At 59.5% G+C, this 230,686-nt stretch carries 186 protein-coding genes and 27 pseudogenes (2 of these 213 only partly in view); 98 read left to right on the top strand and 115 right to left on the bottom strand.

The window, feature by feature from the left end; genetic code table 11:
* The 18 genes from trbE to MESAU_RS31590 form a co-directional block, all read right to left on the bottom strand.
* A protein-coding gene (trbE, locus tag MESAU_RS27165; RefSeq protein WP_013533267.1) for a conjugal transfer protein TrbE crosses the window boundary here: on the bottom strand, positions 1 to 1,722 show its 5' portion. It extends 720 nt beyond the left edge of the window; only the first 1,722 of its 2,442 coding nucleotides appear in the window; it begins with the start codon at positions 1,720 to 1,722; its stop codon lies off the left edge, out of view.
* A complete protein-coding gene (locus tag MESAU_RS27170; RefSeq protein ID WP_013533268.1) occupies positions 1,716 to 1,988 on the bottom strand; it encodes a VirB3 family type IV secretion system protein in 273 nt (90 codons plus the stop codon). The genes trbE and MESAU_RS27170 overlap by 7 nt, the downstream gene beginning before the upstream one ends.
* A complete protein-coding gene (locus MESAU_RS27175) occupies positions 1,988 to 2,296 on the bottom strand; it encodes a TrbC/VirB2 family type IV secretion system protein (RefSeq protein WP_013533269.1) in 309 nt (102 codons plus the stop codon). Before MESAU_RS27175 ends, MESAU_RS27170 begins: the two co-directional genes overlap by 1 nt.
* 11 nt (positions 2,297 to 2,307) lie before the next feature.
* Positions 2,308 to 3,276, bottom strand: coding sequence for a P-type conjugative transfer ATPase TrbB (trbB, locus tag MESAU_RS27180; protein WP_013533270.1), 969 nt, complete (start codon positions 3,274 to 3,276; stop codon positions 2,308 to 2,310).
* Positions 3,273 to 3,686 (bottom strand): CopG family transcriptional regulator, encoded by a 414-nt coding sequence (locus MESAU_RS27185; protein WP_013533271.1) that lies wholly within the window; start codon positions 3,684 to 3,686, stop codon positions 3,273 to 3,275. The genes trbB and MESAU_RS27185 overlap by 4 nt, the downstream gene beginning before the upstream one ends.
* A 115-nt stretch (positions 3,687 to 3,801) precedes the next feature.
* On the bottom strand, positions 3,802 to 5,832 hold the full coding sequence (locus MESAU_RS27190) for a conjugal transfer protein TraG (RefSeq protein ID WP_013533272.1): 2,031 nt from the start codon (positions 5,830 to 5,832) through the stop codon (positions 3,802 to 3,804).
* Between the two features lie 200 nt (positions 5,833 to 6,032).
* Positions 6,033 to 7,856, bottom strand: coding sequence for a glutamine--fructose-6-phosphate transaminase (isomerizing) (gene glmS / locus MESAU_RS27195; protein ID WP_013533273.1), 1,824 nt, complete (start codon positions 7,854 to 7,856; stop codon positions 6,033 to 6,035).
* A gap of 751 nt (positions 7,857 to 8,607) precedes the next feature.
* Entirely contained in the window at positions 8,608 to 10,578 is a 1,971-nt protein-coding gene (gene rlxS, locus MESAU_RS27200; RefSeq protein WP_013533275.1) for a relaxase/mobilization nuclease RlxS, read from the bottom strand.
* A gap of 181 nt (positions 10,579 to 10,759) precedes the next feature.
* Positions 10,760 to 11,443, bottom strand: coding sequence for a lytic transglycosylase domain-containing protein (locus tag MESAU_RS27205; RefSeq protein WP_013533276.1), 684 nt, complete (start codon positions 11,441 to 11,443; stop codon positions 10,760 to 10,762).
* Entirely contained in the window at positions 11,431 to 11,979 is a 549-nt protein-coding gene (locus MESAU_RS27210) for a S26 family signal peptidase (protein ID WP_013533277.1), read from the bottom strand. Before MESAU_RS27210 ends, MESAU_RS27205 begins: the two co-directional genes overlap by 13 nt.
* Positions 11,976 to 12,215 (bottom strand): helix-turn-helix transcriptional regulator, encoded by a 240-nt coding sequence (locus MESAU_RS27215; RefSeq protein WP_013533278.1) that lies wholly within the window; start codon positions 12,213 to 12,215, stop codon positions 11,976 to 11,978. The genes MESAU_RS27210 and MESAU_RS27215 overlap by 4 nt, the downstream gene beginning before the upstream one ends.
* Positions 12,216 to 12,359: 144 nt before the next feature.
* Positions 12,360 to 12,683: a DUF736 domain-containing protein gene (locus MESAU_RS27220; protein ID WP_013533279.1), complete on the bottom strand. Its 324-nt coding sequence runs from the start codon at positions 12,681 to 12,683 to the stop codon at positions 12,360 to 12,362.
* A gap of 531 nt (positions 12,684 to 13,214) precedes the next feature.
* Entirely contained in the window at positions 13,215 to 14,942 is a 1,728-nt protein-coding gene (locus MESAU_RS27225; RefSeq protein ID WP_013533280.1) for a ParB/RepB/Spo0J family partition protein, read from the bottom strand.
* Positions 14,943 to 15,025: 83 nt separating this feature from the next.
* Positions 15,026 to 15,436 carry a DUF2958 domain-containing protein gene (locus MESAU_RS27230; RefSeq protein ID WP_013533281.1) on the bottom strand — a complete coding sequence of 137 codons (411 nt, stop codon included), beginning with the start codon at positions 15,434 to 15,436 and terminating at the stop codon, positions 15,026 to 15,028.
* 135 nt (positions 15,437 to 15,571) lie between these two features.
* The gene (locus MESAU_RS27235; RefSeq protein WP_013533282.1) at positions 15,572 to 16,534 is read right to left on the bottom strand and encodes an ArdC family protein; all 963 of its coding nucleotides are present in this window, start codon (positions 16,532 to 16,534) and stop codon (positions 15,572 to 15,574) included.
* Positions 16,535 to 17,238: 704 nt separating this feature from the next.
* Positions 17,239 to 17,913: a DsbA family protein gene (locus MESAU_RS27240; RefSeq protein WP_013533283.1), complete on the bottom strand. Its 675-nt coding sequence runs from the start codon at positions 17,911 to 17,913 to the stop codon at positions 17,239 to 17,241.
* Between the two features lie 1,942 nt (positions 17,914 to 19,855).
* A complete protein-coding gene (locus MESAU_RS27250; protein WP_013533285.1) occupies positions 19,856 to 20,098 on the bottom strand; it encodes a DUF982 domain-containing protein in 243 nt (80 codons plus the stop codon).
* 105 nt (positions 20,099 to 20,203) lie between these two features.
* A complete protein-coding gene (locus MESAU_RS31590) occupies positions 20,204 to 20,482 on the bottom strand; it encodes a hypothetical protein (RefSeq protein ID WP_164919974.1) in 279 nt (92 codons plus the stop codon).
* Between the two features lie 315 nt (positions 20,483 to 20,797).
* Between MESAU_RS31590 and MESAU_RS31680 the strand changes: the two genes are divergently transcribed.
* The 7 genes from MESAU_RS31680 to MESAU_RS27290 all read left to right on the top strand — a co-directional run bounded on the left by MESAU_RS31680 (position 20,798) and on the right by MESAU_RS27290 (position 24,185).
* Positions 20,798 to 21,316 (top strand): hypothetical protein, encoded by a 519-nt coding sequence (locus MESAU_RS31680; protein ID WP_041163530.1) that lies wholly within the window; start codon positions 20,798 to 20,800, stop codon positions 21,314 to 21,316.
* 541 nt (positions 21,317 to 21,857) lie between these two features.
* The gene (locus tag MESAU_RS27270) at positions 21,858 to 22,067 is read left to right on the top strand and encodes a hypothetical protein (protein WP_013533291.1); all 210 of its coding nucleotides are present in this window, start codon (positions 21,858 to 21,860) and stop codon (positions 22,065 to 22,067) included.
* A 15-nt stretch (positions 22,068 to 22,082) separates the two neighbouring features.
* Entirely contained in the window at positions 22,083 to 22,322 is a 240-nt protein-coding gene (locus MESAU_RS27275) for a hypothetical protein (protein ID WP_041163531.1), read from the top strand.
* Entirely contained in the window at positions 22,312 to 22,575 is a 264-nt protein-coding gene (locus tag MESAU_RS27280) for a hypothetical protein (protein ID WP_041163917.1), read from the top strand. Before MESAU_RS27275 ends, MESAU_RS27280 begins: the two co-directional genes overlap by 11 nt.
* Before the next feature lie 100 nt (positions 22,576 to 22,675).
* Complete coding sequence (locus tag MESAU_RS32415) at positions 22,676 to 22,939, top strand: DUF4339 domain-containing protein (RefSeq protein ID WP_085984565.1); 264 nt, start codon at positions 22,676 to 22,678, stop codon at positions 22,937 to 22,939.
* Between the two features lie 499 nt (positions 22,940 to 23,438).
* Positions 23,439 to 23,783, top strand: coding sequence for a hypothetical protein (locus MESAU_RS27285; RefSeq protein WP_224688052.1), 345 nt, complete (start codon positions 23,439 to 23,441; stop codon positions 23,781 to 23,783).
* A gap of 21 nt (positions 23,784 to 23,804) precedes the next feature.
* On the top strand, positions 23,805 to 24,185 hold the full coding sequence (locus MESAU_RS27290) for a hypothetical protein (RefSeq protein ID WP_013533294.1): 381 nt from the start codon (positions 23,805 to 23,807) through the stop codon (positions 24,183 to 24,185).
* A gap of 374 nt (positions 24,186 to 24,559) precedes the next feature.
* Here MESAU_RS27290 and MESAU_RS27295 read toward each other — a convergent pair whose 3' ends face one another.
* Entirely contained in the window at positions 24,560 to 25,183 is a 624-nt protein-coding gene (locus MESAU_RS27295; RefSeq protein ID WP_013533295.1) for a hypothetical protein, read from the bottom strand.
* 199 nt (positions 25,184 to 25,382) lie between these two features.
* Here MESAU_RS27295 and MESAU_RS27300 point away from each other — a divergent pair, with 199 nt between their 5' ends.
* Positions 25,383 to 25,733, top strand: coding sequence for a sunset domain-containing protein (locus MESAU_RS27300; protein WP_013533296.1), 351 nt, complete (start codon positions 25,383 to 25,385; stop codon positions 25,731 to 25,733).
* A gap of 841 nt (positions 25,734 to 26,574) precedes the next feature.
* Here MESAU_RS27300 and MESAU_RS30555 read toward each other — a convergent pair.
* The 3 genes from MESAU_RS30555 to MESAU_RS27315 form a co-directional block, all read right to left on the bottom strand.
* Positions 26,575 to 26,733 (bottom strand): hypothetical protein, encoded by a 159-nt coding sequence (locus MESAU_RS30555; protein ID WP_245262910.1) that lies wholly within the window; start codon positions 26,731 to 26,733, stop codon positions 26,575 to 26,577.
* Positions 26,734 to 26,803: 70 nt separating this feature from the next.
* Positions 26,804 to 26,992: a hypothetical protein gene (locus MESAU_RS27310; protein ID WP_013533298.1), complete on the bottom strand. Its 189-nt coding sequence runs from the start codon at positions 26,990 to 26,992 to the stop codon at positions 26,804 to 26,806.
* Positions 26,993 to 27,100: 108 nt separating this feature from the next.
* Complete coding sequence (locus tag MESAU_RS27315) at positions 27,101 to 27,286, bottom strand: hypothetical protein (protein WP_013533299.1); 186 nt, start codon at positions 27,284 to 27,286, stop codon at positions 27,101 to 27,103.
* Between the two features lie 339 nt (positions 27,287 to 27,625).
* On the opposite strand from MESAU_RS27315, the gene MESAU_RS32320 reads away from it, so the two are divergent.
* The 3 genes from MESAU_RS32320 to MESAU_RS27325 are packed head-to-tail and all read left to right on the top strand — an operon-like array spanning position 27,626 to position 28,453.
* Positions 27,626 to 27,862: a DNA ligase-like domain-containing protein gene (locus MESAU_RS32320; RefSeq protein ID WP_338048490.1), complete on the top strand. Its 237-nt coding sequence runs from the start codon at positions 27,626 to 27,628 to the stop codon at positions 27,860 to 27,862.
* Between the two features lie 4 nt (positions 27,863 to 27,866).
* A complete protein-coding gene (locus tag MESAU_RS32325) occupies positions 27,867 to 28,241 on the top strand; it encodes an ATP dependent DNA ligase (RefSeq protein ID WP_342447685.1) in 375 nt (124 codons plus the stop codon).
* Positions 28,238 to 28,453, top strand: a complete 216-nt coding sequence (locus MESAU_RS27325) for a hypothetical protein (protein WP_013533300.1) — start codon at positions 28,238 to 28,240, stop codon at positions 28,451 to 28,453. Before MESAU_RS32325 ends, MESAU_RS27325 begins: the two co-directional genes overlap by 4 nt.
* Positions 28,454 to 28,780: 327 nt before the next feature.
* Here the strand turns inward: MESAU_RS27325 and MESAU_RS27330 are convergent, their stop codons facing one another.
* Both MESAU_RS27330 and MESAU_RS27335 read right to left on the bottom strand, forming a co-directional pair.
* Positions 28,781 to 29,026 (bottom strand): hypothetical protein, encoded by a 246-nt coding sequence (locus tag MESAU_RS27330; RefSeq protein WP_013533301.1) that lies wholly within the window; start codon positions 29,024 to 29,026, stop codon positions 28,781 to 28,783.
* A gap of 9 nt (positions 29,027 to 29,035) precedes the next feature.
* The gene (locus tag MESAU_RS27335) at positions 29,036 to 29,269 is read right to left on the bottom strand and encodes a hypothetical protein (protein WP_013533302.1); all 234 of its coding nucleotides are present in this window, start codon (positions 29,267 to 29,269) and stop codon (positions 29,036 to 29,038) included.
* A gap of 76 nt (positions 29,270 to 29,345) precedes the next feature.
* Here MESAU_RS27335 and MESAU_RS27340 point away from each other — a divergent pair, with 76 nt between their 5' ends.
* The 3 genes from MESAU_RS27340 (at position 29,346) to MESAU_RS27350 (ending at position 31,184) form a co-directional block, all read left to right on the top strand.
* Complete coding sequence (locus tag MESAU_RS27340) at positions 29,346 to 30,065, top strand: SOS response-associated peptidase (RefSeq protein WP_013533303.1); 720 nt, start codon at positions 29,346 to 29,348, stop codon at positions 30,063 to 30,065.
* 67 nt (positions 30,066 to 30,132) lie between these two features.
* On the top strand, positions 30,133 to 30,375 hold the full coding sequence (locus MESAU_RS27345; RefSeq protein WP_013533304.1) for a hypothetical protein: 243 nt from the start codon (positions 30,133 to 30,135) through the stop codon (positions 30,373 to 30,375).
* Between the two features lie 524 nt (positions 30,376 to 30,899).
* A complete protein-coding gene (locus tag MESAU_RS27350) occupies positions 30,900 to 31,184 on the top strand; it encodes a hypothetical protein (RefSeq protein ID WP_013525246.1) in 285 nt (94 codons plus the stop codon).
* A 1,086-nt stretch (positions 31,185 to 32,270) separates the two neighbouring features.
* Here MESAU_RS27350 and queE read toward each other — a convergent pair.
* From queE to queC, 3 genes are read right to left on the bottom strand one after another with little or no spacing between them, the layout of a single operon-like run.
* Entirely contained in the window at positions 32,271 to 33,005 is a 735-nt protein-coding gene (queE, locus tag MESAU_RS27355; RefSeq protein WP_013533305.1) for a 7-carboxy-7-deazaguanine synthase QueE, read from the bottom strand.
* On the bottom strand, positions 33,002 to 33,358 hold the full coding sequence (gene queD / locus MESAU_RS27360; protein WP_013533306.1) for a 6-carboxytetrahydropterin synthase QueD: 357 nt from the start codon (positions 33,356 to 33,358) through the stop codon (positions 33,002 to 33,004). Before queD ends, queE begins: the two co-directional genes overlap by 4 nt.
* Positions 33,358 to 34,056, bottom strand: a complete 699-nt coding sequence (gene queC, locus MESAU_RS27365; RefSeq protein ID WP_013533307.1) for a 7-cyano-7-deazaguanine synthase QueC — start codon at positions 34,054 to 34,056, stop codon at positions 33,358 to 33,360. The genes queD and queC overlap by 1 nt, the downstream gene beginning before the upstream one ends.
* Before the next feature lie 295 nt (positions 34,057 to 34,351).
* Between queC and MESAU_RS27370 the strand changes: the two genes are divergently transcribed.
* The gene (locus MESAU_RS27370) at positions 34,352 to 34,741 is read left to right on the top strand and encodes a hypothetical protein (RefSeq protein ID WP_013533308.1); all 390 of its coding nucleotides are present in this window, start codon (positions 34,352 to 34,354) and stop codon (positions 34,739 to 34,741) included.
* 226 nt (positions 34,742 to 34,967) lie between these two features.
* Here the strand turns inward: MESAU_RS27370 and MESAU_RS27375 are convergent, their stop codons facing one another.
* Entirely contained in the window at positions 34,968 to 35,255 is a 288-nt protein-coding gene (locus MESAU_RS27375; protein ID WP_013897108.1) for a helix-turn-helix domain-containing protein, read from the bottom strand.
* Positions 35,256 to 35,757: 502 nt separating this feature from the next.
* Between MESAU_RS27375 and MESAU_RS27380 the strand changes: the two are divergent.
* From MESAU_RS27380 to MESAU_RS27410, 7 genes and pseudogenes are all read left to right on the top strand, one after another.
* Positions 35,758 to 36,721: pseudogene (locus MESAU_RS27380) on the top strand (glycosyltransferase family A protein).
* Positions 36,718 to 37,659: a polysaccharide pyruvyl transferase family protein gene (locus tag MESAU_RS27385; protein ID WP_013533310.1), complete on the top strand. Its 942-nt coding sequence runs from the start codon at positions 36,718 to 36,720 to the stop codon at positions 37,657 to 37,659. Before MESAU_RS27380 ends, MESAU_RS27385 begins: the two are co-directional and overlap by 4 nt.
* 307 nt (positions 37,660 to 37,966) lie before the next feature.
* Positions 37,967 to 39,448, top strand: a complete 1,482-nt coding sequence (locus MESAU_RS27390) for a lipopolysaccharide biosynthesis protein (protein ID WP_013533311.1) — start codon at positions 37,967 to 37,969, stop codon at positions 39,446 to 39,448.
* A 32-nt stretch (positions 39,449 to 39,480) separates the two neighbouring features.
* Positions 39,481 to 40,497 (top strand): polysaccharide pyruvyl transferase family protein, encoded by a 1,017-nt coding sequence (locus MESAU_RS27395; RefSeq protein ID WP_013533312.1) that lies wholly within the window; start codon positions 39,481 to 39,483, stop codon positions 40,495 to 40,497.
* Positions 40,494 to 41,303, top strand: a complete 810-nt coding sequence (locus tag MESAU_RS27400) for a galactosyl transferase (protein WP_013533313.1) — start codon at positions 40,494 to 40,496, stop codon at positions 41,301 to 41,303. The genes MESAU_RS27395 and MESAU_RS27400 overlap by 4 nt, the downstream gene beginning before the upstream one ends.
* Positions 41,304 to 41,953: 650 nt before the next feature.
* Positions 41,954 to 42,535 (top strand): SDR family NAD(P)-dependent oxidoreductase, encoded by a 582-nt coding sequence (locus MESAU_RS27405; protein WP_013897109.1) that lies wholly within the window; start codon positions 41,954 to 41,956, stop codon positions 42,533 to 42,535.
* An 80-nt stretch (positions 42,536 to 42,615) separates the two neighbouring features.
* The gene (locus MESAU_RS27410) at positions 42,616 to 43,179 is read left to right on the top strand and encodes a hypothetical protein (RefSeq protein WP_224688065.1); all 564 of its coding nucleotides are present in this window, start codon (positions 42,616 to 42,618) and stop codon (positions 43,177 to 43,179) included.
* A 558-nt stretch (positions 43,180 to 43,737) separates the two neighbouring features.
* On the opposite strand, the gene MESAU_RS27415 is transcribed toward MESAU_RS27410, so the two are convergent.
* From MESAU_RS27415 to panB, 4 genes are all read right to left on the bottom strand, one after another.
* The gene (locus tag MESAU_RS27415) at positions 43,738 to 44,373 is read right to left on the bottom strand and encodes an acyl-homoserine-lactone synthase (RefSeq protein WP_013533316.1); all 636 of its coding nucleotides are present in this window, start codon (positions 44,371 to 44,373) and stop codon (positions 43,738 to 43,740) included.
* Between the two features lie 94 nt (positions 44,374 to 44,467).
* The gene (locus MESAU_RS27420) at positions 44,468 to 45,193 is read right to left on the bottom strand and encodes a LuxR family transcriptional regulator (RefSeq protein ID WP_013533317.1); all 726 of its coding nucleotides are present in this window, start codon (positions 45,191 to 45,193) and stop codon (positions 44,468 to 44,470) included.
* A 159-nt stretch (positions 45,194 to 45,352) separates the two neighbouring features.
* Positions 45,353 to 46,216: a pantoate--beta-alanine ligase gene (gene panC / locus MESAU_RS27425; RefSeq protein WP_013533318.1), complete on the bottom strand. Its 864-nt coding sequence runs from the start codon at positions 46,214 to 46,216 to the stop codon at positions 45,353 to 45,355.
* Positions 46,213 to 47,049, bottom strand: coding sequence for a 3-methyl-2-oxobutanoate hydroxymethyltransferase (gene panB, locus MESAU_RS27430; protein WP_013533319.1), 837 nt, complete (start codon positions 47,047 to 47,049; stop codon positions 46,213 to 46,215). The genes panC and panB overlap by 4 nt, the downstream gene beginning before the upstream one ends.
* A gap of 174 nt (positions 47,050 to 47,223) precedes the next feature.
* On the opposite strand from panB, the gene MESAU_RS27435 reads away from it, so the two are divergent.
* The 9 genes from MESAU_RS27435 to MESAU_RS27475 all read left to right on the top strand — a co-directional run bounded on the left by MESAU_RS27435 (position 47,224) and on the right by MESAU_RS27475 (position 56,853).
* Entirely contained in the window at positions 47,224 to 48,186 is a 963-nt protein-coding gene (locus MESAU_RS27435; RefSeq protein WP_013533320.1) for an NUDIX hydrolase, read from the top strand.
* Between the two features lie 64 nt (positions 48,187 to 48,250).
* On the top strand, positions 48,251 to 49,225 hold the full coding sequence (gene nadA, locus MESAU_RS27440) for a quinolinate synthase NadA (protein WP_013533321.1): 975 nt from the start codon (positions 48,251 to 48,253) through the stop codon (positions 49,223 to 49,225).
* Positions 49,222 to 50,763 carry an L-aspartate oxidase gene (locus tag MESAU_RS27445; protein WP_013533322.1) on the top strand — a complete coding sequence of 514 codons (1,542 nt, stop codon included), beginning with the start codon at positions 49,222 to 49,224 and terminating at the stop codon, positions 50,761 to 50,763. Before nadA ends, MESAU_RS27445 begins: the two co-directional genes overlap by 4 nt.
* Position 50,764: 1 nt before the next feature.
* On the top strand, positions 50,765 to 51,643 hold the full coding sequence (nadC, locus tag MESAU_RS27450) for a carboxylating nicotinate-nucleotide diphosphorylase (RefSeq protein WP_013533323.1): 879 nt from the start codon (positions 50,765 to 50,767) through the stop codon (positions 51,641 to 51,643).
* A gap of 186 nt (positions 51,644 to 51,829) precedes the next feature.
* Positions 51,830 to 52,840, top strand: coding sequence for a biotin synthase BioB (gene bioB, locus MESAU_RS27455; protein ID WP_013533324.1), 1,011 nt, complete (start codon positions 51,830 to 51,832; stop codon positions 52,838 to 52,840).
* Entirely contained in the window at positions 52,837 to 53,976 is a 1,140-nt protein-coding gene (locus MESAU_RS27460) for an 8-amino-7-oxononanoate synthase (RefSeq protein WP_013533325.1), read from the top strand. The genes bioB and MESAU_RS27460 overlap by 4 nt, the downstream gene beginning before the upstream one ends.
* Positions 53,973 to 54,608, top strand: a complete 636-nt coding sequence (bioD, locus tag MESAU_RS27465) for a dethiobiotin synthase (protein ID WP_013533326.1) — start codon at positions 53,973 to 53,975, stop codon at positions 54,606 to 54,608. The genes MESAU_RS27460 and bioD overlap by 4 nt, the downstream gene beginning before the upstream one ends.
* Positions 54,608 to 55,873 carry an adenosylmethionine--8-amino-7-oxononanoate transaminase gene (locus MESAU_RS27470; protein ID WP_013533327.1) on the top strand — a complete coding sequence of 422 codons (1,266 nt, stop codon included), beginning with the start codon at positions 54,608 to 54,610 and terminating at the stop codon, positions 55,871 to 55,873. Before bioD ends, MESAU_RS27470 begins: the two co-directional genes overlap by 1 nt.
* Positions 55,870 to 56,853 (top strand): beta-ketoacyl-ACP synthase III, encoded by a 984-nt coding sequence (locus tag MESAU_RS27475; protein WP_172832176.1) that lies wholly within the window; start codon positions 55,870 to 55,872, stop codon positions 56,851 to 56,853. The genes MESAU_RS27470 and MESAU_RS27475 overlap by 4 nt, the downstream gene beginning before the upstream one ends.
* Positions 56,854 to 56,863: 10 nt before the next feature.
* Here MESAU_RS27475 and MESAU_RS31355 read toward each other — a convergent pair whose 3' ends face one another.
* A complete protein-coding gene (locus tag MESAU_RS31355; protein ID WP_155767326.1) occupies positions 56,864 to 57,004 on the bottom strand; it encodes a hypothetical protein in 141 nt (46 codons plus the stop codon).
* Positions 57,005 to 57,188: 184 nt separating this feature from the next.
* Here MESAU_RS31355 and MESAU_RS27480 point away from each other — a divergent pair, with 184 nt between their 5' ends.
* On the top strand, positions 57,189 to 58,835 hold the full coding sequence (locus MESAU_RS27480; protein WP_013533329.1) for an MFS transporter: 1,647 nt from the start codon (positions 57,189 to 57,191) through the stop codon (positions 58,833 to 58,835).
* 75 nt (positions 58,836 to 58,910) lie between these two features.
* Here the strand turns inward: MESAU_RS27480 and MESAU_RS27485 are convergent, their stop codons facing one another.
* Entirely contained in the window at positions 58,911 to 60,197 is a 1,287-nt protein-coding gene (locus tag MESAU_RS27485; RefSeq protein WP_013533330.1) for a type II toxin-antitoxin system HipA family toxin, read from the bottom strand.
* Entirely contained in the window at positions 60,194 to 60,526 is a 333-nt protein-coding gene (locus MESAU_RS27490; protein WP_013533331.1) for a helix-turn-helix domain-containing protein, read from the bottom strand. Before MESAU_RS27490 ends, MESAU_RS27485 begins: the two co-directional genes overlap by 4 nt.
* Before the next feature lie 983 nt (positions 60,527 to 61,509).
* Between MESAU_RS27490 and MESAU_RS27495 the strand changes: the two genes are divergently transcribed.
* Positions 61,510 to 62,262, top strand: coding sequence for a carbonic anhydrase (locus MESAU_RS27495; RefSeq protein ID WP_013533332.1), 753 nt, complete (start codon positions 61,510 to 61,512; stop codon positions 62,260 to 62,262).
* A 171-nt stretch (positions 62,263 to 62,433) separates the two neighbouring features.
* Positions 62,434 to 64,878, top strand: a complete 2,445-nt coding sequence (locus MESAU_RS27500; protein ID WP_013533333.1) for an ATP-binding protein — start codon at positions 62,434 to 62,436, stop codon at positions 64,876 to 64,878.
* A gap of 118 nt (positions 64,879 to 64,996) precedes the next feature.
* On the opposite strand, the gene virB11 is transcribed toward MESAU_RS27500, so the two are convergent.
* The 11 genes from virB11 to MESAU_RS27555 all read right to left on the bottom strand — a co-directional run bounded on the left by virB11 (position 64,997) and on the right by MESAU_RS27555 (position 74,419).
* Positions 64,997 to 66,037, bottom strand: coding sequence for a P-type DNA transfer ATPase VirB11 (virB11, locus tag MESAU_RS27505; RefSeq protein WP_013533334.1), 1,041 nt, complete (start codon positions 66,035 to 66,037; stop codon positions 64,997 to 64,999).
* The gene (gene virB10 / locus MESAU_RS27510; protein ID WP_013533335.1) at positions 66,021 to 67,163 is read right to left on the bottom strand and encodes a type IV secretion system protein VirB10; all 1,143 of its coding nucleotides are present in this window, start codon (positions 67,161 to 67,163) and stop codon (positions 66,021 to 66,023) included. The genes virB11 and virB10 overlap by 17 nt, the downstream gene beginning before the upstream one ends.
* Entirely contained in the window at positions 67,160 to 68,041 is an 882-nt protein-coding gene (locus tag MESAU_RS27515; protein WP_013533336.1) for a TrbG/VirB9 family P-type conjugative transfer protein, read from the bottom strand. Before MESAU_RS27515 ends, virB10 begins: the two co-directional genes overlap by 4 nt.
* Positions 68,038 to 68,751 (bottom strand): type IV secretion system protein VirB8, encoded by a 714-nt coding sequence (locus MESAU_RS27520; RefSeq protein WP_013533337.1) that lies wholly within the window; start codon positions 68,749 to 68,751, stop codon positions 68,038 to 68,040. Before MESAU_RS27520 ends, MESAU_RS27515 begins: the two co-directional genes overlap by 4 nt.
* Positions 68,748 to 68,906, bottom strand: a complete 159-nt coding sequence (locus tag MESAU_RS27525; protein ID WP_013533338.1) for a type IV secretion system lipoprotein VirB7 — start codon at positions 68,904 to 68,906, stop codon at positions 68,748 to 68,750. Before MESAU_RS27525 ends, MESAU_RS27520 begins: the two co-directional genes overlap by 4 nt.
* A 22-nt stretch (positions 68,907 to 68,928) precedes the next feature.
* A complete protein-coding gene (locus tag MESAU_RS27530; protein ID WP_013533339.1) occupies positions 68,929 to 69,816 on the bottom strand; it encodes a type IV secretion system protein in 888 nt (295 codons plus the stop codon).
* A 58-nt stretch (positions 69,817 to 69,874) separates the two neighbouring features.
* Positions 69,875 to 70,558 (bottom strand): type IV secretion system protein VirB5, encoded by a 684-nt coding sequence (locus MESAU_RS27535; protein ID WP_013533340.1) that lies wholly within the window; start codon positions 70,556 to 70,558, stop codon positions 69,875 to 69,877.
* 12 nt (positions 70,559 to 70,570) lie between these two features.
* A complete protein-coding gene (virB4, locus tag MESAU_RS27540) occupies positions 70,571 to 72,940 on the bottom strand; it encodes a type IV secretion/conjugal transfer ATPase VirB4 (RefSeq protein WP_013533341.1) in 2,370 nt (789 codons plus the stop codon).
* A complete protein-coding gene (locus MESAU_RS27545) occupies positions 72,940 to 73,266 on the bottom strand; it encodes a type IV secretion system protein VirB3 (RefSeq protein WP_013533342.1) in 327 nt (108 codons plus the stop codon). Before MESAU_RS27545 ends, virB4 begins: the two co-directional genes overlap by 1 nt.
* Positions 73,266 to 73,571, bottom strand: coding sequence for a pilin major subunit VirB2 (virB2, locus tag MESAU_RS27550; protein ID WP_411908931.1), 306 nt, complete (start codon positions 73,569 to 73,571; stop codon positions 73,266 to 73,268). The genes MESAU_RS27545 and virB2 overlap by 1 nt, the downstream gene beginning before the upstream one ends.
* Before the next feature lie 74 nt (positions 73,572 to 73,645).
* Positions 73,646 to 74,419 carry a type IV secretion system lytic transglycosylase VirB1 gene (locus tag MESAU_RS27555; protein ID WP_013533344.1) on the bottom strand — a complete coding sequence of 258 codons (774 nt, stop codon included), beginning with the start codon at positions 74,417 to 74,419 and terminating at the stop codon, positions 73,646 to 73,648.
* A gap of 1,233 nt (positions 74,420 to 75,652) precedes the next feature.
* Between MESAU_RS27555 and virG the strand changes: the two genes are divergently transcribed.
* Positions 75,653 to 76,378, top strand: a complete 726-nt coding sequence (gene virG / locus MESAU_RS27560) for a two-component system response regulator VirG (RefSeq protein WP_013533346.1) — start codon at positions 75,653 to 75,655, stop codon at positions 76,376 to 76,378.
* A 150-nt stretch (positions 76,379 to 76,528) separates the two neighbouring features.
* Here the strand turns inward: virG and MESAU_RS32270 are convergent.
* The 13 genes and pseudogenes from MESAU_RS32270 to MESAU_RS27605 all read right to left on the bottom strand — a co-directional run.
* Positions 76,529 to 76,663, bottom strand: a pseudogene (locus MESAU_RS32270) (hypothetical protein); the annotation flags it as partial.
* A gap of 118 nt (positions 76,664 to 76,781) precedes the next feature.
* Entirely contained in the window at positions 76,782 to 76,925 is a 144-nt protein-coding gene (locus MESAU_RS32275; RefSeq protein WP_245306699.1) for a transposase domain-containing protein, read from the bottom strand.
* A gap of 37 nt (positions 76,926 to 76,962) precedes the next feature.
* The gene (locus MESAU_RS32020; protein WP_245262912.1) at positions 76,963 to 77,385 is read right to left on the bottom strand and encodes an IS66 family transposase; all 423 of its coding nucleotides are present in this window, start codon (positions 77,383 to 77,385) and stop codon (positions 76,963 to 76,965) included.
* A gap of 13 nt (positions 77,386 to 77,398) precedes the next feature.
* A pseudogene (locus tag MESAU_RS32420) lies at positions 77,399 to 77,771 on the bottom strand (IS66 family transposase); the annotation flags it as partial.
* Between the two features lie 66 nt (positions 77,772 to 77,837).
* Positions 77,838 to 78,173: pseudogene (locus MESAU_RS32425) on the bottom strand (transposase domain-containing protein); the annotation flags it as partial.
* A gap of 55 nt (positions 78,174 to 78,228) precedes the next feature.
* Positions 78,229 to 78,576, bottom strand: a pseudogene (gene tnpB / locus MESAU_RS32430) (IS66 family insertion sequence element accessory protein TnpB).
* A 65-nt stretch (positions 78,577 to 78,641) separates the two neighbouring features.
* On the bottom strand, positions 78,642 to 79,016 hold the full coding sequence (locus MESAU_RS29665) for a hypothetical protein (RefSeq protein WP_174299069.1): 375 nt from the start codon (positions 79,014 to 79,016) through the stop codon (positions 78,642 to 78,644).
* A gap of 5 nt (positions 79,017 to 79,021) precedes the next feature.
* A complete protein-coding gene (locus MESAU_RS27580) occupies positions 79,022 to 82,204 on the bottom strand; it encodes a C48 family peptidase (RefSeq protein ID WP_013533348.1) in 3,183 nt (1,060 codons plus the stop codon).
* A 99-nt stretch (positions 82,205 to 82,303) separates the two neighbouring features.
* A complete protein-coding gene (gene virD4, locus MESAU_RS27585) occupies positions 82,304 to 84,049 on the bottom strand; it encodes a type IV secretion system ATPase VirD4 (protein ID WP_013533349.1) in 1,746 nt (581 codons plus the stop codon).
* 235 nt (positions 84,050 to 84,284) lie between these two features.
* Positions 84,285 to 85,151 carry a hypothetical protein gene (locus tag MESAU_RS30585; RefSeq protein ID WP_013533350.1) on the bottom strand — a complete coding sequence of 289 codons (867 nt, stop codon included), beginning with the start codon at positions 85,149 to 85,151 and terminating at the stop codon, positions 84,285 to 84,287.
* Between the two features lie 2,434 nt (positions 85,152 to 87,585).
* Positions 87,586 to 88,152, bottom strand: a complete 567-nt coding sequence (locus MESAU_RS27595; RefSeq protein ID WP_013533351.1) for a type II toxin-antitoxin system VapC family toxin — start codon at positions 88,150 to 88,152, stop codon at positions 87,586 to 87,588.
* A gap of 1 nt (position 88,153) precedes the next feature.
* Positions 88,154 to 88,498 (bottom strand): hypothetical protein, encoded by a 345-nt coding sequence (locus MESAU_RS27600; protein WP_013533352.1) that lies wholly within the window; start codon positions 88,496 to 88,498, stop codon positions 88,154 to 88,156.
* Between the two features lie 189 nt (positions 88,499 to 88,687).
* Positions 88,688 to 89,653, bottom strand: a complete 966-nt coding sequence (locus MESAU_RS27605; RefSeq protein ID WP_013533353.1) for a LysR family transcriptional regulator — start codon at positions 89,651 to 89,653, stop codon at positions 88,688 to 88,690.
* A gap of 490 nt (positions 89,654 to 90,143) precedes the next feature.
* Between MESAU_RS27605 and MESAU_RS27610 the strand changes: the two genes are divergently transcribed.
* The 12 genes from MESAU_RS27610 (at position 90,144) to MESAU_RS30595 (ending at position 103,650) form a co-directional block, all read left to right on the top strand.
* Positions 90,144 to 91,415 (top strand): CapA family protein, encoded by a 1,272-nt coding sequence (locus MESAU_RS27610; RefSeq protein WP_013533354.1) that lies wholly within the window; start codon positions 90,144 to 90,146, stop codon positions 91,413 to 91,415.
* A gap of 132 nt (positions 91,416 to 91,547) precedes the next feature.
* The gene (locus tag MESAU_RS27615; protein WP_013533356.1) at positions 91,548 to 92,993 is read left to right on the top strand and encodes a M20 family metallopeptidase; all 1,446 of its coding nucleotides are present in this window, start codon (positions 91,548 to 91,550) and stop codon (positions 92,991 to 92,993) included.
* A gap of 779 nt (positions 92,994 to 93,772) precedes the next feature.
* Entirely contained in the window at positions 93,773 to 94,963 is a 1,191-nt protein-coding gene (gene alr / locus MESAU_RS27620) for an alanine racemase (RefSeq protein WP_245262914.1), read from the top strand.
* Positions 94,964 to 95,063: 100 nt separating this feature from the next.
* The gene (locus MESAU_RS27625) at positions 95,064 to 95,876 is read left to right on the top strand and encodes an ABC transporter ATP-binding protein (protein ID WP_013533358.1); all 813 of its coding nucleotides are present in this window, start codon (positions 95,064 to 95,066) and stop codon (positions 95,874 to 95,876) included.
* Positions 95,877 to 95,920: 44 nt separating this feature from the next.
* Positions 95,921 to 96,703, top strand: coding sequence for a transporter substrate-binding domain-containing protein (locus tag MESAU_RS27630; protein WP_013533359.1), 783 nt, complete (start codon positions 95,921 to 95,923; stop codon positions 96,701 to 96,703).
* 171 nt (positions 96,704 to 96,874) lie between these two features.
* Complete coding sequence (locus tag MESAU_RS27635; RefSeq protein ID WP_172832174.1) at positions 96,875 to 97,588, top strand: ABC transporter permease; 714 nt, start codon at positions 96,875 to 96,877, stop codon at positions 97,586 to 97,588.
* Positions 97,588 to 98,394, top strand: coding sequence for an ABC transporter permease (locus MESAU_RS27640; protein WP_013533361.1), 807 nt, complete (start codon positions 97,588 to 97,590; stop codon positions 98,392 to 98,394). Before MESAU_RS27635 ends, MESAU_RS27640 begins: the two co-directional genes overlap by 1 nt.
* 44 nt (positions 98,395 to 98,438) lie before the next feature.
* The gene (gene rocF, locus MESAU_RS27645) at positions 98,439 to 99,359 is read left to right on the top strand and encodes an arginase (RefSeq protein WP_013533362.1); all 921 of its coding nucleotides are present in this window, start codon (positions 98,439 to 98,441) and stop codon (positions 99,357 to 99,359) included.
* A 3-nt stretch (positions 99,360 to 99,362) separates the two neighbouring features.
* Positions 99,363 to 100,436 carry an ornithine cyclodeaminase gene (locus MESAU_RS27650; protein WP_013533363.1) on the top strand — a complete coding sequence of 358 codons (1,074 nt, stop codon included), beginning with the start codon at positions 99,363 to 99,365 and terminating at the stop codon, positions 100,434 to 100,436.
* Entirely contained in the window at positions 100,433 to 101,419 is a 987-nt protein-coding gene (ctlX, locus tag MESAU_RS27655; RefSeq protein ID WP_013533364.1) for a citrulline utilization hydrolase CtlX, read from the top strand. Before MESAU_RS27650 ends, ctlX begins: the two co-directional genes overlap by 4 nt.
* 15 nt (positions 101,420 to 101,434) lie before the next feature.
* Positions 101,435 to 102,238, top strand: coding sequence for a dimethylarginine dimethylaminohydrolase family protein (locus MESAU_RS27660; RefSeq protein ID WP_013533365.1), 804 nt, complete (start codon positions 101,435 to 101,437; stop codon positions 102,236 to 102,238).
* A 590-nt stretch (positions 102,239 to 102,828) separates the two neighbouring features.
* Positions 102,829 to 103,650 carry a 50S ribosomal protein L11 methyltransferase gene (locus MESAU_RS30595; RefSeq protein WP_276325707.1) on the top strand — a complete coding sequence of 274 codons (822 nt, stop codon included), beginning with the start codon at positions 102,829 to 102,831 and terminating at the stop codon, positions 103,648 to 103,650.
* Between the two features lie 157 nt (positions 103,651 to 103,807).
* Here MESAU_RS30595 and MESAU_RS27665 read toward each other — a convergent pair whose 3' ends face one another.
* Positions 103,808 to 104,008: a hypothetical protein gene (locus tag MESAU_RS27665; protein WP_041163534.1), complete on the bottom strand. Its 201-nt coding sequence runs from the start codon at positions 104,006 to 104,008 to the stop codon at positions 103,808 to 103,810.
* A 366-nt stretch (positions 104,009 to 104,374) separates the two neighbouring features.
* On the opposite strand from MESAU_RS27665, the gene MESAU_RS27670 reads away from it, so the two are divergent.
* On the top strand, positions 104,375 to 105,406 hold the full coding sequence (locus tag MESAU_RS27670; RefSeq protein ID WP_013533367.1) for a class I SAM-dependent methyltransferase: 1,032 nt from the start codon (positions 104,375 to 104,377) through the stop codon (positions 105,404 to 105,406).
* A gap of 428 nt (positions 105,407 to 105,834) precedes the next feature.
* Complete coding sequence (locus MESAU_RS27675) at positions 105,835 to 107,262, top strand: hypothetical protein (RefSeq protein WP_013533368.1); 1,428 nt, start codon at positions 105,835 to 105,837, stop codon at positions 107,260 to 107,262.
* Positions 107,263 to 107,672: 410 nt separating this feature from the next.
* On the opposite strand, the gene MESAU_RS27680 is transcribed toward MESAU_RS27675, so the two are convergent.
* Positions 107,673 to 108,464 carry a class I SAM-dependent DNA methyltransferase gene (locus MESAU_RS27680; protein ID WP_013533369.1) on the bottom strand — a complete coding sequence of 264 codons (792 nt, stop codon included), beginning with the start codon at positions 108,462 to 108,464 and terminating at the stop codon, positions 107,673 to 107,675.
* A 1,423-nt stretch (positions 108,465 to 109,887) separates the two neighbouring features.
* Here MESAU_RS27680 and MESAU_RS31600 point away from each other — a divergent pair.
* From MESAU_RS31600 to tdh, 10 genes and pseudogenes are all read left to right on the top strand, one after another.
* Positions 109,888 to 110,379: a hypothetical protein gene (locus tag MESAU_RS31600; RefSeq protein ID WP_041163535.1), complete on the top strand. Its 492-nt coding sequence runs from the start codon at positions 109,888 to 109,890 to the stop codon at positions 110,377 to 110,379.
* Positions 110,328 to 110,780: a BRCT domain-containing protein gene (locus MESAU_RS31605; RefSeq protein WP_164919976.1), complete on the top strand. Its 453-nt coding sequence runs from the start codon at positions 110,328 to 110,330 to the stop codon at positions 110,778 to 110,780. Before MESAU_RS31600 ends, MESAU_RS31605 begins: the two co-directional genes overlap by 52 nt.
* A gap of 561 nt (positions 110,781 to 111,341) precedes the next feature.
* On the top strand, positions 111,342 to 111,677 hold the full coding sequence (locus MESAU_RS27695; RefSeq protein ID WP_013533370.1) for a helix-turn-helix domain-containing protein: 336 nt from the start codon (positions 111,342 to 111,344) through the stop codon (positions 111,675 to 111,677).
* Entirely contained in the window at positions 111,670 to 112,917 is a 1,248-nt protein-coding gene (locus tag MESAU_RS27700; protein WP_013533371.1) for a type II toxin-antitoxin system HipA family toxin, read from the top strand. The genes MESAU_RS27695 and MESAU_RS27700 overlap by 8 nt, the downstream gene beginning before the upstream one ends.
* A 258-nt stretch (positions 112,918 to 113,175) precedes the next feature.
* Complete coding sequence (locus tag MESAU_RS27705; RefSeq protein WP_013533372.1) at positions 113,176 to 114,036, top strand: hypothetical protein; 861 nt, start codon at positions 113,176 to 113,178, stop codon at positions 114,034 to 114,036.
* A 1,158-nt stretch (positions 114,037 to 115,194) separates the two neighbouring features.
* Positions 115,195 to 116,532, top strand: coding sequence for a serine hydroxymethyltransferase (locus tag MESAU_RS27715; protein ID WP_013533373.1), 1,338 nt, complete (start codon positions 115,195 to 115,197; stop codon positions 116,530 to 116,532).
* 54 nt (positions 116,533 to 116,586) lie between these two features.
* Positions 116,587 to 117,762, top strand: coding sequence for a methionine adenosyltransferase (gene metK / locus MESAU_RS27720; RefSeq protein WP_013533374.1), 1,176 nt, complete (start codon positions 116,587 to 116,589; stop codon positions 117,760 to 117,762).
* Positions 117,763 to 117,869: 107 nt separating this feature from the next.
* A complete protein-coding gene (locus tag MESAU_RS27725) occupies positions 117,870 to 118,862 on the top strand; it encodes an adenosine kinase (RefSeq protein WP_013533375.1) in 993 nt (330 codons plus the stop codon).
* A gap of 521 nt (positions 118,863 to 119,383) precedes the next feature.
* Positions 119,384 to 120,108: pseudogene (locus MESAU_RS30600) on the top strand (uroporphyrinogen decarboxylase/cobalamine-independent methonine synthase family protein); the annotation flags it as partial.
* A 432-nt stretch (positions 120,109 to 120,540) separates the two neighbouring features.
* Positions 120,541 to 121,575, top strand: a complete 1,035-nt coding sequence (gene tdh / locus MESAU_RS27740; protein ID WP_013533376.1) for an L-threonine 3-dehydrogenase — start codon at positions 120,541 to 120,543, stop codon at positions 121,573 to 121,575.
* A 537-nt stretch (positions 121,576 to 122,112) separates the two neighbouring features.
* On the opposite strand, the gene MESAU_RS32330 is transcribed toward tdh, so the two are convergent.
* On the bottom strand, positions 122,113 to 122,400 hold the full coding sequence (locus tag MESAU_RS32330; protein WP_049802410.1) for a hypothetical protein: 288 nt from the start codon (positions 122,398 to 122,400) through the stop codon (positions 122,113 to 122,115).
* A 513-nt stretch (positions 122,401 to 122,913) separates the two neighbouring features.
* Here MESAU_RS32330 and MESAU_RS27750 point away from each other — a divergent pair.
* Together MESAU_RS27750 and hemN are read left to right on the top strand one after the other, a co-directional pair.
* Positions 122,914 to 123,381: a Ros/MucR family transcriptional regulator gene (locus tag MESAU_RS27750; protein ID WP_013533377.1), complete on the top strand. Its 468-nt coding sequence runs from the start codon at positions 122,914 to 122,916 to the stop codon at positions 123,379 to 123,381.
* A gap of 198 nt (positions 123,382 to 123,579) precedes the next feature.
* Positions 123,580 to 124,935, top strand: a complete 1,356-nt coding sequence (gene hemN / locus MESAU_RS27755; RefSeq protein ID WP_013533378.1) for an oxygen-independent coproporphyrinogen III oxidase — start codon at positions 123,580 to 123,582, stop codon at positions 124,933 to 124,935.
* 655 nt (positions 124,936 to 125,590) lie between these two features.
* Here hemN and MESAU_RS32435 read toward each other — a convergent pair.
* From MESAU_RS32435 to MESAU_RS31690, 3 genes are all read right to left on the bottom strand, one after another.
* Entirely contained in the window at positions 125,591 to 126,076 is a 486-nt protein-coding gene (locus tag MESAU_RS32435) for a prephenate dehydratase domain-containing protein (RefSeq protein WP_081285659.1), read from the bottom strand.
* A 331-nt stretch (positions 126,077 to 126,407) separates the two neighbouring features.
* Positions 126,408 to 126,620: a cold-shock protein gene (locus tag MESAU_RS27765; protein WP_008874821.1), complete on the bottom strand. Its 213-nt coding sequence runs from the start codon at positions 126,618 to 126,620 to the stop codon at positions 126,408 to 126,410.
* Positions 126,621 to 127,316: 696 nt separating this feature from the next.
* Positions 127,317 to 127,517, bottom strand: coding sequence for a hypothetical protein (locus MESAU_RS31690; RefSeq protein ID WP_174361973.1), 201 nt, complete (start codon positions 127,515 to 127,517; stop codon positions 127,317 to 127,319).
* 80 nt (positions 127,518 to 127,597) lie between these two features.
* Between MESAU_RS31690 and MESAU_RS27775 the strand changes: the two genes are divergently transcribed.
* The 9 genes and pseudogenes from MESAU_RS27775 (at position 127,598) to MESAU_RS32335 (ending at position 139,032) form a co-directional block, all read left to right on the top strand.
* A complete protein-coding gene (locus MESAU_RS27775; protein WP_013533380.1) occupies positions 127,598 to 128,890 on the top strand; it encodes a cytochrome P450 in 1,293 nt (430 codons plus the stop codon).
* A gap of 1 nt (position 128,891) precedes the next feature.
* Complete coding sequence (locus tag MESAU_RS27780) at positions 128,892 to 129,197, top strand: ferredoxin (protein ID WP_013897112.1); 306 nt, start codon at positions 128,892 to 128,894, stop codon at positions 129,195 to 129,197.
* A pseudogene (locus MESAU_RS27785) lies at positions 129,184 to 130,019 on the top strand (SDR family oxidoreductase). Before MESAU_RS27780 ends, MESAU_RS27785 begins: the two are co-directional and overlap by 14 nt.
* A gap of 8 nt (positions 130,020 to 130,027) precedes the next feature.
* A complete protein-coding gene (locus tag MESAU_RS27790) occupies positions 130,028 to 131,371 on the top strand; it encodes a cytochrome P450 (protein ID WP_041163922.1) in 1,344 nt (447 codons plus the stop codon).
* Between the two features lie 151 nt (positions 131,372 to 131,522).
* On the top strand, positions 131,523 to 132,521 hold the full coding sequence (locus MESAU_RS27795; RefSeq protein WP_013533382.1) for a polyprenyl synthetase family protein: 999 nt from the start codon (positions 131,523 to 131,525) through the stop codon (positions 132,519 to 132,521).
* A 296-nt stretch (positions 132,522 to 132,817) separates the two neighbouring features.
* A complete protein-coding gene (locus MESAU_RS27805; RefSeq protein ID WP_013533383.1) occupies positions 132,818 to 134,368 on the top strand; it encodes a hypothetical protein in 1,551 nt (516 codons plus the stop codon).
* A complete protein-coding gene (locus MESAU_RS27810) occupies positions 134,365 to 135,267 on the top strand; it encodes a terpene synthase family protein (protein WP_013533384.1) in 903 nt (300 codons plus the stop codon). Before MESAU_RS27805 ends, MESAU_RS27810 begins: the two co-directional genes overlap by 4 nt.
* Positions 135,268 to 135,351: 84 nt before the next feature.
* Entirely contained in the window at positions 135,352 to 136,401 is a 1,050-nt protein-coding gene (gene fni, locus MESAU_RS27815; RefSeq protein WP_013533385.1) for a type 2 isopentenyl-diphosphate Delta-isomerase, read from the top strand.
* A gap of 1,515 nt (positions 136,402 to 137,916) precedes the next feature.
* Positions 137,917 to 139,032, top strand: a complete 1,116-nt coding sequence (locus MESAU_RS32335) for an ATP-binding response regulator (RefSeq protein WP_013533386.1) — start codon at positions 137,917 to 137,919, stop codon at positions 139,030 to 139,032.
* 1,405 nt (positions 139,033 to 140,437) lie between these two features.
* Here MESAU_RS32335 and MESAU_RS32440 read toward each other — a convergent pair.
* The 3 genes and pseudogenes from MESAU_RS32440 to MESAU_RS27835 all read right to left on the bottom strand — a co-directional run.
* Positions 140,438 to 140,586, bottom strand: a pseudogene (locus MESAU_RS32440) (IS110 family transposase); the annotation flags it as partial.
* Positions 140,587 to 140,781: 195 nt separating this feature from the next.
* A complete protein-coding gene (locus MESAU_RS27830) occupies positions 140,782 to 142,098 on the bottom strand; it encodes a type II toxin-antitoxin system HipA family toxin (protein WP_013533388.1) in 1,317 nt (438 codons plus the stop codon).
* Positions 142,088 to 142,444, bottom strand: a complete 357-nt coding sequence (locus MESAU_RS27835; RefSeq protein ID WP_245262916.1) for a helix-turn-helix transcriptional regulator — start codon at positions 142,442 to 142,444, stop codon at positions 142,088 to 142,090. Before MESAU_RS27835 ends, MESAU_RS27830 begins: the two co-directional genes overlap by 11 nt.
* Before the next feature lie 470 nt (positions 142,445 to 142,914).
* Between MESAU_RS27835 and MESAU_RS31610 the strand changes: the two genes are divergently transcribed.
* Positions 142,915 to 143,265, top strand: coding sequence for a hypothetical protein (locus MESAU_RS31610; RefSeq protein ID WP_164919826.1), 351 nt, complete (start codon positions 142,915 to 142,917; stop codon positions 143,263 to 143,265).
* A gap of 1,521 nt (positions 143,266 to 144,786) precedes the next feature.
* Here MESAU_RS31610 and MESAU_RS27850 read toward each other — a convergent pair.
* Together MESAU_RS27850 and MESAU_RS31695 are read right to left on the bottom strand one after the other, a co-directional pair.
* Positions 144,787 to 145,491: a DsbA family protein gene (locus MESAU_RS27850; protein WP_013533392.1), complete on the bottom strand. Its 705-nt coding sequence runs from the start codon at positions 145,489 to 145,491 to the stop codon at positions 144,787 to 144,789.
* An 849-nt stretch (positions 145,492 to 146,340) separates the two neighbouring features.
* Positions 146,341 to 146,700 carry a hypothetical protein gene (locus MESAU_RS31695; RefSeq protein WP_172832173.1) on the bottom strand — a complete coding sequence of 120 codons (360 nt, stop codon included), beginning with the start codon at positions 146,698 to 146,700 and terminating at the stop codon, positions 146,341 to 146,343.
* Between the two features lie 1,274 nt (positions 146,701 to 147,974).
* Here MESAU_RS31695 and MESAU_RS31375 point away from each other — a divergent pair.
* From MESAU_RS31375 to MESAU_RS27875, 3 genes are all read left to right on the top strand, one after another.
* Positions 147,975 to 148,235, top strand: a complete 261-nt coding sequence (locus MESAU_RS31375) for a hypothetical protein (RefSeq protein ID WP_150111241.1) — start codon at positions 147,975 to 147,977, stop codon at positions 148,233 to 148,235.
* Between the two features lie 1,166 nt (positions 148,236 to 149,401).
* Positions 149,402 to 150,877: an NAD-dependent succinate-semialdehyde dehydrogenase gene (locus MESAU_RS27870; RefSeq protein WP_013533394.1), complete on the top strand. Its 1,476-nt coding sequence runs from the start codon at positions 149,402 to 149,404 to the stop codon at positions 150,875 to 150,877.
* Between the two features lie 503 nt (positions 150,878 to 151,380).
* Complete coding sequence (locus MESAU_RS27875; protein ID WP_013533395.1) at positions 151,381 to 152,145, top strand: HAD-IIA family hydrolase; 765 nt, start codon at positions 151,381 to 151,383, stop codon at positions 152,143 to 152,145.
* A 1,004-nt stretch (positions 152,146 to 153,149) separates the two neighbouring features.
* Here the strand turns inward: MESAU_RS27875 and MESAU_RS32445 are convergent.
* Both MESAU_RS32445 and MESAU_RS32450 read right to left on the bottom strand, forming a co-directional pair.
* On the bottom strand, positions 153,150 to 153,401 hold the full coding sequence (locus MESAU_RS32445; RefSeq protein WP_366216862.1) for a DUF2285 domain-containing protein: 252 nt from the start codon (positions 153,399 to 153,401) through the stop codon (positions 153,150 to 153,152).
* A 28-nt stretch (positions 153,402 to 153,429) separates the two neighbouring features.
* A complete protein-coding gene (locus MESAU_RS32450) occupies positions 153,430 to 153,957 on the bottom strand; it encodes a transcriptional regulator domain-containing protein (protein WP_366216864.1) in 528 nt (175 codons plus the stop codon).
* A 1,114-nt stretch (positions 153,958 to 155,071) separates the two neighbouring features.
* Between MESAU_RS32450 and MESAU_RS27880 the strand changes: the two are divergent.
* From MESAU_RS27880 to MESAU_RS27895, 5 genes and pseudogenes are all read left to right on the top strand, one after another.
* Positions 155,072 to 155,251 (top strand): annotated as a pseudogene (locus MESAU_RS27880) (hypothetical protein); the annotation flags it as partial.
* A gap of 180 nt (positions 155,252 to 155,431) precedes the next feature.
* The gene (locus tag MESAU_RS30630) at positions 155,432 to 156,058 is read left to right on the top strand and encodes a hypothetical protein (RefSeq protein WP_174299070.1); all 627 of its coding nucleotides are present in this window, start codon (positions 155,432 to 155,434) and stop codon (positions 156,056 to 156,058) included.
* Between the two features lie 140 nt (positions 156,059 to 156,198).
* A complete protein-coding gene (locus MESAU_RS27885; RefSeq protein ID WP_013533398.1) occupies positions 156,199 to 158,520 on the top strand; it encodes a S9 family peptidase in 2,322 nt (773 codons plus the stop codon).
* 1,850 nt (positions 158,521 to 160,370) lie between these two features.
* Positions 160,371 to 162,500 carry a prolyl oligopeptidase family serine peptidase gene (locus MESAU_RS27890; protein ID WP_013533399.1) on the top strand — a complete coding sequence of 710 codons (2,130 nt, stop codon included), beginning with the start codon at positions 160,371 to 160,373 and terminating at the stop codon, positions 162,498 to 162,500.
* 707 nt (positions 162,501 to 163,207) lie between these two features.
* Positions 163,208 to 163,833 (top strand): annotated as a pseudogene (locus tag MESAU_RS27895) (OmpW/AlkL family protein).
* Between the two features lie 330 nt (positions 163,834 to 164,163).
* On the opposite strand, the gene MESAU_RS27900 reads toward MESAU_RS27895, so the two are convergent.
* Entirely contained in the window at positions 164,164 to 164,382 is a 219-nt protein-coding gene (locus tag MESAU_RS27900) for a helix-turn-helix transcriptional regulator (RefSeq protein ID WP_013533400.1), read from the bottom strand.
* A 110-nt stretch (positions 164,383 to 164,492) separates the two neighbouring features.
* On the opposite strand from MESAU_RS27900, the gene MESAU_RS27905 reads away from it, so the two are divergent.
* On the top strand, positions 164,493 to 164,759 hold the full coding sequence (locus MESAU_RS27905; protein ID WP_013533401.1) for a DNA -binding domain-containing protein: 267 nt from the start codon (positions 164,493 to 164,495) through the stop codon (positions 164,757 to 164,759).
* Between the two features lie 498 nt (positions 164,760 to 165,257).
* Here the strand turns inward: MESAU_RS27905 and MESAU_RS27910 are convergent, their stop codons facing one another.
* The 13 genes from MESAU_RS27910 to MESAU_RS27975 form a co-directional block, all read right to left on the bottom strand.
* The gene (locus MESAU_RS27910; RefSeq protein WP_420845285.1) at positions 165,258 to 165,983 is read right to left on the bottom strand and encodes a LuxR family transcriptional regulator; all 726 of its coding nucleotides are present in this window, start codon (positions 165,981 to 165,983) and stop codon (positions 165,258 to 165,260) included.
* Positions 165,984 to 166,654: 671 nt separating this feature from the next.
* Entirely contained in the window at positions 166,655 to 168,061 is a 1,407-nt protein-coding gene (locus MESAU_RS27915) for an aminotransferase (RefSeq protein ID WP_013533403.1), read from the bottom strand.
* A gap of 574 nt (positions 168,062 to 168,635) precedes the next feature.
* Positions 168,636 to 169,091 (bottom strand): ubiquitination-like system serine protease family protein, encoded by a 456-nt coding sequence (locus MESAU_RS32050; RefSeq protein WP_013897114.1) that lies wholly within the window; start codon positions 169,089 to 169,091, stop codon positions 168,636 to 168,638.
* A 5-nt stretch (positions 169,092 to 169,096) separates the two neighbouring features.
* Positions 169,097 to 170,551: a HesA/MoeB/ThiF family protein gene (locus MESAU_RS27925; protein WP_013533405.1), complete on the bottom strand. Its 1,455-nt coding sequence runs from the start codon at positions 170,549 to 170,551 to the stop codon at positions 169,097 to 169,099.
* Positions 170,548 to 170,973, bottom strand: coding sequence for an E2/UBC family protein (locus MESAU_RS27930; RefSeq protein ID WP_338048492.1), 426 nt, complete (start codon positions 170,971 to 170,973; stop codon positions 170,548 to 170,550). The genes MESAU_RS27925 and MESAU_RS27930 overlap by 4 nt, the downstream gene beginning before the upstream one ends.
* Entirely contained in the window at positions 170,970 to 171,215 is a 246-nt protein-coding gene (locus tag MESAU_RS27935) for a multiubiquitin domain-containing protein (protein ID WP_041163544.1), read from the bottom strand. Before MESAU_RS27935 ends, MESAU_RS27930 begins: the two co-directional genes overlap by 4 nt.
* A 197-nt stretch (positions 171,216 to 171,412) precedes the next feature.
* Positions 171,413 to 171,910 carry an Lrp/AsnC family transcriptional regulator gene (locus MESAU_RS27940; RefSeq protein WP_013533407.1) on the bottom strand — a complete coding sequence of 166 codons (498 nt, stop codon included), beginning with the start codon at positions 171,908 to 171,910 and terminating at the stop codon, positions 171,413 to 171,415.
* Between the two features lie 71 nt (positions 171,911 to 171,981).
* A complete protein-coding gene (locus MESAU_RS27945) occupies positions 171,982 to 173,535 on the bottom strand; it encodes a fumarate hydratase (protein ID WP_013533408.1) in 1,554 nt (517 codons plus the stop codon).
* On the bottom strand, positions 173,532 to 174,965 hold the full coding sequence (locus MESAU_RS27950) for an NAD-dependent succinate-semialdehyde dehydrogenase (protein WP_013533409.1): 1,434 nt from the start codon (positions 174,963 to 174,965) through the stop codon (positions 173,532 to 173,534). Before MESAU_RS27950 ends, MESAU_RS27945 begins: the two co-directional genes overlap by 4 nt.
* A gap of 192 nt (positions 174,966 to 175,157) precedes the next feature.
* Positions 175,158 to 176,084, bottom strand: coding sequence for a LysR family transcriptional regulator (locus tag MESAU_RS27955; protein WP_013533410.1), 927 nt, complete (start codon positions 176,082 to 176,084; stop codon positions 175,158 to 175,160).
* A gap of 734 nt (positions 176,085 to 176,818) precedes the next feature.
* Positions 176,819 to 177,718, bottom strand: coding sequence for an HpcH/HpaI aldolase/citrate lyase family protein (locus tag MESAU_RS27965; RefSeq protein WP_013533411.1), 900 nt, complete (start codon positions 177,716 to 177,718; stop codon positions 176,819 to 176,821).
* 134 nt (positions 177,719 to 177,852) lie between these two features.
* Positions 177,853 to 179,004, bottom strand: coding sequence for a CaiB/BaiF CoA transferase family protein (locus MESAU_RS27970; protein ID WP_172832172.1), 1,152 nt, complete (start codon positions 179,002 to 179,004; stop codon positions 177,853 to 177,855).
* A 14-nt stretch (positions 179,005 to 179,018) separates the two neighbouring features.
* Positions 179,019 to 180,272, bottom strand: a complete 1,254-nt coding sequence (locus MESAU_RS27975) for a methylaspartate ammonia-lyase (RefSeq protein WP_013533413.1) — start codon at positions 180,270 to 180,272, stop codon at positions 179,019 to 179,021.
* A 430-nt stretch (positions 180,273 to 180,702) separates the two neighbouring features.
* On the opposite strand from MESAU_RS27975, the gene MESAU_RS32455 reads away from it, so the two are divergent.
* Entirely contained in the window at positions 180,703 to 180,945 is a 243-nt protein-coding gene (locus MESAU_RS32455; protein ID WP_174361974.1) for a hypothetical protein, read from the top strand.
* Between the two features lie 409 nt (positions 180,946 to 181,354).
* Positions 181,355 to 181,552 (top strand): annotated as a pseudogene (locus tag MESAU_RS30640) (leucine zipper domain-containing protein); the annotation flags it as partial.
* A 108-nt stretch (positions 181,553 to 181,660) separates the two neighbouring features.
* Here the strand turns inward: MESAU_RS30640 and MESAU_RS30645 are convergent.
* A pseudogene (locus MESAU_RS30645) lies at positions 181,661 to 182,299 on the bottom strand (transposase).
* A 225-nt stretch (positions 182,300 to 182,524) separates the two neighbouring features.
* Here MESAU_RS30645 and MESAU_RS27990 point away from each other — a divergent pair.
* Positions 182,525 to 183,434 (top strand): annotated as a pseudogene (locus MESAU_RS27990) (IS110 family RNA-guided transposase); the annotation flags it as partial.
* Here MESAU_RS27990 and MESAU_RS27995 read toward each other — a convergent pair.
* Positions 183,430 to 184,168: pseudogene (locus tag MESAU_RS27995) on the bottom strand (DDE-type integrase/transposase/recombinase); the annotation flags it as partial. The pseudogenes MESAU_RS27990 and MESAU_RS27995 overlap by 5 nt on opposite strands.
* 101 nt (positions 184,169 to 184,269) lie before the next feature.
* Here MESAU_RS27995 and MESAU_RS28000 point away from each other — a divergent pair.
* Positions 184,270 to 185,310, top strand: a complete 1,041-nt coding sequence (locus MESAU_RS28000; RefSeq protein WP_013533416.1) for an IS110 family RNA-guided transposase — start codon at positions 184,270 to 184,272, stop codon at positions 185,308 to 185,310.
* 416 nt (positions 185,311 to 185,726) lie between these two features.
* Here MESAU_RS28000 and MESAU_RS28005 read toward each other — a convergent pair whose 3' ends face one another.
* Positions 185,727 to 186,236, bottom strand: a complete 510-nt coding sequence (locus MESAU_RS28005; RefSeq protein WP_013533417.1) for a GNAT family N-acetyltransferase — start codon at positions 186,234 to 186,236, stop codon at positions 185,727 to 185,729.
* 718 nt (positions 186,237 to 186,954) lie between these two features.
* Between MESAU_RS28005 and MESAU_RS31380 the strand changes: the two genes are divergently transcribed.
* Together MESAU_RS31380 and MESAU_RS32060 are read left to right on the top strand one after the other, a co-directional pair.
* The gene (locus tag MESAU_RS31380) at positions 186,955 to 187,107 is read left to right on the top strand and encodes a hypothetical protein (protein ID WP_155767324.1); all 153 of its coding nucleotides are present in this window, start codon (positions 186,955 to 186,957) and stop codon (positions 187,105 to 187,107) included.
* A gap of 10 nt (positions 187,108 to 187,117) precedes the next feature.
* Positions 187,118 to 187,279: pseudogene (locus MESAU_RS32060) on the top strand (tyrosine-type recombinase/integrase); the annotation flags it as partial.
* Positions 187,280 to 187,356: 77 nt separating this feature from the next.
* Here MESAU_RS32060 and MESAU_RS30655 read toward each other — a convergent pair.
* Entirely contained in the window at positions 187,357 to 188,589 is a 1,233-nt protein-coding gene (locus MESAU_RS30655) for an ATP-grasp domain-containing protein (protein WP_015319220.1), read from the bottom strand.
* A 275-nt stretch (positions 188,590 to 188,864) separates the two neighbouring features.
* Positions 188,865 to 189,031, bottom strand: a pseudogene (locus MESAU_RS32460) (IS481 family transposase); the annotation flags it as partial.
* 229 nt (positions 189,032 to 189,260) lie between these two features.
* Here MESAU_RS32460 and MESAU_RS32340 point away from each other — a divergent pair.
* Positions 189,261 to 189,535: pseudogene (locus tag MESAU_RS32340) on the top strand (IS110 family transposase); the annotation flags it as partial.
* Between the two features lie 117 nt (positions 189,536 to 189,652).
* Positions 189,653 to 190,032 (top strand): annotated as a pseudogene (locus MESAU_RS32070) (IS110 family RNA-guided transposase); the annotation flags it as partial.
* 352 nt (positions 190,033 to 190,384) lie between these two features.
* On the opposite strand, the gene MESAU_RS28030 reads toward MESAU_RS32070, so the two are convergent.
* The 13 genes and pseudogenes from MESAU_RS28030 to MESAU_RS28090 form a co-directional block, all read right to left on the bottom strand.
* Positions 190,385 to 191,785: a CapA family protein gene (locus tag MESAU_RS28030; RefSeq protein WP_013533420.1), complete on the bottom strand. Its 1,401-nt coding sequence runs from the start codon at positions 191,783 to 191,785 to the stop codon at positions 190,385 to 190,387.
* A gap of 247 nt (positions 191,786 to 192,032) precedes the next feature.
* A complete protein-coding gene (locus tag MESAU_RS28035) occupies positions 192,033 to 193,070 on the bottom strand; it encodes an ABC transporter ATP-binding protein (RefSeq protein ID WP_013533421.1) in 1,038 nt (345 codons plus the stop codon).
* On the bottom strand, positions 193,067 to 194,074 hold the full coding sequence (locus MESAU_RS28040) for an ABC transporter ATP-binding protein (RefSeq protein ID WP_013533422.1): 1,008 nt from the start codon (positions 194,072 to 194,074) through the stop codon (positions 193,067 to 193,069). The genes MESAU_RS28035 and MESAU_RS28040 overlap by 4 nt, the downstream gene beginning before the upstream one ends.
* Position 194,075: 1 nt before the next feature.
* Positions 194,076 to 194,957: an ABC transporter permease gene (locus tag MESAU_RS28045; protein WP_013533423.1), complete on the bottom strand. Its 882-nt coding sequence runs from the start codon at positions 194,955 to 194,957 to the stop codon at positions 194,076 to 194,078.
* 1 nt (position 194,958) lies between these two features.
* Positions 194,959 to 195,900, bottom strand: coding sequence for an ABC transporter permease (locus MESAU_RS28050; protein WP_013533424.1), 942 nt, complete (start codon positions 195,898 to 195,900; stop codon positions 194,959 to 194,961).
* Complete coding sequence (locus MESAU_RS28055) at positions 195,900 to 197,504, bottom strand: ABC transporter substrate-binding protein (protein ID WP_013533425.1); 1,605 nt, start codon at positions 197,502 to 197,504, stop codon at positions 195,900 to 195,902. The genes MESAU_RS28050 and MESAU_RS28055 overlap by 1 nt, the downstream gene beginning before the upstream one ends.
* A 208-nt stretch (positions 197,505 to 197,712) precedes the next feature.
* Positions 197,713 to 197,885: pseudogene (locus MESAU_RS32075) on the bottom strand (ArdC-like ssDNA-binding domain-containing protein); the annotation flags it as partial.
* A 569-nt stretch (positions 197,886 to 198,454) separates the two neighbouring features.
* A complete protein-coding gene (locus MESAU_RS32080; RefSeq protein ID WP_245262917.1) occupies positions 198,455 to 198,769 on the bottom strand; it encodes a hypothetical protein in 315 nt (104 codons plus the stop codon).
* Between the two features lie 364 nt (positions 198,770 to 199,133).
* Complete coding sequence (locus tag MESAU_RS28065) at positions 199,134 to 200,267, bottom strand: serine hydrolase domain-containing protein (protein WP_013533426.1); 1,134 nt, start codon at positions 200,265 to 200,267, stop codon at positions 199,134 to 199,136.
* Between the two features lie 456 nt (positions 200,268 to 200,723).
* Positions 200,724 to 201,080: a 3-keto-5-aminohexanoate cleavage protein gene (locus MESAU_RS32465; RefSeq protein ID WP_081285657.1), complete on the bottom strand. Its 357-nt coding sequence runs from the start codon at positions 201,078 to 201,080 to the stop codon at positions 200,724 to 200,726.
* Between the two features lie 137 nt (positions 201,081 to 201,217).
* Entirely contained in the window at positions 201,218 to 201,490 is a 273-nt protein-coding gene (locus MESAU_RS32470) for a 3-keto-5-aminohexanoate cleavage protein (RefSeq protein ID WP_081285656.1), read from the bottom strand.
* A gap of 1,120 nt (positions 201,491 to 202,610) precedes the next feature.
* The gene (locus MESAU_RS28085) at positions 202,611 to 203,771 is read right to left on the bottom strand and encodes an IS110 family RNA-guided transposase (RefSeq protein ID WP_013533428.1); all 1,161 of its coding nucleotides are present in this window, start codon (positions 203,769 to 203,771) and stop codon (positions 202,611 to 202,613) included.
* Positions 203,772 to 204,062: 291 nt separating this feature from the next.
* Complete coding sequence (locus MESAU_RS28090; RefSeq protein ID WP_013533429.1) at positions 204,063 to 205,061, bottom strand: succinylglutamate desuccinylase/aspartoacylase family protein; 999 nt, start codon at positions 205,059 to 205,061, stop codon at positions 204,063 to 204,065.
* A gap of 642 nt (positions 205,062 to 205,703) precedes the next feature.
* Here MESAU_RS28090 and MESAU_RS30685 point away from each other — a divergent pair.
* Positions 205,704 to 206,736 (top strand): annotated as a pseudogene (locus MESAU_RS30685) (IS630 family transposase); the annotation flags it as partial.
* A gap of 169 nt (positions 206,737 to 206,905) precedes the next feature.
* On the opposite strand, the gene MESAU_RS28100 reads toward MESAU_RS30685, so the two are convergent.
* The gene (locus tag MESAU_RS28100) at positions 206,906 to 208,066 is read right to left on the bottom strand and encodes a M24 family metallopeptidase (protein WP_013533430.1); all 1,161 of its coding nucleotides are present in this window, start codon (positions 208,064 to 208,066) and stop codon (positions 206,906 to 206,908) included.
* 1,313 nt (positions 208,067 to 209,379) lie between these two features.
* On the opposite strand from MESAU_RS28100, the gene MESAU_RS28105 reads away from it, so the two are divergent.
* The 5 genes and pseudogenes from MESAU_RS28105 (at position 209,380) to MESAU_RS28125 (ending at position 215,326) form a co-directional block, all read left to right on the top strand.
* Positions 209,380 to 210,111, top strand: coding sequence for an aspartate/glutamate racemase family protein (locus MESAU_RS28105; RefSeq protein ID WP_013533431.1), 732 nt, complete (start codon positions 209,380 to 209,382; stop codon positions 210,109 to 210,111).
* Positions 210,112 to 210,556: 445 nt separating this feature from the next.
* Positions 210,557 to 211,393 (top strand): transporter substrate-binding domain-containing protein, encoded by an 837-nt coding sequence (locus MESAU_RS28110; protein ID WP_013533432.1) that lies wholly within the window; start codon positions 210,557 to 210,559, stop codon positions 211,391 to 211,393.
* A gap of 52 nt (positions 211,394 to 211,445) precedes the next feature.
* A complete protein-coding gene (locus MESAU_RS28115; RefSeq protein WP_013533433.1) occupies positions 211,446 to 212,420 on the top strand; it encodes an amino acid ABC transporter permease in 975 nt (324 codons plus the stop codon).
* A 130-nt stretch (positions 212,421 to 212,550) separates the two neighbouring features.
* Positions 212,551 to 213,291 carry an amino acid ABC transporter ATP-binding protein gene (locus MESAU_RS28120; protein ID WP_013533434.1) on the top strand — a complete coding sequence of 247 codons (741 nt, stop codon included), beginning with the start codon at positions 212,551 to 212,553 and terminating at the stop codon, positions 213,289 to 213,291.
* A 410-nt stretch (positions 213,292 to 213,701) separates the two neighbouring features.
* Positions 213,702 to 215,326: pseudogene (locus MESAU_RS28125) on the top strand (MFS transporter).
* Positions 215,327 to 215,368: 42 nt separating this feature from the next.
* On the opposite strand, the pseudogene MESAU_RS28130 reads toward MESAU_RS28125, so the two are convergent.
* Positions 215,369 to 215,682, bottom strand: a pseudogene (locus MESAU_RS28130) (integrase core domain-containing protein); the annotation flags it as partial.
* 255 nt (positions 215,683 to 215,937) lie between these two features.
* Here MESAU_RS28130 and MESAU_RS30700 point away from each other — a divergent pair.
* Together MESAU_RS30700 and MESAU_RS31625 are read left to right on the top strand one after the other, a co-directional pair.
* Positions 215,938 to 216,399, top strand: a pseudogene (locus MESAU_RS30700) (IS110 family transposase); the annotation flags it as partial.
* Positions 216,400 to 216,809: 410 nt separating this feature from the next.
* The gene (locus tag MESAU_RS31625; RefSeq protein ID WP_041163552.1) at positions 216,810 to 217,070 is read left to right on the top strand and encodes a hypothetical protein; all 261 of its coding nucleotides are present in this window, start codon (positions 216,810 to 216,812) and stop codon (positions 217,068 to 217,070) included.
* Positions 217,071 to 217,477: 407 nt separating this feature from the next.
* Here MESAU_RS31625 and MESAU_RS28150 read toward each other — a convergent pair whose 3' ends face one another.
* Positions 217,478 to 218,575 (bottom strand): DUF2817 domain-containing protein, encoded by a 1,098-nt coding sequence (locus MESAU_RS28150; RefSeq protein ID WP_013533436.1) that lies wholly within the window; start codon positions 218,573 to 218,575, stop codon positions 217,478 to 217,480.
* A 387-nt stretch (positions 218,576 to 218,962) separates the two neighbouring features.
* A pseudogene (locus MESAU_RS32475) lies at positions 218,963 to 219,712 on the bottom strand (ISAzo13 family transposase); the annotation flags it as partial.
* Positions 219,713 to 220,753: 1,041 nt separating this feature from the next.
* On the opposite strand from MESAU_RS32475, the gene MESAU_RS28165 reads away from it, so the two are divergent.
* Entirely contained in the window at positions 220,754 to 222,430 is a 1,677-nt protein-coding gene (locus MESAU_RS28165; RefSeq protein WP_245262918.1) for a CocE/NonD family hydrolase, read from the top strand.
* A 54-nt stretch (positions 222,431 to 222,484) separates the two neighbouring features.
* Here the strand turns inward: MESAU_RS28165 and MESAU_RS28170 are convergent.
* The 3 genes and pseudogenes from MESAU_RS28170 to MESAU_RS31390 form a co-directional block, all read right to left on the bottom strand.
* Positions 222,485 to 223,158, bottom strand: a pseudogene (locus MESAU_RS28170) (IS6 family transposase).
* Positions 223,159 to 223,342: 184 nt separating this feature from the next.
* A complete protein-coding gene (locus MESAU_RS28175; protein ID WP_013533439.1) occupies positions 223,343 to 224,773 on the bottom strand; it encodes an amidase in 1,431 nt (476 codons plus the stop codon).
* Between the two features lie 1,120 nt (positions 224,774 to 225,893).
* Positions 225,894 to 226,036 (bottom strand): annotated as a pseudogene (locus tag MESAU_RS31390) (IS256 family transposase); the annotation flags it as partial.
* A gap of 78 nt (positions 226,037 to 226,114) precedes the next feature.
* Here MESAU_RS31390 and MESAU_RS31395 point away from each other — a divergent pair.
* A pseudogene (locus MESAU_RS31395) lies at positions 226,115 to 226,249 on the top strand (IS110 family transposase); the annotation flags it as partial.
* Positions 226,250 to 226,417: 168 nt separating this feature from the next.
* Here MESAU_RS31395 and MESAU_RS28185 read toward each other — a convergent pair.
* From MESAU_RS28185 to MESAU_RS28200, 4 genes are all read right to left on the bottom strand, one after another.
* A complete protein-coding gene (locus tag MESAU_RS28185; protein WP_013533440.1) occupies positions 226,418 to 228,439 on the bottom strand; it encodes an ABC transporter ATP-binding protein in 2,022 nt (673 codons plus the stop codon).
* A complete protein-coding gene (locus tag MESAU_RS28190) occupies positions 228,432 to 229,283 on the bottom strand; it encodes an ABC transporter permease (protein WP_013533441.1) in 852 nt (283 codons plus the stop codon). The genes MESAU_RS28185 and MESAU_RS28190 overlap by 8 nt, the downstream gene beginning before the upstream one ends.
* Positions 229,283 to 230,233, bottom strand: coding sequence for an ABC transporter permease (locus tag MESAU_RS28195; protein WP_013533442.1), 951 nt, complete (start codon positions 230,231 to 230,233; stop codon positions 229,283 to 229,285). Before MESAU_RS28195 ends, MESAU_RS28190 begins: the two co-directional genes overlap by 1 nt.
* A gap of 68 nt (positions 230,234 to 230,301) precedes the next feature.
* A protein-coding gene (locus MESAU_RS28200; RefSeq protein WP_013533443.1) for an ABC transporter substrate-binding protein crosses the window boundary here: on the bottom strand, positions 230,302 to 230,686 show its 3' end. The gene runs 1,280 nt beyond the window's last position; the window shows 385 of its 1,665 coding nt (coding positions 1,281-1,665); its start codon lies off the right edge, out of view; its stop codon occupies positions 230,302 to 230,304.

Below are 230,686 nucleotides of genomic sequence, written 5' to 3' on the forward strand. Positions count from 1 at the left end.
CTGAAGCAAGACCGACAGGCCGGTGAGTGTGCGTTCCTGCGCCGGCGCCGTTGCAAGACTGGTGAGTGCCGACCAGATTGCCTCTTTCGCCTCCGGGGTGACGGTGACGTTCTCATGGGCGATCAGCCCGGCGATCCATTCGGCTGCCCAGCTGCGGATCGCCGGATCGTCAATCTTGCGCAGCGGCTGGAAGGCAAGCGCACCGTGCGCGCGCAGCGCGTGATGCTCGCCACCCATGGCAAGAATTGCGGCCCGGGCTGAATTGCCTTTGTCGAAGACATAGACCTGCGCGCCGGCATAGCGTCGGAACTGCAGAGCGAAGAGGGCAACGAGAACCGATTTGCCGGCGCCGGTCGGTCCGACGATCAGCATGTGGCCGACATCGTCGACGTGGGTGGAAAGCCGGAACGGTGTCGACCCGCTGGTTGAGGCGAACAGAAGCGGCGGGGCCTCTGCCTGTGTAACTTTGGCGAGATGCTCGTTCGCCGCCGGGCCGGCCCACACCGAGGAAAGCGGCATCAAGTGGGCGAGGTTCAATGTGTGAACGAGCGGCTGACGGACATTGGCATAGACATGGCCGGGCAACGAGCCGAGCCAGGCCTCGACCGCATTCACGCCTTCACGGATCGTGGCGAAGCCGAGGCCATTGACGACGCGCTCGACCGCGCGGAGTTTCCCCGCAGCGGCTTGATGGTCCTCGTCCCAAACCGTCACCGTCGTCGTCAGATAGCCGAACCCGACATGATCGCCGCCTAACGCCTGGAGTGCGGCGTCGGCATCGAGCGCCTTGTTTTCGGCATCGGTGTCGACGAGCGGGACGGGTTCGCTGGTCACCACCTCGCGCAGGATGGCCACGATCGATTTGCGCTTGGCAAACCACTGCCGCCGCAACCGCGTCAGCGTCCTGGTGGCCTCGGTCTTGTCCAGCGGAATGAAGCGCGTCATCCAGCGGTAGGGGAAATCCTGATGGTTGAGCGCGTCGAGAATTCCGGGCCGTGTGACATTCGGAAAACCGAGGATTGTGAGCGTGCGCAGATGGTGGTTGCCAAGCATCGGCTCCAAGCCGCCGGTAAGCGGCGCATCGACCAGGATGCCGTCGAGATAGATCGGCGTTTCCGGCGCGGCGACTGGATGGCGGCGGGTGGAGATCGTGCCGTGGAGGTAAGTCAGCGTCTCGGCATCATCGAGTGCGCGTATTTCGGGCATGAAGCCTGACAGGAGATCCAGCACGCGACCGGTCTCGTCCCGGAACCGCGTGAGTTCCTGGCGCCACTCTCTCTCGCCTCCGGAATGATGCGAGTCGACCAGAGCGCTTTGCGCCCGCGCCTGGCTGTCCGGCGGCGGCATGAATGTCAGCGTCAGGTGATAGCGGCTCTCGTAGTGCGCGACCTTGCCTTGAAAGGCCGCGCGCCGTTCTTCATCGACCAACCATGACGCAGCGTCGGGGAAACGCGAGCTTGGGTAGCCCAGCGCCTCGATGCGCTCGGCTTCGAAGAACAATGCCCAGCCGGAGCCGAGCCGTCTGAGCGCATTGTTGGCCCGCGCGCAGATGCCGATGAGTTCGGCTTCTGTTGCACTCTCGAGATCAGGCCCGCGAAATCCAAATGAGCGCTGGAAACTTCCGTCCTTGTTGAGCACGATGCCCGGTGCCACCAGTGCGGCCCAAGGCAGATGATCGGCAAGTCGGTCGGCCTTGCCCCGATATTCGGAGAGATTCAGCATGCGAGCCACCCCTTCAGGCGAAGATGGCGGACGAGCACGCTGGCGAAATCGGGGTCGCGGCGGGCCGCGAAGACAGCCACGGTGTGCGCGCAGGTCCACAGCACCAATCCGGCAATCCACTGCTGCAACCCCAGCCCGACGGCCGCGGCGACGGTGCCACTGAGGATGGCCACCGCTCGCGGCGCGCCGCCGAGCAAGATTGGTTCGGTCAGTGCCCGGTGAACCGGAACCTCAAAGCCCTCGATATGGTGCTCTCTGGCGAACATCAGACGAGTGCCCCGCCGCCAAAGGAGAAGAAGGAGAGGAAGAAGCTCGATGCGGCAAAGGCGATCGACAGGCCGAAGACAATCTGGATGAGCCGACGGAACCCACCTGCCGTGTCCCCGAAGGCGAGTGTCAGGCCGGTGCTGATGATGATGATGACCGCGATGATCTTGGCGACCGGCCCCTGCACTGATTCCAAGATCTGCTGCAGCGGCTGCTCCCAGGGCATTCCGGAGCCGGCGGCGTATGCCGGAAACGTGAGAAGAAACGCGAGCGTGGTGGCCCAGAGAAAGCGAGGCTTCTTGCGCATGAAGTGACCTTTCAGAGTTGCTGGAGTTGCGGAAGCGTGAGCTGGGTGACGGCGTAGTCGCCACTGCCGTCGAGGCCAGTGACCTCGGCGATCGTCTCGATGCGGCGCGAGGATCCGCGGCCGGCGATGAAGACGATCAGGTCTATCGCCTCGGCGATGAGCCGGCGGGGAACGGTGACCACGGCTTCCTGTGCGAGCTGCTCGATGCGGTAGAGGGCGGACCGCGCCGAGTTCGCGTGAACGGTGGCGATGCCGCCTGGGTGACCAGTGTTCCATGCCTTCAGCATGTCGAGCGCTTCCGCGCCTCTGATCTCGCCGACGATGATGCGATCGGGTCTGAGGCGCAGTGTCGAACGCACGAGATCGGCGAGCGTGACAGAACCACGCCTGGTCCTCAGCGCAACGCAGTCTTTTGCTGCACATTGAAGTTCGCGCGTATCCTCGATCAGGATCACCCGCTCGTGGCAGTCGGCGACCACGGCTAGCAGCGCATTGGCAAGGGTTGTCTTGCCCGATGAGGTGCCGCCCGCGACCAGGATGTTGCGCTGCTCGCGGACGGCTTTCTTCAACGCGTCAGCCTGCAGCGGCAGCATGACCCCGTCGGCGACATAATCGGCCAGGCTGTAGAGCTTTGCGGCGGGCTTGCGAATAGCAAAGCATGGCGCCAACACCACAGGTGGCAGCAGGCCTTCGAACCGCTCGCCCGAGGGCAGTTCGGCGCTGACGATCGGATTATCCGCATGCGCTTCGGCGCGCACGTGGGAAGCGACGAGGCGGACAATGCGCTCCGCCTCGGTAGGATGGATGTGTACGCCTGTGTCGACCAGGCCCTCTCCGAGCCGATCGATCCGCAGTGCTCCGTCGGGATTGACCATCACCTCGATGATCGATGGGTCTGAAAGCGCTTTGGTGATCGCCGGACCCATGGCGGTGCGCAGCATCGCACGGCGGCGATGGTCGGCTTCCGGATGAGAGTTCACCCTTCCCCTCCCCCGCCATTGCCTTTGTCAAGCGACCGCTTCCCGGAAGCGATCTGCCGGCCGACCTGCTCGACAAATTTGTCGAAGCGCTCCTGGCCGATGGCCTGCGTTACCCTGTCCGGGGCCGGCGTGTGGGCGTGAAGCGTGATCGAGAAGCGGATGAAGAGCGCCAGGCTCTCCATCGTCATCTCGGCGTCGCGCCTGACATGAGCGAGGTCGCGAGAAAGACGGTCGAGCCTTACCCCGTATCGTTGGTCGAGCTCGTTCTCGCCACGCCGCTCGATGAAGGCTTCTACTGCCTTGGCGACGATCGCCGATTTGGTGGTCGAAGGATCACGACTGAGTTTGTCCAGCTTCTCGCTTAACTCGAACTCAAGCAGAAATTGGTGACGAATGCGGCGGGGCTTCATGTGGCTTGTTCCAACTGCCAGCGCTGCCCGCCGGCACGGGAACAAGCATCCGCCAGATGCCCAAAAACGCTTATCGCCCTTATCTACGCTGAGGTACGCCGTCAGGAAGCAGCGTTCAGAAGCCGGGCACGATGTCCTTGTCGTCGCCCCTTCCCTCATTGATGCCGTAGGCGCGGGCCGCCGTCGAAATCCGATCCATGACACGTTTGTCGGCGACCGGCTCGCTATCATCGTCAACAGACTTGAAGAGATCGTCCTGCTCAGCTTCTGGAGAAAGCACGACTTGATCTTCCGCTAGAGCTGGATGGCGCTGCTGCTGGACGCCGCCCTCGTCCCCGATCGCCGCGTCGGCAATTTCGTCGCCCGCAGCCAGACGACCGTCAACGCCGCGCACCCGTCCAGTCCAGTCATCCGTGCGCGAAGCCGGACGGTCCGCGTAAGGGCTGTCCCGCAGCACCGGGGAAGGTAGCACGCGTTCGGTAAAATTCCAGTCCTCATAATAGCGCAGCTTCTGGGCGCGCAACGGCGGCAGCCCTGAAATCAGCACCAGCTCGTCGGTTTGGGGCAGCTGCATCACCTCGCCAGGAGTGAGCAGCGGTCGGGCCGTTTCCTGCCGGCTGACCATGACGTGCGACAGCCAGGGCGCCAGCCGGTGGCCGGCATAGTTGCGCATCGATCTAAGCTCCGTTGCGGTGCCGAGCGCATCCGAAATGCGCTTGGCGGTGCGTTCGTCATTGGAGGAAAAGGCAATACGCACGTGGCAGTTGTCGAGAATGGCACTGTTCTCGCCATAGGCCTTGGATATCTGGTTCAATGATTGCGCGATCAGGTATGCGCGAATGCCATAGCCGGCCATGAAGGCGAGCGCGGTCTCGAAGAAATCTAACCGCCCGAGCGCCGGGAATTCGTCGAGCATCATGAGGAGTCGATGTTTGCGACTCCTGCTTGGATCGCCCTCAAGGCGCTCGGTCAGGCGTCTGCCGATCTGGTTCAGGATCAGGCGCACCAAGGGCTTGGTGCGCGAGATGTCCGACGGCGGCACGACCAGGTAGAGCGATATCGGTCGCTCGGCATCCATGAGATCGACAATGCGCCAGTCGCAGGTCGATGTTGCCGCCGCGACCGTCGGGTCGCGATAGAGCCCGAGAAATGACATGGCGGTCGACAAAACACCCGAACGCTCGTTTTCCGATTTGTTCAGCAGCTCACGTGCCGCCGAGGCCACGACCGGATGGACCTCAGGCTTGTCGGGCGTGCCCAGGTGGTTGGTGGTCATCATCCGCTGCAGCGTCGCGGAAAAGGAACGTTGCGGGTCCGACAGGAAAGTGGCCACGCGGGCAAGCGTCTTTTCCTCTTCGGCATAGAGCACGTGCAAAACGGCGCCGACGAGGAGGGAATGACTTGTCTTTTCCCAGTGATTCCGGCGGTCCAGCGCGCCTTCCGGATCTACCAGGATGTCGGCGATGTTCTGAACATCGCGGACCTCTTGTGGACCCTTTCGTACCTCAAGCAGCGGGTTATAGCGCGCCGACCTAGGATCCGTCGGATTGAATAGAAGGCAATAGGAGAATTTCGACCGCCAGCCGGAGGTCAACTGCCAATTCTCGCCTTTGATATCATGAATGACCGCCGAACCGGTCCAGGACAGAAGAGTTGGAACAACCAGTCCGACGCCCTTGCCTGAACGTGTTGGGGCAAAGGCCATGACGTGCTCGGGCCCGTCATGTCGCAGATAGCGATCCTTCAGCTTGCCTAGGAAAACCCCGGCCGGCCGAAACAGCCCTGCCGTCACGATCTCCTGAGTCGTTGCCCACCTTGACGAGCCATAGGTCGTCACCGATCCGAGCTGTCGCGCGCGCCACAGCGAACCGCCGATGGCGGCGGCACAGCCCACGAACCCACTCGCGCCGGCGAGCGCACCGGCCTTATCGAAGACCTCGGGCGCATAGGCGTCAAAATGGTACCACCATTCAAACAGTTTCCACGGCTTGTAGATCGGCCAGCCAGCCGCAACAAACCACGGCGCGCCGAGTGGCGGCTGATGGCCCAGCATGTGCGCGCACCACTGCGTGGCCGTCCACACGCCGAGCATGACGATTGCGAATACGACGACGATCTGCCCAATCAGCAACTTCGTGGGCGTCATTGGCTTGCTCCGCTGTTTCGAACACCGGGGCAAGCATCGCGCGCCGCGATGTGAACTGAAATGCACACTACGCACGACCAGGTGCGACGAGGAGCAGCGCCGGGCTCGTCACAAGGATTAGCCGGAGCTATTAAGGCCTCGACGATAACGTCCGACTGCTCGTTCAGCCGAAGTGCATTTCTATCGAAGGGCCGTGACCATCATTCGACGGTAACCGATTTTGCGAGATTGCGCGGCTGGTCGACATCTTTGCCCATCAAGACCGCCGTGTGATACGCAAGAAGCTGTATCGGCAGCGCAAAGATCATTGGCGCGATAATTTCGTCGACTACCGGCAGCACGATCGTGTGCATCGTGTCGAGTTTCGAAGCAGCGGCCCCTTTCTCATCCGTGATGAGGATAATCCGACCGCCTCTGGCGGCCGCTTCCTGCATGTTCGAGACGGTCTTGTCGAAAAAGCGATCATGTGGCGCGATGACGATCACTGGCATGTTTTCGTCGACCAGTGCGAGCGGACCATGCTTCAATTCACCAGCCGCATATCCCTCGGCATGGATGTAGGATATCTCCTTGAGCTTCAGCGCACCTTCCATTGCCAGTGGGAAACTGGTGCCGCGGCCGATATACAGGACGTCATGACATTTTGACAGTTCGCGCGATAGGAGCTCGACATCTGGCTTGATGCTGTTCAGGACCCGGCCCATGACGCCCGGCATTTCGGCAAGACTCGTGACGAGCGCCTTTGCCTCATCTTGCGTTGCCGTTCCACGGGCCCTGGCAGCGCCAATGGCGAGTGTGGCTAGAGCCACAAGCTGGCAGGTGAACGCCTTGGTGGAGGCAACGCCGATCTCCGGGCCGGCGAAGATCGGGAAGACGGCGTCGGCCTCCCGCGCAATGCTCGATTCCCGGCTGTTGACGACAGCGCCGGTCTTCAGCCCACGCGCCTTGCAGTATCTCAGGGATGCGAGCGTGTCCGCGGTTTCACCGGACTGCGAAATGAAAAGAGCCGCCGACTGCGGCGGCAACGGGATCTCCCGGTAGCGGAATTCGGACGCGACGTCGATTTCGACCGGCAGGCGCGCATAGCGCTCGAACCAGTATTTTGCGATAAGTCCAGCCAGATAGGCGGTGCCGCAAGCCGAGATCGCCAGGCTCGGGATGCCGGCGAAATCCATGCAAGACGTCGTGTCGGCGCGATTCCCTTCGAAGCTGGTGTGATAACCGAGCGCACGGGCGACAACCTCGGGCTGCTCATGAATTTCCTTCTCCATGAAATGGCGATACTTGCCCTTATCGGCCAGATATGCCCCGGCAAGGGAAGTCTGGCGCGGACGCTCGACGGGATGGCCATCGAAATTGAAGATATCGACTCCTGTCTTGCCGATAACGGCCCAGTCGCCGTCGACGAGATACGTGACCGCATTTGTGAAGGGAGCAAGCGCGATCGCGTCGGAGCCCAGGAACATCTCGCCGTCGCCATGACCGATCGCCAATGGGGGTCCATTGCGCGCCGCCATGATGGTGGACGGATCATCCTCAAAGAGAACAGCAAGCGCGTACGCACCCCTGACGCGCTTCAGCATGGCATGCATTGCCTCACCCCTCCCCATGCCCTCACGGCGGTATCGTGCCAAGAGATGTACGACAACCTCGGTGTCGGTATCGGTCTGGAACTCGGCGCCCGCCGCCGCCAGTTCATCCTTCAATTCGGCGAAATTCTCGATGATGCCGTTGTGAACCACGGCCACACCCTCGGCAATGTGCGGGTGGGCGTTGCGCTCGGTGGGTGCGCCATGGGTCGCCCAACGTGTATGTGCGATGCCGACGATGCCACTCAGCGGCTCTTCCTTCAATCTTTTCTCGAGATTGACAAGCTTGCCCTTCGCGCGCCGGGAGTGCAACGAGCCCTCGCAAAGGGTGGCAAGGCCGGCTGAGTCATAGCCGCGATATTCGAGCCGCTTCAACGCGTCGACCAACCGCTCCGACACCGGCTGATGCCCAACGATGCCAACAATCCCGCACATGATCGTCTCCGAATTCTTCCCGATAGCCTCAGTCGGCCCAAGGGCACGGCCAAGCGCTCAGCCTCCCTAGTAGAATTCGGCAAAACAGGTAAATCGATTTTTGGGATAGCTGCCATCCAGCCAGCGGATAGGCGAGTTCGTGTTTGACATCGGCGAGACGGACCGTTGATTTCGGCTATCCAGGTCTCCTGACCTTCACCCGTCTCAGAGAATGAGAAAGCCGTCAAATTCGCTACCAATTGCCGCGATTTGCGGCTTTGTTCAGTGCTTTTTCAACTTGCGCGGCCGCGCAGATTGTCCCTGCAAGCTGTCCCTCTTGGGCACCGCCGCGTGTCGCGGAGAGGATCGTCCGGTGGCCGACTTAGTGGCGGAGTGTTCGGCGGTGCGGAGTTTCGGCCGCTGAAATTCAGCCGTGGCAACGTCGCCGAGTTGCCGACGCTGCCGCCGCAACCGGGCTGTGTCGATCTTAGACAAGGCCGAATGCCAGGCTCTGTCGATGGCCCTAAGGATCATTTGCATTGCTACCTTCCTCTGCTGCCCAGCGCATTCGCTTCGTCTGCGTCAGTCGATTTGGGATCGTGCATCAAAGTTCGATGCCGATGCGAATCGGGTGGCTATCAGCCCCATTTTTGGCTGCCTATGCAAGCAGGCGGACGCGTTATGTCATCTTATGCCTCATGGCTCGGATCACCTTGTCGAACTCTTGCGGGGGTCGAAGGCACCCCGCACCTGCGCATGGCTACCATGAAAGTCACGAAACGCTGGGCCCACTCCTTTGCCGACCGATGCTCCAAGAGATGCCCTCGCGCTGCACCAGGCCGGAAACCTCTTTGCCGACATGCCGCTCGAGCACCGGCCGCCATGGTACGAGCGTGAACTCTCGCGATTTCTCGATAACGGCGTATTTGCCGCTGGCGAGTTCAACTGACCGGCGGAGCGTGCCCACTACGCGATGACCGGCCCGCGTTTCGGCATAGGACAGGCCAAGCTCTTCCGACAGTTGACCGGCAACACGGTTCAACTCCCGCTGGCGGAGGATCGAAATCATGTTGGCGCGATAGACGATCCGATCCTGCTCCTGATCGGCAAGGCCCTGCGCGATCAGCCACTGCTGTCGGCGGCTCCGCGCCTCCTGCATCTCACGGCCGAAGCCCGAGTTACGTAACCTCTCTGATGCCTCGGAGACAAGCTGGCTGTCGATCCAGGTCGCGCCGTCAAAGCCAACCTGCCGCTCCAGCGGCATCGAAGAGAGCTTGTCGACCGTGACAGGCTGGGTCCTCGCCTGCTGGCGCTCGTAGGCGGCTACACGATCGAGATGATCCGGCGCGATGATCCAGGTGCCATCGGGCTCGCGCTCGACGCCCCCGGTAGCGCGCCGGATTGCCTCCAGCCGGCGCACATGCGTTTCGGCGAAGCGGTCGGTGGAGGTCGGATCGTGCTTCAGATGAATGTCGATGTTGTAGCGGCCGTGATGGGCAGCCGCGATTTCGGCCACCGTGCGGTCAACCAGCCTGGGCTCTGTGTTCCTCGGCGCGACACGCACGATGCAGCCGTCGGGCGTCGGCTCTGTCGCCTCGCCTTTGCCGATGTTGATGTATCGGGTTTTGCCATCCACACCGTCGACGATGAGGTAATGCCGGTCGCTGAGCTCGTCGGCCAGCCCGCGCGCGACAACGCGGCCGACGACAGGGGCGGCCTGCTCGCCCGATCCATCTTGGATCACGCAGTCGGCGGCACTGCGGGAGATCCCCCTGCCCGTCAGTTCGCGATGCAAGGTCTTGATGATGTCGCCGCGTTCGCCGATGCGGCGCAGCGTCGCTTCAAGCCCGTCATCGAGCCGCCAGCGGCCCGGGGCGATCTCTTCGGCCAGATGCATCCGCTCGAGCTTGCGCAGGCGCCCCTGATGCAAGGTCTGTCGAAACGCATCGCGGCTATCCGGTGACACGAGCCCACTCTCGTCACGCAGCTGCAGCAGGCGGCGGTCGATGCTGGTGAAGCGTTCCTGCTGCATTTCCTGACGCAGGCGGTGCTCGATCTCGTGGTCGGTGCGCGGACCGAGATCGAGGCTGACCAGCTCGGCAGCGCGCTCGCGGATGCCGCTCGAGATGTATTCGCGCGCTATGACGAGATTCTCACCGCGATCGTCCTTGCCACGCACGATGATGTGGGTGTGCGGATGGCCGGTATTGAAATGGTCCACGGCAACCCAGTCGAGCTTCGTGCCGAGATCCTCCTCCATCTGTGCCATGAGCCGCCGCGTCAGTGGCTTGAGGTCGTCGAATTCGATGCCGTCCTCGGGTGCGACGATGAAGCGGAATTGATGGCGATCGCCATCGGCACGATCGAGGAAGTCCTTGCCGGCGACGCGATCGCTGTCGGCGCCATAGAGCCGGCCAGGCGCGCCCTCCCGGGTGACGCCGTCGCGCTGGATGTAGCGCAGATGCGCACGCGCCCCGTCCGCGCTCTTGCCGGCCAGCTTGACGACACGCGCCTTGACGACGACCCGGCGCTGGCGGAAGGCTGCATGGCGATCGCGTGATTTCAGCAGCGCGGCCGTCGCCCCACCCCGGCCTATCCGGCTGCCCGCGAAGCGGCCACCACGCTGGGGCCGGCCACCAGCTCGGTTGATCGCTGCCCGGACCTGGCCGACAAAGCGTTTGCCGGCCTTCGAACCCCGGGAGCCAATCTTCCCGAGCTTCGGTCTGAACTCGTCATCCTGCATGCTTGGCCTGCGCCTGGAACAGAGTCGAATCAGCCATTTGCGCTCCGAAGTTCTCCTGACGCTGGAGGGTGCCTCCGGCAAAAATGATGTGCAGACAAACACTTCGCCGCCTCTTGGAGGGGGTGTCTTTATCTTGCCTTCCGCGCCCCACCCCTTCGGACGCGTCCGGCCCCCCCCTTTGCTAGCGTTCCGGCTCCTTGACCTGTGCGACGTCGCTTCCCAGCGGCACGAAGAGATCGCCGTTTCGCGCGCCGGCGCGATCACCATTTTGCGGGAAAAACAGCGAGCGCCCCGAGGGTGCATCTTGCCTGCTTGGAGCGACAGATTTGCCCTTGAACTGCTCGATGTCGGTTCCCGAAACTCCGGCCGCCCGGAGCTGCTTGAGGTAATCGACGGTCTCTTTCGGCAGCGGCGTGCCGCGCTTCAGATGCGCCTGGTAGCGCTCGGGTCCGGCGTTGTAAGCGGCAAACAGACCGGGGAACCCGAAGCGGTCATACATGGCCCGAAGATAGGCAGTGCCGGCCAGAATGTTGTCGCGCGGATCGTGGGGATCGGCGCCCAGTCCGTATTGCGCACGCATGTCCTGATAGGTTTCCGGCATCACCTGCATGAGGCCCATGGCACCGGCGCGCGAGGTGATCGGCCGGCCGTGGAGCATCGTCTTGCCGCTGCTTTCGGCATCGATCACCGCGTAAATCCAGGCCTCGGGAACACGGAAACGCTTGCTTGCTTCGCCTGTGAACTCATGCCACCTTCGAAGTTGCGGACTTTGGGAGATGGCGACCGGCTCAGCGCCGGTCGAGGCGGAACAGGCGCATGGCGCGACAGCGATCATGCCAAGCATCAGGAGGGCTACTCGGTCCATAGCGGCGCGAGCCTCCCGATGATGTTGGCGGCTCGGACCGGCCCGAAATAGCGGCTGTCGAAAGAGCGCGGTGCCTCGCCGTTCAGCACGAAGAATTCGTCGTCAGCGAGCGCGCGGCAGCCGCTCCACCATGGCAGCGGACGGCCTTGGGTGTCGGTTGCGAGCCGACGTGCGACGATCTTGCCGCCGATGATGATCGCCTCGTTGAAGGCGCAGACACGTTCGTGCGGCAGCGCGGCAATGTGCTTTACAAGGGGAACGCCGTTCGGGAGATAGCCGCGTTCGGCAGCAAGGCCGGCAATGGCATCCGGTGCGCCGGCGAGCACCAGGTCGCCGCGTGCTGGCGCTCCCGCCATGACGCGATAGAGGCCGACCGGCGCGCTCGCCGAGGCGTTCCAGATCAGCCAGGGCGACGGGTTTGCAAGCGGGCCGAAGGCAATCAGGCCAAGGGCAATCGCGGTCGCGGCGATCGCCCTTGTCGCCCGGACACGGCGCAGGCGGCTGCCGGTCAGACGGATGACAGGAGGCCGGCTCATGAGCGGCCTCCATCGTTGGAATGGGTGTGGTTCTGGCGGCCTTTCGACCAGTCGTCGAGCTCATCGATGTGGTAGCGGACGTAGCGGCCATGCTTGCGGAATTTCGGGCCGCCGCCGTTGAGCCGCATTTTTTCCAGCGTGCGCTGGGAGAGCCCTATGTAGAAGGCGGCTTGGGCTGTGTTGAGAAATGGACTGCCCTTTTTGGCGCGGGCGGCGCGTTCGTTTTCGTTGTCCATGATGATCCTCGTTTGGCTTGCGAGCCAGGCGAGGATGGGCGGGCGAGGTCGTCTTGGGGACGGGCGAAGAGTTGGGGGCGAGTTTTCGCCGCTCCTCGGCAAGAGCCCCGCGCCGGCTGCGGCGCGGGGCTCGGGTCGGCCGGATCAGTCGGCCGGGTTCCAGATGATGGCGTAGGTGTCGTCATCGTCCTGGCCGGCGGCGCGGCCCAGATTGGCGTAGAGCTTGCGCGGTCCGAACTCCGGCGCTGCAATCGACAGGCTCACATAATCCTTGCCTGACGTCTCACCGGTGCGGATCCAGCCGGCGCCAACTTCGACCCCTTGCGTCAGCACCCGGTAGTCGGGATGGTTGTCGGCGCTCTTGGCCTGGTTGGGGATGATGTCGATGTCGGCGCGGACGCTGAGGGTCTTGAGCTGGCCCTTGTAGGCGCCGTTTTCCTGCTTGTTGACGTAACCGATCGCGGTCATTTCGAAGTCTCCTTTTGCTGTCGCCGGGGACCATCCCCTGCGATGGCTGACCGTGATGGACGCGTCCGGAGCGCCTGAACCCGACAGGGCCGCAGCGCCAGCGGAGGACCCGAGCCGGCGGCTTTTTTGAAGCGGAGCGGCGCGAGGAAGCCGCCGCAGGCGGCGGGGAAAAAAGCTGCTGGCGAGGGTTTCGGGCGGCCGGACCCGTCCATAGGTCGATAAGCCAGCCGCAGGGGATGGTCCTGGAGGGAGCATGGAGTTCGTGGCAAGCGCGGTCGCTGCAGCCAAGCCAGGAGAGGCGGGAATTGGAGGACTGCGGCTGATGCCGTGCCGTGCCGATTGAGATCGTGCCCAGGGGTCGGGCGCCGGAGCAGGCTCCGACGGGCTGATCGAGCCGCGGGATTAAGGTGATTTGCCCGGCTGGATTCTGCCGCGGGAAGGCGGCGGCAAAGGTCACGAAAATGCGGCCATTGCGACCGGGGTACGATGCCGAGCGGCGGCCACTTTGGAGGCCGCCGCCCAGCCTGACGTCTATTGGCAGCCGAACAGGGACCGGACCCGGGCCCATTGATCGGCGGTGCGCAAGCCGCCTCGATCCGTGTAGCTTTCGACCGGGAATTTCATCCAGCGCGGCAGCCAGGCCTCGACCTTTTGCCTGCCGTTGTCGCCGCACAGAAAGTCGCGGATGATTGTCTTTTGCGTCTTCACCTTTTCGGCGACATTGCCGTCCGCGACATGCTTGCCGCCGATTTCGGCAAGCATGGAATTGGCAATTTCCTTGTCGCGCAACAGATCGAAGAAGGCGTCGTCCGGTTGCCAGCAAGCGGCGGTGTCGACAGTGAGATGATTGCCGAGCGCCTCGATGACGGCGCTGCCGGCTTCGAGCGTCTCGGCCATGACGATGCCGAGAACGCGCATCACATCGTCGTCGGACAGCGTCAGGAGATGCGAAAACAGGCGTGCCGTGCCGAAGTCGCTGCCATTGCGGCCAGCGACCGCGCCACCCTCGTCCGGTTCCCCAAGCAGCGCCAGGACCTCACGCCGCTTATCCGTGAAGGTGGCCTCGGCCTTGCAGGCTGACAGGCTTGCCGCCACGATCTCGTTGGCGGCGCGCTGCGGCTCGGTGCGCACCTGCCACAGGCTGGAGCCGGCGATCGCATGCGCCACCATCAGGCGAAGGGCTGCGGCCGGACGGTCAAGGAGCGCCAAGCGCACGATGGCATGGCGGTGCAGATCGACATAGTTCTGCATCGGTCCGGTGAGTTCGCGCCGCGAGGGTTTATCCGGAGTCTCGGCCTCTGCGGTCTCGCTTTGATCGCGGGCGCGGCGGGCTTCCTTGCGCGACAGCCAGCCCTCGTGACACCCGACCTCGCCGCGATGCGAGACTGATATAAAGACCTTGCCGCCCTTCTTCTTCGGCGTCTTTTCGTGGTCCCATGCGTGGAAATGTTGACCCGGTTCGAGCACGATCACTTCGCTCCACCCGGCCCCAAGATAGGCATCGCGCCTGGCGGCTATCGCCTCATTCTGCTTGAGCCAGAACAGGTCGGCGTCGGCAAAATAGCTTTCCTCGCCGAACAGATCGGAGACGATCAGGCCGGGATAGTCCTCGATGGCAAACAGCGCCACCTTGGTCGAGATCGACTGGCCGCCGAACAACCACTGCTTCAATTGCCAGCCGCGCGGCGCGCGGTTGTCGGGATCGGCAAAGAGCGCCAGCCAGTCCTTCTGCTGCGCCTTGGAGGCCATGGTGAGGTGGCGGACCGTCTCGGCGTCGATTTCCTCGCGGCGATAGGCTTCGCGAATCCTGGGCAGAAGCTCGCCAAGCGCCAGAATGCGCTTCACCTGATGCTCGGTAAGGCCGAAAGTGGCCGCGATATCGGCAATGGTGCGACCTTCCTTGATGAGGCGGGAGAAGGTTTCCCATTGCGAGACCTCGTCGGGATCGAGGCGGGCGATGTTTTCGATGAGGGAGGCTTCGAGCGCGTCGGCGTCGTCGCCATCCTCCATGATGGCGCATGGCAGCGGCTCGGCCTCGCCGCGCTCGTCGGCAAGGGTCTTGGCTGCGAAATAGCGTCGCCGTCCGGCGACGATCTCGAAGGTGTCGGGCGAGCCGTTGGGCCGCACCAGAAGCGGAACAAGGACGCCGCGCGCGCGCACCGAGGGCAGGATGTCGGAAATGTCGGGCGCGCGTTTGGAATGCCGCATGTTGGCGGCAGCGACGCTCAATCGGTCGATGGAAACGTGGGCAAGCTGCATGGTCTTTCTCCTTTGCAATGGCCGAAATTGCCTGACCGCGAGGCCGCAGGCCGAGCGGCGCGGCGGTTTTGCGCCGGATGGCGCTATTGTTCCGCCGGGTCGGGCGGAAGCTCGGGAAGGGAAAACGAGAGGGCGGCGGCGGCCTGCCGCAAGAGCCGTTCGGCCTGGGTGATGTGACCGCATAGGCGAGCGGCTTCGGCATAGACCGAGAGCGGAAACCGCGCCTTGAAATAAAGGTCGCGCTCGATGCCGAGGCCAAGTGGCCCCTTGACGGCCTGGAGCTCGGCAAGGCTGACGCTGCCGAGTTCGGGCAAGCCCAATGCGAGATCACAGAGGCCGAAGAGTGCATCGCCATTGGCGTCGAGCTCGCTCAGGAGCCAGGTGGCGGCGCCCAGCGGATTGAACAGTTTCACGACCGGAGAATGGTCGGCTTCGGTGTCGGCAGCGCCATTGGCGAGCAGAAGAAGGCGCAGTTCGTCAGGGATCAGGATCATTGCGGAGTTCCTTCAAAACGGTTCGTGATTGACGGCGGGTTGACCAACAGGCCGGTATCGAGGGTTTCCGCGCCGCGCGGTCGCACCGCGCGCCGTCAGAAGCGCAAGGCTCTCGCGTAGGGAGACGAAGCGCGCTCATGCGGCGATCTCGGCATGCGCCTCGCCTTCGACCTCGGCATTGAAGCCGAGCAGGAGATCGGCGGCTTTCGAGGCATGGCTGGCGGCGCGGAAGATGGCGCGATTGTCCTCGCGCAGCACGCTCAGCCACGAGCCGATATAATCGGCATGGCGCACGGTCGGCTCGATGCCCATAGTGCTGCAGACGAAGGCTGCGCAGATTTCAGCGACCAGTTCCTCGCGCGCGTATGCCTTGGTGCCGAACGAGCCGGAGAGGTCGCGCGCAAGGCGCGTCGGGTGGCCGGTCCAGTGGCCAAGCTCGTGAAAGCAGGTCCGGTAATAGTTGATCTGCTGAAAGAAGGCCGGTTGCGGTGGCACCTGAATGAAGTCGCTGCCCGGCATGTAGAAAGCGCGATCGCCGCCGATGCGGACATCCGCGCCGGTTGCACGAATGAGCGCCTCGGCCTGCGGGATGATCTGGCGCTGCGGCAGCGGATCGGCGGCGGCATGGAGATGTTCGGGCAGGTTCTCGCACTGCGCGACGTTAAAGACGGTGAACCGCTTCAGGTAAGGCACCGCCTGTGGTTCGTCGCCATCGGCCTTGGCGCGTTCCTTTTCGTTTTGCGGAACAAAGCGGTCGGCGTGAACGATGGTCGTTCCGCGCTCGCCTTTCCTGACATTGCCGCCAAGGGCCAGCGCCTGCCGGAAGGTCAGCCAGTTCTGGCTGGCATAGCTGCGCTCGATGACCGCGCCCCACAGGATCAGGATATTGATGCCGGAATAGCGGCGCTCGGTTGCCGCATTCCTGGGCAGGCCGAGGCCTGCCTTTGCGCTTCCCCAGGGCTTGACCCATGGCACGGTGCCGCGCTCGAGCTCGGCAATGATGCGGTCCGTGATCTCTTGATAAAGGCTGGCGCCTGCGCGCCCGCCCCTGCTTGCGCCAGCCTTTCGGCAGCCGGAACGTTTGTTGGTTGAACGCATGCCCTGGTCCTCCGCTCGCCAAATCGCGCCCTCCCCCGGAAGCGGGGTGGGCGGCGAAAACGACCGCAAAGGCCCGCCGTGAGAGGCGGACCGCATCCGAAGGACCGGAACGCAGAGGAGGACCCGAAGCGCAGCGAAGGGTTGCGGGATGCCGCGGCGGGCCTAGAAGGGAGAGCCGCCCACCGCGCGCACCCGGGGACGGCCTAAAGACAGACCACGCCGGCCGATCGGCCGGCGGCCGTGCGCAGCCGAAAGGCTGCCCAAGCCAGGGGGCGAAGCCGGATGGCCGAGACCGCCTGAGCCTTGCGAAAAAAAAGCGGGCTCGGTGCACGAGCACCCGGCGCGCGCCTTCAGGCGCGCGGGATTCAGGACTGGTGGTCGGCACCGCAGCTGATGTGATACCATCGATCCTTGCGCCTGGACGCGTGGATATGGTCGACGCCGCAGAGCCGTGAATTTCCACCTCTCGGCGCCCCTTGCCGCGTAACGGAGAGAGCGTCCAGGAGCGAGATCGCGGCCCTAGCCGCACGCCGGGAGACGGCGCCATGTTCGGCGTCGCGCTCGCGCCCCGCGTTACGGTCTGGTCAAGAAGCCAACCGCGAATAAGGCGCTCAGGAGCACATCAAAACCCCAGCTCCCAAAGACGATCCCGAGACCCTCAGTCAGAATGGCACTTTTGCAGCTGTCGAAGATCGTACCTTCGCCTAGGCGCGGGCATCAGCAATGGAGCGTTGCAGTCGGGCCATCCCCACTTCCCCTGGGATTACTTCGTCGCCGACCACCAACGCCGGTGTGCCCTCGATATACAGATCTTTGGCGAGTGCGAAATTGCGTGTGATGGCATTTGCGATGGCTGGGTCTTGCATGTCCCGCTTCAGCTGCTCGAGATCGAGGCCCACCCGCTCTGCAACGGCTAAGGTGGTGCGCTGGTTGAGGAAGCCGGGGAAAGCCATGAGGGCGAGATGGAACGCCTGATACTTCCCCTGTTTGTGCGACGCGAGCGCTGCGCGCGCTGCAAATTTGGATTCTGGCCCCAGGACTGGGAGTTCCTTGAACACAAGCTTCACATTGGGATCATTGCTGAGGGCCTCCTGTAGATCGAGAGCTGCCGCCCGGCAAACGCCGCAGTTGTAGTCGAAGAATGAGACCACAGCGATATCGCCATCCGGATTGCCCGCAATTGGCGAGGCTGGGTCGTTGAGGAGGGCGTCGCGCCGCTGTGGAATGCGTATGCGCAAGTCAGCCGCTATCAGGCGTTGGTCCTCCACACATTGCAGGTCCTCGGCCGTATCCAGATGTTGTTTCAGCGCTCCCAGCGCGAACAAAGCGAGGGCCAACAAAACGATTACTGTGACAAGGGCGGCATTCAGCCTGGACATGGGTGGGCTCCAATCAAACATGAACGGCAGGACGCCCGCGGCGCCGGCACCCCCGGCACGTTGCGGCGCTTCTCCCGTCGCGGCTCTCCGGTCAAGCGCCGCACCCCCCGTGTCGCAATTCCCGTGCCATCGCCGCCCGCAGCAGGAGCTCACGCAGCGCTGCGCTGCGGAAAGCGTGGGCCGTCGTGCATTGAACATCACTGTGGCTCACAACTGTGGCTCACAGCTGACTTCGTAGGCTGGGTGGCCTCGCTCGACGGGCGCACCATAAGATGGCGCAACCGGCGGCGGTTTCGCGACATAAGGTCGGGAACCGTTCAAACAATTGGCGGGGGATTTGTCGGCGCTTCCTGTGCACTTTGCAGAAAATAGGTCTGGGAAATTTCACAGAGCGCGGCCACAAAACTCGAACGGCAGCCGAGTCCTCCACTGTGGCTCGCTTTGCAAGCGCTAGTTCATCTCCGGCCCGGGGAGCCACTTATTCCAGAAATGCCTTGAAACCCAAGGACTCCAAGGGTTTCCATTCCCCAGAGATACACCGCGAGATACACTGCGGGGTAGAGGCTGCGCCCAAGGACAAGGCTGAGCCGGACAAAGACAAGCGCCGATCTTTCACATTGGATGAGGCTGCCGCCATCTTGGCCCGCCTTGTGTCACACGCCAAGACCGACCTCCAGCACATTTGGCGCATCTTAAAGGGACTGGATGTCGCCTCGCCGAGGTCTCAGGTTTGCGGGTTGCAGACGTGCATCTCGAACATGCCATCCCGCACAGCCCGTGGAGCTGGCAAAGCGCTCAAAGCAACCGAGGCCGTCTCAGGGTTCAGGACGCCTTATCCACACCAAGGGCGAGGCGTCGGTGGACAGCTCGTCGAGCCGCAGACGAACGACACAGCCAAACCCTCTGACACCAACACGTCGCCAACATCGCGACCATCGGCAAAGAGCAAGCCACAGCGTCGGCCGTAGTTGCACTTGTCGGTGCCCTCAGTGCCTGCTGGGCAGGAACATGGGACCATCTTCAGCTCCAGCTTCGCCTCAGCAACCAACTCTTTGAGGCGCGCCTTCGCTCGACGCCCAAGGTCTCTCTCAGAGTCGCACCTTGGCTCGATGCTTTCGGGCGCGTTAAAGCCGACAAGCCGGGTTCCCTTCGCGGCACCATTGAGCCGAATAGTATCGCCATCCGTTATCGTGAACTGGGTTCTGGCAAGCGGCACCCACTCCGATCCGCCGGACCTCGCGAAGGATGGCATGCTGGGCCAGGTAACGTGACCACCCCTAATGATGAAGGAGTAGATTAAGGAGCCAACGATCAGAGCCAAAGCGATCCCAAAGGTTCTAGCAAACCTGGCTGCCAAATAACGAGCTTCGCGGGCGAGTGGGCTTCGCCAGCGGCGCGTTTGCCATCGCGGGGACGATGGGGGCCTATCCGAGCGAGATTGTGGCGATGCGTTGGCGTTTGGCGGCGCGGGGCCTATGATCTCGTAAAGCTTTGCCCATTGCTTCGCGCTCAGCCGCGTGCGCGGGCCGTACTTCACCAATCGGTCACGCATGTCGAGCAGGAATTGGCGCTGCCATTGGGTGAAGTGGCCGCGAACCAATGCAGCCTCGATACGGGACTTCAGATCGTCCTCAGGCTGCATTTCCGCTGCCCCATTCCCCCAATCACATTACTAGGCAGCCGGCTTGGTGTGAATAGGCACTCAACCACTCGGCGGGAAGCAACGCAACGTGTCCCAGTGCGCCCTCAACCTCCAGCAGGGAGAACTCGCGGGGCTGCCTGAGGGATAAACGTGACGGACATGGGACCCCCCAGAGCAGCGAGGAACTTACTCGGAACGATCGTGTGTGATGCGAGTTAACCATCCGAAGCGGTCGATCCTCGGATGTAGCCGCTCAAAGAGCCCGCTGCCTGTTCCCTCCGGTGGCGGGTCTTTCCTTTCCTACAAAGACCGAAGCATCCCCTGCTCCTTAGCAGCCTCCTCGAAGGCCTTCTGGACATCTTGGGGTGACGCTCGGTCCTCGAAGCAGTCGATGCAGAGCTGCACCGCCTTGTTCCACTTCGGTCCCCTCTCGGGCCACTTCATGAGTTCCTCAGCAGCAGTCTCGACGTTGCTGACGCCCAGCGTGATGCCGACCTTCTCGGTTCTGACGGGGACCACAGGGCTGAACCAATGGAGTTCCATCAGATGAACCTACGGTGGGAGAGCCTGCACTTGAGGTCTTCGGCATTCAGTAGGTCGACCAGATCGTCGGCATATTCCCTATTGAGGCCTATCGCTGGCCAACCATCAGGCGAAACCGGCTGCCCGGTGAACACGTCGAACACCGTCCAGGTCCCGTCTTGGTCTCTCCTCAGGTCGTACCTCAACTGCCTCATCAGGGTAATTTAGGGTTTCCTGATGAGCCACTTCAATGGCGTCGAGCAATGAGGCTAGAGTTGGCGGCAGCTCAGGTTCAACTTCCAACCTGAAGGCTTTCCGAACCTGACGGCGGTTGTCCTCGTTTCGTATGAGTTCCTGAAGAGAGTCGGCAACAGTCTTGTGGCCGGCTTTGTCGCGCTTCGCCATAGGGAGTCCCCATGAGTTTGGCGCCTATAACTTATGGTCCGATTGGCTCCCCTTTGGGGGCACGTTTCAGTTCGTACCTTGGCTCCATGGGGCGATACGTTGTGCTTCCGATCCAACTCGTCAAGCATGGACCGATGCTCCTCGGTCATATCCCAATCTGCTGGGAGGTTCAGCAGTTGGCGGATTTGATGGCGCAGTGTCTCTGAAGTAATCCACGTCCGAATGAGACGCGATGTAGCCTGCTGTTGCTCGGGAGAAAGCTCTTCCATGGTCGGCCCGCACGGTTAGCACCGAGCCAAACCTTTGGTGACCTTAATGGTTCCCGAAGAACAGGACTGCCTGAAGAGATTGGAGCAGCAGCTACTCCGCCGCCACCGATTGGAAAAGATCATCGCCGCGAAGGCCTGTTTTGTAACGTGCAATCAGGCGTTCCGCAGCCGTCGTAGCTTCAGGGCTTTCGCGGTCCATCCCGCGCACCTCACAGAGCATATCGAACAGCCCCTGGAGGAGGGACAGTTCCTAATCGTGCAGGTCGAAGAGAACGCCCTTTCCAGTTCTTGCAGCTATTTGGACCACCTTTTCACACAGTGGGTTGTCGTTGCCCAATTCGTCCAGCTCGTCCTTAAGGTCAGGGCGCTTCGTTCGGATAAACGCGACGGCCTTCTTAAGGGAGACGATTTCGCCCTGAATGGCCTGGTCTATGGCTTGCTGTATGACGTCGTCGGACTTCAACAAGCGTTCCATCCGCGTGACCTCCCAATCCCCTCTCAGCGACAATATTGGGAGGACCTGCTGAAAAACCAAATCACATTATGGGATCGGAATATTTGGTAAAAAAATCTGAGCGGCTGATCGGATAACTGGCCCGCGCCTAGACCCCCCGTCCCCTCTCGATCCACCACACACGGGGCGGCGAGGTCGCAACCAAGCCCCACACTTCTCCTTACGTCGAGGCATTCCAGGGCGGGATGTTCAAGGCATTCCAGGGCGGGATGTTCAAGGCATTCCAGTCGCGACGATTATGACGAGGCCGATGGATACCAAGAGGAGGACGACGATCATGACGATCTCAACGACGCTTCCGCCATTGCCAAGTTTGTTGTCTTCCATCTCGCGTTCCTGTTTGCGCAAAGATATCCTGTCCCAGATCCCTGTTGGTACGAGACATTAGGAGACGTTCAGATGGACCTCATTGTGACCCTGGACAGCCGGCAAGAGGCTGCCCTTCAAGCCGTCGCCGAGAAAAATTCGTTGCCGTACACAAGGGCGACTTGATGAAGGCCCTCAAGGAAATGATCATCCTCAACGGGCACCTTCAGGACCGCCTTGACGCGATCACTGCACCACGCCGCGCGACACGCTAGGAGGGACCGCAATGGCCACGATGCACCTAGACGCTGAATCGAAAGCGGAATTGCACTTCGAAGCGGAGAAGCTTATCGCCCGCTACGAAAGCCCTCTTGAGACCGTGAAGGCGCTTATGGCCCACAACTGCGAGCTTGAGACCCAAATCATTGCCCTCGCTCACAGGTATCCGGGGCTCGTGGCGATCAGCTTTGACCCTACACCGCCTGTGTTGGGATGAAAGTGGCGTCGCTCAATGCATGACCTTATCGCTTTCATTGGAAGCAACTCTGCGCTGGTAGTGGCCAACCCGGCAGCCTTTGCCACGTTTGCCGTGCTGTTCGCAGGCGGTGGGTTTGCTGTCGAGCGGTATTTGCTGACTGAGCGCATCGCCAATCTGGAAAGCAGAATTGCCAGACGGCGCTCTTTCCCAATGAGCCTGAGCCCTCACCTCTCATCGGGGCTTGGCCGAACGGAAAGATTGCATATCAGATAATTTGTTCCCACAGCAGAAAGCACCGAAGTTGATCGTCGTCACCGCCTTCGACCGCGATGAGACTGGGGACCTTCAGCCCGTTTTTGGGCCTGCCGAACGGCAGACGGAGGATCGGGCGATTAGGACCGCGAAGGGTCTAGCGGGGAAGCATACCGGCGTCATTGCGTGGTCGCGTGATGCCAACCCTTCGCTTGGTGAATACGGGGAGCCGACGACCCTCTTTATCGGCGGCGACGTGCCGGACATGGAGTAAACTTTCTCTCTTTACACTGGCATAGTAGCAACGCCCTGAAATGCGCATTGCTTTTTGAGGCCTCCCTGATAAAAATGTTAAAGGGGCTTAGGGGGGAATTATGACAGAACAATTAGGGCCAAAGTCTACGCTGCCTAGCGCGGCAGGAGAAATTTCGAACTCAGTTTCCAACGTTCCGCCGCATCCTTTGGATGGTTCTTGGCATCTGAACATTGAGGCTCAGAATTATGGTCCCTACACCGGCCATGAACTTCGCAGTTTCGCGAAGGAGGGACGAATAACTGAGAATACACAGGTAGTCCCCGTCGGCGGGACGGCTTGGAAGGCTGCCAAAGACCATGTTCTCGGTATTCGAACACGTTAGAGTTACACCCCTACCACCTGCTCGGACAAATTCGGACAGCCGGGTCAGTGCTGCCGAGGGTGCCACCATTGTCCAAGTGACAAACAACATCGGACCTCAGCCGGGCTATGCGTTGCGAGTGTCCTCCTGGACGGCACCGCAGCCAACAAATCGGCTGGCGTTGCGCTCATCCTATCGCTTCTCATCTGCGGTCTCGGGCAATTCTACAACGGCCAGATAGGTAAGGGCATTCTCATGTTTGTCCTCACAATAGCGCTCTGGTTTGTCTTTCTGGGATGGATCATTATGATTTGGTCTGCAGTCGACGCTTACAAGACTGCAAAAGCGATGAACCTCCGCTATCACATGCTTCTCGCCGGGGCCTCGCCGATCTCCACGAGAGGTTGATGTGGCTTCGGATCATAGGAATTTGAGGTCCGCAACAGGCTCGTGCCCGTCTTGCTTTGGCGAAACCCTTGGCGGGGTCAGCACCTGTCCGACTTGTGGCGCAGTCCTATCGTTGGAATTGGCGGTTCAGGATGCCAAGCAGGCGGGATTGAAGAGGCTGTCTCCAATCTTGGCTAGCATTAGAAGCGATCCGGTTTCGATGTTGGCATGGGTCCTGAGCATCATTCCATTTCTTGTGGTACCGCCGACGCTTGCAATTTTGGTAGCGCTCTACACCAACAAATCCGACAACGAGCAGAGGAGATGGCTTTATGCGGTGGCCGCGCTCAACATTTGCCTGAGCCTGTACTTCTGGTCATGGGCCGGCGATTACGTCATGGATACGAGGTTATCGATACTCGACTGGCTATGGTCGGTTTGGGCACCTCACCCGCGAGCGCCGAGCGTCGGCGTTTGAGGCCTAATTTGGGGGCATGGAATGGATTTCGCTGGCGATTTCATTCGAATTTACTTTTTCGTCAACATCATCGTCTCCATCCTCGTGGTACTCTGGATGATCATGATCCTTTCCCGCTTGGGCGAGATCCGGGATTTCCTCTCATCTGTGGACCGGCAGCTCGCTGGCGGCATGAGTGGACAAGCAACAGCAAGTCCAGGCTCGGCGGATGCCCAATTGGGAAAGCCCCAGACGCAGGGATTGCCACCCCATGTCAAAGCGACCTTCAACTATCAAGGCATGAAGATAGAAGAGACGACAGGCGGGGGCTACATCCTCCATAGCTCAGATGGGTTTGAGCACTTCAATAGTCGCGACGAGCTTCAGAACTTTCTGACGAAGCGATACCCCTCCACCAAATAGTGGGCTGTTTTGAAGGGTCCCTAGCCGGCCTTTCATGCTTGACGTTAGGGCAATGCGAGCATCCGCTCTTCCTTGGCCGCCGCCTCGAACGCCCTACGGGCATCCTGAGGGGGCACATACCTTCAATTGCGGCCATACAGGTTCCCACCGCCTGTCGCCACCTAGGGCCACGCTTGGTCCACTTCAGGAGCTGCTCGGCAACCTCGACGTGGAAGGTCTTGGCGCAACAAATCTGATGGCCTTGATGAAGCCATCCTCAATGGACGGCGAGGAGGTAGGTCAACACCCGATGCAGGACTTGCGTAGGGGTTGCCGTTGCGCTTTCCATCCAGCCTAAGCATAGTCGGGCGAGTAGGCCAGATCGATGGTCGGCCCTATTCAGCTTCGCCGACAGAAGCGGAGCTCAGCAGTCCATCGAAAAGTTGATTGCTCCAAGCTCGGCGCTCACTGAGCAGGCCCTCATACCGCTGGCACTTCCAAGAGATGAGATCGCGGGACATCTCGTCTAGCGACAGAGCGTCTCTCAATCCAAATTCCTGAATTGCGCTCATTCGGCCAGAGGGCGACACCGCGCCCCAAATCAGAATTGCGCCAGCGAAAGGCGTCTTCTGTTTGCAAACCCATGCCTGCAAGTCTTCCGAGGGCCGAGCTGACCGCAGGAAAACGTTGAAAGCCGGCTTTCTGTGATGCTTGAGCTGCTCGGCGTTCGTCAGAATGAAGTATCGGAAGCTTTGGTACTCGATCTCGCACTTCATTTCGGCAACGTACACCGCGTCGGTCTTCCGTTCTCGCAGGGTGAAGTCCAGCGTGTAGCCCCGATCGGTGGTGCTTGTTTTTATCGTAGGGCGCCCGATGTCTTGATAAGGCGATCGCTCGTCATCACACCAAAGCGAGACAATCTTCTCGGAGAATATGCCGAACATTCGCGACAAAAACTTCGCCCGTTCAGCTTCCTCCCGGCCGTCGGGCTTGAAGATCGCGCTCAGCAACTGGCTCATGAATGCAAGGCCGATCCAACGGGTTGTGACCAAGCGCAAGCAAGAGCACCATTCCGTGCCCTGCTCAAGTTCATAGTGACCTGGCCGTTCACAAGAACCGTCCAGATCGTTCACACGTGCATAACCCCAATAGGCTGTGGCAGTCACGGCTGGACTTCAACCGCCGTTAGTCGCATTCTTCCCTTGGGGAGAGAGGGGTATGGGCCTCCAAGGGCAAAAGGCTTCTCAGCCTAGGAGAAGGCGCAGACGTTCGCTGCTGGAGCAGCGGGCGCTAATTCCGGTTCTGCTGTACGGTGTTTCCGCTGCAAGCTACTTCATCCCGCAAAGTGAGCAGCATCCCCTTCCGACTGTGCATCGGCTAGGCGGCTCCAGCGCGGCGGATGGCTGCAACATCAAAGGCAATATCAGCGTCGAGACAGGCGAGCGCATCTATCACCTGCCTGGTCAGCGATATTACAACGAGACCATCGTCAATCCTGCCAAAGGCGAGCGCTGGTTTTGCTCTCAATGGGAAGCCTGGTGGGCAGGGTGGCGAAAATCCAAGGTGTAAGCATTCCCCTACGACTGGGTGGCCTCGCAACCAACCCCGCCGCCGCCCGTTGACCTATGCTGGTTGATCCCAGCTACTATAGACCCTGCCCGCTTCCGAAAGGTGGCGGGCTTTTTCGTGCATTAGTGGAACCTGATATGCCGAGGTAGGTGAGCAAGCGGCAGCGTGCCCGCTGCCGGTCGAGGCCCCAAGCCCCGGCCGGGTCCGCCCCTGCCCGCCAGTGGGGGCGGACCCACTGAAGCTCAATTTTTGGAGATCGAGGGAACCTGTCTGCGAAACCGAAGTTCGATTCAAAGCTTGGTTTACAGCCGAGCGGTCTCGAGGCAGGGGCCCGTCATTGCTGATCGGTGACGGGCCTTCGCCGTGCCGATCGATCCCCGAGCGGGGCCGCCTCAAGCACCCGACTAAAGTCCGATGCCGAAGCGCAAAGGTCCGGCCTCTGAAACAACACGGCCTCTTCGACATCGGGAATGTGACCGTCGATCATCGTCTCCTCATCGTCGGTTGGTTGATTGCCCGCCACGACCCCCTTGGTGTGGCGGGCACCCATTCACGGAGAGTGTATGCAGCCTGGTGATATCATTGCGAACGCGTTTACAGCCGGGTTGGTCATCGTGTTGGTGGCAGTCGTGTTCCTGATTTTCGGGGCGCCGCTCTGGCCTGAACGAACGTCCGGATGATAATCATCCCGCCCGTCCATCGGATGACCACCGCCGCCATCAACAAAGCGGAGCCCGACCTTTCAACCAAGTTTGATTTGAGCATTGTGCGGCCAAGACCGCTTACCGATGAAGGGGCATGAGGGTTGCCGAGGACAAGTTATTGAAGCTACGGTCGCTCCTCATCGTTCCTCGCCACCGATCCCCATCGTCGGAAGCTTGGCGTATTTGTCGAACAATGCCAATTTCTTCGGATAGGTGAGGTGTGTGAGGTGATGGCAACCGGAGCAATGATGTTGAGCGGCAGACTTAAACCAGCGCCCCGGCTTGACAAAACCCAATCCGCATTCCGAGCATCGGAATTCCATCTCAACTGAATGCAGGCTCTCAGAGAGAGGCATCTTGTCCTTCCTACAGCCGCTTGAACTCGGCAAGTCCAAGACGTATCCGCTGGCCTTCCGCGTAGGACAGGGCGAACGATTCCAAATCGAATGAGCGGGTAAGCTCTTCGTCGTCGGCCACTATGCGGACGAACCATTCTCCGCCGGCCTCGGCCACCTCGACCCGAGGGGGCGCCATGTTCGTATTCGCGCTTTCCATCGCAGCCTCCCAAGAAAGCAATGGTAATCGAAATCATTAAATCCGCATAGTCGGGGCCGCAGGGCGGGTACGAAACGTTCAGTCGTCGTTTGCTCAAGAAGGTGCGCGTTATTCGACGACGACAAGGAGCGGCTTGTGCTTTGGCTGCTCGTGCCAAATCACCTGCCGCAAGTCGCGCATGTCGACCTGCTGTCCACACGTCGGGCAGGTATAGAAGTTGTCGTCCTCATCGGCTGGCTGGCCGCCGTGCTGCTTGCCGGGAATGGGTGGTCCAATGTCGGATAGCTTCGCCATAGCTGCCAAACATCCAATTCGCCTAAAATGTTCCGGAACCATTTTAGCGCATGCTAAATTGAATCCCAGTTTTGCGGGTCAGCTCATGCGTCTGAAGTTCATCCGGCCAATGTTTCCCACGCTTGTCGAGGTGCCGCCGACAGGGGACAACTGGATTCACGGAATCAAGTACGATGGCTATCGGACGCAAATCACAATCGAGAACGGCACGGCCCGAGCGATCACGCGAAGGGGCTACGACTGGTCATCGACGTACAAGACGATTGTCGAGGCGGCGGCAACCCTTTCCCCAATTCGGCAATCATCGACGGCGAGGCAATCGTCCTCAATGGGAAAGGCGTGTCGGATTTCCATTCGCTTCGGTCCGCGATGCGATGGGCGCCGGATCGGATCATCTTCGTCGCCTTCGATCTGCTGTATCTGGACGGGGTCAACCTGCGCCCCGCACCTTTGCTGGAACGTCGGGAAAAGCTGCTCGGCCTCGTCGGGCCTGCCAGGGGCGCGATCCAGTACAGCCATCATGTGCATGGCGGCGGGGCCGACTTCTACGCCGCGGTTGATCCGCATGGGCCTTGAGGGCATGGTGTCGAAGCGGCCGGACAGTGTCTATCGGTCAGGCGATACCGAAGTGTGGCTGAAAACGAAATGCTACGAGGAAGTCGACTTTGAGGTTGCCGGCGTGCAGCGCAAGCCGGGATCGGCCCCACTCGCCTTGATGGCGACCCGCGATGCAGAACGCCGCTATGTCGGATCGGCAAACATCGCCCTGACCAAAGCCATGCGCGAACGCCTGTGGGCCAAGGTGCAGGAGGGGAAAGGCACGCCACCGAAGGGAGCCGACAAACCAGACGCCGAATGGATCAAACCTGGCCTTGTCGGACGTGTGAAAACCCTTAAGCGCGAAGACAAATTGCGCCATGCGACGTTGAGAACGATCCGCGAGGCGAAACCATGATACCGCAGCCCGAATCGCCCCCTGTGGCAATCGAGCCCACTGGCGAACTCGCAGGCTTGAAGCTCGTCCGAATGGCCATTGAGCAGGTATGCCCGCCCGGTGTGCTGCCGTCTGAGAAATGGGTGACGGGCTACTATGGCCCAGAGCCGATCTATGAAGGCGAGGCATTGGCCAAGGCGATCATTGAGACCGTGGAGCGCCTGACGAAGTAAGCCCGCCGCTGAGGACACAATTACAGCGGCGGGCCTTGCACTTGCACCAGAGCTTGGATTTGAGGAGGGGAATCTCAACCAAGCACATTTCCAACTTCGATTTCAGAAACAGGTTCCAGCCCTACGAAAAAGATTAATCGCGGGTGGCCCGCCACCGGGTCTCGGAGCCAGTGGCGGGCCTTGCTTGGCTGTTTCAAGGAGATTTCCTTACCAAGCGCATTCCGAACTTCGACTGCGGACGCATGTTCCTCCCAGGTCGGTGCAAGAGTTTATGCGCCCGGTGGCAATCGACGCATTGCCAAGGGACCCCCAACAGGTCAACAGACCTTAAATCGGCTTTCCAGCGCGCAACATGGCCCGCGCAATTGCGAGTTGCGTTTCCAGCCTGGCGTTCTCTTTCTGAGCCTTATTGTCGGCAGCTATGAGCCGTTTCAGCGCCCGCAATGTCTCGCCTCGCGTCCATCCCGCCTCCAGCATGCAATCGACAATCACCTGAAAGCCTGGCTCCATGGCCTCCTGGCAGTCGATGGCTCGGTCCTGATAATCGTCCTGTCGCTTGGGCGGATTGACCATATCTGATTCTCAGTTGGCGGGGCCTTTGGGCTTTTTCTCGGACGTAGATCCGTCGAGGAGATCGAGAAATGAGTGCAACGCCTTCACCATCATCCGAGCGCCGTTTTCGCTCAGGGTGAAGGATCGCTTCCCCTCGGCAGTCAACAGCCCGACCAGGCAGACCTCGGGATTATCGCGGTCATCGATTTCGATTGTGACGCCCGAGACCGCTGGCAGCATTACGTCCTTTGGCTTCTTCGGCATCACCACAACCTTGACTCGTTCTCACTCCGTTCCCATTTTGGGCGGGCCTCGATCCTTGTCAATGAGACGACCCTAAATGTGTGGACGCGTTTTTGTAAAATCGACCATCCCGGACATGGTACGGCGCTTCGAGTTCGCGCACCCTGGCGACGTTGAGCGTTTGGGCAACGGGTTCCCGGTCTGGAATGGCGCGCCCAGCCTGACCTATCCAATCATTGTACGTGAAGAGCTTTCCACGAGCATGGCCGGTTTCGTTTCTGCGAAGTGGGGGCTGGTTCCCGGCTGGGCGCGCGATGGCGGCGGGCGGCCACCGCCTGTCAATGCGCGGTGCGAGACGATTGCCAGCAACGGCATGTTCCGAAAAGCATACGCCGCGCGCCGTTGCCTGGTGCCCGTCGACGGCTATTTCGAATGGCAAAAGCTCGATGTTTCGGGCAAGAAAAAGCAGCCTTACGCTATCGCAATGAAGGATGACGAGCCTTTTGCCATGGCTGGAGTATGGGAAGAATATGCCGACAAGGCCACCGGCGAGTTGATCCGGACCTTCGCTGTCGTCACCTGCGAGCCTAATACGTTGATGGCGACGATCCATGATCGCATGCCGGTTATTCTGGCGCCTGCCGATTACATGCGCTGGCTCGGACCGGAACTGGATCCACGCGACCTTATGAAGCCATATCCTTCGGAACTGATGAAGATGTGGCCGATTGACAGGAAGGTCGGAAGCCCGCGAAACAACACGCCGGACATCATTGACGAAATTGGTGTGGGACCAAACGACCTTTTCGACGTTTGAGCCTTTACACTGAACGGTCGCGGTAGGAATATTGTCCTCAGGTGGGCGACTCTCAAAAGGTGTCGCAATGGCTAGGTCAAAACCCTCAAAGCAGTTATCACAGGCTGAAATCGAGCGCTTCCTGGTGGCAGCGGAAGCGCTGCACCTAAGCATCATCAAGCCGTTCATATCGCCACATTGCGACCACTACAGGCAGACGCGCGTCCTGCATGAGGTGCTGTTGAAGGCCGTGCGGGACGTCACCGGGAAAGAGGTCGAGTTCATCCGGTGGAACACCACTGGACCGATGCTGCCCCCTAAGGCTGGGTAAGCGCCTGGCGGCCGGGGATCGATCAGGCCGAACCCGCAGAACTGACAATGCCCGCGATGCGGATAGCGACGGCATCAAGTCCGCCGTCGTAAATTCTCGTGAGGACGTGTTCCGCAGTTTCAGCCCTTTGGCCAGTGCAACCGCGAAGGTCGCCACCGCCCAACCTTGCCGGCCTGTTGGCGACGCAATCCCAAACTCCCCACAATCCGTCGCGCTCAACATGACAATAGAATCTGTGCTTGTGATTTTCCACGCAAAGTAAACCCCCCCGCATCCCCATTGGGGTCCAATCTATCCAGGAAGGTGGTTAATGGGCCCGCATTTGCCGATCGCACTGTAGGCTGGCCGCAGTGGTCCGTCGCCGCACGGTGGACTCCTCACTGCACCGGCCATTCTCCACGACACCAGCGCGCGTCAGACGGCTGCCGATGCGGAATCGGCGAGATGCGGGAACAGAGTTCAGACGCCGACGTTTTTTCCCCAGGTCACGCGATTTTGCGCGTGTAGAACTAACGGAGGTAAAAATGAGCATCAAAATGCTTACGATGGGCGCGATGGCGCTCGCAGTGATGACGGGCTCAGCGCTGGCTGGCAGCAGCACCACTTCCGCGCTCGATGATCCTGCAAAGATGTCACCTTTCTTCACGGATGCCGGCATGAAAACCTTGAGGTCGGAAGCGGATTTCAAGACCGCATGGATGTCCATGAAACCGGATGAACAAAAGGCGGTGCTGAAAGACTGCGGCGACACCACGCTCAACAAGTCGCACGCTGATTTCTGTGCCATGGCCAAGAAGATGGGCGGCTGAGAATAACCGCTCTAGGCATTGTTCCCGAAACGTATTTGGCCCGTCCCTTAGGCACGGGCCTTTTCTGCGGGCCATTCCCTTGCGAGCCATGTTGCTAAGCGCTCCCGTCGGTCTCGCTTTCCTCGTCAATCATCCGGACTGGCAGATAGGCATTCGTTTCTAGCCACTCCCTCAGCACGATCTGAATGATACCGGCCGATGTTCATCTCGGCGGCGAGGGAGTTCAATGCGTCCTGTGTTGCTGGCTCTGGCGGGAGGCCGGCGACGTTCCGGAGGAACATGGCAACAAGTGCCGCCTGATCCCGGAAAAAATAAAGCATATCTGGACAATGCCCCAGGACGTCAAATTGAGGGCCTGGCCTTGGAAGGAAAGGATCGTCTCAGAAGATCAACGTTGCCATTGAGGTGACACGCCGATGCTGCGTGTCGCCGCCAGTTTAGCGCGGTCCTCCGAAGTTGCCATCGATATCCCCCATCGTCTCATCCGAGAAAAGAGTGGCAGACCTGCATGCCGAGGATCGTCGACGGCTACGAATTGCAAGAGAGCAACCGCGCCAAGCCATCCCAATTAAGACGCTCGTGAAATGACCGGTGCAGTGACTCAACGATTGCGCGACCTCGACCCGGAAACGAACGTCTGGCCTCGACAGCAAGGAGCGTGAGGCCCTCATCTGGGCTGGTTCAACCCGGCACAGGCTTTTGACGCAAGAACGGACGGCAACTCGGAAACGCGGCTCCATTCATAGGGCCGGCGATCCCGCACTTATGCAACGCCCTACCTCATCGGACGTTCACTAAGCTAGAGGCGGGATTTGCGATTGAGTTCGATCGGCCCGCCCCTAGGAGGCCTGCGCGGCATATCTTCGTAACGCGATCACCCAGATACACCGCTGGGCGGTAGACGCTTTGCGGAAGCGGAAACACAAATAACCCTAAAGAAAGACTTCCTGGCATTCATGTACCCGGTTCAATTTACCGAACTAGTCCGACCTCGATCACCAATCGCCTGTCCGAGCAGCGCTGTCACATGCGAGCGAGTTATTCTGGCCGAAGAGTTGGTGCAGTTCCCACACCTGCCAGCTAGACCTAGACGGCCCTCTTGTTACCCCAGAGCAGAACATGCAGCTGCGGCAATACGCGGGCTTCGAACCATCTGTCTTGCGTCACCTTTTCGATCAGCCACTCCATGCGCCTCATGATTCCGGCAAGGTCGACAGCTGCGTCTTCCTCGCCACGGCGCGGTGGCGTGTGATTGCCGGGTTGCAGATAGACCGGGAGACTTGGAAATCGGGCGGCGGCGTCTTTGGCGAAGGCGTAGTCACTCTCGTCGAAAATGACGAGCTTGAGCACGACTTGCGGCTTCTCCCGCGCCGCTTCGATGCAAGCCTCGAATGCAACCCAATCGGTCCTCATTTCGCTCGACGGCGGCTTTGGGCTGAGGACCAGTACGTCAAGCTCGGCAAACCAGTCCTTGGCCACCGAAGCTTGGGTTTCCAGCGCGAAGCGGTAACCTTCAGCATGGCCCCGCTCGATTAGGCCGCCGAAGGGCTGAATGGCGGGGTTGCCGCCCGACAGGGACACCATAACTGGCCGGGCGCCGGAAAGCGCAACCACGCTTTGCCACACCGCATCCACTGGCATCATCTTCCATTCATGGCGGAATTGGTTGTCAACCGCATGGAGGCTGTCGCACCAGGAACAGCGGTAGTCACACCCGCCGGTTCTGATGAAGACCGTCGGCAAACCGATGAGCACGCCCTCGCCCTGGATCGTCGGCCCGAATATCTCGCTGACCCGAATTGCGGGCCGCGTGTCGGTCACGGCCGGTACTCCGCCCAGGTTTTAGGGGTTTCGCTCACCCTCACGGCGGCGGTTTCCGGCAGCCGTGCCTTGCACCATTCATAGAAATGCCTGGCCAGGTATTCCGCTGTGACCTGCTCATGCGCGAGCGCGTCGTTGAGGTGCCGGTGGTCCAAGCTCTCGTCGATATAGTGTTTGAGCGGCGCCAGATCGTGATAGTCGCGCACGAAGCCGTGCGAGTTCAGCTCCTTGGCCGAAAGCTCCACTACGACGATGTAGTTATGCCCGTGCAGTCGCGCGCACTGGTGCTCGGGTGGCAAGGAGGTGAGCTGATGCGAGGCCGAGAAGTGGAATTCCTTGGTAATGCGGAACATCAGGCGCTCCGCCTCCGTAGCGCCTCAAGCCAGAAATCGGTGTCCTCATAGTCGGTCGGGTCGGCGTGCTGCGCCAGCTGAAACGCTTCGCGCCGCTCGACGCAGGTCCCGCACCGTCCGCAGTGACGTTCGCCGCCCTTGTAGCAGGACCAGGTCTGCGCAAATGGGGTCCCGTGCCTTGCTCCATCGCCGACGATGTCCGCCTTGGTGAGGTTCACATAAGGCGTATAAAGACGGATCTGCGCGTCTCCGTCGAGCGCTCGGTCCTGCATCGTCTGGAAAGCCTCGATGAAGGCCGGACGGCAGTCTGGATAGATGAAATGGTCTCCGCCGTGAGCGGCCATCCCCACCGCTTCGAGCTGCTGCGCGGCGGCGAGTCCGAAGGCGATGGCCAGCATGATGGCGTTTCGGTTCGGCACCACCGTGATCTTCATGGTGTCTTCGGCGTAGTGGCCGTCCGGCACGTCGACACCATCGGTCAGCGCGGAGCCGCAAAGGCCGCGGCCGATTTGGCGGATGTCGATGATCTGATGCGCAATGTCCAATCGCTGTGCGCACAGCGTGGCGAATTTCAGTTCTTTACTGTGCCGCTGGCCGTAGTCGAAGGACAGCAGCCCGGCGAGTTCGTGCTCCGCTGCCACTTTGTGGGCAAGGGAAACTGAGTCCAATCCGCCGGAGCAGATGACGAGAGTCTTCATCGTGGTATCCTTGTTTTGACCGGGTAAGGCTGCGACCGGAGATTTCTCTGCGCTCCCCCTAGCCCAGCCAGTCAACTTTGTGAACCCTGTGGCGCTGACTTGCCGGGTGCGGCAGGGTTCGCGACAGCGCGGAGCCTCCTCAGGGGCGGTGGGCGTGCCCCTCGCTTCCGGATCAGTCCGAATCGGACAGCACGATGGGCGGCAGAACCCCGGTTAGGATCGGTCGTCAGCCGACATCTGTGAACAAGCCGCATGCGTTGTTGCAATCACCCCTCTACTACCCGCAATTGCCGACATGGCCTCGCAGGAACTGGATTGGGCGATTTTCCAGATGGCGGTCGAAAGCGTCCGCTCACTCACATCAAGTTTCAGCGAAAGAGCCGCGGAGATAGCGGCGAGGAGCCAGGGCACATTGGTTTTCGACGTGCGGGTCGACGATGACCCGCAGGTGCAGCGCATCGCCGCCATCCGCTATCGAGGCGAACAAACTGGCGTGGTCGCGTTGGACAGGCAGGGCCTTCTTACCCACTATTGCATGGTGAATGACACGTTCTCAGATCTGATGGCGCCTTTGGAGAACTGGACAAGCATACCTCTCTCGGCACAGGCAAAGATCGATGTCACCGTTGATGCCGGTTTCTTCCTCGCCGCCCTACGAAATGCCGGTCATCTGCTTGGCAGTTAGTGTGACTGGAATGCATACTGCATCCCGCGAACGCGGCCGCGAGCGGCGCCCCAGCAAGGCCCTCCGGGCGCGTATGCCGACGGCCCAGGGAGAGCGCGACCCATCTGCTGCTCGCTTGGTCATATCCTGGGCACACCTGGCCCGTGGCGCAAACGCCAGGTTCCAACAATACGAAATCGAGAGACCTGTTTCCGGCAACAGACGGGGAAAACCGGCCTTCCACCATTCAGGCAGCGTCCAGTATGTCCGGCTCCGCCTCAAGAATTCCGGCGGGTAGGGACAGCGATTTTGCGATGCGATCCCGATAACCCTTGTTGTATCTCAGACCGGACTCAATGTTGAGAATTTCCTCAGCGGCAAGCCCGCACGCCACTGCCAGGTCCTCGACGGAATATCCAAGGTGCTCACGATAAGCACGGATGATGTGGGTCCCCGCCGACATGGCCGTCAACACCGGCTCGGGAATGCGTGAATCTTTCATAAACACCTCGAAGAAGAGCAAGATGCCCGGCACCTCGGGAGAGTTCCTCCGGACACGGACAGGCAACAAACTGACGCAAATTTTCAGCCTGGAAGGTCTCGTGCATGGGCACCTTAGACCGGCGGCCGGAGGCGGTATATGGTGGTTCAACTGGGTCCGATCAAGTCGGAAAAAACTGACTGGCGCGATATGGTGTGATCGACTGTACCGACCATGTCCGCGCCACCCAGGCTGATTACCACCGACCTTCTCGAGCAGGAATTCGGCTTGCTCAACCCTGGATCCGGTGGTCCTGCCGTCTTGCTAGCCATCTCAAAGGGGCCGCCCTGGCCAGGGGAATGGGCAACCGAGAGTCCGCCCGAGTAACCCGAGCTTATCGCTGCCATAGACGAGGAGGATGCCGCCGAGGCCGAGCCAGCCACTGACGGCCTATCCACGCCATGGATGATCATCATCCATACAATCACTTTGGCCACCCATTGCCGAATGCGTTACTCGGGCCTCGCTACAGACCTCCCGAAGGCAAGGATGAGAATTGGCCACTTTCACAATCGTCATCCCTTTTTATCAGACAAAAGCGGGCATTCTTCGCCGGTCGCTACAGAGCGTATTCGAGCAGACATATCGGGACTTTGAGGTTCTGGTTATTGACGATGAGTCCCCTCTTCCGGCTGAGGTCGAGATGGAAGCGCTTGACGCCGATCAGAGATCGCGCATCACGGTCATAAGGCAGGCCAACGCCGGCCCTGGTGGCGCTCGCAACACCGGGCTTGAGAACACTTCGCCTTTGACGCGTTTCGTCGCTTTCCTCGATTCAGACGATACGTGGCTGCCACATCATCTGAACAACGCTTTTGAGAGCATGTTGTGCTTCGGAGGGGACTGTTACTGGGCCTCAATTGAGGCGAGCGAAGAGTTCCATTACCACCTCGCAATATCCGAACTCGCAGAGGCGGACGGGGTGCTTCGATTGGGGGAGCAGCCGCTGGTCATCGAAATTCCAGACCTTGCGAGCGCAATGCTGAAGGACTGGAGCTTTCTCCATCTCTCTGGAATGGTGATCGGCCCTACCATCTTCAAAAAAATCCGTTTCGACGCCACTCTTCGGCGCGCCGCGGAGGACGTGCTTTTCTTCTGCGATACAATCCTCGCCTCTCGGCGCAGCCTGCTCTGCGGTGATCCGGGCGTCGTGCGCGGCTTGGGCGTCAATATCTTTCACAGCATCGACCGCACATCGCGCCACTTCCTGCAGCAGCAATTCAACACCTGGGCAGCGCTCGACGCGCTCGAAGCTTGTTTTGCCCGACGGCCAGAGGAAGTTGAGTCAATCGCCACCTCCAAGGGCAGAGCGCGTCGCCAGGCTTTGGAGCCAGGCCGGACTTCTTCGTCGCGGCAAAGTGCCAAACGTCGGCCTGCTCGCGCGTTGGGCGTGGCGTGACCCTGAGTTGCTACTGACACTGAGGGAACTCGGGACAGCTAAGTTTGCGGAGGCGAAATGACTCCATATCATTGGGAATCGAGCCACGGCAATTTTGGTGACGACCTCAATCTCTGGCTATGGGACTTTCTGTTGCCTGGATTCCGGGAGGTGCGCCAACAAACAATGCTCGTGGGCGTCGGCACTGTCCTGAATTCGGGCCTGCTTCCACGCGGTGTGCACAAGCTGGTTGTGGGAAGCGGCTGGGGCTACGGCACACCGCCCGACATCAGCAACAGCCGGGAATGGGATCTCCGCTGTGTGCGAGGTCCGAAAACAGCCGAACGGCTCGGGCTTGCTGTCGAACGGGGCATCGTTGATCCGGCCGTCATGGTTGCTGAGATGCCGGAATTCCAGCAACTGCCGAAACGATACAAGAAGACCTTCATTCCACACTGGGAATCCGCCGAACACGGCATGTGGCAAGCCGTCTGCGAGATGGCCGGACTCACGTATCTGGACCCACGCGGTGACGCAAAGGCGGTCATCCGCGATATTGCGCAATCGGAGCTAATCATCGCGGAATCCATGCACGGCGCGATTATCGCCGATGCCTTTCGGGTCCCTTGGATCGCGGTAGCCACATCGGCCTCCATCAATGACTTCAAATGGAACGACTGGGCAATGAGTGTCGGCGCGACCTACAAGCCCCACGTGATACCCGTGTCCTCGCGGGGGGAAGCGTCGGCGAAAGGCAAGCCCTTTTGGGGTGTCACACCAAACGGCAGCCTCCCGAAGCCAGTGTTGGTTGGCCCAACCCCAGGGCGACGCCCCACGCGCCCGGAGAGGCCCCAGTCCTTGCTGCGGTCGATGGTCAAAAAATTCTTGGCCGCACCCTCGGCAGCAGGTCTGTTCAAAGCGAGCCGCCGGGAACCGCAGCTTAGTCCCGATGGCTCGCTAGACGGCTTGAAGAGTCGCTTGGGTGAGGTTCTGAACGGAATCCGCAAAGACTATCTTTAAGCAACGGGACGCTCGAGCAAATGTTGAAAATCAGCGTGGGGTGGTGCTCGCGGCCAGACGAGGTCGCGCGATTGAACGGACACGCGATGACAAGTCCGCGAGCAGTGACTCGGGCCGAAAATTCCGAAATGCGTGGTGAAACAGCGAGAAGTGCGTTGGCGTCCCCGCACGTCACTGCATTGTGGCGCGAGGAAGCTTTGATCGTATCCACGTCGAGACAGGCGCGGTGCCGGGCAGTTGCGCATAGAGGACACCGATAGAATGGGGCTGCAGCCGAGAGTTCTGGATTTGCCAGTTGGGCTCAGTCATGAGTATCGCTGACCGCCTGGTAGCGGGAAGTCTCTGGGTCACTCTCTCAAGAATAATCGTCAACGGGCTCTCAATGCTGGGCACCATTGTCCTGGCCAGGTATCTTTTGCCTTCGGACTTTGGCGTGGTGGCGCTTGCGACGACATTGTTGGCCGTGGTGACCTCAATCACCGATCTTTCACTGAGTGAAGCGCTTATCCGTCATGAAGACCCCAGGGAATCCCATTTCAGCGCCGCATGGACCTTGGGTGCGACGCGAGGCCTCATACTGTGCATCTTCTTCGCCGCGTTCGCCTATCCCGCGTCCCTCATCTATAACGAGCCGCGCCTGTTCGGCGTCTTGCTCGCTTTGAGCCTCAGTCTTGCCATGAGCGGACTGGTGAACCCGCGAAAAATCATTCTTCAGCGCGAACTGATCTTCAGGCAAGAGTTCGTGTTGAGCGTTGCCCAGAGAGTGGCCGGTTTCGTAGCCGCGATCGGCGTTGTGATCATCTACCAGAGTTACTGGGCGCTTGTGGTCGGCACTTTGGTGATGCAGGCGACAAATGTTGTGACGTCCTACCTCGTCATGCCGTTCCGTCCGCGCGTAACTTTCTCCCACATGCGAGAGTTTTTTTCGTTTTCGGCCTGGATTACTGCCGGACAGATCGTGAATACGCTCAACTGGCGTTTCGACTACCTGCTCATAGGAAAGCTGTTAGACAGGTCCGCCATTGGCTATTATTCGCTGGGTGGGCAGCTTGCGATGATGGCCACCCGTGAAGCCACTGCGCCACTGACAGCAACCATCTATCCGGCGTTCGCCAATGTGCGCCATGATGCTCAGCGTCTGGCGGCGGCCTATTCGCGAACGCAGGCCCTGCTGACAGCGGCTGCCCTGCCCGCCGGCATAGGGATGGCTGTGATAGCAGATCCCCTGGTGAGACTGGTGCTCGGCGAAAAATGGCTTCCCGCTATTTTCATCATCCAGGCGCTCGCCTCAGTTTACGCCCTGCAAACATTGGGTTCTCTCAACCAGCCCCTTGGCATGGCGCTGGGGCAGACCCGGACCCTGTTCGTGCGTGATACACAGATGCTTCTTGTCCGCATACCGGTGATTTCGATCGGTTTGGTGTGCTGGGGGCTACCGGGGCTGATATTCAGCCGGGTGCTCACCGGTCTGTTCAGCGCTGTCGTCAACATGGTGGTGGTGGAGCGGCTCATCAATGTCTCGGTCAGGGCGCAGTTGTTGGCGAATTTCAGGGCGCTCGCCAGCTCGGCCGTTCTGGCCGCAGGTGTAACGCTCGCCGATCATTACATCAGCGTTCAGACCACGCAGACCGGCTTGGTTCTCCAACTCGCCGTCCTCATCTGCCTCGGCGGAACTCTCTATTGCGGTTTCAGTCTCTTTCTCTGGATCGTTATGGGCCGTCCGGATGGGCCAGAAACCGAAGTGAGAAAGCTCGCTTTCAAGGCGCTGTCCAAAGTCAGCCACGCGTGATCTCCAGCTCGTCAATTCAAAAGAGAGGTACGATGCCAGGTGCTCAGGAACTAGAACTCATTGCTGCGCTGCAGGACATAACGCATGATTGCCTAAAGATGTTCGTCAGGCCCGATGAGCCGATAGCGATACTGGATTTTCCCGACATCAAGAACTGTGGCGACTCGGCAATATGGCTGGGGGAGATTGCCTATTTGAAGGATCGTTACGCAAAGCGGCCTTCCTATGTCTGCACGACGGACGATTTTTCCCATGATGAACTCAAGGGGATGGCTCCGAGTGGGCCGATATTTATCCATGGGGGCGGCAATTTCGGCGACTTATGGGTATCTCACCAGGACTTCCGGGAACATATAATGGAGTTGTTTCCCGACCGGCAGATCGTCCAGTTTCCGCAATCGATCCATTACAGCTCTCCGGAACGGCTTGAGCAAAGCAGACGCGCCATTGGCCGACATAAGAACTTCGTGCTGCTGGTGCGCGACGAGGAATCCCTTCTGTTCGCCCAGGAAAAGTTCGATTGCCAAGTGCATCTCTGCCCCGACATGGCTTTTTGCATCGGCAGCGTGCAGCCTGATGCGCCCCGCTTCCCGGTGCTCGCGATGCTTCGCCAGGACAAGGAGCAGGTCGGAGCGGTCGATTTCTCTGCCTACCCCCATATCCCAAGGGAGGACTGGATCACCGAGCGCCACTCGAGGGTGCGCGTTGCAAAAGCGCTCGGTGCGGCATCTGCTTTGCTGCACCTCAGCCCCTCAGAAGTGCGGTTGCGCAAACTGAATGCCGCGGCCAACAACCGCTTTCGACGCGGCATCCGGCAGATTTCCCGTGGCAAGGCCATCCTTACGGATCGCCTGCATGTGCACATCTGTTCGATTCTCATAGCGCGCCCCCACGCGGTGCTGGACAACAACTACGGAAAAATTCGCCGGTTCATGAACGCTTTTTCGGGGGGTACCGATCTATCCTACAAGGCAATGTCGATCGACGACGGCATTAGATGGGCAAGAGAACAGGCGGTTGGCACAGTCAACGACTGGAGACTGTCATGACTGCCGTAACGTTCATTGTGCCTGTCAGGCATCAGGATAACGCGCGTGATTGGGGCCTCCTGAAGAGGAACCTCGCCCAAACCGTCACATCCATTGCCAATCAAACCAACCCCGATTGGCGAGGCATAGTGGTTGCGAATGAAGGGGCCGATCTTCCTGTCATGCCCGATAAGTTCTCGGTGGTCTGGGTGAGCTTTCCACCGAACGATATTCATGAGCGAGGCGATGCGACTGAGAACGACTTTCTGGATTCATTCCGCGCCGACAAAGGCCGCCGTGTTCTTGCCGGCATGCTCAATGCCGCTGGCAGCCGCTTCTTCATGATCGTTGACGACGACGATTTGGTAAGCTCTCGTATCGTGCAGTATGCTTCTAAGCATCCGAACGAAAACGGCTGGAGGATTGACAAGGGGTATCTCTGGGACGATGGCGGCAATGTTCTGCTCTGTCGTGACCAGTTCAGTCACTATTGCGGAACATCGCTGATCATTCGTTCGGATCTGTACGGGCTGCCGGCAAAAATCGAAGATGCCCCCATCGAATGGATCAAAGATACGCTTGGCAGCCACGTCCGTATAGCACCAGTTCTGGCCAAGCGCGGAACTCCCTTGAATTGCTTACCGTTCCGGGGTGCTGTGTACCGTGTTGCAAACAAGGGGTCGCACAGTAAGACTCCGAGCCTCATGCAGATGTATTTCGTAAGCAGAAGCGCTCTGCAGCGTCCCTTCCGTGTCGCGAGGAATCTCGCCGGGTTGCGTCTGTTGTCAGCTCGCCACAGGAAAGAGTTCTTCGGACGACCAGAATAGACGGGCGGCTGCAAAGTTGTAGCAGGGCTTGAGCAATATTGGCGTTTGCGGCTGCGCTCTACGGCCTTGACGCGCGAGTTCGACACGCCTGATTGATTGCCTGGCCTGAATTGCATAGCCCTTTGTCAGCCCAGGTAAGGGAATCGACTCACTGTCGGTCAGGGGCAATTCAGGAGGATCTTGGCCATGAGCGGCCATTAGGCGGGGACCATATTCTCCAGCTTCTGACATCCGCAAATGAGGGTATCGCATTGGCGGTCGAGGGCCGAAGGTCTCTCGGTGGCACCGGCTGCGCCTAAGGAAAACCATACCCAGCAGCCAGGCCGAAGCGCTCTGTCAGTTGGCCTGGTTTTTGCGCTTGAACCGTCCAAGCCGACGGGCGCTTTGCATCTACGGTGTGGATGAAAACCATGCATAGAATCAGTTTTGTCGATCGTACCCGAACCGACATAAGCGACAGCACCTGCGGTGCATCGGCCCGTATCGCTGCTTCAATCGCTGAGGCACGAAACGTCCGAGTCGGGCAACCGCACGCCCGGGAGTCTGAGGCGGCATCGAAGAGTTCAACCAATCGGCGTCGGCGCTCAAGGACGCCGCGACCTGATCAGACATTCGAGAGCGCCGTCCTTTGCGAAAAGATGGAGAAGCCGTTGAAGCTTGCCGGTAAAACCGTTGTCGTAACCGGTGTCTGCTCCGGGGTCGGCGCCGAAGTCGCCCGTCTCGCCCGGTGCGAAGGCGCGCGTCTTATTGGAGTCGATCTGGAGGATCCCGTCGTGATGCTGGACGCGTTCTTTCGCATCGATCAGGGTTCTCCCGAAGAAATTGACGCAGCGCTTACCCAGTTCCCCGAACGCGTCGACGGCCTCGTCAATGCCGCAGGCGTCTCGGGCACGCTGGATCGGGACATTGTCGCACGCGTGAATTATCTCGGGATACGTCATCTGTCACATGCACTTGCCTGCCCAATGCCCGAGGCCTCTTCGATCGTGAATTTCGCCTGCCTGCATGACCCTGAATGGCCCAAGCGGGTTGATCTGCATAAGGAACTTGCCGCTACTCAGAGCTTTACGGATGGACTGGCTTGGCCGGCCGCCAACCCGGTGCCGCAGGAACCTGCTATCGCTATTTCAGGCGCCAGCATTGACTGGATACAACTTGCTGGCGGCCTGATCTTCGCCGCGCTCATGGCATACGCCGCCAGCGAATACCGCCGCCGGGTCATCGCGACCTGACGGCAACTCCATTCGACTTGACGATCGCGAAACGGATGCGATGGCGGACAATTCACAAACGAGCACAAGGAAATCCTTACATGAGATCCTCACCGAAAGAGACCGCCACCGCGGCCATCCCGATTCATCGAGTGCATCCCCCGTCTTTCTGGAAGGGGATGATCCTTGCTGCGACCGTGATCGTCCTCGTACCGAGTAGTCAGGTTTCGGCTAAGGGCAAGGGACAAACCGTTCACCACATAGATCAGGCAGCCTCAGTTGGTTGGGAGAGAAAGAAGATGGAAGAACTTCCGGCGGGAACAAAGTTCAACCACGCTAACAGGGATGGGGTGTGGGGCGGTCGGGGGCAAAGCGGGCACACGGGCGACGCAATTTGGATGACCTCAGAAAACGATGTAAACACGGCGCGCGGCTATGCAGGTAGTTCTGGAAAGTACTTTGTTGTCGAGGCGAAAGAGCCCCTCAAATTAGCGGTCATGGACGAGCAGGGTAATCAAGTGTTCCCCGATGAACTAGGCGCATGGGCTCCCTTGGCGCAGAGATACGGCTTGGATGGAGTGAAGACGGAATATGGAAGCTCGTACGAGGTGATTTTATTTCACAGAAGCAAGATTGCACCTGTGGAAGAACGTGGTTTCGATTAGCACAGACGCCAGCGCACGACGCCATCGAGATAGGTGCCGTCCTCGTTGAGGGGGATGAAGTTTGCGAGTTCGGTCATGGTCTGTGTCCTGAGTGTGTGTTTCCCGACGGGAAAGCCCTTTCGGGCGAAGCCTCCCCGGTCTTTCCGGAGGGATGGCGAGAGCCCGCCCCACGGCGGCGGGCGGGACTGTCAAGTGGCGTGGTGCGGAAGGTGGGGGACCTTCTCGGTCCGCTCGCGGACTGGGGCGGAAAATTTCCACCTTCACGGGCCGCTTGACCGGCCCGGCCGGCGATGCCCCCTCGTCGTCATCACGCAGTGGCGCGCTGCATCGCTTCACGTAGGTATCAAAGCCGTAAGGCTGATTCCTTGAGTAGCTCCGTTGGAAAGCGCGCGGGCGGTGATTGAGGTCAGCTTCCTGTTGCGCACCGCTCCCTTGCTGGAGCCGCCAGCCTTCGCCGCAATATGGACCATACCCGACCGTCGATAGAGGCCTCATGCGAGCTTCTGAAACGCCTTTGGCCAACGGCAGCGCGATGACGCCTTCAAGTGTGGGAAGATCTTAAGCGTATGCCGGCAGGCCGAGAACCGGCTGCCATAATACAGGTCCGTTCAAACGTCCCCTCCAGCGGATGCGCATGAGGCTAGCGTGCGAAACCTCGAGAAAGCCGGCGACCGCCTCCGTGTTGCCCACCGCCTTGGGATGCCCGATGCGCGCCAACGGCCAGGTTGCAAGACGCAGGATCCGTTCCATGCGCGTATCGGTCACTGTCACGATCCGAGTGAGTTCGTTCGACAAGCCGAATTCGATCATGCCCGCGAATAGCTCGTAGGTTGCTTGGGCCAGCCCTCCAGCCTTGGGCGTTGATGCAGGGAGATCGAGTGCGAAACGACTGCTCTCCCAAATGCGGGCACTCGCTGGCGCCGCGGTCTCGCCAAGCAGCATCGGAAACGTGTCGCGCAACATTGTCGGTCCCGTCGTCGGCAACAAACGGACGCAACCGCGAATGCGCCAGTCGGATCCTTTGAGAAGGAGATAGACGGGCCTCAGCCCGTCATATGCGTCTGTTTCCAGTTCCTCTTCGGTCTGAACATCCCAATCCAGCCTTTCCTTGAAAACGCGATGCCTCAGTCCGTACATTTCTTTGAGCTCGCTCGAAAACTCATCGTAGAGCTCAGGTGTGATTAGCTGCATCATTTGTCGCCTCCGTGCAGGATGTGTTCCCGCCATCGAAGAGCAAAGCCGACAATCATGCAGCCTGTAGACCTTTACAGGTATCCGAAGAAAGGAATCAGGATCTCGAATGTCGGGAAGAAGCCAGCCGTGCTACGGCTTGGTTGATGGTTCGCACGCCAAGTTTTGCCTTGGCGTTTTCCAGATGGAAGGTCACGGTGCGTTTCGACACGCTGAGAATCTGGCTGATATCCCAAGCCGACTTTCCATCCGCCGCCCATTTCAAGCATTCGAATTCTCGCGGGGTCAGGATTACGCCATCGACCACGCAATCTTCGGCGAGCCTGCGCCGGGCAAATATATGAAAGCTGATCGCGACCAGCTGCAATGCTTGTTCGTACCGTGACAGTGACCGCAAGAGAGGCGGACGGGACTGGTCGGAAGCCAAGGTCAGCGCAGCAAAGCGGCCGCGATGGTCGTGCATCGACATGGTCAACCCGCAACGAATGCCAAATCGAGCTGCTTCTTCCAGAATTCGTTGCTGTGCAGCCGGGAGATGTTGCCGAGCTAAATCCACACCCCAATCAAAGGTGTCCCAGCCTTGAAGCCCGCGCAGGATCACCGGATCATGCCTGTGGTAGCGCAATTGCATATAGCGCGATGTCCAGGATGGGGGATAATTCGAAATCAAGCGCGGCTTCCGGCCGGAAGCTGACGGGCAACTGAAATAGGCGAAGAGCGGAAAGTCTAACGCGGCTGCGGCAGACGCCATTGTCTCACACAGATCGACAGCATCGACGCTTTCGGAGAGTTGCTCGAGGAAATTTTCAAACACGCGATGCATCTGCGCTTTGCATAAACCTCCGTGCCGTTGCTCGGCGCAGACCTTCGCCTAAATGATTGGCGATCCATTCGACGTTTGCGAGCTGGTCGGCTTAATCGCGGGCATTGCTCTGCTACTGGTCAATGAGCCTGTTGTGCGGCGATGCAGCGCCGCGAGCCTCTAATTTGTTGCACCAATTGGTGACATTCCTATGTTGTCGATAAGCCGTATGTCGCCTAGCCATGCCGCGACAAGCAAGCGTGCCGGTTGGTCAAGGCTCGTCAGCGGTTGCAGATCTGCCTCGCGGCGAAGTTCCAGGTACTCGACTTCGCGATAGCCGGCAGCCAGGATTGCCGCGCGCGCTTCCGCAAGAGTGGGAAGGACAGGAGCGCCGCGCGCAAGCCGATCGGCCACCCCCAGCAAGAGCGCTGCCAATTTTGGGGCAATGGCCCGCTGTGCTGGCGAGAGCCGAAGATTGCGCGAGGACAGTGCAAGACCGTCGGCTTCGCGGATTGTCGGACAGGCCAGGATGGTGATTGGAATGTCCAGGTCGCGGACCATGCGCCTGACCAGCTGAAGCTGCTGAAAGTCCTTTTCGCCAAAACAGGCCAAGTCAGCGCCGGTCTGCAGGAAGAGCTTGGCAACGACCGTCGCCACGCCGTCGAAATGGCCAGGCCGAAAGCTGCCGCACAGGCCCTCGCTGATGCCGGACACCGAAATGCTCGTGGCGAAACCTGGCGGATACACCTCTTCTGCATCCGGCAGATAGAGCAAATGCACGCCCAGCGGCGCCAGCTTTGCAGCATCTTGGTTTTCCGTGCGAGGATAGGCATCAAGGTCGGTGGCACTGTTGAATTGCTTGGGGTTGACGAATAGCGTCACGACTACCCGATCGGCCTTCTGAAGCGCGGCACGCACGAGACTGAGATGACCTTCATGCAAGGCCCCCATGGTCGGTACAAGGGCGACCTTGGCGCCTGAGCGACGCCATCGCGCGGTAACAGCGCGGAGCTCGGCAGTGCTTCGAACGATCGGCACGCTCATGTGACGTCTCCGGCCCTCGCCTCGTGGGTGTAGAGATGTTCCGCCGCCGGAAAGCACCGTCTCCTGACGTCAGCGGCATAAGCCGCAATCGCTGCATCGGCCTGTTCGCCAAGTTCGGCGTAGCGCTTGACGAATTTCGGCCGGAAGGAGCTGAAAAGCCCGAGCATATCGTCGCTCACCAGAATCTGGCCGTCGCAGGCGAGTGAGGCGCCGATGCCGATGGTGGGGACGGCGATCTCCGCAGTGATGCGTTTTGCGAGGGGTTCGGGGACCTTCTCCAGCACCACGGAGAAGGCGCCGGCCTCGGTAACCGCATTGGCATCGCGCCTGATGCGCTCGGCATCTTCTCCCCGCCCCTGGACGCGGTAGCCACCGAACGTATTGACCGCCTGAGGCGTTAAACCGACATGCGCCATGACAGGGATGCCGCGGGCGCAGAGGAAGCGGATGGTCTCGGCCATTTTCTCACCGCCTTCGAGCTTGACAGCCGCACAACCGGTCTGCGCCATCAGGCGCGCAGCGTTGCCGAAGGCCTGCACGGGGCTCTCTTCATAGGAGCCGAATGGCAGGTCAACGACCATCAATGATCGCACCAGACCGCGGCGCACCGCCTGGCCGTGCATGATCATCATGTCGAGAGTGACGCCCAGCGTCGATGAGAGGCCGTGCAATACCATGCCAACGCTGTCGCCAACGAGAACGACGTCGCAGTGTGGATCAACCAATCTGGCTATCGGCGTGGTGTATGCCGTCAGGCAGACGAGTGGAGCCCGGCCCTTCCGCGCTCGGATATCCGGCGGTGTGATCGCCTTTGTCTCACCCGTTGCGCTCAACCGATACGTCCTTCCCTGGCGTTACCCGCCGCGGGTGTCGCGTTTGGCATATTTTTATGCGAGTGCGAAGTGCAAAAAAGAGCGTCCAACTGTCCGGTGTTGACCTTCGTGCAGCAACGCTTAAATTCAATCGATTGATAACCCCGAATTCGGGAACAACTCACCTTCGCAAACATGAACCATCAGGCAAAAGGAACCAGAAAACGCAGAGCCGCGGTCAAGGCCGACGAAGCAAAAGTGGACCTGATCGCCGTTGTCGTCGCCGTAACCGACAGTGATCCCTGTCTTCTCACCATCGGGAACGCGGATACCCTTCCGTCCGGCCCATATGCGCTGGAGCATCGATCGCTGCAATCCGGTCTGAGGGGTTGGGTCGAGCAACAGACCGGCCACCCGCTCGGCTACATCGAGCAGCTCTACACCTTCGCCGATCGGGACCGCATAGGTGCCGAGCGCCAGGAACGCGCCATCTCAATCAGTTATCTCGCACTCACTCGCAAGGAACAGGCAGCGGGCTCCGGTAATTGTGGGTGGCGCAGTTGGTACGAGTATTTGCCTTGGGAGGACCATCGCTCCGGCACGCCGGTCGTGCTCGATATCTTACGACCACGCCTGAGTGAGTGGGCTGAGGGCGCCAGCGACCCCACCACGCGACGCGAACGCCTGCAGCGCGCCGCGATTGCCTTCGGTTTCGACCACCGCAACTGGAATGAGGAACTCACGCTACAACGTTACGAGTTGCTCTACGAATCTGCCCTGATCGAAGAGGCTGGCCGCGGGCGGGACGTCGCGCCCGCGGTGACATCTGGCAAGGCGATGATCGCTGACCATCGACGAATCCTGGCGACGGGCATTGCGCGGCTGCGTTCCAAGATCAAGTACCGGCCGGTAGTGTTCGAGCTCATGAGGCCGTCCTTCACGCTGCTTCAGCTGCAGCGGACCGTGGAGGCCCTCGCCGGGAGGCTTATCAACAAGCCGAATTTCCGCAGGCTTGTTGAGCAGCAAGAGTTGGTCGAGGAAACTGGCGAGACCTCTCTCGAGACGGGCGGGCGACCGGCAAAGCTCTATCGGTTCCGGCATGCCGTCCTCGACGACAGGGCTGTGGCTGGGACAAAATTGCCGCTCGCGCGGGCTTGACATACTTATAGTCAAGGTAGACATATTCCCCTTATTGTCAGATCGAATATAAGCGGAGGCGCTGATGACTGGGGCGTTACCTACGGCTGCGTCCCTGTACGAGCGCGTCCGGCGGGTGATTCCGCCAGTCGAATGGCCGGCGTTTACCAACGACATTGAAGCCATCCTAGCGCTGAAGCGCGATCGAAACGCGGTGATCCTTGCGCACAACTACCAAACGCCGGAGATCTTCCATTGCGTGGCCGACATCGTCGGCGACAGCCTCGCACTGGCCCGCAAGGCGGCCACGGTCGAGGCGCAGGTCATCGTGGTTGCCGGCGTGCATTTCATGGCTGAGACGGCCAAGCTGCTCAATCCGAACAAGATGGTCCTCATTCCGGACCTCGGCGCCGGTTGCTCGCTCGCTGATTCGATCACGGCAGAGGACGTGCGGCTGCTACGGCAGCGCTATCCGGGGGTTCCGGTTGTCACCTACGTCAACACTTCCGCGGCCGTAAAAGCGGAGTCGGACATCTGCTGCACGTCGGGCAACGCCCGGGCGGTGGTGGAATCGCTCGGCGTGCCGCGTGTGATCATGGTGCCCGATGAATATCTGGCGATAAACGTTGCGGCGGACACGGATGTCGAGATCATCGCCTGGAGGGGCCACTGCGAAGTGCATGAGCGCTTCACGTCGGCCGACATCCGGGAATTGCGCGATGCACATCCTGGGGTCATCATTCTCGCCCATCCCGAATGCCCGCCCGAGATTGTCGCACAGGCGGAATTCTCCGGCTCGACTGCGGCCATGTTGGATTATGTCGAGCGGGAGAAACCGGTGCGCGTCGTCCTGCTAACCGAATGTTCGATGAGCGACAATGTCGCGGTCGCGCATCCCGAAATCGAGTTCATTCGGCCTTGCAATCTTTGCCCGCACATGAAGCGCATCACCTTGGCCAACATCCGCGCCGCGCTCGAGGAGAACCGGCATGAGGTTCGGATCGCTGCCGGGATTGCAGGGCGCGCGCGCCGCTCAGTCGAGCGAATGCTTTCCCTATGAGCCTCGACGTTCGTGACATTGGCGGGGCACCGGTGATCATCGGCTCTGGTTTGGCAGGTCTGATGACAGCGCTCCATCTGGCGCCGGAACCGGTTGTGCTTCTATCCAATGCGGAGCTGGGAACCGGAGCCTGCAGCGAGCTCGCCCAAGGCGGTCTTGCGGCAAGTGTCGGCGGCGAGGACAGTCCCGAACTTCATCTTTGTGACACCCTGGCGGCCGGTGACGGCCTCTGCGACGAGGCGACGGTGCGGCGGGTGGTCCGAGCTGCACCTGAAGCGATCAGGACTCTAGAGCGGTTTGGAGTCGCATTCGACCGACGCGCTGACGGTGCGTTGCGGCTCGGGCTTGAGGCGGCGCACTCGCAGCGGCGGATCGTGCATGCGGCGGGCGATGCCACCGGTCGCGAACTGGTGCGCGCGCTGGTCGCGGCAGCACGGCGCACAGCCTCCATCACTGTCCTGGAGAACGTCGAGGCCCGCCGGCTTGTCGTTGAAGACGGGGCGATCATCGCCGTGGTGGCGGCCGGGTGCACGGGCGCAATCGCCTTGCCAACGCGCCGCGCGGTGCTGGCGACCGGCGGCATCGGCGCCTTGTTCAGCGATACGACAAACCCGCCCGGCTCATGCGGACAGGGGCTCGCGCTCGCCGCTTGTGCCGGGGCGGAGTTCGCCGACCTGGAATTCGTGCAGTTCCACCCGACCGCTCTTGAGGGCCCGCGGCGGCCGATGCCGCTGGTGAGCGAAGCGGTGCGTGGCGAGGGTGCTGTGCTCGTCGACGAGCGGGGAGAGCGTTTCCTGGCTGATACCCCAGGGGGCGAGCTTGCGCCTCGCGACGTGGTTGCCCGCGCGGTTTGGCGCCAGCTCGCTCTCGGACGCCGTGTGTTCCTTGACGCCAGGCAATGTCTTGGCCTCAGATTTGACAAGCGCTTTCCGGCGATCGCCGATTTGTGCCGCGAGGCCGGCATCGATCCCGCGACCGAACCGATCCCGGTGCGCCCGGCCGCACATTACCACATGGGCGGTGTTGCAGTAGACGCTGCGGGCCGGAGCTCCATCGACGGACTGTGGGCATGCGGCGAGGTCGCTTGCACGGGTCTGCACGGCGCGAACCGGCTCGCCAGCAACTCGCTTATCGAAGCGATGGTGACGGCGAGCTGGGTTGCTGAAAGCGTCGCCGACGTGTCACACACCCGCCGACCGCGCGTGTGTTCGGCATTCGTGCCTCAACGGCCGGACGCCTCCGGCATCCGTCCAATCGTCTCCGCCGCGCTCGGCATCGTCCGCGATGGCGAGACGCTACGCGACGGGGTGGCGACCCTGTTGCCGATTGCAGCTCACGACAGCGCCGCCTCCGACCCCGCCATGGTCGCGCTGATGATCGCCCTTGCGGCTCTGCGGCGCGAAGAGAGCCGCGGCTCGCACTATCGTTCCGATTTCGCCGGACGCGATGCGGACGTGCGCCTGTCGCGGCTGACACTGCGCAGCGCAATACAGACCGCCGTCGCACTCAGCTGGCGAGCACCGATGCGGAGCACCTGACATGAAGTTCTCACCGCTTCCCTCAACCCTGATCGAACCGATCGTGCGCGGCGCTCTTCTCGAAGACCTGGGCAGATGCGGCGATCTGACCAGCGACGCCGTGATCCCGCGCGATCGCACCGCCACATTAGTGCTGAAGTCGCGACAAACGGGGATCGTTGCCGGCCTCGATCTGGCCGCCTTCGCCTTCATGCTCGTCGAACCTGCGATCGACATGCAAATCTGGCGAGTTGACGGCAGCGATGTCGCGGGGGGCGAAATCATCGCCATGCTGTGCGGACCGGCGCGGGGCCTGCTCACCGCCGAGCGTACGGCGCTCAATTTTCTGTGTCATCTGAGCGGCATTGCCACTGCCACGGCAGCGATGGTCGAAGCCGTGCGCGGCCACAAGGCGAGGATCGTGTGCACGCGAAAGACGACGCCCGGCCTGCGCGCGCTGGAGAAATATGCGGTACGCGTCGGCGGCGGCGCCAATCACCGCTTCGGGCTCGACGACGCCTTCCTGATCAAGGACAACCACATCGCGATCGCCGGCGACATTCGCACGACAATAGAGCGGGCGCGCGCCGCCGCGGGGCACATGGTGAAGATCGAGGTCGAGGTCGAGACCCTTGAGCAGCTCGATACAGCGCTCACGCTGGGAGTCGACGCGGTGCTGCTCGACAATATGTCGGTTGAGGACCTTGCCCGCGCCGTGGCAATGGTCGGCGGCCGCGCCATCACCGAGGCTTCCGGTCGGGTGACACCGAAAATGGCTCCGGCGATTGCTGCCACGGGTGTTGACCTCATCTCGGTCGGTTGGCTGACACACAGCGCGCCCATTCTCGACATCGGCCTGGATATGCCGGCTCGCGGTAATATCAGCACCCATTTGAACTAACGGAGACACAATGAGGAGCAACGCGCTCGGGCTACACGCGTATCAAAGAGGCGCGAAAGAGCACGCTACATGGGTCACCCTTCAATATTTCCGGTGTCCGAATGTTGCGCCGACAGCCTTTCGGAAGGGGCTCGCCACTGGCGGACTGGTGAGTGCGATCGCTGATCAGCAATAGAGGCTTTGACGATGATGACGGGAATGAACGAGGAATGCGACTCGGACTATGCCACGCAGTCGATGCAGGAAGCACTAGCCCGATGGAGCCGCAAAGAGGCCGAGGCTATATACGGCATGCCGTTCAACGATCTGCTCTTCCTGGCCCAGACCATCCATCGCCAGAACTTCGATCGCAACCGGGTGCAGCTGTCGCGGCTGCTCAGCATCAAGACCGGCGGATGCCCGGAGGATTGCGGCTATTGCAGCCAGTCTGCGCATCACCAAACCGGCCTGAAGGCATCGAAGCTGATGGAGGTCAATCATGTGATCGAGGAGGCGACCAAGGCACGAGATGCTGGAGCAACCCGCTATTGCATGGGCGCTGCCTGGCGCAGTCCTAAAGACCGCGACATGGACGCCGTGCTCGCCATGATCGAAGGCGTGAAGGCGCTCGGCATGGAGACCTGCATGACGCTCGGCATGCTCGACTTCAGCCAGGCGCAGCGCCTGAAAGCGGCCGGTCTCGACTACTACAACCACAACATCGACACGTCCGCGCGCTATTACGGCAAGGTCGTTTCGACCAGGACCTTTGCCGACCGTCTGGAAACGCTTGGGCGCGTGCGCGAGGCTGGGATCAAGGTCTGCTGCGGCGGCATTGTCGGGATGGGAGAGGAAAGGGCCGATCGCATCGACATGCTGGTAACGCTGGCGAACCTACCCGAGCCGCCGGAAAGCGTACCAATCAACATGCTGATCCCCATCAGGGGGACACCGCTTGCCGATGCCGACCCCATCGATCCGATCGATTTCATCCGCACGATTGCGCTCGCCCGCGTCATGATGCCGAAGTCCTATGTAAGGCTCTCCGCCGGCAGGACAAGTATGAGCGACGAGACCCAGGCGCTGTGTTTCTTTGCCGGCGCCAATTCCATTTTTGTCGGTGACACGCTGCTGACTGCAGACAATCCCGGAGAGGACAAGGATACGCGTCTATTTAAGCGTCTGGGCATCGAACCGATGCAATGCGAGGCGAAATGAACGAGCCACCGCTCGCCCGCTATGAAGCCACCTTGCAGAGGCTGGCACGCAAGGACCGGCTGCGCGCAATGGCGCCGCGGGTCGGGTTCGACTTCTCGTCCAACGATTATCTCGGGCTTGCCGCCTCAAAGAGGCTTGGCGATGCAGTCGCGGCGGCAATCCAGCGGGGCACCCCGGTCGGCGCTACCGGATCGCGGCTTCTACGCGGCAACGCGCCGGAGCATGAGGCGTTGGAGTCAGACGCTGCCGCCTTCTTCGGTGCCGAGCGGGCGCTGTTCTTCGGCAGCGGCTACATCGCCAACTTCGCCCTGCTAAGCACCCTGGTGAAAAAGGGCGACCTCTTGATCCTCGATGAACTCGCGCACGCCAGCATGCATGAAGGGGCGCGGGCCGGACGCGCCGAGTTCAGGCTGGTGGCGCACAATGACATTGATGCTTTTGAGGATGCGATCCGGCGCTGGCGCGCCGAGGGCGGCATTGGCCGTATCTGGATCGCGGTCGAAAGCCTCTACAGCATGGACGGCGACTGTGCGCCGATGGAGAGCCTGATTGAGCTTGCCGATCGGCACGAGGCCTTCATACTGGTCGACGAGGCACATGCCACCGGGGTCTGGGGACCGGGGGGCCGCGGGCTGGCCGCGTCGTTCGAGGGCCGCGACAACATCATGGCTCTCCATACATGCGGCAAGGCACTCGGTGCATCGGGCGCGCTCGTCACCGGGCCGCGAGTGCTGTGTGAGTATATTGTCAATCGCTGCCGGCCGTTCATCTATGCCACCGCACCATCGCCGCTGATGGCAGTGGCTGCGCGCGAAGCGCTCGCAATGCTGGTCGACGAGCCGATGCGCCGCGTTGAGTTGCACGAGCACGTTGCTTTTGCAAGCCGGCAACTGGCCGAGCATTGCGGAGCCAAGCCCAGCGGTTCGCAGATACAGCCATTTGTCATTGGAGACGTGGCGCGCACCATGGCGATCGCGGCGGCTCTGCAGGCTCGCGGCTTCGACTTACGCGGCATTCGTCCGCCGACGGTGCCGGAGGGTACCTCGCGGCTGCGCATTTCGCTGACGCTCAATGTCGGCGAGGCTGACATTGCGGCGATGGTCGAGACGCTTGCCGAAGTGTTGGCCACGGCATGAGCAAACGCATCGTCGTCACCGGAACCGATACCGGAATTGGCAAAACGGTTTTCGCCGCGGGGCTCGCAGGTCTGCTCGACGGCTTCTACTGGAAGCCGGTGCAATCGGGTCTCGATGAGGAGACCGACAGTGAGGTGGTCGAACGGCTCGCGGGCCTGCCATCTGGGCGCGTGCTGCCGGAAGCCCACCGCTTGAAGAGCCCGCTGTCGCCGCACCGTTCAGCCGAGATCGACGGTGTCTCGATCGAGGCTGCCGATCTTGCATTTCCGGTCCTGCCCACACCGCTGGTGATCGAAGGCGCCGGCGGACTGATGGTGCCGATCAACCGACAGACAAGATTCATTGACATCTTCGCTGAATGGCGGCTGCCGGTGATCCTGTGCGCCCGCACCGAGCTCGGCACCATCAACCACACTCTGCTGTCCATCGAAGCCCTGCGGGCTCGCTCCATCCCGCTGATCGGCGTTGTCTTCATCGGTGAAGAGGCGGCCGATACGCAAAGGACAATCACCGAGTTCGGCGCGGTGCGTCGGCTCGGCAGACTGCCGCACCTGGCTCCACTCACGCGCGAAACTCTGCGAGAGGCGATGGTTGCCGGCTTCGACCTCGCCCAGATTGCCGGAGGCGAATGATGTCGCGGTCGCGCGTCTGGCATCCATTCACCCAGCATGCGATCGAGCCGCCCATCCCGTCGATCGTCAGCACCGACGGAGCTTGGCTACAGACGAATGACGGACGGCGTATCCTTGATGCAATCTCCTCCTGGTGGGTGGTCACACACGGCCACCGCCAGCCACGGATCATGGAAGCGATCCGGATCGCGACCGGGATGCTTGACCAGGTGATCTTCGCCGGCCTCACCCATCAGCCGGCAGAGCAATTGGCCTCGGCGCTGATCGAAATGGTACCGCCAGGCCTCGACTGGGTCTTTTATTCCGACAGCGGCTCCACGAGCGTTGAAGTCGCGCTGAAGATGGCACTCGGCTATTTCCGCAACATAGGCGCGCCGCGCTCGCGCATCATCGCCATGGAACACAGCTATCATGGCGACACGATCGGCACGATGAGCGTCGGCGCCCGGGGCGTGTTCAATGCCGCCTACGAACCGCTATTGTTCGAGGTCGACACCATTCCTTTTCCGGCCGCGGGGCGCGAGCAGGAAACGCTGGATCGTTTCGAGACCCTGTCTCTTGACCGCCGCGCCGCCGCGCTCATCATCGAGCCGCTCGTGCTTGGCGCCGGCGGCATGCTGATGTATCCGGCCTGGGTGCTGGCGGAATTGAAGCGGATCGCTGAAGCGTCCGGCACGCTCTTGATCGCCGACGAAGTGATGACCGGCTGGGGGCGCACCGGAACCATATTCGCCTGCGAGCAGGCATCGATCTCACCGGACATATTGTGCACCTCGAAGGGCTTGACTGGCGGCGCCGTCCCGCTGGCAGCCACGCTCGCCAGCGATGCCATCTTCCAGGCCCACTATTGCGTGGACCGAAAGAAGACCTTTTTCCACTCAAGTTCCTACACCGCCAATCCGATCGCCTGCGCGGCCGCACTTGCCAATGTCGAGGTCTGGCGATGCGAGCCGGTCGCCGAGCGGATTGCGGCCTTAAGTGCGAGACAGGCCGCTGGCCTGCAACGCTTCCAAAACAATCCCTTCTTCACCGAGAGCCGAGCGAACGGCACGATCCTAGCTCTCGATCTGCGCACCGGCTCGGCCGGATATCTGGCGGAGATCGGGCCGAAACTGCGCGCTTTTTTCCTCGAGCGTGGCATGCTGGTGCGCCCGCTCGGAAATGTCCTCTATCTTTTGCCGCCCTATTGCATCACCGGCGACGAACTGGACGGGCTCTATGACGCCATAGAGGAGGCCGGCGAATGCTTCGGTTCGCGATCATGAACCGGTCGTCGCGCATCGTCGGCTTCGGTCATCACGCGCCGGCGCGCAAGGTCGAGAACGCGGAAATCGAAGGTCGTCTCGGGCTCGAACCCGGCTGGATCGAGCGGCGCACCGGGATACGGTCGCGCTTCTGGGCAACGGGCGAAGACACATTATCGAGCCTTGCCGCGCGCGCCGGCGACATGGCGCTGGCGAATGCCGGTGTCGAGCGTGACGATATCGGCCTGCTGTTGCTGGCGACGTCCACGCCCGACCATCTACTGCCGCCGAGCGCGCCGCTGGTGGCCCACCGGCTGGGACTCGACCGCGCCGGTGCGGTTGACCTGACGGGCGCCTGCGCCGGCTTCATCTATGCCTTGATGTTGGCGGATGGGTTCACCCGCCTCCATGGCAAAGCGAGCTTGGTGATTGCCGCCAATATCCTCAGCCGCCGGATCAATCCGGCCGAGCGCGCAAGCGCGGTGCTGTTTGCGGATGCCGCCGGCGCGGTGGTGGTTGCCCCGTGCAAAGAGCCGGACCGAGGCATTCTCGGCGCGGCGCTGGCCTCGGACGGCTCGCGCTACGGGCTGATCCAGATTCCCGCCGGCGGAAGCAACACGCCGTTTCATGGCGAGCTGGACCTCGAGCAAACCCGGATGACCATCAGTGACGGGCGTGAAGTGTTCGCCAGGGCTGTAGAGATGATGACTGACTGCTCGAGAGGTGCGCTCGGGGCCGCCCAAATGCCGCCGCACCAGATCGATCGTTTCGTGCCGCACCAGGCCAATGCCCGCATCTTCGATGCGGTCGGCAGGAATCTGGGCATAGCGGATGATGCAATTATCAAGACGATTGCCGACTACGGCAACTCTTCGGCCGCGACGATCCCGCTCTCGCTCTCGCTTTCGCATCGGGTGCAGCCGTTTCGGCCAGGCGAAAAGATTCTTCTTGCGGCGGCCGGTGCCGGTCTCAGCGGAGGCGCACTCGTCATAGGAATTTAGCCGTACGCGGTCATGCACAGGATCCGTCACCGATGACACGAACGAACGGGCGCACGAAAAAATGGTCGCCGGCAAGCTTCATGGGCGCTGGCGTGGTCAGGCCAGAGCGATCAAAGTTGCAGACGATTCTGTCGATCAGCACGATCGGCAATGCTGTCTTTCCGGGTTGTCGGCGCCAGCATGGGAGAGCGGAGCCAGCAGAGTTCATCACCCCTCCTCACCTCGACGAAGTCCTCCTGGTCGATAAGTCCGGCCCTTCTGGTCCATAGATCAATATTGTAGCGGCAGCACCGGCAGCCGAGAATTGAACAAGCGGCCCCTCGAAGGCAATGATCATGCAGTCCGAAAACAATACCCATCTGCCTGCCTCAGCAACGCTCGCTCCCTTTCGAAACCCGGTGTTTCGCTCGATCTGGACCGCCACACAAATTTCCAGCCTGGGCTGGCTCGTGCAAACGGTGGCCATCAGTTGGCTGATGGCCACTATTTCCGCTTCGGACCTGATGGTTGCGCTCGTGCAGGCTGCATCCACCTTGCCGGTGTTCCTCCTCTCAATCGTTGCCGGAGCCATTGCCGACAATTTCAGCCGCCGATGGGTGATGTTTGCGGGGCACTGCCTGATAGCATTGGCTTCAACGACGCTGATGATATCCGTGGGTCTGGGATTTGCCAGTCCATGGCTAATTCTCGCATTGGGTTTCCTGGCCGGCTGCGGCTTTGCCTTGAATGATCCGGCCTGGCACGCATCTGTTGGCGATATCCTTCACAAAAGGGACATCCCGGCCGCGGTCACCCTGATGTCCGTAGGATACAACATTGTGCGCAGCGTTGGTCCGGCTTTGGGGGGCGTGGTCTTGGCATTTCTTGGACCGCTTGCCGCTTTCGCCTTGGCAGCGCTGAGTGATCTGGCGCCGCTAACCGCGATATGGCGCACACGATGGAACGTTCGCACTTCCCCTCTCCCTCGTGAACGCATGACGATGGCAATTCACGACGGAGTGCGCTTCACTGTGATGTCCCTGGAGATCAGGGCAGCGATTGCCCGTGCAACCCTTTTCGGCCTGGCAAGCATCTCCATCCTTGCATTGCTGCCTCTATTTGTCCGGGACCAGCTGAAGAGCGGCCCGATTATCTACGGCATCTTGCTGGCCGGCTTCGGGATGGGTGCTTTCATTGCGGGCATGAGCAATAGCTTTCTAAGGCGGATCACGTCTCAAAACAGGCTGGTGTCCTTCGCCTCCGTCGCTTGTGCGGCATGTTGCCTTTCGCTTGCACTCACATCATCGGTCCCCGTGGCGGCCGTTTCGCTGGCACTTGGCGGCGCGGGTTGGCTCATCACCTGGACTGGGATCGACGTGTCGGTGCAACTGGCAAGCCCCAGATGGGTGGTCGGCCGCACATTGTCGATCTACTACGCCTTGAGCGCAGGCGGGATGGCGGCTGGCAGCTGGATCTGGGGTACTGTCGCACAGAACTACTCCTTAGGCTGGGCTTTGGAGGGCGCCGCAGGCGCTCTGTTGCTGGTTGCGGCTGCGGGAATGCTGTTTCCCGTCGGTCCATGGGAGGAAACGGATCAGGAAAGTTCGGATTTTCGCCCGCCGGAGCTGGCACTCGACTTGAAGCCCAGAAGTGGACCCATAGTGGTCAAGGTGGAGTATCGGATACCCGAAGAGAATATCGAGACCTTTCTGGGCTACATGCGCGCCAGGCGGCATGTTCAGAGCCGTGCCGGTGCGCGAAACTGGACACTGCAGCGCAATCTTCAAACGCCTTCGATTTGGACAGAGACATTCCGCACGCCAACCTGGATGGACTTTCTACGCCTGAATCATCGGCTCACGGCAGCGGATAAGGAAATCGGTGATCATCTCCTGTCACTGCATGATGGGGAGGATTCTCCTCACACAGTGCTTTCCATCGAACGCACGACTGAGGCCGCGCGTACCCGTTCCCCAACACTCTTTTCTCGCCCTCCGAGGTGACGTGAGCACAAAACGAGCGGATCGGAGCAGACGACTTGAGGCACAGTTCCCGAGGAACAAGGGCGCATTCACCCGTTATTGCAGCGCCCTTTGGGCGGCTTGCCTTTCGCGATGTTCGAACGCGTCAGCGAAGCTATCGAGTTCTTGGTGGGTCATCCCAAGCGCCCGCCCCTCCTCACGCCATGTGGAGACCGCCCTCTCGACTTCTGCGAGGATGGTCTTTGCTCGATCGGTCTTGATCCGGAAATAAGCAATGACGGACATCAACGCGTCGATCTTCGCTTCAGGCCCGGTTTCCTCCGATATCCAGGTTTTCAGGTCTCGCACACGCTCGGGGAATGGGTTGATGTCGAAGGCAGGCGCCAAGCGCCATTGCCCGCGATCCACATGGATAAAGCCGTGATTGTGGAGGTGGTCATCGACATTGGTGATAAGGATTGAGAAGGCGATACGCCGCCAAAGCTCTTCTATGTCGGCGGCTGGCTGGCTGCCGTGCCGACGAAGCATATCGACGAGTTCAGTATAGCTATGCTCGCCAGCGTCCCCTGACTCCGCGCCGATCATGGTGGCGGCGGAGACATACATGAGTCGATTTCCGTTCGGGGTCCGGTCGAAGCGCCGGATGAGCGCGACAGGAGCGCCGTCGCTGTCGATCAAACGTGTTTCAGCAGCCTCTACGCCGGCTTTTCTGGCCAGAATCATGGCGAGCACCTCGCCTTTTGTGACAGATCGATCATCGGCAACGCTCGGAAACTTACCGATAGCGAGGCGTCCGTCATCGTCGACGACACAGCATTTCGGGCGAAGGCCCCCTAGGGACGTGCCACGTCCACGCAAATAGGCGAGATCCGTCGCCGTCTCGGTGTTGGTCTCGACGGCGTGCGTAGCTGCGAGGAGTTGACCGATCTCGATGAGGGGCGGCGTGGTGCGTCGACCCTCTTCCGCCGCTCTTTGGTAGCGCCCTTCTTCGTCCTTCAACCGCAACGCACCAATGCGGCTCATGTCGTCCACCGCCAAGAGGTAATCCATCGCATTCAGAGGCCGAGTTTCCGCGACATTTCCCGCCCGGCGCGCCTCTTGGCGACGCTTGGCGTGGTCGCGCTGGATGACACGCCGACCCCATCCGTCCGGCTCAGTGTCGGCGATCGCGTTGTGGAACACGGATCCGTCGCCGCTCTTTCGATGGAATTGAGGGCCAGTGACGAGTGGCAGACCGGGTTCGATCGAGAATCCGTCCGCTGCTTTCAGCCAGCTCGCATCGTATTCAAAAGCAGCGCTCTCGCGCGAACCCTGCTGATCATAGCGCAACGTGCCCAGTGGCGTCGCTTCCTCGTCGAGGTGAACAGCAATAGAACGTCTCATGTTGCACCGGTCGACTTCCGCACCCTTACCCTTTTGGGCAAACGTTCGGCGTCGAGGAGCAGGCCTTGTTCGTCGCGCTGGGTGTCGACGATTTTAGTCAGAGCGTCGTCAAAACCCAGAACAAAAAAGGACATGGCATAAGCCCCCATAGCAACTGTCGGGTCTCCTTTTTCGATCTTCAGATAGGTGCTCTTTGCGATGCCGAGTCGTTCCGCCATCATCATTACGGTCAAACTGCGCTTTTTACGGGCGAGCGCGATGTCGGCGCCCAGCTTGCCGAGCGCCCGCTTGACTTTGGGAGGCAATGTGTCGGTCACCGTCGAGCGCATTTTTGTCTCATAAAAACGACCTTAACTAGTTTTAGGTCTTTTATATAAGTCCGAATTCGGGATTTGTCGAGAGTTGGCCAGACTGTACCCGCCCCCCAAAAGATATCGTCCTGCACCAGATGCGCCAATCTCGTGAGCATACATCACCCGATCCCCATTCGGCGTTAGGTGAGCTGCGGACGATGCGCATGTGCCGGTGCGAACCGAGCGGGCCATGCTTGGCTCAATTCCAGATTGCTCGCCCTGAGCGGGCACGCTGTCGTGACCTTTCATCGCGAACAAAAGCTGTCGGCATCGAAGATGTCGACCCCTTATGCGACTAGACGAACCGCGGAAGTTCGGCCGACCTGGCAGAGCAACACGCGTGTCACGTTTAAGACTTGGACGGGCCAGGAGACCGAAATCGGACCACTTAAGACCTCATAAGGTCTACTCAAATTTCTTTCCACCTCGCCCAGTTCTCAGCCGCGTTGTTGTCGTCGGGAAATGGCGGACCCTCCTTTCCGTAGCCGGCGCGTCCCAAGCAGCACCGCAAATTGGGCAATGGCAATGTATGCATCCACGTCATGGATGCTTCTTTATCTAAGCAATCGATTTCTCTGGCTGTTCGATGATGAATATGAAGCGTCAGTTGGCCTGGTGGGGCCATCGGAGTTGTTGAGTGGAATCGCTTGCCCAGTGCGGCCCGGGTGCTGCCATCTTCGGTGGAGTTGCCAATGTGATCTGCAGCCGAACGGCAAAAGGCGGTCGTGGAGACAATGAGCATGGATACAGCCGGGTAGCTGGGACTATCCTCTACCGGGGGAAAATAGCTGCGACAACCGCATGTAGCCGGCGAGCACGGCCGTGCGCGGGACCGTCGGTCGCCCCTGAGGCCGCGATGGTGGCGTGCCGAACTGTTCGGCCCTGTCGCCCACATTACAGCTGCGCCCGCAGTTCCCATGCCACGCCAAATTGAAGTGTTCAGTAGGAGCCACAGCAATATGCACCGTCGTAATCTGATCAAAGGATTCGTTGCACTCGGCGCTTGTCCCATTTGCGCTGAAGCCGCGCGGGCGGCCAGCACCGAATGGGGATATGCCGGCCCGGTCGGCCCCGAACAATGGGGGCATCTGGACCAGACGAATTTGGTCTGCTCGGCGGGCATGCAGCAATCGCCGGTCGATATCAGGGGCGCGGTCAAAGCGGATATTCCGCACATCGCCATAGGTTGGCACCGGGGCGGCGGCAGAATGGTGAACAACGGCCACACCATTCAGATCAACCTGCCGCAAGGCAGCACGCTCACTCGGGGGGATCGTGTCTATGAGCTGCTAGAGTTCCATTTCCATGCACCAAGCGAGCACCACGTCGCAGGTAAGAGTTTCCCGATGGAAGCGCATTTTGTCCATAAGGACCGCAACAGCGATACTGTGGGTGTTTTGGGCGTGTTTCTGAAGCCAGGCGCCACAAATGCCAGCTTTGCCAGGCTTGCTGCCGCATTTCCTGCAACGTCAGGCGAAGAGGCAGCCGTCGATGACGTCGACCCCAACGAGCTTCTGCCGGCTTCTCTTGGCTACTGGACATATGAAGGATCTTTGACGACGCCGCCATGCACGGAAAACGTCGACTGGATGGTGGCGACGGAACCGGTTGATGTCGACCCAGCAGATATAGAGCGATTTACCTCGCTATATCCCGGAAACACGCGCCCTATCCGCGCGCCCAATCGGCGCTTCATCCTGGGCCTAAGCTGACGCCGTAACAGGTCGAAGCACCGCCTGCGCGTCATGTTGATCTGCTTTCAAGATCATAAGGATGTGCTCCGCGTCGCGTAGGCGCTTTGGGCGCTTATTTCGCGCTGGAAGCGGACCAGGACCAAGTTCGGTAACGGTGTTAAGCCATTCTCATAAGGGGGAGAGGTAGGCGTGGCTTTCCTGTTCCAGCAGCATCCGGCCGCATACCGAGCCCATGAACTGGAATTCATGTCAGACCTTCGCAAGGGGTCCATCGCGGATCAAACGCCGTTTCCCTGGGAAACATGGCTCAGTTCCGACAAAGCAATTATGATCGCCCTAGCCACCTCGATTGCGCTCTTGGTCGGGACGCAGGGCCAGCCCCCGCAGATCGATCACGCGGTTCTAAGCCAGCTGCGAACGATTCAGATCAATGACGCATTGCTCCGGCGCGACGTCGTCCGCGCTGGGACGGATATGACATTGGACTACCGTTCGGTTGCTTCTACCGGACAGGCATTGCAAAAGACTCGTGAAAACTTGCAACGTTCTTTCGAGATTTCCTCCGATGAGAGATCAGAGCAATCCAGATTGCTCGCGCAGCTCATAAACTCGATCGAAAGCAAAAAGGCTGCCGTCTCAGTCTTGGTCGAACAAAATCAGCTCATGCAAAGCTGTCTTGCGCAGCTAGCTCGCTCGATTGGTCGCCTTGGGGGGGCACCGTCGAGCATGGTTGAACTTTCGATGCTGATCGTGCTTTCGGCTGAACCGAGGCTCGTTCTGAGCAAGGCTGGAGCTGCCTTATCTTCTTCATGGAGGTTGGACGAAGCTGCCGATCAGATCGCATCTCCGGACACGTTCTCCAAGGCCGCCGAACTGGAGCGAGAGCACCTGGAAGGCTACAGCTTGGCCAGCGCGCAAGCGCAGCGCACGCGACTTTTCTTCGGTTTGGTGTCCATGTGCCTCTGCATATTTGCGATCATTCGGTTCTCCAGGCAGCCTCTGCGGACGAACCGGCTGAAAAGGCGGTTGGAGCTTGAAGAGGCAATGAGTGAGATCGAAACTCGGCTCAACGAAAGTAAAGCAAAGGACGCCTCGGCGCGCTTTTCCACCGAAGAAGCGCTCAGAGTCGTTCAACGCGTTTTCGATGCGGATCAATGCGCGCTCGCACTGGTGGATCCGAGTCTCAGCAGGCATACCGAGTGCTTTGTGGCGAACACGTACACACCCGTCTGGAACGTGGCGCTTATTGATGAAGTCGTTTCACTTGTCCGAGCCGGACGGCCAGTGTTTCGCGTCGTTCGGACCGCCCTAGGGCTTTCCGGTGTTTTTCAAATTGTTGCCTGCAGGGCTTCCGATCAGCAGGTTGTGGTTTGCATCCTTGTTTTTGAAGGAGATCGCTCACTCCCCTCAGCAGACGACCTGCGGGTTCTTGCCAGCGCCATTGTGCGTTTGAGCAACCATCTTGAACTGCAACGTATAAATACGGAACGCGACCTTCTGGTGAGTCGATGGGAGCATGTGGAAAGGCTGAGGACCGTGGGCACGATCGCAAGCGGCGTTACACATGAGTTCAACAACATTTTAGGGGCAATAATCGGCTATTCAGAGATTGCCCAAAGCCTTGTGCGTCGCCCCTCCAGAATCCGTAATCACATCGACCAGATCATTTTAGCTGGACACCGAGCCAAGCTGATCGTCGACCAGATTCTGTCACTAAGCCGAAACCGACAGCGCGTGGCAGTGCCATTCAACGTCTCCGAAATTGTCATGGATCTTGCGCCATTGCTGCGGGTCACAGTTCGGTCGGATGTTCAGTTGAACTTCAAGGTCAACGAGTGGCAAACCGTGGTCGAGGGCAGCCCAACCGAGATACAGCAGATCCTCATGAATCTATGCAAGAACGCGTCGGAGGCTGTCTTGAACGAGGGCCGTGTCGAGGTCAGCGTTTCTCGCGCCCAGGTGCGCCAAACCAAGTCGCTGGCTCAGGGCACCCTGAGACCTGGAGATTACGTTCTCCTCTCCATCAGCGACGATGGCCCAGGAATCGCAAGTTCGATACTTCCGCATGTCTTTGAGCCCTTTTTTACCACGCGCTCTGTCGTCGGCGGGACCGGGCTGGGTCTTGCTGCGGTTGACAGGCACGTGAGCGCGCTCGCAGGATGCCTTGATGTCACGTCGGCTGTTGGCCGAGGGACGCGGTTTGATATCTACCTACCGGCCTCCGACGAGGAGCCAGTCAGCGCTGACATCGCTTTCGGTCGGTACGACGGATCACTTGGCAACGGAGAAATCGTTGCAGTCGTGGAGCCCGATCCAGCAGAGTTGGAGATCTACAGGGACCAGATCGCCGCGCTGGGTTATGAGCCGGTCGGCTTCGCGACCCTCGAAGGTCTTTGCGAGTGGACCGAAAGCGGGAAGGCAGCAGACCTGGTGATTTTAGGTAGAACGCCTTTCCTGGAGCGAGGACAGGCCGAATCCGTATGCCCCACCCTCATGACGGTGCCTGTCATAGTCGTCGGCCAAATCGACTCCATGCCGGTCATATCCGCTAATCAGGCCCTCGTCCTTTGGCTAGCGAAGCCGGTCTCGTCCCGGACAATGGCGCATGCGGTTCGTACAATGATGATGGCATGATACCGCCGAATCGCTCAGCCTATCCAACCACTGCGAGAAGGCCCGTCAAAAAGATATCGAAGCAGAACAGAATGACGCGTCGACACCGGCTTACCGATCCCGAGACGTTGTTCCAGCCTTAGTGCTTGTTGAGAAGGTCGGCTACTGTCTCTCCCCGTCGCCGGGCATCGGCGGCGAGCCATACCTCTCCTACCTCATACACGTCGCCTTGGGTACGGAACGGTATGATGACGTCAATGGCGGCCGACAGCATGTCAAGAAGCGTGCGGTCTTCGACAGCGGCTCCTTGCGCGCTGCTCTTGACGAGTGAAAAGAGCTTCTTGAAACCTTGTACCGGATCAGCCCCATGAATCGTTGATATCGATCCCGCATGGCCGGAGACGACTTCACTAAGGTAGGCCCAAGCGGCGTCATCGCGCATCTCGCCAAGCAATATTCGATCAGGGCGCATGCGCAAGCTGGCTTGCAACAGTTGCTCGGCCGTCACCGCCCCTGCGCCTGCTCGGTCCTTTGGATAGAGTAAGCGGACATGGTTCTCGTGCGGGATTGCAAGTTCGAGCGTGTCCTCGATGCTGATCAACCTCTCATGCGGGGGTATAGCGTTGATCAAAGTCTTGCTCATTGTCGTTTTGCCGCTTCCAGTAGGTCCGCAAAGCAGCATTGTGAGCCGCCCGCAGACGCAGGCTCGCAAAAATTGCTCCAAGTCACCATGGTCGTAGTGCTGAAGAATCGTTTCGTCCTGCCGCTCTTGGCGCTCTTTTCGTGACCGCCATTGATTCCAACGCGAATACTCGTAGCGAGAAGAAACTTCCTTGAGTTCGGTCACACGACTTGAGGGACGCCGTATCGTCAGGCTTATTGTTCCTGAGGGTACTGCGGGGGGCAAACAGATCTGCAGCCGCTCTCCGTTCGGCAACTCAGTCGCGCAGAGGGGGCTTTGCGGTCCGACATCTTGCTTGCGCAGCGCTCCGGCGAGGATCGCGATGTCCTCCAGATCGTCATAAGACAGCGGCAGTGGATGTTTCGTGAAAACGCCGGCCTGTCGGACAAAGGCTTCCCCAGGCCGGTTGATAGCGACCTCTTCGGTTCTTGGCTCCTCAAGCCATTTCAGAACGGGATCGAGAAGCAAACGCAATTGAGGATCAGCCTCCGATTGCATTGTTGTTTCTCCGGCGTTCGCGATGTTGGGGGGATGGCGCTGCGGCAGTCGCTCTAAGATCGTATACATCCGAGAAGTCGAGGTCCCGAGCCACAAAGATGGATACGGCGTCTCCTTGGTTTTTCTTCAGGGTTGGGGGAAGGTTGATCGTCGCTCTCAATGTCGTCTCGACGGCTTGTCCACCATTGCTCTGGAAGCTGTTGGTGCCGCTTCCTCCGCCAGAGCTGGCCGCATATTGACCAGCCGCCTGAAACGCGCCTTGGATGACGCTCATCAGAATCGCTCCGCCAAAGCGTTCCCGGAAGTGATTGTCCACCGTGCCAGGCATTCCGGAGCGGCCGAGCTCGTCAGCCCCCGGCGATGCTATCGAAACGAGGGCATGGTCGGGTGTTTCGATGCGCGTCCACAGCACGAATACACGCGCATCCCCCTGCTGGAGACCGCGCTGGATCTCGCCAATCACGGTTGTCCCGCGATCCAAGAGCACGACGTTGTTGGTGGCGCCTCGGACGGCTTTAGGTAAGACGCACTTCACATAGCCGGGTAAATTTGTGTCGACCGCAGTTTGCAAAATGCAGGGAATGATCGTTCCTTGAGTAATCACGAGATCAGGGTGCGGCAAAAGTGTGGCCCGGCTCGGCTCCTGTATATCTGGCTTCAATCGGCCTGACAGATCGCCACCGTTTGAAATCTCATCTGCGGTCGCCGGAGCATCATTTTGCTTGTCTTCGCTCCGCTGATCGTCATTGGGCATTTGACCGCTGCCGCTGTAGGCGAAAATTGGTGATTCCTCCGGCGGCGGATCATCTGCCGCTGGTAGGGGCGGCGTGGATGGCGCAGGCTCTGCCGCCTTGGCCGCCTCTGCGGGTGCTGGAGGTTCGGGAGCAACCTCGATTGGCACGGGACGGAATGGCTCGACGTTGGCGTCAATTGGCGGTTTTGGCTGAGATGGTTCGTCTTGTGTGCTGGAACGACCTCCGAGCCAGATGAGCGATAGAGACGAGATGAGAACAAGAGCAGCGACGGCCAACTTCTGCGATCCCGAAACATGCCGGCGGGCCGGCTCCGAGACCATCGATCCGGATGCATGGACATCATGTCCCGCCTGTGGACCGGTTTCATTCATCGTCCCGAGCCTTTCAAAACACGCCACACGTCGGGTGTCACTGTACCGGTCGCTGGCGCTCGTCCCACAGGGTCATAAGCTCTGTTGAAAATGGACAAGACCGTGTTGCCATCTCTCAGACGCCATTCCCGGGCGACGGCGGATACTTCAACATAGTCGCCTTTGACCGTGTAATTGGCAGCGGCTTCCTTGCCGTCGGGATTGATAACGTAGAGGGAGGGTATGCGGGAATTGCTTGCGAATCCAAATACGGTCGTAAAGCCATTATCGAAGACTTCCAACGGCGCGAGCGACCGATCGCCCTTTGCGACGTAGTGAAAATTGCTGTCGTCCGGACTGGCAGCTGCGGCGGGCCGATTCAACAAATCCCGAACTCTTTCGTCTTGCAGCACTCTCGCCCGGGCCTGGCCAAGAATTGAGCGCCTTTCTGCTTCCTTTCTCCGAGCAGCAGCCTCATCAGCAGGATAGGTGAACTGCACACTGTAGTATAGATCTGGTTGCTTCTCATCGAGTTTTGGCATCGCTTTCGTTGAAATGCTGAAGACGTATCTGCGGGTACCGGACTCGCTCTCGGCCAGCACGACGACCGGCTGCGGCGACAGCATCCGGCTAGCCTTGAAAAAGAGATAATTGGCGCGCGGGAGCGCAGCCAGGTCTTTGCTATTGGAAACGGCCACGGCTGCGACGGTCTCGTTGGCCGCGAATGTGACAACCAGCGTTGCCCCAACTGCGGTCGATAGGCGCACCACTTCGTCGGGGCGGTAAGCCAGGTAGCGCATCCGAGCATCATGCTTGCCGGCAAGTGGCGTGTCTTCGGCGCACGCTTCCATCGTCAGGAAGAGTGAACAGGCCAGCGCCAGAAATGCTCTTTTTGTCATGGCTGCACGAAGCCCAGGTTCGATACGGTGTCTTGCGAGGCTTGATAGGATGTGACGAGTAGACCTCCCGGATTGGTGAGCCTCGATTGCCCAGGCAGACCCGTCAAGCGCTCGTAGCGGATGGTAGCAGTCCAGGAGGTCACTATCGGCGTCTGCCCATCGATAACAAGCGTACGTTTGTATCGGATCTGCTGAACGTCGGGACTGATGTCATTTGATGAAATATGCCCGACCTCGAGCTTGCCGCGCTTCCCAACCGTGACCTGCGGCGAGGTGGGGTTGGGATAGTTGAAGAAATCTTGATATTGCTGTTGCACAGAAGGTGCGCTGAAACTGGAGACGAGGTCATAGGCGTATTGGGCTGTATCTGCCGTGTAGCCCTCGCGAAGGCGTACATATTCCCATAGCGAAGCGTTTATGACGGCTCGGTCTTGGGTTGCCGGCAGTCGAGAGATTGACACTTCGCTGTCAACGGTACCGTCCGGCCGCACCCAGAGGAACACAGGTACGAGCTTGGCCAACGGGACCATGGCAGCGATGGTAAATGCCTGGGCGACATTTCCCAGGACCGCCGCTGCGGCAAAGGCTATAAGCGCCTTTGACAAGCGCCGCGCAGACTTCGCTCGAGAAGTTTGAAACGCTTCCACCTTCTTATAGTGAGCGGCTAGCGTTTCTCTCTCCACCAGAAGGGCATGTTCAGGAAATTTCACTTGGGCTCTTCCGCGCACTCGACCTGAAGATCCTCAGGAGTGGTTTCCCATTGTCCCGCGTTCAGTTGGAATGGCGTACCCGTGCAGGTCGCAAGCCGATCGGTTGTCTTGCAGGCCGCCAAAGCGAGGATTAGCAACAGTAGATAGCGTTTCATGTTTTTGGCACCGGTTGATTGATTAACCACCCGCCGTTTTGGCAAAGTAGCGGTTGAGGTTGCTAAGAGGTCGGTTCTCGCCTGCCAAAGAGCCGCCGGCGATGCTGCTGGCGATCGTCGGAAGCGCGATGATCAGAGCGTCGCCAGCGAGGAAGAGCATATCGAGCTCGTAAAGCCCGATGATCTTGGCTGCTGTCGTGCCCGACATTTTGATTATGATAAGCATTGCTGTCAGCGAGACTGCTTCGGCCGCAATAACTATCGTCGCAACGATGTTGAGAAGGAGAAGCAGCAGCCCGTACGAGAGCAGTTGGCCGATCCATCTGGTGGCCATGTCTCGCGTGCGATCAAAAAGGTAGCCGACAAGGACCAGGGGGCCGATCGCCAAGAGCAGCTTCGTCAGAATTCCAACGGCATCGTAGATCTCGAACGCCGTCCACAGCGAGCCGTAGAAAATCCATTGCGCTCCCTGGAAGGCAAGTATGTCCTGGCCATTCATTGTCCCAATTTCGGAAGCAATCATCTGAAAAGCATACTGGCTTGCAGCAAACATAAAGTCTAGCTTCCGAGGAATATCGACGAATGGCAAGTCGCTGCTACTTATCTTGTGAGCAAATCTTGGAATCGTGTCGTCGAAGAACGCTTCAATGTACTGCTGGTAGTTAGACTGGTCCAAGATCAGGGCAACGACAATCGACACCATGATTACGCGCGAGATACTCCCGCGCGCATCGACTTGACCACGCATGACCAGACAGCCTTGTATTATTATCCAAAGCGTTACACACGCAACCAGAGGTGCGCTGACCGCCTCTTGGATCTTTTCAAGCACGTTGTGCAGCCCTGAGGTAAAGGCCAGATCAAAGATCGTGTGTATGGCCGTGAATGGCGCGGCAATCTTGAAATTCATGGCCTGAGCCTGATTTGTCCCTGATCAGCCCAGTTGAGCCGGACGAACTCTGCGTGGTTCACGGCAGTGTGCCAAACATCTTGGCGGTGTCCTGGCGCTCGCGACGCTGCGTGGCGGCCTCCTCCACGGCGTGAAGGCTGCCTTGTGCAGTGGTCATCGTCAGCAGACTCGTGGCCTCGACATTTTGGATGACCGCATCGTGAATCTGCTTGAGGACCAGACCGTTGGTCACGGTGGCCTGCACAATATTTCGCGAGCGCGAAAGCTGACCAGGCGTGTTGTCGTTAGCCTTAAGGCGCTTGTCCATTGTGTCCAGAGTGTCGGCTGCAAGAGCTGCCGCATTGGCGGCACCAGTGATTTGCCCCTCTAACAGTTTCGCTTCTGAATCGGTGCCGGTGACTCTCCGGGTTGGGTCTTGCACAATGGTACGCGCCATGGTCGAAACCGGCGCCCGAGCATCAAACATCTGCCCCTCCAGCTTATTGCTCGATGGGTAGTGGTTTCCCTGGTTCAGTGCGCCCAGCAGACCCGTGACAGCAAATGACGACTTCAGTATCTCTACCATTTCGATCGTGGTAGCGAGCGTCTGAGCTGACTTTATAAGCATCGCCGCTGTGGAACCCGCTGTTAGGCCCGCTTGTACTGTCACTGCCGGGTCGGTGACGATTAATTGCGACCTGGCCTGTGTGCTAAGCAGAAAGGAAACAGCAAACGTCGTCACTACAAGTTTGGCAAATCTCATGAATATGCTCCTTCAGTCTTGAACTTCGTGGTAACGAGCCATGAACTCGTCGAGCCACCCGCTTGGGGCATCTCCGTGCTGGTCACGAAGCTGGTCGGCAAAGCGCACGGTGTTGGCCCGCCCCGAGAGTACGGCTACGTACTCGCGCATCTGGCCAAGGTCGAATTCGCAAACAACACTCCCGCTGTCGCGCTTGAGCAAAAACTTGCGGCTGCCAATTGCCATTCCGTGGCGGATCGCCTCGAACTCCTGCGTGGTGCACTTCAAGCCATCGACATACGCGGCCCGGTCCGCAGTCGGTGACGGGTAGAAAATCTTCGTCATGCATTGTGCAACGAGACTGGCTCCCAGCGGCGATTCCAGCACGTGTTCGGGCTGCTGCGTTGCAAGTATCAACATCCCGTTGTTCTTGCGGACGGTGAGCAAGAACTTGTCGATAACAGCCGAGAACTGCGGGTTGAGCAGATAGAAGCGAAATTCGTCGCAGCTCATGACGAACCGACGGCCATCGACAACGGCGCCCACGCGGTGCAGAAGATATGCGGCGGCCGGCGCACAGACCTCCTCATATTCCAGGAGCTGCGTCATGTCGAAGCCGGTGATGGAGGCATCAAGCCTTACTTCGTCGACATCGCCGTCAAAGGCCCATCCAAGCGCATTCCCTCTACACCACCGCTGCAGCCGTGCTCCTGCGCCCTCGGAGGGGCCGTGCAGCAGGAATTCGCGCAGGCCCGCAATTGAGCGCATCACGGGTTCGAACGAAAGTTGACGAACAATGCCACGTTCTAGTCGGCGGCTTTCCTCCGGCGAGATCGGACCGCGGCCGTCACTCTCGATAAGGGCCATCAACCATTCGCGCAGAAAGTCCAACGAGGCGGAGGTGTTGTCCAGTCCACGCAGAGGGGCCAAGCCGCTCGGAGCGCCTCTGCGCAAGGCTAGATATGTCCCCCCCGTGGCCCGCACCAGCAGTTCACCACCCCGGTCCTTATCGAAAAAGACGATGGCACCATCGCGATCGACCACGCTTTGCTCAAGCATCGCGAGGATAAAGGTCATCAGCGTCGTCTTGCCTTTGCCGACGGGCCCGAATATCGCCGTCATGCCAACGTCATTCTCATGGGGGATGTAGTCGAAAGAAGTTCCACCGTTCGTGCGAAAGCGCGCAACAGCTTTGCCCCAGTGGCCGGATGCGGAACCGTTTGGGAAGTTCTCAAATGACACGAGCCCGGCAAAATTGTGCGAGGTGATCGCCCCGGGGCGTGTGCGCCACCTGTTGTTCCCCGGAAGTTGGGACCAGTACGCGGCCTCCATACCGATACCCTCTTGGACGATAACGGCGCCCGCATCGGCCAGCCTTCCGCGGGCATTTGCTGCGCGATCTGCAAGGCTGTTGAGGCTCTCGGCATAGACGCACAGGCTCAGATGATGCGAACCCATGACGAACTGGTTGCTTGCCAGTGCGTCCTCTGCTTCGGCAAGTTCATTGATCTGGGTGAGAGCCTTGTCGCCGGCGCTCGTCATCTGGCTGGACTTAAGGCTAAGCTTCGCATGAGCTTGGGGCCGAGTGAGGAAGGAAAAGCTCTGGCTGAGCACAAGCGGGAAGTTGGCCGACAGCAAGGGATTTAGCATGCCGGGCCGCGTCGTCGCCGGATATTCACGGAACGAAAACAATGACCCCACCGAGCTGCCCCCGGGCCGTCGAATCTCAAGCGCCCGCTTCCCGCAGATGACCTGGTCAGTGTAGATCGAGGCGCCGAGTGAGCCGCTAACCATCGGAACCGGAAGAAACCGGCACGTCATTATCAACCGAAGCGCCTCACCGATTTCCGTGAAGAGCACGTCGCCTTTCTCACGAATGCCCAACCGGCGCAGACCGTAACCGCCCAGTGAGCCAGCAATGATCTGCCAGAGGTCCTCCAAGCTTCGCATTTGTGTGGCCAGATCGTTGTCATTGCCTCTGGACGATTTGGCGCTACGCCAGCCGATCTTGCCGATTGCGGTGCGGGGGAACACGACGACAGTGAGGAAATGGTCGTTGCGAAATAGCTTGCCCGACAGCACACGGCTCTCATACGCCTCGCTCAGACTGCCAGCGAATGCACTTTGAAACTGGCGCGATGCCGGCTCCGGCACATCGTTGTTTCGCACAAGATGGGCGTACAGCGTGACATTGTCGTCGGCGATGTTGCGCAAGAGAGTGTTGAACGCGCGGCAGCGCGAGTTGCGCATCTCAGCGTCTTCCAAATCAAATGGCAGCCCGTTCAGATGTGCCATGGCCATAATCGATCCATCTTCCAGAAGGACAACCTGGTCGCTCAGATGACCGACATACGGAAGGTAGATCTCGCCAGATCTCTCGGTCCTGCCACTGGCGCCAAACATCACACCATTCCTCTTCCGCGCTTCGGCACTCTGATCGGATTGGCGCTGACGCTCGCCCCGCCCCAGACCGACCCATCCACGCTTCTGCCGGCGGTCTGCAAATAGAGAAACGCCACGCTTGCGGCGTTATAGTCGCGCTCAACAATCAGCCGTGCTCCGAACCAGAGTGGCACGAGCACGACTTCATAGAGCGGGTTCTTAAGGATGATGATGACGAGTCCCGCCAACATCATGAGCGCTCCGGCCAGCGTCAGCGGCACCCCCAAAAACAGTGCGGGGCGTGTCGCCGCCACATAGAGGGTGCTCACTTCCAGCCGGTCGCTCATCAGCCAGCGCCTATCAGCGCCTTGCCCAGGAAGCTGGCGCCAAACATGATGACGATTCCTCCAACGACACCCGCAACCAGGCCAAGTGAAGCACGACCGAACATCCAGGAGATCCCGATGGCCACGAGTCCGAGCACGGCCAGTGATTGTCCGAAGGGACCAAGTATGAAGGTGCAGATATTCTGGACCATCTTGGCGGGATCCGTCCCTCCGGTCACCTGTGCCGCGGCCGGCCCGCTGGAGAAGACCGTCCACGCCACGCCCGCAGCAGCGGCCGGCGCGTATTCAGCCGCCATTCGCAGCATGGAAAAAGGCGAAGGAACACGCGTTTTAAGCGCACGAAGTATTTTGAGTGGCTTGATCATTGTATCTCCATGTTTCAATCGAATACGAGTTTGTTCGGATTCGAGGGTTCCCGCTCATCGGCAGCCTGGCTGTCTGTCGGACCGGAGGGATCGGCCCCGGAGCGGTTTGTCTGATAGGAGCCCCAGATGGCCCAGGAATTTTGGCGGGGCTGCTTTTGGTTGGCCTTTTGGTTCAGTTGGAGCAGAGGCGGCACTGCTTTCCGACCCGGTGCCTCAAGGTGTGGCGCATCTTGGGCGGTCGGCTCCTGCGTTGTCTCTGACATGTCCTTTGCGGCCAACTCGACCTTGCGTACATAACCGTTGGCAAAGCCACGCGTGACGTCACCCGTGTTATAGGCCGAGATGGCACGGCGAAGCGCCAGTTGCTGCGCCGGGGCAGTCGCGCCGCCGGCATACCGGCTTTCAAGCAAGTGGGCGGCGGCCGAAAGCGAGGCGCAGGGCTCGAAAGCCTTTTCCGGCGTGAGATTGAGCGTGGGAAAGTTGTTGCTGTTTATCTGCATCAATCCAACATCGACGGAATGTTGTGCTTCGAGTCGGTCCTTGATGCCCCGCGTGGCTTGCAGGTGGTCTATCCAGCGAAGCTGCTCACCTGTGGTGTTGTCATGAGCCACCAGCGTTTCAAAGCCACTTTCAATCTTGGCAATCGCGGCAAGGGTGGACGGCGCGACCCAGGGAGCGCATTTGCGTGACAGGCGGTGGAACTCACGGGGCGAAAGTGGGGCGGGCTCGGCTGGGAGTGACATGGATGTCAACAGAACGATGGCCAGCGGCCAAACTGCAATAAACATTCCCTATCACCTACCTTTCCAAGCTGCCCGACGGGTTCTGGCCCTGTCCGGAACACGCTTATCGGGGCGGTTTGTTACTGTGTGATGTTCAAGTTCAGCTTTTCGGCTTCAACTGAAACAAAGACCTTGATCGTGGCAGTGTGGGTGAGCATCTTGCGCAAGCGCGGGTTGGCGGATCCGATTAGCCAGCAGCGACATGCAAAGGATCTTGGTGCGACGAGTCCTGTGCGGGATTGCCCGTCCCGGTCGCCTGTTGCTTTTGGACTGTAAGCCGCGGCTTCGGCGGCAGGATGGTGATGGAATCTTCTGCCAAGGTCGAATCAAGGAGAGCATCGAGGCTAGTCCAGGCTGCGGATGCCGTGGGTCGGTCCAGCGAGAGGGCCGAAGAAGGCGCCAGTCCCCACGTTGCGGTATGCTGCCAGTTCTTTAAGAGACAGCCATGCGTGGCCCTGCACGGGCAGGTCCATCGGTTGACATCGCGAGCTCGTCTGCGCTGGCTGGAGGGGGCCGTCCGCGGGGCGCGGAAACGCAGCAGCGCAGCCCATCTTGGTGCGAGCCTGATTCAGCTGTTCGGCGAGCCGCACCCCATTTGGCGGCGTCCGAGGCCGCTGCCGACAAGAATAGTGACCAGCTCAAAGGGAGGTGTCGCGTTCAACTGATAATGCTAGCTCGGAACCGTAACCGCAACCGACCTGCCGGTCGCGCGGACCAGGGTTTGGAACGCCGGCCCCTCCCCCCGGGAAGAACTCGCTTGGAAGGAGACATACCATGGCCCAAGGCTACAGCAGCGACACGGCCGCTCTTGCGCCCACCGCCTCTGCGATCAATCAAACGCCGCGCTCCGCCACCGCTTCGGAGCCGGACGCACGAGCGGCAGGATTTCGAGTTGATGCAGCTCCGCCATCGCCAGAACCGCGGCGACTCAAGGACACGGCAGGAAACTGGGCGTCCGTGCCGTCGAAGTCGAGTGCTGTTGCCGGGCCAGCAGGTGAGCTCGAGCTAGAGCTGAAGGATCGCACGGCAGGGTCATGCCGGCGACTGGACCTGGTCTCCTGGTCACGGACTGACTTGATGCGGTCATTTGGCTGTGGATGAAAGACCAGGACGAGCAACGGCCTCACATTGGCCGCACGCAACGGCGCGTGGCAGCAGGGGCAGCTGTGGTGGGTTGGTCCAGAAGGTTGCCGGGCAACAGCTTTGGAATCAAGGGGATTCAAGATTGAAGGTGAGCCGTTGAAACATGTTCTTGTCATTGACGATGATGCCGCAATGCGACGCCTCATCGCCGAGTATCTCATGATGCATGCGTTGAAGGTGACTGCAGTCAACGATAGCAAGCAGTTCAACCACGTTCTATCTCATGAGCCGGTCGACCTCGTGGTCGTTGACCTCAACCTGGGCCGTGAGGATGGGCTTGCGATCGTCCGCAAGCTGGCGACAAAATCGGATTTGCCTATCATAGTGATCAGCGGCGACCGGCTCGATGAGGCCGAAAAAGTCGTTGCACTGGAGCTCGGCGCAACCGATTTCATTCCCAAGCCTTTCGGCCTGCGCGAGTTCCTGGCCCGCATTCGCGTAGCGCTACGCCAGCGCATTTCCAGTCCGCGAACGAAAGATCATCGCTCATTCCGGTTTGGAGCTTGGAAGCTCAGCGTCAAACAGCGGCGGCTGATCTGTGCAGAGCGTGGCGAGGTCAAGCTTACCGCATGTGAGTTCAATCTCCTGATCGCGTTCCTGGAGAACCCCCGCAGTGTACTATCCAGAGAACGGCTTTTGCTCGCGAGCCGTGTGCGTGGTGAAGAGGTCTACGATCGAAGTATCGATGTCCTGATCTTGCGCTTGCGCCGGAAGCTCGAGGCTGATGCGGCCAATCCTCGCCTGGTCAAGACGAGTCGTGGTGCGGGGTACTTCTTCAACGCTGACGTGGACGTTAGCTACGGAGGCACCTTGGCCGCGTGACAGGGGCGATTCTGGCAATTGCTGACGAGGAGGGTGATCAAGCCAAAGCGGTGTTCTCAGGCCACGGCCTTTAGCTCGGCGCCGGGGTACAGGCCAAAGGCGTAGGTCGTCGATCTGGCTGTTGGGATGGCTGTTGACGATGCTGGTGAGGACGGCGGCGAGATAGCCGAGTGGCTGGACACCATTGAGCTTGCGGGTCTCAGCGATGCAATCATCGCCCCTTGTTTGGGCACCGCAGTTCGAGCCAGCGAAGAGCGCGTTCTTGTCGTTTGAGCCCGATCGCACGGATTGAGCGCTCGACGGTGTTGCTGCCGATCGCGATGCGACCCTCCCAACGAAGCGCGAGAGACCCAATTTGAGAAGTGTGAATCGCCTTGTCGAGCGTAAGCGCCTCGCCGATCGCCTATGGATTTGGGCTTGACGTTTTCCGGAATCGCCAGGGCATGAGTTCCTCGATCTGGCTCTGCGGATGGCCGTTGATGATGGCGTCGAGAGTTTCGGCGAGGTAGGCAACGGGATTGACGTCGTTGAGCCTGCAGGTGGCCACGACGGATGCGAGCAGTGCCCAGTTTTCGGGCGCAAATTCATGGCCAGCAAACAGAGCATTTTTTCTGATCAAAGCATACTGGACGGATGGCGTTTTCGACTGGGTTGATGTCGAGCTCGAGCCAGCCGTCGTCGAGGAAGCGGGTGAGCCCCTCCCAGTGAGCGAGCCCATAGCGGATGTCTTCGGCCAACCTGGAGCCGGAGGAGATCATCGACAGTTGCTTGTCCAACCATGGTTTCAGGGCGGCGATGATCGGCGCGGAATAATCCTGTCGAGCGGCAAGCCGGGCTTGAGGCGATGCGCCGCGCACTGTTGCCTCGATAGCGTGGAACGCCGCGATCCGGCGTATCGCCGCTTCGGCGATCGGGGACTTGGTGTTACGCGCCAGCTCGCAAACCGTCGGCGCAGGCGGCTCCAGCAATGGACGAGCAGTCACGGTCCTTGCGGCCGTTCCAGGCATGTCAGCCGGTCATAGCCCTCACAGGGTCAATGAACAGGCGATCCGCGTCAGCCAGACGCCGGCGCATGTGCTCGGCTATCGGCTTGAGATCGAAGCAGGCCCGGCCTGCCCAATTGCCCAGTGTGGCGCGATCCAGTTGGATGCCCCTGGCGGGCGTAGATTTCGGCCTGCCGGTAGAACGGCAAATGATCACCGACCTTGGCGACGATGACCTGGGCGATTAGCGCCTCGGTCGGCAGACCGCCGGGCACGATATGCTCGGGCGCATGCGCCTGCACGACCGCGCTCGAGCAGCGCCGGCAAGCGTATTTCGGGCGGCGCGTGACCAGCACGCGCAACTGCGCCGGGATCGCGTCGAGCCGCTCGCTGACATCCTCGCCGATCCTTAGCCATCTCGCCGCAGCCGCAGGGGCACAGCGTGCTGTGGGCTCGATGATCCGTTCCACTCGCGGCAGATGAGCCGGCAAGTGACCACGGTTGCGCGGGCGTGAACCGGACGCGCCGTCCGAACGACCCTGGATGACCCGCTGCGCCCTTTCCTGCGCGGCGTCGAGCACGCCCTGCGCGATCTCCACGTCTTCGAGCGGCAGGTGGTATTGATCGGGATGCAGCTTCTCGGACCTGGCGCCGAACTTCTCGTGATTGAGTTGACCGACGATGGTCTCCAGGCGACGCCGCGCCTCTTCGGATTCAGCCAAGGCAGCCTGGTGCTCGGCCAGGGTCGCTTGCGTCTGGGCCAGGAGCGCCTTCAAACGCTCGTTCTCTTCCTGGAGAACCGTCAGATTCATGCACTGAAATCAACCACGTGATCTCCGAGAACGCCACGGAGACAACGCAGCTGAGTCACCGTGCCACACTCATCCGGCCAATTGCGGACGCCGTGCCCGCTCGGGGCCGAACCAGTCTCCAGTCCAGCCCTTCTAACAATGCCGGGGACATCGCCGGCGACATGCGCATCACCCCGTCGCGAACCTGCGGCCAGACGAACTTCGAGCCTCGAGCCGCTTGTGAATGAGCACAAGGCCGGTGCGATCCCAGACCAAAATCTTGATCCTGTCAGCCCTTTTGGCCCGGAAGACGAAGGCCGCCCCCGCAGTAGGGGTCGAGGCCTAGCATCTCCTGCACAGCCAATGCCAATCCGTCCATGGCGCGCCGGAAGTCAACCGGCCGGGTCGCCACGTAGATCTTCAGTTCGGCGCCCGTGCAATCATCGCGAGGCCCGAACCGCTCGGATCACTTGCGACAGCTGCTCGAGGTCAACCGTCGTTCGGATCACCATGTCGTCGATCACAATTTCCACCCTCGCGCTTGCGCCGATTCGGTGGCCTCATCGTCCGCTGAGGCGCCGACGATTCGTCCACCATCAGCGGCGCGAACATCGGCGCCATGCTTTCTGCAGTGCCAGTTGTCCCTGACGAAGGCGACGCCGCCAATCGGCGGGTCGCGCCATGCTTGCGGGCGACCGCCGCCACCTGCACCTCCGGCATCAGGCTCTCGGCGGCAATCCGGGCTCTGTCGGCCTCCGAGCGAACCCGCCGTCCCGTCGGACCGTCCAGAACCTCGAGCCGGCCTGCGCAGCCAGCTGTTGGGACGTGGTCGCCAAAAGAGCTGTTCTGCTTCATCGCGGCCATCGAGCTCAACGCCCCGCGTCGGAGCGCTCTCTGCTTCTGTAGGAAGTCATGAGGTCCGCTCGGGCTTGATCGGGGTCTTGCCTGATGGACGACGTGTTTGCTGCACTCGCTTGCGGCCCCGTGCTGAGGATTTGCGGATTTTCAGTCCTCTGCCTCTTCGCCGGTGTCAACAGCGCTGTGTAGTGTTCATTGTTTATGATGACGCCCCCGCTGTTCACGCGGTTGCTCCTTTCAAGTGCACTCGTCAGCTCGGCCTGGGCGTGGCGAGTCCTGCTCACGTGCCGTTCAAACGAGGCTGGCGCGACTTGTCGGGCTTGCTGCGCTTGCAACACCGCGTGTCGCACCTGCGACCCGGCTGCTCCAAACGCTTCCGCGGGGCTTGCAAGCTCGTGGGGCAAGCGCCCCTGCCACAGTCGGTTTTGCAGCGCCTGCCGATCGGGGACGAGGGCCTCGAGGTGCAGCGGCCGCTGCGGGTCTGGCAAGTCTTGGTTCGCCAATCTCTCAACCAGCGAGCGCGTGCCGTCCACCACGAACACGCCGCAATCAACACCGTTGTTCTGCAGGGCCATGGCGGGTGTCACCACGGTGGTCACTTCCAGTCTGGCTGCGAGCTCTCGTGCAGGCGCGTCATTGTATGGCAGTCCATCGCCACGACGGATGGAGTCGTAGTGATAGGCAACCGCTTTATCCGGATCGCTGCGATCTACGAGCAGCAGCGACCAATGCTCGTTGCGTCCATCATTCTCCGCCGTAGCGATGGGATCGCCACTGTTCACAGGCAGGAACACGAAGTCGGCTGCGACGTCGTTTTGATGATAGATGGACAGCACTATAGGGTTCGGGTCCCGGTCGTGACGGCGCAGTTGCTGGGAGACCAAGGAATCCACTAGCCGCGTTCGGGCGGCGAGTGCTGGGTGGTGCATCTGCAGGCTCTGCGCCAGCAACTGGTAATCCCTGCTGATATGGGCGTCACCCAGCAGGTCGGGGCCGAGCACCGCCCCTTCGGGGAGGTTGAACGAGCCTGACGGAAGGGCTGCGATGTGAGCCTCGGAGGAGGTGGTCAGATCGACCAACGGAACACCGCGATAGGTGTCTGACTGCGTCGCTGGCAAGGCGGGTTCTGGAGCCCTTGCCGGTACTGCTGCCGCTGCAGCTTCCCTGATCGCACCGCGATGGACGAGCCAAACGGCGTTGCCGCCCTCCGGCATCAGGGCGGTGTAGCCGTGACCTTTGATATCGAAGTTCCATTCCGGCTTGTCGGCATCCGGCAAGAGGCCATGGTGATTGAGAAAAGGGAGCATCGCCTCTGGGACGCGTTGAGTCCCATGGGAGAAGCCGTTGGGGACGGCGGACGAAAGGTCTATAAGGTCCTCGATCGCCGCGGGGGGCGCCTCAGACCTTGCGGAGGGCGCGGCCCGCTGCATCCTTCTGATGGGCTCGGCCCCTGTGCCTGGAACGGGTACCCCAGCCAAGGGCAATTCACCGAACTGCTGCATGGGGGGCTGCATTGGCACGCGGCCGCCTGAATTGCCGATTTGGCTCGGCTGCTGCTGAAAGGCGACGACTTGCGGCGTATTCAGGGCCGTCAGCCTCTCCGCTGGCCACAGCGCTGTGGAATGTTCATTGTTGGTGACGACCCCCCGGGGTGCCCGGTGGGCGCCCTGATCAAGCGCATCCGGCAAGGGCTGTATCTGCTGTTGGCTGGCAGCTAGGACTGGCGGAGCGGCGGCCTGAACTCCGGCCCATCCAGAGCTTGCGAAAGCGTCCGACATGCTTGTGTTGAGGTTATCCCGTCCAGCGGGCATGCTTTGATTGTTGAAAAAAGACGAGGCGGCTTGATCATTCTGCCCTTCCTGAAGCGCGTCGAGCAACCCCTGCTCGATTCGCACAAGCGCCTCTGTATTGGTTGGCACCACGTCGGCTCGATCAACGAACAGCGATAGGTTCGCCTTGGCAAGCGCGTATGAGTCCGCTTTGCGAATCCGCTCTAGCGCGTAGCTGAGATAGCGATCGTCTGGGTACAAGCTCTCGGCGATTTTCGCCCGCTCATCGTGATCCAGCCCAGTGATCGTCTGACCCTGTTTGTCAAGCGCCGCAGAAAATTTGCGAAGACTACGACTATAGATAACACGGGTGCCTGAAGCCAACCCGCTGTCACCGGCCGCTTGTTCCAGGAGGTGCGCGTCTGCCTTTGCGGGCACCGGCCGGTCAGCAACTGAATAGTCCGGCTCATGATACGCACGCAGGACGTTCAACGCCGGCTTCATATCAGGGTAGTCCGAAAAGAAAGTATCGAGGTGGTCGACCAGGGATTGGTGATTTGTTAGATCATTCGCTTGGCCGCGCTCGCCGAAATGATTCGCCAATCGGCGAAGCGAATAAGTGTAAGCTTGAAGCCTACTCTTGCTATAGCCTTGCTGAGAATCCGCAGCCTGGGCGATCGCCTTATCAATAACGTTCCAGTGTTCGTCGGACACATGGCGATAGCTGGGGTCACGACGTACTCGAGGCGCGACAGGAGCCGGATTGGAGCGGCGCGGCGCGGCCACGTGCTGCTCAATGCCCACTTGCCGGGCCGGACCCGCATCAGGCAAGCGGCCATCGCGGTCCGAGGAAGAGAGCATCGCCTGTGGGACGCGTTGAGTTCCATGGGAGACGCCTTTGGGGAGGGCGAACGAGACGGTAATGGAGCTCCCGATAGCAGCGGAGGGCGCTTCAAATTTTGCGGAGGGCGCGGCCTGCACATGCATCCTTCTGATGTGTTCGGCCCTTGCGCCTTGAACTGGTAGCCCTGCCAATGGCAATTCAGCCAACCGCTGCATGAGGGGCTGCATCGGCACGCGGCCGCCCGAATGGCCGATTTGGCTCGGCTGCTGGTGAAGGGCGACGGCTTGCCGCGCATTCAGGGCCGCCAGCCTCTCCGCTGGCCACAGCGCTGTGAAATGTTCACCATTGACGATGACCAACTGTGGCCGGTGGTTGCCCTGGTCAAGCGCATCCGACAAGGGTCGGATCTGCTGTTGGCTGGCAGCTACGATTGGCTGAGCGGCTTGATCATTCTGCTCTTGGTGAAGCACGTCGCGGAGCCCCTGTTCCACTCGCAGAACGGCCCCTTCATTGTGCGCCTCGTCGGCTCGATCATCGAACATCGGCCGGAACGCCTCGGCCACTTGCTGCTCCACGCTCACTCGCCGGGCCTCGCCCGCTTGCCGCCCTTCCAAGCCGGCGTCCTGCGGCAAAGCTGTTGCACGGGATGGATTTTTTCGCGGGTCCACACTAGCCTCACATCAAACGGTATCGTTAAATTCCTGCGCCAATCCACGCGGCGGCTCATCGAGTCGAAAGTCTGTGGAGAGTTCCTCCTCTGCTTCCGTCAACGGTGCCGGCTCCGGGAGGGCGCCTGTCTGGCCTTCAAAGATGCGTTTCAGAATGCGGTCCGAAAAATATCGCACCTTCCTCAATTGCAATGGTGGCAGACCTTTGATGAGAACGATCTCGTAGTCGTCGTCGAGCAGCCGAACCTGTTCGGGACGCAACAGCGGTGCACCTTGATGCGAATTCTGAATGTTCCAATCGAATCTTCGCGCCTGGCTGTAGGAAATCGATTTGGCTTCAAACGTGTATTCACCGATGGCTTTGGAAATGTAATTTGGGGTCTCGTCATCGGCCGTTGCCATGAACACTTGCAGGCCGGTATTGCTGAGAAAATTCTGCTTGCCAGCCTCTCCATAAGCCCCTGTCAGTGCCGAAAGGCTTTGGATGATGAGCATGAAACGCCCCTTGTAGCCCGCGATAGTCGTAATTGCGGTCTCGATCGCCTCCAGCTTACCCAAGTGCTTGAACTCATCGAGCAGGAAGAGAACCTCGTGCTTTTCCTCCGGGCGGGGCAGCGACCGCTGTAGAATTGAAACGATCTGCTGAAAAAACAAGCGTATCAAAGGCGCGATCACCTCAAGGTCGTTCGGACCAACGCAAAGATAGATGCACGTTCTGCGACGGCGAAGATCATACACCGAAAAGTCCGAGCGACTTGTGGCCGCCTTAACAGCGGGATCCGCCCAGAGATTGAGCCCGCCATCGCCGAGCACTGACGTGTAGGAGGTCAGTATTTTTGTGTCGTTCCCCGCCATGTCGTCGAAGATGCGTTGAGCCTCTTTGTTCCGGGTCTCCATCGCGAGTTGCGCGAAGAGCTTAAACTTCTCCCCCGGCTGGGCGAAGAGATCATAGACGGCGCCGATTGTCGGCGTACCCCGCTCGATGCAGGCAAGGATCCCCGCGACAAAGATATCTCGCGCGCCGCTGATGAAACCTTCCGCGCCTTCCCCCTTGGCCGTAATCAGGTTTGCGGCCAAGCGGCGGGCTTCCGTGAATTGGAGCTGTGGAGGCAGCGCTATAAGGTCCAACAGTGGATTGTAGCAGTTCGTGCGCCGCTCCGAATCCAGCGGCGCGAATTTGAACACGTCATCGCCTGCGGCTTTGCGCGCCCTCGAGGTGAGCTCAAAGAGCTCCCCCTTGACGTCCAGAGCTATCACTGAGCCTTTGAATGTAAGTAGCGTTGGAATGACTACGCCGACGCCCTTGCCAGCGCGGGTCGGTGCAACGATGAGGCTGTGAGGCTGCTCGCCATTGGTCAGGTAGTAGCCAGGCCAGAAAGGGCCACTCGTCTTCCCAAATACCGGTCCTTTCACGCCACGGTATCGTCGCAGATATCCGGTGCGTCGCATTTCATCCACTCGAGCCCAACGAGCCGTCCCGTGGTGTTCGAGCTTGCGGCGCAACACGACCTGCTGAATCAGCAAGACGACCACGGATGTCGAGAGCACGATAGCCGCGCCCCGATAGAAGACGGGGGTTGCGAAACCCAGATAGAAGGGCGTCTCAAACCAAAAGGCACGGACATCAAACGCCATCAAGGCCTCGCCGCCACCGCCGTGGCGGAAGGTTGCGTACAGACTTGCCGCACAGAAGCCCACGGCGAGCGAGCAGGCGATGCTAACGGCTAGGTTGGGGGTCGTCGTTTTGGTTGAAGGCATTGTTCCATTGCCTGCCGCAGCTCATGGTGCGGCCTCAGACACCGAACCGACGTCGCGATGTCGCCGCTCGACAGATCGATGCCGAGGCAGGTGGCGCAATGGCTGCATCGCACCACCCGGCAGACGTGGTTTTTTGAAAGTTACACAAGTTAGTGCGTCAACGGCCAGCGACTTGGAAACAGCCAGGCCGTGAACGGAATTCGGGAGACAAAGCGTCTATACCGTTGCCGAGACCTCAACGACCCCCGCGATCCCTGTTTCTGGTGGACTCCTGCAGGTCCGCTCGGGCCTGACTGTAGCTGCGGTTTATGGCCTGCCCTATTAGACCACCCCGCTGCAGCTGTTCATAGGAGATTTGCGTGCCTGTCGCATGAACCGCAGCCTCAAGCCCTGCTATGTGGGCGTCCAGATCCGCATGCCGTTCCTGTGCATGCTGCGGCGGAGGCATTTGCCGCAAGATGGGTTCCAGGCCGGGAACTGCGTGAGCTTGGGCCTGTTGATTTGGATCCATCTGGTGATACGCCTGAAAAATAGCATTCTGTGCCACCATCCTGATGTTGCCGTTCGGATCAGACATCAATTCAACGGCTTGATCAAGAATGCGAGATTGGTTTTCGTTATTGAACTTGCCGAAATTGGGCGCAACGTTAAGAGCTCCGAGAGCTTGCGAGGCCGGATCCATGTTGCCAATGCGATTGACAACAGCATCTTGCATGTGTGGCGTTAGGTAATTGGCTATATTGCTGACCGCTCTGACTTGCTCCAATGCAACGTTGTCCGGCTGGTACCCCAATTCGGATGTCAGCTTCCAGGTCAGCTCGACGGCTGATCGTCCGAGCTGATTGCCGCGCCTTTCAAATTTTGCGAGTTCAGTTTCTTGCCCGGGTTGACTGCCCCGAATGGCTGTTCGCGCTTCCTTCCCGAGGCCTTTGAAGCCTGCAAGATTTCGCGCTGTATCGCGCGGGTTAGCGGTTACCAGCCGTTCTGCCACCTGCGTTAATGGCCCCTCTGTAAGGGACAGGATGGTAGAGGGTTCCCTGGCTTGTTCCCTGGCTTGGGATGAACTTGCAGCTGCGCGTGCCCGTTTGTTATCGCGATCCATTGCTCGGTCTCCAAAGTCGTTATTCTATGAGGTTATCACCCAAGCCTGACCTGCTGAACCGATATGGTGTTACAGTTGTAGTCTGGCAGAAGGTTCCGGTCCCGTCCCAGCCAAGATGACGAGGCTGGCATCAAATGCTGTGAGTGACTTCTGCCAAAGCGCATGAATGGTACGCCCCGGCTCTGTCGCCTCCTCCTTCCGGTCGTTGTAAGAGCCCGGGATGATATCCTCGCGGCAGCTTCTCCTTTGAGCGCAGGGGGGGGATGATCGAGGGTTGCTACGACGACCATCGCCCGCTCCGGCTGATCAGCCGCGGCCGAGCTCTCATGCCTGCCTGGCAGGGAAATCAGTCCGACCTGACCGGCAATTTGCGCGGCCGCCAATAGCACCACCGTGCCTTGCCACCATCCAGGGACTTCCTGCTGCAGACTCATGGTAATCTCGCCACGGGGCCGGTGACAGGCGAGGTGCAAAGGACGGGCGGGAAAGATCGCGCTGGCGGGCAGCACGGCATCGCGCAATGCCGCCCCGTCCTCGGCCCGGCCGCCTGTCGCCTATGAGTGCCCGGTCGTTAGCCCCAGCCGCTGGCGAGCCAACCGTCAGCTGGGCGACAGCGACATGTTCAACGCCTTAGTGCCCGGGGGTTTCTCAACGGGAGGTCGCCTGGCGCAGTCACCCCGGAACGGACGGCCTATTCAGCGCCAGCTCCGCAGCAACATGACCGGCTGCAATGGCCACGCAGCCTTCCGCTCCAACGCCATGATGCAGGCGCGCCATCGACATTACTTGCTTGGCTGCAACATCCCCTCTCCTTCCCCGCCCCACGACGGTGCAGGGCTCAGGAAAACTTCAACTACGCAAAGACGGTCAGTTTCTTCAGCTGCACCTCGATCGGATGCAAGGGGATAAAGGAGGGTTCAAGTGGCGCCGAAGCGCAGACGCGATGGCATGACTCGCGCACGCAGCCATCCTGGCCGACGCCAGGCCTGTTCTTGGGCACAAGCTCGAATTGAGCGCCTTATCAAGGCTCAAGGAGTTTTCAGGTTACCGTCGCGATCGGGGCGCTATTACGCTCTGAGCACGCACACTTAGGGAGAGCAATCGCAGGGACGAACATGAGAGGGATACATTGCGTGGCCCGCGCCTTCGATCCTGCAAAGCTGCATTTCACATCCTGGGCGGGCGACCCGACGCAGAGAGCAACATAGACGGTCAGCGTGTTTTCACGTGGGGAAGTCGCGAACGCGGTTCCAACGTTATTTCGGCCGCAGCCTATGGCAACAGTGAGCGGATCTGCAGCCACAGCCAAGTCGCAGTGACGAGATCTAACAGATCACTGCAACATTACGAGATCGTAGGATCATCAGGCACGGTTGAGGGCACCAAATATTATGGCAGCATCGACAGCGGCGACCGGCATGCAAGCTTGCTTGGTGACTAGCGTCAGTTTTGCTACTTTGAATGAGTCGCTCACACTAAGGCATCGTAGAGCTGGCCTAAGTCGCCTCAAGCCGACGCGCGCCGCAAACCATTATTGCTGTGCAGGTGTTTGCAGCCCTGTGCGATTGGGAGACCGCCTCGCCATGAAGTGGACCAGCTTACTTCTGCTGAGCACATTCAGGCTCGGACCTGTGTCCCTCAAGAAGAGGGTGGTTCGATCCGGCACTGACCCTAGGGCGGGGGGGCTTGTTGAGCCGGTGCCGGACCGAACCGTCTAGGGCAACGCCGGCTATGTCGTGGGAAATTGTGGCTTCGGCGCGGCTAAACCGTGGCGGAAATGTGTCGCCGATTCACCGTTTCCAACACGCGCGTTGAAAACGTGACTGGACGTTTCGGAAAGCGCCTAGCGCTGCCGGGCCTGGCGGGAGCTCTGCAGATGGGAGGCTATCCTGGCTGTGAAAATAGTCGCCTGATTAGGCGCCGGGTGCAGGAGGGGAAAACGCGCAATGTCGATTCCGCGTGGTGAAGGGGGAGACGCCACAGCAAGCCAGCCGGCGCGGCTCGACCGAACAACACACGTCTATCAGGACATGCGGATCCGAAGCAGAAGTCATGCGCTCCAATCTTGCAGCCTTATGCAACACGCCCGGCGATTTTCATCACCGGGCCAAGGCCGCGTTGTGTGACCAGTTCGATGGCACTAGCTCCTGTCAGCGAGAGGATTGGAGTTTCTGACCGAATTGTCTCTCGTCACATTGATTGGGAAGAACAGTTAAGATCGGCTATGGACAATCTGGACGCTTTGACCCATCCAAATCATGGCGCGGCCTGCCTGTCGATAACGAAAGTCTGGCATTGAGCTTTTGGAACGGACCAGGGCTTCCGCAGGTCTTCGAGCCGTCCTGCATGGCGAATAGGAGTCCCGGGTCAGGCGACTGCGGAAGATGGCCAAGTCATTGCCGCCTTCGCCCAGAAGCGCGGAAGGCGGCTATACTCAGATTGGCCGATACATCAAAACCCGACCCGTCGGAATTAACTGCAGCAAATAGTCGAAATCACTGACGTTGCCCGTTAGAACGGAAAATCCCATTTTCTGCGCATGCAGGAACAGCACGCAGTCCTGAAGCGCCCGAAGCTTGGAATCGTGCTTGTAGCCCTGGAGGCGACACAGCATTCCTGAGAGAAGGGCGGCTCGGCCCAAGACATCGGGATCTGGTGCAAAAACCCGATGGGACGGCATGTCCTTGATCATGCTCCCGATCTGCTTGACAGCTTTACTCGTGCCCGAGTGTTTCGGATCAAGCACGCCTACAGTGTGCACCAGCTCCTGGATCGCTACGGTGCTATGGTTGACCTGCCTGACATCGAGGAGGTCGGCAACTGCGTCAGGCGCCCGGCCTTGCAAACCGTCGATATAGACGCAGGTGTCCAGCAGCAGTTCTTGCCCCGCCCCGACGAGGTTGCCGATGATCGGCAGCTCCGTGTCGGGGCGGCGGCTCAAGGTTTTTTGAGGATCAAATCGCGACCACCTTAAGGCCGCACCAAAGTCGAAATCGGCCAATTCAGAATCCGAGCTTCAGCGTCGGATCCACAGTCCCCCGTGTTTTCCTGAAGGTCTCGGCGAAGTTGTCTTCCAGAGCCACATTGGCCAATGCAAATTCGACGAGCTCGGTATCAGACGTCAATCCGGTTCGAGCCTTGGCCCTCTTGATTAGATCAGCACTCACCCGCCCCGCAATCCTGCCGTCCTTCTCAGCGCGCAGGCCGGATTCTTCCGCCCTCTGCAGGACGGCGTTAATCCTGGCCAATCTACGCATCTGCAATTTCTCAGCCAGTTTGGGATGGGTTCTCGTCCGCTTGCCCACTGGCCCTTGGCCGCGACGCATCCGTACAGCTGTCTTCGTCATCGGGGTTCCCCGCAGATCCGTTTAACAAAAATGGATTCTAGACAACATAGCAGGCAAGGTGAATTTTTCAAATACCCCAAGACAAAGGGCGGTTGTTGGCACCCGGACGTTGCGTGCTGAAGCTCTCCAAAAGGAGGGATGTCACGGCTGCAATCGACCGAAAGCAACTCAGGTACAATTTTTCCGGCATTAGATGCTATGGGGGTGGAAAGCCGCCTTGGGCCCTTCGCGCCCGAACGATTGTTCACGGTGGATCACCTCCACGAAAGTATCCACAATTGGCGACGTTTGCGAAATATTATCGCTGCCGCGGCGCCAAAATACCACGTAATTGTATCTCGCTGACGGCTCAAAAGGCACGACTTTCACATCAAACATTTGATATTGCTGTGCAACAAATTCATTATCTATTGCAATGCCTAAACCATATGCGACAAAAGAAGCATCCAATCCTATTGTGTCCGAATGAACCTTCGGCAATAAAGGAAGTTCTCTCCGCCCGTATGTCAATAGACCCAATTTGTTAGAAGTGTATTCTCTCTCTAGAACGATAAGGGGCTCCCCTGAGAGGTCGTCAACAGTTATGATGTCCTTTTCAGCAAGGCGATGGTCGGGTTGCAACACGCAGACACTCTTGCTTTCGGCGACTATCTTCCACTCAAAGAAGCGTTCATCTAACGGCAGCCGGGAAATCCCGATATCGGCCGCTCCCGTCACAACGCTTTGTGCTATCTCGTCGTATCGCTGCGCCCTATAATGAAATTCTAGAGTCGAATCTAGACTATTTAGCGCAAGAATTATTTTGGGGATGAGTCTCAACGAGAATATATGCGGTGCGGCAATCGTCAGGAGGTTTCTCTTGGCGCTGAAAGAGTCGGTGATTTCCCTCTCGATGTGCCCTAGCGTCTCAAAATATCTGTCTATGCGGTTGTAAATTTCGATGGCTCGCGTGGTTGGAACAAGGCCGCGGGGATCTCGCGCAAAAAGCTTCTCACCAACAGCTTCTTCAAACAGCTTGAGATGCTGGCTTACGGCCGACTGGGTAATCCCGAGTTCTCGGGCGGCCCGCCTCGTAGAACCGGTCCTCATGATCTCCCGAAAAATCTGAGCGGACCTGAACCCAGCCTTGCTGTTTCGGCCGGAAATCTCTTCCATTGCCTTTGTCCGAATTGGTGGCCGCGGAGCCAGAGGCTCCGTTTGGCCGCTATATCAGTAAAATTAATAGGGTGTCACAAAAACTTAATAAATTGACCGTTTTCCCGATTCTCCCCATCGTCTGGCGTAACAAAACCAGTGGATCAGACGCATCAGAGAGAACGCTGACGTGACGCATGCAGCAACACCTATCCCCTGGCAGAGCGGATAGTTCACAATCGAACACAGGGGACACAGCTCTAAAAATTGCGCACTATAACGTTAGAAAAGCACATATGCGGCATTCGTATTTCCGTGCCTCTGGCAGGAACTGTACCGACCCCAGCTCGGACGTTGCGCACCCGCAACCAACTACCCGCGCTTGTCGTAAATCCGTACGGCCGATCCTTACCGGATCAAGGAACTAGCCAACACTTTCTCCGCAGTCGATCGGTTGCCACAAAAAGTGGCCGCTAATGACATTTGCCTATACAGGGGTTGATACTCAATCATGCCTTCGCCGTTCACCCTCGCCCTCACCGGACAGTCCCTCATCTACCACGATATTCGGCATGTATCGGACGACGGCTTCGCCACGATCAAAGAACTGATCCGGCAAGCCGATGCCTCATTCACGAATTTAGAAACCACGATACTCGGCCGGCATGGTGGGTGGCCGATGAAAGGCACCTATTTCCAGTGCTCTCCACCTGTCGTGTTAGATAATTTGAAGGATATTGGCTTTAGCGCACTGGCTCTTTCCAATAATCATGCGTTCGATCTTGGGCCCGCAGGAGTGCTTTCGACACTTGAGGAAGTAGACGAGCGTGAGTTTCTGCGTGCAGGAATTGGCGTTGACGCCAGTGACGCGAGCAAAGCCGGCATCAAGCAACTCGGCAAGAGGAAGGTCGCCCTCATCGCGATGGATGCCGGACCAGGGCCAGCCACAATGTACGCTGAAAATGCGGCAGGTACCCGTCCCGCTCGACCGGGGGTGAACAAACTCGATGTCTCGCGGGTATTCGAGGTTGACGATGAGAAATTCGCGAACCTGCGTTCCATTCAGGAAACGTTTTTAAGCAACTCTATGGAGCGCGGAACCTACACGCAGCCGGACGATCCTCGCGAACTGACATCGTCCGATGAAATCGACTTTTACGGAACCATTTTTCGCCGATCCTCCGAGAACTGCCGAAGGATCATCTTCAACGAGCAAAGTTTACGAGGTCAGCTCGCCGCAATCCGGAAGGCCTCGTTGGCCGGTGCCTTTGTCATCGCCTATCTTCATCATCATCATTGGGAACCAGATTGGCGCGAGGTTCCCGAATGGGTTCAATTCTTCGCGCGATCCTGCATTGATGCGGGAGCGAATGCGTTCGCCAGCCACGGCGCACCGGTGCTGCAGCCGATCGAAATCTACCGCGGGGCTCCGATCTTCTACGGATTGGGAAATTTCCTGTTTCATCTACCCGAAGGTGAGGACGAATGGAGCTCACCGGATATCTGGAAAAGTATCGTCGCGACGTGCAGCTTCGATGGCAACAACCACTTGGAGTCGATCTACCTCGCTCCAATCGTGATTGGAGGGGAGCAGCGGCTGAGCAGCAACAGGTATCATGAGCGTCTTGTGCCCGTGCCCGCATCAAAAGAGCTGGCCGGTTCAATGCTCGAAGACCTATCTCGACGCTCGCAAAAGTATGGAACCGAAATAGTGCTGGAAGATGCTCGCGTTCTTCTGCCAAAAGCTAATTCCCGCAGCGTCGAGGTCGCCGCCAGCAGGTAACGTCGTCCATGCACGTCAACCTGGCCCGCATCCTGATGATCGTGTCGTATAGTGCCAATGCACTGATGACCGGGCGCCCCCTTACAGCCGAACGGATCCAAATGCGCACTTGGACAATGAGGAGAACCGAACATGCATAACGATGGGCTGGGCGTCTATGAAATCGCCCGGCGCGTGGACACCAAGAGCGCCGACTACTGTGCGCTCAGCGACCGCATCTGGGCCATGCCGGAACTCGCCTTCGAGGAGCATCGCGCGGTCGCTGAGCAGATCGCCTTGCTGGAGCACGAAGGCTTTCGCATCACCAAAAAGCTCTGCGGCATGGCAACTGCCTTCGTGGCGGAACATGGAAGCGGTAGCCCAACAGTCGGTTTTCTGGGGGAGTTCGATGCGCTGCCGGCTCTCGGGCAAGTTTCGGGCATAACCGAGCGCATGCCTACCGCGGAGGGCGCATCTGGGCATGGTTGCGGGCACAATCTTCTCGGTTCCGGATCTGCGCTCGCAGCCGTGGCCTTGAAGGATGCGCTTGCATCGGGCGCCATCGCGGGCACGGTGCGCTATTACGGCTGCCCGGCGGAGGAGAGCGGATCGGGCAAGACTTTCATGGCACGGGCCGGTCTCTTCGATGATCTCGATGCCGCCTTCTGCTGGCATCCAAACGTCGTCAACGAGGTGCAGTCCACCTCGTTTCTCGCGTGCATTCAGGCTAGCTTCCGCTTCACGGGTCAGGCGTCGCATGCGGCGGTTTCTCCCCATCTTGGCCGCAGCGCGCTCGACGCGGTGGAGCTGATGAATGTGGGCGTAAATTACATGCGCGAGCACATGGCGTCGGATGCGCGCGTCCACTATGCCATTACGAATACGGGTGGCGATGCGCCAAACGTGGTACAGGCTTTTGCGGAATCACTCTACCTGGTGCGTTCGCCGCATTTGCCGGATGCGGAGCACCTCTTCCAGCGCGTCAAGAAGATCGCCGATGGCGCCGCGCTGATGACGGAAACCACCGTTGAGGTGCAGATCATGGATGCAAACTCGAACGTTCTGCCTAACAAAGTGCTGCAGGAGGTTATGTACGAAAACATGAGTCGCCTGGGCGGCCCGGGCTTCGACGATACGGATTATGCCTTCGCCGAACAACTGCGGAAGAACGCGTTTACGAACGAGGAGATTGTGGCGAGCGTTGCGCTCTACGACCGTTCGCTGGCGAGCCAGGTGCTGCATGACGGGCTACTTCCCATGCCTGCGCGCGAAGGGATGATGATGGGCAGCACTGACGTCGGCGACGTGAGCTGGATCGTGCCCACGGTTCAGTGCAGCACTGCCTGCTTCGCTATAGGTACGCCGTTCCACACTTGGCAGCTCGTCACGCAAGGGAATCTGCCTGCAGCCCATAAGGGAATGGTGCTCGCGGCGAAAGCAATGGCGACCACCGCGGCAGATTGCCTGCGCAATCCCGATCTTATCGCCCGGGCGAAAGCGGAATTGAAGGAGCGTACTGGCGGGCGGCGCTACACTTGCCCAATTCCGCCCGAGATCACGGTCGACAACCTGCGCGCTAAGGCAGCGGCTTTTGCATAGGTGCAAGAAGTCCTTACGCTCGGCGGCCTCGCTTGCAGAGTTTCACTATATTTATGGCGGACAACGCTCGATCACAGTTGCGTTCATCAAGTTCCGCGAATAGCGTCGCAATGACATCGACTGTCTGCCGCGCCCCGGGGGTTAGCAGAGCAGGGAAAACGCAGCGCGTTCAGCGATGAATGTCCCCAGACCCTCCTTCTCTGCGCTCGCGCAAATGGTCTGCATTGAGCCAGCGGTTCGCCTCGGCCACCTCTCATGAATTTCTCACCCCAGCTCTGCGCCAAGCTTCGAGTTTTTGGTCCTCCGCTTGGCGATCACAGCGCTAGGCTAAGTCGTGGGGCGCACGTCCTAAACCTGCCCTGACGGCCGGATGGCCGTCGGAGACCGCGAACTCGACATTGGCAAGTCCGCGCTGCTTGAGCCCTGTCGCGAACGCTCGCCAGTAATGGTGCTGCCACTCCCATAGCCAGCTCGACCACCAGCACCTAGCGCAGGCCCCAGTCCATTCTGATCGCCCACAGCACCGCCTGGCTGGATGACCCGGCCAGGCGGGTCCGAAGCGCCGCGTCCATAATGAGGAACCAAGCAAGATGTCGGCAAGCCGTCGCTCAAAGATGCTTGCAGGCTGCTGATCAGGCCTGCCAGGCAGCAGCCCTGCATCGCGGTTCGTCATCCAGCCATTTGCCTGCCTCGTGTGTGTGGCCATATCAGTAAAATTAATAGGGTGTCACAAAAACTTAATAAATTGACGGTTTTGGCGATTCCTCCCATCGTTTCGCATGCAAACAAGCAATAAAAAGCGGTTGGGAAAAACGTCAGAACCTATGTGCGCGTTAACGTCTATTGCGCCGGTGCAGAGCAAAAAGGCGGCGTCCCGGGAGGCCTGGTACGAGATCGACCTCGGCGCGATCAGGCACAATTACCGTCAGCTGCGTAGGCATCTTCCCCGGACAGTGAAGATTTTCGCCTGCTTAAAGCGCAATGCATATGGCTGTGGAGCGGGACCTGTCGCCCGCACACTGGCAACAGAGGGGGCTGACGGCTTTGCTGTCGCAACCTTGCCCGATGCTATGGCCATCCGGGAAATGGGCATCGATCTCCCGGTTTTGCTTTATCCCGGTCCTCTACCGACATCGGCGAAAACAATTGAAGCGCTCGGACTCACCGTTACCGTTTCCAGCCTCGATGAGCTGGAGTCCTGGCGCGCCGCCATGAGCGTCACCCGTATTTTCGTCAAGGCGGATCTCGGGTTCTTCAGGGCTGGGGCCACGCCGCAGGAGATAGGCCGGCTTCTCGCAGCCGCGCACGTCTGCAGCGACGTTGAAGTACAGGGGCTCTACGCCCATCTCAGCGAGCTGCCCACATCAGTAACTTCGGATGCTAGCGAGCAATTTTCCCGCCTGCAGCGGATTCTACAGGATGCCGAGGCGTCCGGCACCCGTCCCCCGATCATTATGATGTCGAGTACTGCAGGTGTGCTTCGGCATCCCGCGATGGATCTCGATGCCGTCGATCCCGGGGCCCTGTTTATCGGTCTTCCCGAGACGGATCGACCCATGCGGGCCGTCACTCTGCGGCCGGCGCTCAAGGCCATTTCGACATGCCTCGTTTCCGTCAAGCGGATCGATGCTTCTCTCGGCCCTATACCAGACATACCCGGTTTTCGGTCGGGAATGACCATCGGCGTCCTAGGTATGGGATGGGGGGATGGCCTTCCGCGTCACGTGCCAGCCCAGGCCGAGGCGCTGGTGAGGGGGCAGCGCGCGCGCCTGCTCCCTCCCGCGCATCTCGAGCACCTGCGCATTGATCTGACGGACGTGCCTGATGCGAGATTTGGCGACCAAGTGCTCCTGCTCGGACAGCAAGCGCACCAGACCATCAGTCACGAGGAAGTCGCCGCTCAATGGGGCACAGACCTCATCGGTCTCTATGCCCAGCTCCGCGACCACATCCCGCGCGTCTATGTCTGAGACATTGGCGCAGAAATAGAGGAAACGAAATGAAGGCGCCCAGAACAGTGCTGTTGCTCTCGCCCTTTCATGTTGTGCTCGGCAATACGGGCGCACAGCAATGACGGCCACGATCATGGCAATTCCTCGCCACGCGGTGACGGACACGGCCGCGGAGGCGATCCATGTCCAGGACTTGCACAAGAAATTTGGCGCCCTTCATGTGTTGAAGGGGGTCTCGCTATCTGCACGCGACGGCGATGTGGTGGCGATTATCGGGGGCAGCGGCTCCGGCAAATCCACTTTACTTCGCTGCATCAACTGCCTGGAAAACCCCACCAGCGGCGTTATCAGGGTGAACGGCGAGGAAATACGTCTCAAGCCTGACGGAAATGGCAGCACCCTCCCGGCGGACCGAAAGCAGATTGAACGTGTACGTTCCCGGCTCGGCATGGTCTTTCAGAGCTTCAATCTCTGGACCCACATGACCTTGATCGAAAATGTGATCGAGGTTCCGGTCCATGTGCTTGGCGTCAAGCGTGAAATGGCGATCATCGAAGCCGAGAAACTGCTTGCAAGAGTGGGGCTTCTGGAAAAACGGCACGTATACCCGGCATTTCTATCCGGCGGACAGCAGCAGCGCGGCGCGATCGCACGCGCTCTCGCGGTCCAGCCACGCGTCATGCTCTTTGACGAACCGACTTCATCACTCGATCCCGAACTCATCGGTGAGGTTCTGGGCGTAATCGGCGATTTGGCCCGCGAAGGTCGCACCATGATCCTGGTCACGCATGAAATGAAATTTGCCCGCGAGGTCGCGACCCGCGTGGTTTTTCTCCACGAGGGCCGCGTCGAGGAAGAAGGGTCACCAGACGCAATCTTCGGATCTCCGAAATCAGAGCGGCTTCAACAATTCATCCGCAGAGTGGGCTAGCGCCGGGAAAACAGAGTAAACCATCTGACTTATAGGGGAAAACAATGAGAATACTTTCGAAACTGACGGCCGCAGCGGCAATCTTCTGCGCATCTACTTTGATGGCGCAAGCTGAACAGGTGAAGGTCGGAATCGCGGCCGAGCCCTACCCTCCATTCTCGTCCCTGGACGCCTCTGGAAAATGGGTCGGCTGGGAGATTGAGATCATCGATGCGATCTGCGCCGAGGCAAAACTCGATTGTGTCATCACTCCGGTCGCCTGGGACGGGATCATTCCTTCCCTAACTTCCAAGAAAATCGATGTCATCATGAGTTCGATGTCAATCACAGAGAAGCGCAAGAAGACGATCGATTTCTCCGACAAGTACTATAGCGATAACGGGTACACGATTGCCGGTCCCAAGGGCGTTACAATTGATCCTACCCCTGAGGGCCTCAAGGGCAGGATTCTCGGTATTCAGGTCTCCACCAATGCCGAGGTCTACGCCAGCAAGCATTTCAAAGACAGCTTGGCCGAGATGAAGACGTACCAGACACAGGATGAGGCCAACCAGGACTTGGTCGCCGGCAGGATCGACGCCATTCTGGCTAGCCCGCTTACCATTGATCAATTCATGAAGACTGACCAGGGTAAGGCCTGTTGCGAGATAAAGGGCAAGGTTGCCAATGACCCCGAGATTTTCGCGCCGGGCGCGGGCGCGGGTCTGCGCAAGGGAGACACCATGCTCAAGGAAAAGATAAACGCCGCAATCAAGGGGATTCGCGCGAACGGGAAGTACAACGAAATTACGAAAAAGTACTTCTCCTTCGACATTTACGGCGAATGAAGAGGAAATTCTCCTATTACGTAGACCCTCGCAATACTTCTCCTGTTGAGTCGGAGGCAGGCGGCCTCCTTCGTCACGCACCAGTGAACGGCAGGCTCTTGGCGAGGGTCAATCCTCAAGGTGGAGGCGTTCTTGACCGATTCATTCTTTTTGTCGCTGGCGCAGACCAGCATGTTCGAGTTGCTTGCACCTACGCCGCCTGGCTGGGGTGGAAATCTGGTTCGCGGATTCATTAATTCAATTGGGATCGGTGTCGGCGCATTCGCCTTGGGATTGCTTATTGGCATCGGCGGTGCCTTTGGCAAGCTTTACGGCGGACCTGTGCGCCGCGACTTGCTTCAAGTCTACACCACCCTCATCCGCGCGGTACCGGAACTTGTGCTAATTCTGCTTATCTATTTCGCAGTTCCGGACCTGATCAACCGCCTCCTCGATACTCTCGGTTACGGACGGATCGACGTCAGCGGGCCGATGGCAGGCATCGTTGCGCTCGGCTTCGTACAGGGCGCGTACGCAACGGAGGTGCTGCGCGGCGCGATCCTCGCGGTGCCGCAAGGCCAAATCGAGGCCGGACGAGCCTTTGGTATGAACCCAACGATGCTGATGCGACGCATTACTATGCCGGCGATGCTGCCCTTCGCGATCCCGGGTCTCGCAAATCTCTGGCTGGTTGCATTCAAAGGCACAGCACTTCTGGCCGTTGTGGGCTTCAATGAACTGACTCTGGAAACACGACAGGCTGCGGGCACCACAAAAGCCTATTTCACCTTCTTCATGGCCGCTGGCGTGCTTTATCTACTGCTCACTTTGATCTCCAACGTCCTCATCGGACGGGTCGAGCATTGGGCAAGGCGCGGCCGGCAGCCGATAGCGGAGAGCCGCTGATGGCCTATTTCACGACTGTTGCGGCAAACTGCCGCCCATTCGCACGGTTGGACCCACACCGCGTCGTATTGATCGTAATCGGCCTTGTCTTGATCACCGCAGCAGCCGTCTTCATGCGTTGGGACTGGTTGGCCGACTACTACATGCTTGCGATTGCTGGTTTATGGCGTTCGATCTGGATCCTCATCGTGACCTGCGTCTTCGGCTTCGTTCTGGCATTGCCACTTGGGCTCGCTCAAGTAGTGGGCCCTAGTTGGCTCAGTCTTCCAGCGAAAGCTTTCTGCACCGTCATTCGAGGCACACCGTTGCTTCTGCAAATTTGGCTGCTCTATTACGGGCTTGGCTCGCTCTTCCCGCAATATCCATGGATTCGCGAATCCGATATCTGGCCTCTCGTTCGCCAGGCGTGGCCATACGCTGTACTGGCTCTAACGCTGTCCTTCGCAGGCTATGTAGGCGAGGTTATGCGCGGTGCTTTTGCCGGCGTGCCGAGCGGCCAGCTCGAGGCGGGACGCGCTTTCGGTATGAACCGCTGGAAGCTTTTTCGCAGGGTCTGGTTGCCGCAGGCAATCCACAAGGCGTTGCCCACGTTGGCTGGTGAAACAGTAATGCAACTCAAATCGACACCGCTCGTCGCTACTATCACGGTTGTCGACCTTTATGCAGTTTCAGCTCGCGTTCGCCAGGATACATTGGTGATATACGAGCCATTGCTTCTGCTTGCATTGACATACATGGTTCTCACGGGATTGCTCGTATGGATTTTCAGCCGTATCGAGGCTCGCATCCCGGTTCGAGTGGGGTGACGCGCCGAACCAGCGCGCTGCCAGCAGCAATAGGGAGCGGCGACATGCTGTGTAGGATCGTTGGCGCGCCGGTCCAGGACGGGGCCGGACGCATGGGCTGTGATATGGGACCGAGCGCTTTGCGCGCCGCGGGACTCGCGCAGGCGCTGACGGAACTCGGCCATGAAGTGGAGGACGCAGGGGCGGTCGCGCCCGGACCGCTTCCGCCCGTGGCGCATGAGAACCTCGGCCTGAAGGCGCTGCCGCAGGTCTCGGCGTGGACCGGAGCGATCGCCGAAGCTGCCTATGCGGCGAGCCGGGAAGCAATGCCGATCTTTCTCGGCGGCGATCACAGTATCTCTGCCGGCACGCTGTCCGGAGTTGCCCGTCGTGCCAAGGAGTTGGGCCGGCCGCTCTTCGTGCTTTGGCTGGATGCCCACCCGGACTTTCACACGCTCGACACTACGGTCAGCGGCAACTTGCACGGCGTCCCGCTCGCCTACGCCAGCGGGCAAAAAGGCTTTCACGGCTATTTCCCAGACCTGCCAGCTGCGGTCGATCCGGCGCGCATCTGCACGCTTGGTGTCCGCAGCGTCGATCCGGCCGAGCGTGAGGCGCTGAAACTCGCCGGGGTGACAGTCCACGACATGCGCATGATCGATGAGCACGGGATCGCTCCTCTGCTACGCGCTTTTCTCCAGCGCATCCTGGCTGAGGACGGCATGCTTCATGTCAGCCTGGACGTCGATTTCCTAGACCCGTCAATCGCCCCGGCCGTGGGCACGACCGTGCCGGGCGGGGCGACCTTCCGCGAGGCGCATCTGGTGATGGAGATGCTGCACGATTCCGGCCTCGTCACCAGCCTCGATCTCGTCGAGCTCAACCCCTTCCTCGACGAGCGCGGCCGCACCGCGATCCTGATGGTCGACCTCACCGCCAGTCTAATGGGCCGCCGCATCATGGACCGCCCGACAAGGAACCACTGAACCATGCCCGAGAAGCTAAACATCGTTCCCTTCGTGAGCGTGGACAATATGATGAAGCTGGTTCTGACGATCGGCGTGGAGCGCTTCCTGACCGACCTCGCCGGCTATATCGAGGAAGACTTCGGCCGCTGGGAGCTGTTCGACAAGACGCCGCGAGTGGCGTCCCACAGCGTGGACGGCGTCATCGAGCTGATGCCGACGAGCGACGGCGAAACCTACGGCTTCAAATATGTCAACGGCCATCCCAAGAACACGCGCTCCGGCCGCCAGACCGTCACCGCCTTCGGCGTTCTGGCAGATGTCGGAAGCGGCTATCCAATGCTGCTCACGGAGATGACCATCCTCACCGCGCTCCGCACCGCGGCCATGTCGGCGGTCGCGGCGAAGCATCTCGCGCCGAAGGGCGTTCGCACCATGGCGATCATCGGCAACGGCGCACAGTCCGAGTTCCAGGCGATCGCCTTCAAGGCCATCGTCGGCGTCGATCGACTGCGCCTCTACGACGTCGATCCTGCCGCAACGCGCCGCTGCGCGAAGAACCTCGCCGGCATCGGCCTGGACATCGCCGCCTGCGCCTCCTCGCAGGAGGCCGTGGAAGGCGCCGATATCATTACCACCGTCACCGCCGACAAGCAGTGTGCCACCATCCTTACCGACAACATGGTTGGCCCCGGCGTCCACATCAACGCGGTCGGCGGCGACTGTCCAGGCAAGACCGAGCTGCACCGCGACATTCTTCTGCGCTCCGACATCTTCGTGGAATACGCCCCACAGACCCGCATCGAAGGCGAAATCCAACAGCTCGCGCCCGAGCACTTGGTGGTCGAGCTCTGGCAGGTGATCGCCGGCAACGCGCCCGGCCGCCGCGACGAGCGCCAAATCACTTTGTTCGATTCCGTGGGCTTCGCGATCGAGGATTTTTCGGCCCTGCGCTATGTGCGCGACCGCCTCAAGGACACCGGACTCTACGAAGAACTCGATCTCCTCGCCGACCCGGATGAACCCCGCGACTTGTACGGCATGATCCTGCGCGCCGCCCAACCGGCTCCAGTGCGGCTGAGCGGTGCATTGGGATGAGCAAAGTATCCATGCAGGCGCCGAGGGCCGTCGTGATGATCCGTCCTCATCACTTCACGCCGAATCCGGTCACTGCGGCAGACAATACGTTCCAGGTGCGCGATGAAAAGCGGAAGCCGGATGATCTGGTCGCTCTGGCATATCAAGAAGCCACGCGTATGGCCGATGGCCTCGCTGAGGCCGGGATCACTGTCCACCTCTATGAGGATGAATCGGCCGCAACACCCGACTCCGTCTTTCCGAACAACTGGTTTTCGACCCATTCTGGCGGGCATGTCGCGATCTATCCGATGTACTCGGAGAATCGAAGGCAAGAGCGCCGGACCGACATCATCGAGATGCTCAAGGCTGAGTACCGGGTTCAGGATGTCATCGATTATTCCGGCCTCGAGAAAGACGGGGTCTTCCTCGAAGGGACCGGTGCGATGGTGCTCGACCACATTGCCCGTGTCGCCTACGTGGTGCGTTCCAACAGGGCCAACGAGGTTGCGCTCGAACGGTTCTGCACGCACTTCAATTTCGAGCCAATGATCTTTGACGCAGTCGATCGCAGCGGCAAGGCAATCTATCACACCAATGTCCTGATGTGCGTCGGCACCGATTTCGCGTTGTTAGGGGCGCAGTCGATCCCTGATCCCTGGCGGCGGCGGGAAGTCGTCGCGAGGTTGGAGGAAACCGGTCGTCAGATCGTGGAGCTTTCGATCGAGCAGATCGAAGACTTCGCCGGCAATGCCATTGAACTGGAGGGCACGGATGGTCGCATTGTTGCCATTTCCGGGCGAGCACACGCGGCGCTGCAGGCGGAGCAGATATCGGCAATCGAGCAGTCCGCGCGACTATTGCCGTTCGATGTCTCGACAATCGAACTCGCGGGTGGATCGGTCCGGTGCATGCTTGCAGGGATTCACCTGTCGAGGCGCAGGGCGCAGCCCGCACAGACGCCATTCACCGCCCAAGCAAGCCGCACAGCGAAACACTACTGACAAATAGGATTGGAAATGTCGCAAACCAGATCGGTCTATCAGTTCAACTCCGCAATCGTTCGCGAACCCTCGATCTCGGTCGTCAACGGCCTACGCGCCGATGATCGGGGAGGTCCTACCTATGAAGGCGTCAAGGGCGAGCACGACGCATACGTTGCGTCCTTGCGGCATGCAGGTGTCGAAGTGAGCGTCCTGCCGTCTCTTGAGGCCTTTCCAGACTCTTTGTTTGTCGAAGACCCGGCGCTCGTTTTCACCGGGGGCGCCATCCTGCTCCGTCCCGGCGCGCCAAGCCGGGTCGCCGAGACCGCGGAGCTCGCGCCGATCCTGCGCGATATGTTCGACACCGTGCTAGAACTCCCTACCCCGGGACAAGCCGACGGCGGGGATATCATGTACACCCCAAATAGCGTCCTGATAGGCCTGTCCGATCGCACCGACAAGGCCGGGGCAGAGGCCCTTGTCTCCTGTATCGAGCAACTCGGCGGGAAGGCCCAGATTGCCGAGACTCCGAAAGGCGTTCTGCATTTCAAGACGGCCTCCTCGCTGCTCGACGATGAAACCGTGATTTCGACCGCTGCCCTCGCGAAGGCTTCCGTATTCAAGGAATTCCGCCAGTTCATCGTCCCGGAAGGCGAAGAGCCTGCGGCGAACGTGCTGCGCGTCAACGACATCGTCATGGTCAGCGCGGGCTACCCGCGCACGATTGAGATGCTCGAAAAGGCGAATTACAAGGTCGTGCCTCTGAAGACCGCCGAGATCGAGAGGATCGATGCCGGGCTCTCCTGTATGTCGCTGCGCTGGTACCGGGACTGCAGGTAGGTCATTCAAACCCCCCTTGTTGCCGCCCCAGACGTCCAGACGACAAACAGAACTCGTGCTTTCCCCTCGATCGTGATTGTCGCGCCGCCACGCTTTCTCTCCGGGTAAAGCGACGACGGACTTATGTTAGAAACCGTATTTTACCCAGAGAATTGTCGATCTCATGTCGGCTCGTCGCATCGCCGACCTCCTATTCCGCGACACGCTGGAGCTTGAGGCGACCACCAGCTGTAAGACAGCGAAAGATGACCGTGTCGTGGATTCGACAAATCGGCACTGAGTTCAGGTACCCGGCGCATTCCGAAAAACGAGATCAGAGCACTCTCTTGCAGGCGACGGAAATGGCAGGTGGAGGTCTTTAGCGCTTGCGTGCCTTGGCACCATTCTTGCTGCCTCCCCTTCGCGAACCGCAACACTCATTCGTTCGTCTCAGAGGCTGACAGGGAGCCCTACAAACCGCGCGACGTCGTCGATCGCCGTCCGCGATGAGTGGCTTATTCACCCGCCACAGGGGTTCAGAAGGGTATTAAATGCACAAAATCCCGTCCCGCGCTCACGCAGATTCCCAGGTTCCCAACTGGCATTTCAGAATGATGCGCGACTCCGCACGAAATGCAGCAATAGAGGCGGCCATAGCATCCTGTAATCTCAGAGGAAAGACCGTCGTGGAAATCGGGACCGGGGCTGGCCTTCCGGCGATGCTCTTCGCCAGGCATGGCGCCCGAAAGGTATTCACATGCGAGATGGATGAGCGAATTGCTGCGGCAGCGCGGGAGATTATCCGGAACAACGATTTGCAGGATCGCATCGTGGTGATTGCAAAGTCCTCAAGGCAAGCAATTCAGGACGGCGACCTTCCTTCGGCGCCTGACATAATTTTTACGGAAACATTGGATTCTGGGGTAGTTGGTGAGGGATATGAATCGATAGCGGAAGACATCCGCCAAATCGCCAGTCCTGCTACAGTAGTGATGCCAGATCGGATTCAGCAATTCGGGTTCCTCTGCACCGACGTGCAAGCCTTTGAGGACAATTCCGTCTTTAACCAATGCGGATTCGATCTTTCGGGATTTAACCTGTTTGCCGAACGTTCATATTTTTCGGTGATCCAGACGCTACATGATCCGGTATGTCTCTCGCCAACCGTTCTTTTCAGGAGCTATGATTATTTAGATCCAAGCGCTCTGGACCCGGTAGAACATCAAGTTACAGTTCACAGCTCTGGCCTTTGCCATGGAATGACCTCATATTTTGACGCCCATTTTGGGAAATTTCTCATCTCTTCTAGAGAGCGGAAGAGTCATTGGCGAACGGCTTTTCACCCCCTACGAGTACCTATGCCGGTCGAATCTGGGCGGAGATACTATTTGAGAGGTGATAAATCTGGGTCGATCGATTTGGTTTCGACATGAAGTGCAGGGCAAGCGACAAGCGGCTCTTGGTTCATGTGCTGAAGGTTCTGCTGACAGGGCGGCTGCAGGGGGGCTGGTGATGCTAACGTTACCTGATCCCCCGTGAGCACAGGCCATCACGATCCAGTATTGAAGATACAACCTCTGACCGGACCTTTTACCGGGCAGACTCGGCTACCGCTCCGCCTGTTTGGGTAACATGCTGATAACGGGTCAACATGCTGGGATTGTCGGCGATGCAGGCGCCGTTCGCTTCTCCGATGTCGAGCTCAATCAGGGCTTCGGTCCGGGGGATCTTGACGCGCGAGATCAAAGCGATCACCGGCTTTACAGACGTGTCTTCCCATTTTGGCGACATGTGATCATTGCCCGGGACAGGCAAGCTCGACTGGGCGACACCGGTCAACGCGTGAGCAACTAATGTGCACACCCAAGGTGGGCAGACGACTGTGGACTGATGTCCAACACTCCTTGCGCAGCTTATTAATTAATGTCCAAAGTGTGTTAATTTTCAAGGTGCAGCCTACACTTGCGATTTAGCCTAACTTTTACATTAGTACTGATTGCGATGTGATATAACTTTGGCGAAGCCGGCCTGCCGGGTCAGCAGCACAAAGCCGCAGCCTCGGATGCCCTCACTCGTCCGCGCGTGCGCCTCAGATGCGTCTATAGACGGAGCCATGCGCAAACTGCCGGAGGCTGTGCGTCGAGCAACAAGAGCGAAATGGAACAGCAGGTGGAAGACTTTTTCAAGGACTGCGATAAGGCACCGCGATTGAATGAAATGGCCGATTTCTTTTCGGCGACCGCAGCAGGCCGATCAGGAGCCCCGATCAAAGTTCCGAGCGTGGATGCGCGCCTTTTCCAAGGGGATGTGTCGCTGCAAAGCTTCACCAGCGTGCATCGCCAGATCTGGGGCCGCTTCGACCCTCACTATCATGCCAGCATTCCTTATCGTCTCGAGGAGGAGGTTCGAGTTGGCGATGCCTTCTTGCGATATGCAGACGCTATCGCGGATGAGACCGTCCCGGCTCGGTTCTATCTGCTGGGGGCCGCCGAAGGCACACTCGCTCGAACGCTTGCCCAGCTGGGCAACGGCAAGATTCAAACCCTTTCATGCAGTCCCAATAAAGAAAACGAGGAAAGCTTCTTTCTCCACGGACGGCCCGCGCATGCAACATTCTTCCTCGGCCCATTTCATCACTTGACCCGGAGCAGAATGGTGGGAACGTCGGCGCTCAGGCACTTTGCCGACGGATTCGACATCATCTTGGAGGACACCACATTTCAAATGTATTCGCCCAATCGAAAGGCGCAGATTGGCTTTGTGAAACATCATTTGAAAGACGGCGGGATATTCTTCTTCTTCGAAAAATTTCGGCAAGACGACGATATCTCATACCTGAGCCGGGAGCTACAGAAAGACTACGGATATAAGGCACGCTTCTTCACTCAGGACGATATCAAAAATAAGACTGAATCCATTCTTAAGCAAATGAACTTCAATGAGACGACGCTATCTGAAATGTCAGAGTCGGTGGCCGCACACTTCAAATACGGATGCGTGACATGGAATTCCGGCAATTTCTACACACTTGCCGCTAGCAACAACGCGGACAATCTTCGGCGTGTAATTTCGGCGATGGCCCCGCCCTGCATTCCAAATGAATACGTCTATACGGAAACTCCGGCTTCGCTGCCGGGATTGGCCTTCGAACCCCCGCCGTTCCGCCGCCTGGCAGCGTCCGGCAGATGAGCGAAGCCGGCCAACGACCAACGCGTCCTAACATGCCATCATTTACGACCAGTACATTCTTGGCCAGTGGCTTGCCTCCAATATCCGTAGGTACTGGTATTTCATGTCCGCTACATGGCTCGCGCTTTCTTGAAAACAACAGCGTACAGACAGTCACCTCATTACTGTTGTCGGGAAGGATGACCCATTGTTCACCAGCGGCGCAGTCGGCTTTATTGCGGTTCCCGTCGATCGGCCAGTGCGCATCCAAACCCTTGCAACGGGGTTTGGATTTGTTGTGTATGGTTTGACTGCATTTGCCGGCGATACGCTGCTGCCCCGGCCGGGCTCCCGTATTTCGGAGTTGTCATGGTCGTGGTTTGGACAGTCGGTATTCTCGTCTGTCCACCAAGCAAAACGGTAGCCCAACAGCCACCGGATGACGTGTAATGAAATCGCCATCTCCAAAACCCGTCGCTGAAGCATTGGCTTGGCTTGTGCCACACATCTCGCGTTACTCGACGCTTCCGACACGTGCGTATGCGCATGTCGCTTATGACGCTAAACCCGCCGCCGCCGATCCTGTCCGTATGCATGCTCTAGAGCAGATGGAATTGCGACTTGCAGATTGTGCCTCTCGTCTGGGCTACGGGCATCCGCAGATTGAAAAACTCGGTACACAGCTTCGAAGCCGACCGGTCATTCAGACCGGCCCACATTGTTACCTGGCCTTTGAACCCGATGCGTTCTACACGCATATCTTTAGTGCCATGGGGCTGCGCTCCCATAAAGACAGCTGGTATGTGACTCATTCGAGTTCAACCGTTAAATTCCAAGAAAGCGACAAGAAAGGCCCCGGTTGGCTGCGGCTTGGAGGTCAGCACTTCAATCTCTTCGGGCTGTCAAACAGAAAAATGGGTCGACTCAGTGTTTGCGGACGTGATGCGCCGCAGCGGTTTGCTCTGACGAGCGCCAAACAGACGGGGATCGCGAGCCAATTGGCCGAGCGATTGAAAAGAGCCCTGCCCGATGACGAGTTTCTCTCGGCCGCCGATGCTATCAAGACAGCCAATCAGAGCCTCTGGCGCCGTTTCTTCGCATCGGATCTTCACTTGTTGCAGTTCGACGATTGGGACGTGGGCGACCTAGTCGCCCAGCATCTTCGCGACCCGTCGTCCTGGCTTTCGTCAACGCTGTTTGGACCAAGCTCTTTTGCGAAGAGGCTGCTCAATCATTTCGCATCGTTTGATTGCGGCCAATGGGCCGACTGGGCAAAGACGACAACCGACTTCTTTTGGCATTTTTCAGGGGGGCGCATATTTCCCCTGCGGCTGCGCGATGGCCTGTTTTTGAACGAAAGCGGGACCTTCTCTGTACAGTGCGCACCTGACGCGCTTCTCCAATCGTTGAACGAGCGTGAAATCATACCCAGTATGCTCCTGTCATTCTTTGTGACATCGATACTCCCTGGAGTGCGGGTGCTCGGCGGCAGTCGCCAGATCGTTTACTATCCGATTATGCGCTATGCCTTGCTGTCTACTCTCTCTGAGTTTCCGTCACCTGCAAATCGTAGCTTGTCCGTCTCGCTGGGGTCTGACCAAGAGCCGAGTCTGTGGGGGCATCGTACGATCTCGCCGGGTCGAATCGATCCGTTCAGTCTTATGACCCAGCTTGGCTGCGATTTTGGGCGGCTAATCGACTGCTATGGCGAGATACCTTTGAGCGAGGCATGGGGCAGCTTGCCAGCATTCGCCGGCGATCCCCTCTGGCAAACGTTGTGCAAACGGCTTGCAAAGGAAACAGCATTGGAGGATCGCCCCATTTGGCTCGCTGGCGCTCAGCAGCCAAAACAGGATGTAATTGGCCCCTCCCGTTGATCTGTGAGCGCGAAGCTGACGCCGTTCAGATTTGGTCATTTCACAGAACGCATGGACATCGCTGTCGGGCCTTCCATCGCCGATGCGCTTTGAAGACCTGTGCGAGCCATGCGTGCGGATTGGCGATTGCGGACGGCCGAATTATGCTGACAGAAATGGCCTTCGGCGTCAGGTGGTCAAGTGCTTGCAGAAAGCCAGCGATGTCGTTCGGCGCGCGATCGAGTTGTTAAGGCATCGAAGTTCGTGAGCCGCGCTTGTTCGCTGATGCACGTTCGCGCTTCGCGCTGCTGACTCCTACAGGCCGATATTGCGAATAGGTAGAACCGATCATAGACCCTTATGCCGCCAAGCTAGCTTGTTCCGCTCACAACAACCTCACGGTTGTTTCAATGAGGCTCTGCCAGGCTTTATCATCCGCCTCGAGGGGCTTGCCTTACATGAGTTGGAGATAACTCATTTAATAGACCGGTCGTCGCTCGGCCGTAAACAGAGATATGACGTTTGGACTGTTCGGTGAACGCACCTCCTGCCCAATCTCCCCAACGCTCCGCCAGCTTGAGCCCTACGCATTCGGCCATGGTATCGAGTTCCTGATGATAGACGTAACGAACGCGATTGGGCAATCGTTTGACCGACGTACCAGAAAACCAGAGGAGGGTTGAGACCAAGTTTTGGGTTAGGGGATCGTGCACATCAGCAGCGATGATCGTATTCTCATGATCCACAACGAGCGTGGAAATTTTCTGGCCGTTGACGAAACCATCCAAGGGCGGCACGCCTACATCTATCACCAAATTCCCTCCATCATCTAACGCCTCCACGGCAGATCGGAGGCAAGCTATTTGCGCTTCGCGCGTGACGGCCTGCGTGAATGTATTCCAAACGCAATACACCAAGTTGTAGCGTTGCTCCGATCTAAATCTTGAAATATCTGCCTTCCAAAACTTAATCAGATCAGTACGCTTGGCGAGAAGGTTCAACATGCTGTCCGAATTGTCGATACCTTCGACCTTGACGCCGCGCTCGCTCAACGGCACCGCCACGCGTCCGTCGCCAATGCCAAGTTCAAGAGCAGTCCCTCCGCTGGAAAATCGCTGAAGAAAGGCGACAGTCTCGCCAACCTCATCATTCTTACCTCGCAGCAATGTAAGTAGCTCATACATTGCCGACCAATTTTCGTCGTAGATGAATTCGTCAGCCATTTCTCCTCCTGTGAGATTGATTTAAGGATTTTAGCAATTACTTCGTATGCAATCGGCTCGGAAATAACGCCGCTCGTTCCGCAACAGGAAATGGTCGAAGGGTGTCGCTCTGGTCGGGCTCCGGACATCGAACGGCTCCGTTGCGGAGTGAACGCGGATTCAAAATGCAAGAGCCAAGCCAATTCAAAGAGTCGGTTTAGTTCACCATATTGGCTCTTAGTCTCCGCTTCTGTCTGTTTGCAACGACACAGCTTTGTCAGGGTTCCGACAAATGATCAGACGATTCTGGTCGCGAAAGGCGCCTCAGAGGGACACCGCGTGCGGGGAGTGGCAACTCTGGCCCGACCTTTACGTCATCACAAACGTTTTGGCCCATAACGAGGCGGTTCCTTTGAAGTCGCCGTGCCGAAGATACATCCATAGTCCCCGGCGTTCCGATTTGAGCCGTGAACACTTGCTCAAAAGCTTCGGTTGCACTTTGCGACTGTTCCCCATCGAGGTGCGGATCGCAGGTTGAATCCTGCTTCCGAGAGCCGGGGCAAGGACCCGCACCGCGTCCTAGTCTCCTGGCCCGTTCCTGGCCTGGACGAAATCGATCTGGAGCGGCCGTGCTGCCGCCGCCGTAGTGAATTCGGCCCGAATGTTCTTGCGGCCAGTTCCCTCTCACGAGGTCGTTTCGACGTATCCCGAATCCACCAGGAATCTCTCGGTTAGTGATGGACTCCCAGGAAGGGGGCGGCCTCCGTCATCGTCATGACGTTCGATAAGGACAGTACGGTCGGCCCCGGCGACTGGCAGGGACGCAATAACGGCATGGGAATGCATGACGAACTTTTCCTTCTGGAGTGGCGGTCTCTTGCCTCAGCATTTCGGTCGCCATGCCGACGCTGGTTTTTGTGGGGCTCGTCGAAGCGCCAGGCGCCACCTTGTGCTCACATGCGCGGCCGCAGGATACGCGAGAATTCGGCAGATTTAATCAAAGAGCACGGCAGCGCCAGGGACAGAACGGTGTCGGCACAGTAGGCGAAAGGGCGGTCTCGAGCTTTAGCTCCCCGCACGAAGCGGTCTGGAACCAAGCCTGATCTCCGGAGCCGCCGTCGCGCGTCCCGCCATGCGCAGGCGCGCGCAGTCCGCAAGGGCTTGAGCGGAGCGTCCCTTGCGGACGAGCACGGCTGCGCGAGGGACAGAGCGCGTCGGAGGCAGCGGGTTCAGGCGGCCTGATCCTTGGTGAGTCCAGAGCGTCTTCTTTGGTCGACCGCTCGGCCGAAACGCCGTTCCTGGGGTGGCAACCTGGCCCTACCATCGAGAAAGCAGGGAGCTAACGGGATAGGCCTTCCGGTTTAGGCACGCGTTGTCTGGTCGGCGGATAGATGAGTGTTCTGATGTCTGCTACGATCGAAACCAAAGAGTCGAGGGGGCGACAATGGTTGAAGTGTTCCGCGGAAGGGGCGGTAAACTCGAACACGAAGGGGCCGCGCTCGGTAGAATCCATGCGCAGGCAAATCACCGGAAGGCGTTGGGGTACTGGCTCGGGTTCTTGAAGGGCGTGATGGCCAGCGAGCGGGTCGAGAGCGCGGAGATGCCGCCACTCAGGGTCGAAGCTGAGCAGTTCCTGTCCCTTCTTCATGACGACGATGCTGCCGAGCTCATCCGCGATCTGGATGTGTGGGGTAACGCGCCCGAAGAGATCTACGCCATCCTTGAAACTATAGTCGGCATACGCTCGCGGGAGTTTATCGCCGCTGACGAGAAGGACGAAGTCAACGAGTTCTACGGGTTCTGTGCCGGTATCGCCTGCGACAACTCCATCACGCCCGCAGAGGTCGAAAGACTGCGAGTGTGGTCCTGCAGAGAGACAGCCGCGTGGCGTCTCTCGGAGAAACTGCCAGAAGGTCTATTTCTGACGGTCGCATAACCGCCGAGGAGGCAAAAGACATATGCGGGTGGATTGCCCATCTTGTCGGCGACAGCGCGACAGATACGGGGCTGCCTACCTTCGGCAATGTGGGTGTCATTGACGGCGCCTTGGAGGATGCAAGCCGGCTCGTAATTCCGAGTCGGATGTTCGTCCTCACGGGAAAATTCGCCATTGGCCCGCGAAAGGTAATCGCTGAGATGATTTGCGAACGCGGCGGTGATTGGAAGGAAACCGTCTGCGGCCAGACCGACTACCTCGTCGTCGCGGCCGAAGCGTCTCGGGACTGGAAGCACAGCCATGAAGGCACGAAGATCATAAGGGCAATGGAGCTTCGCGAAAAGGGAGGTCGGCCGGATCTGGTTCTTGAACCGATGCTGGCCAAAGCGTTGGGTTTCTGACCGCCTCCATCCGGCAAAGGAAAACCTATTATCTTGGAAGTGCGGCTTCAGAGCATGGTCGCGTTGGAAGCGCGGAGCCTGAATACCCGAGCCTTAGTGGATCCTGATACGGGTCTGGGCGCTCGCCACCTTTCTTGACAGTTTTTAAGGCGGGCAGCGGCCGCACCTGCACGAACAATATCTCCCACGGCATCGCGGCACGGTCGTGCTTCACTGGTTCACCCGAAGCAAAAGCGAGGCTCGATGTGCGCCGATGCTATGCTATTTCTCCGTCATGCCGAGATGACCCGTTCGCATCGCGGCCGCTCTCTCGCCTGCACTTGCCCAGATCGACCGCATAGTGACGGAGACAGACGCTCCTTTCACTCAGGTCGACCGAACGAGCTTCGATGACGTGATGACCACGGTCGCCGCGATCGCCGTCGACTGGGGGGTCCCGTCGATGCCATCACGACGGCGTTAATAGAACTTCGTTCTCCATTGAGATGAGGCTTCAAGGGCTAGATGAAATGTAGTCTTCGTGCTACATAACGCACCAATCTGTAGCGCGAAGGTGACATAATGCCCACTCCACACAACCCTCCTGCTGCGGTGCGGCGCGTGCTGCGCAAGCTTGGGGCTGACATTCATGATGCCCGTCGACGCCGACGGCTGCCGATGGCGGTGGTAGCCGAGCGCGCCTTCACTTCTCGCTCGACTCTGCAAAGGGTCGAAGCCGGGGACACCAACGTCAGCGTCGGCATCTATGCCGGCGTCCTGCAGGCGCTCGGCCTCCTCGAGGGCCTAGGCCAGGTCGCCGACATCAGCAACGACAGCGTCGGTCAGGCGCTCGCCAGTGCCGACCTGCCCAAGCATGTCCACCTCCAGCGGCCAACCGGATCGTCGCGCGATGGCTGACTTCGAGGTCCATATCGATTTGGACGGCCGCACACGCCCGATCGGACTGGCGAGGAGCAATCGCGTCCGGGGCACCGAGACCATGCTCTTCGAGTATGACGGAGCATGGCTTGAGGATTCGGACCGCTTCTCGCTAGAGCCAGCTCTTGCTCTGACCCGCGGAGCCTTCGCCCCCCCTGCAGGTCTTGCGACTTTCGGCTCCATCGGCGACTCAGCGCCGGATACCTGGGGCCGGCGCCTCATGCAGCGCGCCGAACGCCGCCTCGCCGACCAAGAAGGCCGCGCGGTTCGCACGCTTATAGAAAGCGACTACCTGCTCAGCGTCGCCGACGAGACGCGACTTGGCGCCCTCCGCTTCCGCTGGGTCGGCGAAGAGATTTTCCAAGCGCCGATCCGCACGGGCGTTCCCGCTTTAATCGAGCTTGGCCGTTTGCTCCAGATCACCGAACGGATCCTCCGAGACGAGGAAACGGATGAAGACCTGCAGCTCATCTTTGCCCCAGGCTCCTCCCTGGGCGGTGCCCGACCGAAGGCCTCGGTTATCGACCAACATGGTCACCTCTCCATAGCGAAATTCCCGAAGGAGACCGACGACTACAGTATGGAGACCTGGGAACAGATCGCGCTGCGGCTGGCCGGCCAGGCAGGTATTGCCACGCCTCGACACGAGCTGATCGAGGTCGCCGGCAAGCCAGTCATGTTGTCGCGGCGCTTCGATCGTGACGGTGCGAGCCGCATCCCGTTCCTGTCGGCGATGGCGATGATGGGCGCCAAGGACGGTGAGCGCGGCAGCTATCCGGAGATCGTCGATGCCCTTGCTCAACACGGCGCCCAGGGGAAGACGGACGCGCATGCCCTCTATCGGCGGGTCGTCTTCAATGTGCTGGTTTCCAATGTCGACGACCACCTCCGCAATCACGGTTTCCTATGGCTGGGAAAGGCGGGGTGGTCTCTCTCGCCGGCATACGACCTCAATCCCGTCCCGACAGATCTCAAGGCCCGGGTGCTGACGACGAACATCGATCTCGATGAGGGCACCTGTTCGCTCGATCTGCTTGAAGCCGCGTCGATATTTTTCGCGCTCACCCTGCCGCAGGCCCGCGCGATTATCAAAGAGGTCGCGACCGTGACAGCGACCTGGCGCGATACAGCCAAGGCGGTCGGCGCTCGATCGGCGGAAATCAGCCGAATGGCCAGCGCTTTCGAGCATGACGATCTCAAGCTGGCGCTGGCGCTATGACGAGGACCTTCCTCCACAATTTCGATCCGCCAGCATTCAGCCCTGTCACGGGCGCGACCGTCGACCTCGACGTCTCGGAGATCGAGGACGCCGGGATTCGCGAAGTGTTGCAGACGCCAGGGGCTGCATACGGCGCGTGGTCTATCCTGGACGCGCTGTTGACGCCAACCGGCGCGGGTACGCCCTTCATCTTCCGGGAACCGCTTGGGCAAGCCCGCGAGGTGAAGGTCGCGCTATCCGGCTTGTTCGGCCGCTTCGTTGCCCGCGCCTATCTGGAACGCTACTTCAACTTTCGTCTTCGCGCATCTCGGCAGCCGCATCATCGACCTCGATCGCCGCCGGCAGGTCAAAGTCACGCGCTTGTCCCGCGGCGATCTGCCCGACTGGATCGCCTGCGCATCCGACCTGTCCTCCTTGACCGTGGCCGAAGCGAAGGGTTGCCACGATAATGGCGGCCCGGCCAAAGCATTGAACCGCGCCTGGGCTCAGGCCGGACGGATAGATATCACCGCTGGAGGCCGCAAGATCACAGTGAAGCGCATTGCCGTCGCGACCCGCTGGGGGATGGCGGCGCGAAATCCGACGGACGCCCACCTCTCAGTCCGCGATCCGATCGATGAAGGCGAGCCGATCAAGCCGGAGGAGAAAGACGCGCTCTTCATCGGGCTTCTCCGCCTCCATATCGCCAATCTCATCAAGTCGCTTGGGCACGCTGAGCTAGCCAGTGCGCTTCGCGGCCTCACACACCAGCCGTTCGCGCGAAGACTGCAAGGGGATCTCCAACGCGCCCGAGCGCTGCTGGATGCCACGTTGGTGAGAGAGCTGGAAAAGGCCACGACCATGGGCGGACTGATCGGAGGGATCGTCACCCGTGCCGGACCCGTCGCTGACACCGACGTTGCGCCCGCCGATCAGGAGGCGCTCGCTCGCCTCAATCTCCGGCCGGTCTTCGTCGGCATCGAGCGCGATCTCATCCGTGCCGCTATCGACGCGGAGCTGCAAACCGTTCGCATGCGCCTGACGCAGATAGGGGGTCCCGATGATTTTTCTCGGCCTGACCGCGCTGGCGGCTGGATCATCCCGATCGGTGAGGAGCGACGCATCAGAGGAGGCAACTGATCCGGTGACCACCGAACATGAGCATCGTGGGGAAACGGCCGGCGACACCAGACACGGCACGATTAGGCAGAAAGATGGAACGCAGGAGACTGAACGCGGCCACGCCGCGCTGATGCCCACTATCACCACCGACAGGGGACGAAAATTCAGATCGTCTGCCGAAACGTATTCGGCCCCGTCCGGTACTGTCGTATATCGATACGCTGGGGAAGGCCGCGCCTTGAGGCCAAAATGGCGGCCGCCCGGGTTCAGGCTAGATACGAAGCCTCGGAGGCTGACATCAGTTATCCGAGGAGTTGTATCACCAGGCCCCGCTCTCGAAACGAACGACATGACATCCCGGGGGCAGTTCGGGTGCCTGACCCAGCCTCAGAGCAGCGAGATCCACCACAAGCGAGCTCAGCAGCGAGCGGGACGCTTGGCCGCCCGCGCAAGCACCTCGATGAAGTCTCCTGATTGGGCTTTCCAACGCCGGTATGCAGCGTTGCAACAGATCCTTCAAAGAAAATCGCGGACTTTTAGCACTCTAAACCGGTGAGAATATGTACGTTGAGCCTCGTTAAAGCCGCGGGTCGAGACCGTGGCGCCGTGCCCCGACCAAATACCTGCAGCTCGGAAAAGCAGGGGCCGGCAGGAGCATTTGCCTTGGTCGAGGAGATATATCGCAAACGATCTGACGATGCGGTCGAGCGTATTGACCTCGTCGGGACGGCAAGATCGCCTCTGAAAGAGTGGGAGACGCCAAATGGACGAAGTCAATACAACGAGCGCCGGACGATGATGACACTGGTCAGGCGCCTAAAGGCCGCGGCTCATCTTGATCGACTTCGAATCCTGGGACTTTGTGCGCATGCGGACCTAACCGTCTGCGAGCTAGCAGAAGTTCTGAGTCTGTCTCGCGAGCACGTGGTTGCACACGTCCGTCGGCTCGCCAGAGCCGGCTTTCTTCTCGGCAACGAACAGCGCCCCTGGCCTTCGTACCACCTCGAAGCAGGAGGCTCGGACGGCGGCTTGGTTCAATTATTGGTTGATCTCCTGCCTCACGGCGATGGCCATCACAGACAAGACCTACAGCGACTGGAGGCGATACAGAGCGCGCGGTCCAAGGTGACCGCCTGCTTGTCTTGAAACTTAGTCCCAATGGATCGCGAAGCAGATATGAGCAATTCGACTGGCGGCGGGATCGCGGAGCTTGGCACTTGCGAGTGGCCTCCCCTGGCTGTCGCAGATTCTCGCGTTCACGAGCTGCTTTTAAGACAGGAGCGCCAGGAGAGGACGACCCTCAAGCTTATCGCCTCCGAGAACTTCGCGTCCTCCGCGGTGCTGGAAGCGACCGGGTCTATTTTCACCAACAAGTATGCCGAGGGATATCCTGGCGCACGCTATTACGCCGGAAACGAGATCGTCGATGAGCTTGAGAACCTCGCCATGGATCGATTGAAGGCACTGTTCGGCTGTGAACACGCCAACGTGCAGCCCTATTCCGGCTCCCCGGCCAATCAGGCTGTCTGTCGAGCGCTGTTGTGTCCGGGAGACAAGATGATGGGCTTGACCCTCCCCGAGGGCGGGCATCTGACTCACGGTTGGGCCGTCAACTTCTCCGGCACTGACTATCAGAGAGTCCCGTACGGGCTGCACGAAAAGACACACCAGATTGACCATGACAGCTTGCGCGAGACGGCCAAGCGGGAACGACCGAAGCTCATTTGGGTCGGCGGAACTGCCTATCCGCGTATCTTTGACTACGAGGCAATGGCCGAAATTGCTTCGGAGGTGAACTCCTACCTGGTGGCCGACATCGCCCACATCAGCGGCCTCGTTGTCGCAGGAGTGCACCCCAATCCTGTAGGCCATTGCGATGTGGTCACCAGCACCTCTCACAAATCGATCCGCGGTCCCCGCGGTGGCTTCATATTGTCAAGGAATGAAGACCGCTATCAGGCACTCTATCATTCCAAGAGCAAACACAATCTGGCCAAACGCATAGACCGTGCCGTGTTCCCTCTCCTGCAGGGCGGACCTCACATGAATACGATTGCAGCGCTAGCTGTCGCTCTGCACGAAGCAGGGAATCCGTCCTTCCGTGTGTACGGTCAGCAGATCGTCAACAACGCCAGGGCTCTGGCCCAGGCGCTTCTGGAGCGAGGCTATGAACTCGTCACGGGGGGCACTGACAATCACATGCTGATCCTTGATCTACGGGAACGGCCGCTGTCCGGGAAAGCCTATGCCGAGCGCTTGTCGCAAGCAGGTATCATCACGAATTTCAACATGGTGCCGGGCGACCGGCGGCATCCCGCGCTCACCAGCGGCATTCGGTTAGGCACGCCAGCAGTGACGTCTGTGGGCATGCGCGAGGCGGAAATGCTGCAGATTGCCGCTTTCATCGACCTTGTTTGCCGCCAGCCCGATGATTCGGATGTCCATGCCCGCGTGCGCAGAGACGTTGCCGACTTCTGCGCTGCGTTCGACGTCCCTGGCATCTCCGACAGATAAGATGGCCGGATCGGCTGTCACATTTAATTCCAACGTTTGAAGCGAGGATATTCCATGACCAGACAATTCGTGTTCTCCTCCGAATCCGTCGGCGCGGGACATCCCGACAAGATGGCCGACAATATCTCAGATGGCGTCCTCGATGCGATCCTTCGCAAGGATCCTCTGGCTCGCGTTGCTTGTGAAGCGTTGGTGAAGTCAGGGATGGTCGTTCTGGCTGGCGAGATCACCAGCCACGCGCAGATCGACTACAGCCAAGTTGCCCGCGATATCATTTTGGACATTGGATATGACGACGATGCGATCGGCTTTGACGGCCGGCGTTGCGCGGTGATCTTGGCCCTGACCGAGCAGTCGCCTGACATCAGCCAGGGGGTAGACGAGGGACGAGGGCAGGATCTCGAGCAGGGAGCGGGAGATCAGGGCCTCATGTTCGGGTACGCATGCAACGAGACCGAAACATTGATGCCATTGCCAATCCAACTTGCTCACGATTTGACGAAAAAACAGGCAGAGGTGCGCCAAACCGGACGCCTTGGCTGGCTTCGCCCGGACGTTAAATCTCAGGTGTCCGTCCGCTATGAAGGTTTGCGACCGGTAGCGCTCGATACCATAGTCCTGTCGACGCAGCATGACGATAAGGTCTCACAGGCCGCCGTCCGCGAAGGCGTCATTGAGGAGATCATAAGGCCGGTCTTGCCCCATGACCTGGATACGACGGGAATAAGGTTCCTGGTCAATCCAACCGGCCGGTTCGTGGTCGGCGGGCCGCGAGGCGATTGCGGGCTTACCGGCCGCAAGATCATCGTCGATTCCTACGGCGGCATGGGGCGTCACGGCGGCGGTGCCTTTTCGGGCAAGGACCCGTCCAAGGTTGATCGGTCGGCCGCCTATGCCGCGCGGTACGTCGCAAAAAACGTCGTTGCCAGCGGACTTGCGGAGGTGTGCGAGGTTCAGCTTGCTTACGCGATCGGTGTGGCCGCACCGGTCTCAGTCCTCATCAATACATTCGGAACCGCAAAGATTGATGAAAAAAGGATCGAACGCGCCGTCCTTGAGCTTTTCGATCTCAGGCCGAAAGGCATCATCAAGGCGCTGGATCTCTTACGGCCGATTTACCGCAAGACCGCGACATACGGACACTTCGGCCGCGAAGAGCCGGAGTTCACCTGGGAAAAGACGGACAGAGCTGACGACCTGTCGCGTGAGGCAGGACCCGCAGCTGCTTGATGCGTCGGTATTGGATTCTTTCGGCAAAGGACGACCCATTCCACACTCGAAAGAAACACCCGGCCGGCGTGGCAAGAAGCCGGCTCGGGTTTTTGGCGGAGATTTTGATGCCGGATTATGACGTGCTTTGCATCGGCAATGCCATTGTCGACATCCTCGCCCAGTGCGACGAGGAATTCCTCGAGACCAACGGCATCATCAAGGGCGCGATGAACCTCATCGACACACAACGCGCCGAACTGCTCTACAGCCGCATGGGCCCGGCGATCGAGGCGTCCGGCGGCAGCGCCGGCAACACGGCGGCCGGCGTCGCCAGCTTCGGCGGCCGCGCCGCCTTCTTCGGCAAGGTCTCCAACGATGCGCTGGGCGAAATCTACGCCCACGACATCCATGCGCAGGGCGTCGCCTTCGACACCACGCCGCTCAAGGGAGAGCCGCCGACGGCGCGCTCGATGATCTTCGTCACGCCCGACGGCGAGCGCTCGATGAACACCTATCTCGGCGCCTGCGTCGAGCTTGGGCCGGAGGATGTCGAGGCCGACAAGGCGTCTGGCGCCAAGGTCACCTATTTCGAAGGCTATCTGTGGGACCCGCCGCGCGCCAAGGAAGCGATCCGCCAGACGGCGAAGCTGGCGCACGCAGCAGGCCGCGAAGTGTCGATGACGCTGTCGGATTCGTTCTGCGTCGACCGCTACCGCGACGAATTCCTCGAGCTGATGCGTTCGGGCACGGTCGACATCGTCTTTGCCAACAGCCACGAGATCAAATCGCTCTACCAGACATCCTCGTTCGACGAGGCGCTGGCGCAGATCCGCAAGGATTGCCGGATCGCCGCCGTGACCCGCTCGGAAAAAGGCTCCGTCATCGTGCACGGCGACGAAACCGTGGTGATCAAGGCGACCGCCATCAAGGAACTGGTCGACACGACCGGCGCCGGCGACCTCTACGCCGCCGGCTTCCTGCATGGCTACACGCAAGGCCGCGACCTCAAGACCTGCGGTGATCTTGGCTCACTGGCGGCCGGATTGGTGATCCAGCAGATCGGCCCCAGGCCCCGGCAGAATCTGCGCCGCGAGGCTGAGCAGGCGGGATTGTTGTAGGGGGCATATCGGCAAGGTGCTGCCCACCGAACTTGATGCAGGGCTGTTAAGATAAGCGCGTGTAATTCGAAATGTCGCGTGCCCGTCCGTGAAGGATGGCGGTTTTCTCCAAATTTCCGATTTTGACGGCGCAGAAACATTTACGCTCTTCGGGCTAATACTGTGGCCGATCATGGTGGCCGACAGGCCATTTGCCGAAGTCGCCAGCCAGGATCGTGCGGCTCGCAGATTTGCCGGAGCGGCCAGGCACGGCCTGCGCAAAACTGGAGAGGGCACAAGCGGCTCAGCCCTAGCGCGGCCTTGGACTTGGAAACCGTCGCAGATAAAGTTCACATAAACACAGCCTACCCACTAAGGTCACTGGGGCGAACTCCCCGGGAAGAGGGGCAGAGGCTGTTATCCGCGAGCCAGGAGACCTGCCACGGTGAACACGGGCGGGGTGTCTGGTGGCCGCTGCAGCTCGGCTTTGATGCCGGCCTGCTAGCGCCTTCCTTTTCCCGCCCCAACCATCGGGGTATGGAATGAATGTCTCTCAGCAAGTTCCCATAGCAACGCTTGGCGTGCCGCGTATCGGTCGCCGGCGAGAACTGAAATTCGCGCTCGAAAGCTACTGGTCCAGAAAATCTTCTGCTGCCAACCTTCTGGCGACGGCGAAGGCGCTCCGTGCCGCCAGTTGGAGCAGCGAGACCGCGGCGTGTCGAAAATCCCGTCGAACGATTTCTCACTCTATGACCACGTGCTCGACACGGCAGCAATGGTCGGCGCCGTGCCAGCTCGTTACGGCTGGACAGGCGGCGAGGTGCCGCTCGACATCTACTTCGCGATGGCGCGCGGGACGCAAGGCGATACTGCGGGTTGCGGACACGCCAGTCACGGGCATGCCGTTAAGGGGCAATGCTAACCGCGATGGAAATGACCAAATGGTTTGAAACAAACTATCACTACCTCGTGCCGGAGCTGGCGACGATCATACATTCGCCCTTTCGTCGACGAAACCCGTCGATCACTTCTGGAGGCAAAAGAGCTCGGCATCCATACACGCCCGGTCATCCTTGGACCCGTGACCTTCCTGAAGCTGGCGAAGTCTCCCGACCAGGGTTTCAATCCCATGGCGCTCCTGCCGCGGCTGCTGCCCGTCTACGAGCAACTCCCGCAGAAGCTGGAACTCGCTGGGGCCAACTGGGTGCAGATTGATGAGCCGGCGCTTGTGCTCGATCTTAACCCGAACGAACGAGCTGCCTTCCAAGTCACCTGCCAGCAGCGGTCAACAGACACTTCACCGAGGGGCACGTTTTCGGATGCCGCCTGTGCGTCCGCACTATGAGATATCGCGGTGAGATCGACCATCGAGAGCATCGTGTCGATTGATTGCCTGGCATGTTGCTGACATCGACAACATAGCCACGGCCCCGAGCCGCAAGCTGCGACCCTTTACTCATCCCATGAGTTGAAACTTCGCTGCATCTGGCGTGGCGCTTGCTCCGCTTCCGCTGAGGTTCGCTGGAACTGGATCTTCACGCGCCCCTCGCGGTGGAGTGTTGCTTCGACACCAAGGCAGCCTCGACATACCCATCGGTCCAGAAATCTCAGCTGTGCTCTCCGAACCCCACCTTTCCGTTGTGCGGCTACCAGAGGAGAGGCGCAAGTGGGATCAAAACCAAGGTGTAAGGAGCATCTGATGTCGAACATGATGAAAGCGCTGGTGAAGGCCAAGGCCGAACCAGGCATCTGGATGGAAGAGGTGCCGGTGCCGGAAATCGGCCCTAACGACGTGCTGATCAAGATCAAGAAGACGGCGATCTGCGGCACCGACGTGCACATCTACAATTGGGACCAGTGGGCGCAGAAGACGGTGCCGGTGCCGATGGTGACGGGCCATGAATTCGTCGGCACCGTTGCCGATTTCGGCGCAGCGGTCACCGAATACAAGGTCGGCCAGCGCGTGTCGGGCGAGGGCCACATCGTCTGCGGTCATTGCCGCAACTGTCGCGCCGGGCGAGGGCATCTGTGCCGCAACACGCTCGGCGTCGGCGTCAACCGTCCGGGCGCCTTCGGTGAGTATCTGGCTATCCCGCAGCACAATGTCGTGCCGATCCCCGATGATGTGCCGGACGAGATCGCCGCCATCTTCGATCCGTTGGGCAATGCCGTGCACACGGCACTCTCCTTCGATCTGGTCGGCGAGGACGTGCTGGTCACCGGCGCCGGGCCGATCGGCATCATGGGCGCGCTCGTCGCCCAATGCGTCGGCGCGCGAAAAGTGGTGATCACCGACATCAACCCGGTGCGGCTGGCGCTGGCAAAAAAACTCGGCGTGCAGCACGTCGTCGACGCGTCCAAGGAAAAGCTGCGCGACGTCATGCCGGTGCTCGGTATGACCGAAGGTTTCGATGTCGGCCTTGAAATGTCGGGTGCCGCGCCCGCCTTCCGCGATATGATCGACACCATGAACAATGGCGGCAAGATCGCCATTTTGGGCATTGCACCGACCGGTTTCGAGATCGACTGGAACAAGGTGATCTTCAAGATGCTGCATCTCAAGGGCATCTATGGCCGTGAGATGTTCGAGACCTGGTACAAGATGATCGCGCTGGTGCAGGGGCCGCTGGATGTTTCCGGGCTTATCACGCACCGCATCGGCATCGACGATTTCCAAGCCGGCTTCGATGCGATGAGGAGCGGTAGTTCGGGCAAGGTGGTGATGGACTGGTGAGGCGATTGGCCGGCCTAATGCTGACGGACAGCGCCCTGGCCTGCCGAAGATCTCCAAGGGCGGGAGCATGCAAAACCATGGCTTCATGCCATCAACGAGCGACGCTCAATCGCGCCGCGACGTATCACGGCCCAATCGGACGGCCGCGCCTGTGGCAATTCGCCAGATGGGTCAAGGAACGCTCACTGGCTCCGACGCGATCGCTTGTTTCGCGATGCCTAGGATCGAGGTCGAGGTGTAGTGGGCGTCTCAGTTGGCAAGAGGGGATATGTGATCTCCGGTCGCTTTCCGGTCACCGAATGAAGGTAGGCAACGATCCGATCGATTTCGATTTGCGCTAGCTCTTGGCCAAACTGGGTAGTGCCCATGATGGCGACCGCCTCGCTCAGGTCCCAGACCTTGCCCGAATGAAAGTATAGCGCGGTGATTGCTACGTTGCGCAGCGATGGCACGCGGAAAACATAGGATCCTCTGGCACATTGGTGACGGCAAATCGTCCCTTGTCGTTCTCCGGCAGGATGTCGGCGCCGGGCTTCTCTACGAGGCCGAATGGATATAGCCTTCCCCGCCAATATTGACACCGGAATGGCAGGAGGAGCAGCCCTTTTCCATAAAAGGGCCAGACCGTGTTTCGCTGGGATCAATGGCGGTGTCATCGCCATTGAGGTAGGCCTCGAATGGGTCCGGCGCGACCAGTGTCGCCTCGTAGGATGGCAAGGGCTTGAAGATGGCAGTGCCGTGTCCCTGAGGTCTGGCGGAGGGACTGCTCAGCAAAGCTGTGGCCGCCACAAGCGCAACAGCCACCGCGGGCAATAGAATTTTCATAGATTTCCTTACGAATCTCCACATGCGGCATGCGAACGCCCTGCGCGAGATCCGTTGATCAAGGGAATGGCGCCTGTCGACCAAGATGATCGAGCGGCGGAAACAGTGATTGATGTATCGCCCGACGGCCCCCGATATCAACAGTGGCGGGCGCGCAATCGCTATTTGTTCGCTGAGGGCTTGGTCGGTTCTGTTGCCTGTCGCCCCCACGCTGGCGCAACGCCGACCTGCTTCGTACGCGCAAGGTCTTCCAGGTGCACGGCTCATGGTGCTTACAATTTTTCTGCGTCGTCCTCTCGCAACTCAAACCGACAAGATCGCGACTGAACGGCGGATACCGGGCGCTTATGAACGGCGATTTCCGAGGAGATCAGCGTCGCGACAGCTTGTAACTGGCGCTATAGACCTCGATGTTGGACGAGCACCGAACAATCCTGTCGCGAGATTTGTTGCGTTCATCGGAAATCATCACTAGAAGGCCACGCTCCGTAGACCAATCCACTGGAGAGTTTCATGCCAGAAGAAGACTTCGAAAACGCCAACAACCTCATCGACCTTACCGCGGATGTTGTCTCAGCCTATGTTTCCAACAATCCCGTCCCGGTGGGGGAGCTGCCTGCCCTGATCGGCCAATTGCACGAAGCTTTGAAACGCACGGCGGCCGGTCGCGTCTCCGCACAAGAGCCGACGGCGTTTACGCCGGCCGTCCCGATCAGAAAATCGGTGACGCCGGACTACATTATCTCCCTTGAGGACGGCAAGAAATTCAAATCGCTAAAGCGCCATCTGTCGACCCATTACGGGCTGACACCCGATGAATATCGCGCCAAATGGGGTCTGCCGGCGGACTATCCCATGGTCGCGCCGAACTATGCGGCTGCGCGCTCTGCCCTGGCCAAGACGATGGGACTCGGCCGCAAACCGAAAGAGCCTGAAGTCTCGGCGCCCGAGAAGCGGTCTAGAAAGAAGGTACCAGCGTGACTTCCTCAATCCAGACCCGTTGAGGGGCTGGCAGCTCGGGCATGATGCGAGCGAAAACATAGAAAGGCGGGATCAAATCCCGCCTTTTCCTTGCAGGGCGTGATTACATGCGCGAAGCGGAATGGAATTGACATAGCGCAGGGACACAGGAGACCGCGGCGGTAAAAGGACCAACTTTTCAGCTTGGGACGGAAACTGTTGCAGACCTCTATCCTGAAAGAATATCGCGAGGCTCTCCTGCCTTGGTACACCATCTATCCGACTGTGCCGGAGTTCACCGCCACCGTCAGGCCCGAAAGCTATCAGGAATGGCTAAGAGGTCTGCCGGCTGACGATCCGGTGTCTCTCTATCTCCACATTCCGTTCTGCCGATCGATTTGCTGGTATTGCGGCTTCCCGACCACGATTGCCCGCAATCAGGGTCCGATCCTCGATTATCTGGCCGTTCTGCGTGACGAGATCCGTTTGGTCTGGGAGCAAGTGCAGCAGGGGCTCGTCGTGAACGACGTGCATTTCGGCGGTGGAACCCCGACCCTGATCGGAGCAGCGGAGTTCTTGGCCATGATCCAACTCCTGCGCCGCCGCTTCGCGTTCAGGGAGTCCGCGACAATCGCCGTCGAAATTGACCCGCGCACCTTCACGGCCGAGATTGCCGAAGCAATGGGAGCAGCCAATGTGAGCCGCGCGAGTCTCGGAGTGCAGAGCTTTGATCCGATTGTTCAAAAAGCGATAAACCGCGTCCAGAGCGAGGCGCAGACGGCCGCTGCCGTCGAAGAGCTGCGCCGGCATGGGGTAAGCGGCATCAACGTCGATCTCATTTTCGGTCTTCCGAATCAGACGGTAGAGTCCTGCGTCCAGACTGCGGCGGCAACTGTCGCCATGCGCCCCAACCGGCTTGCGGTGTTCGGCTACGCGCACATTCCATCGGTGATAAAGAATCAGCGCCTGATCGAGACGACTGCGCTGCCGGACAGCGTCGCCCGCGCCGAACAGGCTGCGGCCGTGGCCGAGACGCTGGTCGCCGCCGGCTACCAAGAGATCGGCCTCGACCATTTCGCCTTGCCGGACGACGAACTTACGCTGGCGCAGACCAGTGGTCGGCTACGGCGTAACTCGCTGGGTTACTCGGCCGACACCTGCAAAACCCTGATCGGTTTCGGCGCGTCGGCTATCGGGCGGGTCGGCGAGGGTTACGTCCAGAACGAGGTAACACGTGAGTCCTACAGTCGGCACATAGCAGCTGGCCGTTTGGCGACGTCAAAAGGCTACCGGCTCACAGACGATGACCGCGTGCGAGCCGTGATCATAGAGCGGCTGATGTGCGATTTGCAGGCCGATGTGCCGGCAATTTGTGCGGCCTGTGGATTCGATCCAACTCGCCTTCTCGATTCGGCTGCCGAACGCTTGGCGAAGCTGGCTGAGGATGGGATAGTGGACATTGAAAACGGTTTCATCCGGGTGCGGCAGGAGCATCGTTTCGTAGTTCGCGCTGTTGCTGCCGCATTCGATGCTTTTCTCGACCGGGTTGTCCCACAGCACAGCCAATCAGCGTGAGGTGCCAAAGCGACAAGCTCGTGCCGAACGGCAAGCTCCTAAAACCGCCGCAGGCCCCGGTCACGGCGCCCCCTGCGCGGATTGAAGTGTTTGACGGTCCCGAATGGACGAGCGTGTCGCCGATAACGCGACACAGTCATCGATGGTGACTTGTTTTGCGAGATGCCCGGCCGATCGACGTCTTGTGCTTATGAATACTACTTTCGCAGGCAAGAGCGAAAACGACAAGATCGTCGGCGCGATGATCTCGTGGACGCGCGGCACGGTCGTGTCTTCTCATCAGTGATGAGGATCAACAGTTTTGGAGTTATGGGCAGAAACTACCCTAGCCTTAGCTAATGGCAACGTGGGCAGGACCCGAGAATTCTAAAGCCATCAATATCCGCCAACGCAGCCAGCGCCGGGTGCGTCAAAACATGGCCAGCGACATCGATGACATATTGATGGGTGTCCAGCCGCTCGCATGTCGGACGCTCATAACTGAGATTTTGCTCTGAAACGCGGAGGTGAAGTGTCGTCCGGTCAAATCCTGTCGGCTCAGTGGCCCTGCCCCCGAGCACCCACCACCGCTTAACGTTATGCAGCCCTTCTTCAATTCCTGTTCGCAATATCTGCAGATTGTACAGCTTGGCACCAAGCGCAGGACCAAATGCCGCTATCGAGGGCGAGGCTTAGCGACTAAAGATGTCGCTCCCTTACGGCTCTCTCGCTCGACATTGGGCATGTTCTCGTCGAGCCACCCGGCCACCTCCTGCAAGGCTACGGCGTGGCCAAGCACCTTAGTGATCATCGAGAAACTCGCATCCTTGCTGGCCATCAGGCTATAGCTCAAGACCTTCGGGTACTCGGCGATGACCCTGGGAGACCTCAAGCGCAGGACTTGGTCGAGGTAGAGAGTGGTTCCGACCAGAGAGGTCGTAGCTGGAACGCATGCAACGTCGACGCAGCCATTCTCATATGCTTCGAACAATCCGTCGTTGAACGGAACGAGTTCAACTTGGTCGCCAAAGAGGTCCAGCGAGGCTTGATGGGTCCAGGTCCCCTCAGGGCCAATGTACCCTACCCGCTTGATCGTGGAGATGTCGACCGCTGGAGGTGGCTGAATTGCTGGTTCATTTCCTCGGCACGCTCGATCGATAATGCGTCAGAGCACGGGGCTCGTGAACGAAAATATAGCATTGATCCGCGTGAAGCGAGCGGACCCACAAGAAGCTCGCAGCTTGATCTCATTTGTCCAGATTCGTTCTGATGCGCGCGGTCGCCGTCGGCATCTGCTACGTGAGAATCTACAGCAGAAAAAATAAGAGGCCGGGACCCGCCCCTCTTCACTTGCAAACATCTTGTTTCAGTAGAACTTAGCAGCTTCCTGCAAACCGCAGCCCGGTCAGCGGGAGATCCGTGTTCTTGCCCGCTCCTATGGCGCGGTCAGTGGCACTTCTGCCCGGCTCTTGCCGGGCAGAGGCAGAAAAAGATCAGCCAGCTTTGCTGAGACTGCCTGCGGAGGACTTGCCGGTACGGCGGTCCTGTTCGACCTCGTAGTTGATCTTCTGGCCCTCATTAAGGGTCGAAAGGCCCGCTCGTTCGACAGCGGAAATGTGAACGAAAACGTCCTGACCTCCGTTGTCAGGCTGGATAAAACCGAATCCCTTGGTGCTGTTGAACCACTTCACCGTTCCAGTCGCCATAGTCGTATTCCTTTGTAACCATTCAATGTAGGCAGGCCATAGGCCAGGTCCGCTTCATATCTGAGATTTTAGGGGCAGCAAAAGCGAAAACAGCAAAAGCCCCGGTCAAATCGCAAATCGGCTCGCAAGCTCCATCATGACCGCCCCTCGCGGAAGCGTCTCCCGCGCTGGCGTTCCGAGTGGCAAATACATGTCCTGCAACGCTCCGGTAAATTCCAGACCGCGTCTATCGCTGTTTGGAGTCGTGTTAGGGGACCAGCGATCGGCCGATGTGAGCAGGCGTACGCGGACGACCAGCAACTACAGGCGCGCGCTAACGCCATGATATTCGACATCTCCGAAGGGTAGCTCACCTAGCCACCTTTTTAAGCGGTGAGGGCTTCCCATTCGGGCGGTGTAAGATGTCCGACAATGTCGGATACGTAACATAGCTGAGTCCGACAATCACATCGCCGAAACGGGGTTTTCTCATTTGGCACGGTTCGTGCGCGGTCATCGCGAACACGTCACGGGCCGAGGAGAGTCATCCAATGATCCCAAAAAAATACCGCCTCACGTTTCCCAGATTAGCTCAAAGATGACGCTCGTGTCAGGCCTCGAAACATGTTGATGGCTCATCTGGCTCGGGGCTACCCACCGCCCCACTATCTCCCACTAAAGGGACGAGCACGCAGCACCCTCAACATAAGGGACAACTCACTTTGCCTCAAAACTTGCCCATCGGCCGGTCACGACAAGAGACGCCGTCAGCAAACCTTCAGTCTGGCTCTTTTTGCGACCGCGCTGGCCTTCGTGAGCACCGCTCCGGTTCTGGCGGCTACCGATGACATCAAGGCGACGGCCAATCACGTCGCCGGCGAGTTTGACCGCGCGGTGGCCGAGATCGGTGGCTCGCACGACGCCTTCACCTCCTATGACTATAGTGCCTACTACCCTGGCGCGCGCCGGTCAGATCAGCCAGCCAAGAGGTAACCAAGATGGACGTGCAAGAAACCAAGACAGCATGCCGGGACGCCTTCGCCGAACTGGCGTCGCCAGCGTGCATCCACGACCCGTATCCGTTTATGCGATGGTTGCGCGAGCACGATCCGGTGCATCGCGCGGCCTCGGGCCTCTTTCTGTTGAGCCGCCACGCCGACATTTACTGGGCGCTCACGGCCACGGGCGATGCCTTTCGGGGACCGGCGCCTGGCGAACTGGCGCGCTATTTCCCGCGTGCGGCGACCAGCCTGTCGCTCAATCTAATGGCGTCCACGATAGCGATGAAGGACCCACCGACGCATACGCGTCTGCGCCGGCTGATCTCTCGCGATTTCACCATGCGCCAGATCGACAACCTGCGGCCGAGCATCGCGCGCATCGTCGCAGCGCGCCTGGACGGCATGGCGCCCGCGCTGGAGCGCGGGGAGGCGGTGGATCTGCATCGGGAATTCGCGCTGGCCTTGCCCATGCTGGTCTTCGCCGAACTGTTCGGCCTGCCCCAGGACGACATGTTCGGGCTCGCCGCCGGCATCGGCGCCATTGTGGAAGGCCTGAGCCCGCACGCCAGCGATCCCCAGCTCGCCGCGGCGGACGCAGGCAGCGCCAGGGTGCAGGCCTACTTCGGCGACCTCATACAGCGCAAGCGCACCGATCCCCGCCATGACATCGTGTCGATGCTGGTCGGCGCACACGACGACGATGCCGACACGCTATCGGATGCGGAGTTGATCAGCATGCTGTGGGGCATGCTGCTGGGCGGCTTCACCACCACTGCTGCGGCCATCGACCACGCGGTCCTGGCGATGCTGGCTTATCCCGAACAGCGGCACTGGCTGCAGGGAGACGCCGTGGAGGTGAAGGCATTCGTCGAAGAAGTCCTGCGCCGCGACGCGCCCGTCCTGTTCAGCGCCACTCCGCGTATCGCCCAGCGCGACATCGAACTGGGCGGCGTGGTGATCCCGAAGAACGCGGACGTTCGCGTTCTGATCGCGGCCGGCAATCGCGACCCGGACGGCTTCGCCGATCCCGACCGCTTCGATCCCGCGCGGTTCTACGGCACCAATCCTGGCATGTCGACCGACGGGAAGATCATGCTGAGCTTCGGCCACGGCATCCACTTCTGCCCCGGTGCACAACTGGCCCGGATGCAGTTGGCCGAGAGCCTGCCGCGGATCCAGGCGCGCTTCCCCACGCTGGCATTGGCCGAGCAGCCGACCCGGGAGCCCTCCGCGTTCCTTAGGACGTTCCTTGCGCTGCCGGTGCGGCTGAATGCGCAGGCGGGGGGCTGAGATGCGCGTCGTGGTCGACCAGGATCTGTGCGGAACCACCGGGCAGTGCGTGCTTACGCTGCCGGGCACCTTTCGCCAGCGCGAACCGGACGGCGTGGCTGAAGTGTGCGCGGCGACGGTGCCGCAGGCGTTGCTCGCCGCCGTGCGGCTCGCGGCCAGCCAGTGCCCGGTCGCCGCCATTCGGGTGATAAGCGACGCTGGCGATGACGAGCGCGCCAGCGCCGACGCTGCGCCTTCTCCGGCGGAACCCGAGCGGCATGCCGCGAAAGACCAACGCAATCCAGAAGGACACGATGGGACGGTTTGAAGGCAAGGTGGCCGTGGTGACCGGCGCCAGCGCCGGCATCGGCAAGGCATGCGCCCTCGCCATCGCGCCGAGGGCGGCAGAGTGGTGGTGGCCGACATTGATGGCTCGGCGACCATCGCCTGCACCGCGCAGATCACGGCCGAAGCGGGCCACGCGCTGGCCCTGGCCATGGACATCGCCGATGCGCAGGCGGTGGCAGCGCTGTTCCAGACGGCGGAGCGGCACTTCGGTGAGGTCGACTGCGGTGAACAACGCGAGCTATGCATCTGACCCCGCACGAGCGCGCGATGCTCGACCTGGACCTGGCGGTCTGGGATCAGACCATGGCGACCAATCTGCGCGGCATGCTGCTCTGCTGCGGCACGCCATCCGACGGCTGATTGCCCGCGGCGGTGGCGCGATCGTCAACATGTCGTCGTGCCAGGGCTCAGCGGTGACCCCGCCCAGACGTCCTACCCCGCATCGAAGGCGGCGATGAACACCCTGACGGCCTCGCTCGCCACCCAGTACGGTGATGAGCAGATCCGCTGCAACGCGGTTGCGCCGGGTCTGATCATGACCGAGCGTCTCCTCGCCAAGCTGGACGAGTGCATGCAACGGCATCTGCGCCGGCACCAGCTGCCGCGCGTCGGCCGCCCCGAGGACGTGGCCGCGCTGGTAGCGTTCCTGCTCTCCGACGATGCTGCGTTCATCACCGGCCAGGTCGTGTGCATCGACGGCGGCATGCTGGCGCATGTGCGGACGTACGCGAACGGTGGCAACAGCCGCGCCGCGCGGCCTGCCGGCGACACCGCCGAAGCGGCCGCGGCGCCGCGCTGCTGATGGAGCTGATGGACATGCTGCTCAACCCGCTGAACCGTCGCCACCGGCTGCGGCACGACATCCCGGTCGTGCCCGGCGCTTTCCCCTTGGTCGGGCATCTTCCCGCCATCATCTGCGACCTGCCGCGCCTGCTGCGGCGCGCGGAACGGACGCTGGGCAGCTACTTCTGGCTGGATTTCGGCCCTGCCGGACACCTGATGACCTGCATGGATCCGGACGCGTTCGCACTGCTTCGGCACAAGGACGTGTCCTCGGCGCTGATCGAAGGGATCGCGCCCGAATTGCTTGGTGGAACGATGGTCGCCCAGGACGGCGGCGCGCACCGGCAGGCGCGCGATGCGATCAAGCCGGCGTTCCTGCCCAAGGGGCTGACCCAGGCCGGCATCGGCGACCTGTTCGAGCCCGTCATCCGGGCGCGTGTGCAGGCGTGGCGCGACCGCGGCGACGTAGCCATCCTGCGTGAAACCGGCGACCTGATGCTAAAGCTCATCTTCAGCCTCATGGGAATCCCCGCGCAGGACCTGGCGGGATGGCATCGCAAGTACCGGCAACTGGTGCAGTTGATCGTCGCGCCCCCGATCGACCTGCCCGGACTGCCCTTGCGGCGCGGCCGCGCCGCCCGCGACTGGATCGACGCGCAGTTGCACCAGTTCGTCCGCGACGCGCGCGCGCATGCCGCGCGCACCGGGTTGATCAAGGACATGGTGAGCGCCTTCGATCGCAGCGACGATGCGCTCTCCGATGACGTCCTGGTCGCCAATATCCGCTTGCTGCTGCTTGGCGGTCACGAGACCACCGCCTCGACGATGGCCTGGATGGTGATCGAGCTGGCGCGGCAGCCTGTGCTGTGGGACACCCTGGTCGAAGAGGCGCAACGCGTGGGCGCGGTGCCGACCCGGCACGCGGATCTAGCGCAGTGTCCGGTCGCCGAGGCGCTGTTCCGCGAGACGCTGCGCCTGCATCCGGCGGTCACGCTCCTGCCGCGTCAAGCGCTGCAGGAATTGCAACTCGGCCAATGGCGCATTCCCGCGGGTACCCATCTGTGCATCCCGCTGCTGCATTTCTCGACCTCGGCGCTGCTGCACGAGGCGCCTGATCAGTTCCGCCTGGCGCGATGGCTGCAACGCACGGAGCCGATCCGGCCGGTGGACATGCTGCAGTTCGGTACCGGCCCACACGTCTGCATCGGCTACCACGTGGTATGGCTGGAACTAGTGCAGTTCTGCATCGCCTTGGCGCTGACCATGCACAAGGCCGGGGTGCGGCCGCGGTTGCTGAGCGACGTCGAAAAAGGCCGGCGCTATTACCCGACCGCAAATCCGTCCATGAAAATCCGCATCGGATTCTCATGAGCTGGCATCGCATGCCCCGTGTGGCGAGGCAGCGGCGAGCGACGCGCAGCATTGCTGCACTCGGCGCGCGCGCTCGGTGCGACGCCGGCAACAGCGCGGCGGTCGCCGCTCGCCGTGGCCGTCTCCTGTCAGGTACAAGGACATGAACAACATGCAGGCCGGTTCCAAGCCACATGACGACCGAACTGGCGTTTCCGCGATCGGGGGATTAGGCGCGCAGGCGCGCGGCGCATCCGGCAGGCTGCTGCCGGAGATCTGGATGCAGGACGGCGCAAAGGGGGTCGAACAGGCGCTGGCGCGTCTTCTGTGCGCCGAAGACGATGGCGAGACCGAGCTGATGGCGGCGATGCGCTACGCCACCTTGCATGGCGGGAAGCGCACCCGCGCCTTGCTCTGTCTGGCTGCCGGCGCACTGGCCGATACGCCGGCGCACGTGCTCGAGGACGTCGGCGCCGCCATCGAGATGATCCACGCCTGTACCCTGGTCCACGACGACCTGCCCGCGATGGACAACGACGTGCTTCGCCGCGGCCTTCCGACTGTGCACGTCAAGTTCGGCGAAGCCACTGCGATCCTGGTCGGTGATGCGCTGCAGGCGCACGCCTTCCTCACCCTGGCGAGCCTGGATGCGCCGGGCGACAACCGTATCGCGCTCGTGCGCGAATTGGCGCAGGCGGTGTCCGCCGAGGGTGCCGCAGGCGGGCAGGCCAAGGATCTGTCGCTGGTCGGAAAGCATGTCGAGCTGGACAGGATCGTGGCGATGCACCGGATGAAGAGCGGAGCGCTGGTGCGCGCGTCCGTTCGCATGGGCGCGCTATGCGCCATCACGGAGGATGCCGCGCACGCCGCGCTGTACAGTGCGCTCGATCGCTACAGCGCCTGTTTCGGCCTGGCGCTGCAGGTGGTTGACGACATTCTCGACGCGACAGCGGATGCCGCGGCGCTGGGCAAGACCCCCGGCAAGGACGCGGCGGCGCAGAAGCCGACCTGCGCGTCGATCATGGGGCTGCAAGCAGCGCGCCAGTTTGCGCTGGATCTGTTGCGCGACGCCGGGGAGGCCATCGCCCCGCTGGGGCCGCGTGCGGAACCGTTGGCGCAGATGCTGCAGCGGGCCACCGCGTATCTGTTAAAGCACGCGCCATGCGCATGAGGCGTCCCGTCCGCATGGAGTCGCCCCTGTGCCGCTGCGATCGGCCGGCGGTAGCGGTGGATGCTGCACTCTGTCCGAGATCCCGCGGCGCCGATCGCAGCGGTTGCCCAGCACGGCCGTGGCACGCGGCGCGCTGCGCTAGCCTATTGGGCGAACCGACGCCAGCCGCGCGTCGCCGCGCCGGAGCAGGGCGGCCATCCGGCGCTGCCCACGCGCCTGGCCGCGACGGGCCTGCGGCGACGTGCGCGGCGTCTGCCCGATCGTTCGTCAACCCTTCTGCAGAAGGAACATCCCGCGTGAACGCGCTGTCCGAACAGATCCTTTCCGAATTGCGCCACCTGCTGAGCGAGATGAGCGACGGCGGCAGCGTCGGTCCGTCCGTCTACGACACGGCGCGAGCGCTGCAGTTCCACGGCAACGTCACCGGTCGGCAGGACGCATACGCCTGGCTGATCGCGCAGCAACAGGCCGACGGCGGATGGGGAAGCGCGGACTTCCCGCTGTTTCGCCATGCGCCCACGTGGGCGGCGTTGCTGGCATTGCAGCGCGCTGAGCCTCTTCCCGACGCTGCCGACGCAGTCCAGGCTGCAACCCGGTTCCTCGAGCGCCAGCCGGATCCCTACGCGCATGCGGTGCCGGAAGACGCGCCGATCGGCGCGGAGCTGATCCTGCCGCAGTTGTGCGGCGAGGCCGCATCCTTGCTGGGCAGCGTGGCGTTTCCGCGCCACCCGGCGCTGTTGCCGTTGCGGCAAGCCTGCCTGGTCAAGCTGGGGGCGGGGGCGACGTTGCCGAGCGGCCATCCATTGCTGCACTCCTGGGAAGCCTGGGGGACGTCGCTGACCACCGCATGCCCAGATGAAGACGGCAGCATCGGCATCAGTCCGGCGGCCACCGCCGCGTGGCGTGCGCACGCCGTGGCACAAGGGAGCAGGCCGCAGGTCGGGTGCGCCGACGCGTATCTGCAGGCGGCATCGCGGGCGACGCGCAGCTGCATCGAAGGTGTCGTTCCCAGCGTCTGGCCGATCAATGTGTTTGAGCCATGCTGGTCGCTGTATACCCTGCATCTGGCCGGGCTGTTCGCGCATCCCGCGCTCGCCGAGGCGATGCGCGTGATCGTCGCGCAGCTCGACGCCCGCCTGGGCGTGCGCGGTCTGGGCCCGGCCTTGCACTTCGCGGCCGATGCGGACGACACCGCCGTTGCGTTGTGCGTCCTGCGCCTTGCAGGCCGCGACCCGGCGGTCGATGCGTTGCGCCATTTCGAAATCGGCGAGCTGTTCGTCACCTTTCCCGGAGAGCGCAATGCCTCAGTGTCGACCAACATACATGCCCTGCATGCGTTGCGACTATTGGAAAAGCCCGACGCCGGCACCGGCGCCTACGTCGAGGCCAATCGCAACCCACACGGTCTATGGGACAACGAAAAATGGCACGTTTCGTGGCTGTATCCCACCGCGCATGCGGTCGCTGCGCTGGCGCAAGGCAAGCCCCAGTGGCGCGACGAGCGCGCGCTAGCGGCGCTGCTGCAGGCGCAGCGTGACGACGGCGGCTGGGGCGCCGGTCGCGCGTGCACATTCGAGGAAACCGCCTATGCGCTGTTCGCGTTGCACGTGATGGACGGGAGCGAAGAACCGACAGAGCGCCGGCGCATCGCGCAGGCGGTGGGGCGTGCGCTGGAGTGGATGCTCGCCCGCTATGCGGCGCATGCATTACCGCAGACGCCGCTGTGGATCGGCAAGGAACTGTATTGCCCCATCCGGGTCGTGCGCGTGGCCGAACTCGCCGGGTTGTGGCTGGCGCTTCATTGGGGGCGGCGCGTCCTGGCCGAGGGAGCAGGAGCGCCTCCATGATCCAGACCGAACGCGCGCTGCAGCAGGTGCTGGAGTGGGGGCGTTCCCTGACCGGGTTCGCCGACGAGCATGCGATGGAAGCGGTCAGGGGCGGCCAGTACATCCTGCAGCGCATCCATCCGAGCCTGCGTGAGACCAGCGCCCGCACCGGCCGCGATCCGCAGGACGAAATGCTGATCCTGGCGTTCTATCGCGAACTGGCGCTGCTGTTCTGGCTCGACGATTGCAACGACCTTGGCCTGATCGCGCCGGAGCAGCTCGCCGCGGTGGAGCAGGCGCTGGGGCACGGCGTGCCGTGCGTGCTCCCCGGATTCGAGGGCTGCGTTGTGCTGCGTGCTTCGCTGGCCGCGCTCGCCTACGATCGTCGCGACTATGCTCAGCTTCTCGACGATACCCGGTGCTACTGCGCGGCGCTGCGCGCAGGACACGCTCAGGCGGCAGCGACGGAACGCTGGTCCTACGCCGAGTACCTGCACAACGGCATTGATTCGATCGCCTACGCGAACGTGTTCTCTTGCCTTTCGTTGCTGTGGGGGCTGGACATGGCGAGCTTGCGCGCGCGACCGGCGTTTCGCCAGGTCCTGCGGCTCATCTCCGCGATAGGGCGCCTGCAGAACGATCTGCATGGACGCGACAAGGATAGGTCGGCCGGCGAGGCTGACAACGCGGCGATCCTGTTGCTGGAGCGCTATCCGGCTATGGCTGTGATGGAGTTCCTCAAAGACGAGCTGGCCGGCCATACGCGCATGCTGCACCGGGTGATGGCGGAAGAACGCTTTCCCGCGCCGTGGGGACCGTTGATCGAGGCCATGGCGGCCATACGCGCGCAGTACTACCAGACCTCGACCAGCCGCTACCGCAGCGACGCTTCGAGGGGAGGCCAGCGTGCGCCTGCCTGAACGCGCGGGACGCGGCGCGTGCGCGCGCTGCCGTCGGTCCGATCCGACGCAATGCCGTCGCACGATGCGACGGATGGAGCGAGCATGACCGACACCGCCCTGAGCCGGCGCAAGGACGATCATCTGGACATCGTGCTGGATCGGCGAACGGCGCCGGCCAGGGTCGCCGCCGGCTGGGAGTCCATCCGTTTCGAACACTGCGCATTGCCCGAGTTGGACCTGACGCAGATCGACCTGCGCGCCTCGCTGCTGGGCAAGACCATGCGCGCGCCGCTGCTGATCAGCTCCATGACCGGCGGCATGCCACGCGCCGAGGCCATCAACCGGCATTTGAGCGAGGCAGCGCAATCCTTGGGGATCGCCATGTGCGTCGGTTCGCAGCGCGTGAGCCTGCAATCCCGCAGCTCCCAGGGGCTAACGCGCGCGCTGCGCCGCCTGGCCCCAGACATTCCCTTGCTGGCCAATATCGGCGCCGCGCAACTGCGCGAGGCCGACGGCCTGGACCTGGCGCGGCGGGCAGTTGATGCGCTGGAGGCCGATGGACTCATCGTCCATCTCAATCCGCTGCAGGAAGCGGTACAGCCGGACGGCGACAGCGACTGGCGCGGCGTCATGGCGCAGATCGCTCGCGCCGCGCGCTGCGTGGGCGTGCCGATCGTGGCCAAGGAAGTGGGGTCGGGCCTGTCCACCTCTGTGGCCTGTGTGCTCGTCGAGGCGGGCGTGGCGGTGATCGATGTCGCAGGCGCCGGCGGCACCTGTTGGGCCGCGGTGGAGGGCGAGCGCGCCCGCGATGCCGCCGACCGTGCAGTGGCGCTGGCCTTCGCCGATTGGGGGATTCCGACCCCGGCCGGCGTGCAGGCGGTACGTCGGGCGCTGCCAACGGTGAAGCTGATCGCGTCGGGCGGAATCCGCGACGGCGTCGACGTGGCCAAGGCCATTCGCCTGGGCGCGGACATCGCTGGGCAGGCGGCCGGCGTGCTGCGCGCGGCGACGGTGTCCACCGAGGCAGTTGTCGCGCATTTCGAGATCGTCATCCGCCAGTTGGCCGTCGCCTGCTTCTGCACCGGCTCGGCCGATCTGGCGGCATTACGTCAGGCGCGCTTGTTGCCCTCGGCGCATCTGCCCGCCGGTTGATGCGGGCGTCCGCACGTAGCGGCGGGGCGCCCAGAAGGCTGCTGAAATACCTACGCCAAAGTAGACCACTGATCCACCTTGGCGAGGCGGTTCGATGCGCCCGGAGCGATGTGTGATGGAGTAGCTGTTCACGATGAAGCGGTTGGAGGATTTCGTTCCAGCCGATCATCCACTGCGCCCAATCCGCTGATGGTCAATGAAGCGCGAATACGTGCACATCCAACTTAAGACACGGCGGAAGCAGCCGCGTCGCAGGAACGGGCCGGGTAATCTTCGCCGCCCTGCCCTGTCGGTTCATTCAGCGCGGTGGCGGCGCAAACTGCGATCGGCCCGAACGGAGATTGGCTCCGGCAAGAGCTTTTTCCGCTGAGAAGTGGCGAGCGACGCGGAAGCATGATTGCGAACGCGAACTCTCGGCGACGAAAATCCTGAAGCAGCGGGCGAGCATTCATTGCCCCTTTCTAGGCAGTTAGCAGCAGCAGCAGTCCTAAGGCCAACGCGATGGGACCCAAGAGAAGGCAGGCCGGAACAACGCTCCTTCCAATTGAATTGCGAATTTTGGACGTTTGCTTTGGCCGCATTCTGACGACGATTTCCTGTCAAGCGACGCACGCGTGGGCGGCGCATTCAGACATTGAATGGTGATGGCTCGAACGAAGTTCTCGGTTGTACTGACGCTTCCGAGCCCGCCGCCGATAAAAAAGCGCGATCTGAGCCGGCGAGATTGGCAAGCAGACACGGGCCCCCTCGCCCCCTTTGGATGCCGCCAGCCGGTGATGGCCACGAGTGCTGTCTAGGTTAGCAAGATCAGCTTCGATGCTCCCGACGGATTGTGGCTAGGTAGCCCGATTTACGCTTGGTCATGCACTCAGGACTTGAAGATCACGCATTCAGGATATGACAGTGCATCGTTGGCATCGCGGGCGCATGAATAAGGCGGGATTGGATGATGAGGGCCGCAGCGGGCATTGGCAGAACGCTCATGCTGATCATATTTCATCCACGAAGAATAACACCACTTGGCCAATCTCGAGGCTACAGTGGAACAATCCTAAGACAGGGCTTCCAGACATTGTAGGTGACGCATCGCTTTATCCTTAGCCTCCTGCGCCGGCACCACCCACACGCGCGAAGCTACGCGGTCGAAGTGCGTTTTGACGTTTTGCCCATCGACTCGACGCCATCTGACCCGCCGTCTTCGGTCTAATCAAACGGAGGTGCCTTTGCTCCGCTTCAGGCTTGGTCAGTACGGCTTGGCGCGGTTGCCATTCGGCGATCCCAACCTCTAAGTTCCCGGCGGCCGGTGCAGCGCCGACGGTGGTCGCATAAAGAGAAAGTGCCGTGATCAAGATGACGTTCATAACTTGCCTCTAATCGGTTGTTATAATCACCGCCCTTCTGACACGCGCACCTGACGGCAGCCTGAAAGCCGCCGGAACATTTGCGCTACGGCGTTCAGCCTATTGTCAGGTTCCGTCAATAGGGCACGAACCCTGCCCAATTATGGAGCTCGGCATGCGAATTTTGCTCATTGAAGACAGCGAGGACTTTGGCAGCGCTGTACGAGAACATATGATAGCTGATGGCCACGCGGTTGAATGGGCCAAGGACCTGTCCGAAGCGCGGTATCACGCAAGTGGGATTCCCTACGGGCTTGTTCTGCTCGATATTAACCTGCCAGACGGTAACGGCCTGGACTACTTGCGGGAGATGAGGAAGGGGCGTGATTCGACACCCGTCATCATCGTGACAGCTCGCCATACGGTCGAGGACCGCATCGAGGGGCTCAATGCTGGTGCCGCCGACTACTTGGTCAAGCCGTTCGATCCCCGCGAACTTTCCGCGCGCATTCATGCCGTGGCGCGTAGTCACGGGAACTTCCCGAAGCCATATTCTGTCGGGGCGCTGTCCATAAACGCGGCTGAGCGGCGCGTCGCCCTCGACGGGCAGCCGGTCAACCTGACTGCACGCGAATGGGCGATTCTCGACTGCGTTCTATCCCGACCCGGAGCGGTAGTTTTGAAGAGGAAGATCGAGGAAGAACTCCTTTCCTTAGGTTCGGAAAGTGAGAGCAATACCGTGGAGGTTTATGTTAGCCGGCTCCGCAAGAAGATCGGTAGGGACCGAATAGCGACACTGCGTGGCTTGGGGTACAGTTTCGTGGAAGAATCGCGGAACGGCCTCGGAGACCCCGTCGATCTTGTCCAAAAGGTTCGGTCAGTCGTTGATGACTTCTTGAAAAAGCCGTGGTTTGCCGGACGGCTAATCCTTGACGTCGACGGCTGTCCCGCCTGGGAGTGCAAAGCAGACCACGCCGTTAGAATTCCCGTCGTGCTTCGATACCTCATCGACAACGCACTCACACATGGACTGCCCGATATCCCGACGACAGTTTCCGTCCGAGCTGATGGAACCATCGCCATTGTAAACGCAGGACCGGTGGTGCCCCTCCCAGACCTTGACGAGATAACAGAGCGTTTTGTGCGTCTTGCGACTCGGGCAACTGTCCCAGGCCAGGGTCTACCCGTCGCTAATTATGTAATCAAGAAGGTCGGTGGCAGCCTTGAACTTGCCTCGCCTGCCACAGGTCGCGAGGATGGTTTTGAGGCGATTATTCGAATCCCTCGATGACCCTGGTTTGCTGCAGCGACCAGGTTGGGCGTAGGAAGCATTGTACGCTGCTGGGCAACGGGAATGTCAAACAGGGGCGGTAACCAACCCCGCGGTGGGCCGGCTCGCCAGAGGAAGTCAGCTTTGGCGGGGCACACCACATCCCAATCCACTGGCGTGAGACAAGCATGCCACGGCCCCCGCCCAAGCCCAAGGCGCTTCCGCCTGCACGCACCCTTCCGATTTCCCGTCGTGAGAGCCCGCGCTGTAGCGTTGTTCTGAGCGGTCTTTTTCATTCACATGGGACGTTGATCCGTCCGCTTCCCCCCAATGTTCGTCTCCAGTTCGACAACGCTTTTGTCTTGTCGTTTTCATGATCAATATAAGGTCAGGGCCGATCTTCAAGATCGATTGGATTACCTACCCTGCTCGACAGAACTGAGGCCACTCAGAATCGTCGTCGCGAAAATAGCTGGTAGCTTTCAGGCTCAGCTAGCTCTGCCAGAAGGGTTATTGTTGGGCCTTCCAGTCAGGAGATCTTATGAACTAGGAAACCATATCATTCCGTCCGGCGTGCCGATGGCCAAATGGCAGACGACACCGGAATCCAGCACGTTACCATACAGGAGAAAGATATACGATGATGTCCCCCTCACCCAAAGATGTCGCCGTCCAGGGCCTTCCGAAGCCGCCGACGAAATTTCCCTCTGCCTTGCTGCGCACCATACTTGCTGGCGCGCTAGCCCTGATGGCGACCGGTCCGGCTCCCGCAGGCCCCGACGACGACGACGACGACGGCGGTTGTGGCTATGCCGCCTCCCTTGTGAATGTTGGCGCTCGGAAGACGATCTGAGCCCCTGCGACCAAGTAGATCTATAGCGGTTGCTGCGGGTCCTGATTTGACCCGCAGCAGCATATCAGCTGGAAGGCGAAGCTCACAAAAAGGGGGGCGTTTCTGCGCTTTTTCGACGCATTTCCCTCATGCTGCCGGCGTCCATCCGGCATGACGGGGAAGATATCATGTTAAGCGGCACGCGCTTCCCATTCGGCGATGTCCGACGTCCGACAATGTCGGATAGGCAACATAGCAGACTGCGGATAATCACATTGCCGAGACGAGTTTCTCGTTGGCACGGTATGTGCCCGGTCCGCAAACGCCTCACAAACTAACGAGAAGTCATCCGACCATCATCCACCAAAGAATGCCCCTCACCTTGATTCACTCAAAGATGACGCTCGAGTCAGGCCCCGCAACATGATGATGGCTCATCTGGCTCGGGCTGCCCACCGTCCCACTCTCTCCCACTACTAAGTGGGACGAGCACGCAGCACCCTCAACTAGGAGATAAACTCACTTTGCCTCGAACTTTGCCCATCGCCCGATCACCACAAGCTAAGCCATCGCTGAACCTTCGGTCCGGTTGGCTAGATCGTGCAGCCGGCAGTACTGTCGCCAAAGCGCGGCGCGCCCCGTCAGCATTGCGTCCCATCAGCTCGGCCGACAGAGTAAAGCACGGCCTGGCGCAGCGCCTGCTCGAAAAGCGCCGCGTCCGACGAGTGGCGGATGGCGTTCTGCCGCCGAGTCGTCAACGACAGCCAGCTGCGGCCGGCGCACAGCTTTGCCGCTCGGCCAAGCGCCCGCCCAGATTACGGGCGGCAGTCTTGAAGGTTGAACAGCCGTCTGTTCCTGTCTTCGCGCTGGCACGGCAAGGATTGTCCAAATTGTGGGCGTCGTGCGCTTGCCGAGCGTGTCCGAAATCCAGCGCCGGATCAGGCGTGAACACTGTTGCGTAGTTCGTCAGCCAGAGCGCGGAGAGCGTCGGCGCTCCCTTCCAGCGCCGTAAAAGCGTAGGGATTGAGGAACTGTCGGCCCCAGAACAGATTGCGATCTGTGCGCGATAGCGCAGCTTCCTCGCTGACACTCGGCCAATTCTCCGCAATGCATCGGAGCTGGCCTTCAACAATCGCAAGAGCTTCCGGCGCGCTGAGCAGGAAGTGATGCGCGGCCTCAAGGCATGACGCGATCCGGCTCATGCGGTTATTGCCGCTGATGAGCATGGCCTGGCTGGCCTCCTGGCCGCTGCGGGCCTGCGGACAAATATCATAGGCAGGCGTGAGGGTGAGCTTAGCCCCGTCCCAGAACGCCGCATGGTTGCGGGCATGATCGTCGGTGTTGCCGCAAAGTATATTGAATACAATGCGGCTGAACAACTCGCGGAGAGTTTCCGACGGCGCAGTGAATCGGTGGCGAATGATCTCCGCCAGATCCTGGTAGCTAGCGTAACGCGCCATCATCTCATCGAGCGCGAGCATCGTCAGCGCTGAGACCATGGATTTGCGTTGCCAGCCGCCCGTGACCCTGATCCGGTCGAATCGCTCGACGAGCAACACGTCCTTGCCTGCGGCGCGGACGAGCGAGACGGATGCCGCTCTGATGCCGCACAAGGCGGCAAGCCGCATGGCTATGAATTCTCCTTTGACGACGCTGTAAAGGTCGGCAGACGAGGAAAATTTCGCGACATGCTTGACGGTGTGGTCCTCGATCAGCGCCTTGGGTCTTGCCCCGCCGATCGAGCTGCCGTGATGCAGCGCCTGATCTAATTCGGGGGTGAGCGGAATACCTGTCTCTACCCGCTCCGCCGATTGGACAAGCTCTTCGAGAGTGGCATTGGCCGGTGCGCGCGGCTCGTAATTTGTGGGCGAAAACTGAAAATCGAGCGCGCCGATGCGGTCCGAGCCTGATTCCAGCAGGAACGTCAGTTCTGAAATATCGAGCTGCGCGATTTCATCGCCTTTCACACCGAATTTGCGATTGAGGATAACCCGTCGTCCCCAGGCATCGGGGGCAGCATCGCGGATGCATCCCGGCATGGTTAGGCCAGGAAGCAAAGGCAATTCGCCTGTCTTCAGGGGCAGTTCCGGGAGATAAAGCGCGACCGCCCTGCCGAGTTCACGAAAGCTCCTGCCATAGTTGAAGCTGACGAGTCCGTCATGGGTATATAGCCGCCCGGCGACAACCGGCGCGGTCTCGCCCGGCAGCCAGACCCAGACATAGGCTTCGTCGTACTTGGGGACCTTAGAACTCATCGACGACCTGCTTGCCGGCCTTGTAGACGTGCTTCGGCAGCAGCGCGATGCGATCGTCCATGCGGCCTGTGAGGGCTGTGATGGCCTTGCCATCCGCATCGAACAGCTTCACACCGACAATGGCAGCAGCCTCGAACATCAGTCCGATTTCGACTTTGGGATCGCCCTTCTCGATGCGCTGCAAGGTGCTGCGTGAAACACCGATTCTCTCGGCTAACTCCTGTCCGGTTAACCGGTGCTGCATCCGGCCCAGCCGGATGGTCTTACCGAAAAGGCCAAGCGCCTCGATCGCGTAGCGCGAATAAGTCCGTTTTTGCGTTGCCGTCATTAGGCCACCGTGATCCATGCATGAGCCATATCTCAGGCTTTCGGCCTTTATATAGGTCATCTTCGCAGAGCGAGGCAAGCATCCGTCTCCTATATGATCCAAACCCCTGAGTCGCCCTTTATAAGCAGCAAGAGTTCGCAGCAGGAGCCAATGAACCCCGATTACTTGGGCGGTCTCACTTATTTGCCTTTTCTCGCCGAGCACCCGCTCCAAGTTCTCATACACCCCAGGCTGCCGTTCATCTGGCATGCGTTCCAGAGTGCGCAGCTTCCAGCGAACGGCGGGCAGCTTGTCCGCCCCTTCAATGCCGAGCAGATCCCATTGCGGGGCGGGCTTCGAAGGAGAGCAGGAATTTTCGCTGATCGTCGGTCAATGCCTGGTTGAGCCGGTGATCAGCCGCTTGCGAACGTCGAGCAATTGATCGAGGCTCACCTCGATCTGCGACATGCGCAGAATTTCTCTCGGCGGTCGAAGAAGGCATCGCCTTGATGCCACACAATCTCGGTTTCCGCCGGTCTCGTGTGAATCTGTTGGCTTCACAAAATGAAGAGGACATGCAGGCCGGCTTGCCCGTCATGCGGCAATTCGTTCGCTGGGATCAACAGAAACTCCGAGAATTGGATGGTTGCGGCCTTGACCATTCGCACTTTCCGTCTTCTGAGCGCTTGGCGATGGGAAAACAGCTGTCCGACCACATCCTGGCATTGAATCCCCCGATAGCGACCAATGCAAGCTCGTGCCTTACCCGTTGGCAGCTCTGTACTATCACGAGAGCGGCAACAAAGACTCGGGCGATCGAGTTGATCGACCTGACACTGAAGTCGCAGGGCGGTCCGTAGCTTATCCGCGACGAAGATGAACAGCATTTGCTGCAGTTCCTGGCCTACTTCAAGGGTGAGAAGGTTTGTTACGGCGCTGTGTGTGCGGCTCCAAACAATGGCCGATTCGACAGCTGGTATACCGTTTCCGGCTGACCATCAGGTTTATGTTAGGGACAGAATTGGCCGGGCGGACAGCTCTTGATGCGAACGGCGCAAAGCCGCCCGGTCTGCGAGATCGCCTTGGCTGCTCTTTTGGACTTAGGTCCGAAGGACGGCGGTCTGCTACGACGCCACCGCCTTTGGTTAAGCGGGGCATGAGCTGAGCTACGCGTTTGCCCGCTTCGAACCGGCTTCGCGCACCGGTGCCAGATGGCCCCCGGAACCTTAAAATCGACCGGCGACAACACCTTCACGCCGGCCGGATCATGCCTGGCGGACCGCCCGGATAATCCTGAGATCCTGGCCGACGTCGGCGCCGCTTGGGTAGCTGCGATTGAAATCGTTTGGGCGCAGATGCAACGTGGGTCCTTATTCCACGCATCGTTTTACGTGCTCAGCTCAAAACGTCAGCTTGAAGCCGGCCGACAGGGTGAAGGCATAGGAGTCCATGCCAGCGCTGTTGCTACCCTTGATGCTTAGCTCTCCGCCGGTCGCGATGCTGTAGTCCGGGTTCTAGCCTTTCTTGGGAAAATATTGTCCAGATTGCCGGCCAGGAAGACGCTGGCGCGGCCGGTTATCTGATAGTCGATCTTGGCTGGCCGAGATGAACGGCACCGTGGAGAAGTCGTCGTCAAATCGCAGCCCGGGCCAATCGCCCCCCATTGATGGTCAACATCGCTTGCGTCGATGGTCAGGCCGCCGCGGAGCAGACCCGAGGGCGTCAAGTGCTGAGCGTCGTGGTTGCTTCCGCGCCAAGGAACACGCCGAAATAGCGCTGTTCGTAATCGATGCTGGCTTCGCCGTCCGGGAACTTGCCGCGTTTCTCGCGGAAGCCGAAGCCGTTCCCACTATATATGTACGATCCCCTTAGGCATATATGTACGATCCCGTTAGTCGCTCCGCTTCATGTTCGTGTAATTGACGCCGCCATGAAGGTTGAGAACCGTGGCACGCTGATCACGAAACCTCGGCCGCCTGCGCCGTCCAAATTGATGTAGCGGTCAAGGTGGGTGTCGGAGTGGATTGACTGATCCGACCAATCCCGTTCGGCAGAGCTCGGCGCTTCCTTGAGCCAATCATAGCAGCGATTCATGGGGCCGCCTCCTCGGGATAGCCGTTGGTGATCTCTCGTTGAACGACGGCGGCTCTCAGCGACCGTTCGAAGACGTTGTTTGTCGCGGCGACCATTCCTGGGCATTGGTGCAAAGACGTTGAACTCCGATGCGATGTTCAGGACGGCTTAGTCATTGCCCTTTGCCCGGTGCGTTGCATAGCGCCGCGCGGGCCGCCCACTACCGCGTTGCCGGGCCATATTGAGATTTGGCCCGGCGCGAGAGGCGGCACTCGTGGCCAGAGAGGTTGCACCGGCGGCCAGCCCTGTCAAAATGCCGAAGTTGGTGATCCGGTAGGACGCCTATCCTTTTTCCGCTCGTTGGCGAGGTAGCGGTCCAAATAGTGAATGTTAGCCGCACCTGAAACCACTCGTTTGCCGACAACGACCGCCGGCCCGCCGTGGATGGACAGCTTCTTTGCGAGCGCGGAATGGTGCTTGACGGTGTTTACGATTCCGGGGTCCTTCATGTCCCGCTTGAGCCGCTCAACGTCGAGACCCTCGTCTCGTGCGATATCCAAAATGTCGGATCCGCTGAGCCGGAGGCCAGTAGCCATTAGGCCGTGATGGAACGCCTCAAATTTTCCCTGTTTGCTGGCGGCGAGCACCGCCCGTGCGGCAAATTTGGAACCCGGTCTCGTGCTCGAATAAGGTATGTAGTAAACCTTCAGCTCGGGATCACGCTTGAGGGCTTGCTGGATCGTACGGTCTACCGCGCGGCGCTGCGGGTCGTTGCAGTCCAAAAATACGGCGATATGGTGGTCGCCATTCGGGTTGCCTGCAGTTGGCGCAGCGGGGTCGTTGAAGAGTGCGTCGTGCCGGTCTGAAATGACCTTCTCCCTATCCTTGCGGAGCTGGCTATTGTATTCGTGCTGGAGCACGTAGTGTGTGACAGTTGGACCATATTTCGCCAGCACGGAAAGCAGCAGCAGTAGGGCTGAAAGGGCGATCCGGCCGGCTTTTAGATTAATCATGGGGAGTTCCAATTAACGGTGAATGGCAGGGCAGTAACAGCCGGCTTGTGACACCCGGACCTGACAGCAGCCTGACAACCTCAGGGCATTTGCGTCACGCGGCGTTGAGCGTAGCGTCACGTTCAGAAAGACTCCGCCCTCGAACTGTCGCCCGGCCCCCCTGATGCCACTACGCTCGTCGAAGACGGCAAGGATCTTGGCCGCGGCTGTACGCGAACTTACGATGGTGGCCACGCGGTCGATTGGGCCAAGGTCCTGTCCGAAGCGCGGTTTCGCGAGCCCAGCGCTGGCCACGCGGTCGGCGATCCTTCTGTCGTGAATTTTACTCATGCTGCCGGCGAGCGCCGCCATGCCCCGGTGACGCCGACGATATCACCTTAAGCGGCAAGCGCTTCCCGTAAACTGGCGTTCGATGTCGGACAATGTCGGATCGGCAGCATAGCAGAATCCGATTACTCACGTTGCCGAGACGAGTTTCTTGCTTGGCACGGCATGTGCGCGATCCCGCAAACGCCTCACAGACTAAAGAGAAGTCATCCGGTGATCACCCACCAAAGAATGCCCTCACATTGATTCACTCAAGATGACGCTCGCGTCAGGCCTCGCAAAATACTGATGGCTCAGCTGGCCCTGCGCTGCCCACGCATCCATTTTGTCCCGCAAGGGCGTCGAGGACGCAGCATCGGCAAAATGAGGGGCAACTCCTTCGCCTCGAACTTTGCACATCGCCCGGTAACTACAAGCTAGGCGGTCGATGAACCTTCGGTCTGGCGCTCCGGTTGTGGCGGCCAGCGATGACATCAAGGCGACGAATTTTCTGCTCGACAAAGGCGTGGTCCTAGTCCCCGATCACCGCGCGCCAACTATCACCCATATGGTGCGGTACAAGATCGGCAGCGCCGACGAGCCCGCCCGGGAAATTCGGCGATCGGGCATTTCCTTGAGCATCTGATTGGCGGTATCAATCATGCCGCCGGCGAGTTGGACCGCCCGGCGGTCGATATCGGCGGCTCGCAGCACGCTTCCAGCTCTCACGCCTGTACCGCCGCGCGGTGTTGCAGCTCGGCGCGCCACATGGCGATGGCGACGGGCCGTGCGCAATGTAATGACATTCGACCGGTTCTGACCCGCTCGGGAGAGCATGGCATTCAAGATGAACTCGCTGGCATTGTCGCTGGCGATGACCCGGCCCAATTCCCGGGCAGTCAACTGCCCTCGACCGTGCCGATTAGCGCGCCTTTGCCATGCCGGCGCATTAGCGTGGCCGACCTTACTTCGGCGTGACGCGAGCAATTTCTGCACCAGACGCGCAAGGTATGCCACTCCCTCAAACCGCTCAGCGGCACCTCTAGTCTATAGTCTAGGCCGGCATGTATGCTGCTCCCATCGCGACGGCGTGCGGCAACTCTTCTGGATCTTGACCCTGTCGGCGAGATTATCCGACCGAGGCCAAAAACCTCGCGGCTGTACGCGAACTTAGGATGGTGGCGACGCGGTCGATTGGCCAAGGTCCTGTCCGAAGCGCGGTGTTGCAGGCCCAGCGCTAGCCACGCGGTCGGCGATCCTTCTGTCGTGAATATTACTCATGCTGCCGGCGAGCGCCGCCATGCCCCGGTGGCGCCGACGATACCTTAAGCGGCAAGCGCTTCCCTTAACTGGCGTTCGATGTCGGACAATGTCGGATCGGCAACATAGCAGAGTCCGATTACTCACGTTGCCGAGACGAGTTTCTTGTTTGGCACGGCATGTGCGATCCCGCAAACGCCTCACAGACTAAAGAGAAAGTCATCCGATGATCACCCACCAAAGAATGCGCTCACATTGATTCACTCAAGATGACGCTCGCGTCAGGCCTCGCAAAATACTGATGGCTCAGCTGGCCCTGCGCTGCCCACGCATCCATTTTGTCCCGCAAGGGCGTCGAGGACGCAGCATCGGCGAAATGTGGGGCAACTCACTTCGCCTCGAACTTTGCCCATCGCCCGGTAACGTGGACCTTCGGTCTGGCTGGGTGCACAAGGCCACATTTTGCGACGGCGCTGACCTTCGCGACCACCGCTTCGGTTCTGGCGGTCACCAATGACAGAGCCGGTCGATCGCAGCCCGGACCCAGCTCTCCGGAATGAGCGTCAACGAGCGCGACTCTGCGGCAGGCAAAATGTCAGGTTCACTACAAACTATATCTGAGCACCGTCGAAGCAAACGGCGCTTATTGGGCGCCGAGGTGTTGGCACGGCCTTTGCAAATTGGAGGTGGCAACATCGAGCGAGGTGTTTCCCCTTGTTGCCGGACAGCGAAGTCAAAGCTTCGGAAGGTTTCAGCGGGAAGGAACTCAAAGGATAATTGCGTTCTCTCTGCCGGAAAGGATGAAGAGAACGAGCACGGAAGCATACGCGGTTGGTTACGTTGGCGTAATTTACTGCATAATTTTTCTTGTCTTTTGGTTACCCATCTCTCGATGAGCATAAGCAGAAGAGAAAACAATGAGTGCTGAAGGTAAAAAGAAACGCGGTGTATCTGGCCTCTCAAATGCGCGGAATATTGCATTCCGCTATGGTGGTAGGCCTTCAAACTACAGCTTGGCGATAGGGCACACGTCTCATCCGCGTCTGGGCGGTTCGCTGTTCCTCAACGCTATGATCCTGGGGCAAATGCTGCCAGGATTTAACCCAAGTGAACGTATGTTGAAGGCTGCCGACGCTTGTATTGAGGTATGCCCCGCTCTTGGTGCGCCTTTCCATTGAAAGAAGCCGAGAAACCGCAAATGACTTGGCAGATGGTATGAACCCAATTGTAGGCGGGCTGTGCCGCCTTCGTCTGCGGCATCGTCTTGTACTCCCAGGAATGGAACAGTGATTGGCGTCCATAACAACAACATCGGACCGTCCGGCGTCGAGATAGCCTGCCTGGCGCCTGGCAATCGCCGTATCGACGTCGGCGGTGAAATAGCTCTCCTCGCCAAAGAGATCGAGGAGGATCTGGCGGGGATAGATCGCAAACAGCGCGAACTTCGGTGGCATCAACTGTCCCGATCAGCCATGCCTCCATTCGGCCCGCGGCGCGGCGCGTAGGTTGTTGAACAGCGACAGCCATTCCTTCTACCCGTCCTTGGTCGCTAGCGTCAAATAGCGCGCTCTCTCGGCCCCGATCTCGCGGCGGTAGGTATTGCCGATTGCGCCACGGCGGCGCCTGCCTTGGACAACTGGGCGAACCCGTTGCGCGACTTCACCCGATGTTCTCGATTAGCGAGGGTGAGAGAGCGGCCACATCGTCGCCGGTTCATGATGGCGCGCAGGTCTTCCCGGCTTGCGCTCATCGGCGATTTGTCTTTGCGGCGTAGTGGCGCGACGATGTCGAAAGGGTCTGGACTGCCGTTTTTCGGACCAATAGCGGCTGGAGGATGCTGCGCCGGCGGATGGACGGCACGTCATCGGATATGTCCGGCGCCCGCTTGCCGTCTCGCACGTCGAAAGGTGACAAGGTGAGCTCGCCAACGCCAATACGAGCGAGTTGCATGTGATGGACTCCGGCTCCGTCCGAACCTCTGCCAGACCGCCGAGGGAGCCGGTTGCGCCAAGTAGCGCAGGTTATCCGTCCGGCCACTGAGGGATGCCGAGACTGCTGATGGCTTCGGCTTCCAAGATGTGACCTTCACTGTGGGCCCCTGCGGCGTAGACGCAGAGCGGAAAACCGCCACGAAATACCTGCGCTTGGGCAAGCCCATATCGACTGTTCGGTTTGTCTCCTAATGAGACCACCAACCAAACTAAAAGCCTTGAGCAATTCGCCCTTTCAAATTCGGGGATGGTCTACTAGCCGTCTGGCGGAGGCCCTATAAGGAACCCGCAGGTGCGGAATAGACATCGACGCCGCTCGACAACTCATCCGCCGCGTTTAAGAGGAACCCGGTATGCCCCTATGCCTACCGATGATCCGCCACCTGAAATCCCCGGACCTGTTTGGCGCCATCGATCGCTTGCCGGCGCTTGGCACACCGGTTAGCGAGCGCACATTCGAAGTCATCAATCCATCGAGCGGCGAAGTGCTGGCGGTGCTTCCCGACATGGGTGTGGAAGAAACGCGCGCTGCGATCGACAAGGCTTACCTGGCGCAGCCAGAATGGGCGGGGCTGACCGCCCGAGAACGCAGTGACGCTTTGTGGCGATGGCATCAGCTGATCATTGACCACACCGACGATCTTGCCGCGATACTCACTGCAGAGATGGGCAAGCCCATTGCCGAAGCCAGGTCCGAGGTTTCGCACGCCGCCGCGTATCTGCAATGGTACGCCGAAGAGGCCAATCGCACTTATGGCGAGACGATCCCCGCGCCGTCGACAGACCGTCGCATGCTGGTGATCAAGCAGCCCATCGGTGTGGTCGGCACGATTACGCCTTGGAATTTCCCGGCGTCGATGGTGGCGCGAAAGATCTCGCCGGCGCTGGCGGCGGGCTGCGCGATCGTGCTTAAGCCTGCTGAACAGACGCCGCTTGTGGCAGGTGCAATGTTCGCCCTCGCGCACCAGGCCGGCTTTCCCGAAGGCGTCGTCAACCTAGTTTATGCATCTGAAGGTGATGACGTCGGACGCGAGCTTTGCTCTAACCCCAAGGTTCGAAAGATCAGCTTCACAGGCTCGACCGAGGTTGGCCGGCTGCTCATGCGCCAGTGTTCGGACCAGATCAAGAAGGTCAGTCTCGAGCTCGGCGGCAACGCGCCTTTCATCGTCTTCGACGACGCTGACATCGACGCTGCGGTTGACGGCGCGATCCAGGCGAAGTTCCGCAACGCCGGCCAGACTTGCGTTTCAGCGAACCGGCTTTACGTCCAATCGAGCGTTCACGATGAGTTCGTCGAAAAGTTCGTGGAGAAAGCCCGGTCCTTGTCGGTCGGCGACGGCTTCGCTCCGGCAGTGGACGTCGGACCGCTCATCGACTTGCATGCTTTGGCCAAGATCGAGTCCCACATCGCAGATGCCGTTGCCAAGGGTGGGACAATTCGATGCGGGGGCGAACGTATTGGCAAGGATGGGACCTTCTTCAAACCGACAGTCCTCACTGAAATTTCCAGCAGCATGGCGGTTGCGCAAGAGGAGACTTTCGGGCCGCTGGCTCCGATCATTCGCTTCCACGATGCGGATCAGGTAGTGCGTGAGGCCAACGACACGATCTACGGCCTCGCCGCCTATTTCTATGCCTCCAATCTGAAGCGTGTCTGGCGCGTTGCCGAGGCGTTGGAATACGGCATGGTTGGCATCAACACGGGGCGTATGTCTTCGGAAGCGGCGCCCTTTGGCGGCATCAAGCAGTCCGGCATTGGGCGAGAGGGTTCCCGCCACGGGCTCGAAGATTACCTCGAAATGAAATACCTCTGCATGGGCGGCATCTGATCTCTATGGGATGGGCCGCCTCAGGCGCAGAATGAACCAAAGGGATGATCGAACGCTTTGGCGAACCTTCTTCCGGCTGGTTTCGGGTCGTTCACCGCGCCCCTGGCCTGCGCGCCTTAAGTGAGATCTAGACGCCGCGCTACGTGAACCGCCTCTACAGCGACGAGGCAAGGTGCCACAAGCGGACGGCAGGTTGCTCATCCTGATCCAAGCGCGGCACGTCTCGCCAGGCTAGTGGTTCGCTGGGAACTAGAGACGCGTTGTCCATCAGCTGCGTTGACGCAGCGAATGTCGGCAGCCGACGGCGCAGGGCGTCGGCACGGCGAGCGGTGCGCCCGACACGTTTACGCCGCAACCTCCTTATTGCCGCACGGCCAACTGGGCGCCCTTCGCGCATCGCTCTCAATCGGTACAGTCGCCGGCATTCTCGCCTGGAGAAGATTCAGTGACACAAGCCGTGCTCAGGCCGTGCATGCACGAAAGACATCGAGGGTTGATATCCAATGATTACAGCGCATCTGCTCGACATGGACGGAGTCCTGGTCCGCGGCGGCCAACCGATTGCTGGCTCGGTCGGCTATGTGGCCGGGCTAATCGCCACGGGTGAGCCGTTTCAGATCTTCACCAACAACTCGCGCTTCACACCCGAAGATCATGCCGAGCGTCTAAGAGCGGTTGGCTTCGCCGTGCAGCCAGAGCACATCTACACATCGGCGCTCGCCACTGCGCGGTTCATGGAACTGCAAAAGCCCGGATCATCTGCCTATGTCATCGGCGACCACGGTCTGGTTGAGGCTCTGCGGCAGGCAGGCTGCCGGATAACGGAGTTTTCGCCCGAGTTCGTGGTCCTCGGGGATACAATTTCGTACCACTATGAGCAGATCGCAACTGGTGCCGAGCTTGTGGCGAAGGGAGCGCGTTTTCTCGCCACCAAACCGGATGCGACTGGCCCGACCGAACGAGGCTTCCATCCGGCGTGCGGGGCAGTCGCAGCACTAATCGAGAAGGCCACCGGCCGTCAGCCCTATTTCGTCGGGAAGCCGAACCCGTTCATGATGCGCAATGCGCTCGACCGGCTGGGAGTGCGAGCTGTCGATACCATCATGGTCGGGGACCGCATGGATACCGACGTGCTCGCAGGGCTGGAATCGGGCCTGAAAACAGCCCTTGTGCTTACTGGGGTGACCAAACTGGCTGACATAGAGCGGTTTCCATTCAGACCGGATTACGTGGTCGATTGCCTTGCGGATCTGGGCCAGATCATCTGAACCAACAAGCCGAAGGCACCCCGACACCAAGCCTGAACGTGCTCCTTCTACGTTCCGGGCCGTCAACCCAGCGCAATCTGGTGGAAAGCTGGCCGCAAAAGAAGTGATAAGCATGACAAGTTAGTCGAACTACACCCACGTAGCCATGCCGGCGGTCTGCCGTTGCTGGGAAGGGCCGGCTCGGCCGCTGCGTATAGCGAGCCCTCATCAAAGCGATTCGAACAACTTTGAACGGGAGTTGGCAATGCGCCTGCCGCAAAAATGGGCTTAGAGCATCGCGCTTGCCGAGCGGCCTTGCGATGTGCGGAATCTGTCTCTCCAGGCTCCGCCTGCCGCGCTCGCCGCTCCATCGCATGTACCGACGACGATGGGAGAGCCTATGAGGTGCTAAGACTACGCTGCGTAGTGAGACTTCCGCACTACTTGAAAAGCGATCCTCGAGTTAACGATGGCCGAAATAGTCGCTGCCGTGAACATGAAGCAACAACGACGCGCTCGACGATTTCGGGGCCTTGCGCTTCGTTTTCTATCCGTGGCAGACGCATTGGCAAGTTCCGCCGCCTCGACTACCTACAGCCACCAGCCCGCATAGCCGGACGCGAAATGGGCCTCAAACTTTAAGCTCTAAACGCGACTACGTCTGAGCGGCATGCCCGGCAGGAGACAGAGCTCGCTGCCGGGCCGGGTACGCCCTGGGAGGTGGCGTAAGTCCGCGACCTTCGTGGCGGGGGGGAACCACCCAGTCCGCTCGTTTTGCTGAGCGAGCATGTATCGTGCCAAGGCAAAAAGCGTTCTAAAATACCGGTCGCGGCAGCTTTTTTCTCTGTTGCGCATTCGACATTGTCACCTATGGAACGTTTTCAAACGTGCCTCTCGGCATCGGCTGACGCCTCGACCAGAGCGCACCTAAGGCCTTGCCCCGCCAAGTCGACCGGGCGAACTGGGGTGACCGGTTCTAGCTCCGAACTGTTCGCCGGCTGATGTACAGGGCGGACCGTCCCTTCTCAAAGAAGGAAATCCCTGTACCCTCCATGCATGAGGGCGCGGCCACGAGAGACAGCGCGGCGAATGCGATCGCGCAGATGATCGCGAGGATCCCTCCAGTCGGCATGGACGCGCTGTTGACCAATCAGCGCTTCGGCGAGCTCGCGATGTGACGCCCCAGCAAGCGAGCCGTCGAGCGCCCGAAGAACGAAGGTCAAACGGGGACCCCGTTTTTCTGGCGGGAATAAGCGGGCAGGAAGCTGTTGGCCCACATTTAGACGATTGAGGGACTCGATCGCCCTAAGACGGTGCTTCGAAAGGGTCTCGGGCCAGATGGCCTCGGTACGGAGGCAAACGGGGTGCAAGATATCCGCGCCAGAGACGGCGAGTTGGAGCGTATGCTCGGTATCCCGAAGAAGAACATGCTGGCCCTTGTCGGGGGCTAGCAGGACCGTCGAACGGCACGGCAATGCCGAGAGCTCGAACGGCGCTGTGCCCGACCACGCGGACAGCTGTTCTGCAATGACCGGCAGCACATGAGCGCACCATAGCGGAGACCAGAATACGACCGAATTGCGCCCATGAGACTCGGCGAAACAGAACACCCCAGCGTGACAGTTCGCCGGCCACCGTGACCACATTGAGAAAAGGTCGGTACGACAAAGTATTGGCCTGCTGGCTTGCAGTGGTCACATCAGGCTGGAATGCTGGATTCCGGCGTAAGAACTCCCAGGCCCATTCGCGCGGCGTCAGAGCTGAGGTGTAATCATAAGATCTTTCGTCGCGCCAATCAGCCTCATCGGCGCCATTCACGAGAACTGCAGGCATCAGTTTGCTCCCCTGCCCGCCCCCAGACACGTCGAAACATCATGCCGGGTGGCAAAGCACCGGCGCAGGGGCCACCAGACCTCGACGAATGCGTTTCGTCGAAGCTGTTGCGGCCGGCACCGTTCAGGGCCGAACACGCCGGCAAATAGCGGCGACATGACCGAACCAGCGCAGCCAGCACGGCCCGAGCGGGCCAAGTGAGTTGGCTCGCCGCCAGTGGCCGGTTCCTGCGCCGCATTCCTGACGTTCCTTGAAGCCCGCGTGGCGCAGCGGTGGGTTTCTCGTTGATTGTGCGCAGGTCGTCGTAGCGCCAGCGATATAAGCGTAGCCATGGAGGTCTCCTGGGGGAAGTTCCCCGCCATTGGAGACCAAGTTTCAGGCTACGGCAGCCTGTATAGCTATACAGGTAAGCCGGGGGGTTCAGCGGACCGCAAAAGGACACCGGCGAGGGGCAATGGCTTTGAGGTGGTGCTCACGCCGAGCTTTTGCGAGCGGCGTGCACGTGGAGCGCGGCGGCCGGGATAAGCGTTATGGCAGGGGCTTGACCAACCATCAGATCGGCCAAACGGAGCCCTATCCGACTTTTGCCGCTCCGGTGTCTAGACGCTTCGGTCGCTCAAGTGGCCATCGACTGGGGGTGTCGTCGGCCAATTGGATCCGCAAGCATTTAAGCGTTCTGGCGAAGATGTTGCGGTCCAGCCAAGGTGTGTGAGGTTCACAGCTTGAGTTCTGACTGTGCCGCGGAACTCACCGTTGGAGCTTGATCCGCGCTCGTTGTGGGATTCTCGACGATGTCGAACATGCGACACAGCCCTACTAGACTCATCGCATTGTTTTTGAACGATCTCACAGTTGGCACGGCAAATGCGGTCCTGTGCGCAAGAGCACTCTGGCCAGCCAACTGAGAAGAACCTTCTGATGATCAAGCTTGTCGAAAATGCGGACGCCCCGGCCAGCACTGAGCATTCCCGAGCGGACCGAAACCGTTGCGCTTGCGCTTTCACTCGTCCGGTTATCGGGACATGACCGAGTTCGATTTCCGCCCAACCCTGAACGCACCCGACGATAACCCCCATCTTTGGCTTGAAGACGTAGACGGCGAACGGGCACTTGAGTGGACAGAAGGCCAGTCAGCAAAGACCCTGAAGTGCTTGCGGCGCTCGCCACGACCGAGCGCGAGCGCATTCTGGTCCTCGATGGCGCCATGGGCACGCAGATCCAGGGCCTGCGTTTCGACGAGGAGCATTTTCGCCGCGAGGCTTTCGCCGGCTGTGCCTGTCACGCCCAATCGTCGACTTCGAACGCTGGCTTGGGCCTATTTTCAACTATGTGCCGATGACGAGGCGGCGGAATAGCCGTGGCAAGCTCTATTGTCTCTTCGCTTTAAAAGTTCTGAACCGGCGGGCGAGGTCGAGATCCGCCTCGGCGCAGCCCGCCTGCCCGGTTGCCGCGCTCGAGAGCTGGATCCGGTTTTTTGGCTGCATCACCAGAGACCGCTCTCCGGCGCATTTTCAAGGACAACAAGACCGCCTATTCGAACGGCTCTCCGCATATCGCCTGCCTGTTCAAGTGGGCGGCGCTTGCCGCCGGTCGCGTCAGGGACCTCCCCTGGCCGTTCGACGCGTCTGCGACGTCGAACCCAGCGCCAGAAAAAGGCCGGCTGAGGAAGCTAAGCCGGGGAGACGCCGCTCAAAGCATGAGATCAACATCCGGAGGCCTGTTTCGCTCGGAATTCTTGAGAACAGGTCGGGGCCAACTGGGGCTGGATGCGGCCAGGCAGCAAGCGCTACAGATCGCTCAGGAAAATCCATGCTTGGCAATCGCTCGTCTCGCCTCACTCGGGTCGGTGTTATCGCTGACGACGGCGGTCCACTTTCACAATCCGGCGCGCACAGATTGGCACTGTCCGCTGCACGACAATGTTGGAGATGCGACAAAGCCGGTTGGACCGATTGCTTTGGTTTTAAGTGTTTCTTTCATTGGCACACCTTTTGCGCCGCACCTCGGTGTCAATGATGTTCGTGCAGCGAAAGTGGAGAGGTTTTTCCTTTGTCTAGGCTATGCCCAGACCACCAGATGCAGAAAAGGAAGAGGCCAGTAGCCGAGGCGTAGTCTCGTCACGGGTGCATAGGCGCATTTCTGCTTCATCCGCACACACGTCCTCAGACTTGGCGCTGCCGTAGACTGGCGGTGACAGCCACATCCAAAATACGAATTCCGAAAACCGAAGAGTAAATGGAAATGCACAGAACCCGCGCTTTGACGGTCGCGCCATCAATTCAGGGTGCGTCGGAATGGGCAACCGCTGAGGCGCTGGCTGTAGGTTCAAATGGTGGACATCCGCAGCTAGCGCCGGCCGATTTCGAGCGCGCACTTACCATCAACGATTCATATGGCGGGCTCACCGTCAATGTCCCGGAGGTGCCTTTCTGGCCGAATGGAGCCGACGCGTTCGTCTACCGCCGGACTAGCCATGGCGAGCGCCAGTTCATGCTGGTCGATGTTGCCACGGGCATGCAGCGGCCAGCCTTCGATCAGTCTCGTCTGGCGGCGGCATTAAACAGGGCGAGCCATAACCTGTACCACGCCGACCATCTTCCGTTCGACCATTTCGAACTGAGCGACGATGGTCGCAGGCTCGGCTTCCAGATTGAAGACATCCGGTGGAGCTGCGATCTTGCAAGCTATGAGTGTACCAACACCACATTCGATTCGGACAACCGGGAGCTTTGGCCGCTCGGCCACAACTACGTGCCGGTGCAGAACAACCCCGACAGTAGCAGGTTGTCGCCCGACGGAAAATGGATCGTCTACATCAAACACTGTAATGTTTTCCTGCGCAGCGAGGACGGATTGCGGGATGTCCCTCTGAGCCGAGACGGAGCCGAAGACAATTGCTACGTCGTTTCGACGCTAAGCTGGTCGCCGGACTCGCGCCACCTCGCTGCTTACCGTGTTCGCCCCGGCTACAAGCGGGAGGTCCCCTACCTCAATTCCTCGACGGACCAGTTGGGGCGCGAATATTCAACAAGGCCCTATCGCAAGCCGGGCGATGTCCTTCCGCTGCCGCAGCCGGTCTTGTTTGACATTGCCGACGGGCGCCAGATCGTGATTGACAATGCCCTATTCTCGAACGTCTTCGAACTTTCCCCTCCCCAGTGGTGGGCGGACGGTCGCGGCTTCACTTTCGAATATAACCAGCGCGGGCATCAGCTCTATCGCCTGGTCGAGGTAGACGCCGCCACGGGCCGCGCTCGCTCCCTGATCGAGGAGACCAGTGAGACATTCGTTGATTATCCGCCGCTGGGAGCGAGCCAGGAGGGTACCGGAAAAATCTTCCGTTACGATGTCGATGACGGGAAGGAGATCATCTGGGCATCCGAGCGCGACGGGTACGAGCATCTGTATCTTTTCAACGGCCGGACAGGCGCGCTCGAAAACCAGATCACCCGAGGTGAGTGGGTCGTCCGGAGGGTCGATTATATTGATCCGATCAAGCGACAGATCTGGTTCGAAGCGAGCGGGATGAACTCGGAGGAGGACCCCTATTTCGTTCATGCTTACAGCATCGGCTTCGATGGCAAGGGGCTGACTGCACTGACGCCCGATCCAGCCAACCACCATATCGAGTTCTCGCCCGACGGGCGCTATTATGTCGATCTCTGGTCACGCATCGATCTGCCTCCGCGCATGGCACTTTACCGCGCCAGCGACAATGCCAAGCTCAAGGAGATCGAGACCGCCGACGTTTCCGAGCTCGTCGCCGCCGGTTGGCAGCCGCCGCTCAGTTTCCATTCCAAGGGGCGCGACGGCAAGACCGATGTCTGGGGCGTGATCCACCTGCCAGCCGACTTCGACCCGAGCAAGAAGTACCCGGTGGTGGAGAATATCTATGCCGGGCCCCACGGCTCCTTCGTCCCGAAATCCTTCTCGGGGTGGACGGAGCCGCTCACGCAGCTTGGCTTCGTCGTTGCTCAGATCGATGGCATGGGTACCAACAACCGCTCGCGCGCCTTCCATGATGTTGCCTGGAAAAATCTGAAGGACGCAGGATTTCCCGATCGCATTCTGTGGCACAAGGCCGCGGCCGCACGATATCCGTGGTATGACACATCCAACGTCGGAATTTTTGGCGCGTCCGCCGGTGGCCAGAGCGCGGTCAGCGCACTGCTCTTTCATGCCGATTTCTACAAGGTCGCAGTTGCTGAAAACGGCTGCTACGACAACCGGATAGACAAGATCTGCTGGAACGAACTGTGGATGGGATGGCCGGTCGGGATTGAATATTCCCAATCCTCCGCCGTTGACAATGCTTACAGGCTAGAGGGCAGGCTGATGATCGCGGTCGGCGAAATGGATGATAATGTCGATCCGTTTTCCTCGTTCCAGCTTGCCGATCGGCTCGTCAAGGCAGGAAAAGATTTCGAAATGGTCTATGTGCCTGGTGCCGATCACTATACGCTAGGCATCTACACCGAGCACAAACTCCTGGACTTCTTCGTTCGGAACATTCTAGGTCAGACCCCGCCCAACTGGAACGACTTGTTTGATCTAGAAGAATGACTCAGCTAGGGATGCCGCGCCATCCGACTAACGTCCCGCGACGTCATCTTTAATGCCCCTTTTGACTGTCCACGGGATCTTTGTGGCTGGCGCTGCACCGGTGACCGAGACCAAATGCCGAAGAAAGGCGGGTCCCTTCTCACGAGGCCCGCCCGGAGGCGCATGCATCGTAAGAGCCGTCCGAAGTTCCCACATCCGCCACAGCTGATTTTTTTATGCGATGCCCGCGCGGCGTTTTAATGAGCTCACAGGGGTCGACGCTGAATGCCTTCGCGAGCTGCAGTGCTTCAAAAGCCTCTCGGGCCAGATCGCTTCGGTACGGAGGTTGACAGGCTTGCAGCATATCGGCGCCAGAGACGCCGAGCTGGGAGCATGCTCCCCTTTGTGAAGAAGAACATGCCGGCCCTTGTCGGGCGGCAGCAGGACCGTCGCACCGCAGGCAATGCGAGAGCTCGAACGGCGCTGTCACCAAGGATCTTGACATCTGCAATGACCGGCAGCGCATGGAGGCACCAGAGCGGAGACCAGAATACGACCGAATTTCGCCCAAAGGACTCGGCGAAATAAGACAGGCCAGCGCGACAGGTCGCCGGCCGACGCGACTACGTTGAGAAAGGGTTGGTGAGACCAGGTGGGTGGCCTACTGGGTTGCAGCGGTCACATCACGGTGGACTGCTGGTCGCGTACTAAAAACTCCTAAGCCCATTCACGGCGTCAGACCAGCGGAGTAATCGTATGATCTTTCATCGCGCCACTCAGCCTCATCCGCGCCACTCAGCCTCGTCCGCGCCAGTCACGAGAAGTGCTGGCATGATTGTGCTCCCCTGCCCGCCCCCACGGATGTCGAAACATCATGCCAGCTGGCAAGGCACCGGCGCTGAGCGCACCAGACCTCGATAGAGGCATTTCGTCGAGCCGTGTGCCATCGGCACTGTCGAGAGTAGAAGGCGCGCGCAATACGCGTCCAGGCCGTCGCATCCGCATTGCGACAGCCACCTCGGCCTGTGCAGGCCAACGCAATTGATTTCAAGTCCGTGATCGGCTCGTGAGACCCGTGCCAGATTTTCCTTGAGGGGCAGTGGGCGCCGCGGTGGATTGCACGCTGGTTGTGGGCAAGTTGTCGTAGCGCGGCGCTATAAGGTCAGTGATCGGGAGGTCTCCTGGGGGAATTTTCTCCCATTGGGCTCTACCGCCCCTCCTGACCCGCGTATCGCATATCGGACGGCGGCCCCGACATCACCCCAAGTTGCCATGGGGACCAGTCCACTGCGTTCGCCCGAACAGCTTGCTGGCTTGATCGACAGACTTCAAGAATCCAATGAAGGGGACCGTGCAGGCCAAGGTTGCGGCAGGCCTTGGGGCAACCCTCAGATTGCCCAAGCGGCGCCCCAGTTCCTTGCCTGGCTCCGGTTTTTGCCGCCGGCTAGACCCACAGGTGCAGCCGGTCTTAGTCGCTCACTCGTCCATCACATCATGGTGGCTGCCATTGACTCGCATGCGTGAAGCGTTCCGGAGCGAAGATGTCGGCGGCCAACCAAGTTCATCGCGAGCTGCACGGTGTCAGCTATAGGGCTTGAGGTTGTTCCGGTGATCACAGGGTGCACTCGTTGTCGCTTTCGCGACGATGTTTGACATCTGACACAGCTCTGTCAGAGCGATCTCATTGTTCCGTAAGGGCTTCCGAGTTGGCACGAGAGCTGCGGTCCTATGTGCAAGAGCACTGCGACGCCACCGGTTGGGAAGAACTCATCCATGATCACGGTTTTTGAACATGCGGACGCCGCCGCAAACATTGAGCCTTCTCGAGCGGACGAGAGCCCTTCCGCTTTCATTCCTCAGGTCTTTCGGCCATGAGCGAATTCGATTTTCGCCCAACGCTGAATGCGCCCGACGATGACCCCCATCTTTGGCTTGAAGATGTAGAAGGCGAACGGGCACTTGCGTGGACCGCCAGCCAGTCGGCAAAGACCCTGAAGCACTTCGCGGGAACGCAGTTCGAGCGCGACCGGGCGGTGCTTAGAGTGATGTTCGACCGTTTCGACAGGATTCCGCTTGTCACGCGCCGCGGTCAGTACCTCTATAATTTCTGGCAAGATGCCGGAAACCCGCGCGGACAATGGCGCCGAACCACCCTTGCCGCCTACATGAAGGCGGATCCCCAGTGGGAGCTACTGGTCGATCTGGACGCCCTGGCCGCTAGCGACGGAGAAGACTGGATCTGGGGCGGCGCGTCGATCGAGCCTGAGACGCGCGAAAGAGCCGTCTTGCGCCTGTCGCGCGGGGGCAGCGACGCGGTCGTGCATCGCGAATTCGACCTTAGCTCTTTGAGCATTGTCGCGGACGGGTTTAATCTCCCAGAGGCCAAGGGCGGGATAAATTGGCTCGACCCTGACACGCTTCTGCTTTTCAGTGCGCTTGGCCATGGCATGGCCACCCGCTCCGGATTCGCGCGGACCTTGCGGTTGTGGAAGCGTGGCGCCGATCCCCTCACCGCGCCGGTAATCTTCAGGACGGGTTCCGAATCCCTAAGCGTGTCTGGTCATATGGATCACACGGTCGAGAACGAGCGCCTTTGGTTCATCGAGAATACTGGCTTCTTCAAGCAGATAGTCCAAATCGGCGACAGGAGCGGGCCGAAGCTTGAGATCAACCTTCCTCGGGATGCCTGGTGGGCCAGCTTCGGTGATTGGCTGGCGGTAAAGCCGCGCAAGCCCTGGACAGTGAGAGGGACTACCCATCCCGCGGACGCGCTGATCGGCATCTCGCTTTCCTCTTTCATCGGTGGCGAACGCCGTTTCAGCACCCTGTTTGAACCGGGCGAGAGGCGCTGTCTGCAGTCATTCTTCTGGAATGACGGGAAGCTCATTATCGCCTACCTCGAGAACCTCGCTCCGCGTTTCGAGGTGTTGACCCCGGGTCACCAGGAATGGACGCGCCGTGCCCTGGACGCGGTGCCGGCGCAAGGGACCGTCCACCTCTGGTCCCTCGATGCGGCAGATCACGAGACCAATGGAGAGGTCTTCGTTTCGGCCCAGGACCCGATCACACCGTCGAAACTGCTCCTACTTGATCTCAATGATGCGCCGCCTCTTGGCGCTCCAGTGGTCCTGAAGCGCAGCCCGGAGAATTTCGACGCATCCGGACTGGTGGTCACGCGCCACGAGGCAGTCTCAATCGATGATGAATTGATCCCCTATACGCAGGTCGGTCCGGCGAACGGGAACGGAGATGCCCCGGTTCACCTTTCCGCATATGGCGGGTTCGGCATATCGCTCCTGCCCCACTACAACTCGTCGCTCGGCAAGCTGTGGCTCGAACGCGGCGGCACGTGTGTGGTGGCAAATATCCGCGGGGGCGGCGAGTTCGGCACCCGCTGGCATGATGCCGGGCGGAGGGAGGGCAAGCGTCTCGCCCATGACGATTTCGCCGCCGTAGCAGCCGACCTCGTGCGAAGGGGCATCACACTGCCGAGGCGGATTGCCGCCGAAGGCGGCTCGAACGGCGGCCTGCTGATTGCCAACATGCTTACCCGCTATCCTGAGCATTTCGGCGCGCTGTTCTGCACGGTTCCGCTTATCGACATGCGCCGCTACACCAAGCTCTTGGCCGGCGCGAGCTGGATCGACGAATATGGCGATCCGGAGAAGGCTGAGGATTGGGCTTTCCTGAAGGAACTCTCCGCCTATCACGCCGCCACGCCGGGACAGCCCTATCCGCCGATGCTGCTCGCCACCACGAAGCGGGACGACCGCGTTCACCCGGGCCACGCGCGCAAGATGACCGCAAAGCTGCAGGCCCTCGGCTATCCGGCTTATTTCTACGAGCCCGTCGCAGGCGGGCACGGCCACGGTAAGGACAATCGGGAGCGCGCTGCATTCATCAGTCTTGGCATCAATTTCCTTCGTAGCGCGATCGGCTGGCACGCCGATAGCTTTCACAAAGGATCGGGAACCCGAGGAGGGCGAACTTCGGATGACTGAGTACAGGTCGATGACTGCGAGAACGGTGGAAATAATGCGAGGACGGTTTGTGCAAAGCGCGCTCGCACGCTCTCGATCTCAATCAATGCAGTCTACCATTTTCTGAAGAGCAAGGAGCAATCCATGGGATCAAGTAAGTGAAACTGGCGCAGGGAGTAGTAACGGCCGTTGTCCTGATGCTGCTGGCACAGCAGGTTGTCGCGACGAGTCATCCACAAGTCCCTGCGCCTCCCCGCCTCCCCCGTCCCGTTGCGCTTACCCGTGCCCGTCTACGACACCAATCTAGGAGTCAAGCTCTTGGCATATCCGCCTGCGCGCCTCGGGGGACCACATTCGGCTAGGTTAATACGGTGCCTATCCGGTTGCTTCTGCGGGACCAGCCCGGGCGGGCACAGCTACGGCAAGGACAATCCGACCCGGGCGCGTTCATTGGCTTAGGCGACAATTTGCTTGGCGGCGCGATCGGCTGGCACGCCGGTAACGTTTATGGACGACCGGGAGCACGACGAAAGCAAGACGAACGAAGGAGCACAGGTCAGGACTGCGACAAAAGCAATAACGCGATCACAGTTGGTCAGAATGCGCGCACAGCTCCATCTATCTTGAAATAGACTAGTTGCATAATATTCGTTAGTTCTGAAGAGCAAGAGATATCAGTCAACAAAGCGAATGAACCTGCGCGGGCAGCAACAGCGGCTGTCGTCCTGATGCTGATCGGACAGCAGGCGGTCGCGTCAGACCTTCCAGAACCGTGCGGCCCCGACGAGGGTCCTTCGGTCGCGGAATGGCCAAGCCCCTGGCAGATCCGCCTGCGCGCCTTGAGGGTCATCACTGGGGGATTCGGGCTACGTCAATGGGTGTCTGGCTCCGGTCTTTCCTATTCGAACACGGTGACGCCTGCACTCGATATTCTCGGACAACGTCGCCGCCGAACTCATACTCGGCACCACCTATGCCAACATCAATGGCCAACGCTCGATGGGGGCTAGGCAAGGTCGGTAAGGTTTGGCTGCTGCCGCCCGCGCTCACATTCCAGTATAATTTTGCCGATTTCGGCGCCTTCAAACCCTATGTCGGCGCCGGCGTGAACTATACGATCCTTTATCATCAGGAAGCCGGCAGCGCCGATGATCTCAAGGTCAAGAACACCTTCGGCACCGCGCTGCAGGTCGGGTTCGACTACAAGCTCGACCAGCACTGGGGCGTCAGCTTCGACGTGAAGAAGCTTTTCCTGGAGCCGGACTTCGAAGTCACCGTGGCCGGTAACAAGCTGACGGGGAAAGCGGAGCTCGATTCCTGGCTGATCGGCGCAGGTGTCACGTACCGATTCTGATAGCGCGGCCTCGTGAGCGCGCTTTTAGCCAACGGCCCCCTCAGGCGCCCGTTAGCGTTCCCCCTTCCTCGGGTTAGTTTCGGTTTCCCGTGACGACTTCTGCAGAACGCCCAGCACAAGGACGCCTGTCGAGGTACGCGATCAGCATGCGTCGCGCCCACCTTTGATCAGCACGTCGTAACCTCGACTGTAACGTCGTAGCGCTGGTTCTCTCAGTCACCTTGCCCGCGAGCCCCGGAACACTCATCGGCAAAGGGTGGCGGCGATAGCTGGTCGCCCCGAGGAAGATCCGTCAGGCGCTGGCGCCTAGTGCTTACATGAACGGCCACCTCAGGCCTGTTTGTCGGGCCGTACCAGATCCATGTGGCTGACGCCGAGCGCCAACGCCAGTTCATAGATCGTGATGATCGTCGGATTTCTTCGGCCCTTCTCCAAACCGCTGATGTACTGCTGGCTGAAGCCGGAAATGTCGGCAAGCTGCTCCTGGGTCAGACGCTTCCTTTGCCTGATCCGCTGCACATTCCGTCCGATCAACTTGCGCATATCCATGCACGCAAGCCACCGGATCAGGCGACTTGAGTTTATCAACTATAATATGTAATTCACATTTTGCCGGGAGAGAAGTTCGCCGAGGCGATCATCTGGAGCTAGGATCAGCAATGTTACAGCCTAAATCGGACATGGCGATTGCCGACGAAGTGCCCTGGTCAGACGGCATCACAGCCTACGACAAGGAGCACTTTACAACCTACATGAGGCTCCTCGATGCATCCGGCGACGATGCTAGCGAAGAGGAAATGGCACATCTGATCCTCGGCATTGATCCGAGACGAGAACCGGAGCGTGCGAGGAAGGCTGTTCGCAGTCATCTCGACCGTGCAAACTGGGTGATGACAAGCGGGTACAAGGAATTGTTCGACAGCTGAGAAATTGCGCAGTGCTCGCCCAGTGGCCGCCACTGCTTCGGCTACAGCCCCCTCCTCGGCGCCTGATCAGGCATCCAGGAACGGCCAACGGCAGCCTCAATTCGGTTCATGGGCATCGTTTTGGCCGGTTGGGGGTCTGATGCGACAAAAGGATCGCGTCCGTTTGGATGGGCAGTAGCCACAGCAGCACGTCATCGAGTGCCGCTCCTCCCACGAGTAAGTGTAGGTTTTCGGTGAAGCTGGATATTCAAATACCCGGTGCCCGCCACGGTTGACGCTTTGCGTCAGCAGTATGGGGCGAGCTATCCTCATAACCATGCAACGCGGACTAGCGTCGGAACGAGACGCCGACTGAGTCCTTTGAGTGCAAAGTGTGACGGGAATATACGACTGCATCGCGCCTGACTACGCCGGGCGGAACAAAGGGTCTCAGCATCCCTTCGCCGCTGTTAAAATGCTGCGACCGATGGCCCGAGCACAGCGGACCAAAAGAGCTACTCAGAGGATCGAGCTCCCTTGGGACCCCAAAAGGGCTATGGCCTGATTTTGCGTGCGCACGCCCAGCTTCTTCTTGGCATTCTCCAAATGGAATGCGATGGTGCGCGGCTTAATGCCCAAGATGCGGCCGGTTACCCAGGCCGAATTGCCGCGCGCTGCCGACCGCAGGCACATATATTCGCGCGATGTCAGCAAGATCCCATCCACGGTTCGATCGCCCGGCAGTTTGCGGCGAACGCAGCGATGAAAGCAGGTGGCCATCAGCTGAAGAGCTTGTTCGTACCGCTCGATGACCCGAAGAAATACTGGACGAGGCTCATCGGCGGCGAACGTAACCGCGGCAGTGCGGCCTCGTAGATCGACGATTGGGATCGTCAATCCGCAGCGGATGCTGAATCGGGCCGCCTCATCAAATAGCTGCTGTTGAGCCGGCGACATCTTACCGCCCCACAAATCCGACCCCCATTGAAACGGGCGGCCGCCATTTCGAGCACGCAAGATGACAGGATCGAGCTTCTCATACTGATTTTCCAGATACTGCATGGCCCAGCGAGGTGGGTAATTCGAAATTAGCTTTGGCTTGCCGGAAGGCAGTGATGGCAAAGACAGGTACGCAAAAGAGAGTAGGTCAAATCTTGCGGCCGCCTCAGCCAAGGCTTCCCGGAAATCTGCTTCATCGACACTCTGTGACAGTCTTTCAAGGAATGTCTCGAAAACAAGTGGCATGTCCCTCGTCATAGTCGCGCTCGCTTCTTCCTCTTTCTGCACGCCTCCCGGCCGCGGCGTGCATGGCCGGACAACTGTCATTGACTTCGCAGGCGTCGCGGAGGCTGATCAGCAGATGTGGCCACACTGGGTTTGAGATGTGAGAATTCACCGCCGCGATTGTTCTGCTGCGATCGATGATTGAGGACGATATCTTCGGCGTGGCCGCTCCGTTGAACGGTAGGGATGGCGCGCTGCAATGGTGTAAAGTCGCGTCTAAGTTCGATCTGCATCCCAACACGCAAATCATCTTTGAACGCCTGATTTCCGGCCGCCCATAATGATCGTGATGGGGTGAATCAAAAAGGGCGCCCTGCCGGCGGGGAGGTACACCGGCAGGGCGCGCCGCACAAAGGCCCTGGTTGTTGGGGGACAGGACAGTGGCGGCAGAACTGGTTCGGTTACAACTTGCGAGTAAAGTGGTCCGGAGCATGCTCAGGATCAGATGTCTGGAATTCAACTATTTGGGTTTGCTCGGCGCAACAGAATGCAGTCAAGCCCAGCATCACCCAAGGACAGCCCCTGACGCAGCCAGATCTTTACTACTGGTCCGTGCAGAGTTTTCACGGGATGATATGACAGCATTCTGGCACATGGTCATGCCAGTGCTCAATCCCGTCGCCTTTGGAAGATCATACGGCACCCTCAGCCTTCAGCGCGCGATATGTGGCATCGACTGATTTCGCGGTCGCACCGACGATGATGTCGATCTCTTTTCGGGTAATGATCAGAGGTGGCGCATAGCCGAGGATGTCGCCATGCGGCATGGCCCGTCCGATCACACCATTTTCAAACAGAGCAGCTGCAGTGCGCACCCCGACCTGAAGGTCAGGATCGAATGGTATCCTTTGTTTCGGGTCCCGCATCATCTCTACCGCGGATAGGATACCCACTCCGCGAACTTCGCCGACGATGGGATGTCCCGCCAGTTCGGCTTTCATGCGGGCCTGCCAGTACGGTCCGACATCCTTCACATGTTCCAGGATGTTTCTTTCTTTTAGCAGTCGAATATTGGCAAGCGCGGCCGCAGCACAAAGCGTGTGACCGGAATATGTCCATCCATGGCCAAGTGCGCCGTGCTTCTCGGTTCCTTGTTCCAAAACCGACCAGACTCGCTCGCCAATGATTGACCCGGATATAGGGAGGTAGGCGGAACTCAAACCCTTGGCGATCGTCACGAAATCCGGGCGCATGTCGTACAGGTGGGAACCGAACTTCTCGCCGGTTCGCGCGAAGCCGCAGACCACTTCATCGGCAATGAGGAGGATATCGTACTTGTCGAGCACCGCTTGAATGGCCGTCCAGTACCCTGTGGGGGGCGGCACAATACCTCCTGTTCCAAGTACCGGCTCTCCGATAAAAGCCGCAACAGTCTCGGGGCCTTCGGTCAGGATCAACGCCTCAAGCTCATCGGCACAGCGCTGGGAGAACGCTTCCTCGATCTCCCCGGTACGCGCTTGGCGATAGTAGTGCGGCGTCGTTGTATGGCGCACCAAATCCAGGGGCAAGTCGAAGAAATTATGGAAGAAGGGAAGCCCCGTCAGGCTACCGGTGACCAATCCAGATCCGTGATAGCCACGATTTCGTGAAATGATCTTTTTCTTTTCGGGCCGACAGAGGATGTTATTATAGTACCAGACCAGCTTGATGTTGGTTTCGTTGGCATCGGAACCGGATAGGCCAAAATAGACCCGTCGCATGTTCCGTCCGAAATACTCAACTATCGCCTCTGCCAAAAGGGCGACCGGCTCCGTCCCCTGGCTGGCATAGACGTGTGCGAACGGCAGCTCATGCGCTTGCCGGGCGATAGCCTCGGCAATTTCCGTGCATCCATATCCCATGTTGACGCAGTAGAGCCCTCCGAAACCGTCGAGGCTCTTCCTGCCTTCGGTATCCCAGATGTAGACGCCTTCTGCACCGGCCATAATCCGATTTGGGGTCTCGCCTCGGCTGTGCTTGGCCAGATGGGTAGACGGATGAAAGACGAAGCTTCGATCCTTCTCCCGGAGTTGCTCGGTTCCCAGATTGCTCAAGCGCATGTTCCTCTCCTCGCAACACACTGGCGGAGGCACTCGGCCGGCCAGCTCATTGGCAAGCAGTATACCGGAAAGACGGCTCGAATTTCGCGGGAATGGATGTTTTTTGCAGACGAATTCGCGGAATCGGGATCAGATGCCGTGGAAATCAGCTGAGCTGTGTACCTTTGCCTGGACTGGGCCCGTTTGGACCGGACAGTCGGCTAATGTGGGAGGCTTGGGGGTATCGTCAAGCACAGGCGGCTGACGACTATCGACGGATTGAATTGCAGCGGCTGCGGTGGGATCGGTCGAATCTTTGGAGTTCAGAAGTGCGGGGGCTTGAAGAGCGCGTTCGCGACCTCGAGCGGCTTCTCGGCCGCAAGACCATGCAAGTGGAGATCCTCAAGGACGCGCTGGCCGGGTCGGACTCAAAATAAACCGACTTGCGGCGCTTGTTGCAGCCGAGTGACAGTTCCCGATGAAGGCCGTTGCCGAGACCCCGCGGTGGCGCGGCCCATCTCCATGACAAGGGTGCGTCGCCCGGTGAAGCCGCGCGGGCCTTATCGCAAACGCGTCCGCGGCTCCAGGACCTACTCTAGAGTTTTCTTGCATATATGTCTGGTCGGGCTCGCCAAGGCTCGACACCGGTGTCTTCACACCAATAGACCCTTCCGTCGCTGAGCCAGAAATGGCTCAGGCATCCTTTGGTTCTCCAAACGGAGGGATGCAACGTTGGCCGGCCCTCCAGGCTCACCTCAATGCGCCACCTGGGGTTATGCGGCGCGTGGGTTGGCAATGAAACCACATCCCCACACCCACAGGGACACCTAAAGAGTGCCCAGTATGGTCGGCCTTTATGCACGACGCTGATGAAATGTCCCGGCCGAACCGCGTCATTCGGGGGCGTTTTTTCAACCACATCATTGCGAGCGAAAGATACGTCCGCGAGCGATGCCTCAGAAGGAACTCCGTCCGCCGGTGTTTTTGGACCACGTGGACCGAGAATGATTTCCTCTACCCACCGTAGGAAACTTAACAACCAAGACCACATGCGAATCAACACAGCTTGCCGAGTGACGGCATTCCGAGCCGGTAGCCATTCTCGCGTGCGAGCAATAAACCGTCTGGACCGCAGCAAAAACAACCAGCGTTGTCTTTTGGCATATTGCTGTAAATTACCATGTGCACGAAATCGTACCATATATTGTCGCGGCGAATGTCGCTCGCAAGCCGCCTATAGGGGCGCACCAGATCAAACAAGGTCGCTACGGCCATGTCGGCGGTCGCACTGGTGAAGGGACCTACTCCGGGCGCCCGCTCCCCGCCCCCGATCAGATAATACTCTTCCCGGAGCGTCTCTGGATCCAGCTCCGCCAGCTCCGGACGCGCCTTCAGTGCACTCTCGTAATCGAGCTTTTCCTCGGTGACGACGCCTTGGCATCTTAAGCACCCACCAGATTCGGGAAGAACTGTGCTAACCCGCCCTCTATGATCACGTAGGTACGGCTGACGGTCCTGGTCAAGACCAATATTGCCCGTGAGCCCGCAGTCGATAAGTCCTTGGCAGTAATAGTAAACCGCCTGATTGAGAATTTCTCTCCCAGCGACATCATCAGTACAACCGAACACCAAGTCGGCGCTGGAAATGGCATCGACCGCTTCTGGAGACTCGTTCACATACCCCTCAATGGCAACGACAGTCACTCTCAGGCCCAGATCCCGGACATATCGGGCTAACGTAGCAGCTTTGCTCTCGCCTACATCGCAACGGCGATATCCGCGAACGCGGTTGAGATTGCTAGCTTCGAGCGAATCGCCGTCTACAACGATGAGTTCGCCTACACCCGCGCGAGCGATAAGTGTGGCGACTGAAGACCCTGTTCCCCCTCCTCCGACGATTGCTACGCGCAACGATCTGATCTTCTCGTTGAATGGTTCGCCAAATGCAGCTTCTTGTCGCCTTAGCACTTCCGATGGTGCAGCATCGACCCTGTTGCCCATGTGAACTGACAGCTGCGTCCCGAGCACACAGACATGCCGGACGTCAGCCACTCCGTGAGGGGCCGCACCCGTCCGAACTCTGGCACGCCAATGTCCGTCGGCCAAAATCATCGCGACAAGTGATACCTCAGGTCCATTGCAGCCAGCGTATCCCCTCAGAATGCTTTGTTCGTTCTCATCATCCTTCGTCGAGAAATCCAGAACGCCCCTTGGGTGACTGTGGGCAAACCCCAGCTCGAGCCGCTCCTGCTCGCAACGAAAGTAGATATCCTGGAACTTGCGGAGATTGATGCGCAAGTGCACCGGGGAGCTGTCCAGCACCCAGTCGCCATCCATCTCAATCGCGTCAACGGCCACAAAACGCGTTGACGGCGGCAGACCCAGTACGGTTCTCTCAATTTTGCGGAAGAGGACGAGCGCGCCCCGCTCGTCACCGTCGGGGTGCCCGGTCAACCAGCTCTTGAGCTTATCGTCGAGGGAACCGATAATCGAAATCCGATGTCCGTTCATGAACGCCTCGCGTCCGGGTACTTAAACGCCCATGAGATTCGGTCCATAATTGTCCGGACGTCGTCGACCTTTGGCTTCCAGGCATTTTTATGCCAGTGTCTGGACCATCGGCAAAACACTGTCGCCTTGTGCGTACGCGAATCCTCATTGGAACCAGGTCCGCCAGTATTTGGTATTGGCTTGCCGTCAGCCCGGTGAAGTCGTGGGTGAACCCAGAACATGTCCCCACCCGAGCTATTGTAATTCTGCGGAATCTCATACAACACATCGACAGCGTTTGCAGGTTTTGCATCTGCCAGGTAAATCCCTTTCGGCAGCGGAAAGCTTTTGAATATTAGGAAACGGGCGCCCTCCTCTTCTTCAAAATTGACGCCGGCTTTGTGGAGTGTCTCGTAATCAGAATCGAACAACAGGGGCATCATTCAATTCCGGCTTCGGAACTTGCATCCTGCGCGTAGAACTTTTCGATCCCCGGTGGCAGCAAGTCGATCGGGTCCTCGCGCCCAACCAACTGGCCAGGCTGGCCTGGCCTTTTCACATAAAGGTCCATGCTATCCGGTATGCCAGGGCCCACGCCTCGCACCTCGGCGCCGGTTATGAACCGGTTGTCCCAATCGTAATTTTCGTTTTCGATTTTGAACTTGAACTTCTCTTTGGCAGCCATGGATCCTTCTCTCGCAGTTGCTTGGTTTCAAGATATCTCTGGCGCGCACATCCCTCTTCTCCCGTTGATTACGGGCAGGGCTTGACCAGTTGCCTCTTATACGGGAAGCGTTCCTTCGGGTTTGACGGGAATGCGCGTGTTTCGCCACGGAATTCGCGGAATGGAGGTCCAAACCCGCAGGAATAACGCCTGGGCGTCTACCGTTGTCTTAGTGAGGACAAGGGAATCGGCGCATTTGATTTCACAGGTTTGGTCACCACAAGGCTGTAATATTGATCAATCCCCAGCCCTGCCTGCAGCAGCCCCTCCATGAAATCTTGATAGGTAGCCATGGAAAGTGTTGCGACGCGCATCAGATAATCGATCCTTCCGCCAATTGCCCAGCAATCCAAGATTTCGGGAAAATCTTGGATCGCGACCTCGAAGTGTCTTTGGTCCTCAAGGCGATGACGGTCCAGCACGACCTCCACCATTACAAAGATCATGCCGCCAATGAGGGCTGGACTGAGCCGTGCGTAGAATCCCTCAATAATTCCTCCAGCTTCGAGCGCACGGAGCCGATCCGAGCAAGCCGAAGCCGACAAATGGACGCGCTTCGCAAGCTCGCTTTTTGAAATTCGGCCGTCTGACTGAATCTCGGAGAGAATCCGTAAGTCCCAAGCGTCCAGGCCCGCAGGATTGGGTTTCGACTTCATGAGTTGTGCTCTTAGTTAAGCCGTTGTCGACAATAGAATTGACGTCAACCAACCGAGCTTGGTCAGAAGGCTCAAACGCCGATGTTGCGTGCGATGCTGTCCGCAGCCATGCGCTTTCGCCACTCAAGAGGGCCGGAATCATGAATGGAGTTTCCCTCGACATCGACAGCTGCGATGACAGGCATGTCCTTCACCTCGAATTCATAGACAGCTTCCATGCCAAGGTCTTCGAAGGCCACAAGCCGCGCTGACTTAATTGATTTTGAGATCAGGTAGCCAGCCCCTCCCACCGCGATGAGATACGGCGTTTTGTATCTTGCAATCGACTGTATTGCCGCCCGCCCTCTCTCCGCTTTGCCCACCATCGCGAAAAGCCCGGTTTCGGCTAGTACCTTTTCCGTAAAATCGTCCATTCGGCTGGAGGTCGTTGGCCCAGCCGGTCCGACGACTTCATCTCCCACCGCGCGGACGGGTCCAACGTAGTAGATAACGCGTCCCTGCAGATCGAAGGGAAGCGGCTTGCCGGCGTCGATCAACTCGACGATCCGCTTGTGGGCTGCGTCACGGCCCGTCAGCATCGTTCCGGATAAAAGGAGGGTTTCCCCGCAGCGCCACGATGCTGTCTCTTCCTTCGCCAGCGTATCAAGATTGATCCTGCGTACGCCGGCTGGCCTCAATTCGTCCGTTCCAATTTCGGGCCATTCGCTCAGATCGGGCGGCTGGAGGCTGATGGGTCCAGAGCCGTCCAAAGTAAACTTCACGTGCCGGTTGGCGGCACATTGCGGGATGAGGGCCACGGGCTTGGACGCCGCATGAGTAGGATAGGTAGCAACCTTGACGTCAACGACTGTCGTCAGGCCACCAAGGCCTTGGGCCCCAATACCAAGCGCGTTGATCCGCTCATAAAGCTCAATCCGCAGCCCCTCCTCTGGACTGGACGCTCCCCTGGCAATCAGTTCCACCATATCGATGGGCTCGTTCATGGCCTCTTTGGCCAGCAGCATCGCCTTTTCAGCGCTACCACCGATGCCAACGGAGATCAGGCCGGGCGGACACCATCCGCTTCCAAGGGTCGAAACGGTATCGACCACCCAGTCGGCAACCGAGGTGCTCGGGTTCAGGGTGGTAAAGCGTGCCTTGTTCTCCGACCCGCCGCCTTTTGCCGCAATGGTGATCTCAATCCTATTACCTTGCACAAGGTCAACGTGGACCACTGCCGGCGTGTTGTCACGGGTGTTCATCCGTCGGGCAAGCGGATCGGCAACAATTGATGCCCTAAGCGGGTTGTCCGGGTCGAGATATGCCTGACGGACGCCGTCATTCACGAGGTCTGCGAAACTGGCTGCTGAGTTGATGCGGACGTCCATACCGACCTTGGCGAAGACCACCACAAGACCGGTGTCCTGGCACATTGGCCGCCGTCCGAAGGCCGCCATACGGGAATTAGCGAGGATCTGTCCGATGGCATTCTTCGCCGCTGGACTCTGTTCACGCACGTAGGCCTGCGAAAGAGACCGGATGTAATCTGGAGGATGGTAATACGAGATGTACTGAAGGGCGTCGGCAACGCTCCTTGTGATATCCTTGCCGGCGATGGTCCGCGTTCTATTTCCCACCGATTTCATCCAAATGAGCTGAGACCATTGACCATTTTGAGGATTTGGAAGCTTCGCACCCCCTGTTCGCCGCCCTCGTATCCATAGCCGCTTTGCTTGACGCCTCCATAAGGCGCGTCCGCGGAAACCCCTTTCAGGTAATTCACACTGACAGCTCCCGCTGAAAGACTATTAATCAGCTTTCGTTGCGCATTGGCAGCGTCCGTGAAGAAGTAAGCGGCCAAGCCATAATCGGTGGCGTTGGCCTCCTCGATCGCCTCATCTAGCTCGTCAAAAGGCGCAATCGTAAGGATCGGTCCGAACGGCTCTTCATGCAGCACTCTGGCTTCTTTCGGTACGCCCGTCAGGATGGTTGGCGGCCAGTAGAAGCCCGGCCGGTCGAGCCGAGAGCCACCGGTCTCGATACGGGCGCCGCGTTCGACCGCATCCTTGGTCAGGCGCTGCATGGCCTCGATTCGCCGCGTGTTCGCCATAGGACCCATGTCAGTTGAGGGGTCGTCTGGTAGCCCGATTTTGATCTTTCGAGCCGCATCCGTCATTTGGGACAGGAATTCCTCATAGCGGGACCGGGCGACGAGAACCCTGCTGGGCGCGTTGCAGCTCTGGCCAGCGCACTCGAACTTGTATTCCGAAATTGCCGGGATGGCCTTTCCCAGGTCGGCATCCTCACACACAATAACCGGCGAGTGTCCACCGAGTTCAAGGATGCAACGCTGCAAGTTATTCGCGGCGAGCGTGGCCAGCTGTTTCCCCACCTCGGTCGAGCCCGTGAAAGTCAAGACCTTCACTATTGGCGAACTGAGGAGATGCCGCGATATATGCACTGGAACACCGAAGACGAGATTGACCACGCCATCCGGAATGCCTGCTTGACGCAACGATTCCACGATATGGACAGCTACGCTCGGTGTCTCTTCAGCCCCTTTGAGGATCACCGGACAGCCTGCCGCCAGCGCTGGGGCGAGCTTGCGGGCGATGAGAACGGCCGGATAATTCCATGGCGTAAACGCAGCAACAACACCGAGCGACTCCGGGACGACCATCCGGTTCGGGCCCACCGGAATCGGGGCCGACAGCTCTTCGGCATGTCTGCCGTTCCATTCCAGCGTTTCGACGGCGCGCAGGTACTCACCTGTCGCTTCGGCAATCGTCTTTCCCTGTTCGGCCGACAGGTCCCTGGCTGCGGCTCCAGCCTTCTCTGCTAGAATCCTGGCGGCGGCTACGAGGATCTCGCCACGATCCTTGGCTGGCCGCGACGACCACGCCTTGCGGCTCCGTTCTGCCGAAGCGAGAGCCTCATCCAAATCCGACACCGTCGCCGAAGCCACCGAAGCAAATACCTTCTCCGTCGCCGGATTAACTACCGGCAATGTGGCTCTGCTACCGCCGGCTCGCCATTTGCCATTGATAAAGAGCTGGTGGCTCCTGGCGTCGGACATCGCGCGCTCCACTTGTGTAATTCTTGCCATACGAGTGCCGTTTCAATATCGAAACCGCTGAACTCGCTCGAGCCAGTTTCATCGCGATGGTCGCGGTGGGTCAAATATCGATTAGTGCCGAAATCCATCTGGAATCCAGATCGATCTTTCGAATGGCAAATAGTCGTGCCGTATTTTATAGATCGACGGCTGTCAGGTCGCGTCAGGAATGGATGCTGCCCAGCCGCGGCTCTCTATTAACTCTCTGGCCACCTTGGGGATGATCTTGCGGACCGCGGAGACGGCCGCAGAACGCTCGTCCTTCGGATTTACAGCAAGCACAACCGAGCGGGTAATCACCGGATCAACGATCTTCACGGTCCGCACCAGCCCTTGAGCGGCTTCTTTCTGAACCGCAGACGGGGCGAGAATAGAATGGGCTTTGCCCTCTATGACCATGTTGATGATCGTTGAAAGCGAGTCCACTTCAAACTTGACGTCCAGCGCGCAACCATGTTGTGCGACGACATCAGCCACGGAACGCCTTACATTGTTGTTGCGCATGGGAACAGCCAGCGGGAATGCATGCAGGTCAGCTAGAGATATTGCATCTTCGAAGGGTGGCTCACCGGACGGGACCACCAGACAAAGGTTTTCGCGCGCTAGCACCGTCATTCGCCCTACACTGTCCGCGGTGCGGTAGAGGACCGCCAGATTGAAGCGTCCAGCAGCCATCCACTCCTCCAGCGGGCCAGTCATTCCCTCGACCATCTTAAGGGACACTTTGGGCAGTTCGTTTCTCACCGACTCAAGCAGCAGGCCGCTCAGGACGCGGGCTGCTCCAGATGGAATGCCAATAGTTACCTCCCCTGCAGGGGAAGAAGCTGTGTTGGTCAATTCCACCTCGGTAAGTCGAATTTCGTTGAGGATCGCCCGTGCCCGCTCGAGCAATTTGGCTCCTGACGCGGTGACGCTGACGCCGGTTCTGTCGCGTATCAGCAGCTGAGTGCCGAAGCCCTCCTCTAGTTGACGCACATGCAGGCTCAGCGCACTCTGGGCGACATTAAGGAAACCAGCGGCCTTCGTAAAACTGCCTGCTTCGACCACGCCGACGAAATATCTTAACTGCCTGATTTCCACGGGTACATCCGAGGGTGGACTCCAATGGATGTAATCTATCTCGAAATGCGATGGCGCGATAGCAATAATTGTGCCACGCTGCAGCGATCCAGTGGCGACGCAATTGGATCGCCGTGGTCTCTTGTCGTCCCGTCCGGTCTCTTCAGTTGTTAAGACGCCGTTTGGATATCGGAATTTTTGTTTGAGGTGAGGCGAATTGTGTTTCGAGTTCCGGACGTGGACAAAACCGGGTCGTGGGCGGATGACCCAGTTCGTCAGGAAGACAAAGCGCTACCTGGATTGGCGAAATCGCGCGGCGTTTCTGTTCCAGACCCCCAAAACCTGGCTCTGGTGCTGAAAAAAACGTTGCACGCAAGCGCGATATCGCGGTCGATACGGGATGAGCCGGCCAGACAGCGCCGGCGCTCAGGCGACCTGGATGACATCCGCCAGCGCTGGCCCTGGCCAAGCATCTGTTCGTAACGGCGCCTACCATCGCTAAAGCTCACGGACAAGCCGCCTATCTCGACTTCGTCGTGCAGGCAATCCGCCGATCCAACGACAGAAGGGCTTCGAAAGCCTCCCCCGCCGCTGGGCCGTCCAGCGAACTTTCGGCTGGATGACCCGATGGCGGCGCCTCGTGCGCGACTACGTGCAGCGCGTCGACGTCTCTCACGACATGATCCTCGTCGCCATGGGCAATCTGCTTCGCTGAAATGCCCATCCGTGAATTTCAAAAACGGACAGACGCCCAGCTAGGCTTTCGGGCCCATGGCGATTATCTCACGGGCCCTTCGAATCACCGGTGCATCAACCATCTTTCCGTCTAAGGCGAAAGCACCTCTGCCCTGCGCCGAGGTATCGTTTTGCGCCGCGACGACACGACGGGCCCACTCGAGTTCCTGCTCGCTTGGCGAGAAAGCCTCATTGAATATGGCCACCTGGGTCGGGTGGATCGCCAAAGCTCCGACAAAGCCAAGCCGCCGCGCGTGAGCCGCGGCCTCACGAATCTTATGCGTGTCTGAGAACTCGCCGATGCTTCCTACGAAGCCAAGCGGTAGCAAGCCTGCGGCACGAGCAGCAAACAAAACGGAAAGGTTCGGCGTCAAGAGAAGGTCGAGTTCCGGGGCACCACCAACTGAGGCACTGAAGTCTTCAGGGCCCAGCGCCATTGCAATCATCCTGGGATCGGCCGACGCAATGGCCGCGAGATTTTGCAATGCAGCTGGGGTCTCGATCTGTGCAAGGAACCGGATTTGACCCGGCACAAGATTTCTTTCTCGTTCAAGTTCCAGTACCGCATTCGCGATCTCCGATACCCATTCTGACGAATCCGTTTTCGGAAGAACAAGTGCATCAACACCCGCCATCACTGCTGCATCAAGATCTGCCGCCAAGGGGCGCAAACCACGATTCACACGGATCAAGACAGATGCGCCCTTTCGGCCCACCTTTGCCACGGATGCAGAAAGCCGCTTTCGCGACTCCTCTTTCTGATCCTGGGGAACCGAGTCCTCAAGGTCCAGTATGACGCCATCTGCCCCGCGCTCATGAGCAGTCTCCACAAAGCGCGGAACATGAGAGGGAACGAAAAGCAGCGATCTCCAGCGGGGAATGGACATCGGTCTTTCAATGGCCGGAACGGTGCGCTTCATGAAGATCTGCTGCCGGTTTTAGTGCGGGCTGTGTCAGTGAGCTGGCTGGGCGGCCGTGGGACTGGAAGGGGTCAGAGAGGTTGGTATGCACTCTGTGGGTCGCGACCGCGCCCCCTTGCCCACAAGAGGCGTGCTCATGCTGAGGCGGCTCTTGCGCGCAAACCTGCTTGAACCTCCTCGCGGACAGCCTCGGTATGAGCGCCAAGAGCCGGAACGGGGCGCAGCAACGGGCGCTCAGAGTTGAAGATCGCCGCCGGCGCTATCGTCTCGATGGTTCCTTCGGGTGTTCCGACCTGCACCTTGCGAATGTGTGGGTGCGTTGAAACATCCGCGACTTCGTTCAGTCGGCCATATGCCAACCCGGCCGCCTCGAGCTCCCGCATCGCTTCATGGCAGGATAGTTCGGAAAACCGCCGTTCAATGATCTTATCAAGTTGCGCACGGTGACCGAGGCGCTCCATATTATCGGCGAAACCAGGTGTGCGTATAAGCGCCGGCTGCTTAAGAAATTTCTCGCAGAAATTTACCCATTCCCGGTCATTCTGAACCGAAAAGATGACCTCTTTGCCGTCGGCACAACGGTAAGCGCCATACGGCGCCAGCGACGGGTGTTTCACGCCGGCGCGTACCGTATGGTAGCCGCTATAGTCGTTTTGCAGAACCGGCACGTTCATCCAGTCGGCGATTGCATCGAACAGTGACACCTGGATGCTGGTGCCTTCACCGGTGACCTCGCGATGATAGAGGGCCTGAAGAATGGCGCTATGTGCTGTCATGCCTGCCGAGATGTCGCAAACCGACACACCCACACGGGCGGGCCCCTGTTGCGTCCCGGTGATCGCACACAGACCAGTTTCGGCCTGGACGATGAGATCATAAGCCTTCAAGTGGGAATACGGCCCCTGCTCTCCGAAACCAGAGATATCGCAGGTGATCAGCCGTGGAAAACGCCGACGTAGATCCGCAGACCCGAAACCCAATTTTTCAATACTGCCCGGCTTCAGATTTTGGATCAATACGTCGGCACCGGCAATGAGCGTGTCCAGGACGGCGCGGTCCGCCTCAGATCTCAAGTCCAGACAGACCGACTCCTTACCCCGGTTGAGCCAGACGAAGTAGGCGCTCTGACCCCGCACCAACTTGTCGTAGTTTCTGGCAAAATCCCCTTCGGGCCTCTCGATCTTGATCACCCGGGCGCCGGCGTCAGCAAGGCGAGACGAAGCGTAAGGCGCAGCAACCGCCTGCTCCACGGCAACGACTGTGATCCCCTCAAGAGACTTCTGCATGCGACACCGTGTTTTCATCCAACGTTATCGGCTTGAACTCGACGACGGTTCAGTATCGCCAGCAATCGGTTCTGTTCGTTCCCGACGATGGAAAATCCCTCGTCGACCCCCATTCCCGGCTTTGCGAGCATCATGTCGGCCTGGGTCGCTACCGAAATGTGCACTGAAGCCTGGGCGGAGAGATCTGTCTCGGTACAACTTCCTCCGACATACGCTCCGACCCTGTTTTCCTTGCAGATGAGAACTGCGCGGGCCGTATCGGCGATTGAGCCTACGTCTGGCGTCTTGATTTGGACCAGATGCGTAGCCTTCGCTTCGGCAAAGAGCCGAATATCCTCAAGCGTATTGCATCTCTCGTCCACGACAATGCGGGCTCTGGAACCGCGGTTGTCCAAAATCGACACGATCTCCGCGTAGTTCTCAATTTGCGCTTGAGTCGAACCAAAATCCGCAGGAGACTCGACATTGAGCGCGAAACCCGGAACGCTCTCGGCAACCCTGCAGATAAAGTCGGCGATCCGTTGCGGCTCCAAGCCGATTTCGAGGCCGATCCAGCCATATACATCGAAATGCAGCACCGGATGATACCCCGGGAGACCGATTTGGCGCGTACGCGTTGCAACCCACTTCACGAAATCCATGAACGTCTGGCCGTCGGTGCCGAATTTCTGCCGAGAGTTGATAAGGCCGTGGGGAAGAATGTCCACGCCTTTCAAGATCATTCTGTCAACGTTGATTTCGCGAGCATCGCCGCTCTGGCAGTAAATTGGGACGCGGCACGTGGGTAGCGGCAGATCAAACTCGGCGCATACGATCTCCGCCATTGTCTTGCGCTGAAGGTGGGCGGCTGCGCGAAGAAGCGCTTGGCTCACGCCATATTCAATAGCCAGAGGTATCCGCAAATGCTCGACGGATTCAAAAACCCTCGTGCAAGAATCAATAAACCGAGAGGCATCGACATCAAAAAGCCTCGGCGCGACGACGCATGACGTTAGATCTGAGATTTGGTTAGTGTCGAACAGAGGATCGCGTCCACCGGCACCAGCGTACTGGACGTTCATCATGTCACCCCAAACAACGGTCTCGTCCGCAAGGACGAGCCCGATGCTGAGCGAAGATGCCGGAATACGAATGGACTTGAACCCGGGGGTCGTCGGTGCGCCGACATACATAAAGCCGTCCTGGATTGCGCCGGACCTAATGGCTTCCTGATCGTCATAGAAAAATGCGCCGTTGCCAGGCGCTAGCAGGACATCTTTGATCTGCACTTCGTTTCGCTCGATTCATTCCAGAGCCATTGACGGGCGACGCACTTCCACGGCTACCTGCCAACTATGTGCCATTTAGCGTTGGGTTCGCCAATATAATGTCCAGGACGGAACCATCGCGTTTTGAGATGACCGGCACCTTCCTGGCCTGCCCGATCGTCCCTGAGGTATGGCTTTCGACGCGATGGCGGAGCGAAGATATGGCCAGAAAGAGACACAGTGCGGACGACCCGAGGTCCGTTCCCGCCATTTGGCAACTTCTTCTGGTTGATGCCCCAGGGCTTCGCCAGCGCTCTCAGTCTCTCTTGATGAGGTGGACAGGCGCTCGTAACGGCATCATCCTCGTGAGAGGCGTGCCAAGATGGCTGCTGTCGAGCACTCATCTGGGGGAAACCGTCCATGAGCAATATTAACACCGATCTCAGTGCTGTTGCCACTATTGGCCTCGATCGGCCTCGATCTGGCCAAGCATGCCTTCCAGGTTCAGGCGATCGATGCCGCAGGCAGCGTCCTCACGACCCGGGCGCTGCGGCGGAAGGATGTTTTGACGGTTCTTCGAACCCTTGCCGTGCTGCCTCATTGGCTTGGACGCGTGTGGCTCGGCCCATCACTGGCTCGCGAACTCATGAAGTTCGGCCATGACGTGCGGCTGATGCCGCCAGCCTATGTGTAGGCTTACGTGCGTCGCCAGAAGAACGATGGCTGATGCAGCAGCCATCTGCCAGGCGGTGACAGCGCCCTTCGATGCGTTTCGTGCCGATGCGATCGGTCGGGAACCAGGCGGCGCTCATGCATCAAAAGGTACTCGTACTTGGTTGCCCAACGCACCCAACTGCTCAATACCCCTTCGCAGCCATCTGGCCGAAATCGGGATTATCTCAGCCCAGCGACCGAACAACGCGCGCGCCTTGGATACCCTCGTCACCGAGGGCAACGACATGATCCGGCGACAGTGCGTTCGGCATTGTTGCCGTTGGTGCGCCAACTGAGCGAACTAGCTGTGAGCTTTCAGTAGGTTGTCCATCCGGTCCAAGCCGGGAAAGCTGAGGTTGTCGAAGCTTCAGTGATTCTCGGAGGACCGAATGAACATCCATCAGAACGCCCGTCTGACGCCGCTGCGTCGAGAGGAGATAGCCCGCGACGTTGTTGAAGGCTGTCTTTCCAAAGCCGATGCGGCGCGAACATACGGGGTGGTGGCGCGCTGGGTGGAGCGCTTCCGGGTCGAGGGAAGCGCCGGCATGATCGACCGTTCCTCGCGGCCCAAAACAAGCCCCGAAGCAAACCGAAGTCCGGCACGTCCTCTCTTCATCCTCCGTCCCGCGAAGGACATTCATCCGCCCCTGTCGAATCTCGTTATCGGATGTTCTCCCTTTCGTTTGGTGGACCGGCTATATCACCGCCGTCGCTTCCTCTCGCGCCCAGCGGAACTCACTGCCATCGGACCATATATTCTGTGCATGATGAGGCTAATCTGCGAGCAAGGGCAACGGTCGCTCTTTGTCGGCCCCGGCGCTTAGCGACGTTCATCGCCCGAGCTTTCAGCCATGACCACTTTTTCACCACCGTCAGCAAGACTTGCGCGGCTTCATAAAGTCGCGTTCGCATCATGGAGTCACCGCACAGGGAAACACGTCCCGACGCGATTGTCCTCGCCTGATTGATGCAGCGCGGCGTTAACCCAAGAGCCGGCCTACGGCCTTCGCATTCTTGAAGTGGGCAGGAATGTCGACTGTAGCCTTGAAAGCCAGCGCAACGACAGGTCTGCGCCTTGAGAAAGGCCTTCGCATGACGGGTTTCGACGCAGATGCAGGTAGTCCGGCTCCCGCCAGACCACTGAACAACCATTGTGATAAGGGAGCAGCTTCAAGCCCGATCCGGGCCAAATTCCAGGCGGGGTTCTTCAACGCCTCAACAAGATCGTCCGGATGGCTCGCGACCTTCATCTCTCGGCAAATGCGGCCTCCTTCATCCACGATGCAAACGGCCGTCTCTTTCACGGAGACGTCCAGTCCGGCATAATGCTTCATGCTGCGCTTGCTTTCCTGATGCTTGTGGCTGTTCACGCAGACCACGTTTTATCATCAGCTCGAAGCGCAGCACCTCAAACATCCGTTCAAGACGTGGGGCTAGCCGAATACATGGGGTAATCGGTTTCCCAAGTCTTAGCTATGGAAGTGGGTGGCTGTTCCCCGACAGGATGGAATACGGGCTCACGATTCGCACCGGGCCCAGGCATCTCAGGGAGAACAGCCATGGAAGACTATATCGGCCTCGATGTTTCGATGAAAGAGACAGCGGTTTCCATTCGACGTGAAGGCAAGCGCGTCTGGCGTGGGAGGTGCGCCTCTGATCCAAAGGTCATTGCCGAGCTTGTCCGCAAGCGGGCGCCGGCCGCAAAGCGCGTCGTGTTCTATCGGTGTGGTTCTATCATGCGCTGCGCGCAGAGGGTTTGCAGGCGATCTGCATCGATGCTCGTCATGCCAAAGCAGCGCTCGACATGGCCGCGAACAAAACCGACGCGAACGATGCCGACGGTTTGGCGCATCTTGCAGAAGTAGGGTTCTTTCGTGAGTGCGAGTGAAAGGCTTCGACAGCATGCTGACGCGCGCGCTCGTTGCGGCACGCACCAGGCTGGTCAGGATCACGACCGAACTCTCAAACCAGATCCGAGGGCTCATGAAGACATTCGGACTGCTTGTTCCCGCCGGCAAAGGAAGCACCTTCGAGAGGAAAGTCCGCAATCTCCTTGTCGACCAGGACGGCCTCCTATCGTGCTGCCGAGGCTGGAAGCCTGGCGCAACATGCGCGTTCGGGCCGCGGAACTCGGGCGTCAGCTTGTCGCTGGTGCGCGTCAAGGCCGAGCGTGTCAAATACTCGTGTCGATCGCCGGTGTCGGCGCAATCACCGCGACTTCGTTCGTGACCGCATTGAGGAGCCGGACAACTTCAAGAAATCTCGCCTCGTCGGCGCCTGGCTTGGACTGACGACCCGACGATACCAATCGGGAGAGGTCGACTATGATGGCCACATATCCCGGCGGGGCGATCATCATTTGCGAGGGCTTCTCTACGAAGCTGCGACGTCATCCTAACCCGCAGCTGCGCCGACAGCAGCCTGCGAACATGGGGTCTAAAACTCCGGGAGAGGAACGCAGTTAGTCGTGATCGTCGTAGTGGAAACGCTTGACCGTAGCGTCCTTGATGGTGCGGTTCATGCGCTCGACCTGGCCGTTGGTCCAAGGATGCTTTGGCTTTGTGGTTCGATGTTCGATATCGTTCCTGGCGCAGGCGAGTTCGAAGGCATGAGCCCGGAATATCTCGCCATTTGCGATCGCTTCCTTGATCAGTGGAACGGCCGAACCGCCAGCTCCTGGCGTGGTGAACTGTATGCCGTTGTCGGTGAGCAGGATCTTGTAAGGGACGGCGGCGATCAGGCGGAGCAGAAACTCTTTGGAAATGGCTGTCGGAGCCTTCTCGTGCAGTTCGACGAAGGCAAATTTCGAGGTCCGGTCGATGGCGACGAACATGTGTAGCTTGCCCTGCTCGGTTCGGACCTCCGCGATATCAACGTGGAAGAAGCCGATCGGATAGGCCTTGGACTTCTTCTTCGCCGGCCTGTCGCCTTCGACATCCGGCAATCGGCCGATGCCGTGGCGCTGCAGACAGCGGTGCAATGAAGAACGTGTCAGATGCGGGATTGTCGGCTGCAATGCGTAGAGGCAATCATCGAGCGGCAGCAGCGTGTGCCGGCGGAAGGCCACAACGACAGCCTCTTCCTCGACAGACAGAATCGTCGATCTCGGCTCCCTGGGGCCGGTGATCGGCGGTCGAACTCCGCTTCTTCCACTTAGCGACCGTCTTAGGATTGATGCCGTAGCGCTTCGAAAGCTTCCTCAGGCTCGCTTGATGGGATGGACGGCGCCCGCAACGGCATCATCCTCGTGAGAGGCGTGCCAAGATGGCTGCTGTCGAGCACTCATCTGGAAGGAGCACCGTCCATGGGCAATATTAACACCGATCTCAGCGCTGTCGTTACCGTTTGCCTCGATCTGGCCAAGCACGTATTCCAGGTTCACGCGATCGACGCCGCCGGCCGTGTCGTCACGACCCGCGCGCTGCGGCGGAAGGATGTTCTGGCATTCTTCGAATGCCTGCCATGCTGCCTCATTGGCTTGGAAACGTGTGGGTCGGCCCATCACTGGGCTCGCGAACTCATGAAGTTCGGCCATGACGTGCGGCTGATGCCGCCAGCCTATGTGAAGGCTTACGTGCGTCGTCAGAAGAACGACGCTGCTGATGCAGCAGCGATCTGCGAGGCGGTGACGCGCCCGTCAATGCATTTTGTGCCGGTGCGATCGGTCGAGAACCAGGCGGCGCTCATGCATCACAAGGTCCGCGAACTTCTGGTGGCCCAGCGCACTCAGCTGCTCAATGCCCTTCGCAGCCATCTGGCCGAAATCGGGATCATCGCCGCCCAGGGACCGAACAATGCGCGTGCCTTGGCTATCCTCGTCATCGAGGGCAACGACATGATCCCGGCGACGGTGCGTTCGGCACTATTGCCGTTGGTGCGCCAACTGAGCGAACTCGATGCCGAGATCAGGCAGAGCGATCAGGCCATTCTGGCCCTCGCCAAGACCGATGAAACGGCACGCCGCCTGATGACCGTTCCCGGCATCGGCCCTGTTACTGCCTCCGCGCTTGCGGCGAGCGTCCAGGATATCTCGGCTTTCTCAGGCCCGCGCGAATTCGCCGCCTTCCTTGGGCTCACACCAAGGCAAAACTCCTCAGGCGGAAAGGAACGGCTGGGGCGTGTATCCAAGATGGGAAACCGATATCTGCGAAAGCTGCTCGTGGTGGGGGCTCATGCTGTTCTGTTCCATCGCAAGCGTTCCGGCGATGTGTTGAGAAACTGGGCGGATCGCCTGATGGAGACCAAGCCCTTCAGGCTTGTCGCCGTAGCGACCGCCAACAAACTCGCCCGTATTGCCTTCGCACTCATGCGCGACGAGACACATTATGTCGGCACGCCGGCGTAACAGGAGCATCGGCTAAGGCCGCCATCCGGAATCGAGGGTGACAATGACGTGATGGGGTGGTCGCGGGTGCGGTCATTAAACCGCAGCAACAGGCCGGAGACATGACCGCACCCGCGACCACCCCATCGCCGAAAATAAACCCTTGATCGGCGGGCGCCGTCCAGACATGACTATGCTGTATCGCTCGACGGATCGCCTCTGTCGTTGTGGCGCTCCCATGCAGAATCTGGCCCATAGCGCATCCTTTGATCCGGACGACAATGATGAACCATCAAAGCCTGGGATCAAACACCTAGAGATAACACATCCAGCTCACCACGGCGGGAGCCGGCGGCTCCGCCGTCCCGTTGACAGCATTCGGTTCGTCGGCCTGACACTGAGACACTTGAGCCCGAAGCGCAGCAGTTTGCTGAGCTTCACTTTCGCGGACGGCGCAATTCAAAGAATTGATATTTCTTTCCATCAAATACAACCGGCCCAAGGTAGGAATAGCCCATTGGGGTTCTCGTTTTGAGCGCTCGTATATTCGTGGAGCGTACGAGAGAGACCAACCGATCGATAGATTGGGTTGCGAAGGCGAATTCGATCACCGGCTGAAGGCTTTCCGGCCCAATCCCCTGACCGCACCGGGCTCCGAACAGGAAGCATGCGGTTTGAATGTCGTTTTCACCGAAGCGGCGCAGCCCGGACTTGCCTACAAAGCGCAAATCGCCATTAGCCTTTCGTTCATAGACCATCCAGAATCCGTACCCGTGGGTCTCCCAGTCATGAAGATAGAGGGACAGCCAAGCATCAGACATTTCCCGGGTTGGCGGAATTCCCTCCATGAATTTGAATACCAGCGGATCACAGTGCAGACAATGCAGGGCCTCGGCGTCCCAAGTACGAACTGGGCGCATGAATAAACGTTCTGTTTCCAGATTCATGTGAAATTCCATCCATTGGAGAGATGCGCCAGCAAAGACAGCCCAAGTCAAGGCGGGTAAGGGCGCGTAGCTGCGAATGAGGTGCGTACCTTCGAAGTAGCGCAAGATGGGGCCGTAAGCCTCTATCGATCTCTGACCACGCGTTCGCCGGTATTCGATTGCGCATCCCCGATAGCGTCGGCGGTTAAAAACGAGAGCACTCGTTCCGAATAGACTTGCAAATTGGTTTGAGACAAAGTCTTCTCCTTGGCCCGTGACGTTCTGCGAATACCGAATACATGTGCCGTGCCAACCAGAAATCTATTTGAAAAATAACGGCATAGCTCCAATGCTGCTACGTTGTATGTCTGACATTGTCGGAAATGACGACGCAGAGCGTGTCGACTGCCCAGTGAATTCCGCTTGCTCTTCGTGGATTTGCCCACGCTGATCCTCATGCAGGTCTCGTTCGGCCGTGTCCTATATTGTGACCGGCCGATCAGGACACAGCTTGGGTTAAGTCTGTCGTAATTAATTGGCCTCATATCCGGCAGCCTTGAAGAAGTTTCTGCATCCACTTGGCTCGAACAGATGGCAGATATCGTCGCCGAGAGCTTCGCAGAGAGCGTCGAAAGTTCTGGCCGCCTTCTTTCGCAGCGCGCCTTGAGTTTTGAGTAGGCCAGCTCGATGGGTTGAGATCGGGCGATTATGGCGGCAGGAACAGGAGCCAGGCGCCCCATTGGCGAACCAGTTGAGCGGCGCCCTCGTTCTTTTAGAAGCCGAGATTGTCGAGAATGACGACGTCGACGGGCGACAGTCGGGAGCGAGTTTCGACGCAGCGCTCGAAGATGGCGGCATTGGCCCGGAAACAGCCAGCCCTGCGGCTTCGTGACGCTTGATGGGTGGAGACTCCCGAGCGGATTCCTACGCCGCGCAAGCTGCCAACAATATTGAGCCCAGACTAGGTGGTGCGCTTTCTCGGGGCGCTGCCACCACTGAAGGCACGCACCGCGTTGACCACCGCCTATGCCGCCGGCCTGCGCGCATCGGAGGTGGTAAGCCTGAATTGTTTCCCGGACGCGGCGACAAGCTGGGACTACCTGCGCTGGTGCGGAGGCGGCAAGGAGACCGCATATCCTTCCTATTCGCCAAGGGTCGGAAATGGTGTGATCGACCAAGCGATTAAGTCTACGGCACGCTGAAGTATCGCCGCGGTCTGAGCACGGCTGGGTGAAGCGGCGATGACATGCCCGATGTAGTCTCCATTATCGCCTTTCCTGACGATCGGCGTCTTGGGTTCAACAATAAATTTGACCTCGACGACACCTGGTACGGCGGCCGCCCGGCTGCCGCCTTCGATCCAATCGAGAATGCCATCGCGATCAGGAACTAAGCACCGCGAAGCCACAGTCTGCGAATGCCTTTTGCGCAAATCCCATTCCTCGCCGATGACAAGCTTGATGTGCTCGGTGACGAGATCGACACCGTAAGCCAGTCGGACCCGTTCAGGTTCCCCAACACCAAGACGCGGATTAACCTCAATGACGACTGGGCCACCCTTCGTCCAGCGGAATTCAATATTCGATGGCCCCCAGCCAAGGCCGAGAGCTCGCAGACAGCTCAGCGAAACATCGCCGATACGTTGATGCTCATCATCAATCAGCGGGGCCGGACAGGTGCACTCACGAACGACGAAATACGGTGGCGGGCCGAACTCGTAGGCGCTAATTCCAATGACCTCAGTTCCCATTAAATTAGCGACATAAAGGGGGCCTTGTACGAACTCTTCGACCACTATCCTTGGCGAAGACCGCCATATATGCTTCCCGCCCAACAGATAGGTCGTATGTTCGGCCAACTCATCGATATTGCGGCACAATCGGACACCGATGCTTCTGATGCCTACGGCTGGCTTCAGAACAACCGGCAGGCCAATCTCTGCGGCAGCCCGTTCTGCATCCGTCGCATTCGCTGCTAAGCGATAAGCGGGTATTGGAACGTCGGCATCATCGAGGAGCTGACGTTGAGTGAATTTGTCGCAGCACCGTTCAACGGATGCGGGGTTCGGTCCCGGTAGACCGAAATGTCGGCAGAGCTTGCCAACTGTCGCAGGAATCGACTCATCGAGGCCCGCAAACCCGGTAATGCCGGCAATGTCATAGGTCGCACGCAGCCGCGAACATTCGTGGATCAGCGCATTGAGATTGTCTGTATCGATACGGATTGCCTCGATCCCCTTCGCCGCAAGATAGTCGTATTGAGTTGGATCCGCCGTCAGGGTAATTGGATGAAGACCAAGACGCTGGGCCGCTTGGATGTATAGCGGACCATTACCCATTGACGCTCCAACCATAATGAGTGCTCTTTTTGCCATTGGCTTTAACCCCGACATTGCGTCCTGTGTGGCGGTACGAGTTTGAATCGTCATCTACTTTTTCAGCCGTGCCTGACTCAGACCTTGCCGTGAGCGTATCATCGTCAGCGATTTGCGGTCGCAAAGATCCTGTAAATTTTATTCGAAGGATCTGTTGCAAGAGTTGGATTCGCACGTGAAGAAAGTGGCGAGCTGCTGGTCAGGGTCAACTCAGGGAACTGCTGGATAAATTCTGGGGGGCTTTGCCGCTGCTTTAACGGCGCCCCATAGATCGTTGGCTGCGTCCCCTCTGGCAGCTGGGTGCCCACGGCCTTGTTCGCCGGGTTCCTCTTGCGGGCCTGGCTCACACATGACGATCGAGCACGACTTGAACGGTGCTCTTGGCCGGGATACGCACCTCGCCGGCGAGCTTGCGCACCAGCAACTCGCGTATCTTCATGGCGTATCCTTTGCTGAGGAATTCAGAAGCCCATGCCGGTTGGCTACGGCACCAGCATCGGAGGCATGAAAGAGGTGTCGCCTACTGGAAGAACCGGATTGCTCAACAACCAGATGATCGCGGGACTGTCACGCCCTGTGCCGATTGGCTTATCGTTCCTGGGTTTTGAAGAACTCGAGGACGGAAAGCAAAGCGACCCTATCGGGTTCGATATCACAAAAGCTACGGCCAACTGGTCGTGCAGGATTCACCTGGCAAGATGCTGCGGTCCGGACCGGGTGAAGAACGACCGTCACCCTCTCGGCTCGTTTCTAGAACGATATTGTGAGAACTCTCATGCCGTTCTGGAAGCCACGCGCAACTGGGATGGCGATGTACGACTGGCTCCACCACATCTGCGTTGTGTTGGCGTACCCCTTGAAGGTGAAGGCGATCGCCGACGCCAAGATCAAGACGGACACGATCGACGCGACTGTGCTGGCGCACCTTCTTCGGGCTGATCTGGTGCACCCCAGCCCTCAATTTCCAGATGTGAATTCGGCGCGGAGCCTGATCTTTTGATCTTTGGTGACGACGCTTGGTTGAGATGCTGCGCTCGGTTATCTGTCGAGACCCGGCATACCATTTCTAAAGGCCCAGCCGGACAAAACCGATCACATTGACGCCCGCGGCATTCCCCAGATGATGCGGGTCAACCTGTTCCGCCCGATGCATGTGAAGACGCTAGACTAACCAGCCAGAACGTCGGGCACTGCTGTCGGCACGCAAGCTGCTGCAGGACAAGGCGACTGCCATCGAGAACGACATCCGGGGGATCTTGCGCAATTTCGGGCTCAAGCTTGGCAAGGCCAGTGCCGCAAGCTTCGAGGATCGCATCCGCAAGCTCGCCGAAGGCCTGCCTGACCTGATCGAGGAGCCGCTGCTCCGATCCACGAAGCAAGCTGCGCGCGCTCGCTCGGGAGGATGAGACGTGCCGCCGTCTGATGCGGTCCCAGGGGTCTGGCCGGGGGCGCGAAGATGGCCGCAGGGTCGAACCGGATCGCGGAATTGATGAACGTGAAATTTTAAAAGCCGGAAGAAAGCTAGACGATAAGTTCCCACTTGCCGGTGGGACGCTGGCCCTCGCGGACGATGGATGAGGTGAGTTCGCAAACTTGCTTGTTCCGCTTCGGGAATTCAGCAGAATCTGCCCGATAGCGTTTTTCGCCGCCTGACTCTGTTCGCGCGCGTATGCCTGCGAAAGGTATCGGATACAGTCGGGAGGATGGAGTTCGAGATGTACCCGAAGCGCGTCGGCGACGCTTTGTGATATCCTTGCCAGCATTTCGCTGCGCGACCGATTCAGTGCGCATCGCCTCATCGTGAAGCGCCGGGCAGCTTTATCACTCCAACGTCGTTCTCAAATGCAATTTCAGTTCCAAATGGCTCCGAGAGCTTCTGTAGGCGTTCCAGAATGGCCTTTGCTTGCGACCTGGCAACCAACTTCGGGATGCCACGATTGGCAAATCTCTGGGCATAGCCCAGCTCGATTGGATATAGCCGCAATTCAGCGAGATGATTTCTTTCAAATCGGCTGACTGTGATGATGCTCTCGTAGTAGATCGGTGCGGCGAGCGCGCCCACAAAGCCGCCTGCCCTGGGGTATCCTTTTGTCTCTTCGTCGACCGTCACCTCTGCATCGGTGTCGGTTCGTGGATTCTTGCCGTAGAGGGCGAACATGTCAGCCCCTACGGGCGTCCGCAGGTCGTCGTAGAAGAAATTCCCCAGGCTGTAGAGGATTGGTCGGCCTTTGTAGATCTCGATGCCTCTCAATAGGTGCGGCCCGTGTCCGACATATGCATCCGCCCCTGCATCTATTGTCTTACGCGCAAAGGATTGCTCGTAATCTGGCGGTTCCTGGCTCCAGTTTCCGGGCTCGTGACAATGGTTGGTGACGACGCAGAAATCAGAAAACTGCTTGCCGCGGCGAACGTTTCGCAGGATATCAGCGACATCGCCCGCGTCGGGTTCGTAGCTATAACCGGCCTTGTCGCCAGATTTGAACGTCGCTCCAGCGAGACTAAGCCGGTTCGGGTTCTTATGGTCGGGACTGGGATTGGGTAGCGAATCACTCACGTTCCGTAAACTTTCGAGCATCGTCGGCGGCACTACGATGCTTTCAGTCAAGCGAAGGGCATAGAGTCCCGGCCTGCCCGGCGCCTCGCCGGCGGGATCGCACGCCCGGGACATCGGCGTAAAAGACGTAGTAAATGACACCAGCGCCACCCGCCCCCGCGCCGTCTCTAGAAACCGGGCAGCGCTGGCTTCTGCAAGGTTCTCACCCGCACCCGCATGAATGATTCCGCTCTCGTCGAGGATCCGGCCGGTTGCGCGCATACCTTCGAGGCCCCAGTCGAGTGTATGGTTATTTGCGCGCCCCATAATGTTGAAGCCCATCGCCTTTAGATCGGGTCCGACCTCTGGAAGGCTGACGTGGTACGCACCACCATGCTCGGCTTGTGGGCTTCCCTTGAACGATCGGATGTCGAAGATGACGGATTCCATGTTGCCGAAAGTGGCATCGCCATTGCGAAGGATTTCGGCAATGGCGTGGATGCCGGGATGCCGGCCTTCCATCAGAGCCCGGGATACGATGAGGTCACCGACTGCGACCATCGTGAAGCCGTCGGCAACATTAGTTTCGATCGAGCCGACCGTATCGTAGCCATCAGCACGTCGGGCTGGATCACAACCGTTGTCGTGTAATTTTTTCTCCATATCTTCCTCAGTAGGCTGATTGCTTATAACCGAATCCATTCGCCTTTGTCATTCCTGTTCCCCCAGCTCTACCAGCGTCGCCGCGCCACTCGCACCACAAGCGCTCCTTTAGCTGAGAGGTTGCGATGCTCCCTTTGCGACCAGCGCGCCTCGCGGCCATACTGCCGCCCACGTTCATGGAGAGGGCCGGAAATATCGACTACCAAATACGACTCGACCATGGGAGCGTTAGATTTGTCTTGTATTTTTATGGGCTCCTAATCGCCGAAACCGTTGCAGCCGAGAAATTGGCCGCCGCAGCAGACTGGCCTGTGGCCGGAGCGCGCACGTGGCAGGCCACGAGGCGCCCGTCAGCCATCGGCACCAAAGGCGGTATCTCGGCACGGCAACGCTCGACTGCGAGCGGGCAGCGCGGATGGAAGGCGCACCCGCTCGGCGGGTTGATGGGGCTCGGCACCTCGCCCTCGACCGGCACCTCCAGCCGAACCCGCGTCGGATCCGGCACCGGAGCTGCCGCGATCAACGCCTCGGTGTAGGGATGGACTGGATTCTCGAAGAGCGCCTCGCTCCGGGCGAGCTCCACGATGCGCCCCAGATACATGACGGCAACGCGATGCGCGATATGCTCCACGACGCCGAGGTCATGCGAGATGAAGACGAAGGCGATGCCCATCTGCTGCTGGAGATCCAGAAGTAGGTTCAGAATCTGCGCCTGCACGGAGACATCGAGGGCTGACACCGCTTCGTCGGCGATGATGAGCGAAGGCTTGAGTGACAGTGCGCGCGCAATGCCGAGCCGCTGGCGCTGTCCGCCCGACAGCTCGGAGGGTAGCCTGTGCATCATCTCGGGCGACATTCCGACCTTACGCAGAAGCTCCGCGGCAAGTGCCTGGCGTTGCTTCCTGCTGAGGCACTCAAAATTCTCGACCGGCTCGGTGATGACCTGTCCGGCGGTAAGGCGTGGGTTCAGCGACGAGTGAGGATCCTGAAAGACCATCTGCATGCGACGGCGCCAGGCGCGAAGCGCGTCCTTCTTGAGGCCAGCAATGTCGGTTCCCTCGATCAGCACGCGCCCACCCGTCGGCTCCACGAGCCGCATCAGGAGCCGCGCGACAGTCGACTTTCCGCAGCCCGATTCACCGACGATGCAGAGTGTCTCGCCCGCCTCGACGCAAAAGGATACATCCTCCACCGCCCGGATCACCGGAATGCTTTTCTTGAATATTCCAGCACCGAGCGGATAATGCTTGGTCAGATTTTCGACTTTAAGCAAAGGACCATTCATGCGCCCATCACCTCTTCGGCGCGCCAGCAAGCTGCGGCGTGGCTCGGCCCGACATCACGCAGGATGGGTGTCTTCTCGCGGCAAATATCGATCGCGAACGGGCAGCGTGGTGCAAAGCTGCAGCCGACATTGGGCTCGCGCAAGTTTGGGACGATGCCGGGAATTTCCGGAAGGCGGCGCTGGCGGCCACGCCGCGGATCTGGCACCGATCGCATGAGGCCCTGGGTGTAGGGATGTGCGGGACGCGCAAACAGATCTATCACGTTAGCTTGTTCCACGATCCGGCCGGCATACATCACGATCACGCGTTGGCATGTCTCGGCTACAACGCCCAGGTCATGCGTGATGAACATGACGGCCGTTCCCGTGCGCGCTTTCAGATCGACAATGAGCCGCAGGATCTGCGCCTGGATCGTGACGTCAAGCGCGGTCGTCGGCTCGTCGGCGATCAACAATTCCGGCGAGCAGGCAAGAGCCATGGCGATCATGGCGCGCTGGCGCATGCCGCCCGACATTTCGTGGGGATAATTACAGACGCGCCGTTCCGGATCCGCGATGCGGACGAGACGCAGCATCTCTTCGGCCTTTGCCATGGCCACGGTCCGCGAGACCTTGGTATGGATCTGCACCGCTTCCGCAATCTGGTGGCCGACCGTATAAACGGGGTTCAGGCTCGTCATCGGCTCCTGGAAGATCATGGCGATCTGGTTGCCGCGGATCTTTCGCATCTCCCGATGGGACAGCTTAAGGAGATCGCGTCCGTGCAAGCGGGCCTCGCCGCCGACAGTCCTGGCGGTCAGCTTCGGCAGCAGACGAAGGATAGAGAGAGCGGTGACGCTCTTCCCGCATCCCGATTCACCGACGACGCCAAGTGTCTCGCCTTTCTTGACCTGAAAGCTGATGCCGCTGAGCGCACGGGTGACGCTCTCTTCGCCGTAAAAATGCGTCTCTAGGTCTCGGACATCGAGAAGCACGTCGTTCCCTGCAGTTTGATGCATCTGCATGTTAGCGCCTCTTCTTGGCGCGGGGATCGAACAGGTCGCGCAAACCGTCCCCGAGCAGGTTGACAGCAAGGACCGTCACGGCAAGGCAGATACCGGGGGCGAAGATCGTCATTGGAGCGATGGCAAGATACAGGCGCGAACTGGCAATCATGTTGCCCCAGCTCGGAATCTCGGGCGGCACGCCCACGCCGAGGAAACTCAGCCCCGCCTCCGTCAGGATCGCACTGGCGCAGACGGTAGCGCCCTGGACCATCAGCGCCGGAATGGTACTCGGCAGGATATGCCGCCACAGCACCTTGGGCAGGCGCGCCCCGCCGCAGAGTGCGGCCTCCACGTAGGGACGCTCGCGAACACCCAGAACCACCGAACGAACCAGCCGCGCGACAGCTGGCGTTTCTGGGACCGCGATGGCGACGATGAGGATGCCGATGCCGGGCCCGGTCAGAGAAATGAGCGCGATCGCCAGCAGAATCGTCGGGATCGACATCAGGCCGTCCATGACCCGCATGACCACGTTGTCGAAGCTGCGGCTGTAGCCTGCGACGATTCCGATCAGAAGCCCCGCAAGAGCCGCACACGCCGCCGACAGCAGCCCGACCACAAGAGAGATGCGGGCGCCGAAGATCGTTCGCGCAAACACGTCCCGGCCCAGATTGTCGCTCCCGAACCACATCTCGGCGTACGGCGGCTGAAGGCGCTTGAACGGATCCATGTTCACTGGATCGCCGGCGTAAAGAGGGGCGGCAATCGCCAGAGCGATCAGGAGCACCAACAGACTGCCGCCCACCAGAACCAGCGGGTGCCGCCTAGCCAGACGCGGAATATCGGATAGCTGCAGCCGACCAATCGGCACGGCCTCAACCGGTGCGGAAAGAAGGGTCATATCAGTACCGGATCCGGGGATCGATCAAGGTGTAGGCCAGATCGACTGTGAGATTGATAAGGACGTACAAACCCGAAGTCAGGATGAGCACACTCTGTATGATCGGATAGTCGCGGTTGTTGATTGCATCCACGACCAGACGACCGATACCGGGTATGTTGAACACCGTTTCCGTGAGGACGACGCCGCCGATCAGATAAGCGAAGCTTATGCCGATAACGGTCAGGATCGGAACACCCGCATTCTTCAAGGCGTGGTGGAATAGCATGGCATAGGACGAAGCGCCCTTGGCGGCGGCCGTTCGCATATAGTCTTCCGACAGGACCTCGAGCATGCTCGCCCGTGTAACCCGGGCAATGAATGCAATGTAGCCAAGCCCTAAGGCCACGGTGGGAAGGATCAGGTGCACAAACCAAGGCCCGAGACCCTGGTTTAAAGGGATGTATCCTTGGACCGGCAGCCAGTGTGTCCTGATGGCGAAGAAGTATATGAGAAAATAGCCGATGACAAAGACCGGGACGGAATAACCAACTGCCGAAAAGGCTGCGAGGAGACGGTCGAGCAGCCCGCCAGATCGCCACGCGGCAAGAATGCCGAAGGAGACCCCAACGGACACGGACAGGATCATCGTCAGGATCGACAACGAAAGGGTCGGTTCAAGCCGCTGCGAGATCAGGTCGAGGACCGGTCGCCCGGCAAAGATCGAGGTGCCGAAATCACCGCCGAGCATGTCGCGCACCCAACGCATGAACTGAACCGGCATGGGGTCGTTCAGGCCCAGATGCTCTCGGATACTGGCGATCAGCTGCGGAGCGGCATTTCTGCCGGCGATCATGGCCGCCGGGTCGCCGCGAGCCAGCCTGAGAAGCAGGAATATGAAGATCCCGACCATCGCCATGACGGCGATGGTCGAAACGAATCTGCGTAGGATGTAGGCAGCCACTAGGCCGGAACCTTCTGCATATTCCACATCGCTGTGAGCGACGGCATTTCGATGAGACCAGTGAGCGTCTTGCGGCGCGCGATTGGCGAGAGAACTGATCCCAGTAGAACGGTGCCCGCGATGTCCCACTGTATACGTTGCATCTCGCGCGCCAGTGCCTGGCGCTCTTCGAGTGTTTCGACATCCGCCCATTTTGCCCGAAGAGCCTCGTATTCATCGCTCTGCGGCCACCCCCACCAACCCTGCTCGCCATTCGCGGTCAGAGTGGGATTACTGAGCGTAGTGCTGCGCTCATAATCGGACTCGGACGTGATGAAAATGCTCCAGCCGTCGTTCTCAACGGAGCCCTTGTTCCTTCGGCGGGCGCCATTTGAGGCCGAATCGCCCGGGGCAAGCTCGGCGTTGACCCCAATCTTGCGCAGAGTGACCGCCAAGAGCTGCGCACAATTGCCGGCCTCCGCCCAGTCCGTTCGCTGCAGGATGACGACTTTTTCGCCGGCATATCCCGCCTCCTTGAAGAGCTGCTTGGCTTTTTCCGGATCACCGCCCTTCTTGTACCACCCTGTATTTTCGTCGTTGGTATAGGGCGTTTGGTTTCCGAAAAACGAAGTGATGGTGCGGGTGTATTCTGGGGGAAACGAAGTACGCATAAATGCCTCCTGATCGATCAGGTGAAGCATTGCTTGGCGTGCCTTGACGTTGTCGAACGGCTTCTGCAGGCAGTTCATGCGCATGAAATATACATCGCCCGCCTTGTTAAGAACCTGCAGTGCAAGGTTAGTGTCGCTTTCAATCGCTGGGTAAAGATCGGCGGGTGGCAATAAGTGAAAATCGACCTCGCCCGACTGCAAGGCCGCAACGGCGGTCTGCTGATCAGTGATATTTTCCCAGATAACGCGATCGACGTTGACGACCTTCCCGCCCGCGAACCCGTCTGTCGGCTCGTGGCGGGGTACATACTTTTCATTGCGGTCGTAGGTGAAGCTGGCGCCCGGCTTAGCAAGAGCATGGTTAAACTTGAACGGCCCCGATCCGATGTTCGCGGTCACCTGCTCTGTGGCAGCGAGATTCGCGTCCTTTTCGCGCATGATGTACAAGACCGGCGTGACCGCTCCCGCTAGGATTTCAATAAGAAGTCCCATCGGTTCCCTGAGCGAGATGATCAAGGTTTTATCGTCCTGCGCCGAGATGTCGCTGGCCCGTTCCACGATCAGCTTTCCGCCAGAAGGCACCTCGCCCCAGCGACAGATCGAGGCGACACAGTCCTTCGCGGTGACGGGGGTGCCATCATGCCAGCCCAGACCATCCCGCAGCTCGAACGTATAAGTTTTCTTGTCATCGGAAACGGCCCACTTCCCCACCATTTGCGGTTGTGGAATCAATTTGGAATCAAGCGAAAACAGCATGTCGTAAATCGCAAGGCCATGATTGCCGGTCATAGTAGCCGTCGTAACGATCGGATCGAAGGTGCTGAGGTCGCCCATCACCATGCGGACCGTCCGCGCGTCGGTTGGTGCTGTTTGTGCCCTCAGGACTGAGGGAATCGATATAGCCGCTCCGGCGGCCAAACCCGCTTTGATCATTTCACGTCGAGAGATTGCCATGGCTCATTCCCCTTTGTCCGGTCGCGCCGTTATCACGCTTATCGGTTAGATGAATACTGAGAGGAGCATTCATTCAATCTATGTTCCGTCGCGCCACAACCTCCGTCAAATTCAGTTTGCGTATCGTTGCCATCTGGTTTTGAGATAACTCAGAGCGGTTTGGATTGTGGATATGAGGTATCCTGGGCCCTTTCCCCGGCTGAAGACCTCCGTGCTCGCCCGTCCTGCCATTGCCGCCAAAGGAAAGCGCCTGCCGAAAGGTCAGCCAGTTCTAGCCGAGTAACCGCGCTCGATGACCGCGGCACACAGGATCAGGATGTTGATGCCGGAATAGGTGCGGCTGGTGGCGGCGTTCTTCGGCAGGTCGAAGGCCGCCTTCGCCCTGCGGTTCAGCCGTGCCATTGATCAAGGAGGCCATCGCAAACGGTGAGCGCTTCTGGGCCCATGCCTTTGAACACGCTTGCGCCACGAACGACATCGAGCCACCGACCAAGGAGCAGGCATCACGATGCACCTTCTTGGAGTTGTTGAGCGGCAATTAATCTGGGCGGACGACCACCATATCGACTGCCGGCGCCTTTTTCGAGTCTGACATTGGCCCGGCGGTTCAAGAGGTAATCGATGGTTGGTGGCATATCGATGGCGCTTGAGAATGCCCTTTCGCCCGAGTTGGTGAAGGGTCGAGGCGCACACGCCGAGCTGCTGGGCTACGTCCTCGCCAGTCAGCATGCCGCTCTCCCGCAGCCGTTCCTACCGGGTCTTCAATCCATAGGTGCGGCGCACGAGCATGACCCTTCTTCAGCGTGAAGAGTTCGCCGCGCCAGTTGCGATGCCCGAGTTCATTGAGACGGGCGGCGATCTGCTGGTCGTTGGCGGTCTCTAGCAGCTCGTTCAATATCGCCACGACTGTGCCGGCGTCTTGCGTATCACTGACATTGGCCGCGGTCTGGTCACCGACAGGCTCGCATGCCCTCGCCGCGCCAGCGGCTATGGATGTTGACCTGCTCGTCGACGAGCAGCGTCACGTCTTCCATGAGAAGGCCGAGCATGCGCTTGCGTTCGACGGCACCGGTGCGCTCGTCATTCCAGATGCGTGGGAAATCGGCGGCCAGCGCCTTGATGCGCTCCTGCGCTGGCTCGTCCAGCAGCGAGCGGTCGGCCTCGTTCTGGCGCTCGTGCTCGCGCTGGAGCGCGTCCAGGTCACGCAGCCGTGCGTTCCAGTCGGCTTCCAGCGCGTCGGCGACCAGGTTGTCCGCATTGACCATTCCGCAAGGCTTCTTGAAAAACCAAGTTCAATGTGTTGCTGCCCAATCTTGCGTTCAGGCTCAGTCCAGAAGCTGCCGGATTGGATCGGAGGGCAGGTGCAGGCCCTGAGCTTTTTTGGCGGGCGTCGTCAAGGCCCTGTGGCAAATGATTGCGCAGTCTCTGCATCGCACTTCTCAAAAGCTTCCTGATCCACCGGCCAGACGCGACGTTCGACATCGCAAGGTCGACCAGCGAATCAGAATCGCCGGATCGATGCGCGATGCGCTCAAGCCGGGGCACCAGCATACCCTATTAAACCAACACGTAGTTCTTGATAGCTTTCGTGAAATAGCGTGCGTCCCAACGGTCACGGCGGAAGCGATGTTAAAGGGTGCTCGCACTGCAGAAAAGGCTTTCGATAAGGACCTCTCTGCTGTCACCAATGTCGTCTCCATTGAAGTAGAGGATCGCGCCAGTCCCGTCCTTTTCACGGAAGCCCATAAACGTCCTGACACCAGGATCGCCGCCAGTGTGTCCCCAAATAACATCACCATTTTCAAGGATGAATTTGTGCCAGCAGAGGGGGCGACCATCGTGGACTTCAGAGAGCATCACGTCGATGGTTGACTCTTTCAGCAACAGATTTCCGCCTCGGTTTCCGTAGGTGGCGAGAAAGAGCGACAGTTCCTCAATGCTCGTGCGCGCTAGTCCCTCCATATAGGTGGGGTAACTGTAGAGGCAAAGCGCCACGCGGCCCTCCGGCGCAACCTCATCAATTGTCAAGCCAGGAACTGCAAATCGGGAGGAAAATGCTTGCCCGCCTCCCTCCCACTTTTCTTTGGTACCCCTGCTATAGAGAACTGCATGCCGGTTAATATTAACATCGCGCACATACCAGCCAGTGCTGTTCATGCCCAAGGGGGTGAAGATGTGGTCGGCGCAATAATCGGTGAAGCGCGCGCCAGCTACGCACTCGACAAGGTGGCCGAGCAGGCCATAAGCAACATTGCAATACCCGCCGGGGTGATCCGGATCGAGTTTGCCGGGCGCCCACCCGTGGAAATTGTCGTTGGCGTCGAAATAGATCCCCCCTGGCGTTAGGTATGCCTCGAGCCAGTCCCCAAGAGCAACCGTCGGATCGCCGCAGGCGTAGCTGTCTGAGTAAGACTTCCCGTCCCGGATTGACGAGCGATGATTCAGGAGCCGCCGTGCTGTGATGGCCAGCGATGGGTGTTTCGGATTGACGACCTGATAGGGAAGATACCTACTGACATCCGCATCCAGGTCAATTAACCCGTGTTCCCAAAGCTGCATCACGGCTGTTGCCGTAATAGTCTTGGACACGGAGCCGATATTCATGATGGTTTTGGGCGTCATCGGAACGCTGCGTGTCACATCTGCCCATCCATACCCCTTCGCCCAAACAAGCCTGCCATCGTGCACGAGTCCAACTGCCGAACCTGGAATTGAAAATTCCTTGAGCTTGCCCTCGACGATCTTATCAATAGATGATTGCATAGGTCTTACTCCCAAAGCGCTCATCTTCCCGTCTGCGATTCGGCTCTTTAATTGGTCAGTTGATTTTCAAATGCCGCGGGGTTCACGTCAAATTCAGTCTGTGTATTGCGGCCATCTGGTTTTCAGATGAAACTCAGATTGCCGGAGGGCCGGAATTTCGTCGCTCTTAGCACAGCATCCCGGCGCTAAAGCACCGGCATCTCTGAATCGCGGGTGTCGAGGCTGGTCGCTGACGGCATGCGACAGCGGCATATTTTGGGGAGTCGGTCTCATTCGTCGTGATCCTATGAGGAACTATCGAACCGAGAGGCTCGCCCCCGGTCAGCGGGGGCGGTAGCCATTCCAAGCTCGACCCGCGTTGTGCGTTCCTACTTGGCCTTGTGAGAAGGATGACATCACCATGCCGAAGCTTGCCGCTGAACAGGCCGCTGCTGCAGGCGTCCAGATTCCCCCGCCTCAATCTCGCGCTGGCTCATCAGGAATGTCAAAAAAACGCTGCTGGCCAGCGAGCAAGATCGTCCCCACATCAGCAGGGCGCGGCAGGAGTGGCAGGCTAGGGCGCCAGCCGCGGATCGGCGATGGTCCGGCGAGAATTGAGAGGAAGAACACCGGTGATGTCGATGCGGCCTGAACGATTGTCGGCATCCGCTCCGAACCCCCAAGGATTCCTATCACGAACTGGACAAACGTCCTGCCCTTGACAAGGCCGCGGTCCAGAAGATGCACCAAGTTGTAGAGATGCCCGCCGTCATAGGCTTCAAACTCGAAGCGCGTGCCGAACTGGTCTGCCAGTTCACCAATTATTCTCTCTATATCGGCAAAAGTATTCCGAAGAAGCCGCTCTTCATGGTCTCAAGGGACGGCTTCTCCCACGAGTGTGTCCAGGTTCGCTCCGTCAATGCCATCGGGTGCAGCGAAAAATTCATCGTGCCAGATCGAGGGAACAAAGTTCAGGTCGGAGCCGGCGCGCTGCCGCCGGTCGTGATGCTAGGCAGAGCGTCGCAACCGGCGCGAATGCGTCCCACCACACGTTCAAACCGTTCCGCATCGGAGCTCGGGCGACCCGTCACGGGGTCACGGACGTGAAGGTGAATGACCGTCGCCGGCATCAGCCGCCGCGATCGCCTGCGAAACAATGTCGTCCTCGCTGATGGGCAGATAGGGCTGTGATGGCGCAAGTAATGATGGCTTTGCGTGGAGACATCAGGCGGCTCCAATGTCATCGGGCCTCTCGCACCGACTTGCCAAGCTTGTCGGCGATTTCGCTTAACTCCGCGTCTGTCGCGTTATACCTGGGGGAAATGATGATTGTGTCGCCTGCCACTCCATCGACGTTCCCGCCTGACGGATAGCAGATGAGGCCATTTTGCAGCGCCCGTCGCCACAGTCTCAGGAAAGCCTGGCTCCCGGGGTCGAACGGAGGCCTTGGTGGCAGGGGCGACAAGCTCGATTCCGACGAAGTAACCTCGCCCTCTAATATCGCTACGGACGCTACCCTGTCGAGCGCATCGCGCAGCAGGGAAATCAGCTTCGATCCGTTGGCTGCGACAGGTTCAATAAGCCGCTCCCGCTCGATTATCCTCTGAACAGCCACGCCCGCGGCACAAGCCGTGGTATGGCCGGTGAACGTATGTCCGTTCTGCGGGCCTCCGTACACCGATCTGATGACATCCCCGGCTTTGCGGTTGTAAACGGCGGCTCCCAATTGGAGTCATCGATGTATTGCTCGCCATCGGCATCGAAGACATAGCCGCCCCGACCATGGCACCTTGGGCAACGCGGCTGCGGTAATCATTGTTGAAGGTCTTTACAGCCGCTGCGGCAGTAGGCATCACAAACCTCTTCTCAACAGAATGGTCAGACAGTGTGCCGAACCGCCTTCGAGCACGAGCTGTTGGAGATCCGGCTCCAGCACCTCAGTCCGTTGGCACGACCGCACGGCGACTCATTCACCATTCATTCATTCTGTCCTCCCCGCAAGCCATGGTTAAATAGACGCGGCGGCTCGTTTTTCTGGGATGAAGTTGCGCCTCGGTCTCGAACTTGGCAAACGGGTGTGTCAGGGCAACATTTTTAACTTCCCCGGTTCGGTTGTGCGGATCCCATGATCTGAGCCCGATTGCATGACGCGGCTCGTTACTCCGAGCCAGATCCAGCTTATATACGGTCGCTGTTCGAAACAGCGGCACCAACATCCCGCTTGCGGCGGACAAGGGCTCAAGAGGACGAGACCATTCTGAGACAACGACTTTTGAAGCCACGCTACGTGCCGGTTCGTCCACCTTGGATCCGCCAGGACTGATCAGGTCCTGGAAGATGGCAGAATTCGATGGGTGTGGCGCATTAGGCAACTGTCATGATCGCTCCCTCGATGACAACGCCGACATTGACGTATTTCCACAGCGCCACGAGCAGCTTGCGGGCGAGCGCGACGATCATCGTCTTCTTCAGCCGGCCGTCGTTCTGCTTCACCCGCTCCTTGAACCATAAGGTGAGCGCCGAGCGCGGCTGATGGCGCACCCATAGCCAGGCCATCTGGACCAGCGTCGTTCGCAGCTTCGGATTGCCGGATTTCGACACCCCCTGCTCGTGATCGATCGCCCCACTCTTCCAGGGCGTCGCCGCCAGGCCGGCATAGGCGGCAAGCTGTCGCCGGTTATCGTAATGGCGGGACAAACCTTCCGAGCACAAGACGGCGGTAAACTCCGGTCCGATGCCTTTCAGGGCAAGTAGCATCGCCGGGGCGGGCGAGACGGCCTGCTCAGCAGCAAGCATGGCGTCGCGCTCGGCCTCGACCGCCTTGATCTGGTCGATCAGCAGCTCGAGCCGGTCGAGTTCGCGGCCAATCTGTCGCTTCAGATGGACAGGCAACGGACGACCATCGCCGGTCTTCAGTTCCTCCAGCCGCTCGCGCCGGTCGCGGCGCAACGGTTCGTAGCCAGATATGCCTTGTGCAAACAGCAGCCCCTTGAGGCGATTGATATGGCGTGTGCGCTCATTCGTTAATGCTTTGCGCTCGCGTGCTATACGGCGGCGATCCTCTTCCTTGGGTGTGGGAACCCACAGCATCGCACACACGCGCGGCTCGCCCCGCTTGTAGGCGAGCAGCGCGCGCACCAGCGCCTCGCCGTCGATCTTATCGGTCTTTGCCCGCCGCCGCCTGCGCGAGGTCGCAATCGACGCCGGATCGACGACGTAGCTTTCGATCCCTTCGGCCTCCAGTAGCCGGTGAATCCAGAAGCCGTCGAGTCCCGCTTCTTGGATCACGATGATCGGAAGGTATGTCCCGCTTCGCGCCTCAGCCCTCCGCTTGAGCTCGGCGAACCGCGCCAGCAGGTCGGCGACGTCGCCCGCCGTCACCATGTGCTTCGACATCTTCTCTCCGCCACCCGGCAACAGCGACGTGATCAGCCATTTCGAGCGGCTCAATTCCAACGACACGAAAATTGCGCCAAGATGGGTGCGGATAGCGGTCGGTTTTTCCGGTTGGCGAGTGACTGGCAAGTTTAGCCTCCAAGGTGAGATGTTTTGGCGACCTCACTTTGCCACCGCGCCGGTCGCTATCCACCTCCTCATAGGATCTGAACAGTTCGCCTGTCAGTTCGTCTTCGCCCCGCACGATTCACTCCCACCTCTTCGTGGTCAGAGTGGATCACGAACCTGAGACCGTCGCGAGCCCTTTTTCAACAGCCTGCTAGTGCCGTCGGGATCGTCGAGCGGTCGAGCCACCAGGCGACGGTGAAGCCGGCGATCGCCGGATCGTTGGCTGCGATCGCGTTCCTGCGCTCGCGGATTTCAGCGATTTAACGGCCGCCCGAGGAGCGCTATAAATTCGCCGACCTCGACATAACTTCCGGATCGAATTCCACAGACGATGGATGTGCCAGGCGCAAGGACATCAATGGTGTCGGCCGTTAACGAGTCCATCGGGTATAGTACTCCGATTAGATCCCCCTGCTTAACTTCGTCCAACATCGAGCAGCGAGGTTCGAAGATGCCTCGCGCGGGCGAATACAGCTCGTCGGACGAGCGCCGCGTTTCAAGTGCCTGGACAGAGTTCTGGCGACGGAACGTCAGATAGTCAGATTTTCCTTCGACCAGTCCAAGCGCGATGAGTCCGTTGCGTACTCCAGCTTCGTATATTGCAAGAGCTTCGGCGCCAACCTCGCCGCCACCGAGTTCGGGGCAAATGAATACCTTGCCCTGATTTTGGGCCAAAGTATCGAACATTCCAGGCGTTTCTGGGTGTTCCCAGATCAACGTCATGGGTAATTTGAACGCCTCTGCCATTCTAATCGTCTTGGCCATGAGGCCGGGATCAGCTACGGGATGTGTCGTATTGACCAGAGGAAATTCCCAGCCCGGTCCGTAGCTGTGAAGATCAAAAATGGTGTCCGCGGTAGGCAACAATATCCGAGAAACCGCGTCCGCGATTCGTTCGGTTGCCGACCCGTCGGCACGGCCCGGAAACACTCGATTGAGGTTCAATCCGTCAATCGGTGTATTGCGGGTGAACGCCTGCACAGCCGGTGGATTGAGCACCGGTACGATGATGATCCGTCCACAGGTTTGCGCTTCGGGCAGCCACTCAATAAGCCGTCGCGCAACAATCGGCCCTTCGAGTTCATTACCGTGACATCCGCCGGTGATCAGGAGCCGAGGCCCCTCGCCTTTGTTGAGGCTGAATACTGGGAGCGAAAGAGCTTCGCAATCGGCGCCCTTTGGCACAACAAGATCCCCTTTGCTCACGCCGGGCTTTTCGAGGTCGAACGTAAGGTGTGGTGCTTCGCTCATTGTTCAGCCTTCATGGTGTCGTTTGCGAGACGAGACTTTCTAAATGACGTTGTGGCACAGGATGGCCCGACTAACGGATGGTACCTCGCGGCTATTGGGGTCGGCGTTTATCAGCGAGATATCGCGAAGAACGTGTATCCGAACTATGATCCGGCGCGGCGATCGACGTCAAATTCAGTTTGCGGATCGGCACTATCTCGTTTTGAGATAAAAACTCAGAGCGGCCGTGACTTGGAGGAGAATCGCCCCTGTGTCCGCCTACAAAGACCGGTACTTCTGCTAGGGTTGAGCGCGCGAAAAAGATGCAGTTTAGGGCTTGAAAAGGGCTGGCCATTCGGCCCTGGTCGACGGTCCAAATCTGCATGACCATAGCGTGCTGGAGGCTGGATGTGTTCCGACGCAGACACCGAGACAAGCATATTCGGCCCCGTTCCAAGGACTGCTTTGTGCCGCCCGATTCGCCCTGCACCGGCTATTGAAGCCCTAACCCCTACCTGTGTGATCCTCACCGTCTTCCTCCCATTCCGTTCGCAAGCGCGACAGAAAGTGGTCCAAAGCCGGGATGGTCAGCAGAAGCGGCGATCAGGCAATTTGGCAATCGTCTTTACCAGTCTAGGAGGGAACCATTATGGCTGACACCAGATGCGTGTAGCGAGGAGTTTGAGTGCCAAGTGCTTTGGCCGGGTTACGGCCGCCTCGGTTCTGAGCTCGGTCGAGCGGGAGTATCTGGAGCGGCAGGTCCGGCGTCGGCGTGTAGCGCGATCAATGGCGGAGCGGTGCCGGATCATTTCTTCGATGCGCTGACGGTGTCTCCAGCAAGGTCGTGCAGCCGAGTTGGGCGTGCACGAACACACGGTCGGCAAATGGCGACGACGTTTTCCTCAAAGATCGCGCCGAGGGGCTGCTGGACGAGGCCCGCCCCGGCTGACCCGGACGATCTACGATGATCAGATCGCAGCTGTAATCGAGCGGCCGCTACGCTCGAATCCTGATGATGCGACCCATTGGTCAATCCGCTCGATGGGCACTGCGACTGGCTTCTCCCATACGACGATCCGCCGGATATGGACCGCCTTCGGGCTGCAGCCGCATCGCTCGGAGACGTTCAAGCTGTCAAGCGATCTACTGTTTGTCGAAGTGTTCGCGACATGGTCGGGCTCTACCTGTCACCGCTCAACAGGGCCCTGGTTTTGAGCGTCGACGAGAACAGAGCCAGATCCAGGCATTCGATCGGGAGCAACCGGTCCTGTCGATGATGCCGGGCATGCCGGAGCGCCGGACCCATAGCTCTGTCCGACACGGCACCACCTCGCTGTTCGCGGCGCTCGATGTGGCGTCCGGCGTTGTGATTGGCAAATGCTACAAGCGGCACTGGACAACCGAGTTTCCGGACTTCCTCAAGCAGATCGACGCCAACGTGCCGCGCGATCTCGATGTCCACATATCATGGATAATTTATGCCCCCACAAAACCGCGCTGGTCAGGTCGTGGCTGGCGCGCCGGCCTCACTCCCATGTCTACTTCACGCCTACCTCGGCATCCTTGATCAATCAGGGTCGAACGCTGGTTCGCTGAACTGACCCGAAAGCAGCTGCGACGCGGCGTGCATACCTCAACCAGCCAGCTCGATGCCGATATTTGCACCTTCATCGAGCGCCACAATGAGAACCCGGAAGGCCGAGCAGACCTTATGTGGCGAACTTTAGATTCAAATGACTAGCACTGCAGAGCAGACCGCATCTTCCTCCGGATCGGCAGGTATCTTCGCATGGCGGATCGATTCCGGATGAACGCACGCATGTTTGGCCGTTGTGAGGTATCGAGTGCAGGAACGCGCACTCAAATTATGCATGAAAAAGCGTGTGAGGTGTGCTGCTTAGTATTTCCGTACCGTTATCTGTAACAAGAACATGCTCACTGGTTCCAAACAAGTAACCACTTTCACCACATAAAATGATTGGCATATGCAAGGTCATATTTGGCTCAAGAATGTCTTCTGCGCCGGGTTCAAGACTGATGTAACCACGCTCCAGCCAATTGATGCCAGTTTGATAGCCGACTCTGTGGTTAAGAAGCCCGGGACGGCCATGTCGTTTGAGTACCTCTCTGCCGGCCGCATCAACTTCGCCGGCTGTCGCGCCAGGCCTGATCGCAGAAATCACCGCCTCCAGAACTTCAATCGAGAGGTCGTGCAGACTTTCAGTCTCGGCGTGCCGACCAAGAATGGCGCTTCGCACGACGCCGCAGGCGTAACCGCTTTGATATCCCCCAAGTTCCATAAAGGCCGGCTCGTTGTTTCTGATCGCATTGTGCTTGGGGCTGCCGTGTGGAAGTTTCGTCCGCTCGCCGAAGACCAATGTTGAGGAAGCCGCCCTTACCTCGCCTCCGGCTTGCTCGACTTCGCGATCAATATTCGCCGCCACTTCGGCCTCCGAAATGCCTTCCCGTAGGGACTGATGGAAAACTCGAACAGCTATGTCTGTCATTTTCATTGCGGAACGCATAATTTCAAGTTCCATATCCGTCTTGACAGCTGCGACCGTCGCCACCAGATGAGACGCGTCAACGAATTCGATATCTGGAAGTTTCGCTTGAAGCGCGTAAACGTCCGCCGGTGCAAGATTCCAGCAGCCAAGCTCAAGGCCGACCCTACCCTTCAAGCCACGTCTCCGAATGGCATCCGCGCACACTGGGGCGAAATCAGTTTGTTCCCTGTAAGGAACTATTTCATCTACCCAGCTGCCTACACGGACACTTGCTAAGTCAAACTCTCTGACGACCAAGGTAGGCATTTGTCCCGGGATGAGAATCAATGGGAACGGCATGAAGTATGCACCACGCCCGTCGTATCCGCTAAGATACTGGAGGTTACCATGGGCGGTGACCAAAAGAGCGTCGAGGCTAGCTCGTTCCATCGCCTCGAATACTTTGTGCAGACGGCGTTCGTATTCGGTCCTAGGGAACGGAAGACCCGTCGACGGAACTGCTGAAGATGTATTAGTCATTAGATCACCTCAAGTGCTCACTGGTTGTCTAAAAGGCGCCCATCGGCTAACCGGAGCACGCAGACAATGCGCACGCGCGGATACCATCCGTCGTCCTATCGTGAGGATTGCTTGCACCGTCGGCATGGGTCAAATGCATTTTCCATATCGTAGTCATCTGGCCACGCGATGGCTTCATAATGTGGAATGTGAATCGCGCCGGGTTGATCGGGGACTCTAGCTCCTGAGAAGGTAGAGCCTGGCTGGCAGGACAACAAATAATTTTCTCCCGAAGTCAGGCCCGTGCGGTGCGGCTGGTTCTGGATAAGACGAGCATTTCCTCGCGCTGGGCGGCGGTCATGTCGGTTGCCGCCAAGATGGGCTGCACAGCGGAGACGCTCAATGAGTGGGTGACGAGGTTCGAGCGCCTGCGGTCCCACGGATGTCGCGATTAAGCTCAAGGCTTCGGAACGTGTGAACCGCGAGCTTCGAACCTATTTTTCCCACGATCGCCTTTATCGACGGTCACCGCAGGGGGCATGGGTCGAGCTGATTTTCAAGGTGTTGCCGGTCGCCCCGTCGGCCTGCCACCACCATTTCGCCAAGCCCATCGATCTCTCCCGCCTCTCGGCTTAGGCGAGAGGGATGAGGCTTTGTAGGATGAGGTGCGGCGCGTGTTTGAAGCGAGCTTCCGCGTCGACGGCGTTCGCAAGGTCTGGCGCCAGTTGCAGCGCGGGAGCTTCGATGTCGTCCCCTGCACGGTTGCCTGCCTCCACGCTTGCTCCAATCGCCGCTGCCGCCGCATGCGCTCAGGCCATGGACATGCCGAGCGAACGCATCGCGGCCGCGATGAGTATGGGTCCAGCGCATCTGCGGGGCTTCAGCATCAGTTCGGAACAGACATGAAGGTTGCCCATGTTGGCATAGCTGCCAGGGGCGGAGAGTATTCGCGCCTGGCGCAGAGGGCTGGCGACCCAATGTCAGACTCCGAGTTGATGCGAAAGACCAAGGCTTGTGGCGCTCCCGACGAGCTCGTCGTTTCTCCTTACCGACGTTGCTCTATTCCTGCCTATCAAGTCGACCGCGATTTTTCTGAAGGCATTGCTGGCCGCCAGAGGGCAACTGCCTGGCCCTCCTCCGCACCCGATCCTTGGTGCCATGAGCAACCGGTACATTCGAACCAATTCTCGGAATCCAATTGACTTAGAAACGTTTGTATGACAATGTCAATTCCTACGAACAAACGTTTGCTTTTCGCAAGTCGACAGCGACGGCATCGAGATTTGCCACGACCCTGCGGAATCTGAACCCTCTCAGTTTGAAAGGTGTCACTCATGGTCTTGCAAGGCCGCCGCCCGGTCCTCGGAATTCTTGAGCTTGATGAAGGACTGGCACCTGATGGCGCGTTCCTTATTGCAAGGGAGGGTTCTATGTTGCATCCAGCGACCTTTGATGGCCCGATCATCATGGAAATAGTGGAAGGCGCCTTCGCCGAGACTATTGTGCGCGGTGAGCCGTCTCTTAGGCTTAAGGACGCTTGTGTTGCTGCAGCGAGACGACTAGTCGAACGAGGCGCTGACGTAATCTCTGCTGACTGCGGTTTTTTCGTTCGCTATCAGGCAGCGGTTGCGGCTGCAGTCAATATACCCGTCGTGATGTCCAGCCTGCTACTCGTTCCGGCGTTGCTGCGGCAGCTATCGCCCGCTCAGAAGCTGGCGGTAGTAGCGGCTGACTCCCGACACTGCACCGAAGATCTGTTGGGGATAGAGAAGCCCGTCGATCGATCGAAAGTAGTCGTCGGAGGGATTGAAGGCGGTATGTTCGTAGGTAACGCGTTCGCGCGGCCATACATCCAAACCGATGTTGGACAAATTGAATCGGAAGTCGCAGCTTGTGTCGCGCAACTGCGCTCCGAACATTCTGAGATTGGAACCCTACTTTTCGAATGCACGGCTTTCCCGAGTATCAAAAACGCCCTACGCCGCATAACAGGGCTGCCGATCTACGACATCACGGACCTTTGTCGGCTGACGCTCGCGTCGGTTGCTAGCCCTGAATTGTCATGAATAACGATCAAGCTGTGGTTCCAACACAAAGCCCGCACGCCCATGGCAGTAAGCGGGATAGTGCGTCTTCGTGTTGTTCCCGGTGGGGCATTGGCACCGGAGTGCCGTTGTAGTGAGGGCGTCACCGGCAATCAGTGGGATTTGGAGCAGCAGCGGCAGTAGCCGCCGGCATCACACCTATTACCCACGGTAGCAAAGGCGGCCGGTCAACTCACATCATCTCAGACTCAGATGGCCACAATCGACAAACTGAATTTGACGGCAGCCACTCAGCGGTTTTGACTGACAAGGCGCTAATCGTTTCTGATGCACCAGCGCCATGCATATCTAGTCAACAGGAACGCCTGCCCGAAATGCAGGCATGAATGTAGTCATTGAGAGTACGCGCAGACACGACCTTGCTTCGCTAACGGGCCAAGAACGGCAAAAAAGATGGGAGAGACGGATGAATCGGCTTATAACGATGATTGCAGCTGCAGCCTCACTCGCAGTTGCGTCCGGCGGTAGCCCGTCCAGGGCCAACGCCGGCGAAGTTCTGGATCGCGTGCTCGCCACAAAGACGCTGACGGTGGCGGTGGGGCCGGATTGGGGACCCCTGTCCCATTTGAACGACAAACATGAGCTCGATGGTTCCGATATCGACCTTGCCAAGGCCATCGCGAAATCCCTTGGCGTGGAGGTAAAGTTCGTAACGACGAACTGGGATATGATAGCGGCAGGCAAGTGGCAGGGCCGTTGGGATATGGGCATGGGTCAAATGACGCCTACGAAGGAACGTGCCAAACTATTTGAGTTCGTCACTTACAGTTACATTCCAGAGGTAGCCATCGTACACAAGGATAGTAAGGCGACGAAACTTTCCGACCTCGACGGCAAGGTTATCGGTGTCGGATCGGGCGACGTGGCAGAGTCCTATGCCAAACATAACTTTACGCCCGGATGGGTCACCGCTAAACCAGTAAAGTACCAATTTACACCTGGCGAGCTGAAGATTTACCAAACGGACAGCCTTTTGTACGACGACCTTCGCCTGGGAGATGGAGTACGGCTTGATGCGGTGCTTAACTCTGATAACGGGGCTAGAAATGCGATAAAGGCCGGGTATCCAATTAAGATCCTTGACGAGCCGTTGTTCTCGGGGCCGGCTGCTATTTCCATTCTCCATGGCGACAAGGAATTCCTCGACAGGGTTGCGGCTGCCGTGAAAACGATGAGGGATGATGGCACCCTCGCCAAGCAGTCCATGAAATGGTTCGGCGCGGACTACAGCGTCGACAGATAATTGCAAAGCATAGCGGCCCCGCTGTCGGGGCCGCTCTTTGAAAGCGCTGCTCATGCTTTATCAGGACAACGTCGAGTCCGAGGTCCTCGTCCACAAGCCGTGGTTCGTTGCTTCAATTTTTGCCGTAGTGCTCGCGGTTTTTCTTATGTTCAATCTTACGGGCACCACCTTTGGCGAGCTCATGCGGCCTGTCATCGGCGACCCGGCGCAAAGTGGGATCTATGGTCGCTTCGCGATCGCGTTTGTGATAGCGATCATATTCTGTCTCAACATCGTTTTGATCGGTTTTGTTTCGCTGAAGGTGCAAATCGGTGTTGTCTGGGCCGAGCTACTGGTTCTGTTTCTTGCCTTCTTCAAGTCATTTAACCTGAGCATGCCCTTCATCTGGGAGAATTTACCATATCTGATCACGCAGGGAGCGGTTACGACGATCTATATCTCGGCGGTTTCACTGATATTCGCTTCGATCATCGCGATGATTGCCGCGATTGCAAAGCTTTCAAGCAATGGCTTCGCCTATGCAATCGCCAGTTTCTACACATCATTTTTCCGTGGCCTGCCGCTGCTGGTCCAGATTTACCTGATTTACCTCGGACTGCCGCAACTTGGTATCTTTATCAACGCCGTTCCTTCAGGCGTCTTGGCGCTGTCGCTTTGCACCGGAGCCTACATGACAGAAATTTTCCGTGCCGGTATCCAGAGCATCGACCGCGGCCAATGGGAAGCTTCGCGATCCATGGGTTTCGGCTTCGGTCTTACGATGCGTAGGATCATACTGCCGCAGGCGCTTCCGGTCATCATTCCCCCAATGGGAAACACGTTCATCTCAATGCTGAAGGACAGCTCACTCGTCTCCATCCTCGGTGTGTGGGAGCTCACGTTCCTTGCTCGCACACTCGGCCAGCCGACTTTTCAACACATGGAGATGCTCATAACGGCCGCAATTATATATTGGATTATGTCCATCTGCCTGGAACTGGTCCAGTCCAGGATCGAGCGCCACTTTGCTAGAAGCAAGGTGCGGTGATGGTCGTCAGCATAGGCAAGGTCACGTGAAGCACGCTCCAAAATTGTACGGCCCATCTAAGACGACTGTCGAGATAAGCTCCCCCGGGTCAAGTTCGGATCGGGGTTATCGGGCGGCCAGAGGAGTGGCAGTGAGTGATACAGTTATCGAAGCTAAGAACGTCTCGAAGTGGTACGGCACCTTCAGAGCATTGACTGACGTCAATCTCACGGTCCGCAAGGGCGAACGCATCGTTATCTGCGGCCCCTCCGGATCGGGAAAGTCGACGCTAATCCGCTGCTTTAATCGGCTCGAGGCGCACCAAGAGGGCGAGATCACTGTCAATGGGATCCGGTTGCATAACAAAATGCGCGACCTGGCTGAGGTTCGTACGAACGTCGGCATGGTGTTCCAGCACTTCAATCTCTTCCCGCATATGACGGTGCTGATGAACTGCATGGCAGCGCCGATGTGGATTAAGGGTATGTCAGAGGCCGAGGCAAAGAAGATCGCGCTAAAATTCCTCGAGCGCGTACGCATACCCGAGCAGGCGAACAAATTCCCTGGTCAACTCTCCGGAGGACAACAGCAGCGCGTCGCAATTGCCCGCTCGCTCTGCATGGAGCCTGCGGTCATGCTTTTCGACGAGCCGACCTCGTCTCTCGATCCGGAGATGGTCGCTGAGGTGCTCGAGACCATGACCAGTCTCGCGCGCGAGGGCATGACGATGGTCTGCGTCACCCACGAGATGGGTTTCGCGCGCTCCGTCGCCGATCGCGTCATCTTCATGGATGCAGGCCGGATCGTCGAGGAAGGCAAGCCGCACGACTTCTTCACCAAGCCTCAGCACGAAAGAACAAAGCTCTTCCTCCATCAAATCTTGTCGCACTGAGTTGATCAATCGGGCGGATCTGATTTAGCGACTATCAGAATTATCGAGAGACGAGCAACATAAGCAATATTAGTTGATTGCAACAGATCTCGGCCACAAAGCAACGGTCGCTTTAGCCAATCTTGTCATCTGAGTTTTAGATGAATCACATCGCCCAAACAGTATTTGAACACACCTAGCTCAAACGTCGTGGCTTCCGCCTAGAGTGAGATTCAAATTGCAGCGCCGTTGGAAAAACGACGGTGGATCGCGCTCGATGGTAGTACTGCCTGCGTTCATCGTTATGGGTGTGAGGCCGCTACCCTTGTGGGTTAGTGGGCGCGCGAGCGCGTGGCAGCTTGGCTTTAAGGGCGTGGCATATTTGGGTGCTTGTGAATTCGCGCCAGCAGTCGATCCCGAAAGCTTCCACAATGGCAAAGAGAACATCTCCACTCGTGCCGTTTCAACACAAGAGGTTCCGTTCTCTGTGGTCGGCTGCATTTGTTTCGAACCTTGGCACCCTAGTCGAGGGCGTGGCTGCTGCATGGCTGATGACGAGCATTGCCACGTCGCCTGGTATGGTGGCGCTCGTCCAGTCATCGACTACGCTGCCGTACATGATCTTTTCGCTCGCAGCGGGAGCGCTCGCAGATAACTCTGATCGCCGCCGGATTATGTTGACGGCTCAACTGCTGATGGTGTGCGTTTCCGCGTCTTTGGCGTTTTTGGCCTATACCCAGGCACTCACACCCTGGACTCTGTTGAGTCTCACGTTCCTGATCGGCTGTGGTTGGGCGTTGCACGACCCATCGTGGCAAGCTTCGATGGGAGATATCCTCCCTCGCGAGCACCTATCAAGCGCAGTTGCACTTAACGGCATGAGCTACAATCTCATGCGCAGCATCGGACCGGCCATTGGTGGGCTCATTGTAGCGGCAGCCGGTGCGGCCTTTGCGTTTCTTTTCAAATTCTTTTGCTACTTCGCCCTGATCATCGCGCTCTTGCGATGGAAAACTGTACGTGCGCGACAGCCGCTTCCGCGTGAGGCTTTCGGTAGTGCGATGGGCGCCGGCTTCCGCTATGTGCTGCTGTCGCCGAACCTTCTCAAGGTGATGTGTCGGAGTTTCGTTTTCGGTCTCACCGCCATCGTCATTCTGGCTCTGCTGCCGCTCATTGCCCGAGAACAGGTGAAGGGTACTGCCATAATCTACGGCGTGATGCTCGGCTTCTTTGGCCTGGGTGCCATTTGCGGCGCGCTTCTTATCACACGGAGCCGCGAAGTTCTCACCAACGAGTGGGTCATTCGTGGCGCATTCTTTGTGCTGGCGATCATCTGCTTCTTTCTGGCATCGTGCGAACACGTTTGGTTGAGCTGCCTTCTCCTCATGCCGGCTGGTGCGGCCTGGCTGCAGGCATTCTCGCTGTCCAACGTGACGGTTCAGCTTTCGGCGCCACGGTGGGTGGTTGGACGAGCTCTCTCCCTCTACCAGACGGCTACATATGGCGGCATGGCGGCGGGCAGCTGGATCTGGGGTGAATTGGCGGACATCCAGGGTGTTTCCGGGGCTTTGTTCGTTGCTAGCCTCGTTCTTGTCTTCGGGGGGCTGATCGGCATTCTTCTTCACCAACCGGATTTCGAAACACTCAATCTCGACCCGACCAATAAGTTCAGCGAACCGGCGCTGCAACTTGACCTGCGATCGCGCAGCGGACCGATCATGGCGATGGTTGATTATCGCATCGATCAGAAAGAAGTTCCAGAATTCCTCATCGTGATGACATCGTGGCGAAAAGCCCGACTCCGAGACGGTGCCAGGCAGTGGTCGCTGCTGCGCGACTTAGAAAAGCCCGGACTGTGGACCGAGTGTTACCACGTACCAACATGGGTCGAACATTTGCGACACAACCAGAGGCAGACCCATGCCGACGCTGAAATCGCAGCGCGCCTGGACGCACTGCACCAAGGCGATTGCCCGCCCAAATCCATCAAGATCGAACGGCAGACGTGCGGGTACACGACGACATGCCGCTTAAGCCCCACTTGGACAGGTCTTGAGCGAAAGGCCGGAAGCGGCGTCCCAAGTTCAACTTGCCAAGCCTAGGTGTTTAGTCCCGGCATTTGCTGGAGCGGATTGAGGGTGAAGCGCTCGGGCTGGGAAGCCCATGCCTTGCAGATGAACTCGTAGGGGGTGAGACCTTTGAGGTCTTGAGCCTGCGACCGAAGTTGTAGGCTGTGACGAACTCGGCAAGGTGCCGACGCAGTTGGTCGTGATCGTCGTAGTGGAAACGCTTGACCGTAGCGTCCTTGATGGTGCGGTTCATGCGCCCGACCTGGCCGTTGGTCCAAGGATGCTTTGGCTTTGTGGTTCGATGTTCGATATCGTTCCTGGCGCGGGCGAGTTCGAAGGCATGAGCCCGGAATATCTCGCCATTTGCGATCGCTTCCTTGATCAGTGGAACGGCCGAACCGCCAGCTCCTGGCGTGGTGAACTCGCTGCCATAGCACCTACCGAAGGAATGATGAGAGGCAACCGAGACATCGGTGCGCGCAGCTTTTTCGCTGCAGGCGCGCACCGATCGAGGTGGCCATGGCCAGTCGAAGGATCTCTTGAATGTGAATGTTCACAACCCATTCCGGAGAGACCGACCACGACCAGCCCAAATGTTATACCCGCCGATGCGGTGTTGGTAGCGATCGATATCGCCAAGGTCCGCAATGAAGTCCTGATTGAAGCCTCCGGCCACAAGCGCCGCAGCCGGCTGCCGGTTCTCAACACCCGCGCAGAGCATGACCGGCTGATCGAGATTCTGCAGGCGTATTGCCAACCGGTGGTCTGCGGCTTCGAAGCGACGGGCAATTATCATCGCCCTATCGCATGGCGTTTGGCTGAGGCAGGCTTCGAGGTGCGGCTGGTGTCGTCACTGGCGCTCGCCCGAACCCGGGAGGCCTTGCACAACAGTTGGGACAAGAACGATCCCCAGGATGCGCAGGTGATCCTGCACATGCTCAGGATCCAGGCGACGCAGCGCTATCACGATCCGCTGCGCGCCGGAATAAACAACGTACAGGAACTGTCGAAGACGCATGAGGCGATCGCCAGAGCCAAGACCGAGATCCAGCACCGCATCCGGGATCTTGTGATGCGATCTGTGTGCGGTGACCCGCTCCCGTGTCCAGCGATTGCCATGCCCGGTCACCAAGCCGTTGCGGTTGAGAATGCTGGCGATCAGATCATCGCTGGCGATCAGCACCAGTTGCCGGATGGCTGCGATGATATCGGTGGAGGTGCTGCTGCGCTGTCCGCGCCGGCGCTTCGGCAGGCGCAGCTCGGTATGGGTGCCGCCAATCCAATGGATCAGCAGCACGATCTCGGAGGCATGATCGTCGAAATTGGCGACCACCTTCTGAATGACCGTGCGCACGATGCGCTTCTTGAGCCTGGCGTCCGTCGTTGGCGCCGACCAGACAGCCTGAAGGTCTGTGGCCAGCGCCGTGATGCCGTTGCCAACACAGGTGATGGCCTTGGCGTCGCGGCATCATGCGCGGCGATCTTGCTCTCGATCTCACCGACACGGATGAGTGCCTGGTTCCAACTCGCGCCGCAACCGTACCGACCTTGCCGAGGCAGACCTCGGCGACCCTCCGGTCGAAGCCGGCACGCGCGACGCCGCCGGCGGCAGAACGGGCCGAGATCGTCGTCGATCGTCTCTACGCGAGAGCAGCCAAGCGCCGTCAGGCGATCGCGGGTCGCATACTGAAGCATGCTGCTCTCAGGATTGTGCAGGACCTGATGGGCTGACGACTGCACATACAGGATCGCTTTACGCTCCAAACGTCATTTGCCCATCCTGACCCGCGGGTCCTTGCGAGGATCGTGAGCGTCCGGGTGCGGGCGTCGAGATCGCTCCACGTCACTCTGCACATTTTCTCCTGTCACATCGCCGTGCGATCACGAAGCGGATGATGCGACCCATCGGGATCAATTGACGGGGTTGCCCTCGAAGTGGGCTAACAGGCGTCTGATCTCGCCTTCAGTTGATCGGAGGCCGCGCTCGCGGCGATGCGGATCCTCTCTTCCGCCGAATATTGTTTGCGGGTAGCGCGGCCGATGTCCTTAATGAATTTCTCCGCCGGCTCCTTCCGTGGCCTGTATGCGTTAAGCCGAGATTATCTCAATTGGCCCGGACGCCGGCCAGGCTTGGGAGATCATTTTCCTGACGCAAGTGCCTCGATTGCCTGTCGATGCACCTGGTGCGATCTCCAAGCGATCATCTCCTTCCAGTCTGACCCCTGCGGATAGTAGTGCAATTTGGTGACCTGCCGAATCTGCCGGCCCCGCTCGGAATCAACCTCTTCTGGCCGATACATGAATAACCAATGGTCGTCGCGCAGCACCGCCGTATTTAGTTTGTAAGTTCCAAATTCAAGAGCAATGTAGGTGTGCCGGCTCCCCAAGACACGCTCCCAAAATGCGTCTTGGGTCCCAGGTATAATTTCCGCGGAAGAATTCCCTACTTCGGGCGACGTTACAGACGTGCCAAAGATGCGGACGGCTCGCTCATAGCCGCTTAGTCCGGACGACTGCTCGCATTGCAGTTCCCCATAGCCGTAAGGGCCCAGTCCGGTGTGGTAATCTATGATGATAACCTCATCGCGGGCGGCTACGTTGAATTCGTTCGTTATTTCCTCGAGAGTTCGCCTGGCTTCGGTAGGCTCGGTTCCGCCGTAGAACAGGCCGCCCGGATGGGTGTATTGCCCTGATCCTCGCGCCTCCCGAAGTTTCAATTCGCCGTGTCTCGCTTGATATGCCGCGAACGCAATCTCAGCGCGCTTCAATCCCTCCTCGGAAATGTCCGCCGGAACGAAATGCCCGGCCAACTCCTCGTATCCAGGATTCGAGGGGAGCGGTTTGGAAAAGTCGACAAAATTCCGGTTGAGGTCAACCCCCTCCGCAGTAACTCGGCGATCCCAGGCAAAACCGTAGCAATTCAGCGCATGAAGGAAGAGCACGGCCGTGGAGTATGGGAGACGCTTATGAAATTTGGCTTCCAAGAATAGAAGCTGCGCCGCGGACCCGATGCAACCTTCTGGCCCGTGTGTACCGGAAACCAGAACCAAGAGTTTCTTGGCGTCTGCCGGGCCGAAATACGCTGCGTCCGTGTAGAGAGCCTCACCAGAGGGTCCGTTTGTACTGCATCGGTATGCTCGCGACGTCGGCGCAGCCGCCAGGAATTTCTGCCTGGCTTCGAAATAATCGTCAGAAAAGACAACGGAGGCTAGCTCCTTTGCGCTGTCAAGATTCATCGTGCTCAATCTCCCTGCTAATCATTCTGCGGCAGCAACTGAGACCCATGGCTCGATAGTTACCTCTATTTTTATGTGAGATGCCGGGGCTAAAACTTGCGGACAGTGACTATTTATCCGCTATCCTCACGCGCCGAAAGTAACGGAGCCGACAAGCTGATAAACTTTGTAGATGCCGCCAAGAACATGCTTTCGAACTATGACCCGTCGCGGCGATCGACGTCAAATTCAGTTTGCGGATCGACGCTATCTCGTTTTGAGATAACCTCAGAGCGGCCGTGACTTCGCGGTCCCTGCGTCCGCCTGCACAGACCGGTGCTTCTGCTGGGGGTTGAGCGGCGCGAAAAGAGCAGTTAGGCCTCGGCTCAAAACAACCGCTGCGATTTTAATGAGCAGGGTGGTTGCGCCCGGATACCGGCTCTTGCCCAAGGTGAGCCACCAGCGTCGAACGTTTCCACCGCGAAGGCCGGTATCGTGATCGGTGCCGAGATTGACCAAGCCGGCGTTGGCCGCGATGTCATAGACGCCATAGGGAGCGACCTTGCCGTAGTGCGGGGATTTCGAAGTCATGAAAGCGTACGGGCTTCGGATCGCCTTTGCGCCGCAGCTGACGGCCACCATTCTTGAAATCGCCAACCAGTTCCTTTTTTTTGGAATCGACAGAGACGGCCGGTTGGTTGCCATCCCGGAACCGTCTGATCTTCGCGTTGATGTGTTCAAACTGCCTATCACGGTCAGGATGGGCCGCGCGCTCCCGCGTCTTCTTGTTAGCATGAAGGCTGAAGCCGAGTTCCCGCAGTAACCGGCCTACCAATTTCCGGCTTGCAGTGAAGCAGCGCTCAGGCAGAGCGCACACAAGATGACGTTGGCTTCAGCTGACCCACAACAGGACCGCCTCGGGATCGCACGGATCGCCGACCGCACCAGTTCCCTGAGCGCCGCCAAAAGTCCAAGCTCAGTCTCGGTCTTCGGCTTGCGACCGCCTCCCGGTCGACGAATGCGTCCAGTCCAATAGGCACTGCGCGACGCAATTCCCGAAGAGTTCAGCCTCCGTTGCCGCAAACAAGCGTCGGGCGCGCTCATACAAATAGGCGAAAGCGTTTCAAAACGCGCCTTGATCGCGGCAATGTCTATCATCCGCTTTGACCAACTTCTTCGAATGACTGAATCCGACCATACCGACCGCGTCTAGCCCTCAGCCACGCTCTCGACAATCGATCAACCGGAAAGGCACAGCCTCACCTCAAATTCCGATTCGATTGTTTCGCACCGAGCCCATTAGTTGGCCACGAAAAGTAGCTCGCCGCGCCCCGTCGGCCGACCCCGGCCGGTGCGGCGTCGCCACCAGCGAGCATCGATCATAGTGCCGGTTGCGGAACCGGGGACAATGGCATGTGATCGGGCGGCGGCGCCTGCAATGCTAGGCCAAGCTAACGGCGGCCAGCCCGCGCCCTGCGGCCGAAGCGACGACAGCGTCTTAAAGTGATACCACTTCACCCTCCGCGCCAGACGCTCCAGCGCCGCATTCTGACCAACCCGCGCTGAAATCCGCCATTCGCCGGGCCAAACTGCACCGACCCGCCGATGCAGTCCATGAATCACAACCAGGCAATTTTGCATCGATCCCCTATAGGCGAGGCTGGCGGTGTTCAACCATCTAAGTTCTAGATGACTGCGATAATGATAATATTCTTGCCAACTCTTGGCCGACGGGACATGCCCTCTACCGGAACTTGGCCCTGCCCGTCATTCTACCGCAAGCATGGCGGAGTAGGGCCGGTCGCCTGTCTTGCTTTACCCTGGTCGATCGCGGGCCTGGATCTGGAGGTGCGTGTAACCGCGCATGAACTCGCCATACCGAGGAGGGACAGGATGGTCCAAAATGCACCATACCGGCTCCGTCAGCGCTTGACGGCGACCGCTGCGGCTATCGCCAGGTCCGCAAGCGCGGTCTTAGCCACCCCTACGGGCACGGCCGCCCAAACCCCTACGAGTGAGGCTGCCCAAACCCCTACGAGTGAGGCTGCCCAAACGGGCACTGGATGGTCGAAAACGCCCACGAATGAGGCTGCCGAAATTGGCACTGGATGGTTGAACCGGAGCGGGCAGACAGACCAGCCAGTGCCCCTTCCGAAGCCGCGTTACGAAGTAGATGTCGAGAAGGACGTCCGCATACCGATGCATGACGGCGTCGGTCACTATGCCGACATCTATCGTCCACGCGGGGTGGCTGGCCCGCTGCCGACAATCATGATCCGGACGCAATACAATAAGGCGGGCTATCTTCAGCCCAGTCCGTTCAGCCACCGCAGCGTGGCAGTCAGGATGTTTGCCGGCCAGGGCTTCGCGGTCGTTGTGCAGGACCTTCGCGGGCGCTTCCGTTCCGAGGGTACCTTCCATTTAGCTGAAAGCGATGCCATGGACGGCTACGACACGGTCGCCTGGATCGCTTCGCAGTCCTGGTCCAACGGCCGGGTCGGCGGTTACGGCTGCTCTGCTCTCGGCATCACTCAGGTGATGACGTCGCAACGGCGGCCGCCAGCGCTGAAGGCTGTCGTGCCGCAGGGAGCCGCTGGCGCACTGCGGTCGATGCCATGGGATGAACTGGTTTCCGGTGTTCACGATATGGGCTGCACACTGCAGTGGTTTCGCGAGTCGGCCAACCAGCGCCAAGAAGTGCTCAAGAAAGTTGATTATTGGGAGTTGCTGAAGACCCTCCCTGTTGCCGACTTGGGCGACCGGGCCGGCGGCCCGCCCAATGACTGGCGGGATTGGCACTCGCGTGAACTCGGCGGTCCTTGGTGGGGCAAGTTCGGCCTTTTCGATGAGTTCTCGCACCCCGATGTTCCGGCCCTGTTCGTCGATTCTTGGTATGACGGTACGGTTGGAGGCACGCTGGAATTGTTCGACAGGTTCCAGAAGCAGTCGTTGTCAGAGGAAGCGCGGCGGAATCAGTATGTGATCATCTCTCCCACCGGTCATTGCGAAAGCGAACAGGCCCCACCCTACATCGTGGGCCAGCGTGATGTCGGGGACAATCGGCTGGATTGGTGGTCGATCTATTTGCGCTGGTTCAATCATTGGCTGCGCGACGGTCAGGGCGGCTTCGACATGCCGCACGTCCAATACTTTTTGATTGGAGCGAACCAGTGGAAGTCATCCGACAGCTGGCCGCTGCCGGGAACACGCTTTGTGCCCTATTATTTGAGCAGCGGCGGTCATGCGAACACGAGCAAGGGTGACGGCCGGCTATCCACGGCGGCTGCGTCGGGCCCGCCTGACCGTTATCACTATGATCCTGCCGATCCCGTTATCAGCCCTGAGCCCTTCAGAGTCCCCCCGGGTCCGGGCTGCCCTGCCGAGCTTGAGTCCGCCAGCGTGTCAGTGGACCAGCGCCAGACGGATCTGCGAGACGACCGGTTGGTGTTCACCACGGAGCCGCTTCGTTCAGGCATCGAGGTGACCGGTCCGCTGCGCGCCGTGCTCTATGTGTCATCCTCGGCGGTGGACACCGACTTCGTTGTGCAACTGAGTGACGTCTATCCCGATGGGCGGGTCTACAATCTCAGGACCGGTATCGCGCGGGCGCGCTACCGTGAAGGCTACAAGCCGTCTAAATTGATGATCCCAGGCCAAATCTATCCCATAGAGGTGAATCTGCATGCGACCGGCAATTACTTCGCGCCTGGCCACCGCATCCGCGTGCAAGTGTCGAGCAGCAGCTTCCCGCATTTCGGCCGAAACCTGAATACAGGCGGTAACAATTTGACGGAAACCAGGTGGGTCGTGGCAGAGAACACTATCTACCACGATCGCGACCATCCCTCGCAAATCATCCTTCCAATCGTGCCGTGAGGGGTTTTGTCCAACGGCTGAATGGGAGCGCAGGGAGGTCTGACACGAGGCCAATCACGCGGCATGGATTTGGAACTGCTCGGCCAGGGATAAATTCGGATTGAAGGCGAACCTCGCCTGTTGCTCACGCATCATGTCAACCATTTCAATGCCGTTTAGGGTGATCGCGGCTGATGCTGGTGATTTGAACCCGAGCATTGACCGGATGCGGCGCTTTATGCACCGATGGTCCTGTTCGATCCGCTTGTTCAGGCATTTAGTCTTGCGACTCCGGATCGGCTTCAGCCGACGCCCGGAACGATCCTGCAAGCGATTTGTGACGTCACAGGAAACGATAACCTCCTGATTGGTCTTGCTACCATCGATGACGACGTGGACGGGCCGGCCATGATGTGCCAGCGCTTTTTCTGAAGACCCGGTGGGCCGAGAACAAGTCACGATGCTCGCTGAACAGAATTCGACTGCGTCGCCGACACTGTCGATGGCGCGGTAAAGATGCATCCGTACGTCTCGTCGACTTGCCACTTCCCCGTCACGCTACGCTTGGGCCGATCGAAATGCTCCAGCAGTAGCGTGCGAACGGTCAAGCCGCAAATGGTCATCTGGTCGACGGCAATCCTCCGCTCGGCCATCATCTCCTCAAGATCACGCAGGCTGAGATTATAGGCCAGGTACCAGCGCACGCAAAGCAGGATCACTGCCTGGTCGAACTGGCGACCCTTGAACATCTAGTCCTCCGAAAATGTCGATGGGTAATTAAAACGTTGCAACACATCCTTCCTGCTTCGGATTGACCGCCGAGACGCCTGTCATACGTTGCGTCAGATCGCTTATTTCCGTGCGTCAGTCTATTCGAAGCTTCGATTACGGAACATTGCTCGAATTTCAGAATTGAAGCATGTGAGGTGATAGTCAGCTGTTTCCTGCTCGAACCGTTGGTCGCCGGTCGCCCCAGGGTCTGGCGTCTTCCAGATCGCGTGCGACACGGACGAGTGTGGCCTCGTCGCCAAAGCGGCCAACGATCTGAATACCGATCGGCAGCCCGCTGGCGCTCTGTGCCAAAGGCAAGGACACCGAAGGTTGTCCGGTCACATTGAATACGCCAGTATACTGACAAATCGCCGTATCCGCTTCCACGTATTCCTCTGCAGAGACCGCAGGATTCGTGGCAGAATAGATGCCGCCATGCGGCACGGCCACGATTGGCATTGTCGGGGTCAGCAAAATTTCGAACGCATGGATCGCCTCGCCCACGCGGAAACGCATTCTCCGGAGTGCCTCTTGTACGTCCGCCGCTAGGGAAAGAGGCAAGTCTCGGCAAAATTCATACCGTTTTAGGTTGGCCGGCTCTAAGGTGTTCGCGGTGATGCTGCGCCCCATGGCCCGCGCCGCTTTTTCGAGCCCACTCGCAGTCGTCGGGTCGAGATATAGGCTGCTGTATTCGACCGGCTCATATGGCGGGTCGATGTCTTGTACCGTGTGCCCCATCTTCTGCAGAAGCGTTGCCGTCGACTCGACAGCGCGCAGCACTTCCTGATCAAGATTGACCGCGCCCCAACTCGTTCTCGCGACCCCGACCCGCAGACGGCCCGTGGGCTTTAAGAGTTCGTCCACATAGGGACGGTTCGGTTGGACGATGATAAACGGATCGCCGGGATGGGGACCGGAAAAGACGTCCAGCGCCGCGGCCATGTCGCGGACTGTTCGACACAGAATAAACTCGCGGGTGAGACCATACGAACGGTCTTGATTGTTGGGACCGCCTGAAACACGTCCCCTGGACGGATTAAGTCCGACGAGGCCGCACCATGACGCGGGGATGCGAATTGACCCGCCGCCATCACTGCCGTGGGCAATAGGTGTGATGCCGGCGGCCACAGCCGCTGCCGCTCCCCCGGAGGAGCCCCCCGCGGCGCGTTCCAGATCCCATGGATTGCCGGTGACGCCACTGAGAATGGACTCTGTCATTACGGAAGAGCCAAGCTCGGGAGTTGTTGTCCTTCCTATAGTTCGAAGCCCGGCCTCCCGAGCGCGACGAAAAAAATAGCTGTCGGTATCGGGCCGGCAGCCTTTGAACAGTCGGCTTCCTTTTTCCTGGAGGCGGCCAGCTTCGGCGGCACCGATATCCTTCCGAAGGAACGGCACGCCATGGAAGAGCCCTCCGTCCGCGCCGGCAACGGTTTCAGCATCTTCGTAGAATTCCATCACAGCGTTGATCTGCCGATTGACCTCGTCGTGCGCCTCGCGGGCTAGCCGCATCAATTCCGAGGGCGTCACTTCGCCGGCAGCGACAAGAGAGGCCAAACCGGTGGCATCGTACTCTGCGTATTCACTCACCCTCATTGCAGCTATCCTTTCTCCTCTGCCTCGTGTCAGCGAGAGAGGGCCGTGGCACGCACAGCGCGGTTTGAATTTTCAATTAGTACTAAATCCAACTGGAAAACAGCGGTCGTTTTCCAATGGTAGTGGAGTGCAAATCTCAATTTGGACGACACCCACAATCGATCTCGCGCCAGGCCGCAGTCAAATACAGTTTTGCGATTCGATTCATCTGAAATTCAGATCGCAAATCGACTATAGCGCCCTGTTGCGGATCCTGGGCCTGGTGATGGGGATCTGTCCAAACTGTTGGATCACCCCGATGAGGCAGGAAGAGAATAAGCAGAGAACTTTGAGAGGGTACGAGGGAGTTTAGGACGGCCGACGAAACGTTGAATCTCCCGTCTTTGCGGCCGAGATTCAGCGACTAACGCCAACCTGGAACTGATGACCGTGCACCTGCTTCTCATAGCTCTGCGTGTGAATCTTACGGATAGGCCGGTGCTGAGCGACAGGCAACTCACGGCCGGCCGCGGCTGCGGCCATAATAACGTCAATACTTTTCGGGTCGTCCCATCGAACCGGTCCATGGTGCTGGTAGTCGAGGTCTGCTTCCTTGCAAGGACAAAATTGGAGTTGACCCCTGCTGCCACTCTCACCTCAGAAGCCGGCGGCATGTCTCGGCTCCATAAGGCAGCACCTCAGCGGCCAAGGCGACGTGATTCAGTTTGGCAGCGCCATGTTGTCAAGTTCACGCGACAGCCCTGAGGGTGAGAGGAAATCGAATTCGACGCTAATCCGGCTTTAGCCCCTCAAGACCTGCTCAATGAACGAGCCAGGCCGCGTTGACTCAAACGAAACGGCCACCAGGAAAACGCGGCTAGGTTCATACCGATTTCAATGGCGAGTTCGCAATGTCTAGGGCCATGATTTTGGCGAACCAGAGCCGATTGGCTGAGTTACTCGACCATAATCCGAATGGCCCATCCTATTGAAGCCTTAGATGATGGCTTACGCGTAGAAGGCGAAATACGGCGGCATGGGGAGACGGTAATCACTGCGCATTATTTGCCATCATGCCTGGTGCCGTAGCGGATCGTGTTGGAATTCGGCGGAGCAGCCTCGGTAGGTTGAGATTATCGGTTCATGCGGCGAGGTCAATCTGTTGATCGAGCGGCTTGGCGGGGAGCGTGTGCCAACCGTCGATCTTTCGCATTGAGATCTGGCCGGCGCCATCAACGCCCATAACAACATTGCCGCCGTTTCGGCCGAAGGCAGCACGGTCTGTTGGTGTGGACGGCCCCCAGCACGGCATCGATCTGCCAGAGTGAGGTCGTTAAAGATCTCAAGCAAAGGAGGCCGTCCGTGGATCAGATTATTCGAACTGGGATGGACACGTCAAAGCACGTGTTTCAGCTGCATGGGGCGAACGCCGCTGAAGAGCCGACATTGCGCAAGAAACTTCGACGCAAGGAGGTGGTGGCCTTCTTCGAGAAGCTGCCGCTCGGGTGCCTCGTTGCGGTCATGGATGATTGAGTTCGCCGTTTCGGGTGCCGGTCAAGGGGGGCGCGGCTTGCTTTCGCATGCTGTCACCCTGGAGCACGATGCGGTGGGCGTTGTGATCGAGTCTGTCGAGAAGGGGCATCGCCGACGGTGGCGTCACCGCCTTCAACTTACCGGAGAAAGCATGCCACGCCGCTGGAGGCGCTGGAGGTCTTCTGTTCGGATATGGCAACGGATGACATGGCCCGGCTGCACCTCGTTCTGCGGCGGCTCCAGGGTCTCACAGATTGCGCCAAGCTTGCGTGGGCACCGGTTATGGAAGACGCACCCCTTGGGCGGGTTGGCCGCGGAGGGGATCTCTCCAGAGAGGCGAATGCGGGTATTCTGGGCACCGTCGAGTTGGGGGACCGCCGAAAGAAGCGCTTCGGTATAGGGGTGGTTTGGTCCTTCGAACACGCTCTCCGATGGCCCCATCTCCATGATCCGCCCGAGGTAGAGCACGGCAATTCGGTCGGAAAGATACCGAACGACGCCAAGATCGTGAGAGATGAATAGGTAGCTGACATTCCGCTCTACCTGAAGGTCTGCGAGCAGATTCAGGATCGCCGCCTGCACTGAGACGTCGAGCGCCGACGTAGGCTCGTCGCAGACCAAAACGCGAGGGTCGCCGGCGAAACTGCGCGCTATGGCGACGCGCTGCTTGAGCCCACCGGAAAGCTGGCGCGGACGGAGCGATAGATGTCGAGGCGTCAGGCGGACTGCGGCCACGAGCGCATTGAGACGGCCAGTCAAGTCGGCGCCACGATAGCCGCCGAGCTTTCGCAACGCGCGGCCAATGATCCGAGAGACCGAATGCGAGCGGTTCAGCGCTGAATCCGGATTCTGAAAGACGATCTGCACCGCTTTCACCTCTTCATCTCGGCGCCGATCGAGACTGGCGGCCAGAGGCCTGCCGTCAAGCTCGATGGCCCCGCCGGGATCCGGCGGCACCAAGCCCAAGAGCATTCGCGCTAGCGTCGTTTTGCCGGAGCCAGACTCACCGACCAGACCTAGTGTTTCCCCAGGCAGAAGACTTAGCGAAACACCGGCGACCGCACGGATCGCGTGGCTCCCCTGACCATAAGTTTTCGAGAGATTGCTAACCCGAAGTACCGGCGCGGCCCCCCACGAAGACTTTAGATTTACAAGATCGCTTGGCGTACTCCGCGGAATATTGACGGCCCGATCCGGGTAGTGGCAACGCACGAGTCTACCGCAATCTTCCCGCAGTTCCGGCACTTCCGCGCGACACCGGTCGTCGGCGATCGCACAGCGCTCCGCGAAGGGGCAACCGGAGATCAGCGCGCCGGGCGCGGGTAGAAAACCCGGAATGTTATCGAGCCGTCGCTGGTCCTTTCGCTGCCCGCCCCGAGGTAGGCAACGCAAGAGCGAGACAGTGTAGGGATGGCGTGGAGAACTCAATATCTCACGGGTCAGCCCTTCCTCAACCAGCATCCCTGCATAGAGGACACCGACGCGATCGGACATCTTGGCCACCACGGCGAGGTTGTGGCTGATGAACAAGATTGAGGTGCCGAGCTCGCGCCGAAGATCGGAGATGAGGTCGAGGGCCTCAGCCTCCACGGTGGCGTCAAGGCCGGTCGTGGGCTCGTCCAGAATCAGCATCTTCGGATCGCTCGCCAGTGCCATGGCAATCGTCACCCGTTGCTGCATGCCTCCCGAAAGTTGATGTGGATAGCGCATCATAACCGAGCCGGGATCGGCGATGCGCACCTTTTGCAGCATCTCTAGCGAACGCATTTCGCGCTCGGCAGAAGGGACGCCCATCACCTCGAACACCTCGCCCAACTGACACCCCACTTTCAGCGACGGGTTTAGCGCTTTGCTGGGATCCTGGTAGACCATCGAGACAGTTCCTGCTCGCAGGTGCCTGAGCGCCTCGGGCCCGAGCCGCATTACATCCGTCCCGTCGAGCATCACCGCCCCGCCGGTGATCTTCCCGTTCCGCGGAAGGTACCGAACCACCGCCAGTGCCACGGTGGACTTGCCACAACCGCTTTCGCCGACGAGCCCATAAGCCTCACCCGGCGCAATCTGCAGACTAACATCGCGCAGCACGGCGCGGTCCCGCCCACCAGACCGGTAAGCGACGGAGAGGCGATCGAGGTGAAGTGCGGGTTCAGCCATCGAGCGCTCCATGCAGCCCTTCGGCCATTAGATTTACCCCGATTACCAGGCTGGCGATGGCCAATGCATCGAATAGCACTGTCCACCAAAAGCCGCCGCCGATCATTCCGTAGTTGGTCGCGATCGACAGCCCCCAATCCGGCGAAGGTGGCTGCAGGCCGAAGCCAATGAAACTCAACGTGGCGACTGCGAAGATTGCATAACCGAGACGCACGGCGGATTCGACGAGAATGGGTGGGAGTATGTTAGGTAAGATTTCGACGAACATGATATGGGCGGCGTTCTCGCGGCGGAGCGTCGCGGCAGCGACGTATTCAAGATCGCGTTCCGACAAGACGGCGGAGCGGACCGTGCGGGCGATGCTTGGCGCGTAGGACAATCCGATAACGAGAATCACGGACGTCTGCGAGTTGCCCAACGCAACGATGATCAGCAAGGCAATGATGAGCGTGGGGAGCGCCAACACCGCCTCGAGTAGACGGGAGACGACATCATCGATCATTCCACGAAAGTAGCCCGTCACTAGCCCCAGCGCTGTTCCCAATAATGTAGCGAGGCAGGTGGCGACCGGAGCTACGATCAGGATATCGCGCGATCCAAGGAAAACGCGCGAGAAAATGTCGCGCCCAAGTTGATCCGTGCCGAACCAATGCTCGGTAGAAGGGGGGGCGAGCACATTCATGATGTCAGCGGCAAACGGGTCGTGAGGCACGAAATAGCGACCAAATAACGCACAGACGACCCAGTACGCGAGAATGGCGGAGCCGAACAAAAACGGGCCCGAGCCTAACAGCGCGCTCCGCACCGTAGGCTGGCAACTAGAAGAAGCGGTCAGGTCGGCCATTACTCAGCCCCGAGACGGATTCGGGGATTGAGCAGCGCATAAAGCAGATCTGCAACCATAGTCGCTACCACTAAGGCGATGCCAGTCACTAGCACCCCCGCCTGCAGCATCGGGAAGTCCTTGCTCTGCGCGGCAGAGAAAATAAGCAATCCAACTCCTTGGTAGCCGAATAGTTTCTCCGTCACCAACAGGCCGCCAATCAGAAAAGCAGTCTGAGTCGCAATAACTGTGATCGTCGGCAAGAGCGCATTCCGCAGCACATGCCTCCAGATGACCTTCCGCCAGGGCAGGCCTTTTAGAACGGCAGTGCGGGTGTAGTCGGAATCAAGCGCATCGAGCGTTCCTGCACGGGCCATCCGTGCGATATAGGCGAAAAGCCCCAGCACCAACGGCATCGCCGGCAGAATAAGATAATAAAGTTGTGTCAGCGGCCCTGCACCATCCGGCCAGGCGGCGGAAACCGGCAGCCAACGCAGCCAAACGCCGAAAATCAGGATCAGCACGATTCCAGTGACGAATTCCGGGAGCACAGTTACCGAGAGACCGCCAAGGGTAATGATGCGATCAACTGGACGGTTCACGTTTAGCGCTGCCACTATCCCGCCGAGAATACTGAGTGGCACGACGACAGCGAATGCCACCGCGGCTAGCTTCAACGACTGGCCCAGTGCCGCTTTCACAACGAGGGCTACCGGGCTACGATAGACAAGGGACTCTCCCATGTCGCCGTGCAGGAAGCGCCCTAGCCAAGAGCCGTACTGGACGAGTAACGGCCTGTCCACACCGAGCCGGTGGTTCAGCGCATCCACCGCTTGTTGATCGGCGAAGGGGCCAAGAATGGCCCGCCCCACGTTGCCCGGCAGTACCTGCCCGCCGAAAAACACGAGCAGGCTCAGCACGAAGAGTGTAATTATTGCATAGGTAAAGCGCCGGGCAAGGAAACGTTTCATCGGGGTCCGCTTCTTAAATGATGTACCTGTACGGCGAGGCAGCTAATGCTGCCCTCGCCGAGCCAACGTTATGTCTTTCCCGCATCCTGTAAGAACAATTGCCCGATGGCTGTTGGCTGGACGCCAACGACGCCCTTCTTGGTCGCGATCAGGTAGTCATAGAAGTAGCCGAACAGCAGCGGCGTTTCTTCAAGCAGTAGCCGCTGAATCTTGCCTGCACCCGCCCGCTGCGCCTCCAAATCGAGCGAGGCCGTGTAGCTGTTGACGAGGTTGTCATATTCCTTGTTCTTGAACTTGGCCGGATTATAAATGCCGTCGCTCATCAATAGCGATTGGAGGAGAACGTTCGGTACGCCGCGGTGGCCGAAGTCGCCAATGCCCATCACCGAGTCGAGCCACGGCGATTTGCCGGGGATCACATCGCCATAAAAGGCACTCCGGTCCATGATGTCG

The organism is Mesorhizobium australicum WSM2073, from assembly GCF_000230995.2.
Classification (GTDB): Bacteria; Pseudomonadota; Alphaproteobacteria; order Rhizobiales; family Rhizobiaceae; genus Mesorhizobium; species Mesorhizobium australicum.

Coding starts and splice junctions, on each gene's coding strand:
- virD4 (WP_013533349.1), bottom strand. CDS start 84,049: ATGCCTTCAACCAAAACGACGACCCCCAACCTAGCCGTTAGCATCGCC.
- MESAU_RS31375 (WP_150111241.1), top strand. CDS start 147,975: ATGAGTGCTGAAGGTAAAAAGAAACGCGGTGTATCTGGCCTCTCAAAT.
- rlxS (WP_013533275.1), bottom strand. CDS start 10,578: ATGCAGGATGACGAGTTCAGACCGAAGCTCGGGAAGATTGGCTCCCGG.
- MESAU_RS32020 (WP_245262912.1), bottom strand. CDS start 77,385: ATGCCTGGAACGGCCGCAAGGACCGTGACTGCTCGTCCATTGCTGGAG.
- MESAU_RS27170 (WP_013533268.1), bottom strand. CDS start 1,988: ATGTTCGCCAGAGAGCACCATATCGAGGGCTTTGAGGTTCCGGTTCAC.
- MESAU_RS27625 (WP_013533358.1), top strand. CDS start 95,064: ATGACGGCCACGATCATGGCAATTCCTCGCCACGCGGTGACGGACACG.
- MESAU_RS31600 (WP_041163535.1), top strand. CDS start 109,888: ATGGTTGAAGTGTTCCGCGGAAGGGGCGGTAAACTCGAACACGAAGGG.
- MESAU_RS32415 (WP_085984565.1), top strand. CDS start 22,676: ATGACAGAACAATTAGGGCCAAAGTCTACGCTGCCTAGCGCGGCAGGA.
- MESAU_RS27835 (WP_245262916.1), bottom strand. CDS start 142,444: ATGGATCACGGTGGCCTAATGACGGCAACGCAAAAACGGACTTATTCG.
- MESAU_RS27530 (WP_013533339.1), bottom strand. CDS start 69,816: ATGAATTTCAAGATTGCCGCGCCATTCACGGCCATACACACGATCTTT.
- MESAU_RS27410 (WP_224688065.1), top strand. CDS start 42,616: ATGAGATCCTCACCGAAAGAGACCGCCACCGCGGCCATCCCGATTCAT.
- MESAU_RS27385 (WP_013533310.1), top strand. CDS start 36,718: ATGACTCCATATCATTGGGAATCGAGCCACGGCAATTTTGGTGACGAC.
- MESAU_RS27555 (WP_013533344.1), bottom strand. CDS start 74,419: ATGTTTATTGCAGTTTGGCCGCTGGCCATCGTTCTGTTGACATCCATG.
- MESAU_RS27635 (WP_172832174.1), top strand. CDS start 96,875: ATGTTCGAGTTGCTTGCACCTACGCCGCCTGGCTGGGGTGGAAATCTG.
- MESAU_RS27250 (WP_013533285.1), bottom strand. CDS start 20,098: ATGGAACTCCATTGGTTCAGCCCTGTGGTCCCCGTCAGAACCGAGAAG.
- MESAU_RS28030 (WP_013533420.1), bottom strand. CDS start 191,785: ATGGAGAAAAAATTACACGACAACGGTTGTGATCCAGCCCGACGTGCT.
- MESAU_RS28040 (WP_013533422.1), bottom strand. CDS start 194,074: ATGCAGATGCATCAAACTGCAGGGAACGACGTGCTTCTCGATGTCCGA.
- MESAU_RS27175 (WP_013533269.1), bottom strand. CDS start 2,296: ATGCGCAAGAAGCCTCGCTTTCTCTGGGCCACCACGCTCGCGTTTCTT.
- MESAU_RS27490 (WP_013533331.1), bottom strand. CDS start 60,526: ATGCGCTCGACGGTGACCGACACATTGCCTCCCAAAGTCAAGCGGGCG.
- MESAU_RS27220 (WP_013533279.1), bottom strand. CDS start 12,683: ATGACCGCGATCGGTTACGTCAACAAGCAGGAAAACGGCGCCTACAAG.
- MESAU_RS28055 (WP_013533425.1), bottom strand. CDS start 197,504: ATGGCAATCTCTCGACGTGAAATGATCAAAGCGGGTTTGGCCGCCGGA.
- MESAU_RS27480 (WP_013533329.1), top strand. CDS start 57,189: ATGCAGTCCGAAAACAATACCCATCTGCCTGCCTCAGCAACGCTCGCT.
- virB10 (WP_013533335.1), bottom strand. CDS start 67,163: ATGAATGAAACCGGTCCACAGGCGGGACATGATGTCCATGCATCCGGA.
- MESAU_RS27190 (WP_013533272.1), bottom strand. CDS start 5,832: ATGACGCCCACGAAGTTGCTGATTGGGCAGATCGTCGTCGTATTCGCA.
- MESAU_RS27830 (WP_013533388.1), bottom strand. CDS start 142,098: ATGAGTTCTAAGGTCCCCAAGTACGACGAAGCCTATGTCTGGGTCTGG.
- MESAU_RS27630 (WP_013533359.1), top strand. CDS start 95,921: ATGAGAATACTTTCGAAACTGACGGCCGCAGCGGCAATCTTCTGCGCA.
- MESAU_RS27240 (WP_013533283.1), bottom strand. CDS start 17,913: ATGTCCAGGCTGAATGCCGCCCTTGTCACAGTAATCGTTTTGTTGGCC.
- MESAU_RS27885 (WP_013533398.1), top strand. CDS start 156,199: ATGCACAGAACCCGCGCTTTGACGGTCGCGCCATCAATTCAGGGTGCG.
- MESAU_RS27235 (WP_013533282.1), bottom strand. CDS start 16,534: ATGCGTTCAACCAACAAACGTTCCGGCTGCCGAAAGGCTGGCGCAAGC.
- MESAU_RS27335 (WP_013533302.1), bottom strand. CDS start 29,269: ATGCCGAAGAAGCCAAAGGACGTAATGCTGCCAGCGGTCTCGGGCGTC.
- MESAU_RS32050 (WP_013897114.1), bottom strand. CDS start 169,091: ATGTGGTCTTGGTTGTTAAGTTTCCTACGGTGGGTAGAGGAAATCATT.
- MESAU_RS27215 (WP_013533278.1), bottom strand. CDS start 12,215: ATGGACAACGAAAACGAACGCGCCGCCCGCGCCAAAAAGGGCAGTCCA.
- bioD (WP_013533326.1), top strand. CDS start 53,973: ATGAGCAAACGCATCGTCGTCACCGGAACCGATACCGGAATTGGCAAA.
- glmS (WP_013533273.1), bottom strand. CDS start 7,856: ATGTGCGGGATTGTTGGCATCGTTGGGCATCAGCCGGTGTCGGAGCGG.
- MESAU_RS27615 (WP_013533356.1), top strand. CDS start 91,548: ATGCATAACGATGGGCTGGGCGTCTATGAAATCGCCCGGCGCGTGGAC.
- MESAU_RS27495 (WP_013533332.1), top strand. CDS start 61,510: ATGCACCGTCGTAATCTGATCAAAGGATTCGTTGCACTCGGCGCTTGT.
- MESAU_RS27665 (WP_041163534.1), bottom strand. CDS start 104,008: ATGTCGCCAAAATGGGAAGACACGTCTGTAAAGCCGGTGATCGCTTTG.
- MESAU_RS27660 (WP_013533365.1), top strand. CDS start 101,435: ATGTCGCAAACCAGATCGGTCTATCAGTTCAACTCCGCAATCGTTCGC.
- MESAU_RS31590 (WP_164919974.1), bottom strand. CDS start 20,482: ATGGCGAAGCGCGACAAAGCCGGCCACAAGACTGTTGCCGACTCTCTT.
- MESAU_RS27390 (WP_013533311.1), top strand. CDS start 37,967: ATGAGTATCGCTGACCGCCTGGTAGCGGGAAGTCTCTGGGTCACTCTC.
- MESAU_RS27205 (WP_013533276.1), bottom strand. CDS start 11,443: ATGGACCGAGTAGCCCTCCTGATGCTTGGCATGATCGCTGTCGCGCCA.
- MESAU_RS28035 (WP_013533421.1), bottom strand. CDS start 193,070: ATGAATGGTCCTTTGCTTAAAGTCGAAAATCTGACCAAGCATTATCCG.
- MESAU_RS27470 (WP_013533327.1), top strand. CDS start 54,608: ATGTCGCGGTCGCGCGTCTGGCATCCATTCACCCAGCATGCGATCGAG.
- panC (WP_013533318.1), bottom strand. CDS start 46,216: ATGAGCGTGCCGATCGTTCGAAGCACTGCCGAGCTCCGCGCTGTTACC.
- MESAU_RS28190 (WP_013533441.1), bottom strand. CDS start 229,283: ATGGCCGACCTGACCGCTTCTTCTAGTTGCCAGCCTACGGTGCGGAGC.
- MESAU_RS27345 (WP_013533304.1), top strand. CDS start 30,133: ATGGCTAGGTCAAAACCCTCAAAGCAGTTATCACAGGCTGAAATCGAG.
- MESAU_RS27650 (WP_013533363.1), top strand. CDS start 99,363: ATGCCCGAGAAGCTAAACATCGTTCCCTTCGTGAGCGTGGACAATATG.
- MESAU_RS27290 (WP_013533294.1), top strand. CDS start 23,805: ATGGATTTCGCTGGCGATTTCATTCGAATTTACTTTTTCGTCAACATC.
- MESAU_RS27525 (WP_013533338.1), bottom strand. CDS start 68,906: ATGAAACGCTATCTACTGTTGCTAATCCTCGCTTTGGCGGCCTGCAAG.
- MESAU_RS27970 (WP_172832172.1), bottom strand. CDS start 179,004: ATGCAGAAGTCTCTTGAGGGGATCACAGTCGTTGCCGTGGAGCAGGCG.
- MESAU_RS27610 (WP_013533354.1), top strand. CDS start 90,144: ATGCCTTCGCCGTTCACCCTCGCCCTCACCGGACAGTCCCTCATCTAC.
- MESAU_RS32080 (WP_245262917.1), bottom strand. CDS start 198,769: ATGGTCAATGCGGACAACCTGGTCGCCGACGCGCTGGAAGCCGACTGG.
- MESAU_RS27715 (WP_013533373.1), top strand. CDS start 115,195: ATGAGCAATTCGACTGGCGGCGGGATCGCGGAGCTTGGCACTTGCGAG.
- virB11 (WP_013533334.1), bottom strand. CDS start 66,037: ATGCAATCGGAGGCTGATCCTCAATTGCGTTTGCTTCTCGATCCCGTT.
- MESAU_RS27210 (WP_013533277.1), bottom strand. CDS start 11,979: ATGAGCCGGCCTCCTGTCATCCGTCTGACCGGCAGCCGCCTGCGCCGT.
- MESAU_RS27370 (WP_013533308.1), top strand. CDS start 34,352: ATGGCCTCGCAGGAACTGGATTGGGCGATTTTCCAGATGGCGGTCGAA.
- MESAU_RS28045 (WP_013533423.1), bottom strand. CDS start 194,957: ATGACCCTTCTTTCCGCACCGGTTGAGGCCGTGCCGATTGGTCGGCTG.
- MESAU_RS27460 (WP_013533325.1), top strand. CDS start 52,837: ATGAACGAGCCACCGCTCGCCCGCTATGAAGCCACCTTGCAGAGGCTG.
- MESAU_RS27420 (WP_013533317.1), bottom strand. CDS start 45,193: ATGCATCGCGTGTTTGAAAATTTCCTCGAGCAACTCTCCGAAAGCGTC.
- MESAU_RS27940 (WP_013533407.1), bottom strand. CDS start 171,910: ATGAAGTCGAAACCCAATCCTGCGGGCCTGGACGCTTGGGACTTACGG.
- MESAU_RS28005 (WP_013533417.1), bottom strand. CDS start 186,236: ATGAATCTGGAAACAGAACGTTTATTCATGCGCCCAGTTCGTACTTGG.
- MESAU_RS27750 (WP_013533377.1), top strand. CDS start 122,914: ATGCCAGAAGAAGACTTCGAAAACGCCAACAACCTCATCGACCTTACC.
- MESAU_RS31625 (WP_041163552.1), top strand. CDS start 216,810: ATGCGCGGCGATCTTGCTCTCGATCTCACCGACACGGATGAGTGCCTG.
- MESAU_RS27300 (WP_013533296.1), top strand. CDS start 25,383: ATGGGCCTCCAAGGGCAAAAGGCTTCTCAGCCTAGGAGAAGGCGCAGA.
- MESAU_RS32335 (WP_013533386.1), top strand. CDS start 137,917: ATGCGAATTTTGCTCATTGAAGACAGCGAGGACTTTGGCAGCGCTGTA.
- MESAU_RS28065 (WP_013533426.1), bottom strand. CDS start 200,267: ATGCAATCATCTATTGATAAGATCGTCGAGGGCAAGCTCAAGGAATTT.
- MESAU_RS27850 (WP_013533392.1), bottom strand. CDS start 145,491: ATGATTAATCTAAAAGCCGGCCGGATCGCCCTTTCAGCCCTACTGCTG.
- MESAU_RS27925 (WP_013533405.1), bottom strand. CDS start 170,551: ATGAACGGACATCGGATTTCGATTATCGGTTCCCTCGACGATAAGCTC.
- MESAU_RS27810 (WP_013533384.1), top strand. CDS start 134,365: ATGATCCAGACCGAACGCGCGCTGCAGCAGGTGCTGGAGTGGGGGCGT.
- nadC (WP_013533323.1), top strand. CDS start 50,765: ATGAAGTTCTCACCGCTTCCCTCAACCCTGATCGAACCGATCGTGCGC.
- virB4 (WP_013533341.1), bottom strand. CDS start 72,940: ATGTTTGGCGCCAGTGGCAGGACCGAGAGATCTGGCGAGATCTACCTT.
- MESAU_RS28150 (WP_013533436.1), bottom strand. CDS start 218,575: ATGAATCTTGACAGCGCAAAGGAGCTAGCCTCCGTTGTCTTTTCTGAC.
- MESAU_RS27230 (WP_013533281.1), bottom strand. CDS start 15,436: ATGATCCTGATCCCTGACGAACTGCGCCTTCTTCTGCTCGCCAATGGC.
- MESAU_RS27415 (WP_013533316.1), bottom strand. CDS start 44,373: ATGATGCAGCTAATCACACCTGAGCTCTACGATGAGTTTTCGAGCGAG.
- queC (WP_013533307.1), bottom strand. CDS start 34,056: ATGAAGACTCTCGTCATCTGCTCCGGCGGATTGGACTCAGTTTCCCTT.
- rocF (WP_013533362.1), top strand. CDS start 98,439: ATGCTGTGTAGGATCGTTGGCGCGCCGGTCCAGGACGGGGCCGGACGC.
- MESAU_RS27475 (WP_172832176.1), top strand. CDS start 55,870: ATGAACCGGTCGTCGCGCATCGTCGGCTTCGGTCATCACGCGCCGGCG.
- MESAU_RS27935 (WP_041163544.1), bottom strand. CDS start 171,215: ATGGCTGCCAAAGAGAAGTTCAAGTTCAAAATCGAAAACGAAAATTAC.
- MESAU_RS27890 (WP_013533399.1), top strand. CDS start 160,371: ATGAGCGAATTCGATTTTCGCCCAACGCTGAATGCGCCCGACGATGAC.
- MESAU_RS27535 (WP_013533340.1), bottom strand. CDS start 70,558: ATGAGATTTGCCAAACTTGTAGTGACGACGTTTGCTGTTTCCTTTCTG.
- MESAU_RS29665 (WP_174299069.1), bottom strand. CDS start 79,016: ATGGCCGCGATGAAGCAGAACAGCTCTTTTGGCGACCACGTCCCAACA.
- queD (WP_013533306.1), bottom strand. CDS start 33,358: ATGTTCCGCATTACCAAGGAATTCCACTTCTCGGCCTCGCATCAGCTC.
- tdh (WP_013533376.1), top strand. CDS start 120,541: ATGTCGAACATGATGAAAGCGCTGGTGAAGGCCAAGGCCGAACCAGGC.
- MESAU_RS32470 (WP_081285656.1), bottom strand. CDS start 201,490: ATGACATTGGAGCCGCCTGATGTCTCCACGCAAAGCCATCATTACTTG.
- MESAU_RS27915 (WP_013533403.1), bottom strand. CDS start 168,061: ATGCGCTTGAGCAATCTGGGAACCGAGCAACTCCGGGAGAAGGATCGA.
- MESAU_RS27640 (WP_013533361.1), top strand. CDS start 97,588: ATGGCCTATTTCACGACTGTTGCGGCAAACTGCCGCCCATTCGCACGG.
- MESAU_RS27485 (WP_013533330.1), bottom strand. CDS start 60,197: ATGAGACGTTCTATTGCTGTTCACCTCGACGAGGAAGCGACGCCACTG.
- MESAU_RS27725 (WP_013533375.1), top strand. CDS start 117,870: ATGCCGGATTATGACGTGCTTTGCATCGGCAATGCCATTGTCGACATC.
- MESAU_RS28175 (WP_013533439.1), bottom strand. CDS start 224,773: ATGAGGGTGAGTGAATACGCAGAGTACGATGCCACCGGTTTGGCCTCT.
- ctlX (WP_013533364.1), top strand. CDS start 100,433: ATGAGCAAAGTATCCATGCAGGCGCCGAGGGCCGTCGTGATGATCCGT.
- MESAU_RS27325 (WP_013533300.1), top strand. CDS start 28,238: ATGATACCGCAGCCCGAATCGCCCCCTGTGGCAATCGAGCCCACTGGC.
- MESAU_RS27445 (WP_013533322.1), top strand. CDS start 49,222: ATGAGCCTCGACGTTCGTGACATTGGCGGGGCACCGGTGATCATCGGC.
- MESAU_RS28105 (WP_013533431.1), top strand. CDS start 209,380: ATGGTCTTGCAAGGCCGCCGCCCGGTCCTCGGAATTCTTGAGCTTGAT.
- MESAU_RS32325 (WP_342447685.1), top strand. CDS start 27,867: ATGGTGTCGAAGCGGCCGGACAGTGTCTATCGGTCAGGCGATACCGAA.
- MESAU_RS27545 (WP_013533342.1), bottom strand. CDS start 73,266: ATGAGCGACCGGCTGGAAGTGAGCACCCTCTATGTGGCGGCGACACGC.
- MESAU_RS28100 (WP_013533430.1), bottom strand. CDS start 208,066: ATGACTAATACATCTTCAGCAGTTCCGTCGACGGGTCTTCCGTTCCCT.
- MESAU_RS27775 (WP_013533380.1), top strand. CDS start 127,598: ATGGACGTGCAAGAAACCAAGACAGCATGCCGGGACGCCTTCGCCGAA.
- MESAU_RS27875 (WP_013533395.1), top strand. CDS start 151,381: ATGATTACAGCGCATCTGCTCGACATGGACGGAGTCCTGGTCCGCGGC.
- metK (WP_013533374.1), top strand. CDS start 116,587: ATGACCAGACAATTCGTGTTCTCCTCCGAATCCGTCGGCGCGGGACAT.
- MESAU_RS31610 (WP_164919826.1), top strand. CDS start 142,915: ATGCCACACAATCTCGGTTTCCGCCGGTCTCGTGTGAATCTGTTGGCT.
- MESAU_RS27965 (WP_013533411.1), bottom strand. CDS start 177,718: ATGAAGCGCACCGTTCCGGCCATTGAAAGACCGATGTCCATTCCCCGC.
- MESAU_RS28165 (WP_245262918.1), top strand. CDS start 220,754: ATGCATGACGGCGTCGGTCACTATGCCGACATCTATCGTCCACGCGGG.
- MESAU_RS32330 (WP_049802410.1), bottom strand. CDS start 122,400: ATGAAAATTCTATTGCCCGCGGTGGCTGTTGCGCTTGTGGCGGCCACA.
- virB2 (WP_411908931.1), bottom strand. CDS start 73,571: ATGCTGCGAATGGCGGCTGAATACGCGCCGGCCGCTGCTGCGGGCGTG.
- MESAU_RS28110 (WP_013533432.1), top strand. CDS start 210,557: ATGAATCGGCTTATAACGATGATTGCAGCTGCAGCCTCACTCGCAGTT.
- bioB (WP_013533324.1), top strand. CDS start 51,830: ATGATGACGGGAATGAACGAGGAATGCGACTCGGACTATGCCACGCAG.
- MESAU_RS27780 (WP_013897112.1), top strand. CDS start 128,892: ATGCGCGTCGTGGTCGACCAGGATCTGTGCGGAACCACCGGGCAGTGC.
- MESAU_RS27790 (WP_041163922.1), top strand. CDS start 130,028: ATGGACATGCTGCTCAACCCGCTGAACCGTCGCCACCGGCTGCGGCAC.
- MESAU_RS27870 (WP_013533394.1), top strand. CDS start 149,402: ATGCCCCTATGCCTACCGATGATCCGCCACCTGAAATCCCCGGACCTG.
- MESAU_RS27330 (WP_013533301.1), bottom strand. CDS start 29,026: ATGGTCAATCCGCCCAAGCGACAGGACGATTATCAGGACCGAGCCATC.
- MESAU_RS27435 (WP_013533320.1), top strand. CDS start 47,224: ATGAACCATCAGGCAAAAGGAACCAGAAAACGCAGAGCCGCGGTCAAG.
- MESAU_RS27700 (WP_013533371.1), top strand. CDS start 111,670: ATGGCTGACTTCGAGGTCCATATCGATTTGGACGGCCGCACACGCCCG.
- MESAU_RS27675 (WP_013533368.1), top strand. CDS start 105,835: ATGAAATCGCCATCTCCAAAACCCGTCGCTGAAGCATTGGCTTGGCTT.
- MESAU_RS27795 (WP_013533382.1), top strand. CDS start 131,523: ATGCAGGCCGGTTCCAAGCCACATGACGACCGAACTGGCGTTTCCGCG.
- nadA (WP_013533321.1), top strand. CDS start 48,251: ATGACTGGGGCGTTACCTACGGCTGCGTCCCTGTACGAGCGCGTCCGG.
- MESAU_RS28115 (WP_013533433.1), top strand. CDS start 211,446: ATGCTTTATCAGGACAACGTCGAGTCCGAGGTCCTCGTCCACAAGCCG.
- MESAU_RS32450 (WP_366216864.1), bottom strand. CDS start 153,957: ATGCCTGCAGTTCTCGTGAATGGCGCCGATGAGGCTGATTGGCGCGAC.
- MESAU_RS31680 (WP_041163530.1), top strand. CDS start 20,798: ATGGTTCCCGAAGAACAGGACTGCCTGAAGAGATTGGAGCAGCAGCTA.
- MESAU_RS27310 (WP_013533298.1), bottom strand. CDS start 26,992: ATGGAAAGCGCGAATACGAACATGGCGCCCCCTCGGGTCGAGGTGGCC.
- MESAU_RS27670 (WP_013533367.1), top strand. CDS start 104,375: ATGGAACAGCAGGTGGAAGACTTTTTCAAGGACTGCGATAAGGCACCG.
- MESAU_RS28185 (WP_013533440.1), bottom strand. CDS start 228,439: ATGGCTGAACCCGCACTTCACCTCGATCGCCTCTCCGTCGCTTACCGG.
- fni (WP_013533385.1), top strand. CDS start 135,352: ATGACCGACACCGCCCTGAGCCGGCGCAAGGACGATCATCTGGACATC.
- MESAU_RS27395 (WP_013533312.1), top strand. CDS start 39,481: ATGCCAGGTGCTCAGGAACTAGAACTCATTGCTGCGCTGCAGGACATA.
- MESAU_RS27600 (WP_013533352.1), bottom strand. CDS start 88,498: ATGACGAAGACAGCTGTACGGATGCGTCGCGGCCAAGGGCCAGTGGGC.
- MESAU_RS27950 (WP_013533409.1), bottom strand. CDS start 174,965: ATGTCCGACGCCAGGAGCCACCAGCTCTTTATCAATGGCAAATGGCGA.
- MESAU_RS27905 (WP_013533401.1), top strand. CDS start 164,493: ATGTTACAGCCTAAATCGGACATGGCGATTGCCGACGAAGTGCCCTGG.
- MESAU_RS27605 (WP_013533353.1), bottom strand. CDS start 89,653: ATGGAAGAGATTTCCGGCCGAAACAGCAAGGCTGGGTTCAGGTCCGCT.
- MESAU_RS27765 (WP_008874821.1), bottom strand. CDS start 126,620: ATGGCGACTGGAACGGTGAAGTGGTTCAACAGCACCAAGGGATTCGGT.
- MESAU_RS27295 (WP_013533295.1), bottom strand. CDS start 25,183: ATGAGCCAGTTGCTGAGCGCGATCTTCAAGCCCGACGGCCGGGAGGAA.
- MESAU_RS28195 (WP_013533442.1), bottom strand. CDS start 230,233: ATGAAACGTTTCCTTGCCCGGCGCTTTACCTATGCAATAATTACACTC.
- MESAU_RS30585 (WP_013533350.1), bottom strand. CDS start 85,151: ATGGATCGCGATAACAAACGGGCACGCGCAGCTGCAAGTTCATCCCAA.
- MESAU_RS27930 (WP_338048492.1), bottom strand. CDS start 170,973: ATGATGCCCCTGTTGTTCGATTCTGATTACGAGACACTCCACAAAGCC.
- MESAU_RS30595 (WP_276325707.1), top strand. CDS start 102,829: ATGATGCGCGACTCCGCACGAAATGCAGCAATAGAGGCGGCCATAGCA.
- MESAU_RS27185 (WP_013533271.1), bottom strand. CDS start 3,686: ATGAAGCCCCGCCGCATTCGTCACCAATTTCTGCTTGAGTTCGAGTTA.
- MESAU_RS27350 (WP_013525246.1), top strand. CDS start 30,900: ATGAGCATCAAAATGCTTACGATGGGCGCGATGGCGCTCGCAGTGATG.
- MESAU_RS28000 (WP_013533416.1), top strand. CDS start 184,270: ATGGGCAATATTAACACCGATCTCAGCGCTGTCGTTACCGTTTGCCTC.
- MESAU_RS27270 (WP_013533291.1), top strand. CDS start 21,858: ATGGCCACGATGCACCTAGACGCTGAATCGAAAGCGGAATTGCACTTC.
- MESAU_RS27275 (WP_041163531.1), top strand. CDS start 22,083: ATGCATGACCTTATCGCTTTCATTGGAAGCAACTCTGCGCTGGTAGTG.
- MESAU_RS27695 (WP_013533370.1), top strand. CDS start 111,342: ATGCCCACTCCACACAACCCTCCTGCTGCGGTGCGGCGCGTGCTGCGC.
- MESAU_RS28090 (WP_013533429.1), bottom strand. CDS start 205,061: ATGAGCGAAGCACCACACCTTACGTTCGACCTCGAAAAGCCCGGCGTG.
- MESAU_RS27315 (WP_013533299.1), bottom strand. CDS start 27,286: ATGGCGAAGCTATCCGACATTGGACCACCCATTCCCGGCAAGCAGCAC.
- MESAU_RS30655 (WP_015319220.1), bottom strand. CDS start 188,589: ATGGCAAAAAGAGCACTCATTATGGTTGGAGCGTCAATGGGTAATGGT.
- MESAU_RS27900 (WP_013533400.1), bottom strand. CDS start 164,382: ATGGATATGCGCAAGTTGATCGGACGGAATGTGCAGCGGATCAGGCAA.
- MESAU_RS27680 (WP_013533369.1), bottom strand. CDS start 108,464: ATGGCTGACGAATTCATCTACGACGAAAATTGGTCGGCAATGTATGAG.
- MESAU_RS27515 (WP_013533336.1), bottom strand. CDS start 68,041: ATGACAAAAAGAGCATTTCTGGCGCTGGCCTGTTCACTCTTCCTGACG.
- MESAU_RS27340 (WP_013533303.1), top strand. CDS start 29,346: ATGTGTGGACGCGTTTTTGTAAAATCGACCATCCCGGACATGGTACGG.
- MESAU_RS27400 (WP_013533313.1), top strand. CDS start 40,494: ATGACTGCCGTAACGTTCATTGTGCCTGTCAGGCATCAGGATAACGCG.
- MESAU_RS27225 (WP_013533280.1), bottom strand. CDS start 14,942: ATGCAGCTTGCCCACGTTTCCATCGACCGATTGAGCGTCGCTGCCGCC.
- MESAU_RS27910 (WP_420845285.1), bottom strand. CDS start 165,983: ATGCCACTTGTTTTCGAGACATTCCTTGAAAGACTGTCACAGAGTGTC.
- MESAU_RS27945 (WP_013533408.1), bottom strand. CDS start 173,535: ATGAAATCGGTGGGAAATAGAACGCGGACCATCGCCGGCAAGGATATC.
- alr (WP_245262914.1), top strand. CDS start 93,773: ATGCAAACAAGCAATAAAAAGCGGTTGGGAAAAACGTCAGAACCTATG.